Here is a 228,072-nt window from a genome sequence, read left to right as displayed (position 1 = left end):
CATCGCCCGCAGCGATCCGCAGCACGGGTTTGTCTTGCAGACGGGCGCGCCGCTGGAACAGATCGAGCAAGTATATTGGTGCGACAACGGCATGCTGATCCTGCGCCAGGGCGACGTCGTGGCGCAGGTCGATGACCGCGACATTTCGCAAGTGCTGGACGCGCTGCACGTCGATGGGCAGGTGGCCAGCGACGACGACTTGCTGGCCTGGCTGGAATTGCGCCAGGGTTGCTTGACTCTATTGCACGCGGACAAGCACATTGCCGTGCAGCCGCTGGCCTATGCCAGCGTACCGCTCACCTTCGGCTTCCAGCCGGTGCCGCAAGCCGATCAAGACTAGCCCTTCTGGTCCTTGATCTGTTCGCGGCGCTTTTCCTGCAGTTCGCGCTCGCGCGCATCGATCACGGCCTGGTCATAAAAGGTCGCGTCCGTCGACTTGCGGGCGATGGTCAGCTGGTCCAGCGCGGCCATGGTGGCGCCCTGCAGCACGTAAGATTCGGCCAGCGCCATGTGCTGCAAGGTCATCTTGCCCTGGTCCGCATAGGCTTTCGCCAATAAATCATACAGTTCCGGCTCCTCCTTGTAGAGCTGCACCTGGTCGCGCAGATACAAGGTGGCCTGCTCCAGCTTGCCGGCAGCCATCAGCGCTTCCGCATACTGATGCGCAATGCCGCGCGAGAGGGGAAACTGCTGGCGCGCCGCATCGGCCGCTGTCAACGCTTGCTGCGCCACTTCCTTCTTCTGCGACGGCATCAGCAGCACTTCCAGCCCCATCGCCGCCAGCAGCGAATTGGGGTCCTGCGTGCCGCCCGAGGTAAACACATTCGGTCCGGCCGGCCGGTGCAGCGCGGCATTGGCGGCATCAAGCTCCTTCTGGGCATCAGCCGGCTTGCCCTGCTTGACGGCGACAAAGGACAAGCCGTAATGAGCTGCCACCACCTGGAAGCGGCTTTGCTGTTCCAGCTGCGTCTTGAAGACGGCCTTGGCATTCAACAGGCCTTGCACGCTGTCATCCTGCAGCACGCGGGCACGCGCGCGGGCCAGGTGGAAACTCAGGCTGTCCGGACGCTGCTTGTAGGGTTGCTCGCGGATGCGCGCCTGGATGTCAGCGATGCGTTCCGTCGTCAGCGGGTGGGTCTGCAGATAGGCGGGCATCAGGTCGCTGTACGAGCGGCTGGCCGCCTGCATGCGGCCGAAGAAGGCCACCATGCCGGTGGTGTCGAAACCGGCCTCACCCATGATCTGGAAACCGATGCGGTCGGCCTCGCGTTCGGCGTCGCGGCCGAAATTGAGCTGGCGCTGGATGGCCAGGCCCTGGCCGGCGGCAAACACGCCCATGGCCACGTCGCCGCCCGCGCGCGACGCGAGCGCCGCCAGCAACATGGCCGCCAGCGGCATCAGGGCGTCCTGGCGCTGCTGGCCCAGCATGCGCGCGATGTGGCGCTGCGCCACGTGGCCGATCTCGTGCGACAGTACGGAGGCCAGTTCCGCCTCCGTTTGCGCCGCCAGCACCAGCGCCGAATGCACGCCGATGAAGCCGCCGGGCAAGGCAAACGCGTTCAACTGGGGATCGCGCACGGCAAAGAAGAAATAGTCGTAATTCGTTTCGCCGCGCACGCTGGGGCGCGCCGCCACGAGGGCGTTGCCGAAAGTGTTCAGGTATTCCAGCAGCGGGGCGTCATCGAGGTAGTCGCGGTCGCCGCGGATGCCGCGCATGATCTCCTCGCCGATCTTGCGCTCCATCGCCGGCGACAGGTCTTCGCGCGAGGTATCGCCCAGATTCGGCAGGTTCGGCGCCGGCGGCACGGCCAGCGGCGTCCAGCTGCCGGCCGGCTTGGCCACCGTGCTGGGGGCCGCCGCCACCGGCGCAGACGTATAGGTTTGCGCCAGCGCAAACGGCGCCGCCAGCCACCATGCAGCCAGCATGGATGCGCGCCGGGAGCGGCGCAACCATGCCGCAGCGGTGTTTTCACGGACGATCGGAAGGGGAGTTTTTGAATTCACGGGTGCTATCATACCTTGTTAGCGGCGACCATTCCCACGCGTGCCGCGCCCCACTCCTCACCTATTTTGACGCCATGACAACAGCAGACAAGCAAGCCCCCGCCGGAGAACTGACCCATTTCGACGCCACGGGCCAGGCCCATATGGTCGATGTGGGCAGCAAGGAAGACACGCGCCGCAGCGCCGTGGCCGCCGGCACCATCCGCATGCAGCCCGCCACCCTGGCATTGATCATTTCCGGCAATGCGAAAAAGGGCGACGTGCTGGGCATCGCCCGCATCGCCGCCATCATGGGCGCCAAGCGCACCAGCGACCTGATTCCCCTGTGCCACCCGCTGGCCCTCACGCGCGTCACCGTCGATTTTGAAGTGGAGGAAGCGGCCAACAGCGTGCACTGCCGCGCCCAGGTCGATACGACCGGCAAGACGGGCGTGGAAATGGAGGCGCTGACGTCCGTGCAGATCGGCCTGTTGACGATTTACGACATGTGCAAGGCCGTCGACCGCGGCATGGTCATGACGAATGTGCGCGTGCTGGAAAAGCATGGCGGCAAGTCGGGCGACTGGCACGCACAGCTGTAACTATGCTGCCTGGCGCGCCCGCTGGCTCAGGACGCGGCGCACGTCGCACAGCAGCCAGACGGCGCTGGCCAGGCACAGCACGATGATGGCGATCGACAAGGGCAGGTGGAATTGCTGCAGCCCGGCCAGCGCAAAACCGGCGTGGATCAGACACGTTCCCACGCCCAGCGCGGCGCACACACAAGCGTACAGGGCCGCCCGCGGGGTGGCCAGCAGCACGTGCCGGTAACCGACCAGGACCAGGGCAATCGCCGCCAGGTTAAACACCAGGAAACCCTGCACGCCGCCCGGCACATGAAACATCTCCCACTCTTTCCAGTAGGCAGCGTCGATTTGATGCAGGATCAGGAACAACATGGTCCAGAAGTAGCTGCGCGGCATAAGATTTACATTCGTCAATATTGAAGCAATTGTAAAGCCAGAGCCGTGTGCCGGCACGCGCACAGGGCATTTTTCGATGCGACTATGAATTTCATTGATATAGGTGCTTTTTCATCAAGAAATCATGCATACTGCGATTCGACAATATCGAGATGAGCATCGCATGACAAGCAACAAGCCCGCCGCGGAAAGCAAGCTCCAGGACTTCGAATTCGAGGCGATGAATCTGCAGGTGGGGGGACGCATCCAGTTCATCACGCATCGCACCATCAAACCGATCCAGCATTTCTCGACCCTGATCGGCTACGTGAAAGACGAGTACCTGATCGTCAAGATCCCCATGGAAAACGGTGCGTCCATCGTGCTCAACGAAGGCGACAAGCTGACCATCCGCGTGTTTTCCGGCGTCACCGTGTGTTCGTTTGCCTGCAGCGTGCTGCGCATCTTTGGCCGCCCCCTCAATTATGTGCACCTGAGCTTTCCCGACGCCATCCAGGGCACCAGCCTGCGCACGGCCATGCGCGTGAAAGTGGACATTCCGGCGCAGCTGAGCTACCGCGACGTGGCGGCCGTGCCCGTGTTCATCGTCAACCTCAGCGTCTCGGGGGCGCTGATCGAGGCGCCCGGCATGCTCACGCCGGACGACGAGGGCGTCGCGCTCAGCTTTACCCTGCTGGTGCAGCCGAACCAGCATCAGATGCGCGTCAATACGCGCGCACGCATCCAGAACGTCAGCGTGGGCAAGCCGTCGAATGGCAAGGCGGCCGAGGTCGCCGAAATCTATACGTATGGCGTGCAATTCATCGACCTGGAACCGACCCACTACACCTTGCTGCAAAACCTCACCTATGAAGCGCTGATCGCGGACCGGCAAAAAATCGTCTGACACGGGCGCGCCAGGCGCCGCTCACTGCGTCGCCACCACCTTGGGAATATTGCTGCGGGTAATCGCCTCCTTGGCCACAGGATTCGTCACGCTGGTGCTGTTGAACCAGCTCAGGCTGCTGGTGCCGAGCTGCAGCTCCATGTTCACCGTCTGGCCGCCCAAGCCGCTGCCCAGGTCGCCCGCCAGGGTCAGCTCGATATCGCCCTTATCGACCTTGGCACTGGCCACTTCGCGCGTGGCACTGAACACGGGGATGGCGCTGGGCACGGCCTCGGTGGGCGTGCTGCAGGCGGTAGCGGTGCCACCGTTTTCCTGCACGCACAGGGCCACGGCGGTCTTCAGCGGTGCGGCCGCCGCCAGCACGTTGCCGACCTTGGCCCGCATCGTATAGTCGCCGTACTGGGGAATGGCCACGGCCGCCAGGATGCCGGCGATGGCCACCACGATCATCAGTTCTATCAGGGTAAATCCGCTCTGCGCGCGCATCGTCTTCTCCCATGGTGCATTGCTCACGGCTGGTACGGTGCAAGCGCCATGCCAGCGGCGCGCCCGGGCAGCGGCGGCAACCGTGGAAAGAAAAGCGACACTTTTGGGCAGGTTCGGACCAGTTGCGTCGGCCCGGGCCGGGCAGCGGCCTGTCTTGCGGACAAAAAAAAGGAGCCGAAGCTCCTTTTTTGTGCTGCGTGAACCAGGCTGAAATTACAGCATGGCTTTCAGCAGACGCGCCATTTCCGACGGGTTCTTGGTCACGGTGATGCCGCAAGCTTCCATGATTTCCAGCTTGGCTTGTGCCGTATCGGCACCGCCCGAGATCAGCGCGCCGGCGTGGCCCATGCGCTTGCCTGGAGGAGCGGTCACGCCAGCGATGAAGCCGACGACCGGTTTTTTCATGTTGTCTTTGATCCAATACGCCGCGTTGGCTTCGTCCGGACCGCCGATTTCGCCGATCATGATGACCGCGTCGGTATCTGGATCGTCATTGAACATCTTCATGATGTCGATGTGCTTCAGACCGTTGATCGGGTCGCCGCCGATGCCGACTGCCGACGATTGGCCCAGGCCCAGTGCGGTCAGTTGACCGACTGCTTCATAGGTCAGGGTACCCGAACGCGATACCACGCCGATGCGGCCCTTTTTATGGATGTGACCTGGCATGATGCCGATCTTGATTTCGTCTGGCGTGATCAAGCCTGGGCAGTTAGGGCCCAGCAGCAGCGTTTTGCTGCCCGACTTGGCCATGCGGTCTTTCAAGGCCATCATGTCACGGACAGGAATGCCTTCGGTGATGCAAATGGCCAGATCCATTTCCGCTTCGACAGCTTCCCAGATCGCCGCTGCCGCGCCTGCTGGCGGCACGTAGATCACGGAAACGTTGGCGCCGGTTTCTTGTTTCGCTTCGGTGACGCTAGCGAAAATAGGAATGCCTTCGAAGTCTTCGCCGGCTTTCTTCGGGTTCACGCCTGCCACGAAGGCAGCTTTGCCGTTCGCGTAGTCGCGGCAACCGCGGGTGTGGAACTGGCCGGTCTTGCCGGTGATCCCTTGGGTAACGACTTTGGTATCTTTATTGATCAGAATGGACATGTTGATTCCTTAATTAAGCTTGACCGGCAGCAGCGGCAACGACGCTCTTGGCTGCATCTTCCATGGTGTCGGCTGCGATGATAGGCAGACCGGAATCGGCCAGCATCTTTTTGCCCAGATCTTCGTTGGTGCCCTTCATGCGCACCACCAGCGGTACGTTCAGCGAGACGGCTTTCACCGCGGCGATGACGCCTTCGGCGATCACGTCGCAACGCATGATGCCGCCGAAAATGTTCACCAGGATGGCTTTCAGGCCTGGGTTTTTCAGCATGATCTTGAACGCTTCGGTCACTTTTTCTGCCGTGGCGCCGCCGCCGACGTCGAGGAAGTTGGCTGGCTCGCCGCCGAACAGTTTGATCGTGTCCATGGTGGCCATGGCCAGGCCGGCGCCGTTCACCAGGCAGCCGATGTTGCCGTCGAGCGAAATGTAGGCCAGGTCGAATTTCGACGCTTCGATTTCAGCTGGATCTTCTTCGTCCAGATCGCGCAGGGCGATGATTTCCGGGTGACGGAACAGGGCGTTCGGGTCAAAGTTGAACTTGGCGTCCAGGGCGATGACTTTGCCGCTGCCGGTGACGATCAGCGGGTTGATCTCGGCCAGCGAGCAATCGGTTTCCCAGTACGCTTTGTACAGGCCTTGCAGGTTGACGCGGGCGTCAGCGATGGAACCGGCAGGCACGCCGATTTTAGCCGCGATGTCGTCTGCCTGGGCATCGGTCAGGCCGACGCTAGGCTCGATGGTGACGTGGTGGATCTTCTCAGGGTGGCTCTCGGCCACTTCTTCGATGTCCATGCCGCCTTCGGACGACGCCATCAGGACGATTTTCTGGGTCACGCGGTCGGTGACCAGCGAAACGTACAGTTCTTGTTTGATGTCGGCGCCTTCTTCCACCAGCAGGCGGTTGACCTTCTGGCCTTCGGCGCTGGTCTGGTGCGTGATCAGCTGCATGCCCATGATCTGGTCAGCGTATTCTTTGACCTGTTCGATCGATTTTGCCACTTTCACGCCGCCGCCCTTGCCGCGGCCACCTGCGTGGATCTGCGCCTTGACGACCCATACCGGGCCGCCCAGGGTTTCCGCGGCCTTGACTGCCTCGTCGACGGACATGCACGGAATGCCGCGTGGTACCGTCACTCCGAATTGCCGGAGGATTTCTTTGGCTTGATACTCATGGATTTTCATGCTGGCTTCCCTTCTGATACTGATTTGTAAAAATACGGTTAGTGGTGCAAAAAAACAGGAAATACAGCGCCGGGGTCACGCTTTGGCTACCCAGCGCGGGTAGTACTGTGCAACTGCCCCGCCATCGGTGCGCAAGGCGTGACACTTGTCGAGTTGAAACGGCTTTTCATGCGACAAATCAGCATTCTCACCGTCACGGGTCGACCAGACATCGCCGGCAAATGCCTGAACCGTCGCAGTCGGCAAGACTTGCGCCAGTTCGGTCAAATGGGTACAGCCAGCGATTCCCGCCAGGCGCTGTTTCAAGTCGCGGCGGAAATTCTTCAATAAATTCAAACCGATCAGCGCACGGTAAGCGGGGCCGATGGTATCGCAAAAACCGGGATAGGGCACGGCATCGGAGGCGGCTTCGGCCTCGACGATGGTCAGTTCGCGATCGACGGTAATGCGTAAATGGAGGTCATGCAGGGGAGTGCCGGCGGGACGGGGGCCAGAGGCCAGGGTCGCGTCATAGCTTTTGATGTCGGTGATACGGGCGTCAATATCCCACAGGCCGTCGTCGCGCACATACGCTTGGACGTCGATAACGCGGGAGTGCCGTAGGGCGCGCCGGGATACGGGAGTTGACAGGGGCATAAGACCGATGCCGCTTGCGCGGCCAAAATTTAGTAAGCAGCCATGTGCATAAAGCACGCCGTTCGCAGCTTCTACGAACAGCAACCGCACCTGCGGCGCCGCAAAAACCCTAAAAGTGTAGCACATTGCGCGCAGGTTGCGCCGCAACATAATTTTTCATTGCATCGTTAAAAACATTTCAAATTATAAATAGAAAACAGTGATTTTCATGAAGTCATTCACAAAACAAATGATTGATATCATAAAAATCACTACCATTGTCATGCCGCGAGGTACTTCGGCATCAGCATCAATCGGCCACGCCCAGCGCCTGCAGGATGGGCAGCACGGTGACGCGGAAGCTTTCCGCCTGCACGGCCAGTTCGGCCAGGTTGTCTTCGTCCGTCGTCAGCACTGTGCCATTGCGCACCATGGTTTGCTGCAGTGCGCGCAAAGCCTGCCAGGCAAATGCCGCCCAGGTGTCGACCTCCTGATGCCCTTCCAGCCTGGCCAGCAGAAACAACTGTTGCAGATGCAACACACCGACGCCACCGCCCGTCACCGGGCTGGCCAATGCGGCCAGGTCGGTGCGGCCCAGGGCCTTTTCCAGCAGATGCCGGTTCAGCCTGGCCGTGGCCGGCCGCGCCAGCGCGATCGCGGCGTCGTCCTGCACCGGCGATATGCAGGCTTTATGGGCCAGCACCAGCAGCATCTGCAGCAGGCTGCCCAGGTCAGCGAGGTAGGCGGGAAAACGCTGTTGCAGTTCGGCTATGGTATGGGGCTTGCCGTCACCGAGCAGCTCCAGCAGGGGGCCATACACGGCCGGGTCCAGATCGGCCTCGCCCAAGGCGCCCGTCACCGTCATGGTGATCTGCCCGACCGGCGCCACCAGCAGGATGCGTACGGCGTGCAGTGCGGCGGCCTGTTCGTGGGCGGTCAGCTTGCGTCTGCCCTTGACCCAGTAATCCTGGCGAAACTGCCGGTTCAGCAGAAAATCGGCGGTGTTCTCGCGGAAAGTGGCATCCGGAATCTGCGCCAGGAAAGCCAGGTGTTCGGGCGAGAAATTGAGAGGGGCAACATGATCGTGGTAGGCGGCCGAACCGGCAAACTCGAGCTTGGCCGCAGCCAGCACCGGCTTGATGGCCGAAAACGATACCGGTTGCCAGTAATGATTGAAGTATTCGTGGGACAGATAATTCGGATCCTGCTCACCAATCTGTTGCAGCCGCAGGGCGATGCTGGGATTGGCCAGCAGGTAGCGCGGCTTGGTCTCCATCATGCGGTTGACGAACGATAGCGCGCTGCCCACGCGCGTCAGGGAATCCTGCCCCGGCGCGCTCATCACGCGGCTGTGCTGCTCCATCAGGTCGCGGATCGGCGCCATCGCCGCCCAGCCCGCCTGCGTGTTGTAGCTGATATACAGCACCCCGCCCGGCTTGAGCTTGCGCGCCAGGAAGTCGCTGATATGCGCCTGGTTTTCCGGCGAGATCCAGCTCCAGATACCGTGCAGGGCGATGAAATCGAAGTCAGGCAGGTCGCTGCGGGCGCAAAAATCCTGGAACGATTGCTCCGACAGCACGGCGCCATTGCCGGAAACGTCGGCCAGTTCCTGCGCAAAGGCGGTCTGGGCCGGATTGAAATCGGTGCCATACCAGCGTGTGCCGGACGCCGCGGCATGGATATTGACGGTCACGCCCTGGCCAAAGCCGAGTTCGCATGCGGTGCTGACCTTTGGCGGCTGTATGCCCCAGCTCAGCAGCAACAACTGTATGCGCAAGGGGTTCAATTCCGTGTAATAGCCGTAGGTGTATGCGGTTTCGGCCGTGTAGCCGGCATGCCAAGCGCTCATCAGGTGTCCCGTATATCAAGTCAAAAAGCTGGGACGCAACATGCGCAGCAGCAATTGGGCAGAATAACTGATCCTTGCTGTCAAGTTAACCAATATTACTCGTCGTCGGGCTCCAGGCCTTTCAAGGCCACCTGCACGGCGCGCTGCGAAAAGCCGCGCTGCATCAGGAAGCGCACCTGCTTGTTGCGCTGTTCGGCATCCTGCGCCACTACACCGAATTTGCGGCGCCACACTTCGCAGGCGCGCGCGGTCTCGCCTTCAGCCAGGCCCGCCTTGAGTTCCTGCAGCGCTTCACCGCCTATGCCATGGCTTTGCAATTCCGCCATGATGCGGCTGTTGCCGAAACGGGCCGAGCGGCGGTGGATCAGCGATTCCGAAAAGCGCTCCTGCGACAGCCAGTTGGCCTGCTCCAGGCTGTCGAGCAAGGCTTCCACATCATCGCCTTCCTGCGCATGCCGCTGCAGCTTGCGCCGCAATTCCATGCGGCTATGCTCACGCATCGACAGAAAGCGGAGCGCCCTGCCCTTCAGGCTTAGTTGTACTGCAGCCATACACCCACCTTGTCTTTCATTCCACGATCACAGCACCCAAACACAATCGCCGCCCGGCGCAACAGCGCGGGACGGCGATCAGGGTCCTACCTTGCGGCAAGCCACGCGTAGGTCGGATTAGGCCCCTTGGGCCGTAATCCGACAACATTGTTGGCGTCTGATCCGACAACATTGTTGACGTCTGTGGCGTTGTCGGATTACGCGCGGCTTTGCCGCGCTAATCCGACCTACTCTGGCTTGGCTTCCGCCTTGGCAGCCTTGTCGGCGGCTTTATCCGCTTTTTCCGGCTTTTCAGCAGCCAGCGGCGGCAGTTCGCGCACGCCCAGCGAAGCGCGGACCTTGTTTTCGATTTCGCGGGCCAGCGCCGGACGCTCTTGCAGGAAGGCGCGGGCGTTGTCCTTGCCCTGGCCGATGCGTTCGCCGTTGTAGCTGTACCACGAACCGGATTTTTCCACGATCTTGGCATCCGAGCCCAGGTCCAGGATTTCGCCTTCGCGCGAGGTGCCGGCGCCGTACAGGATGTCGAAGTGCGCTTCCTTGAACGGTGGCGCGATCTTGTTCTTGACGACCTTGACCTTGGTTTCGTTGCCGATCACCTCATCGCCGGACTTGATCGAGCCGGTGCGGCGGATATCGAGGCGCACGGAGGCGTAGAATTTCAGCGCATTGCCGCCGGTGGTCGTTTCCGGACTACCGAACATCACGCCGATCTTCATGCGGATCTGGTTGATGAAGATGACCAGGGTATTGGTGCGGTTGATGGAACCGGTCAATTTACGCAGGGCTTGCGACATCAGGCGCGCTTGCAAGCCTGGCAGCGAGTCGCCCATGTCGCCTTCGATCTCGGCGCGTGGCGTCAGTGCGGCCACGGAGTCGATGACGACCAGGTCGACGCTGCCCGAACGCACGAGGGCGTCGCAGATTTCCAGTGCCTGCTCGCCCGTGTCCGGTTGCGAGATCAGCAATTCGTGCAGGTTCACGCCCAGCTTTTGCGCGTAACCGACGTCGAGCGCGTGCTCGGCATCGATAAAGGCGCACGTGCCGCCGAGTTTTTGCATTTCAGCAATGGTTTGCAGGGTCAGCGTGGTTTTACCCGACGATTCAGGACCGTAGATCTCCACCACGCGGCCGCGCGGCAAGCCGCCCACGCCCAGCGCGATATCGAGGCCGAGCGAACCGGTCGACACGACTTGCACTTCTTCGATCACCGCGCTGGCATCCATGCGCATGACCGAACCTTTGCCAAACTGCTTCTCGATCTGCGCCAGTGCGGCGGCGAGCGCCTTGGCTTTTTCCGATGCGGGTACTACAGCTTTTTTATCGTCCATATGTTCTTTCAGCCGTTCTACAGTTGCGAATCCAGTTGAATCCTGCAGCCTGCGATAGCGCCAGTGGGTTAAATTCTTTACACAGACAGTACTGTATAAAAAAACAGTGATCAATGCAAGCGGAACGTGGATTTGTTTTGAAACAGATCAATACAAGCCTGTTTTTCACAAAAATTCGCCACCTTGCGGAAAATGAAACACAATACAAGCTTCTACCGTCGCAAGCATAGGAAGTGCACCATGCGTATTTTACTTGCCGAAGATGACAGCGTGCTGGCCGATGGCCTGACCCGCTCGCTGCGCCAGTCCGGTTATGCCATCGACTACGTCAAGACCGGCCAGGAGGCCGATACGGCCCTGTCCACCCAGGAATTCGACCTGCTGATCCTCGACCTGGGCCTGCCGAAGATGTCCGGCCTGGAGGTGCTGCGCCGCCTGCGCGCGCGCGCCTCGCTGCTGCCGGTGCTGATCCTGACGGCCGCCGATTCCATCGAACAACGCGTGAATGGCCTCGACCTCGGTGCCGATGATTATATGGCCAAGCCGTTCGCCCTGTCGGAACTGGAGGCAAGAGTGCGCGCCCTGACGCGCCGCGGCGCCGGCGGCGGCGCCACCGTCATCAAGCACGGCCCCCTCAGCTACGACCAGGTGGGGCGCAGCGCCTACATCAACGACCAGATGCTCGACCTGTCGGCGCGCGAACTGGGCTTGCTGGAAATCCTGCTGGGCCGCACCGGCCGCCTCGTCTCGAAAGAGCAGTTGGTCGACCACCTGTGCGAATGGGGCGAAGAAGTGTCGAACAACGCCATCGAGGTGTATGTGCACCGCCTGCGCAAGAAGATCGAGGTGGGCGGCGTGCGCATCGCCACCGTGCGCGGCCTCGGCTATTGCCTGGAAAAATACTCGGAAGCGGCGCGCCTGAACGCCGAAGCGGGCGAGGCGGCAGGCCCGGCCAGCAAGTGAAGGCACGCGAAGCGCCAGCGGACGAGGTGGACGACGACGACTGGTTCGAGCCGCCCACCACGGAGCAGGATGACACCATCGAGCATTCGCTGTTTGGCGAAATCCTCGACTGGATGCTGGCGCCCTTGCTGCTGCTGTGGCCGATGAGCATCGCCATCACCTACCTGGTGGCCAAGGGCATCGCCAATCAACCGTTCGACCATGCGCTGGAGGACAGCGTGACGGTGCTGACGCAGCAGGTCAAGCAGGCCGACGGCGCGCTGCTGCGCCGCGTGCCGGACAAGAACCGCAGCGGCCGCGACTTCCTGCGCGGCGACGATGTCGACACCCTGTATTACCTGGTGGTGGGCGGGCGCGGCGAATACCTCGACGGCGACCGCGACTTGCCGCCGCCGCAAGACCCCGACAAATACCGCAGCGGCATGGTGCTGTTTCGCAATGACACCATCCACGGCACGCCCGTGCGCGTGGCGTTTACCTATCTCGACATGCCGTCCGGTAGCGACGACGAACCGCGCCGCACGCTGGTGCAAGTGGCCGAGACGCTGGAAAAACGCGCCCAGCTGGCCAATGAAATCATCAAGGGCGTGATCTTGCCGCAGTTCATCATCCTGCCCGTGATCCTGGCCCTGGTCTGGTTTGCCCTGGCGCGCGGCCTGTCGCCGCTGGCGCAATTGCAGGAGCGCATACGCGCCCGGCCACCCGACGATTTGAGCCCCATCGAATCGGGCCAGGTGCCCGAGGAAATCACGCCACTGGTCGGTTCGCTCAACGAGATGCTGGCGCGGCTATCGCTGTCGATCGACATGCAGAAACGCTTCATCGCCGATGCCGCCCACCAGATGAAAACACCGCTGGCCGGCATGCGCATGCAATCGGAGCTGGCCCTGCGCCAGACCGACCACGACGAGATTCACCGCTCGCTGCTGCAGCTGGCGAAAAGTTCGGAAGCGGCCACGCGCCTGGTCAACCAGCTGCTGGCCCTGGCGCGCGCGGAAAACCAGCCGCAGGCAGGCACGGCGTTCGAGCCGATCGAGCTGAGCGAACTGGCGCGCGGCGTGGTGCAGGACTGGGTGCAAGCGTCGTTTGCCCAGCATATCGACCTGGGCTTCGAGCAGCCCGCGTATTCGATCATGATTTCCGGCAATGCCATGATGCTGCGTGAACTGCTGAGTAATCTGATCGACAATGCCCTGCGCTACACGCCGGCCGGCGGCAGCGTCACGGTGCGCGTGCGCAGCACCCTGGAACTGGCCATCCTGGAAGTGGAGGATACGGGCCCCGGCATACCGCAGGCCGAGCGGGCGCACGTGTTCGAACGCTTTTACCGCATTCTCGGCAGCAATGTCGACGGCAGCGGCCTGGGCCTGGCCATCGTGCGCGAGATTGCCCAGCAGCATGGCGCCGAAGTCGATATTTTTAACAATCCGCGCGCGCAGTCGCCGAAGCTGCCGGGCACCCTGCTGCGCCTGAGCATTGCCCTGCTGTTGCCGGAGGCGCCAGAAGAGGATGACATCACGTATGGATAAGCCGAGCCCAAGCGCTCCCCCCGCGCGGCCGGCGCGCACGCCCAGCCCCGAGCTGCAGGCGCGCCGCGACGTGCACTGGCACAAGACACGGCGCCTGACGGCCATCCTGCTGCTGATCTGGCTGCTGACGGGCTTCCTGACCGTGTTTTATGCGCGTGAACTGTTGCACCTGAACCTGTTCGGCTGGCCGCTGCCCTTCTATATGGCGGCCCAGGGCGCCTCGCTGGTATATCTGGCCATCATCGCCTTCTATGCCTGGCGCATGCGACAGCTGGACCGGGATTTTCATGCCGAGGAGCAAACATGAGCGGCCAGCGCAGCTTCTTTGCGCGGCTGTGCCGCTACTACCTGCTGTTTACCGCCGGTTTCGCCGCCTTCCTGCTGGCCCTGTCGGTGCTGGAACAGGAAGGCATGCCGCGCGCCTGGATCGGCTACCTGTTCATGCTGGTCACCATCACCCTGTACGCCACCATCGGCGTCATCAGCCGCACCTCGAACGTCACCGAATACTATGTGGCGGGACGCCGGGTGCCGGCCATGTTCAACGGCATGGCCACGGCCGCCGACTGGATTTCGGCCGCCAGCTTCATCAGCCTGGCCGGCGGCCTGTACCTGAACGGCTTCGACGGTCTGGCCTTCATCATGGGCTGGACCGGCGGCTATTGCCTGGTGGCGCTATTGATCGCGCCCTATCTGCGCAAGTTCAGCCAGTACACGATTCCCGACTTCCTCGCCGCCCGCTACGGCAGCGGCACCGACAAACGCGGCGCCAGCGTGCGCGTGGTGGCCGTGGCCGCCACCATCATCGTCTCGTTTACGTATGTGGTGGCGCAGATCTACGCCGTCGGCCTGATCGCCTCGCGCTTCACGGGCGTGGATTTTTCCGTCGGTATCTTCCTGGGCCTGGCCAGCATCCTCGTTTGCTCCTTCCTGGGCGGCATGCGCGCCATCACCTGGACGCAGGTGGCGCAGTACATCATCATCCTGGTCGCCTTTCTGATTCCCGCCATGTGGCTGTCGGTCAAGCATGCGGACAATCCCGTGCCGCAGATCGCCTACGGCAAGGTGCTGCCGCAACTGAGCGCGCGCGAACACGTGCTGGAAACGGACCCGAAAGAAAACGAAGTGCGGGCCATCTTCCGCCAGCGCGCGCAAAGCTACCAGGAGCGCATCGCCGGCTTGCCCGGTTCCTGGGAGCAAGGCCGGCTGGCGGCACAGCGCCAGCTCGATCATTTACGCCAGCGCAATACCTCGCTGTTCGATATCCGCAACGCCGAGCGCACCCTGATCGCCTATCCGAAAAGCCCGGACGAGGCACGCGTGCTGTGGCAGGCGGCGCAGGCGCAAAACCAGAAACGTGCCGAACCCATCATTCCGCACGCGCAGCCGTTTCCCGCCGCCGATCGCGAGCAATCCGACATCAAGCGCAACAATTTCCTGGCCCTCGTGTTTTGCATGATGCTGGGCACGGCCGCCCTGCCGCATATCCTCATGCGATCCTACACCACGCCCTCCGTGCATGAAACGCGCGTCTCCGTCTTCTGGGCCCTGTTTTTCATCCTGTTGATCTATCTCACGATTCCTGCGCTGGCCGTGCTGGTCAAGTACGATATTTACTCGGCACTGGTGGGCACGCAATACACGAACCTGCCCACCTGGGTGTCGTATTGGGCCAATGTGGACAAGCTCAGTCCCCTGATCAGCATCGTCGACGTCAACCGCGACGGCATCGTGCAACTGGCGGAAATTTCCATCGATGCCGACGTGCTGGTGCTGGCCACGCCCGAAATCGCCGGCCTGCCCTACGTGATTTCCGGCCTGGTGGCGGCGGGCGGCCTGGCCGCCGCCCTGTCGACGGCGGACGGCTTGCTGCTGGCCATTTCCAACGCCCTGTCACACGATATCTATTACAAGGTGGTCGATCCCAGCGCCTCGACGCAAAAGCGCGTGACGATTTCCAAATTGCTGCTGCTGGCCGTGGCCTTCATCGCCGCCTATGCGGCCTCGCAAAAGCCGGCGGACATTTTGTCGCTGGTGGGCGTGGCGTTTTCCCTGGCCGCCTCGACCCTGTTCCCGCCGCTGGTGCTGGGCGTCTTCTGGCAACGCGCCAATTACCAGGGCGCGCTGGCCGGCATGCTGGCCGGCTTTGGCGTGTGCCTGTATTACATGCTGCATACCAGCACCATGCTGGGCGGCACCCCGGACGGCCAATGGCTGCATATCGCACCCATTTCCGCCGGCATCTTCGGCGTGCCGGCCGGCCTGGCCGCCGCCATCGTGGTCAGCTGGCTGACACCGGCGCCGGGACGCCGCAGCGTGGGGCTGGTCGAGCATATCCGTGCGCCGGAATAATGGCGTGAAAACACCGGACGGGCCTCGCTAAAAATCGCCGTAAATGATAGCCTAGTGGAAATAGTATTCAAAATGAATACTATATCTTGCAACTTGATGCGGAGTGTCCATGCGGTCCAGCCTTGCCTGCCTTACCCTTACAGCCTTGTTATCGAGCACCATCAGCATGCCGGCCCATGCCGCCGCATCGGCGACGCCGGCAGCGGCGATTCCGGCCGCCGATTTCTTTGCCAATGCCACGCTCAGCGGCGCCGTGCTGTCGCCGGACGGGCGCCACGTGGCCGTGCTGGTCAGCGCCAAGGGCGGTCGGGTCCAGCTCTACACGGTGGACTTGCCCAGCATGAAGGTCGCGGGCCTGACCTCGTTCGAAGACGCCGATATCAGCAGCATCGCCTGGGTCAACGAGCGGCGCATCGTGTATAGCGTGATGGATCGCAATATCGCCCAGGGCGACGTGCAATACGGACCTGGCCTGTATGCGATCAATATCGACGGCAGCGGCTACCGCCAGCTGGCCAGCAACACCTATTCGCGCACAGCGGCGCGCAAGACGCGCGAGATGCTGAGCTGGAATACGCGGCTGCTCAGCGCCAGCGGCGACCGCGGCACGGACGACGTATATGTCACGGAAGCCCAGTTCAGCACCACCGGCACCCTCTCGCAATCATTGCTGCGCCTCAATACCGTGACCGGCATCAGCAAGGTGGCCGCCAGCATGGCCGATGCCCAGGGATGGCTGCTGGACCAGCAGGGCGAAGTGCGCATCGCCCTGGCGGTGAAGGACAACAAACGCACCCTGTATTACCGCGAGAATGCCGCCGCCCCCTGGCGCAAGCTGCGCGAGAGCGACGTGTACCAGGCGGCGCCGGGCGACTTCTCGCCCGCCTTCTTCGATGCCAAGGGCAACTTCTATGTGCATGCCGCCTACAAGGGCGCAGCCGCCGTGTACCGCTACGACCTGACCGCCGGCGCCATCCAGGGCGCGCCGCTGGCGAACACGCCCGGCTACGATTTTGCCGGCATCCCCGTCCAGGGCAGCGAGGCCTTGCTGGGCATGCGCTTTGAAACGGATGCCGCCGGCACGGTCTGGTTCGACAAGACGCTCGACGCCGTCCAGGCCAAGATCGACGCGCTGCTGCCAGCCACGGTGAATGTCCTGTCCGTGGCCAAGCGGGCGGAGACGCCGTTCGTGCTGGTAATGGCCAGTTCTGACGTGCAACCGGCCAGCGTACTCATCTTCAATACCGAAACGGGCCAGCTCATGCCTGTCGGCAGCAGCCACCCGGCCATCGATCCCCTGCAAATGTCGCGCAAGACACTGGTGCGCTACCCGGCCCGCGATGGCCTCGACATCCCGGCCTACCTGACGCTGCCCAAGGGGCACGCCGGCAAGAACCTGCCCATGGTGGTCATGGTACATGGCGGCCCCTGGGTGCGCGGCGGCCACTGGGACTGGAACCGTGAAACCCAGTTCCTCGCCTCGCGCGGCTACGCCGTGCTGGAGCCGGACTACCGCGGCAGTACCGGCTATGGCGATGCACACTACAAGGCGGGCTGGAAGCAATGGGGCTTGAAGATGCAGGACGATATCGCCGATGGCGCCCGCTGGGCCATCGCCAAGGGCTATGCCGACCCGCAACGCATCTGCATCGCCGGTGCCAGCTACGGCGGCTATTCCACGCTGATGGGCTTGCTGAACGATCCCGAGCTGTTCAAGTGCGGCATCAACTGGGTGGGCGTGACCGACATCAACATGATGCGTGACGGGCACTGGACGGGCGATTCCGAACTGGCCGACTCCTACAAGAAGAGCGGCATGAAGGACATGGTCGGCGATGCCGTACTTGATGCAGCACAACTGCATGCGACGTCGCCGCTGCAGCAGGCGGCCCGCATCCGGCAGCCTTTGCTGCTCGGCTATGGCGGCGCGGACCAGCGCGTGCCGGCAAGCCAGGGCCGCCTGTTCTACCAGGCCGTCAGCAAGACCAATCCCAACGTCGAATGGGTGCTGTATAACGAGGAAGGCCATGGCTGGGCGCTGCAAAAAAACAATGTCGATTTCTGGAGCCGCGCCGAGAAGCTACTGGCGCGCAGTATCGGCCCGGCCAGCGCCGCCGGTGCCGCCGCTCCCGCCGCCACGCCCTGAACCGCATCGACTTCTGGGCCAGGGTGGAGAAATTTCTCGACAGGCATATTGCAAAAGACGGCGCGCCGGCCAAAAAGGAGTAGGCTGGAGGGCCGTTCACTTACAAGGAAATCCCATGCCGTCTGGAAAAATTCTTGTTGCCCAGGGAGGCGGCCCCACCGCCGTCATCAACCAGTCGCTGGTGGGCGTGGTGCTCGAATCGCGGCGCTTTCAACATGTCACGCGCGTGTATGGCGCGCTGCACGGCGTGCGCGGCATTATCAATGAGGAATTCGTCGATCTGACGCAGGAAACCAGCCACAACCTGGAACTGGTGGCCGCCACGCCCTCGTCGGCCCTCGGCTCCACGCGCGACAAGCCCGATATTGCCTACTGCCAGCAAATCTTTGAAGTGCTGCGCGCGCACGAAATCGAGCATTTCTTTTACATCGGCGGCAACGACTCGTCCGATACGGTGCGCATCGTCAGCGAGGAAGCGCACAAGGCCGGCTATCCGCTGCGCTGCATCCACATCCCGAAAACCATCGACAACGACCTGGTCGGCAGCGACCACACGCCCGGCTTTCCCTCGGCCGCGCGCTTCGTCGCGCAGGCGTTCGCTGGCGCCAACCTCGACAACGCGGCCTTGCCCGGCGTGTACGTGGGCGTGGTGATGGGCCGCCACGCGGGCTTCTTGACGGCCGCCTCGGCGCTGGGCAAGAAGTTCCCCGACGATGGCCCGCACCTGATCTACCTGCCCGAGCGCGTCTTCGTGCTGGAGCAATTTCTTGCCGACGTGAAAGCCACGTATGAAAAGTATGGCCGCTGCGTGATCGCCGTCTCGGAAGGCATCCACGATGCTTCGGGCGAACCGATCGCCAGCCTGCTGGCCAAACAGGTGGGCAATGAGGTGGAACGCGATGCGCACGGCAACGTGCAATTGTCCGGCACGGGCGCGCTGGCCGACCTGCTGTGCGACGAAATCAAGGCGAAACTGGGCATCAAGCGCGTGCGCGGCGATACCTTCGGCTATCTGCAACGCTCCTTCATCGGCTGCGTCTCCGACGTCGATCAACGCGAAGCGCGCGAAGTGGGAGAAAAGGCGGTGCAGTTCGCCATGTGGGGCGAGCGTGACGGCTCCGTCGCCATCAAGCGCACGGGCTTTTATTCCGTCGATTACGAGCTGCTGCCCCTCTCCGACGTGGCGGGCAGGACGCGCACCATGGAAGACGAGTTCATCAGCGCCAGCGGCACCGACGTGACCGATGCTTTCCGGCTGTATCTGCGCCCGCTGCTGGGCTCGGGCATGCCCGACGCGTTCCGCCTGCGCGCGGCAAAAGTGGCGAAGGTGCTGAAACCCTAGCTGGACTCGGCCAGCAGCAGCGGCCGCAGTTTCACGGCCGCTTCCTTGAGCTGTGGCACATGCTGCAGCAGCTGCTCCACGGATTTGCGCGCCACGGGCGCGTGGCAGGCGACGGCCGCCACGATGCGACCGTCGGCCGCGCAGATGGGTACGGCCACGGCCACCATGCCGTGCACGAATTCCTCGTCGTCGATGCCGATGCCCAGGCGGGCGATGCGCACGATCTCGCGCTCGAGCAGCACGGGGTCCGTGATGCTGTTCGGTGTGCGCGCCTGCAGGCTCAGCATGGCCAGCAATGCGCGCCGCTCCAGCAAGGTCATGTGTGCCAGGAATAGTTTTCCACTGGCCGTGCAATGCATGGGCGCGCGCGTACCGAGCACCAGGTGCAGGCGCAGCGGCTCCTGCGTTTCCACGCGGTCCACATACACGATCGCGTTACCCTCGGGAATGGCCAGGTTGCACGTTTCGCCCGTGGCCGCCACCAGGCTGCCCAGGATGCTGCGGCTCACGCGGATCAGGGCATTGTTGCGCAAGGTCGCCAGCGCCAGGTTGGTCGACGCGGCACCGGGTACATAGCCGCGTCCCACGGGCGTGCGCAACACATAGCCGTGCTGTTCCAGCGTATCGAGCAGGCGCATCATGCTGGCCTTGGGCACCTGCATGCGCGCGGCCAGCTGCGACAGGGTCAAGGGCTGGCTGGCGCTGGCCAGGTGCTCGATCAGGCGCAGCACGCGCAAGCCGCGCGCCTCGTCGCCATGGCTGGCCGCCACTTGACCACCCTCTTCGGCCTCACCCGGCCGTTTTTGAAACGCATCCTGCATGTTCTGTTTCACCTCTCGCGTATGCGGCTGTTTCCGCTTGTCCCGGCGCTGCACGTCTTTTATAAATGGAACCAGACGTTCCAAAACATCAAATAAAAGACCAGTGTATCGCAAAAATCGCCCGCAAAGGCAAGCGATACCGCAAACGCAGGAGACAAGCACCATGTCACAAACACACTACGATTACATCGTCGTCGGCGCCGGTTCGGCCGGCTGCGTGCTGGCCAACCGCCTGTCGCACGACAGCAACAATCAGGTATTGCTGCTGGAAGCGGGCGGCAAGGACAACAATCCCTGGATACACGTGCCGGTCGGCTATTTCAAGACCATGCACGACCCAAGGCTGGACTGGTGCTACCGCACGGAAGCGGACGCCGGCATCGCCGGGCGCCAGTTGCAATGGCCGCGCGGCAAGGTGCTGGGCGGCTCCAGCTCGCTCAACGGCTTGCTGTACGTACGCGGCCAGAAGGAAGACTACGACCGCTGGGCCGAACTGGGCAACGCAGGCTGGAGCTATGCCGAGGTGCTGCCCTACTTTAAAAAATCGGAAGACCAGGAACGCGGCGCCAGCGACTACCACGGCGTGGGCGGCCCGCTCAAGGTGTCGGATCTGCGCCTGCGCCGCCCCATCGCCGAGCATTTTATTGCCGGCGCCACGGAAAGCGGCATCCCCTTCAATGCCGATTACAACGGCGCCACGCAGGAAGGCGTCGGCTACTTCCAGCAGACGGCCAGCAAGGGCTTGCGCTGCAGCACGGCGAAAGCCTTTTTGCGGCCCGCCCGCAAGCGCAGCAACCTGCGCGTGGAAGTGCGCGCGCACATCATGCGCGTACTGTTCGAGGGCAAGCGCGCCGTCGGCATCGAATACCGGCAGGATGGCCAGCTGCGCCAGGCGCGCGCCAGCGGCGAAGTGATTTTATGCGCGGGCGCCATCGGCTCGCCGCACATCCTGCAATGCTCGGGCGTGGGGCCGCGTGCCCTGTTGGAAGAGGTGGGCGTGCCGCTGGTGCACGACTTGCCCGGCGTGGGACAGAACCTGCAAGACCATCTGCAAATCCGCCTGGTCTTCAAGACGCGCCTGAAAACCCTGAACGATGAAGTCAACAGCCTGTGGGGCAAGCTGTGGGTGGGCATGCAATATGTGTTTTCCCGCTCCGGCCCACTCACCCTGGCGGCCAGCCAGGTGACGGTGTTTACCAAATCCTCTCCCGAGGTGGAGCGGCCCGATATCCAGTTCCACATGCAGCCGCTGAGCGCAGACAAGCCGGGCGAAGGCGCGCATCCGTTTTCCGCGTTTACCTCGTCCGTGTGCCAGCTGCGCCCGCACAGCCGTGGCCACGTCTCGATCAAGTCCGCCGATCCCCTCGCCTACCCGGGCATTTATCCCAATTACCTGTCCGACCCGCGCGACCAGCAGACGGCGATTGCCGCCCTGCGCGTGGCCCGAAAAATCGCCGCCGCCCCGTCGCTGGCGCCGCACATCATTTCCGAGTTCGTGCCCGGCCCGCAATTCGAGACGGACGCGCAGCTGCTGGACGCGGCGCGGCGCTTCAGCCAGTCGATCTACCACCCCAGCGGCACCTGCAAGATGGGGCACGACGCCATGGCCGTCGTCGATGAGCGCCTGCGCGTGCACGGCATGCAAAACCTGCGCGTGGTCGACGCGTCGATCATGCCGGAAATCGTCTCGGGCAATACGAATGCGCCCACCATCATGATCGCCGAAAAAGCGGCCGACATGATCCTGGCGGACGCCGTGCGCCTGCCGCGGGCCGCCTGACCCACCCATTCCATTCCCGGCAAGGAGGATGCCAGCGGCGGGCAGACGGCCCCGCCTCCAATGACCCGGCGACAAGCCAGGCATCAAAAAAACACACATAATCGATATCGATTGGAGACTAGATATGGACAACAATCCCAGCAATCCGAAAAAAGCCCAAGAGCTGCGGAAAGTCGTGATGGCCAGCGTGATCGGCGCCACCATCGAGTGGTACGACTTCTTTTTATACGGCGTCGTCGCCGGCATCGTGTTCAGCAAGCTGTACTTCCCGGGCGGCGATCCGCTCGTCTCGACCATGCTGGCCTACGGCACCTTCGCCGTGGGCTTTTTGTCGCGCCCCATCGGCGGCGTGATCTTCGGCCATTTCGGCGACAAGATCGGCCGCAAGAGCATGCTGGTGATGACCCTGATGATCATGGGTGTCTCCACCTTCCTGATCGGCGTTCTGCCGACCTATGACCACATCGGCTACTGGGCACCGGGCCTGCTGCTGTTCCTGCGCGTGCTGCAGGGCATCGGCCTCGGTGGCGAATGGGGCGGCGCCGTGCTGATGGCGTATGAATATGCGCCGCCGAAAGAGCGCGGCTTCTATGCCAGCCTGCCGCAGATCGGCCTGGCCATCGGCCTGTGCCTCGCTTCCGGCGTGGTGGCGATCCTGTCGTACAGCCTGACGGACGCGCAATTTTTGTCATGGGGCTGGCGCGTGGCGTTCATCTTGTCGGCCGCCCTGGTCTTCATCGGCATGTGGATACGCCTGAACGTGATGGAAACACCGGAATTCCAGGCGGTGAAAGAGAAGAACGCGGAGACGCAGATTCCGTTTTTCGACCTGCTGAAGCGCTATCCGGGCAATGTATTGAAAGGCATGGGCGCGCGCTATATCGACGGCGTCTTCTTCAATATCTTCGGCGTGTTTTCCATCACCTATCTGACCAACACCATCAAGATCGACCGCACGGAAGCGCTGATGGGCGTGATGGCGTCGGCCGTCGTGATGTGCTTTTGCATCCCGTTCTTCGGCCGCCTGTCCGACCGCATCGGCCGCAGCAAGGTGTTCTTCTGGGGCGCATTGATCACGGGCGTGTCGTCGATTCCCGCCTTCTGGATCATGCTGCATCACGCCGACAATCCGCTGCTGCTGTGGTGTTCCGTGATCATCCCGCTGGGCGTGCTGTATTCGGCCGTGTACGGCCCGGAAGCGGCCCTGTTCTGCGACCTGTTCGACGCCAAGGTGCGCTACACGGGCATCTCCTTCGTCTATCAGTTCTCCGGCATCTTCGCCAGCGGCCTGACGCCCATCATCGCCACCTACCTGCTGAAAACGGGCAATGGCGAGCCGTGGCACATCGTCGGCTACATCCTGTTCGCCTCGCTCGTCTCGGCCGTCAGCGTGGCCATGATCGGCAGGGGCGGTTCGCAGGCGGATGGGCGCCTGAAGCCGGCGCACGCAAGGTAAGCGCCATCGGGACGTAAAAAAAGGCAGGCCTCTCGCGAGTGCCTGCCTTGTTTGTTCAAGCTACAGTTTAGATGACAACTGTCTGATGCTCGTCACCCACGCGGGCGCGGATGGTGCCGATGCGCGACACGGTTTCGCCGGCCGCTTGCAACTGGGCAATGGCGGCGTCCGCGTTTTCCTGCGAGACGATGACGGTCATGCCGATGCCGCAGTTGAAGACGCGGTGCATTTCGGCGTCAGCCACGCCGCCGTGCTGTTGCAGCCACGTGAACAGCGGCGGCATGGTCCATGCCTTCGAGTCCAGCTCGGCCACTAGGCCAGGCTGCAGCACGCGCGGGATGTTTTCCACCAGGCCGCCACCGGTGATGTGCACCATGCCTTTGACTTCCATGGCATCCATCAGCGCCAGCAGCGGCTTGACGTAGATGCGCGTCGGCTGCATCAGCACGTCGGCGAGTTTACGGCCGTGGAAGTCGCCTTCCAGGTCCGGTTTCGCCACTTCGATGATCTTGCGCACCAGCGAGTAACCGTTCGAGTGCACGCCCGACGAGGCCAGGCCCAGCACCACGTCGCCCGGCGCGATCTTGGTGCCGTCGATGATTTTCGATTTTTCCACGGCGCCGACGGCAAAACCTGCCAGGTCGTATTCGCCGGCCGGGTACATGCTCGGCATTTCCGCCGTTTCGCCGCCGATCAATGCGCAGCCAGCTTGTTCGCAACCTTGGGCGATGCCCTTGATGACGTCGGTGGCAATGGCCACGTCGAGCTTGCCGCAAGCGAAATAGTCGAGGAAGAACAGCGGTTCGGCGCCTTGCACCAGGATATCGTTGACGCTCATGGCGACCAGGTCGATGCCGACCGTGTCATGGCGGTTCAGTTCGAACGCCAGGCGCAATTTGGTGCCGACGCCGTCGGTGCCCGAGACCAGCACCGGTTCCTTGTACTTCTTGCTGATTTCAAACATGGCGCCAAAACCGCCCAGGCCGCCCATCACGCCTTCGCGCAGGGTGCGCTTGGCAAACGGCTTGATTGCTTCGACTAAAGCGTCGCCTGCGTCGATATCGACGCCAGCGTCACGGTAGGAAAGGGAAACATTAGAAGTCTGGTTCATGGTGTGGTGGCAGCGGAGGCGGTAAAATAGAAGGCGGATACCCGCCGGCACGCGCGCGCAAGCATGTTTTTCAACATCGTGCGGCAGGACGCCAGCGGGTGAATTCGGTCGATCAAGTCGCTATTTTATCAAACTGCCCCGCCATTTCGTAATTAACTGCCTTTTTTTAACGCAACAGCACAAACTCCATGCCATTCGCCATCACCGCCGAGCAGAAGCAAACAGCATTTTGGATCGCGGTCTGGCTGGCATTCCTGCTGCTGCTCGTCAGCCTGGGCCCCATCCTGACGCCCTTCCTGGCCGCCGCCATCCTCGCCTACGTGCTCAATCCCGGTGTCGACCGTTTGCAGCGCCTGCATTACAAGCGCTTTTACGTGCCCCGTCCGCTGGCCGTGCTGGTCGTCGTGGTGTTGTTTTTCCTCGCCATTACCGCGCTGGTGCTGATCGTCGTGCCCGTGTTGCAAAAGGAAATCCCCTTGCTGCAAGCGCAGATCCCGCAGTTCCTGAACAAGGCGAATGATTTCCTGGCGCCGAAACTGCGTGACCTGGGCATCCGTGTGCGCCTCGACGGCACGGGCATCAAACGCATGCTGGGCCAGCAGATGGCCACCAGTGGCGATGAAATCTGGAGTACGGTACTCGCCTCGGCGCGCATCGGCGGCACGGCCGTGCTGGGCTGGCTGGCCACCGTGGTGCTGATCCCCGTCGTGTTGTTCTACCTGTTGCTGGACTGGCATCCGATGCTGGCGCGCATCGCCGGCGCCGTGCCGCGCCGCTGGGTGGGCCGCACGGTGGGCATGGCGCAGGAAGTCGACACCCTGCTGGCGCAATACCTGCGCGGCCAGTTGCTCGTCATGCTGGTGCTGGCCACGTATTACTCGGTGGCGCTGGCCATCGCCGGTTTTGAAGTGGCATTGCCTGTGGGCATCATCACGGGCTTGCTGGTGTTCATCCCCTACCTGGGCTTCGGCCTGGGACTGATGCTGGCCCTGATCGCCGCCCTGCTGCAGTTTGCCGACTGGAGCGGCGTGATCGCCGTGGCCGTCATCTACGGCTGCGGCCAGGTGATCGAAGGCTTTTTCCTCACGCCGCGCCTGGTGGGCGAGCGCATCGGTCTGAACCCGCTGGCCGTGATCTTTGCCTTATTAGCCTTCGGACAATTATTCGGTTTCGTCGGCGTTTTGCTCGCTTTACCCGCTTCTGCCGTGTTGATGGTCGCTTTTAAGCATCTAAGACGCCACTACCTGTCCAGCAGCTTCTATAATGCATGACAAGGTGACTGACATAAGCTACTGCGCGTCGCGCTTTGCGGCCGGCGATGCTCACCGTGCTCCAGCACGGTTGCGCTTCTCGGCCACAAATCGCTGCCGCTCGCTACGCTTCTGTCAGGCACCCGATACGGCTACAATATGAAACTAACAACAGCGACGACGACGCTCAAGCAGTAATGAAAAACAGGACAAGGCGTACGCCATGAAACAACTGGTGCTCGATTTAGGCACAGACCAGGCGCACAGCCTCGATACCTTCGAGGTGGGACAGAATGCCGAAGTGGCGCAGCTGATGCGCCAGTTCGCCGCGCGCACGTCGCGCGAACATTTTGCCTACCTGTGGGGCGAACTGGCCGCCGGCAAGAGCCATCTGCTCAAGGCCCTGGCCAGCACCGAGCGCGCGCGCTATATTTCGCCGTTCTCGATCGAGTCCGAATTCGTGTATTCGCCCGACGTCGACCTGTACCTGCTCGACGACTGCGAAAAACTGTCGCCGCTGGCGCAGATCGATGCGTTTGCCCTGTTCAATGAAATCCGCGCCAACAAGGCCTATATGGTGTGCAGCGGCGCCGTGCCGCCAGCCGTGCTGCCCGTGCGCGAAGACTTGCGCACGCGCATGGGCTGGGGCCTGATCTATCAAATCCACGGCTTGACCGACGATGAAAAAATCGCCGCCCTGACCCAGGCGGCCACCACCCGCGGCTTGACCTTGTCGCCGGGCGTGTTACCCTATCTGCTGTCCCATTTCCGGCGCGACATGCGTTCGCTGTCGACGATGCTGGACTCTCTCGACCTCTACTCCCTTGAAACCCAACGCCCGATCACCTTGCCATTGTTGCGCGAGTTGCTGCAGGCGGAAGCGAAAGAATGATGAATCTGGCCCTGTTTGACCTCGACCACACCCTGCTGCCCATCGACTCGGATCACGAGTGGGGCGAATTCCTGGTACGCATCGGTGCCGTGGACGCCGCCGAATTCACCCGCCGCAACGACGAATTTTTCGCGCAGTACCAGGCCGGCACCCTGGACCCGGTGGAATACCTGGAATTCTCGCTGGGCACGCTGGCGCAGTTTCCGCGCGAACGCCTGGAAGCGCTGCACCGGCAATTCATGGCCGAAGTGGTCTTGCCGTCCATCCGCCCCGAAGTCGTGGCCCTGCTCAAGCAGCACCAGGACGCGGGCGATTTGCTGGCCATCGTCACGGCCACCAACCATTTCATCACCAAACCCATCGCCGATGCACTGGGCGTCGAGCACCTGCTGGCCGCCATGCCCGAATATGACGCGCAAGGCAACGTCACGGGCAAGCTGCTGGGCACGCCCACGCTGGGCGCGGGCAAGCTGACCCACACCCACGCCTGGCTGGAAAAGATGGGCAAGGAACTGGGGCAGTTCGAGCGCAGCTATTTTTACAGCGATTCCCACAACGACATTCCCTTGCTGTCGGTCGTGACCCACCCTGTCGCGACCAATCCCAACACCGCTTTGAGCGCACACGCATCCCTCCACGGCTGGCCATCACTCCACTTATTCAATGATTAAAAAATTCATCCGCAAGATCCTCGGCGTTAAAAAAGAGGCAGCGCGCGACACCACGACACCCATCGTGTTCGGTCCCGCGCAACACGGAATCGACCCGAAACTGGTGTCGTCGAATGCCATCCGCGTCACCAGCAGCCTGCAGGAAGCGGGCTTCGAGGCCTTTGTCGTCGGCGGCGCCGTGCGCGACCTGCTGCTGGGCGTCAAACCCAAAGACTTCGACATCGCCACCAACGCCACGCCGGAACAGGTCAAGCGCTTGTTCCGCCGCGCCTTCATCATCGGCAAGCGCTTCCAGATCGTGCACGTGATGTTCGGCCAGGATTTGCTGGAAGTGACGACCTTCCGCGGCGCCGGCGCCGACTCCGCGCCCAAGGATGAACATGGCCGCGTCCTGCGCGACAATACCTTCGGCTTGCAGCACGAAGACGCGCTGCGCCGCGACTTCACCATCAACGCCATGTACTACAACCCGGCCACGCAGGAAGTGCTCGATTACCACGGCGGCGTGGAAGACATCCGCGCCAAGACCTTGCGCATGATCGGCAAGCCCGAAGAGCGCTACCGCGAAGACCCCGTACGCATGCTGCGCGTGGTGCGCTTCGCCGCCAAGCTGAAATTCACCATCGAGCCGCATACGGCCGCGCCGATTCCCATCATGGCGCCGCTGATCAACAATGTGCCCGCGCCGCGCGTGTTCGACGAGATGCTGAAACTGCTGATGAGCGGCCATGCACTGGCCTGCCTGCAGCAGCTGCGCAAGGAAGGCTTGCATCATGGCTTGCTGCCGCTGCTCGACGTGGTGCTGGAGCAGCCGCTGGGCGCGAAATTCGTCACCCTGGCGCTCGACGCCACGGACCAACGCATCGCCGCCGGCAAGACCGTCTCGCCAGGCTTCCTGTTTGCCTCGCTGCTGTGGCACCAGGTGCTGGAAAAATGGACGGCCTACCGCGCCGCCGGCGAGTCGACCATCCCCGCGCTGCACCTGGCGGCCGACGACGTGCTCGATTCGCAAACGGAAAAACTGGCCCTGCAGCGCAAGATCGGCTCGGACATGCGCGACATCTGGTCGATGCAGCCGCGCTTCGAGCGCCGCGTCGGCAAGGCGCCGCATAAACTGCTGGAACACCTGCGCTTCCGCGCCGGCTACGACTTCCTGCTGCTGCGCTGTGCATCGGGCGAGATCGACATGGAGATCGGCGAGTGGTGGACCGCCTTTTATGAGGGCGATGAGGAAACGCGCGAAGCGCTGCTCGTCAGCGCGAATGCCGCGCCGGGCGCCGTCAAGAAGAAGCGCCCGCCACGCCGCAGCACGCGCAGCAAGACGGGTACAGGCGGCTCGACCACCGGCAGCAGCAGCGACGAATAATGGTCGTCACTGCTTACATCGGCATCGGCGCCAACCTGGGCGACGCGCGCGCGAATGTGCAGGATGCGATCGCGCGCCTGGCGCGCCTGCCCGGCGCATCCCTCGTGGACGCCTCGTCCAGCTACCGCACTGCGCCCATCGACTCGAGCGGTGACGACTACGTCAACGCCGTGGCGCGCATCACGACCACCCTGCCTGCCGAAGAGCTGCTGCTGGCGCTGCACGCCATCGAGGCGGCGCACGGGCGCGAGCGGCCCTACCGCAACGCCCCGCGCACCCTGGACCTGGACTTGCTGCTGTACGGCGATGAACGCATCGCCAGCGCCAGCCTGACGGTGCCGCATCCACGCATCACCGAGCGCGCCTTCGTGCTGGTGCCGCTGCTCGAACTGGCGCCCGCCGTCGTCGTGCCCGGCCTCGGGGCGGCGCAGGACTACCTGGCAAGCGTCGCTGACCAGGCCATCCGCCAACTCTGAGCCACGGCTCCAGACATACACTACAATGCCGCTCCTGCAGCACGCCGCATAAAGTACTACACTAGCGGCGTCGCAATCGCATCCCCCTTTTCACTCTAGAGAATACCTATGTCCGCTTATTTGCAAGGAACAGATCTGGCCGCAAAAGACAAGGCCGCCACACCGGCGCCGGCGCCATCCAAGCCTGTCGCCAACAAGGCCGTGACCATCCATACCCTGGCCACGCTGCGCGCCGCCCGCGAAAAGATCACCATGCTGACCTGCTATGACGCCAGCTTCGCGTCGCTGATGGACCGCTGCGGCGTGGAGATCCTGCTGATCGGCGATTCGCTCGGCATGGTCTGCAACGGCCACAACTCCACCCTGCCCGTCACGGTGGCCGAACTGGCTTACCACACGGCTGCCGTGGCGCGCGGCGCCAAGTCGGCCATGATCATGGCCGACCTGCCGTTCGGCGCGTATGGCACGCCCGAGACGGCGTATGCCAACGCCGTCATCCTGATGCAGGCTGGCGCGCACATGATCAAGATCGAAGGCGGCGCCTGGCTGGCCGAGACCGTCCGTTTCCTTACGCAGCGCGGCATCCCCATCTGCGCCCACATTGGCCTGACGCCGCAATCGGTGCACCAGCTGGGCGGCTACAAGGTGCAGGGCAAGAGCACGGAAAGCGCCACTGAGCTCAAGAACGACGCGCTGGCGCTGCAAAACGCGGGCGCCGCCATCGTGCTGATGGAAGCGATGCCGTCGCAGCTGGGCAAGGAAGTGACCGACATGCTGACCATCCCCACCATCGGCATCGGCGCCGGTCCCGACTGCTCGGGCCAGGTGCTCGTCATGCACGACATGCTGGGCGTGTTCCCAGGCCGCAAGGCGCGCTTCGTGCGCAACTTCATGGAAGGCGCGGCCAGCATCGACGACGCCGTCACCGGCTATGTCAAGGCCGTCAAGGATGGCAGCTTCCCGGCGCTGGAACACTGCTTCTGATCTAGCCTATTGAGGCGATATCGCCCCGCTACTTGCCGGGGCGATTTTTTTTTCGCGCAGCGTTTCTGTGCGTACAAAGGCCACCTCCAGTCCAAAGAACTGCCCGATACGGTTCAGCGTCTGGATGGTCGGATTGCCTTTACCGCTCTCGATCTCCTTGATGGTTTTCAGGCTGACCCCTCGGTGTTCCGCAAATTGGGCCTGCGTCAGGCGCGAGATGGCGCGCATTTCCCTGACGGCGTGCTGTAGCGTGACGGCGCCTGCTTCAATGGCTGCGTAAAGCACTGCCCTGCGCTGCCGCAACTCTTCCTTGTCAACGCTCTTTTTCATACGCGCCATGTCAGTGCTCTCCCAATGCCTTGAGCTGTTCGATCTGCCCGGCGATATGTGGCCGGAGGAAAGCAATGATGTCATCATCCACGCCTGCCTCCCGCATATGCTGTTCCAGCGCAACCAGGTGCCGGGAAAATCCGTATAGCGCGAGGCGGATCTGCTGGCGCTCCACGTCCGGCATGCCGATCGTAGCCAGTATCGTCGTCCAGTCATGCAGCTCGTTTTTGGTATCCGGGTGATACCAGCGCGCCGCGCGTGGTATGCCATCCGGGTCCAGGTACATCGGCGCAAAATCGAACAGTGGCGTGAGGCGCACCTCGGCACCAATTTGCTGCACCGCCGTATTGCGTGCGTGATTGTCGGTATTGCGCATGGCCAGGTTCAAGATATCGCGCTTGAGAAATTCGATGGTTTCCGCAGTCTTGTCGCTGACGACGGCGCGCAGCGCCTGCAATAGGTCGAACTGGCTAGGCGTGGCTTCAAAGCCAACGATACCTGCCAGCGAAGCGGCGCTTTCCTGATGCAGCCGCAGCACTTTTCCATCCCGGATGCGGCGGTCAAAACGGGGAATGAACAAGGTATCGTCCTGGTAGCGCAGCTGGCCTTCGGTGCGCAAGCCCACCGCGCGCGCCACAGTCATGTATGCGGCTTCATTCCTCAATACCTTGGCGTCGCTGGCGGTCTTTCCGCGCGGACGCTTGACGATGAAATGGGCAGCCGCGTCCTGGTCCGCCAGGGCGCCATCGGCATGCCAGAGATCGGCATGGTCAGTGGTCAGCAGATATTTCGGCGCCGCGCCTTGCACCCCCAGACTGCCGGCGGCCAGCATGGCATGCATCAGCATGCGCTCATTGAAGGCATCGCCGCGACCGATAATCTCATCCAGTGAAAAGCCGGCCAGCGGCTTGCCCTTGTCATGGCGATTCATATGTTGTGCGTAGTACTGCACGGCCTCGGCGATGCGCACGCGCCCGACGGGATTGAATGCGCCGGCACACGCCAGCGGAAAATCGGCAGCCGGACCATCGGCCAGTTGCAGCTGCCCAAGCAGATATTGCCGTCCGCTTCCCTGGGGAATCAGATCAAAGAGAAAGGCTGGCCATTGCGCCAGCTTCTGCATCTCTGCCGTGACGGGAAAACGCAGCGAGACAGGTCCACTCTCCAGCTTGAAGAAGGCATAATCGAGGTCATACTCGAACAGGGCGGCGGTGCGTGGATTGCCGCCTGCAGGCTCAAGCAAAGTCAGCGATGCGCAATCGTGCCACGCATCATCATGAAAAATTTGAAAATGGCATTGCATGGCGGCTCCACTGGATCTTATAGCAGCTAATTGTGTTCAGTTTATCTCTAAATTAGCACTTATACGATCCAAATCGTAACAAGGGTAGCGCCATAAAAAATTTAATGGCACCTAAAAGAACTATTTTAAGCGGGCAACACCCTTAATTAGCCCTTTTAAGTACCTTATAGAAATTATCCCACCTGTATCCACGTCGTCTTCAGCTCCGTGTATTTATCCAGCGCGTGCAATGACTTGTCGCGCCCGTTGCCCGACTGCTTGTAGCCGCCGAACGGCACGGTGATGTCGTCGCCGTCGTACTGGTTGACGTGCACGGTGCCGGCACGCAGGGCGCGCGCCGTCTGGATCGCCTTGCTGATGTCGGAGGTCCACACGGCCGCCTGCAAGCCGTACGGCGTGGCGTTGGCCTGTTGGATGGCGTCGGCGAGATCCGTAAAGCCCAGCACGGACAAGACAGGCCCGAAGATCTCTTCGCGCGCGATCGTCATGCCCGCGTCCACGCCGAAGATGGTCGGCTGCACGTAATAGCCGCCCGTCTCAAGGCGCACGGCCTCGCCGCCGCCCAGCAAGGTCGCGCCTTCGCTCTTGCCGGCCGCGATATAGCCCATCACCGTGTTCATCTGCGTGGCGTCGACAATCGCGCCCATGACGGTGGCGTCGTCGAGCGGATCGCCCGGCTGGAAACGGGGCAGCATGGCCAGCGCCCTGGTGATAAATGCATCCTTGATCGATTCTTCGACGAACAGGCGCGATGGCGCATTGCAGCTTTCGCCCTGGTTGAAGAAGATGGAACCGACGGCGGCCGCCACGGCCTTGTCCAGGTCCGGGCAATCGGCGCAGACGATGTTGGCGGACTTGCCGCCCAGTTCCGTCCAGGCCCGTTTCAAGTTCGACTGGCCCGCCATCTGCACGATCAACTTGCCCGTGCGCGTGGAACCCGTAAAGCCGATGCAATCGACATCCATGTGCAGCGCCAGCGCGGCGCCGGCCTCATGGCCGTAACCGGGCAACACGTTAAAGACGCCGGCCGGCACGCCCGCTTCGAGCGCGATGTCGGCCAGGCGCAGCGCCGTCAATGGCGATTTTTCGGACGGTTTCAAGATCACGCTGTTGCCGGCCGCAAGCGCCGGCGCGATCTTCCAGGCCGCCATGATCATCGGGTAATTCCACGGCACGATGGCGGCGACGACGCCTACCGGTTCGCGCGTGATCAGGGCCAGGCTGTTGGCGGGAGTGGGGGCGATTTCATCGTAGACCTTGTCGATCGCCTCGCCATACCAGCGCAGGCAGTTGGCCGTGGCGCCCACGTCCACGCTCTGGCTGTACTTGATCGGTTTGCCCATGTCCAGCGTTTCCAGCAGGGCCAGTTCGGGGCCGTTCTGCTGCACCAGGTCGGCGAACTTGATCAATATCCGCTTGCGCTGCGCCGGCGACTTGCCGGCCCAGCGGCGGTCGTCAAAAGCGGCGCGCGCGGCCAGCACGGCCGCATCCACGTCGGCGCCATCGCAGCGCGCCACCTGCCCCAGCAGGCGCCCGTCGATGGGCGACAGATTGTCGAAAGCCTGGCCGGACCTGGCCGCGACCCGCTCGCCATTGATGAAGGCGCGTCCATCGATCGTGAGCGCTGCGGCCCGTGCATGCCAGCTGGTGTTTTCCGTCATGGTCGTCTCCTGAAAGGTGAAAACGCCAGCTTACTCCTGATCCGGCAGATAGGCCGCAGACAGTTGCTTGCGGCGCTGCCGGTCGGCGCGCGCCAGCAGCACGGCATACACGATCACGGCGAGCGTCACCACCAGTATCGTCAGCGCGGCGATGGCATTGACGCGCGGATCGAGCCCCAGGCGCGCGCGCGAGAAGATCACCAGCGGCATGGTCGTCGAACCGGGGCCGGACAAAAAGGCCGACAGCACCACGTCATCGAGCGACAGGGTGAACGTCAGCAGCCAGGCCGAGGCCAGCGCCTGCGTGATGTTCGGCAGGGTCACGAGGAAGAACACCTGGTGCGCGCGGCAGCCCAAGTCCATGGCCGCTTCGGCCAGGGACTTGCTCATCTCCTGCAGGCGCGACTGCACCACCACGGCCGCATACGCCATGCCCAGCAGGGTGTGACCGAACCACATCGTCAGCACGCCCCGCTCGGGGAAACCGAAGACCTTTTGCATGGACACCAGCATCAGCAGCAAGGACAGGCCGATGATCACTTCCGGCATCACCAAAGGCGCGCTGACCATGGATGAAAACAGGGTGCGGCCGCGGAAGCGCTGGTAATTGCTCAGCGCGAAGGCGGCGAACGTGCCGAGGATGACGGAAGACGTCGCCGACATGAAGGCAATCTTCAGCGACAGAGCGAAACCCGAGATGATCTGCGTATCGCTCATCAACTCGCGGTACCAGCGCAGCGAAAAGCCGCTCCACACCATGTCCTGGCGCGAGCTGTTGAACGAAAAGACGATCAGCACGAAGATGGGCAGGTAGAGGAACAGATAGCCGAGCGAAAGCCAGCCGCGCCCGAACCAGCGCTGCAGGAAATTACGTCCGTTCATGTGCGCTCCTCCGCGTCCTGGTCCGTCTTGTATTTGTTAAAAATGGCCATCGGCACGAGGATCAGCAAGACCACCAGCACCGTCACCGACGACGCCATGGCCCAGTCGTTATTCGTGAAATACTCATCCCACAGCACGCGGCCGATCATCAAGGTTTCCGGGCCGCCCAGCAGCTCGGGAATCACGTATTCGCCCACGGACGGGATGAACACCAGCATGGCGCCGGCGATGATGCCCGATTTCGACAGCGGCACGGTGATGCGCCAGAACGCCTGCAAGGGCGTGGCGCCCAGGTCGGCCGCCGCTTCCAGGTAGCGCACGTCCATTTTCACCAGATTCGCATACAGGGGCAGGATCATGAACGGCAGGTAGGCATATACCATGCCGACCACCAGCGAGAATGAGGTATTCATCATGTGCAGCGGTTCGCTGACTACGCCCAGGGCGATCAGCAGGTCGTTGAGCAAGCCGTGGTTGGCCAGGATGCCCTTCCACGCATACACGCGCAGCAGGAACGAGGTCCAGAACGGCAGCATCACCAGCAGCATCAGCACGGGTCGGATCGACGGTTTGGCGCGCGCCATGAAGTAGGCGAACGGGTAGCCGATGCACAGACAGATGGCCGTGGTGATGGCCGCGTACTTGATGGAACTGAGGTAGGTGAGCAGGTACAGTTCATCGGCGGCGATGAACAGGTAGTTGGCGATTTTCACCTTCAGCACGACGATGCCGTCGACGTACGACAGCAAGCCGCCGAACGGGCTGCCCGCCGTATCCATGTCGGACAGGCTGATGCGCAGCACGATCAGGAAGGGCACCAGAAAGGCGGCAGCGAGGAACAGCGACGGCACGGCGATGACGGCGTTGCGCCCGGTGACCCAACGCAGCGTGACCAGGCTGCGCAGCGATTGCAGGAGGGAAGTCATCACGGGCCTCAGCTGGTCAGCACGACGATGTCGGCGCCATCCCACCACACCCACACGCGCTGTTCGCGCTCCAGGCGCGCGGCGTCGTGGCGGGCCGCGTTGGTGCGCGAGACTTTCACCACCGTGCCGCTGTCGAGGCGCACGTGGTAGCTGGTTTCATTGCCAAAATACGCCATGGCGACGATCACGCCCTGCGCGCAGTTATAGCCGTGTTCGGCCGGCGACGAGCGCTCTTCCAATGTCGGTGGCGCGATCTGGATGCCGATTTTTTCGGGGCGTACGGCCACCGAGACATCCATGCCCAGGTTACCCGTGATGCCGTGCGCAACATAGTGCTCGCCATCGGGCGTGGCGATCACCACGTGATCGGGCTCGTCTTCCGTGATGCGCCCGTCGAACAGGTTCACGCTGCCGATGAAGTCGGCCACAAAACGGCAATTCGGCGTCTCGTAGATTTCGCCTGGTGCGCCCACCTGCAGGATGCGCCCTTCACTCATGACGGCGATGCGCGTGGCCATGCTCATCGCTTCATCCTGGTCGTGCGTGACCATCACGCAGGTGACGCCCACCTGTTCGATGATGTTGACCAGTTCCATCTGCGTGCGTTCACGCAGTTTTTTATCGAGCGCACCGAGCGGCTCGTCGAGCAGCAGCAACTGCGGCCGCTTGGCCAGGCTGCGCGCCAGCGCCACGCGCTGCTGCTGCCCACCCGACAGCTGGTGCGGCTTGCGCTTCGCATACTGGCCCAGCTGCACCAGCGCCAGCATCTGCTCGACGCGCGCCGCCACTTCCGCTTTCGGCAAGCCGTCGCGGCGCAGGCCGAAGGCGATGTTGTCCCACACGGACAGGTGCGGGAACAGCGCGTACGACTGGAACATCATGTTGATGGGACGCTGGTGCGGCGGCACATCGACGATGCTGTTGCCCGCCAGCGCGATGCGCCCCGACGTCGGCGTCTCGAAGCCAGCCAGCATGCGCAGCAGGGTCGACTTGCCGCACCCTGAACTACCGAGCAGGGCGAAGATCTCGCCCTGGTTGATCGTCACGGAAATATCATTGACGGCGCGCACGCCATCGAATTCCTTGACCAGCTGATCAATCAGCAAGAAAGGCGCTGGGGCGTCGCTGGCCGACGCGGCAGGTGTTGCTATCGTCATGTGTGGGTAGCTTCTGGATAAAAGGGTGTCAAAATGAAAAACTGGCCGCTGTAGGAGCGGCCAAGATGGAAGTTTAGCGGAACTCACCCGCATGTGCTGCGAAAATTGTGAATTCTGTGGCACATTCAGCAGAAATCCGGGGTCAGTCGCTTCGCGATCGGAATACGTCCCACTGGGACGTATTCCCCCGGCGGGTCTGACCCCGGCGAACCTACACCCACCCCTTCGCTTTCACATCGTCATACGTCTTGTCCAGGCACAGCCGTATCAACGCCACCATTTCATCGATCTGCGCGCGCGTCATGACCAGCGGCGGGGCGACGATCATGCGCTCGCCCACGGCGCGCATGATGACGCCGTTGTCGAACATGTGGCCGCGGCAGAGCATGCCCACGCCCTGGTCCTCGTCGAACAGCTCGTTCTCGTGCACGGTGGCGCCCTTCTTGCGCACCAGGTTCAGGCCCGCGACCAGGCCGCAGCTGTCCGCGTAGCCCACCAGCGGATGCTCGCCCAGGCTGGCGAAGCACTGCTTCAGGTACGGTCCCGTATCCTCGGCCACCTTGGCCACCAGTTGCTCTTCCTCGATGATGCGGATGTTTTCCAGCGCCGCCGCGCAAGCGACGGGGTGACCGGAATACGTGAAACCGTGCGTGAATTCGCCGCCCTGCTCGATCAGCACCTTGGCCACCCTGTCGCCCACCAGCACGCCGCCCAGCGGCACATAGCCCGAGGTGACGCCCTTGGCAAACGTGATCAGGTCGGGCTTGATGCCGAACAGTTCCGAGCCGAACCAGCGCCCCAGGCGGCCGAAGCCGCAGATGACTTCATCGGCGATCAGCAAGATGCCGTACTTGTCGCAGATGCGCTGGATCTCGGGCCAGTAGGTCGATGGCGGGATGATGACGCCGCCGGCGCCCTGCACCGGCTCGCCGATGAAGGCGGCCACCTTGTCGGCGCCGATCTCGAGGATCTTGTCTTCCAGCCAGCCGGCCGCCTTCAGGCCGAAGGCTTCCGGCGTCAAGCCGTGGCCCGCTTCCAGGTAATTGGGCTGGCCGATATGCGCGATGCCCGGTATCGGCAAGCCGCCCTGCGCGTGCATGCCATCCATGCCGCCCAGCGACGCTCCCGCCACCGTGCTGCCGTGATACGCGTTGTGGCGGCTGATGATGGTGTGGCGTTCCTGGTAGCCGAGGATATCCCAGTAGCGGCGCACCATGCGCAGATTCGTGTCGTTGCCTTCCGAGCCCGAACTGGTGAAGAACACGTGCTGGAACTGCGGCGGCGAGATCTGCGCCAGCTTGGCCGCCAGCTGCGCGGCCGGCACATTGGTCGTGCCAAAGAAGCTGTTATAGAAGGGCAGCGTCTCCATTTGCCGGTACACAGCTTGCGAGATCGACGTGCGGCCGTAGCCCACATTGACGCACCACAGGCCCGACATGCCGTCGACGATTTTCTTGCCCTGGCTATCCCACAGGTAGACGCCGTCGCCGCGCACGATCACCCTGGCGCCTTTAGATGCCAGGTCCTGGAAATCGGTGAACGGATGCAGGTAGTGGGCCGTATCCATTTTCTGGATGGCGTTTGTATCGTACACCTGCGGCGCCGCGTTTTTCTGCGCCACGGAGGAGACAAAAGCGGCGCTCGGCGCCAGCGGATTGTTGGTTGTGCTCATTGCGATCCTTTCTTAAACGTGGAGCAGAAGATGTTCGCGCTCCCACGGACTGATGACCGTCATGAATTCCTGATGTTCCAGGTCCTTGATGGCCGCATACACGTCGATGAAGCGCTCGCCCAGCACCGTGCGCAGCTTGTCTTCCGCGCGCAGCAGTTGCAGGGCTTCGGGCAAGCCTTGCGGCAGCTCGAACTTCATGTCGTAGGCGCTGCCCACCATCATCGGCGTCGCTTCCAGCTGCTCCGTCATGCCGAGGTAGCCGCAGGCCAGCGTCACGGCCAGCGCCAGGTAGGGATTCGCGTCGGCGCCGATGATGCGGTTTTCCACGCGCCTGTCCTGCACGCCCGATTCGGGCACGCGGAAACCCACGGTGCGGTTGTCCAGTCCCCACTGGATGTTGATGGGTGCGGCCGTATGGCGCACGATGCGGCGGTAGGAATTCACGTAGGGCGCGACGATGGCCATGGCCGATGGCATGTAGCGCTGCAGCCCCGCGATGTAATGCTTGAAGATGGGCGCGGCCGAACCATCGTCGTTGCTGAAGATGTTCAAGCCCGTCTTCGCATCGACGACGCTCTGGTGCACGTGCATGGCGGACCCCGGCTCGCCGGCCATGGGCTTGGCCATGAAGGTCGCGTACATATCGTGTTTTAACGCCGCTTCGCGCAGGGTGCGCTTGAAGAAGAAGACCTTGTCGGCCAGGCCCAGCGGGTCGCCGTGCAGGAAGTTGATTTCCATCTGCCCGGCGCCAATCTCATGGATCAGCGTGTCGACGTCCAGGTTCATCAGTTCGCAGTAATCGTAGATATCCTCGAACAGCGGGTCGAATTCGTTGACGGCGTCGATGCTGTACACCTGGCGGCTGGTCTCGGCCCGGCCGCTGCGGCCGATGGGCGGCTTCAGCGGCAAGTCGGGGTCCGTGTTTTTCGCCGTCAGGTAGAACTCCAGCTCCGGCGCCACCACGGGCTTCCAGCCCTTGTCCGCATACAGTTTCAGCACACGCCGCAGCACGGATCTTGGCGCAAAATCAACCAGCGCGCCATCGGAAAAATAGCAGTCGTGGATGACTTGCGCGGTGGGGTCCGTGGCCCACGGCACCATGGTGATGGTGGTGGGATCGGCTTTTAAAATCATGTCGCGGTCGGTGCTGGAAATGGCGCGGTCATAGCCGCCATCGTCGACCGGGTAATTGCCCGTCACCGTCATGCCCAGCACCGCCTCCGGGATGCGCATGCCGCGCTCCTGGGTGAATTTCCCGCGCGGCAGGATCTTCCCGCGCGCCACACCCGTCAAGTCGGGCACCAGGCATTCAATTTCCGTGACGCGCTTTTCATTGAGCCACAAATCCATATCCGTATAGGTGAAATTTTCACGTATTGCCATGTTTCCCTCTCGCTGGTCTTGATCAAACACCGCGTACTGCGGGCGGTGCGCATGTCATTCCGTCCTGTCATTCTTTTTTTCTGTGCCGCTGTTCCTGGTAATCGCGGCAAGCCTGGCCAAAGGCGCCGAACAGGCGCATCGACTGCGGATTGTCTTCCACCTGCCATTCCGGGTGCCATTGCACGGCCAGCGTAAAACCGGCGGCGCTGGCCACCGTATAGGCTTCCACCAGGCCGTCGTCGGCCAGGGCATCCACCAGCAAGCCATCGGCCAGTCGGGCGATGCCCTGGCCATGCAGGGAATTGACCATCATTTCGCTCTCGCCGCCCAGCAGCCGTGACAGCAGGCCGTCCGGCATCAGCTTGATGCGGTGCGCGGGCGCGTACTGGCGCGCCAGGGGATCGAGCACATTCTCGCGGTGGTCCAGCATGCCCGGCACGGCGTGCACGGCCTGGTGCAGGCTGCCGCCCAGGGCCACGTTCACCTCATGGAAGCCGCGGCAGATGGCGAGCAAGGGCAGCTGGCGCGCCAGCGCGGCGCGGATCAGGGGCAAGGTGGTGGCGTCGCGCGCGGGATCTTGCGGCAGGTCGGGATGCAGGATGTCTTCGCCATACAGGCGAGCGTCGACGTTCGAGGCGGAACCGGTCAGCATGACGCCATCGGCGATCTGCAGCGCCGCTTCCAGGTCGGCGTCCAGGCCCAAGGCGGGCAACAGCAGCGGCATGCAGCCGGCGCCGCGCAGCACGGCGTGCAGGTATTTGTCCTGCGCCATGTGCCAGGCGTGACTGCCAAGCTGGCGCTGGCAGGCGGGGACGAGAACGATGGGACGGCGCATAGAGTGCTACCTCGCTGGCGTGACGATCCAATGACAGCACCAAGACAGCGCTGCCGCTCGCTACACTGTACAGCAGAGCCGGTGGAGGCGACCACACGGATGGGCGTGGCCAACGGCGGCACACATCGCCTACACTACGGCTTTGCAATATTGCTGCTATTAAAATCATCATATGCCCGTCCGGCGCCAAACACCAGCGCCACCGGCCAAGTCCCCCTTACTTTCCCATGCATCCACACCGTTTTCCAGCGTTTCCAAGCACCTTTTTCACCCTGCGGGGGCGGCCATGAAGCACATGCCATGGCGTGACTTCTTTGCCCTCGTGGTCAGCATCGGCGTGGTCGGCCTGGGCCTGGGCGCGACCATGCCGCTCACCGCCCTGACCCTGCACCAGCGCGGCGTGGGCACGGACATCATCGGCATGATCACGGCCGTCAGCGCGCTCGGCATCCTGGCCGCCTCGCCCTTCGTCTCGCGCTGGGTGGGACGCTTCGGCGCGCGCGCCACCATGCTGGGCGCCGTGTGGGTGGCGTCGCTGGCGACGATCGCCATGCAGTGTACCGACCACCTGCTGGCGTGGAGCGTGCTGCGCTTCCTGTTCGGCGGCGCCATGGGCGTGCTGTTTACCATCGGCGAGGCGTGGGTCAACCGCCTGGCGCCCGACAATTCGCGCGGACGCGTGGTGGCCATGTACACCACCAGTTTTACCTTCTTCCAGCTGATCGGCCCCGCTCTCGTGGCGCTGTTCAACGACAAGATCAGCTGGAGCTTCGCCGCCTGCGGCCTGCTGTTCTTGCTGGCCGTGCCGGGCCTGATGCTGATCTCGAACGGCGGCCCGGAACGCGCAGCGGAAGAACAGGGCGTGAAGTGGACGTTGATCTTGCCGCGCATGCCGATGATCGTACTCGGTGCCGCCTTCTTTGCCCTGTTCGACACCCTGGCATTGAGCCTCCTGCCCCTGTACGCGATGGAGCACGGCATCGGCACGGACCTGGCCCTGCTGTCGGCCACCGTGGTGCTGGTGGGCGACACGGGCCTGCAATTCGCGCTGGGATGGATGGCCGACCGCTTCGGCCGCGCCAAAGTCCACGCGGGCTGCGGCGTGGCCGTCTGCCTGCTGCTGCCGCTGCTGCCGTTCGCCGTCGGCACGCCGTGGCTGTGGTGGACCTTGCTGCTGTTGCTGGGCGCGGCGGCGGGCGGCATCTACATGCTGGCGCTGGTGGCCTGCGGCGAGCGCTTCACGGGACTGTCGCTGACCAGCGCCAGCGCCATCGTCAACGCCACCTGGGGTGTCACCAGCGGCGGCGGCCCCCTGCTGACGGGCGTGCTGATGCAGTCGGTGGGCGTGAACGCCCTGCCGGCCGTGATGTGGGTGTGCTGCGCCATTTTCGTCGGCAGCGCCGTGTGGGAACGCAGAAAGGGGATCGTCTAGCGTTTTTTACTTACTCTCCAGCCGCTGTCGCAGCTCCTCGGCCACCGGATAGTCGGGATAGGCCTGCCGGAACGCAGCCCATTCCTCCTGCGCCAGCGTACCCTCACCCGCCTTGAGCAGGGCGTTGATCTTCACCAGCCACACGCCAGCATCGAGCCTGGCCGGCGGCGGCAGCGGCGCCGACTTTGCCGCGGCGGGAGCGGGCATGGCCAGCGCGCGCTGCACCGGTGCCTGGCGCCGCAGGCTCGATTCGGCCTGCATGGCGGCTTGCTGCTCCATTGCCTGTTGCAGGTCCGTGGCTGGCGGCGGTGGTGGCGGCGGCGCTGGTTTGGCGGCGGCGCGCGGTGCTGGCGCTAGTGGCGCAAACTCAGTCGCAGGTGCAGCGGCCGGTGCAATGACCGGTGCGGCTGCCTGCATCACCTCCTGCGTGACCGGTTCCCCGACCACGGGAAATTGCGCCGGCTTCGAGCCGAACCAGTCGACGCCGATCAGATTGACCGTCAGCAGCACGGCCGCCGCCAGTCCCAGCGGAATGCGCCAGCGCTGCAGGTAGTCGGGCGCCTTCTTGACGGGCAAGGTGCGCAGCACGCCATCGGCGCTGTCGTTCGCGGCGACCGGTTGCGGCAAGGCTTTTTCCGCGTCGGCCAGAATGGCCGCATCGAGCGCGCTGGAAGGCGCGGGCTGCGGCAGACTGGCCAGCAGCGCGTTCAATTCCTCGTCATTCGGCTCGTCGTTATCTTGATCGTGCGTATTCATGCCTGTCCTTCCGCGTCCGCAGCGCTGTCCAAGCCCGCGCGCAATTTCTGCATGGCGTAGCGCAGCCGGCTCTTGACGGTTTCCGCTTCCGCCCCCGTCACCACGGCGATATCCTGGATGCTCATGCCGCTGAACTGCTGCAGCACCAGCGCCTCCTTTTGTTCCACGGGCAGCGCCGCGATGGCCGCATGCAGCAGCGCATGCCGCTGTTTCTGCTCCAGCGACTGCGGCGGCGATGCGCGCTCGTCGGCCAGTTCGTCCACATCGTCATGTTCCTGTCCTTCCCGCTGGCGCAGGAGGTCGATCAGGCGGTTGCGTGCGATCTGATACAGATAGGTGCGAAACGCCGCCTGCGGCTGGTAGCCGGCGCGCGCCGCATGCAGGCTGGCCCACGCATCCTGCACGATCTCGTCGACCCACGCGCGGCGCGGCGCACGCCAGGCCACGAAGCGGTACAGGCCCTGGCTATGGCGCCGGTACAATTCGCGAAACGACGGCAGGTCGCCGGCGCCGTAGCGCAGCATCAGGTCTTCATCCGTGGCGGTGAGTAAAGTGTCGGGCATGCGAAGCAGTGTAGCCGAACTGCGCGGCGGCGACAATTTCCCGGCTCCTTCAGCGTACAGTGGGCGCAATGGGCGCATAGCTGATGCGGCGCACTTCGCGGATCTGTCCGTCCCTGAGCACCCCTTCCACCACTTCATAGCCGAGCAGGGCGAAGACGCGGCCCTGCAGGAACAAGGGGCGCGCATTGCCATACCAGTCCACGCAGGATGCGCGGCAGCCATCGTCCGGTGCCGGCCCCGGCCGCGCGGCCAGCGCACCGAGTTCCGTCAATGTCAAACCACTGTTGCGCAGATACAGGACGGAGGCGGCCGGCCGGCTTGATCCTGGCCGCTCGTCCGCGCCCAGGATGGGCAGTCCAATCACGCCCTCGCTGGCCGTGTGCGGCTTGTAGAAAAAGCCGTGGCTGCGCGACTCGCCCTGCGCCGCATCAGCGCGGATGTAGCGCGCGGCAATCGCCGCCTGCGCCCCCAGGCCGATGCTGCTGAAGTGCAGATCCTTGCCCTGCGCACCGATCACCACGGCGTCATTGCCCAGCGCTTCGATGCGCTCCACGCCGTGCGGCAGGGACAAGGCTTGCACGCTGCCCGCATCGGCCCAGCGCACGGCATACAGGGGCTGGCGCGGCCAGGCCTGGTCCGCCTTGCGGCGTCCGGGATTGCCCGGATGGCCGTACAACAGATACGGCCCCACATAACGGTTCTGCAGGCCGTAGCCGCCGCCACCGGGCAGCGCCTGGTAGCTGCTGGCGGGCGCGCTGTCGCGGCCATCGGAAAACGACGTCAATGGCACGCGCAGCAGGGCCATGTCGCCGCGCCCTCTTGCACCATCCCACATCGCGTCGCCCTGGCCTTCGGCGCGCAGCAGCACGTTCAGGTGGCCGTCAGCGCTTTCCAGGAATGAGAACTGGTCGACGGGCGCGCCCGCCACTTTCAAGGCGCTGGGTGCGCTGCCATCGAGCGGAATGCGGAACACGCCCGAGTCACGGCCGCGGCGCGTGGTCCACACGAAAACGGATTCGCCCGACACATAAAACACGCGGCCCTGCGGTCCCATCACGGCGGTCGCTTCACAGCGCATGTCGCGCTGCGCCAGGTCGCACACGGTGACCGTGTGCAGGGTCAGACCAAAGCCCGCTTCCGGCTCTTCATCGGTACGGTAGATGCGCGTGGCCGGCGCGATGCGCTTGAAGTCGGACGGCACGGCATCGGGACGCCAGCGGCGCAGCGCGGGAAAGCCGCCGAACGGGTCGCCCCGGTGCAGGTTCAGCGACAAGGGCGAATAGAACACCAGTTTGCTGCCGATCAGGCGGCTGGCGTAATTGCGCGAGGAGTAATAATCGTTGGAGCGCAAATGATATGTGGCGCGGTAGGCCAGCTTGCCGTTCGCATCGATGTCGAACAGGCCGATTTCCGTGCCGCCCCGGCTGTAGCTGTAGCCGATCACCACCAGCGTATCGCCGTCGAGCAGCATCTCGTCATACCAGCTGCCGGAAGGATCACTGCCCGGCGCGTACGCATCGAGCGAGGACACCGGCTGCAAGGCATTGCCCCCTACCTGCACGGTGAACAGCTTGCCGCGCCGCAGCATCACCAGGTGCTTGCCATGCACTTTGACGATGCCGCCTTCGTCCACGCCCGCCGTCTGCACATTGGTGACCGATTCCGCAGCTTCTGCTGATGGCGCGGGGGCAGCCTTGGCCACCATCGGCGCGGCAGGGGCAGGCAGCGCCGACATGGACTGCGCCGTGGCGCGCTGCAGTTTCTGCTGCTCCTTCTGCAGTGCCGCCTGGCGCGCCTGCAACTGCTGCAGGTAGCTGCTCAAGGCTTGCTCGCTGGCGAACGGCGCCAGGGTTTTCCTTGGCGCCGTATCGGCGGCATGGCTGCCTGCCGACAGCAGCAGGGACAGCATCAATGTGATCTTGAGGGCGCTGGGCATCGCTTCTTCTCCGGTTGGCTGGGGTGTCCAACATGAAACGCGGCGGCGCAGAAAAAGGGGTTAAGCGCGTGTAAAAATAATCAGGAAGCTGCCGCCCTCCCTATTCAAATCCCCGTATGCGGTCGCCGTTGAAATTCGGCAGGCGCCACTCGAAGTGCAGCGCCAGGAAGCGGAACAAAAAGCCCGCGCCGATGGACGCCAGCTGCGCCACGGAGCTGTCGACCTTGAAGTGCAGCAGGCCGACATACAGGGCGCCCGTGAACAGGGCCACGGTGGCATACACTTCGCGCTGCAGCACCAGCGGAATCTGGTTGCACAGGATATCGCGCAGCAGGCCGCCAAAGACGCCCGTGATCATCCCCGCCAGCACCACGATGGCCGGATGCATCTTGGCCGACATGGCGATGTCGCAGCCGATCACGCAAAACGCCACCAGGCCCAGGCCGTCGACCAGCAAAAAGATGGCGCGCAGATGGTGCAGGTAGCGCGCGACAAAGGCCGTGACCACGGCCGCGCCGATGGTAAACAGCAAGTACTCGGGATGCGCGATCCAGCCCAGCGGATAGTGCCCCAGCAGCACGTCGCGCACGGTGCCGCCGCCGAGCGCCGTGACGGTGCCGATCATGCAGATGCCGAACAAATCCATGCCGCGCCGCATGCCCATGATGGCGCCGGACATCGCTTCGGCGACGATCGCCACCAGGTAAATCGTATATAACAGCATGGTCTTACTCTTCCGAAAATGATTTGAGAATTTGTTCGCGTTCGCGCGCTTCGCTCAGGGCGCGCGCCTCGTTCGTGCCCGTGCTGGAGCCGCCATCGCCAGCGTCACCGTGCGCCATGCGCGTGTCCGCACCACCGCTGCCGCAGCTGACACTGCTATGGATAAAGGCAAAGTTATCCTTCAGACAGTCGCCGGCCAGGTATTCGGCATACACATAATCGCCGTCGAGCAGCGCCAGGCCGGGCGGCTCGGCCAGCACCTGTTCGCGCCGGCCCTGTACGGCCACCTGCATGTAGTCGCGCCAGACGGGCAGCGCCAACGTCCCCCCTGTGGCGTTGCCCAGGCTTTTCGGCTGGTCGTAGCCGAGCCAGACGACGGAGACGAGGCCCGAGGAATAGCCGGCGAACCAGGCGTCGTACGCATTGTTCGACGTGCCCGTCTTGCCGGCCGCGTCGCCGCGCCCCAGCGCCAGCGCGCCGCGTCCCGTGCCGCTCTTGACGACGTCGCGCAGCATGCTGTCCATGACGTAGGCATTGCGCGTGGAGATGACTTGCGTGCCCGGTGCCGGTTCGCCCTTGGCGCGTGGCGCCGCATCGCTGAACAGCACTTCTCCGCTGCGGCTGCGCACTTCCTTGATCAGTTTCGGCGGCATCTGCATGCCGCCGTTGGCGAACACCGCATACGATTGCGCCAGTTGCAGCGGCGTGACGGCGCCCGCGCCCAGCGCCAGCGGCAGCGAGACGGGATTGCGCGCGCCCTCGAAGCCGAAGCGCGTGGCGTAGTGCTGCACGTAGCCGGCACCGGCCGCCTGCATCAGGCTCACGGCCACCAGGTTTTTCGAACGCACGAGGCCACGCCGCACGCTGATGAAACCTTCATAGTTGTTGCCGTAATTGCGCGGACGCCACTGCCGCGCGCCCGTTTCCTGCGGCAGCAGCAAACGCTGCGTATCGTCCACGGCCGTGCCGGGAAAATATCCCTTTTCCAGCGCCGCCGAATACACGAAGGGCTTGAAACTGGAGCCAGGCTGGCGGTAGGCCTGCATGGCGTGGTTGTAGTGGTTGCGGTAAAAATCGAAGCCGCCCGCCATGGCGACGATTTCGCCGCTGTGCGCCTCGACGGAAATGAGCGCGCCTTCCATCTCGGGCAGCTGGCTCACCAGCCAGCGCTTTTTCGCCGCGTCGTGCACCACGCGAATCACGCTGCCCGCGACGATGGCGCGCTTGCCATCCCACTGCAACTTGCCGCCCAGGCGCGCGTCCGAGGCGGTGAGCACGATGTCGTCGCCATTGCGCAGCTGCGCCGTCAACTGGCGCTTGCCGGCGTTATCTACCTTGCGCACCAGCGCGGCGCGCAGTTCTCCGCTGTCCGGATAGGCGGCCAGCTGGCGCGCCACGCTGTCTGCGGAGAGGGCCAGGCGCGCTTCCGGGCCACGGTAGCCGCGCCGCGCCTGCGCGTTTAACAGCCCATCGCGCAACGACTTGTCGGCCGCGATTTGCGGCGCCATGCGGATGGTGGTCGTCACGTCCAGGCCCATGCTGTAGGCGCCTTCGGGATAGCTTTGCAAGATCAATTGACGCGCTTCCTCGACCGCATACGCGGCCGCGTGCACGGAGCTGTTGCGGTCCTTGTTCAGGGCCAGCTTTTCCGCCACGGCGGCATCGTATTCGGCCGGCGTGATGTGGCCGAGTTCGCGCATGCGCTGCAGGATGTAATGCTGGCGCACGGTGGCGCGCTGCGGATTGGCGACGGGGTTGTAGGCCGACGGCGCTTTCGGCAGGCCGGCCAGCATGGCCGCTTCGGCGATGCTCACTTCCGCCAGCGGTTTGTCGAAATAGATGTTCGAGGCGGCGGAAAAACCGTAGGAGCGCTCGCCCAGGTAAATCTGGTTCATGTACAGTTCCAGCAGCTTGTCCTTGCCGTAGTGCTGTTCCAGCTTGTAGGCGAGCAGCATCTCCGTCAGCTTGCGCTGTATGGTCTTGTCGCGCGACAGGAAAAAGTCGCGCGCCACCTGCATGGTGATGGTGCTGGCGCCCTGTACGTGGTGGCCGGTGACGATGTTGGCCAGGGTGGCGCGCGTCAAGCCATAAAAGTCGACGGCGCCGTGTTCATAAAAGCGCGCATCCTCGATGGCCAGCAAGGCCTGGCGCATGCGCAGCGGGATCTCCTGCAGAGGCAGGAATTCGCGGCGCTCTTCGCCGTATTCGGCCAGCAGCTCGCCTTCGCTGGAGAAAATGCGCAGCGGCAGCGCGGGCTTGTACTGGGCCAGGTGTTCGACGGCCGGCAAATCCTGCCATGCCTGGCGCAGCCACCAGCCGCCCGCCAGCGCGGCGGCCAGGCCCAGGCCCAGGGTCAATCCCAGGCCGAATTTCAGGTTGCGCGCCAGCTTCGATGGCGGCTTGCGGGTGCTGCTGTCGTTCGCTTGTGCTTCCATGGTGGTATTCCCTTGCTGCCAGGAGGCCGCGCTGCATACGCGCGCGCGGCACTCCATCAAAGAGGCATTGTGCACTGCAACACAGCTATCCTTATCAAAAGTAAGTATTATTTAGTATTGATAAATTTTTCTTATGTTAGGCGCGCACCATGGATCTCAATCCCAAGCACACGGAAGCGTTCCGCGCCGTCGTCGAAACGGGCAGCTTCGAGCAGGCGGCGCTGCGGCTGCACCTGACGTCGCCGGCCATTTCGCAGCGCGTGCGGGCGCTGGAAAGCCAGCTGGGCAATGCCTTGATCGTGCGCAGCCGTCCCGCGCGCGCCACGCGCATGGGCCAGCGCCTGATGCAGTACCTGAAGCGCGCCAAGCTGCTGGAAGCGGACTTGCAGGCGGAGCTGGCGGTGCAGCAGGACGCCCCGCTGACCCTGGTGCTGGCGCTGAACGCGGACTCCATGGGCACCTGGTTCTTCCCCGCCCTGTCGGAAGTGCTGATACGCGAGCGCGTGCTGCTGGACCTGACCGTGGAAGACCAGGACCATACCTACACCTTGCTGGAAACGGGCATGGCGATCGGCTGCATCAGCACGGAAGCCAAGCCCATGCGCGGCTGCACGGCCGAGCCGCTGGGCGTGATGCGCTACTGGCTGGTGGCCACGCCCGCGTTCCGCCAGCAGTGGTTTGCGCACGGCCTGACGCGCAAGGCGGCGCGCACGGCGCCCGTCGTCGCCTACACGCGCAAGGACACCCTGCAATCGTCGTTCCTGCAAGAGGCGCTGGGCCTGCCCGAGGGCGCCTACCCCTGCCATTACGTGCCGGGCGCCACCTCGCACTTCAACGCCATCCGCTATGGCCTCGGCTACGGCATGGTGCCGGAATTGCTGCTCAAGGCGAACACGGATGGCGAACTGGTGGAAAGGCTCACGCCCAAGACCCCGGCCGACGTGGCCCTGTACTGGCACACGTGGAAGGTGCAGTCGCCGCGCATGGAGCAGCTGTCGCGGCAAATCATCGCGGCGGCGCGCAGCATGCTGAAGTAATTATCGTGACAACTAGCGCTGCATGCCCCAGCGCTTCAAGGTGACGCGTTCCAGGCTGCGAAAACCGATGTTTTCCACCAGCAGCCCGATGACGATGACGGCCGCCAAGCCGGCGAACACCTTGTCCGTGTACAGCTCATTGCGATTCTGAAAAATGTACCAGCCCAGGCCGCCCTGTCCCGAGGTGGTGCCGAAGACCAGTTCGGCGGCGATCAGCGTGCGCCAGGCAAACGCCCAGCCGATCTTCAGGCCCGAGACGATGGAGGGCAAGGCGCCCGGCACGAGGATGTGCAGCACCAGGCGCAAGCCATTCAAGCCATAGTTGCGACCCGCCATGCGCAGGGTGTCCGGCACACCCTGGAAGCCCGCATAGGTGTTCAGGGCCAGCGGCCACATCACGGAATGCACGATGACGAAGATCAAGCTGGCGCGCCCCAGGCCGAACCACAGCAGGGCCAGCGGCAGCAGGGCAATCGCCGGCAAGGGATTCAACATGGCCGTCAGGGTTTCCAGCAGATCGCGCCCGAGGCGGCTGGACACGGCCAGCAAGGTCAGCACGAAGGCGGCCAGCACGCCCACCGCATAGCCCTGCAGCAAGACGACCAGGGAGGCAGCCGTGCGCGTGAGCAATTCACCGCTGGCAATGCCGCCGATAAACGCCTGCGCCGTCTGCAGAAAACCGGGCAAGAGCAAATCGTTGTGCGTCCAGCGCGCCGCGCCTTCCCACAGCAGGGCCAGGCTGAGCAAAATCAAGGCCTTGCGCCACAGCGCGTGCTGGCTCCAGCGCTGCCAGCGCGACAGCGGTCGCTCGACGGCCACGCCCACTGGCGGCGGCGCCGCATACACGACCTCCTGGCGGATCGGTGGTTCCAGCAACACGTTCATACGGCCTCCCGCTGCGCGGTCTCTGCTGGCGGGGCAGCAATGGTTTCCTCGTCGAACAGCAGGCCATGGATGCGGCTGCTGGCGGCCTGGAATTCCGCGCTGCCCGCGCTGTGCAAGCCGAATTGATGGCTGTTGAGTTCGGCGCGCACCCTGCCCGGATGGGGCGACAGCAGCAGGATGCGGTTGCCCACGACCAAGGCTTCCTCGATCGAATGCGTGACGAAGACGAGCGTAAAACGCAGTTCTTCCCACAAGCGGCTCAGCTCTTCCTGCATCTTGCGCCGCGTCAAGGCATCGAGGGCGGCAAACGGCTCGTCCATCAGCAGCACTTCCGGCTGCATGGCCAAGGCGCGCGCGATGGCTACGCGCTGCTTCATGCCGCCCGACAAGGTATGCGGATGGGCATCCTCGAAGCCGGCCAGGCCCACCTTGGCGATCCAGTGATGGGCGCGCTCGCGGGCCGCCTGCTTGTCGAGCCGCTTGCTGGCCAGCAAGGGGAACATGACGTTGTCCAGCACCGTCTTCCACGGTGGCAACTGGTCGAATTCCTGGAACACGACGACACGGTCCGGCCCCGGCTGATGGATGGGCTGGCCATGCATGGCGATGCTGCCCGCGCGCGGCGCAATGAAGCCGGCCACGGCTTTCAAGAGCGAAGATTTGCCGCAGCCCGATGGTCCCAGCAGCACAAAACGGTCACCGCGGAACACGTCGAAACTGACGTCGTGCGTGGCGCGCACGGTGCGCTGCTCCGTGCGGTATTCCAGGCTGACGTGTTTCACGCTGAGCAAGGGCTGTAGCGCGACCGCAGGACGTACCAGGTGAAAGGCGGGTGCGTTCATCTCAGCCTCCTTGCGTGATGGCAGGGTCGTCAAAGAAATAATCGCGCCAGCTGTCGGGCAGGTTGCGGATGGCGTTGACGCGGTGCAGGAATTGCGCCAGGCCATGGGTGTTTTGCGGCGCGATCTTGAATTGCACTTGCGGGTTGGCAAAGATTTTCAACAGCAGATTGCGGTCCACCTTGCTTTTATTCACCTTGATATAGATGTCGGCCGCGCCTTGCGGGTTGCTGCTCGCATACTGCGCCGCTTCGGCCAAGGCGGCGATGAAGGCGCGGTAGGTCTTGGGATTGTCCTTGCGGTATTTTTCCGTCGCATACAGCAGGGTCGAAGAGCTGGGCCCGCCTTGCACATCGTAGGAATTGAGGATAATGTGGGCGTTCGGGTTCTGCGCCAGTTCCTGCTCCTGGAACGGCGAGTTGCCGAAGTGGCCGGTCAGCTCCGTGCCGCCGGCGATGATGGCCGCCGCCGCGTCCGGGTGCGGCAGGGTTTGCGTGATTTTATCGAGGCGGGCAAATTCCTTGTCGCCCCACTGTTTCGCCACGGCCATTTGCAAAATCCTCGCCTGGACGGAGACGGAAACGGCGGGCAAGGCGATGCGGTCCTTGTCCGTCAAGTCCGCCAGGGTTTTCACCTTCGGATTATTGCTGACCAGGTAGTAAGGGAAATTGCCCAGGGAAGCGACGCCGCGCACGTTCTGCCGTCCCTTGGTGCGGTCCCAGATCGTCAGCAGCGGCCCCAGGCCGGCGCCGGCAATGTCGATATTGCCGGACAACAAGGCATCGTTGATGGCGGGGCCGCCAGACAGGGTGATCCACTCGACTTTCACGTCGACGCCCTGCTGCTTGCCATGCTTTTCGATCAGCTTTTGTTCCTGCGCAATATTGAGCAGCAAGAAGGTGATGCCATGCTGGCCCGCGATGCGGATCTGTCCTTCGGCCCGGGCCATGGGCATGGCCATGCCTGTCAAACACAGCAGGGCGATGACGGCGAGCAGGCGGCGGGAAAAGGTCAAGATCGGCAACATGGACACTCCTTGGGTCAGGCTTACAGGAAAAAATCAGTACGGCGCATCGCCTTCAATGGTAGTGCGATAGAGTTTGCGGCGCTGCTCGGGCGGGCACCCCGTCGCCAAATGCATCAGCGAGCGGTTGTCCCAGAACACCAGGTCGTGCGGCCGCCAGCGGTGCACATACAGGTGCTCGGGGCGCACGCTGTGGGCAAACAGTTCGCCCAGCAGCGCGCGGCTTTCATCGTCGGGCAGGCCGACGATGCGCGTGGTGAAGTGTTCGCTGACAAACAGGGCGCGGCGCCCCGTTTCCGGATGCACGCGCACCACGGGGTGGGTGACAGGTTTGACTTCATCGATCTGCGCCTGCGTCAGCGCGGGGCGCCAGGGATTGCGGCGGCGTAATTCCTCATACTGGCTCAGATAGCTGTGCTCGGCACGGGCGCCGCGCACGGCGTGGCGCAGCGCGGCAGGCAAGCTTTCCCAGGCCAGGTGCATGTTCGCAAACACGGTATCGCCGCCCTCGTCCGGCAACTCTTGCGCGTGCAACATGGAACCGAGGCTGGGCACTTCCTTGTACGACAAATCGGAATGCCAGAAATGGCCCGCGTCGCCCAGGCCGATGGGCTGGCCATCCTCGACGATGTTCGAGATGATCAGCACTTCCGGCTGCGTGGGCAACTGGAACTGGCGCAGCACGTGAATTTGCAGCGGGCCGAAGCGGCGGCTGAAATCGACCTGCTGCTGCGGCGTGATGTGCTGGTCGCGGAACACCAGCACGTGATGGTCGAGGTGGGCGTGGTGCAGGCGCTGGAAGTCGCCCAGCGACAGCGGCTGCGCCAGGTCCAGTCCCAGCACTTGCGCGCCGAGCGGCGCATCGAACGTCTCGATACGGAAATGGCTGGTGGAGTACTTGGGTTTCAGGACGGCCGACATGGGAACTCGACTAGAGTCTGGGGAAGTCCACTGTATGCCCGCTCGCCCGTCCTGCAAACGAAGCATTTACTATATGGATATGCGCGGCGCGTTGCGCCAGGCTGCAACAGCGGCTGTCACGCAATGGCACAGCAGTATCGGCCGTGTCCGGGAGTGGCGCTAGCACGCAACTTGCTTCTCTACCAATCTTCAATCGTTGACCAGGAAAGCCATGCCCACCTACGCCCTGCTGCTCGCCTTGCTGTTCCCTGCTTCCGTACACGCCCAGGATAGCCAGGGTGAAAGTGATCTCAGCTACAAAGCCTATGTGCACAGCGACAAGCGCATCAAGTGCTTGTACGGCTATGCGGCCGACAAGACGGGCGACCATGCGGCGGCCGTCGCCATCTTTGAAGATTGCATCCGGCGCTGGAACGATGTGTATTCGATGATTTGGTTGGCCCAGCTGTATGAAACGGGCGTGGGCGTGCCGAAGGACCTGGAGCAGGCGACGGCGCTGATGCGGCGTGGTGCGCAGACGAACGATGACGCCGCCTATGCGCGGCTGGCGCGTTATCACTATGGCGTGGCGCTGGCCGAAGGCCGCGGCACGCCGCAGGATATTGCCCAGGCCAAGACCTGGCTGCGGCGGGCGGCGCAAGAAGGTGTGCCGGAGGCGGCCGATTATCTGGGCCGCCTGGAGGGCGCGGCACCTTAGCGCCGCGCCAGCATTGCTGGCTTACGCCGTTGCTTCGTAGCGGGCCAGGCGGGTCGCCATGCGCGGCGCCAGCTCGTGGCCGGCCGTCACCGTCACTTCCAGATCGTTCAGCAAGCCATCCTTCAAGCCGTAGACCCAGCCATGGACGCTGAGTTCCTGGCCCCGTTCCCACGCATCTTGCACGATGGTGGTCTGGCATACGTTCAAGACCTGTTCGACCACGTTCAGTTCGCACAGGCGGTCGCCGCGCTGGCGGCTCGTCAGCACGTCGCCCAGGTAGCGTTCGTGCTTCTGGCCCACGTCCTGCACGTGGCGCAACCAGTTGTCGACCAGGCCGATGCGCGTGCCCGTCATGGCCGCATGCACACCCTTGCAGCCGTAATGGCCGACGATGATCACATGTTTGACTTTCAGCACGTCCACGGCAAATTGCAGCACGGACAGGCAATTGAGGTCGGAATGCACGACCACGTTGGCAATGTTTCGGTGCACAAACACGTCGCCAGGCGCCATGCCCAGCAGTTCGTTGGCGGGCACGCGGCTGTCGGAGCAGCCGATCCACAGGTATTCGGGCGACGTTTGCGCTTCCAGGTTCTTGAAGAAGTTCGGGTCTTTCGCCACCATCGAGTCGGCCCAGCGGCGGTTACGCTGCAGCAGTTCCGCCAGGGCCATGCCATTTTTCGGTTCGGTCATATCGCTCCCATTGTGTAAGTACGACTGAAGGCTGCAGATCGCGCCCATAGGCAGGCGATGCGCGCACATTGCTCAGTCGTAGTGAAAAAAACGCCGGGATGTGTGAGCATCCCGGCGCATGGTATTACGTGTGCTTACTCAAAGAAGTCCTTGACCTTGTCTTTCCAGGTCTTGCTTTGCGGACTGTGCTTGGCACCGCCCTCGGTGGTCGACTTTTCAAAGTCGCGCAGCAGGTCTTTCTGTTTTTCCGTCAGTTTCACTGGTGTTTCGATGGCCACGTGGCAGAACAGGTCGCCCGCGTAACCGGAGCGCACGCCCTTGATGCCCTTGCCTTTCAGGCGGAAGGTCTTGCCCGACTGGGTGCCCTCAGGAATCGTGAACGACACTTTGCCGTTCAGGGTAGGCACTTCGATTTCGCCGCCCAGGGCCGCCTTGGTGAACGAGATCGGCATTTCGCAATGCAGGTCGTCGCCTTCGCGCTGGAACACGGCGTGCGGCTTGATGTGGATTTCCACATACAGGTCGCCCGACGGACCGCCATTCGTGCCCGGTTCGCCGTTGCCGGACGAACGGATACGCATGCCGTTGTCGATACCGACTGGTATTTTGACTTCCAGGGTCTTGTTGCGCTTGATGCGACCGGCGCCGCCGCATGGCGTGCAGGGGTCGGTGATGACCTTGCCGCTGCCATGGCATTTCGGGCAGGTTTGCTGGATGCTGAAGAAACCTTGCTGCATGCGCACCTGGCCGTGGCCACCGCACGTACCGCAGGTGGTGGGCGACGTGCCCGGCTTGGCGCCGCTGCCGTGGCAGGTGTCGCACTTGTCCCAGCTCGGCACGCGGATGGTCGTGTCGAAGCCGTGCGCAGCTTGCTCCAGTGTAATTTCCAGGTTGTAGCGCAAGTCGGCGCCACGGTACACCTGTGGCCCCGCATTGCGGCTGCGTCCACCGCCACCGCCAAAGATGTCGCCGAAGATATCGCCGAAGCTGTCGGCAAAGCCGCCAGCACCGCCACCGAAGCCGCCACCGCCGCCCATGTTCGGGTCCACGCCGGCGTGACCATAACGGTCATACGCTTCGCGCTTTTCCGGATTGGTCAGCATTTCGTAGGCTTCTTTGACTTCCTTAAACTTTTCTTCCGATTCCTTACTGTCCGGATTGCGGTCCGGATGGTATTTCATCGCCAGTTTACGGTAAGACTTTTTGATCTCTTCTTCCGAAGCATTTTTTGCGACACCGAGTGTCTCGTAAAAATCACGCTTTGCCATGTTGTCGGCACCTTGCAGTCTATCTACTGATGTAAAAATTACACGAAAAAGCCGAGTCGAGTGCTGCGCTAGGCGCAGCGACTCGGCTCGGCCGGTCTTCGCGGCTAATCCCGCGATGTAGCGTTCAGCCCGGCTACCCCCAGTTCATGGGAGCGCAAGACATTACTTGCTGTCTTTGACTTCCTTGAAGTCAGCGTCAACAACGTCGTCTTGCTTGGCGCCTGCGTCCGATGCGCCAGCAGCTTGCTGTGCACCTTCCGCGCCGCCGGCAGCTTGCTGCGCTTGCATGTCGGCATACATTTTTTCGCCCAGTTTCTGCGATGCGCTCGACAGTGCAGCCACCTTGGCGTCGATCTCAGCCTTGTCGCCGGCCTTGATGCTTGCTTCCAGGTCGGTGATTGCCGCTTCGATCTTCTCTTTCTCGCCCGCGTCGAGCTTGTCGCCGTATTCGGTCAAGGATTTCCGGGTCGAGTGTACCAGAGCATCGGCCTGGTTGCGCGACTCGGCCAATTCTTTGACCTTCTTGTCTTCTTCCGCGTTCAACTCGGCGTCTTTCACCATCTTCTGGATTTCAGCCTCGGTCAAGCCGGAATTGGCCTTGATCGTGATCTTGTTTTCCTTGCCGGTGGCCTTGTCTTTCGCGCCGACATGCAAGATGCCGTTGGCGTCGATGTCGAAGGTCACTTCGATCTGCGGCGTACCGCGCGCCGATGGTGGAATGCCTTCCAGATTGAATTCGCCCAGGCCTTTGTTGCCGGCGGCGATTTCGCGCTCACCCTGGAAGACCTTGATGGTCACCGCAGGCTGATTGTCGTCGGCCGTCGAGAATACCTGGCTGAACTTGGTCGGAATCGTCGTGTTTTTGTGGATCATCTTGGTCATCACGCCGCCCAGGGTTTCGATACCCAGGGACAGAGGGGTGACGTCCAGCAACAGCAAATCTTTGCGTTCGCCCGACAGGACCGAACCTTGAATCGCTGCGCCCACGGCCACGGCTTCGTCCGGATTCACGTCTTTGCGTGGATCTTTGCCGAAGAATTCCTTCACTTTTTCCTGTACCTTCGGCATACGCGTCATGCCGCCGACTAGGATGATGTCATCGATGTCCGACACTTTCACGCCAGCATCTTTGATGGCGATGCGGCATGGTTCCATCGTCGCGATGATCAGTTCTTCCACCAGCGACTCCAGCTTGGCGCGGGTCATCTTCAGGTTCAGGTGGACCGGTGCGCCATTGGCCATGGCGATGTACGGCTCGTTGATCTCGGTTTGCTGCGACGACGACAATTCGATCTTCGCGCGCTCGGCCGAAGCCTTGATGCGCTGCAGGGCGATCGGATCTTTTTTCAGATCGATGCCGTTGATCTTCTTGAACTCGTCGATGATGTAATCGATGATGCGCTGGTCGAAGTCTTCGCCGCCCAGGAAGGTGTCGCCGTTGGTCGACAGCACTTCAAATTGTTTCTCGCCATCAACATCCGCGATTTCGATGATCGACACGTCGAACGTACCGCCACCCAAGTCATACACGGCGATTTTACGGTCGCCTTTTTCGGTCTTGTCCAGGCCGAATGCCAGCGCTGCTGCGGTTGGCTCGTTGATGATGCGCTTGACGTCCAGGCCAGCGATACGGCCGGCATCCTTGGTGGCTTGACGCTGCGAGTCGTTGAAGTACGCAGGCACGGTGATGACGGCTTCGGTGACTTCTTCACCGAGGTAGTCTTCTGCCGTTTTTTTCATCTTGCGCAGCACTTCAGCGGAAATTTGTGGCGGCGCCAGTTTTTTGTCGCGTACACCGATCCATGCATCGCCGTTGTCGGCTTTCATGATTTGGTACGGCATCAGCGCGATGTCTTTTTGCACTTCTTTTTCGTCGAACTTGCGACCGATCAGACGCTTGACTGCGTACAGCGTGTTTTTCGGATTGGTCACGGCCTGGCGTTTCGCCGGCGCGCCGACGAGAATTTCGCCATCTTCTTGATAAGCAATAATCGACGGCGTCGTGCGTGCGCCTTCAGCGTTTTCGATTACCTTTGGTTGACCGTTTTCCATGATGGAAACGCAGGAATTCGTGGTTCCCAGATCGATACCGATAATTCTACCCATGATTTTTTTCCTTTTATTTGCTAGATTTCAGATGGTTCTTATATGTGGCAAAGCGGCATGGTTTCAAGGCTTGCTTGATGCCGCCCTCTGATTATTTTGCTTGCGCGGTCGTGACAATGGCTGGACGCAGCAGGCGGTCCGCAATCATATAGCCCTTTTGCAGGACGGATACGATGGTATTGGCTTCCTGCTCCGCTGGCACCACGGCAACAGCCTGGTGTTTCATCGGATCGAGCTTTTCACCCTGCACCGGCAACACTTCCACCAGGCGGTTGCGCTCGAACGCGGCGTTCAGTTGCTTCAGGGTCATCTCGACGCCTTCTTTCAGCGAGTCGATGGTCGGTGCTTCCACCGTCAGCGCCGTTTCCAGGCTGTCTTTCACCGGCACCATGGCTTCGGCAAAGCTTTCCACTGCGAATTTATGCGCTTTAGCAACATCTTCCTGCGCACGGCGGCGAATATTTTCGCCATCGGCCTTGGCGCGCATGAAGGCATCATGCATCTCTGCAAGACGCGCTTCGGTACTCGCCAACTGCTCTTCCAAAGTAGGCTCTGCGGGAGCCGCGGCGTCCGCTTGCGGATTAGGTACAGCTTGGTTTTCCTGATCTTGCATCTAGAAAGCTCCTACAATCAATGACTTAAATGAGTTAGTCTAATTATCTTTACAACACTAACGGGCAGATGGGGCTATATCCTATTGTTTCAAGGGGTATGCATGGCAAAACCAGATTTACATCGAGCCATGTTACAGCTTATTACAAAACGCTACCCATTTCGGCCAGCGATCCGTGCGCGCCCCCTTGATTTTCCAGGCTTCCCACGGTAAAGCGGGCATTCTACCAGTCGCGCCGCCGCCGTCGCCACTGGCAACGTTACTATCTGGATAGTACTTTTGTCGCGCCAGACATGACAAAGCCGCGCAAGCGCGGCCCTGAATTGTCACAAGAATTAATATTCCTTAATTCGCCGCGCCCAGCGCCAGCGCCGCCTCGCGCGCCTGCTCGCCCGCTTTCTTGTCCGCTTCGCGCTGCGGCGCCGTCTTCATCGTCGGCCAGCCTATCATATGCTGTTCGGCAATTTCCGCCATGCCCGCGATCCAGGCTGGCGTTTCGTTCAGGCAAGCAATGTAATGAAACTGCTGGCCGCCGGCCGTTTCGAAATCATGCTTCGCTTCCATGGCGATCTCTTCCAGCGTTTCCAGGCAATCGCTGGTAAAGCCCGGACACAGCAGGTCGACACGCTTGACGCCCTGTTGCGCCAGGGCCACCAGGGTAGGTGCCGTGTACGGCTGCAGCCATTCGGCCTTGCCGAAGCGCGACTGGAAGGTCACCAGGTATTGCTCTTTACTGAACTTTAACTTTTCCGCCAGCAAGCGCGCCGTTTTCAGGCATTGGCAGTGGTAGGGGTCGCCCAGCAGCAGGGTGCGCTTGGGCACACCATGAAAACTCATCACCAGTTTTTCCGGACGGCCATGCGCTTCCCAGTGGTTCAGTACGGAATCGCGCAGGGCGTCGATATACGTGTCGTGCTCGTGATACTGCTTGATAAAACGCAATTCCGGCACATTGCGCACCGTGGCGTAATGGGCAAACACGGCGTCATAGATGGAACCCGTCGTCGTGCCCGAGTATTGTGGATACGCAGGCAGGATGGCGATGCGCTCGCAGCCTTCGCTTTTCAGCCTGGCCAGCACCTCGGGCAGGGAAGGCGAACCGTAACGCATGGCCATGGCCACCGTCACGCCGTCATGGCCCCGCTCGGCCAGCGCGCCGGCCAGCAATTTCGCCTGCTTTTGCGTATGCACTTTCAGGGGCGAACCCTCGCGCGTCCAGATCGACGCGTATTTCTTGGCCGACTGGCCCGAGCGGAATGGCAAGATGATCAGGTTCAGGATGAACCACCAGACGGCGCGGGGAATCTCCACCACGCGCGGATCGGACAAAAATTGCTTCAGGTAGCGCCGCACGGCCGACGAGGTCGGCGCATCGGGCGTGCCCAGGTTGACCAGCACCACGGCGCTGCGGTCGATGCTGCCATGCGTGTACGGCGGTTCTGTTTGAAATGACATGAAGGCTCTTCGAAGGCGTTGGAGGGATTGGTCGTCCATTATAGTTACATTGCGTCAACACTGGTACTGGGGTCAAATCGCCAGCAATTCGCGTGCATGCTTGCGCGTGGTGGCCGTGATTTCCAGGCCGCCCAGCATGCGCGCCACTTCTTCCACACGGGCCTTGGCATCGAGCATGTCGATGCGCGACGCCGTCTTGCCATTGTCCAGCGTGCTTTTTGCCACCTGAAAATGCTGGTTCGCCTGGCTGGCCACTTGCGGCAAGTGGGTCACGCACAGCACTTGCCGTCCCTGCCCCAGGCGTTTCAGCAGCCGCCCCACGACTTCGGCGACGGCGCCGCCGATGCCGCTGTCGACCTCGTCGAAGATCAGGGTCGGCGTCGTGGTGGCGTGCGAGGTGATGACGGAAATGGCCAGCGCGATGCGCGCCAGTTCGCCGCCGGACGCCACCTTGGCCAGCGAGCGGGGCGCCGTGCCCGCATGGCCGGCGACGAGAAATTCCACTTGCTCGAGGCCGTGCGCGGCCGGTGCGCACGGGTGCAGGGCGATCTCGAAGCTGCCGCCCGTCATGCTCAGTTCCTGCATGGCGCGCGTGACGGCGTGCCCCAGCTCCAGAGCGGCGGCGCGGCGCGTGGCGGACAGGCGCTCGGCCACGCTGCGGTATTCGGCCTCGATCTTCGCTTCCTGGCGCAGCAAGCCTTCGATATCGGAAGCGTCGGCCAGGTGCTGCAGCTTTTCCGACAGCTTGGCGTGTTCCTCGGGTAGCTCTTCGGGCGTGACGCGGAATTTGCGGGCCGTGCTGTGCATGGCTTCCATGCGCGCGTCGAGCTGGTGCAGGCGCTCCGGGTCCAGTTCCACGCGGTCCAGGTAGTTGTTCAACGCGTACACGGATTCCTGCAGCTGGATGCGCGACGATTCGATCAGGTCGACGATCGGCTGCAATTCCGCATCGACGGACACCAGCTTGCCCAGCTTCTGGTTCAGGGCCGACAGTTGCGACACGATCGGGTGGTCTTCCGACTCGGAAATGAGGGACAGCGCTTCCTGCGCCCCTTCCAGCAGGCTGGCCGCGTGCGACAAGCGGCTGTGCTCGTTCGTGATCTCCGTCCACTCGCCGGGCTTGGCGGCCAGTTTTTCCAGTTCGCCCACTTGCCATTCCAGGCGTTCGCGCTCGTACAGCACGTTGGCGGCGTTGGTTTCGAATTCTTCGCGCTGGCGCACGAGGGCGCGCCAGCGCTTGTGCAGCGCCGCCACCTGCCGCGCATCGTGCTCCACGCCCGCTTCGCGCGCCGTCGCCTGGCCGTCGAGCAGGGCGCGCTGCGCCTCGCTTTTCAGCAAGGACTGGTGCGCGTGCTGGCCGTGGATATCGACCAGCATGTCGCCCAGTTCGCGCAACTGCGCGGCCGTGGCGGGGATGCCGTTGATGTACGCCTTCGAGCGGCCCGCATTGTCGATCACGCGGCGCAGCAGGGCGCCGCCCTCGTCGTTGGCAAATTCGTTGGCCACCAGCCAGGCCTGCGCCACCTCGCTGACGGAAAAATCGGCCGTGATGTCGGCCTTGGCCGCACCTTCGCGCACCACGCTGGCGTCGCCGCGCCCGCCCAGGGCCAGGGTCAGCGCATCGATGAGGATGGACTTGCCGGCGCCCGTCTCACCCGTCAGCACGCTGAAGCCGGCGGAAAATTCCAGTTCAATGGTATCGACAATGACAAAATCGCGAATGGACAGTGTATGGAGCATGGCTTCTGTGGTTAGGCGGCGCACCGCGGGTTAGCGTGGAGAAAATGTTAGCTGAGCTTGCCCTCGCCCGACGGGTACTCATTCCAGTGCAGTTTTTCACGCAGGGTGTTGTAGTAACTCCACCCTTCCGGATGCAGGAAGGTAATCGTGTGCGGCGAACGGCGGATGAGGATGCGGTCTTGCTGCACCAGGCTGGCAAAGGTCTGCATGTCGAAATTGACACTGATATCGCGCCCGCGCACGATTTCCACCACGATCTGGCTGGAGTCGGGCAGAACGATGGGCCGGTTCGACAGCGCATGCGGGGCAATCGGCACGAGCACGATGCCGCCCAGGGTCGGATGCAGCAAGGGGCCGCCGGCCGACAGCGAGTACGCAGTCGAGCCCGTGGGCGTGGAAATGATCAAGCCATCCGAACGCTGGTTGTACATGAAGTGGCCGTCGACTTCGACGCGCAATTCGGCCATGCCGGCACCGCCGCCGCGCGAGACGACGACATCGTTGACGGCCATGCCCACGTGAATCGACTCGCCGTCGCGCAGCACGCTGCCTTCGAGCAAGGTGCGGCGTTCGGCCTTGAAGCGGCCGCCGAGAATTTGCGCCAGCACGGGCAGCATGCGCTCGAGCGGGATATCGGTCATGAAGCCCAGGCGCCCCTGATTGATACCGATCAAGGGAACATCGAATGGCGCCAGCTGGCGCGCAATGCCCAGCATGGTGCCGTCGCCGCCCATGACGATGGCGCAATCGGCGGCGGCGCCGATCTCGGCCGGCGACATGGCGCGCACGCCGGGAAACGCCAGGTTCAGATGCACGGCCGTCTCCGCCTCGAAGACCACCGTGTGGCCCAGCACCTGCAGGAAATCGACGATGCTTTTGACGGGCTCGGCAATGCCATCCGTATTCTGGCGCACGACCAGGGCGATGGTCTTGGCGCCCAGGTTGAAGCGCTCGCCCGGGGCTGGCAAGGTCGCGGCTGGCTGTTCGGCGCGTTGTTCGGCGGGTGTATCGACGGGCATAAGAATCTCGGTAGTGAATTCGGTGGCAAACCGCCCCAGGCTGTCGCGTCGCACGCCGGCATCGCATGATACTGTATATATGCACAGTATAGTGCGGCTGTCGTGTGCCTGCAAGGGGCGTTCTTGGTGTTGCACGCAGTGTAGCGCAGAAAAAGAATCGTCCATGCGTGCGCCAGCGCTCCCAGCACGGACAAATCCGCTTGCCGTCAGCCTGGCGCGGCAGGACACTGGCTGTACTTTACTGTCAGGAGGCCAAATGCGAACCCCACCCAGCGAACGCAAGATCAATACCGATGAAAAGGTCAAGAATGACGGCGTCGACCGCCTGCCGCACGAGCGTGACGAATCGCCCGATGCGCAAGATATCCGCCCGCGCAAGATCATGCAGCAGGCGGCCAGCGACCTGGAACGCGGCCTGGTCGACACGGACCGCCACGCCCAGCCCGGCGTGGAAAAGGTCAAGCCGGCCGCGCCGCAGCAAGCCCGCCCCGACGCGCAACTGGAGCCAAAGAAGGCGCGCTGAATCGCATCCTCACGCAATGCTATTGTTCCGGAGTACGCCATGCACCGTTGCACCTGTTCCTTCCTACTGGCCGCTGTCTGCGGCACCTCGCTCGCCCACGCCCAGGCGCCCGCCATGCCAGTGGGCTTTGGCCCGCAACCCGCCCTGCCCGCGCCGGACAAGCAATTCATTCCCACCGTCAACGTGGCGCCCGTGCAGCGCTGGACGGCCGCGCAGCGCCCCGTGGTCGCGCCCGGCCTGGCCATCCAGGCTTATGCGCGCGACCTCGACCATCCGCGCTGGTTGTACGTCTTGCCGAATGGCGACGTGCTGGTGGCGGAAACGAACGCCCCGCCCAAGCCCGATGACAGCAAGGGCATCAAGGGTGCCATCATGCAGATGCAAATGAAAAAGGCGGGTGCCGCCACGCCCAGCGCCAACCGCATCACCCTGCTGCGCGGCCTTGACGCGAATGGCGTGGCGCAATCGCGCAGCGTGTTCCTGCAAGGACTGAACTCGCCATTCGGCATGGCCCTGGTGGGCAAGGAGCTGTACATCGCCAACTCGGATGCGCTGCTGCGCTTTCCCTACAAGGAAGGCCAGACGGCCATCACGGCGCCGGGCGTGAAGGTGATGGATTTGCCGGGCGGCTCCATCAATCACCACTGGACCAAGAACGTCGTCGCCAGTCCGGACGGCAAATTTCTCTATGTTTCCGTCGGCTCGAACAGCAATGTGGGCGAGAACGGCATGGCAGCCGAAGATGGCCGCGCCGCCATCTGGCAATTCACGCGCGCCACGGGCAAGGCACGCGTGTATGCCACGGGTTTACGCAATCCGAATGGCATGGCCTGGCAACCCAACACGGGCGCCCTGTGGACGGCCGTCAATGAGCGCGACGAGCTGGGCAACGACCTGGTGCCCGACTACATGACCTCGGTCAAGGACGGCGCCTTCTATGGCTGGCCCTACAGTTACTTCGGCCAGCACGTCGATGCGCGGATCAAGCCGCCGCGCCCCGACCTGGTGGCCACCGCCATCGCCCCCGACTATGCGCTGGGCGCGCACACGGCCTCGCTGGGCCTGGCATTCTATGACGGCGCCTTGCTGCCCGCCCGCTACAAGGGCGGCGCCTTCATCGGCCAGCACGGCTCGTGGAACCGCAAGCCTTTCAGCGGCTACAAAGTCATTCACGTGCCCTTCGCCAATGGCGTGCCCAGCGGCCAGCCACAGGATGTCGTCAGCGGCTTCCTCGACGAGAACGGCAAGGCGCAGGGGCGCCCCGTCGGCGTGGCCGTCGACAAGGCGGGCGCACTGCTGGTGGCGGACGACGTGGGCAATGTCATCTGGCGCGTGACGCCGGCCCGTTGAGCCTCCATCTGCCACAGTGTGACGCAACGAACGGAAGCGCAAAGGCAGGGCGCGCATGATGGACGTTCGAACCACGCAAGGAGTACATCATGAAAAAAGCAGGATCAGCCGTCTGGAGTGGCGGCCTTAAAGATGGCAAAGGGTTTATTTCCACCGAAAGTGGCGCGCTCGACAATGTGGCTTACGGCTTCAACACGCGCTTCGAAGACGGTCCCGGCAGCAATCCGGAAGAACTGATCGGCGCCGCCCATGCCGCCTGCTTCACCATGGCCCTGTCCGGCCAGCTGGGCGAGGCGGGCCTGCGCGCCACGGCCCTGAAAACCACGGCCGATGTCAGCCTGGAAAAAATCGATGGCAGCTATGCCATCACGGCCGTGCACCTGACCCTGGTGGCCACCATCCCCGGCGCCACCGATGAAGCGTTCCAGGACGCGGCCCTGCGCGCCAAGCTCGGCTGCCCCGTGTCCAAATTGCTGGCCACGGAAATCACCCTGGACGCCCGTCTGGAGTAAGTCCAGAGGCACTAACGCCACCGTCCGCTGCCGTCCCATCACCGGACGGTAGGGGCGGTCTCGGCAAGAAAGCCGTAAAGCGCATAAAATCCTGCCATTCCCCCATCATCATCAAGGATTCACGATGCGTATTTTGCACACCATGTTACGGGTCGGCGACCTGCAGCGCTCCATCGATTTTTACACCAAGGTCCTGGGCATGAAGTTGCTGCGCACCAGCGACAATCCCGAATACCAGTACACGCTGGCCTTCGTCGGCTACGGCTCGAACCCCGACCATGCGGAACTGGAACTGACGTATAACTATGGCACCACCAGCTACGAGCTGGGCACGGCGTATGGCCACATCGCCATCTCGGCCGACGACATCGTCGCCGCCTGCGATGCGGCACGCGCGAATGGCGGCAACGTCACGCGCGAACCGGGCCCCGTGAAAGGCGGCAACACCGTCATCGCCTTCATCACCGATCCGGACGGCTACAAGATCGAATTGATCGAGCGCAAGTTCGACGGCCAGGGCGGCGGCCTGTAATTGCTCAGCCTGGCCCGGCGGCCGTTGCAACGGCCGCGCGCAGCCAGGCGATGCCTGCATCACCGTCCGTGCGGCGGTGCCGTATCGCTTCAAACGCAAACGGCGCGATGGCAAACGGCGCCGCGTACAGCGCCAGCCCTTGCGCCGCGCTTGCCTGCAAGGCGCGCCGCGCCACTGTCAGGATCAAGTCAGTCCCCATCACGACCTCCGCTGCGACCGTCCAGTACGGCACACGCACGGCGATGCGGCGCGTCTGGCCCAGCTGGGCCAGGGCCGCATCGACTTCGGCCGCCATGCCGCCTTCGCTGGACGCCACCAGCACGTGCGGGCGCGCCAGATAGGTGTCCAGACTCAAGGTTTCGCCGTCTGCCAGGCTGGCAGGATCGAGCGCGCACACGAACGTTTCCTCAAATAAGGTTTCTCTATGTAACTGCTCGGGCAGTTGCGGGAACACGCCCAGCGCCAGATCGATCTCGCCATCCTGCACGCCGGCCACCACGGCTTGCCGGCTGGCATAGCTGACGGCCAGGTCGATGCCGGGCGCTTCCACGCGCAAGCGGCGCAGCAAAGCGGGCAAGAGCAACGCCGCGCCGTAATCCGACATGGCCAGACGAAACACGCGCTGCGCCGTGGCCGCCTCGAAGACGGCGCCACCGAGCACGGAGCGCACGCTTTGCAGGGCCTCGGCCAGCGGCCGCGCCAATGCCAGCGCGCGCGCCGTCGGCTGAAAGCCACCCTTGCCGCGCAGCAGCAGCGGATCGTCGAGCAGATGGCGCAGGCGCGCCAGCGCATGGCTGACGGCAGGCTGGCTCATGTGCAAGCGTTCGGCCGCGCGCGACAGGTGGCGCTCGCTGAGCAGCGCTTCCAGGATCACCAGCAAATTCAAATCGACGGACCGCAGATTATTCATTTGATGCATAGTTGTATGGCAAATTACGAATTGGATTTAATCATCACAGCATAATACGATGACGCCATCAACTCAACTGTGGGAGTCACACATGCATGGATGGATTACCGTATTTGCCCCGCTGGCCATGCTGGCCGGCGCCGTCGTCCCCTTCCAGGCGGGCGCGAATGCCGCGCTGGGCCGCAACCTGGGCCACCCGCTGTGGGCCACGCTCGCCTCGCTGGCCGTCAGCGCCGTACTCGCCTCGCTGGTGATGCTGGTCTGGCGCGTGCCGGCGCCCGATCTCCAGCTCGCCGTGCGCGGGCCGGGCTGGTCCTGGCTCGGTGGCGCGGCTGGCGTGTTTTACATTACGGCCGCGCTGATGCTGGCGCCGCGCATGGGGTCCGGCCCCTTCATGGCGGCCGTCATCGGCGGGCAAATGCTGGCCGCGCTGGCCATCGACCGCTACGGCTTGCTGGGCTTTGCCGTCAAGCATATTTCTCCGCTGCACTGGGCCGGCGCGGGCCTGGTGGTGGCCGGGGTCGTGCTCACTCAGATCGCCAACAGCCGCGCTGTATAAGCGGGCGCCAGGGCGAAAAAAAACCAGCGCCGTTGCCGGTGCTGGTTTTCATTCAGAGCAAGATCGCGCTTACTTGTCGAGCAAGGCGTTGACGGGCATCAAATCCGTTTCCTTCAGGGTGCCGGCCGCGGCCTTCAGGCGCAAGCCGTTCATGATGGTGTCGTAGCGCGCCTTCGACAGGTCTTTTTGCGTCGAGAACAATTGTTTCTGTGCATTCAACACGTCGATATTGATGCGCACGCCCACTTGATAACCGAGCTGGTTCGACTCGAGCGCCGATTTGCTCGACACTTCCGCCGCTTCCAGCGCCTTGACTTGCGCCAGGCCGCTGTTGACACCGAGGAAAGCCTGGCGCGCGCCCTGCGATGCCGTGCGGCGTGCCGTTTCCAGGTCGTTGCGCGCCTTGTTTTCCAGCGCGATCGACTCGCGCACCTTGCTGGTGACGGCAAAGCCGCTGAAGATCGGGATGCTCCACTGCACGCCGATGGCGTTATTGTTGTTGCCGTTGCCATTGCCGCCACCCGAGGAATAGCTATGGCCCGCGTTGGCGATCAGGTCCAGGGTCGGGTAGTGGCCGGCGCGGTTGCGGCCGATGTCGCGCTTGGCCGATTCCACATTGAACTGCGCCGTGACGACGCCGTAGTTCTGCTCTTCGGCGGACGCCACCCACGGCTCGACGGCAGCCGGTTCCGGCGCGCTGATGACCACGCCCGTGCGCATCGGCGCCAGCGACGTTGGCGCTTCGCCGATGATGGTTTGCAAGGCGCTGCGCTTGTTGGCCAGGTCATTGATGGCGGCAAATTCCTGCGCCACCACCAGGTCGTAGGCCGCTTGCGCTTCGTGCGTGTCGGTGATCGTTTGCGTGCCGACTTCGAAGTTGCGCTTGGCCGATGCCAGCTGTTCCGTCGTGGCGACTTTTTGCGCCTGCGTGGCGCCCAAGTTGTCTTGCGCGCTGAGCACGTCGAAATACGCCTGCGCCACGCGCGTGATCAGGTCTTGCTGGACTTGCGCAAATTGCGCTTCAGCAATCGCTTGCGCCAGCTTGCTTTGCTGGTAGGTTTCCCAGCGATCCCAGCGGAACAGCGGTTGCGCCAGGGTCAGGTTGTAGCTGTTCGTGCGCACGTTGACGGATGGCGAGGTGATCTTGTTGCCGCCATTGTTCTGGACGATTTGCTCCTGATTGCCGCGCGTATTGCTGCCCGAGGCGGAGATTTGCGGCAGCAAGCCTGCCATCCCCTGCGGAACCCGCTCCATCCCGGCCGACAGGGCCGCGCGCGCACTGGCGTACTGCGCGTCATTGGCCAGCGCCTGCTGGTACACCTGGATGAGATCGGCCGCCTGCGCTTGCAGCGAGCATGTCATCGAGACAAAGGCGCTGGTCATCAGCACGGCGATTAGGGGTTTCCGCATTGCATTTCTCCGTTGGAGTCGTCAAAAGTTGATGGAATCAAAAATCTGCTACCGCTTGCCTTGCGCCCGCCGGATGAGCGGGGTACAGGCCTCCGCAGGCATGCAGGAAAACATGCCTGGGTGCATCTACTGCAACATAATTTAGTATTTAGGCATCGCGCTGTCGACTTGCAGCGCCCAGGCATGCACGCCGCCCGTCAAATTACTGATCTTGCCAAAACCATTGCGCTCCAGGAAGGCCGCCACCTGCATGCTGCGCATGCCGTGATGGCAGATGCAGACGATCTCGGCATCTTCATCGAGGTCATCGATGCGCGCAGGAATCGAGTTCATCTGCATCAGGATGGCACCGTCGAGGTGGCACAGGTCAAACTCCCACTGTTCCCGCACATCGAGCAAGAACGGACGCGGACGGGAAGGGTCAGCCAGCCAGGCGGCCAGCTGCGGTGCACTCAAATGCTCCATCGAATCAGAACTGAAAATGCGACGGCGCCACGGCTTGCAGCGGCGTGACATTGGTTTCAAACAGCTTGCGCGTGTCGTAAGCCTTCTCCGAGCTGCGCGTGATCAGGTGCGCCGACATGATCGGCGCTTCGCCGATGATGGCCAGGATGCGGCCGCCGACTTTGACTTGTTGCAACAGTGCTTCCGGCAACACGGCCAGGGAGCCGGACACGACGATCACGTCGTACGGTGCGCCCTTGCTCCAGCCCTGGGCGCCGTCGCCCAGTTCCACGGTGACGTTCGTCACGCCGTTGGCGGCCAGGTTCTGCTCGGCCAGGGTTTTCAATTGGGGAACGATTTCCACGGTCGTCACATGACGCGCCTTGTGCGCCAGCAAAGCGGCCATGTAGCCGCTGCCGGTGCCGATCTCCAGCACATTTTCATGCTTCTTGACGGCGACGTCTTGCAAAATGCGCGCTTCCAGCTTTGGCGTCAACATGCATTCGCCGCCGCCCAGTGGAATTTCCGTATCGACGAAGGCCAGGTTTTTATAGGCGGCCGGCACGAAATCTTCACGCTTGACCACGTTCAACAGCTCCAGCACGTCGAGATCCAGTACGTCCCATGGACGGATCTGCTGTTCGATCATATTGAAGCGGGCTTGTTCGATATTCATCTTTGGACTCGGTAAGTGAAGTAATAATCCGCCATTTTATCGTTGAACTGGCTGAAAGCACATGTTAACCATAAAGGCGGGGAATGGAGGAAATTTGCGACGATCTGCAGATTTGGGGGGGCGAACCTTGGAAAAGGGGCAACTGAACGGTTGTAGCCAGGCCCGGCGCATCAGCTTTTTCCGGGCGACTCCACCTGCAGGCTGCGCACGCTCATGTCGATAAACGCATCCATGTAGGCGAGCGGATCGATATTCTTGACCTCGCATGGCAGGTAGGAGTGCGTCCACATCATCAGCATGGTGACGGGTGCGCTGAGGATGGTGCTGACCAGCACGGCATCGACCTGGCGGAATTCGCCGCGCTGCATGCCCCGCTCCAGCAGGCTGACGATCAGCGCATTGCCGCGCGTGACGACTTCTTCGTTGTAAAACTGCGCCAGTTCCGGGAAATTGTTCGCCTCGGCCAGCATCAGCTTGGTCAAGCCGGCCAGTTTCGTGGCGCCGAACTCTTCCCACCACTGCATCATCACCTTGCGCAACAACTCGGCGCTGCTGCTGTCCGAGGCGGCCATGCTGTCTTCCGCCTCGCCGATCGACTGCACGATATTGTCGCGCACCACGGCCTTGAACAGCTCTTGCTTGTTCTCGAAGTACAGGTACAGGGTGCCTTTCGACACGCCGGCCCGCTTGGCCACATCCTCCAGGCGCGTCGATGCGAAGCCCCGTTCGACAAACAGGTCGAGGGCGGCGGCGAGCAATTCCTGCGGGCGGGCATCCTTGCGCCGCTCCCAGCGGGGCTTGGTATCAATCGGGGCTTGCATGTATCTTTCCAAGTAACTTACTTTTGAGTCATTAATAGTAGACCTGTCTACCGCCAAGGTCAAGCACAGGCCATGCGCGCAGCGCGGGGCACCGCGCGGCACGCCGAACACGGGTATTGTACGCTGCGTGCCGGCGTTGGCGACACCTCCCCTGGCGCCGGACCTCAGGCGCCGGTTGAACCAGAATGCGTTTCAGCCCCCGTTTTGCGCAGTTCATCGCATTTGCGTTCAGTAAAGATAGGCGCTTTGCTATCTTGTCATCGACAGCACGGCAGCCGCGGCGCGGCAGCCGGCTTTTTTCTTGTCCTAAACTATCATAAAGGAAACACCATGCGTACCTTGCTGGCCCTGTGCTGTGCCGCTGCCCTTGGCGGTTGCGCCATCGTCATCAACCCCAACGATGGCGAAGTGCGCTATGCCGACGCGGGTGCCATCCAGGGCAACGAGCAAGTGAGCCGCGACGTGCGCCAGGTCAGCACCATCAACACGCTCGACATCGACAGCATGAAGCGCATCGATATGAAAATCGATGTGCGCGTCGGCCCGGCGACCTCGCTGGTGATCGAAGCGGACAGCAATCTGCAGCCGCGCATTCATAGCGAAGTGAGCGGCAATACCCTGCGCATCTGGAGCGATACGAACATTCGCAGCAGCAATGGCATTCACGTCATCTACACGACGCCGCAATTGAGGAAGATCAACATCTCCGGCTCGGGCCGCCTGGTGGCCAGCGGTTTCAATGGCGAAGATTTCAGCCTGGAGCAGCGCGGTTCGATGAAGAGCGAATTGTCGGGCGCGGTAGGCCGCTTCGACGTGGCCAACAATGGCTCGGGCAGCATCAACGCGGCGGCCCTTGCCAGCGGCAACACGGATGCGGTGCAGAACGGTTCGGGCAACATCCAGCTGGGCAACCTGCGCGGCGAACGCATCAACGTGGCCGTCAATGGCTCGGGCAGCATCAGCGCCAGCGGCACCGTGCAGCGCCTCGACGCCAACGTGAATGGCTCGGGCGACATCAACCTGGCCGCCCTGCGCAGCGACGTTGCCTATCTGGTGAGCAACGGTTCCGGCGACATCGATGTCACCGTCCAGAATGAGGTCAATGCCCGCGCCAGCGGTTCCGGCCGCATCACCGTGCATGGCGATCCGGCCCGCCGCACCCTGTCGGGCAAGCGCGTCAGCATCGTGCGCTAATCGCGCTCTGGCGAAACACGCGGGCCGGCTTGCTATACTGTCGGCCCCTGTCCCTTTTCACTCATCGCCATGCCATCCCCCGCCGTTTCCCTGGCATGCCGCCCATCCTGCGGCGCCTGCTGCACCGCACCGTCCATCACCAGCCCGATTCCCGGCATGCCGCATGGAAAACCTGCGGGCGTGCGCTGCGTGCAGCTGGCCGACGACAACCGCTGCAAGATCTTTGGCCAGCCGCAGCGGCCCGCGTTTTGCGGCGGCTTGCAGCCATCGGCAGAGATGTGCGGCAGCAGCCGCGAACATGCCATCCGCTGGCTGGGCGAGCTGGAACAGGCAACGACACCGCACAACTGATACGCGCACAGGTCACCGTCCGCTATGTTTTCATGCCACGCTGACCTGCATACGCGGCAAAAATGAATGGCTTTGCCGCATCAAGTTCCGCGATCGTGCTGATACTGATCTCCAGATTACCCGTGCCCCAATGCCCGATGGCGGTCACGTCGCGCGCTTTTGGCAGGACGTGCAATACGGGGGCCGGGTCGACGTGCAAATACAGCACGAGGCAATTCTTCTTGTGTATTACCACCGTCGCAAAGTTCTTCAACCGTTTGAAAGCCAGGTACAAACGCAGCTCTTTACGTTCAACGTCATCCCCCAGCGACATCGTGTAATCCTCTAGCGAGGCCAGCAACTGACGCATAGGCTCCGACAGACCTGCCAGTATGTCCACAAATGCCTTGTCCGGTCCCGTTGACTTGTTCGTGCCCACCTCTGCCAGTCCGGCTGCCATCGTTTCCAACCTGGCGGGCGCCGATGTCTGCCGCTTGGAAGGGCTTTTCTTTGTTGCTGGATCCATGCCAGCGCTTGCGGACTCAAGAAGAAGCAGATCCTCTGCAAATCGGCGATAGCGGATAAGTTCGATCGTCCGGCCTATCTGCTGGACGGCATGGCTATCGAACTTGGTAAAGTCAGCCGCAATGCAAATCACCCGCGGCGCGCTCCAGTCGATTGCCTCCGATGCCAGCTTGCCTAGCTTATCGAGGACCAGCAGTTGAAAGTCGGCCTGATGGTCCATCAACCAGTCCAGGTAGTACAAGCCTTGATTGATGACATTTTCACCAACCGACCGTTTGTACTCAAGAATGACCGGGCAATTGTTCTCATCCAATCCAAGGGAATCGATGCGGCCAGCGTGCGTCTTGCCGGTCGAATACTCGCTCGCCAGAAAACGGATACTCAGCAAAGTATCGAGGTTTGCCTCAATCAAGGTCTGCAATGGCTTTTCCAGGTCCGATGCGCTACCTTGCAGTTCCTGGGCTTGGCCATGGGCCAACTTGAAAAGTTTAATGTCGCTCATCCGTCTGTTTCCCTTATTCCTCGGCAAGCAAACACCAAGGTGCATCAAGATATCGGCGATGAGCATAAACGTAAATTTATCTTTTTTGCAAATTCATTTGCAACAGGGATACGGCGGGCAGTCCCTGCCCGCTCCGATCCCGGGCACGATGTCCGCATCAGGTAAACGTTGACGGGCTTTGCACGTTTGCGTATATTTATGCGCATTCATGCACGTTTTAGGAATAGACCCATGTCCGCCACCCTGCTCCTCAAACAACGCCATGCGCTGATCCAGCAACAATTGCACGCCGACGGCCGCGTGCTGGCGCTGGACCTGGCGCGCCAGCTCGACGTGTCCGAAGATACGATACGGCGCGACCTGCGCGAGATGGCGGCGGCCGGCCTGTGCCAGCGCGTGTATGGCGGCGCCCTGCCGCTGGCGCCCGACGGCGGCACCTTGACCCAGCGCAAACAGGAAGCGCCGGAACGCAAGGCGCGCCTGGCGCAGGCCGCCGTGTCCCTCGTGCGCGCCGGCCAGGTGCTGTTTCTCGATGCGGGCTCGACCAATCTGGCCATCGCCGGCGCCTTGCCAGAGTTGGCGCTCACTGTCATCACCAACGCGCCCGCGATTGCCATGGCGCTGATGGAACGCCCGGAAATCGAGCTGATCATGGCTGGCGGCAGGGTTGACCGCCGCGCGGGCGCCAGCCTGGGACCGCAGGCGTTGCGCACGGTCGAGCGCATGCATCCCGACCTGTGTTTCCTCGGTGCCTGCGGCGCCGACGCGGACGCGGGCGTGACGGCGTTCAACTATGACGAGGCCGAATTCAAGCGCAGCATCGCCGGCGCCAGCAAGGCCGTCGTCGTCGCCGTCACCAGCGACAAGCTGGGCACGGCCGCCCCCTTCGGCGTGCTGGCCACGGGCTTGCTGCAGCACCTGGTGCTCGAAGCCGATGCCGACGCGGCCCATGTGGCCGCCTTTCAACGGCTGGGCGTGCAAGTGTTGCGCGCCCGCGCCTGATGTTATCCAACCGACTCTTGAAAAGCTCTCCCATGCATCTCACCGGTACCCTGCAACAACGCGCCACGCGCCTGGTCTTCTTCGCCGCCGGCCTCGGCATGGCCGCCTGGGCGCCCTTGGTTCCCTACGCCAAGTCGCGCCTGGGCCTCGACGAGGCCACCCTCGGCATCTTGCTGCTGTGCCTGGGCGCCGGCTCGCTGTGCGCCATGCCGTTTACGGGCATGCTGTCAAGCCGCTTCGGCTGCCGCAAGGTCATCGTCGGCGCCGGCCTGTTGTTGATCGCCATCCTGCCCGGCCTGGCGCTGGCCGCCACGCCGCTGCAACTGGGCCTGGTGCTGCTGGTGTTCGGCGCGGCCATGGGCACGTTCGACGTGGCCATCAACATCCAGGCCGTGATCATTGAAAAGGCCAATGGCGGCGCCATGATGTCGGGCTTTCATGCGCTGTTCAGCGTGGGCGGCTTCGCCGGTGCGGCCTGCATGGCCCTGCTGCTGTGGCTGGGCCTGACACCGGCCTGGTCCTGCGTGGTCGTGATGCTGCTGCTGTGCGGCGTGCTGGGTGCGGCGCAAGGCCATCTGCTGCCGACGGCGTCCGCCTCGGGCGAAAAGACGCCGCTGTTCGTCATGCCGCATGGCGCCGTCATTTTCATCGGCTTGCTGTGCTTTATCGTCTTCCTGGCCGAAGGCGCGATTCTCGACTGGAGCGCCCTGTTCCTCACCACCACGCGCGGCGTGGAGGAAGCCAAGGGCGGCCTCGGCTACGCCGCCTTCGCCATCGCCATGACGCTGGGCCGCTTCACCGGTGACAAGGTGGTCAGCCGCTTTGGCGGCAAGCGGGTGCTTACTGTTGGCGGCTTGTGCGCGGCGGCAGGCTTCTTCCTGGCAGTGCTGGCGCCGCACGCCAGCCTGGCCATGGCCGGCTTCGTGCTGATCGGCCTGGGCGCGGCGAACATCGTGCCCATCCTGTTCACGGCCGCCGGCAACCAGCGCGCCATGCCGGCCAGCCTGGCGGTGGCGGCCATCACCACCATCGGCTATGCCGGCATCCTGGCCGGTCCGGCCGTCATCGGTTTTGTCGCGCACGCCACCAGCCTGAATATCGCCTTCGCCATGCTGGGCGCGGCCCTGCTGCTGGTGGCGGCCAGCGCGCGCCTGGTGGCGCCGGCAAAACAGGTTTCCTGATCCTGCCTCTTGCCTGGCGGACGGCACTAAAAAGCACCGTCCGTCAGCGCCCAAATCAGGTCGGCAAGCCGCTGTCGTGGTAAGCTTCGACCCCGCGCGCATTGCTGGCGCCACGCGCTCACCCCATCCTGCCACTTATACCCGTACTTATACTCTTTTATACATCTATGGATCTCATTCTTGCGTTAAAAGCCATCATCATGGGGCTGGTCGAAGGTTTTACCGAATTCCTGCCGATTTCCTCCACCGGACACTTGATCCTGGCCGGCAGCCTGCTCGACTTTACCAAGGATGTCTCGAAAGAAGTCATGGATGTCTTCGAGATCGCCATCCAGGCCGGCGCCATCCTGGCAGTGTGCTGGGAATACCGCCAGCGCATCGGCAGCGTGCTGTCCACCTTCAGCACCGAGGTCAAATCGCGCAAGTTCGTGCTGAACGTGGCCATCGCCTTCCTGCCGCTGGCCGTCATCGGACTGGCGATTGGCAAGATGATCAAACATGCGCTGTTCAAGCCCGTGCCGGTGGCCATGGCCTTCATCATCGGCGGCATCATCATCCTGCTGGTGGAGCGCCGCGCGCGCACCAACCCCGTCACCGTGCGCGTCAACTCGGTCGATGAAATGACCGCGCTCGACGCCTTGAAAGTGGGTTGCGCGCAGGCGTTCGCGCTGATTCCCGGCACCAGCCGTTCCGGCTCGACCATCATCGGCGGCATGCTGCTGGGCCTGTCGCGCAAGACGGCTACCGAATTCTCGTTCTTCCTGGCCATCCCGACCTTGCTGGCCGCCACCGCCTATTCTCTGTACAAAGCGCGCGACATCCTGTCGGCCACCGACGTGCCCCTGTTCGGCCTGGGCACCGTGGCCGCCTTCATCTCCGCCTTCCTGTGCGTGCGCTGGCTGCTGCGTTACATCAGCTCGCACGACTTCACGTTTTTTGCCTGGTACCGCATTGTGTTTGGCTTGCTGGTCCTGGCCAGCGCCCACTACGGCTGGGTTGTTTGGGCAGAATAAGGCACTATGAATCAAGATCTTAACCAGCGCGCGCTGCACCTGCTGCAAACCGTTTTCGGCTATCCGGCCTTCCGCGGCCAGCAAGCCGACATCGTCGACCACGTCAGCCATGGCGGCGACGCGCTGGTGCTGATGCCCACGGGCGGCGGCAAGTCGCTGTGCTACCAGATTCCCGCGCTGCTGCGCGATGGCGTGGGCGTTGTCGTCTCGCCGCTGATCGCGCTGATGCAGGACCAGGTGGACGCGCTGGAGGAAGTCGGCGTGCGCGCCGCCTTCCTCAATTCCACGCAAACCTACGAAGAAGCGAGCCGCATCGAGCGCCTGGTGCGCACGGGCGGCATCGACGTCGTCTACGTGGCGCCCGAGCGCCTGATGACGCAGCGTTGCTTGGACCTGTTCCAGGCGTCGAAGATCTCCCTGTTCGCCATCGACGAGGCGCATTGCGTGGCCCAGTGGGGCCATGACTTCCGTCCCGAATACATCAAGCTGTCGGTGCTGCACGAGCAGTTCCCGGACGTGCCGCGCATCGCGCTCACGGCCACGGCCGACCCGCAGACGCGCGCCGAAATCGCCCTGCGTTTGCAGCTGGAAGACGCGCGCCAGTTCGTCTCGTCCTTCGACCGTCCCAACATCCGCTACCAGATCGTGGAAAAGGCGAATGGCCGCAAGCAGCTGCTCGACTTCATCAACACGGAACACACGGGCGACTGCGGCATCGTCTACTGCCTGTCGCGCAAGAAGGTCGAAGAGACGGCGGAATTTTTGAACCAGAGCGGCATCCGCGCCCTGCCGTACCACGCCGGCATGGAGTACGCCAAGCGCAGCGCCAACCAGGCGCGCTTCCTGCGCGAAGAAAACATCGTCATGGTCGCCACCATCGCCTTCGGCATGGGCATCGACAAGCCCGACGTGCGCTTCGTGGCGCATCTGGATCTGCCGAAAAGCATCGAGGGCTATTACCAGGAAACGGGTCGCGCTGGCCGCGACGGCATGGCCGCCAACGCCTGGATGGCGTACGGCTTGCAGGACGTGGTGCTGCAGCGGCGCATGATCGACGAATCGGAAGCGGACGACACCTTCAAGCGCGTGCTGGGCGTGAAACTCGACGCCATGCTGGGCCTGTGCGAAACGCTCAGCTGCCGCCGCATGCGCTTGCTCGAATACTTCGGCGAACCGGCTTCGCCGTGCGGCAATTGCGACACCTGCCTGGTACCGCCCGTGTCCTTCGACGGCACCGTGCCCGTGCAAAAACTGCTGTCGGCCATCTACCGCGTCGACCAGCGCTTCGCTGGCGGCCACGTGATCGACGTGCTGCGCGGCGTGGAATCGGAACGCATCAAGACCTGGCACCACGATTCCTTGTCCGTCTTCGGCATCGGCTCGGACCTGGGCGAAGCGGAATGGAAAGCCATCCTGCGCCAGGCCATCGCACTGGGCCTCGTCTCGGTCGACCATGAACAATACAGCTCGCTGAAACTGACGGACGCCTCGCGCCCCGTGCTCAAGGGCGGCCAGAAAGTGCAGCTGCGCCAGTACCAGAAACCGGTCAAAACCAGCAAGCGCAGCACCAGCGTGGCGAAAGGCTATGTCGAGACGGACCTGTCGACCAGCGAGCAGGCGATCTTCGACAAGCTGCGCTGGTGGCGCGTGGAGACGGCGCGCACGCACAATGTGCCCGCCTACGTCATCTTCGTCGACGCCACCCTGCGCGAAATCGCCAAGGCCAAACCCACCTCGCTCGAGCAGATGCGCGGCGTGAGCGGCGTGGGCGAGAAAAAACTGGCCTCGTACGGCGACGAAATCGTCGCCATGATCCTGGAGATGATGTGATGGAAGCACTCTCGCCCGACCTGATCTATCAGGCCGTGACAATCCTCGGCGCCCGGCCCGATGCCGACGACGCGCTGGAAGCGCAAGTCCGTGCCCTGGTCGGCGACGACCTTACCGTGCGCCGCCTGGCCGACGTGGTGCCGGAAGCCTTCGGCCTGGTGCTGGCGTCGCACCTTCCCGGCGCCGAAAACATGACCTTGCCCGACACCTTCCGCGCCCAGGACGAGGACGGCGAGTGGGTGGAATTCCCCCTGCGCCGCGAGCCGATCTTTGTCGTCGCCCTGGACATCGCCCAGCACACCTTCCACAACGGCCCGCGCGCGCTGCTGCAGAACCTGGCCGAACGCAGCTCCCTGCTGTCGGCCATCAACAAGGGCCTGAACGCGGGCGGCTCGCTCGATGGCACGACGCTTGGCCCGCCGTCCTTCTTCGGCCTGCCCGCCGCGCTGTACCAGGCGGCGGCATCGCCCGATACGCCCTGACCACTTTACTTTGCCCCTGCCCTTGATAACGGAACGCTGCCGCGATGGAAACCAAATGGCTGGAAGACTTCATCTCGCTCGCTGAAACGCATAATTTCAGCCGTTCCGCGGCCCTGCGCCACGTCACCCAGCCAGCCTTTTCGCGGCGCATCCAGTCGCTGGAAAACTGGCTCGGCATCGACCTGGTCGACCGCACCTCGTATCCCACGCGCCTGACGCCGGCCGGCGCCGTGTTTTACGAGCAGGCACTGGAAATGCTGGGGCAGATCAACGGCGTGCGCGCCCTGTTGCGCGGCAAGCGGGCGGCCACGCAAACGAGCGTCGATTTCGCCGTGCCGCACACCCTGTCGCTGACCTTCATGCCGAAGTGGCTGACGGCGCTGGAAGAGGGTTTTGCACCGATCAACAGCCGTTTGATGGCACTGAACGTGCACGACGCGGTGCTGCAACTGGTCGACGGCGGCTGCGACCTGCTGCTGTGCTATCACCATCCGCGCCAGCCGGTGCAGCTCGACCCAGGCCGCTACGACATGCTGGTGATGGGCCGCGAAACCGTGCGCGCGTATGCGCGCTGCGGCCAGGACAAGGTGCCGGACTTCGTCCTGCCCGGCAGCGCCAAGGCACCGCTGCCCTTCCTCTCCTACACCAGCAATGCCTACCTGGGACGCATGGTGGAATTGCTGGTGGCCGATGCCAAGGCCCCCCTGTTCCTGGAAACCTGCTACGAAACGGACATGGCCGAAGGCCTCAAAATGATGGCGCTGGAAGGGCGCGGCATCGCCTTCCTGCCCGAATCGGCCGTCATGCGCGACGTCAAATACAAGCACCTGGCGCGCGCCGACGGCGGCGCGCCAGGCTGGGAAATCGAGCTGGAAATCCGGCTGTACCGCGAACGCCCGTCAAGCCTGCGTCCCGGCAAGCAGATCGTCGAAAGCCTGTGGCAGTACCTGGTGCAGGCACAGGAAAATGCCGCGCGCGGCGGAAAAAAACGCCGGCGCGCGGCTGTCACCGCAACGCCATCCTGATCTCCTAACTATGCAATAAATGCATAACCGGATGCGCACAAAGCATTGGCCGGGGCATGAGGCTATCGCCTACGATGCGGTTCCGCTGCGCGCAGCTGCATCCCGGTTGCGCCTCTAACGTATTCGTATTGTCAGGAGCTTTCAAGCATGACCAGCAAGCACGCACTTCCTTCCTACCTCAATCCTGAAGACCTGGGCCCATGGGGCGTCTACCTCGAGCAGATCGACCGCGTTACGCCGTACCTGGGCAACCTGTCGCGCTGGGTGGAAACGCTGAAGCGTCCAAAGCGCATCCTGACGGTCGACGTGCCTATCGAGCGCGACGACGGCAGCATTGCCCACTACGAAGGCTACCGCGTGCAGCACAATCTGTCGCGCGGCCCAGGTAAAGGCGGCGTGCGCTTCCACCAGGACGTGACCTTGTCGGAAGTGATGGCCCTGTCGGCCTGGATGACGGTCAAGAATGCAGCGGTCAACGTGCCATACGGCGGCGCCAAGGGCGGTATCCGTGTCGATCCGAAGACCCTGTCGCGCAACGAGCTGCAACGCCTGACGCGCCGCTACACGAGCGAGATCAGCATGATCATCGGACCGAACAAGGATATTCCGGCGCCGGACGTCAACACGAATGAACAAGTCATGGCGTGGATGATGGACAGCTACGCCATGATCGGCGGCAATATGTCGACCGGCGTGGTGACGGGCAAACCGATCTCGCTGGGCGGCAGCCTGGGTCGCCGCGATGCGACGGGCCGCGGCGTGTTCGTCGTCGGTTGCGATGCGGCCGCCAAGGTCGGCATGTCGCTCGAAGGCGCGAAAGTCATCGTGCAAGGTTTCGGCAACGTGGGCGGCGTCGCCGCACGCATGTTCGCGGAAGCCGGTTCGAAAATCGTCGCGGTACAAGACCACAAGACCACCGTGGTGCATGCGGGCGGTTTGAACATCCCGCAATTGCTGGCACACGTGGCCGAAGTGGGCAGCGTCGAAGGCTTCCCGGGCGCCGAGGCATTCGTGCCACGCGAAGATTTCTGGGGCATCGATTGCGACATCCTGATCCCGGCCGCGCTGGAACAGCAGATCACGGCTGAACGCGCGCAAGTCATCCGCGCCAAGATCATCCTGGAAGGCGCCAATGGCCCGACCCTGCCGGCAGCGGACGACATCCTGACCGACCGCGGCGTATTGATCGTGCCGGACGTGCTGGCCAACGCCGGCGGCGTGACCGTCAGCTACTTCGAGTGGGCACAGAACTTCTCGAGCTTCTTCTGGACCGAAGAAGAAATCAACAGCCGCCTGACGCGCATCATGCGCGAAGCGTTTGACGCGGTATGGCAAGTGTCGCAAGAAAAGAAAGTGTCGATGCGTACCGCCACCTTCATCCTGGCGTGCACCCGCGTGCTGCAGGCGCGCGAAGTGCGCGGCCTGTACCCTTGATGGCTGCCTGAGAAAAAGCCCAGGGCGTTGTTGCCGTGCCTAGCCCTGGGCATTTTTCAGGCGCTATCGGCTTGCTGGCACCTCATTAAAAAATCCCGCCACACTGACGTGTGAGCGGGATGTTTTCATGGGCGGCGCGTGTCAACTCTTACCAGACAAGGCACTGAAAAACTGACGGGATCTTTCACTCAATCCAGCACCTTCAGGCATACTATTAATATAAACACAAATAGGAATAGCCATGAGCCGAATTTTAATATCCGGAAAAACTGGCCAGGTTGGCTATGAACTGGAACGCAGCCTGCAAGGCCTGGGAGAAATTATCGCGCTTGATCGCCGTCAAATGGACTTGAGCGATCTGCAGCAGGTGCGGGACGTCATTCGCAGTGTGAAGCCGACGCTGATCGTCAACCCGGCCGCCTATACTGCGGTCGACCAGGCCGAGCGTGAACCAGAACTGGCACTGCGCATCAATGGCGAAGCCCCGGGCGTCATGGCGGAGGAAGCCAGGAAACTCGGCGCCACGCTGATACATTACAGCACCGACTACGTATTCGACGGTACCAAGGACGGTGCCTACCTGGAAACTGATCCCCCTTGCCCGGTGAATATTTACGGCAGCAGCAAACTGGCGGGCGAACAGGCCATTCAAGCCACCGGCGTGCGCCACCTTATCCTACGCACCAGTTGGGTGTACAGCACGCATGGTAAAAACTTCCTGCTCACCATGCGCCGCCTGGCCCAGGAACGCGAGGCGCTGAACATCGTTTCGGATCAATTCGGCGCCCCGACCTGGAGCCGCACCATCGCCGACACCACCGCACACATCGTCGCGCAAAGCCTGTGCGCCGCCGACCAGCAGGCGTGGTGGGACCGGCACACCGGCCTCTACCACCTGGCGGCGCAAGGAAAAACCACGTGGTTTGGTTTTGCCGAAGCGATCATGGCACATGCATCGGTGACGAAAAAGCCGCAGTTGTCGCCGATACTGGCGTCGCAGTATCCGCTGCCGGCGCAGCGTCCTGCCAATTCGCTACTGTCGTCGCAAAAGCTGATGGACACCTTTTGCAGCTTGCCGAACTGGCATGATGCATTGCTGCTATGCCAGAACTAAATACATCGGCCATTCTTCAGGCAAGGTAGCCCTGGGGATTCTGATGCTGCCAGCGCCAGTGCTCAGCGCACATGTCGTCGATGTTTTTCTGCGCTTGCCAGCCCAGCAGTTCACGCGCCTTGTCGGCCGAGGCGTAGCGGCTGGCGATGTCGCCAGGGCGACGCGGCACGATGTCGTACGGCACGGCGCGGCCGCTGGCGGCCTCGAAGGCCCGTACTGTGTCGAGCACGCTGTAGCCATGGCCCGTGCCCAGGTTGACGGTAAAGCCCCCCCTCGGTGGCAAACAGGCGGTGCAGCGCCGCCACATGGCCCAGCGCCAGGTCGACCACGTGGATATAGTCGCGCACGCCCGTGCCGTCCGGCGTGGCATAGTCGTTGCCGAACACGGCCAGGCGCTCGCGGCGGCCCACGGCCACCTGGGCGATGAAGGGCATCAGGTTGTTCGGAATGCCGGCAGGATCTTCGCCGATCAAGCCACTGGCGTGCGCGCCCACCGGGTTGAAGCAGCGCAAGACCCCTGCCTGCCACTGAGGATCGGCCGCGACCAGGTCACCCAGGATCTGCTCGACCATCAGCTTGGAACGGCCATACGGGTTGGTCACGGACAGGCGCGACGTTTCCAGGATGGGCAAGGCTTCCGGATCGCCATATACGGTGGCCGACGAACTGAACACAAAACGCTTCACGTTCGCCGCCGCCAGCACTTCCAGCAGCGCCACCGTGCCCGTCACGTTGTTGTCCATCTACCTCAACGGTCGCGCCACGGATTCCCCCACCGCCTTCAATCCGGCGAAATGGATCACCGCATCGATGGCGTGTTCGCGCAGGATGGCGGCCATGGCGGCACGGTCGCGCACGTCAGCCTCGTAAAACGGCACGCTCTTGCCGGCAATGCGCTCGATGCGGCTCATCGCTTCACGCGCGCTATTACACAGATTATCCACGGCGACCACCTCGAAGCCGGCGGCAAGCAATTCAACGCAAGTGTGCGAACCGATGAACCCGGATGCGCCGGTGACAAGTATTTTCTTGGTCATAATGCCAATCAATGCAAAAAATACAAGACCAACGGAATTTCCCTGGCTTGGCTCGTCCGCGCAAGGCAGGCTGAACAATAAAAAAGCCTGCGACGTCACCGCGGCAGGCTTGTTTTATGCATACGGATACGGTCAGGCATGCTGTCAACGCCTGTTTATTTCTTGATGAATACCAGATCCCACACGCCATGGCCCAGCTTCAAGCCGCGGTTTTCAAACTTGGTCAGAGGGCGGTACGCGGGCTGTGGCGCGTAACCATCGGCGCTATTGCGCAATTGCGGCTCGGTGCCCAGCACATCCAGCATCTGCACCGCATAATCTTCCCAGTCCGTGGCGCAATGCAGATAGCCACCTGGCGCCAGGCGATCGGTCAGCTGCTTGACGAATGGCGACTGGATCAGGCGGCGCTTGTTGTGGCGCGCCTTGTGCCATGGATCGGGGAAAAACACGTGGATGCCGGCCAGCGAATTGGCCGGAATCATGTGCGTCAGTACTTCCACTGCGTCGTGCTGCAGCAGGCGCAGGTTCGTCAGCGATTCCTCGCCGATCAGTTTCAACAGGCTGCCGACGCCGGGGGTATGCACTTCGACGCCGATGAAATCTTTCTCCGGCATGGCCTTGGCGATATGCGCCGTGGTGGCGCCCATGCCAAAGCCGATTTCCAAGATGACGGGCGCCTTGCGGCCGAAAACCTGCTCGAAATCCACAGACTCCTTGGTGAAAGGCAACAGGAACTGCGGACCCAGCGTCTCAAGCGCGCGCGCCTGCGCCACGGAGAGCCGTCCCGCGCGGGTCACGAAACTGCGGATGCGGTGTTCGGTCGGATCGTACATCATTGGCCGCGCTGGGCCGTTTGCTGGGGTATCTGAAGACATGGGAATGAAGAAAATAGTGGCCGCGCCGCACGAAGCCAGGCGCCAGCAGAAAATGGAGCGGGTGAAGGGAATCGAACCCTCGTCGTAAGCTTGGGAAGCTTCTGCTCTACCATTGAGCTACACCCGCGAAGCCTGCATTTTACGCGGGATGGGAAGGACTTGGCAAACTCCCGGCGATGTTCACCTCGCTGAAGCCGGCATCAGTACGAGTCACAAAACATTTGCTGAACCACCGATAGCGAGCTGATTTTGTTGACATGGAACAACGTCAATCACAGTCTTCAAAGGGAGTTGCCTGACTATTAGATTAAAATACAATGAATTATTGCATCCATCAATGGTGCAATGCAGACTAGCAGGGGAAATGTTGCTACAATCATGTGATAGTTTAGTATTTCCCCTGTTCAACCTAAAAGGATATCCCCATGAAGAAAATTCTGATCGCTTCGGCAATCCTGTTCGCTTCGACGCAAGCATTTGCTCAAACCACCGCTCCAGTTGGCGGCGCTCCTGTGCCACCAGCAGCTGCTCCTGCAGCTGGCGCTACCGGTGCAGCTGCCGGCGGCACCGTTGCCGGCCTGAGCACCAGCGCCCTGATCGCAATCGGCGCAGCCGTTGCCGTTGTAGCCGGTGCAGCCAGCTCGGACTCGACCACGACTCACCACGGTACCACCACCCATCATTAATTCTTAGCTGCCCAGGCAGCGACAGATAGACTCGAACACCAGTTTGTTCCCAGACTGGGCGCCGAAGTCTGATGCAATGAAAGTCACATCCTCCGTGATGTGCATCTTTCACAATAAAAGCCCTTTTTCATTTGATTGAAAAATGGGCTTTTATTTTTTCAAACGAGTTCTCAGCATACGGGCGCAATTCTGCCTTTAAAGCAGTTAAATATCGCATTCCAGATCATATTTCCGCTATGTATACTCATCGTCAATAAGAATTCTCGTGTTATGCCCATCCAACGCTTCATACAACTGCTTCAGCCTCAATGAAAAACCAGCCTTTCCTCAAACGCATGGGATTTGCCCTGCAAGGCATTGCTGCAGCTTTCCGCCTGGAATCGAGCTTTCGCCTGCAGTGCATTGCCGCCCTCATAGTGATAGGCGTACTGGCCTGGTATAGGCCCGCCATGATGTGGTGGGCGCTGCTCTTACTCAATTGTGGTTTGATATTGGCCGCTGAACTGTTCAACACGGCCCTTGAGCAAATGATCGATCATTTGCATCCCAGCCTGCATCCCAGTATCAAGATCGCCAAAGATTGCGCCGCTGGCTCAGTACTCATCCTTAGTACCAGCGCCGTATGTGTATTTATTGCTTTTTTGATCGACGTAGCGGCGGTCTAAAACGCGTTGAAAAACCAATGCTAGCAATGTACCAGGCAGGCCACGTTCCGCCCAGGCGCGCCAGGCAATGATTTCGCGGTCACAGCAATCCTTCTTGAACACACCGGTCACCACTTCGCCGTTGTCGCAGGCGATCTCGAAGCCGTCCGAGCACCAGCGCTGATTGGGTTCGTCCACCGCCACCACGCCATTGTGCACGCGGCTGCTTACTGGGCGTTTGGGCGCCTTGGGTAGCAGCAAACTGTTTGCTTTCATCACGCGATAAAACCGTTTGTGATTGATTGCTGGCAGGCCCATCAAGGCGCGCGTGCGGTTGACCAGAGCGCCAGCACGGCGGTAGCCATAGGTCAGCGCGCACGGCGTCGACCAGGATGGCGTCGGCAGGCTGGTGGAACGTCTGCATGGTGCGCCCGTCGATCCAGTCCGCGGGGCGAACCAGCAACTGGGCGACGTGTGAGCGCGCTACGCCAAGGGCAGAGCAGACCGGCTTCACTGGTCGTCCTTGCCCGACAAGGGCGAGCGCGCAATCCACTTTTTTCGCGAGCGAACTCGACGGCCTCCTTCAGGATTTCCGCCTCTGCGCGCCTTCCCGTTCGAGCTTGCGCCAGTTGAATAGCTGGCTTGCACCGACGCCGTGCTTGCGCGCCACCAGCGATACGTTCATGCCTGGCTCGTAAGTCTCGCGCACCAGCGCCGCTTTTTCCTCCGCAGACCAGCGCCTGCGGCGCTCCTGGTTCACCATCACCACCTCGATTGTTTTCTGGTTCCTAGTCATATGCACAGTCCTATTCCTATCCGTAAAAATAACGCATAGGCTGTGTCTGGTGAATCAAGGGGCTATTTCAAGCCCCATTGATAACTGCCCCCGAACGCATTCTTGAAGTACGAGGCCATTTGCATCTGGGGACGTGCGTGATATACTTAAATCGGATAAGCCCTGCTACTGCAGTCGATAATGCAGGACGACATCACGCGCATCCCATGAAAGCTGCCCTAGGTGGTCATCGTGGCGAACCGGCAGTACCCAGGCTACGACCGAAAACACTGGATTTGTCTAAGCTCAAGCCTTCACCGACAAGCGCCTGCCCTCACGCATAGATAGCATCAAATGCATGAATAGCAAAACCTGCTTCCTGCTGTGCGATGGGGAGTAATGGCGCGTGTATCTGGCTCTACTGCTAAAAGTCATCGCTTTATAGCGTAGCGCTTACGCGCCGGCCAACTAACGGACGATGAAAAAGTCAATGACGGCACTCAAATCTCACTTAGAATTTGATGACTCCCAACCATTGGGCGTCGCCCCCCCCAAAGATGCGACTGCCGGTAGCTCATATCCAGGATACCCGCAAAGCGTGAGAAAACTGCCGGATGAGCCAAGCGACGACGATCCACCCAGTCATCTTTTTTGAAGCGTTGCCTGGAGTGCATGTATTCATCAAGGAAAAAAACCTGTATCTGGGTTCGATTACCCGGCGAGCGGAGCGACTATTATTTACAGCAAGGCCCGGCGTGACAGGCTTACGGCAAGGTCATGGCAAGAACGTTGTCAACTGCGGTACCCGGATCTACCCTGATACAGGCAGTGGCAAGGCTTGTGCGTTTCAATGACATTATCAACCTGCCTAAACCATGCAGGTCATTTTCACGAGGTTGTGTTCACCGATGAAGAATTATCACCAGGTATAATTTTCCAAAGTGAAAAAAGGATAACAGCATGATTTTAGTTACTGGCGGCGCCGGATTTATCGGCTCTAATTTTGTACGTGATTGGCTGGCGCTCAATGATGAGCCCGTCATTACCCTCGACAAACTGACCTATGCAGGCAATCTCAGCAATCTAGCCAGCCTGAAACAAGATCCGCGACACATCTTCGTACGCGGCGATATTTGCGATACTGCCCATGTCTCGCGCTTGCTGGCAGAACACAGGCCACGCGCCATCGTGCATTTTGCGGCGGAAAGCCACGTCGATCGTTCGATCCACAACCCAGGCGAATTCATTTCAACTAACGTCAACGGTACCTTCAGTCTGCTCGAGGCAGCACGCGCCTACTGGTCGGAACTAAACGCCGCTGACAAGGATGGCTTCCGTTTCCTGCACGTCTCGACCGATGAAGTGTATGGCACGCTGGGGCCGCAAGATCCACCATTTACCGAAACCACGCCATACGCACCGAACAGTCCCTATTCAGCATCCAAAGCCGCCTCCGATCACCTGGTGCGCGCGTATTTCCATACCTATGGCATGCCCGTACTGACGACGAATTGCTCAAACAATTACGGCCCTTTCCATTTCCCGGAAAAATTAATTCCCCTGATTATCAGCAATGCCCGCGCTGGCAAAGCCTTGCCAATCTATGGCGATGGCATGCAGGTACGCGACTGGCTGTATGTAGGAGACCATTGTTCGGCTATTCGGCGTGTGCTGGAAGCAGGCCGCTTGGGCGAGGTCTACAACGTAGGCGGCTGGAACGAAATGGCCAATCTGGAAGTGGTGCATACCCTGTGCGATATACTTGACCGGCTTGACCCGAAAGCCACGGGCAGCTATCGCGAGCAAATTACCTATGTGCAGGATCGCCCCGGCCATGACCGGCGCTACGCCATCGATGCACGCAAGATCCAGCGTGAACTGGGCTGGAAGCCGGCGGAAACATTTGAAACCGGTATCCACAAGACAGTCCAATGGTATCTCGAGAACCAGGCATGGGTACGCGACGTGCAATCGGGTGACTACTTGCGATGGGTGGAAAAAAATTACACGTCACGCGATACGGTACAGGAGGAAAATTGATGAGCAAAGCAATCGAACGCAAGGGCATCATCCTGGCCGGCGGGTCCGGCACGCGTCTGTATCCAGTCACCATGGCAGTATCGAAGCAATTGCTGCCCGTGTATGACAAGCCGATGATTTACTATCCGCTGACCACGCTCATGCTGGCCGGCATACGCGATATCCTGATCATCTCGACACCTCAGGATACGCCGCGTTTCCAGGAGTTGCTGGGCGACGGCAGTCAGTGGGGTATCAGCCTGACTTACGCCGTACAGCCGTCTCCCGATGGCCTGGCGCAGGCGTTCATCATCGGCAAGGAGTTCCTCGGTGACGCGCCATCGGCCCTGATCCTGGGCGATAATATTTATTACGGTCACGACTTTGAGGCGAAATTGCGCGAAGCATCGGCGCGGGCCAGCGGCTCTACCGTATTCGCTTATCATGTACACGACCCGGAACGCTATGGCGTGGTCGACTTCGATGAACAACGGCGCGCCGTCAGCATCGAAGAAAAACCGCTCAAGCCAAAATCGAACTACGCCGTTACCGGCCTGTACTTCTATGACAAGCAGGTATGCACCATCGCCGCAGGCATCGCGCCTTCGCCGCGTGGCGAGCTGGAAATTACCGACGTCAACCGTGTCTACTTGGAACGCGGCGAGCTGAATGTTGAACTGATGGGCAGAGGCATAGCATGGCTTGATACCGGCACCCACCAATCGTTGCTGGAAGCAGGTCAGTTCATCGCCACAATCGAGAATCGCCAGGGCCTGAAAGTGGCTTGTCCTGAAGAAATCGCCTATCGAAAAGGCTACATCGACGCAGCCAAACTGGAGCAACTGGCCCAGCCGTTGAAGAAAAACACGTATGGGCAATACCTGCTGCGTTTGCTCGACGACAAAATATTCTGAGGCGCTCCGCACCTTTTATACCCTATTCATTGATCATGCAAATTCAGACCACAGACATACCTGGCGTATTGATACTCGAACCAACCGTATTTGGCGACGACCGCGGCTTTTTTTATGAGAGCTTCAACAAGAAACGCTTCGCCGAACTAACCGGCGTGACGCGCGAATTTATACAGGATAACCACTCCAAGTCTGCGAAGGGAGTATTGCGCGGCCTGCATTATCAGATCCAGCACCCACAAGGCAAACTGGTGCGCGTCACTGCCGGCGAAGTATTCGATGTCGTCGTTGACGTGCGCAAAAGTTCGGCAACGTTCGGCAAATGGGTCGGCGTCGTGCTGTCGGCCGCTAACAAACGTCAATTGTGGGTGCCGGAAGGTTTTGCCCACGGCTTCATGGTAACCAGTGACAGCGCCGAGTTCCTCTACAAGACCACCGATTATTGGGCGCCGGAATTCGAGCGCTGCATCTTGTGGAACGATCCGGCGATTGGCATCAACTGGCCCTTGGATGGTGAGCCGCTGCTGTCAGACAAAGACAAGGCTGGAACACTGCTGGCCAACGCCGACGTCTTCGCTTGAGCCACACCTGCGGCACAGCATGAATAAGTGTCTTCGATCGCGGGCGGGGGGGGGGGGGTAATCCCCCCACCAAATGATCGCGTTTAAAAGTAGAATTTTCCAAATTCAGATTGTTGAAGGTTCTGCAAGAAGACGTCCCGTTTTACCGATAGCCAGATCATCGCCATCCTCAAGCAAGCCGAGGGCGGCTCACCCGTCCCAGAGCTGTGCGGCGAGCACGGCATCAGCAATGCCACGTTCTATAAATGGCGCTCCAAGTTCGGCGGCATGGACGCCTCGCTGATGGCCCGCATGAAGGAGTTGGAGGACGAAAACCGGCGCCTGAAGAAGATGTATGCCGAAGCGCGCTTGAAGGCCGAGATCGTCGCGGAAGCCCTGACAAAAAAATGGTAGCGCCATCTCAGCGGCGGGAGATGGCGCAATGGGCCGTGGCCCAGCGTTCAGCCACAATCGGACTGGCCTGTCAGGCATTTGGCATTAGCCATCCGCTTGTTCAATGTGATCGACGACTACAAGTCGTGAGGGGTTCGGTATCGAGGTTGATTTCTCATTGCCATCTGAACGGGGCATCCGGTCCCTCGACAGGATCATCGAATGGCGTGGCAAACCCCGGCTTATTCGCTGCGATACCGGCCCGGAGTACATCAGCGCCGTGACGCTGGCCTGGGCCGCCAAACGCCGCATTCGCATCGACTTCATCCAGCTTGGCCAGCCGCAGCAGAATGCTTATGTCGAGCGCTATAACCGCACGGTGCGCTACGATTGGTTGGCCCATCACCTGTTTGAAACGCTCGATGAGATCCAGGATTTTGCAACCCGCTGGCTGTGGACCTACAATCACGACCAGCCCAACATGGCACTTGGCGGCATCACACCAAAACAAAAGCTTGCCTTGGCCGCTTAACCTCTACTTTTAGCGCAATCTAAAAAAGGGGGGGGGGATTACCCGGCAAAGCACGAATAAGCGTCTTCGACCGCAAGCGCGGGCACGGAACAAGGCCTATTGCGTAATCCATCGCGCCGCTACGGCTTTATTGTTGGGCCGACCGAACACGCAAGAATCATGCGTGAACGCAAAGCCGTTGCCTGTTCTGGCTCCGGATCCACGACGCGGGATGCATCTGCTCACCCAGGGCTGACTGAAAGCAACACTGGGCGAATTCCTGTACCTGTCGGCAACATAAGCCTTTGTAATGATTAGTGCACGATCCCGTCGCGCCGAACTACTTTAAGGGCCGTCAGCATGATGATTTTCAGGTCTAAGCCGAAAGACTGGCGCTGCACGTAATCCGAATCCAGTTTTACTTTTTCCGGCAACGGCAGTTCGTCGCGGCCATTAATTTGTGCCCAACCGGTAAGACCAGGCCGAATCAAATGTACACCTTGCTCAGTCCGCATGTCGATCAGATTCTGTTGGTTGAACAGCGCCGGCCGTGGGCCAACGATGCTCATGTCTCCGCGCATGATGCACCAAAGCTGCGGTATTTCATCAAGGCTGGATTTGCGCAGAAAACCGCCGACAGGCGTCAAAAATGTTTTTGGATCCGTCAACAAGTGAGTGGCAACCACCGGCGTATCGATCCGCATGGTACGCAGCTTAGGCATGGAAAAAATACGGTTGCCACGACCGACACGATCCGACCAGTACAATACTGGCCCCTGAGAGGTGGCCTTGACCACCACGGCAAGCAGGCAAAGCGGAATAAAAAAGATCACCGACGCAATCACACTCAGAAGCAAATCAAATAATCTCTTCATTTTTTCGTTCTGTCATTCACCAAAAAAAACTGCTCGACTGTCTTGTCGATTGCCGCCTGCGACGTAACCACTGGTTGCCATGCTAACGTCGCTTGAGTATGTGCAATATCTACTTGCAGTGATCCGAGTAAGCGATCTACAACACCTTGCTTGCCCAGCAATTTTGCGGCAGCGATCATCAACCCCACTGGCACTGGCACCAACCAGAGCCGTTTGTTCATCGCATTGGCAATTTTCGTTACCAATTCCTTGATGCCCATATCGGCCCCATCGGACACCATGAAAATGTTACCAGGCGCATCAGGATGCTTGCTGCAGACAATTAGTAAGTCAACCAGATTATCCAATGCAACCATGCTGCGGAAGTTGCTGATGCTGCCAAATGGCAACGGGATACCTTTTTGCACCAGTTTGATCAGATTCAGGAAATTCGCCTTCACGCCTGGACCATACACCAGCGGCGGTCGTACGATCACCACCTCTAATCCGGTCTCACGGCCCAACTGCTGCAACGCCTGCTCAGCTTCCATCTTCGACTGGCCATAAGGATCGCAGGGCATCGGCACATCGGACGACCTGAACGGCTGCGTCGTGGTCGACTCGCCGTTCACCTTCACGCTGCTGACAAAGACGAAACGGCGTACGCCAGCCTGGATCGCCTGTCTGGCCAGGTTAAGAGTGCCATCCACATTCACCTCACGGTAGGCGCGCAGCGGATCTTCATCCCTGTCGGACATGACATGGACGCGCGCGGCCAAGTGAAAAACCACATCACATCCCTGCAACGCAACGCGCCAGTCGGTCTTGCCATTCAAGTCACCGACATTGATTTCGCCGGCACCGGCAGCCTTCCTGACAGCGGCCCGCACCGTGCTTCCACCTACGCGCAAAGTGCTGCAAAGCGACTTGCCCACAAAACCATTACTTCCTGTAACAAGCATTATCATTTTTTAATCTCTGTTGGGTTGCACTTGGATGAGACTGGATCTCGGCCAGCCATTGCTCCAATTGAGAAATCAACCCCTCACGACTGAATTGTGCGGCACTCGCTCCCAAGCCGTTTTTTCCCATGGCAGAACGTTCCGAAGGCGTCATCGATGCCATTGCCAATACGGCATTGGCAAGGCCTTCATGGTCCCCCGCCCCGCAAGTCAAACCGGCCCTAGCCTGTCTCACCACATCCGCGCCTTCGCCATTCAACATGGCCAGCAAAGGAATGCCGGCGGCCAGGTAGGACTGTAATTTTCCCGGGATCGTCATCGAGAAAATCGGTTCATCCTTGAGGGAAACAAGTAATGCATCCGCGTGCTTGAAAAAGCTGGACATACGCTCGACCGGATAGCGTCCGAGCAAAATAAAACACTCGGACAAGCCGCGCGCTACAACCTGCTCGGCGAGCCAGCCACTCAGCCGGCCATCACCCACGATTACCCAGCGAATTGCCCGATTCCCCTTCAGCATTTCCGCTGCGGCGAGAATAGCCGGAAAATCCTGCGCATCGCCTACATTACCAGCAAACATGACGATAAACGTCGACGTATCACTCTGCATTTCGACCGCAGGTGCCACTCCCGCCATGTCGAATACCGATTCCGCCCAACTGGGAAAATATTCGACCCGCGCCGACGAACCTGCATATTTCACTATATTCGGAACGAACGCACGCGACTGAGCAAGGATCAGGTCGCAGCGCTTATAAATAAACGATACCAGTTTTCCAACAGCACTAAGTATCGCCGGTGACTTCACCACGCCGATCGCATGCAACGTCTCCGGCCACAAATCGAGCACCCAAAATGCCAATGGGGCCTTCTTTACCGCCCGCAATGCCGCAGCGGGAAGGCCGACCGTAATCGGCGACGGTTCATAGCAAAAAACAGCATCGAAGTCGCGTCCCCGCAATTTCCACAACCCACCGCATGTCGCGCTCAGGGCGAATGTCAGGTAATTGAGCATCAGCCGCACGCCCCCCTTGCCACGCGCAGTATGGCGCACACGCACCACGTCCGCACCAGCATACTGGTTGAAATTTTCTGGCGCTTCCAAAAACTCGCTAAAAAACTCACCCGCCGGGTAGTTCGGATGGCCGGTCAGAACCGTGACATGGTGGCCGCGCCCAACCAGTTCGGCAACCAGGTCATTGATCCGAAAGTTCTCCGGCCAAAAGTACTGCGTAACAACAAGTAGGCGCACTTCGATACCTCTACTGCTTCTTCCAAACTACGCGATTGACGTAGTCGGTATAGCTATGGATGATTCTGACAACCTTGTCCGACACATTTGGCATACTGTAGTCCGCTACCAAGCGAAGGCTGCGCTGCTCACCGCGCGGCTGATCTGCCAGAATTGCCAATCCTTGTAAAATGCGATCAACTTCCAGGCCAGTCATCATGACGGCAGCCTCTTCCATACCTTCCGGGCGCTCATGCGCTTCGCGCAAGTTCAAGGCCGGGAAATTCAAAATCGACGACTCTTCGTTGATCGTCCCACTGTCAGACAGCACTGCGCGGGCGCTCGCCTGCAATTTCACATAATCCCGGAAACCGAGCGGCTTGAGCAAACGCACCAAGGGATGGAAAGTGGCACCCAGCGCGTCGACCTTCTTCTGGGTACGCGGATGCGTTGAAACGATCACCGGGAAGTTGTACGTCTCTGCAACCTTGTTCAAGGCTTCGACCAGTTTTGCAAAATTTGCTGGTGAATCGATGTTTTCTTCGCGATGCGCACTGACAACAAAATACTCGCCTTCCGTCAGCGCCAAGCGCTCGACAGCATCCGACTCCTCAATTCGCGCCTTGTAGTGATGCAAGACTTCGTACATGGGACTACCCGTCTTGATAATCCGGTCCGGTAACAATCCTTCACGCAACAGGTATTCCCTGGCGATGTCGCTATACGTCAGATTAATATCGGCCGTATGATCGACAATCTTGCGATTCGTTTCCTCTGGGACACGCTGGTCGAAACAACGATTGCCCGCCTCCATGTGGAAGATGGGAATCTTGCGCCGCTTCGCAGGAATAGCTGACAGGCAGCTATTCGTGTCGCCAAGGATAAGTATTGCATCCGGCTGCACCTGTTCCAGGACTGCATCGACAGCGATCATGATCTTGCCGATCGTCTCGGCGGCAGTGCCGCCAGCAGCATTCAGAAAATGGTCCGGCTTGCGTACCTGTAGATCCTGGAAGAAAATTTCATTGAGCTCGTAGTCGTAATTTTGCCCAGTGTGCACAATGATTTGCTCGCAGTATTCGTCGAGCTTGGCCATCACACGCGACAAGCGGATGATTTCAGGCCGCGTGCCAACCACGGTCATCACTTTTAACTTTTTCATGCTGTTACCTTGTATGCAACGGTATCTGGATGTTGACGGTCAAAAATTTCATTCGCCCACAACATCACAATCATTTCCTCATCACCAATGTTGGTGATATCGTGCGACCAACCGGGGATCGTTTCCACCACTTCCGGGGCATCGGCACTGGTGTACAGCTCATGCGTGCGACCACTCTCGATATGCAGAAAACAGAATCGCGCCTTGCCTTTGATAACCAGGAACTTCTCGGTCTTCGTATGGTGATAATGTCCACCACGCGTAATACCGGGATGAGCAGTAAAGAAGGAAAACTGACCGGAATCGCGTGTCTTTAACATCTCGACAAACACACCGCGCGGGTCTGCATGCTTTACGAGCGGATAGGAAAAATTCTCCGGTTCAAAATACGTAATGTAGGTCGAATAAAGGGCACGTGTAAATCCAGTACCGACACGTTCGGTGACGTGGGTCGAGCGACTATCCTTGAATGCCTGCAACAAATTCGCCATCTCACCGACGGTGGTTGTGTAGATTGGCTGCACTTCCACTGCTGTTCCAGCGACTGGCGCAGCGTCCATGACGTTCAAGAAGTCGGCAACCACATCATCAACATAGACCAGTCGCAACTCAGACGCCGGATTATTTATTTGAATCGGCAGGCCATGGGCGATATTGTGGCAGAAGGTCGCCACCGCCGAATTGTAGTTCGGCCTGCACCACTTGCCAAAAACGTTCGGCAAGCGATAGATATACACCGGCAAGTCCATCTCGGATGCCAGGATGCGCAATGCGTCCTCTGCGGCGCGCTTGCTGGCGCCGTAGGCGTTAGGCATCTCGGCTTGAATGGAAGAGGCATAAATGATCGGCACCTGGCGGCCACTGCGTTTTACTGCATCGCACAGCGCTTGCGTAAGATTTGCGTTACCTTCCTCGAATTCCGTCTCAGTTTTCGGACGATTCACGCCCGCCAAATGAAAAATGAACTCCGCTTGCGCGACTTTTGCATCCAACTCATCAAGCGAATCACCACGCACGAAGGTGAGGCAATCGATGACGCCACGCTCCCGAAGGTGGATCAACAGATTCTTTCCGATAAAGCCGTTCGCTCCAGTGACAAGTACCTTCATCGCTCAACCTTCCTCAACCGGGGATTCACCACGCGCGATCGCCTGGACGAACTCCAGTTTCATCAACAATTTTTTCATACCGGCAGTGTCAAGGCGATCCGTATTGTGCGAGTTATAGTCATCGTAGGTCGAGATTTTTTGCTCGCCCTCTTCGACAAACTTACCGTAGTTCAAATCCCGCAGGTCTGGCGGAATACGGTAGTAACCGCCCAGATCTTCAGCCGCAGCCATTTCTTCGCGGCTTAGCAAGGTTTCGTACAATTTTTCGCCGTGACGTGTTCCGATCACGTCGACCTTGTGATTCGGCTTTTCCATGATCGACAGCAGCGCTGCAACCAGTGTTTCTACCGTGGCGGCCGGGGCTTTTTGAACGAACATATCGCCATTGGTTCCATGCTCGAACGCATACAGAACCAGATCCACGGCGTCCTCAAGCGTCATCATGAAGCGCGTCATGGCTGGGTCGGTGGTAGTGATAGGCTTGCCTGCCAATACCTGGTCCACGAACAGAGGAATGACCGAACCGCGCGATGCCATCACGTTGCCGTAGCGCGTGCCGCAAATGACGGTTTTCGCATCATCAAGGCCACGCGACTTCGCGACCATGACTTTTTCCATCATTGCCTTGGAAATACCCATGGCATTGATCGGATAGGCGGCCTTGTCGGTACTCAGGCACACCACGCGGCGCACGCTGTTCTGAATGGCAGCCTCAAGCAGATTGTCGGTGCCAATAATGTTAGTCTTGACCGCTTCCATCGGGTGGAATTCGCACGATGGAACTTGCTTCAAAGCAGCGGCATGAAAAATGAAGTCCACGCCGCGGGTTGCATTCAAGACGCTCGAAAAATCACGTACATCACCGATATAAAACTTCAATTTCGGATTATTGTATTTCTTCCGCATGTCATCTTGCTTTTTTTCATCGCGGCTGAAAATGCGGATTTCTTTGATCTCGGTATCCAGAAAACGACGTAGAACGGCGTTTCCAAACGAACCCGTGCCCCCGGTAATGAGCAGTACTTTGCCTTCAAACATACAATTCCTTATTTTTCGTTAACTGTTGCCAAGTTTAAACCTAGCGCACGCGCCACCAGTTCGTCACGCTGGCCTACATTCGGATAATTGATCAGAACGGCTTTATAAACACCCTTGAAGACAAACAGGCTACCAGCCGAGGCGCCGACCACGCCACAAGTGCCAATCAGCTTCTCGACGTCGTGCAAAGAACCGGCGCCGCCCAGGATCGTGATAGGGATACGCACTGCTTCGCGCAATCTCTGCGCCAGGGTCAAATCGTAACCCTTCATCTGACCATCCTGGTCGATCGAATTGAGTACAATTTCGCCCGCCCCCAGCAATTCCATTTGCTTGGCCAGTTCGATCGGGTTACGCTTGGCGTTCTTACGCCCGTTATGGATGTAAACGTCGTACTCTTTGCTCAGCATGCGCTTCTTGACATCGATAACCACCACAACGCTCTGGCGGCCTACTTCGTGAGCGATCTGTGCGACAAGTTCAGGATTCTCCACCGCAGCAGAACTAATCGCAATTTTTTCCACACCCAGGCTAATGATATGTTTCGCCTGCGCCACAGTGCGAATCCCACCGCCATAGCACAGGGGCATACGGCACTCGCTTGCCAAGTCAGAAATGAGCTTGTAATCGGGTTCCTCACCATTCACCGAAGCATCAATGTCAAGCACGATCAACTCGTCTGATTCCTTTTCGTTGAAAATCTTGACCGCGTTGATCGGGTCACCCACATATTTTGGAGCCTTGAACGAGACCGTCTTGACCAGTCCTTTTTCATGTACCAACAGGCAAGGGATAATCCTTGGTCTGAGCATCTTATAACTCCGCGAAATTTTTCAGCAGCAAGGCACCATAATGGTGGCTTTTCTCTGGATGGAACTGGACTCCATGGACATTGCCCGAGCTAACCGCACAGCCGAAATTGAGACCATACGTCGCACGTGCCGCCACGTGAGCAGGATCGCTACTGTCAAAAAAGAATGAATGGAGGAAGTAGAAGCGCGCGTCTGACTCCAGGCCGGCGAACAGCGCCGAACCGGTCTGTGGCATCACATCGTTCCAGCCCATGTGCGGAAGCGGCAAACTGGCCGATTCCTCCACCGAACCGAAAGAGCGGACCCGTCCTGGAACCCAGCCCAGACCAGCGGCCTTACCTTCGTCACTGGTGCTCGCCAATATCTGCATGCCGACGCAAATACCCAGTACTGGCACTTTCTTTTCCACAACTAATTCCTCAAGCACAGGCCGCATACCCGATGCGTCCAGCAATTCCATAGCCTTGTCGAACGCACCTACGCCAGGCAAGATAATCTTGGTAGCGCCGGTCAGTTCTGCGGCTGTTTTCGCCCGCGTGGCCTCGAAGCCTAGGCGTTTGTACATATTGGCGAACGCTTGCACGTTGCCCAGGCCGTAGTCAACGATATGTATCATCGGAAAAACCTTTTCTCCAAACCAAACAGGCGCAGTGCATTAGTGCCCGCGCCGATCAGCCAGCGCTTGTTGCGATAATTGCGGTAAGTCTTGTTCTCGCCATCAAAAATGGCTTGAAGCTCATCCACGGAAAGGCCAAGCTTACTCGCCACATATTCAAACTCCTGCTTGAGGAAATGCTCGTCCATTTCTGGGCGAGAGATCCGCTCCAACGCCGCATCGCGCGTCATTTGGCCGGTCATGATCAAGCTAGAAAAATGCGCTCGACGCTTTTGGAAGCCGAACTTGCGCGGCAGCCAGTAGTCCTCGTAAAATCGCGTGAAACGCGACTCATGGTGCTTGTGCTGGAAACGCTTCCAGCCAAAACGGCGTTCCAGTTCATCTTCGGCATCTTTTTTCACGAACGGCACCATGTTCAACGGTTTGGCTACCTCCATGCCCAGAACGTGCTGGTAATATCCCTTGTAGACGAGAATGTCGAGCAGCGGGAAGGTCTTCAGCGGTCGCTTGCCAAATTTGCGATGAATGTCGCCGAACAACGTCTTGTCGATACCCAGGTAGCCGCCCCAAGCCTCAGGCTCACGGCAGCATTCGGTCGAATAATTCGATCCGGTGATTACATATTTAATCTTGTGCTTGCGCGCGAATTTATACAGCGATGAGAAGAACGATGCATCCTGCGGCAAATCCTGATCCGGAATCTGCGACTTCAGGAAGGCAACCTGCAGGTCTTTCATTTCTTCCCAATTCACCACCTCTGTGAACAAGTCAAGACCCAGGCCATCCACCAATTTTTCGATGTTCCCAACCGCCTGGTCCGTATTCCAGCCAGCATCGACATGGTACAACAGTGGGCGCAGCCCCATCTTTTCTTTCGCCACATAGACGGCGTAAGAACTGTCCAGTCCACCGCTAAGCCCGATGATGCAATCGAAATCCTTGCCTTTTCCATCCGCACGGATTTTATCTGCCAGAACGGCGAGTTCGTTCGCCCCCTTCGCATCAGTATGCCAGTTGGGGACGATGTTCGCGTCAAAATTATTACAATAATTGCACTTTCCACCGCTGTCGAATTGTATGCCTGCGTCGGACGTATCCATGATACAACGGCAGCACATCTGGTAATTGGAGTCCAGGTTCATGTTTAGTTTGTCTTAGAGGTTAATTTTTCAGCTTGGAGGGCATAATCCAGAATGCTTGCGGCAATCTTCGCAGATTGCGCGGACATTGATTCAAGCTCGGATTGCTGGATGCGCGCGGCAGACTGCAGCGCATCGTATAGGCTTTGATTGGAGCTGACAAGCCAACCATTGGAAGAAATAAGCGCGCGATGGCTAATAACATCAGCGACGATGACAGGTTTTCTGCAGCATACTGCCATTTGCATGGTAGCCGACTGCGAACCAGGCTGCAGGTAAACATCCGCACCGATCAGGAGACTGGTTAATCCCTGGGTATCGAGCCATCCCAGTTTGACAATGCGGCTATCCTTGCGCACCAGTTCTTCTGCCGCCTCTTTCACATCGTCCATAAAAACACCGGCCAGCACCAGGCGCAGATTTTGATCTGGCAATGCGCTAAACGCGGCCAGGGAGTCAAGCAAGCGCTTCGCGTTGTCAAATTTCCCGCTCTGCACAAATATACGTTGCTCATCGCTCCACTGATACTTGGCTCTCGCTGCCTTGCGTAGCTGGTGGTACTGCGCATCGGAAAACACCGTACCGCCCAACGGCAGGAACTGGGCCTTGGCGGGAGGGCAGCCGTAAAAATCGAGGACAAACGATTCCGTTTCCTTTGAAATGCAGGAAACGCTATGAATCGCCGGCAGCGACATCTGGAAGATCGTCCGGTAGAACAGAAAATGCAGTATCCACTTCGATACCCAGGTACGCGCACTATTGTTGAAATCCTCGTGAGAGTCCGCATGCAACACCGTTTGCGGATTTTTCTTGACGTATCTGGCCACCTCCAGCAGCGAGTAGCTGCAAAGTCCATGGAATACGATCACATCCGGGGCAATTTCTGCAAGGCGCTTGGACAGATCTGGATAGGCACGGATTTTTTTCGCCAGTGCGAAAACCGATGCAAATCTGTATGGCAAGCGTTCCACCATGGCGCCATCTGATCCTGCGTACGAACCTGGGGGTAAGTAAACTAGCTGGCCTGCAGGACCAAAACTTTCGGTGGACGCGAGTACGCTCACGTCGTGGCCAGCACGAACATGCTCGGCGACGAGCATATTTTCTTGGTAAGCGTATCCATCAATATAAAAACATGAAAGACACAAATGTAAAATCTTCATAACTTATTCTTGGCTTTAATAAAGGAAACTGGATCGGTTATAAGCGGTGCAAGCATCGCAAGTGCTTCCTCATCAAGTGTCCACCACTTCGAAGCAGATAATGCGGCGCAGGTCTCCTCATCAAATCTGTACTTCACAATGCGAGCTGGATTACCGGCAACGATAGCGTAGTCAGGAACATCCTTGGTCACTACCGCTCCCATTCCGATTACCGCGCCATTCCCCACCCGGACACCAGCCTTTACGAAGGCGCCATCACCTATCCAGACATCCGATCCAATTACTGTCCTGGTATCCGGAAGATAGTCAAACTTGGAAAATTTTGTTTTAACACTATCTTTATGCGACAGAAATACCGGTGACATCGAGACAAAATGCATCGGATGTGCAACGCCACCGATCGTTACTCGACTTGCGATCGAAACAAATGAACCAATATCAGCATTTAAAATCGTGCAGTCGTAACCGCAGAAGGAATGCTTATCCATACTCGAATTGATAAGTGCCGAACCGGCCTCGACCTTGGAATTAGGATTCACATAGGAACGACGTACGGAACGGCCTCGGCCAATTTTTATAAATTTGCACCATACATGCAATATCAGCGAAAACATACTACTAACCCTTTTTTGGTAATGCAGGCCATATGGCAAAGGCCGCCATTGTGCTCAACATGAGCCAGAAATAAGTATAGCCAGTCAAGTGGCTTTGAATTACACCAAGCAATGGCAATATCAAAATGGCAACATAATTCAAGCGGCGATTGATATCATTATTATTTTTTTTGTTTGCACTCCACATGCGAGATATAAACCACAGCAGCAAACAAAAACCAATCAAGCCAAAATTCAACGCCCATTCCAGGAGTAAATTATGCGGATTTGGAATCAATATGGCTTTATCGGTTGCCAAATAACTGCTGCTTGCACCGGCACCAACACCCAAACCAAAGCTATCGAAAAATCCTTTCAGCCCAGAAATAAGAATGGCCAAGCGCCCCTCACTTGCTTCAAAGTCGTTCGAAAAATCCGTGAATTTCAATTGAAGAAACTTCAAAAGCAATGAATCGTTATCCCATAAACTGATGGAAAATCCGGCGAAAATTGCCACCAGAATAAATATTGAAATAAAATGACCTTTTCGAAGAGGCAAAATAAAACGCGCGAACAATATCGCAGCCAAACACAAAATGGCTGCTCGACTTGAATTAATAACCACCACCATTGAAATCAATGCAATGATGGAGTATTTAAAATACTGCGCACGCTTGTTTATGTCGCTTTTATTATTTTTCGCAAAACACGTTCCAAAGATACATAACACCAAAAAAAGTGAGAAGTCATTATAATTTCCATGCACCCCCGACGCAAAAGGCAGCAAGTTGACCATCGTCCCTCCGCCACGCTCTTCAAAACCGAGTGCAAAGTGATTACCCGTGGTCAATTCATAAATTGCCAGCGGAAGTACGGCGACCCCGGCCAGCAGCCATGCGCGCGGCAATAGTTGCCGTAAATTTTCAGCTTCACCGGGCGTTAACAACGCTATCATGAGCAAAGGAATCAAATTGATCATCATCACGACCAAATACTGCATCGTCGATGCTTTGTCGATGGACCAGACGATAGAGGTGAGACTGATGATCATCAACAGAAATATGAAAACCAATGTTTCAGTCTGAAACTTCACCTTCGATGTAAAGCTTAATAGGCGCGCCAATGCGACTGGCAATATTAAAATACATACAATACGGCTAATTTGCAGACTGCCGCCTACGCCGCCAAAAGCCAACGCGACCACAGCGGCTGAGATGAGCCAGGGAACGTATGACTGTGAATTACTTTCAACCGGCTCGATCATAGTTTTCATTATCTAGTCTGGACATTTCAAGGTAAAAATTGCGCATTGAAAAAGACCCTGGCGCCTATTTTTCAAATTTTTTGTAAATTGCAGATACCTGAATAACGCCAGACCGAAACTTAGGCAAATAGAAAATAATCGAAAGCGATAAAATACCTGCAGCCAGCCATTCGTGCCCGAGACTAAAAATAACACCCGAGGCCACCATGGCGCTGACCATCAAGTAATGCTGTGTACCCACTACCCGCTCCCATCCTTTGGCCGACAGTTCGCAATTCAATACCAAGGTGACGACGAATGCCGCCAATACGGAGAACAACACGCCAAGGCTGCCGAAATACTTGCCTGCAAAAATAGACATACCGATACTAAGCGAGGCGCCAAGCAGCGAAATCGTCATCGAAGTGAAACTCATGCGCTTGATGCCGATGCCGAAACTGCCGACAATTGACACCAGATAAAGAAGATTCCAGACAATAACAAGAACAAGAAGCTTCGGTATTCCGCTATATTTTTCTGGAAACAGGATAGGTATATACGGCGCCAGGAACAGACTGGCCAGCAAAAAGACCGCACACCCCATTGTCACAAGTGTCGCAATATGTGAATATAACGCCGGTGCGCCTCCGCGCGCATGCCAACGATAGGCGAATGGGGTCCACAGCGTCGCAAATACCGACTGCAAAACAGCCAGTCCGCTCCCAACGGAAATCGCCAGTGAAGTCGTAACAACTTCGCGGGAATTTCCATGCGCGCCGACTATATAAATAGCCGAGGCGGAAATGGCATAAAAAGCAAGTGCACCCGGCACCAAGGGAGCACTAAACTTCAGCAAAGCGGAATGACGAGGTGGCTCCTTGGTGCCTCGGGCCTCTGTACTCGATTCATACGCGATACCAATTCGACGCGCCATCCAGATTTCGTAGGCGAGTGCGACTGCCGCACTGAATACGAAAATCCCCACAACAACGTCGTAAGTGATGACAAATATCGCCTGGCTGCCAATCAGGGCCAGCACAGATAATTGAAACACTTTCGGCGTGACGATATCGATTGCGTATGCCACGCCATTTCCCGACATCCGAATAAACGAGGAAAAGATCCGGTTCAACAGCATCAGCACGCAAGCAGCAACCATTCCTGCCGTAATCGAGGCGCTGGCCAGGCCCTGGCCGTAGAACTTGATGATTCCCAATGCCAAAACACCTGCTGGAATTGCAATGAATACAAGTTGCAATACTTTTTTCAACAGTCCGGCCGGGCTGCGCGTTTCGTGAAACTCCCGTGCAAGCGCCTGGTCGAGACCCAGCCCCACGATCAATGCAAAAAAGTTTACATTCGTCTGAAACATGGCAAACTTGGCCATGTCATCTTCCCCTAACCACCATGACAGGATTGGTATGAATACAAACCCAATTGCACTGACAATTATCGGGGATAAAGAAAATGCAATTGCTGACTTCCTGTTCATTTATATATCATTCATGCTCAAATATACATCCATACCTGCCTGCGAATAGTCACAAAGTAGCTACTCCTAATTTCTAGCTTACCGTTCTGGTTCTCATTCTTCTGACCGTCTTCAGCGCCGTGACATGGCAAAAATCCACACCTACTGCCAACGCTGCCAATAATGCGACACCAATCCTGCGCGGTTGCAAGGACACCAGCTTTTTTAATTCTGACGACAAATATGCATGGGATGCCGGGCATCCCATCCTGTACATCCTCAATGCCAAGTAGAGAAGGCCCAGTGCCTTCTCGCCATTCCCGAGTGACGCTATTTCAGCATCACTGAGCTGCTTAAGGCAATGCAACCGAAATTCGTCATTTTCAATTAATACACGCTCGTGCAAACGAACACCAACCTGGCTGGCATGTACCCTGCCAGTGGTGGAGGCGTCATCCAGGTACCTGAATGGAAATGTTTTGGCGATTCTGAACCAGAGATCATAGTCCTGGGCAACCCTCAATTTTGTGTCAAATAATCCCGCCACCTCAAATGCCTTGCGGGGGATGAGAAGTGCACAGCCATGTATCTGGTTATTGGCAACAAGTTTTTTCGCGCGAAACTCCAAATCTGTGCATGGCTGGTGGCGTGCCAAATACGATGTCTTGCTCGATTCGATGAGATTGTAATGATTTGTATACACCACAACGTCTGGAAAACCCAATGCCGACAGAAAATCGATCTGCGCCCTGATCTTATTCGGCTGATAAAGGTCGTCGTGACTCAACCAGGAAAAATACTGCCCGCGCATCTCCTCGATCCCAAGATTGAGAGCAGTTGCGACCCCGCCGTTTTCCTTCTTGATGTACTTCACGCGATCCGCATACTGGGCCACAACCTGTTCGGTTGCACCGTCATCACACGAGCCGTCGTTGATGACCAGAATTTCAATGTTCTGGTAGCTTTGCTTGAGTGCGGACTCGATCGCCTCAGCCACAAAGTTGGCGCCATTGTAGACGGGGATAACAATACTAACGAGTGGTGTACTATTCATGTCAATGCCTTTGCTGCGCTTCAGCACCAACAGTCCGGTGATGTTGAACGGCGTCTTTGTAAATTTTTACCAATTCGTAGCACACGGAATGTTGACTGAACTTTTCGATGCAACTGTTGCGTATGTTGTTTCGGTCGTAAAACCCCGTTGCTATGCGTTCGCACATTACTGTCAATGCTTCAGCGACCGCATCAGCATCTCCTGCTGGCGTCATGATGCCGTTTTCGGGTACGACAATATCGTCGGTGCCCCCGCACTGCGTTGAGATGACGGGAAGGCCTTTTGCAAGCGCTTCCGTGACAACCACGCCAAACGTTTCATGGTCACTGGTCAGGACAAAACAATCCGCCTCAGCGAGCAACTCTGCGACCCTATTTTTGTTCTGCATGCCAACAAGACGGATGGACGCAGTCATGCCATACTTGGCGATTCTTTCTGCAAGTGCCAGGCGTAAAGGCCCATCGCCGACAATGGACAGCGTATGTTGCGTATTCTTGCCAAAAGCACGAAAAAACGAATCGATCAAAATATCATGGCGCTTACCCGGATTGAGCAAGGCGACATTAATAAACGTCAGCTTGCCCGTATTCGGGCGTTCGTTTATCTGGCCATTCAAAAAGAGCACATCCACTGCATTTGGTAATACCTGTGTCCGGCTGAGCTCCACATCCTGCTTTAAGTGAGTCAGCAAGGCATTGGATACACTGATCACCGTATATGCATGCCTTGCTGCCAAACGCGCGGGCCGCAATTCGTAGGCCGATACCATGTGCTTATGCCAGGAACTGGAGTGCTCCGTAACCACATAAGGTATGTCGTGTTCTTTCGATATCCTCGCCGCGAGCACACCAGCTCTCAACAAACAATGTGCATGGATGACATCCGGTTTGCCAAACCTGGCGCAGTATTCATCGAACAGGCGAACCCCTACAGCTATCCACTTCGGAAGGATCAGGCGCTCTATTCGAGGGGTCCAGTTGATATACGTTTTTCGCAGTATATTGACACCGTCATGACTGGACCATGCGACCTTACTACGCAAATACTTTTTCACATGGCGTACTGACCTCAGGTCGGGATAAATAATGCCAACCTGTTCGCCAAGTTCCTGCACTCCGGATGCTTGCGTTGCAAAAAACGACCCGCTCGGATCACCCTGATATTGAGCAAACCAGGCGGGTATAACCAGAACGTGCATTGCTTATCCTGCCAATTTGGCAAGATTCTGAACCACTTCCTGTTGGTCAGATAGCTGGATGTCCGCACTCATTGGCAAGCTCATCACTCGTTTCCCCATTGCTTCCGCAACGGGGAAGCTCGGCTGCGCTGGGTCCGCATAGGCGGGCTGCAAATGCATGGGAATCGGGTAATGGATCGCGGTCGGGATGCCCGCTTCCTGCAGACCCGCCTGTATCTGTTCACGCGCATCCACCTTCACCGTGTACTGTGCCCACACACAATCGCGATCACTCTTCAGTTCCAGCAATTCCACCCCGGAACAGCCGCTTTCAGCGATAAGCGCCGCATAGTTTTTCCCCAACTCCTTGCGCTGTTCGATCTCCCATTCAAAGCGTTCAAGCTTGGCCAAGACAATCGCGCACTGGAGCGTGTCCATGCGGCCACCGACACCAACCCGTGTATGCACATAACGTTTGCTTTGACCGTGCACGCGTATCTCACGGCAAGCTTGAGCAAGAGCATCGTCGCTGGTGAAAATCGCACCACCGTCGCCATAGCAGCCGAGTGGCTTGCTGGGGAAGAAGCTGGTACAGCCGAACGTGCTCAGGTTGCCGCTCTTTCGCCCTTTGTAGGTAGCGCCAAAGCTCTGCGCGCCGTCTTCGATCACGGCCAGACCGCCATGACGGGCTGCTATCGCGTTGATTTCATCCATATCCGCGACCTGCCCGTATAGCCCCACGGGCATGATCGCACGGGTGCGCGGAGTGATTGCAGCCTCGATGAGAGACGCGTCAATGTTGCAGGTACCGGCTTCGATATCAACATAGATGGGACGCGCACCCAGGAGCGTGATGACTTCAACTGTGGCTGCAAACGTGAACGGCGTCGTAATGACCTCGTCGCCAGGCTGGATCCCCAGCGCCATCAGGCTAATCAATAATGCCTCGGTGCCGCTCGCCACCGAAATGCAGTGCTTAGCGCCGGTAAATTCTTCAAGGCGCGCTTCCATTTCACGCACTTCCGGGCCCATGATGTATTGGCCATGGTCAAGCACGCGATTGATGCGCTCCTGAATTTGTGGCTTGAGGGCCTGATATTGTTGTTTCAGATCGATAAAGGGAATCATGCTTGTTCTTCCTTGGTGACTTCACCATCCTTAAGGCGATAACTTGCCGCAGTGTCGGGGCAGATGCAGGTAGCGTTACCTGTCAATGGCAGCTGCAGGCGATTGCCTTGCTCGCTCATCCAGCCGATCTGGCGTGCCGGTACACCAGCCATCAGGGCATACTGCTTAACGTCGCGATTGACAACCGCACCGGCGGCCACGAAGGCGTAAGCGCCGACCGTGACGCCGCACACGATTGTGCAATTGGCGCCCAGCGTAGCGCCCTTGCGCACCACTGTCCTGCGGTATTCGTTCTTGCGCGTCACGGCCGAACGGGGGTTATACACGTTGGTAAACACCATGCTCGGTCCGCAAAACACGTCGTCTTCCAATGTCACAGCATCGTAGACGCTGACGTTGTTCTGCACCTTGACGTTGTCGCCGATCTGGACGTCATTACCGACATACACATTCTGTCCAAAAGAACAGGCCTTGCCGATGCGTGCACCACCACTGATATGCACCCAATGCCATACGCGCGTGCCCTCGCCGATCTGCGCGCCATCATCAACGATGGCGGTCGAATGAATATTGGAGCTCATCGATTCACCGTGCATCAATATTCGAGCGGCAGAGCAACGCGCTTGCCGTCGCGCGACGACAGGTACATTGCGATGAGCAATTCCAGGGACTTGAGGCCTTCACGGCCATCGGTCTCTGCATTGGCAGTACCGCGCAGGGTCTGGATCACATTCTGGTAGTACAGCGGATGCCCAAAGCCGTAGACCGATGTCGTCTCGTAGCTGACATCTTTGACGCGCTCGTCGTCTTCGTGCGGTTCGGAGAATTCCCATTTCTGGATTTCGTTCACGGCCACGCCGCCGATGCGTACGGTGCCTTTCTCGCCCAGAATCGTGATCGAACCTTCCAGGTTCTTCGGATAGGTGAGCATCGTCACGTTCAACGTTCCCATGGCGCCGCTACGCCAGCGCAACGCAGCCACGCCACTGTCTTCGACTTCGATGTCGCGATCGAGCGTAGCTGTGTAGGCCATGACGCTTTCCACCGGACCAATGACCCAATCAAACAGATCAATGTAATGACTCGCCTGGTTCATGAAGGCGCCACCATCGAACTCCCAGGTGCCGCGCCATTTGGCGCTATCGTAGTATTCCTGCGGACGGGTCCAGAAGACATTCACCGCCACGCTGTAGATTCGACCGAAACGGCCTTGTTCGGCAGCACGCTTGAGCAGCTGAAGCGTGGCGTTGCGACGGTTTTGCTTCACGACGAACAGCCGCACGTTAGCTTCATCGCAGGCCCGCACCATGCGCAGGCCATCCTGCCAGCGAGTGGCCATTGGCTTTTCTGTCACAACATGACGCCCGGTTTTCGCCACTTCGATTGCCTGGTTGGCATGCAATCCACTCGGGGTGGTCAACACGACAACATCAGCGGTCGTTTTCGCCAACATGTCGGAAAGGTGGATGTGTCCACTAGCGCCGGTGCGCGCGACGGCGCGCTCCAACGCTTGCGTATCGATGTCGCACACATCGACTATTTCGAAATCAGCGGCGTGCTTTTCCATCGCGTCCAAATGGTTATTCGCAATGCGGCCGCAGCCAACCAAGGCAACGCGGATTTTCCGGTCTGTGATGGTTTGATAGTTCTGCATAAGTGTCCTGGGTTTAGAGTCGGAAAACGGTAAATCCGGCGGCAGCCAGTGCATCGCGGTTGAAGAGCGACTTGAGGTCAGCCAGTACCGGCGTGGCGCCACGGCACATGCTCTTCAATGCGGCAGCATCGAGCGCACGGAATTGGTCATGACCAACCGCGACTACCAGCGCATCAACCTGGTTGTCGCTATCGATCTGCCCCAACCGGATGCCATACTCGTGCTCGACTTCCTTGGCATTCGCCCAAGGATCGCTGATCACGGTCTCGACGCCCCATGTCTGCAGCTCTTTCACCAGATCCGCGATCTTGCTGTTGCGGATGTCCGGGCAGTTCTCCTTGAACGTCACGCCCATGATACCAATCTTGCTGCGCGCAACGTCGACGCCTTTCTGAAGCATCAGTCTGATGACGTTGCGGGCCGCGTAGCGCGCCATGTTGTCGTTGATACGACGGCCGGCGAGTATCACCTGAGGATGGTAGCCAACCGCTTCGGCCTTATGGGTCAGGTAGTACGGGTCGACCCCGATGCAGTGACCACCCACCATGCCTGGCCGGAATGGCAGGAAATTCCATTTGCTGCCCGCAGCATCAAGCACATCCTGGGTGTCGATGTTGAGGCGAGCGAAAATCACCGACAACTCATTCACAAGGGCGATGTTCAGATCGCGCTGCGTGTTTTCGATTACCTTGGCCGCTTCGGCGACTTTAATACTAGCGGCGGGAAAAGTTCCGGCCGTGATAATGCTGGCATACAGGTCATCCACCAGTGTGGCGATTTCCCGCGTCGAGCCACTGGTGATTTTCTTGATCTTGGTGAGTGTATTTACTTTATCGCCAGGGTTGATGCGTTCAGGGCTATAGCCGCAGAAAAAATCTGCGTTGAACTTAAGCCCCGAGAACTTCTCCAATACAGGAACGCAATCCTCTTCGGTCGCACCAGGATAAACCGTTGACTCGTAGATGACGATATCGCCCTTTTTCAGAACTTTGCCGACGGTCTCGCTCGCCTTGAGCAAAGGAGTGAGGTCCGGGCGCTTGTATATGTCGACAGGAGTTGGCACTGTGACAATAAAACAGTTGCACGAACGCAAATCATCTATGTCGGTGGTAAAACTCAGGTGCTCAGCTGCCCGCAATTCGTCGGCAGTCGTCTCGAGCGTGAAGTCCTGCCCAATTTTCAGTTCTGCGATACGCTTGTCGTTGATATCAAACCCGACGACCGTGCGCTGGCGACCAAATTCCACAGCCAGCGGAAGTCCGACATAGCCCAGCCCAATAATTGCTACTTTAATTTCGTTCAAGTTCATATTTTTCTCTACGTTACATACTCAACTAGGCTCGGTTTACATGCTATACAGCAACGAATGATATGCATCTTGCTTCGGACGCTGGTAACACCTTAAGAAATTACGGACGCCGGAAATGCGCAAGGCACTCCGGATCGCCCCCATGAAGATGGCTCGCGAAGCAAATTTACTTGAAACGAAGGTACGATTTCAGCTCATTCCAACGGGCTGCTTCCGCTGGCACGGCCATAACGCGTTGCTTCGCCGCCAAAAAGAATGCCCACAGTATCGCCGCGAAACCGGCCATCATCGTGGCAGACAACACGATCAGCGCACGTTTTGGCTTGAATTTGCGCTCCGGCTCCACTGCCGGGTCAAGTACCTGGATCAGTGCAGGCTCCTTGGCCTCATCAAGACGTGCAACCTCGTATTGCTTTGCCAGCAGCTCGTACAGCATCTGGTAATACTTAAGATCGCGCATCAACTGGATATTCTCCAGGCCTGCCAGGTTGATGTCGCTAGGCGGCGTGGCGCCAGCGCGGCCGCCTTCCAGCTTCGCCAGCTCATTCCGCAAGCTGCCTAACTCTTCGTTGACGCGCCGAAATTCCGGATTCTGCGCAGTAACAAAAGCTCGCATCGAGCCAAGTTGGATTTCCTTGGCTGAAACCTGCGCCTTGAGACGTGCCGCCGTTTCGAGGATGGCCCGGCTCTCGCTATCGACGCTGATCACTCCGCGGCTATCCATTGCGCCCTTGAGCGACATTTCAACTTTTGCAAGATTGTCTTTGGCAGTCTCAAGCTGACGCTCGTAGAACATGCGCCGTTGCGACGCTTCGGTGATGGCAAGCGTTCTGGTCAGCTGCTGCAATTCATCAACATAAGCGTTCGCCAATCCAGCTACAAATTTCTGACCATCATCCTCGACGTCGATGGTGATCATGCCATCCTTGCCCGCGACAATCACGGTACTCCCCTGCAAGCGGCGGCGTGCAGCCTCCTGGGATTCAGTATCGTATCTTTTTTTCAAGTCAAACCGGCTGATCAGTTTATCTGCGACGGTTCGGCTTCTCAGGATGCCGACGTACAAATCAGCTGGCGTTTTTATGCCCGCGGCACCAGCCGCAAGCCCGGCTGCACCGCCAAGCTGTGACAGCAGTGCAGACGCGCCGGACTGTGACTGCTGAGGCGGAAGCACCTTGGTCGTCGCTTGATACGAGTTAGGCAATGCCAGGCTGATCGCTACTGCAATCAGCGCCACGACCAATGGCAAGCCGATGATTAACTTTTTGTGCTTGGCCAAAACGATCAGCAGATCGAGAATATTAAAATCCGGATTAGCGTCGCCCTTGCCTGACTCTGTTGATATCTTCTGCGTGTCGTTCATGCTTTGGAGCCACTCATATGATCATGCCATTATTCTATGCTACGGATACGCTTGCGCGCACCTTCACTCATCGTTACCGGACTTATTGTTTCAGCACCTGGATGGCGGCAGCACCCAAACCAAAGTTCGCAAAGATCGCTGCCCATTCGCGCGTACCTTTGGTGAACTTCGTCCACGCAGTTTCCCTGTCAATTTTTCCCGGAACGACGATGGAGTCGCCTGGCATGACAATGACGCCACCGATACCGCCGAAACCCCAACCACCGGTGTTTCGTCCGACAACACTGCCATCGGTACGCATGATAAAGATATTTTCGGCATCTGCATCGACAGTAAGCCCTGCCTTCTTAATGTAATCATCCACACGGCTATTGGGCTGCCAAAGCGGCGATGACTCTGTATTGACCGAGCCGAAGATATGGACAAATTCCGGCTTGGCAGGGATCACCAGGCGATCTCCATTTTCCAGTTTCAGGTGCGGCAGACGTCCGAATGAGCGCTCCGACGGATCCAGGCCAAACGCAATCCTGCCGGTCGGTTTCATTTGCCTGAAAATAGAAATATTTTCCTGCGCCAGCTTAATTTCCGCCTGGCGCTGGATTTCCGCGGCTTGGGCATCGGCTTGCGAAATAGTACGGGAATTGGCTAAATTCTTGGACTGCTCAACCCGCAACTGATTTTCAAGTTTGATAGCAGCTTTTTCCAGATTCGCCTGTTGTTCAAGACGTACCTGCTCGCGGTAAAACGCCGTACCAAAAAAATACGCATTCTGGGTAGTGCCACCTGCACGCGCAAGCAATGCCTGTAGCGTTTCGCCGGCGTTCATCTGGTACACACCCGGCACCAGTACTTCGCCTTCAACACGCACGAATACCCGGCGCTTGTCCATGGGCACGGCGACATCTTGCTGGGAAAAAATAGTCACTGTGTCGCCTGGCTGCAACTGCACGTTATCCGGGCTGGATGGACTGGAAAACACTTTGCCCAGGTTAAACGGTATCAAGCTGACGGTCAGGTCGGAGCGGTTGATACGCTCCACGACTGCGTAGTCCCAGTTGATTTCATCCATCATCCCGCCAATACGCGATGCGATATTGCCGGCAACTTCGGTGCTGGCAATATCGGGTTCGCCATTGCCAAGCGAGCTATTCTGACGCTTGATGGAGTTACGGGTAATCAAATACTCTCGGTTCGGTATCAGATCGCTGACACGCATTCCCGGCAGGAACGGGGCACGGATCGCTTGGTCCACATTCCCGCGCAGAACCACAGCATTCGAAAAATCAGGGGTAATCGAGGTGATATTGAGCACGTCGCCGTTTTTCAGCGAGCGCTTCAGTCCCTGACCATTCAACGCAAACTGCTCCACGCTACGTGGTTGATTTTTGTTCGCATCAATACGCTCTAGGAAAGCGCGACGCGGGTCAGCGACCACCGGCAGTCCGCCAGCGATGTCCAACATGGATTCAATCGTATCGTTGGCAGTGCGCAACTCATAAATGGCGGGCGTATTGACCTTGCCGACCAAGGCTATATGGCCGGTCGCTGCCGGGATGTAAATCGAGTCGCCATCCTGCAGCTTGATATCGGCGGACTTGTCGCCCTTGGCGATGAACGCATACAGATCCAGGTCGGCCACGACTTTGCCGGCACGCTTGACTTGCAGATGACGCATGCTACCGTTGGCGTTTGGCCCGCCGCTGGCAAACAACGTGGTCACCAGCGTCGACAGGCTCGATACCGTGTACGTGCCTGGCCGGCTTGCCTGCCCCACTACATAGACAGTAATTGCTCGCAACTTACCAAAATTTACATTGACCGTGACGCCCTTGTACAGCGTCGCAACCGCATTGCGGATCACCGACTCTGCATCGCCAGCCTTGACGCCAGCCAAAGCGACAGAGCCGATTGTCGGAATCGAGATCAGGCCATTACGGTCGATGGTTGCCCGATAATCGATATCGATGCTGCCCGTGCCGCGTATCATCAGTTCGTCACCGACACCCAAAGGGTAGTCGGCAGGCACGGGGGCGCCAGAGATCGGGGTAAACGTGCTTGGGGTATTCGCAAAAAACTCGGCGCCAAATACTGGCAAGATACTGCCCGTGCTATCGGCAATGAATTTTTGAAACTCGCTGGTGCCGGCTTCCGGGCTGCGACGGCCTGACGATGCCGGCTGCTTTGCGCCCATGCCCGCGCGCGACTGGGGCGCTGGATTTGCCTCTGCTTTGCCATCCATGGCGCTGACGTTATTAATGCTGACCCGCCGTGGCGACTCGGATGCAGCAAAGCCTGAGCCTGTGGGCGCCATGGATTGACCAAACATGTCTGCTTTGCTGGCAGCATCCGTATCTGCCTTGCTGACAGCATCCTGTGCGAAAGCAGCGATAGAAGTAATGGCCAGAACTACGGCCACGAGACGGCGGGTGATTTTGATCATTGATGAATTCAGTTGTGGGGTGGGAGGCAGCTCGATAGCCACAATAAGCAGTCTGATATTTTAGCTTAAATCATGATGACTGGAAAGTTATTTTAAAATGATTAACATGTTGACGTCAATTTACGCCACTTCAATAAACTGCGAGGAACATCATCGGCCTGCCAACTACATCGCGGCGGCCATACGCCGTTCGATGATGCAACAAATATCGGCGATATGATGCATAACCGCATCTAATCTTGGCGTAAAATATACTCAAAATACCCACTTAAATAGTGACACAATATCAATTCTGGCGCGGTACTCGCCAGTGCATTATGCACTCACGGCCGAGTCGCGCTCGATAATGCGGGACATTCCTGAGTTTTCCACTACGCAAAAGCGGCGCAGTGTATCTACGGCCCGCAACACCTGCGCCACTGACGATGAACGCCTTGCATTACATCATTTTTTGTTTCTTAAAAGCCATAGCAACTTTCAATCACCATTTGACAGCAGTTCAGCCGTATCCTGGCGCAGGCGCTCGAAGCATAGGCATTTATTTGCAGGCAGATTTACATAGACCTGGCTGCGTCTGACGATGACAACAAAATAATTTTAATACCAACAAAATGAATATACATTTTAAAAATTATTTTATCGAGCAATCCATTTCTTAATAAATTATTACCTCTAAAACTCTATTCTCTCCAGCGCGTCGGCGTTCACCATTTTTTAATTATCAAACCATGAAAAACGCTTCCACTTAAATGGAGTCATTTTCAATATACAACACTAACATATCGCGTGGTTTGGCGTTGTCCGTCAATTCAAACATCGCCGCTGGACTGGCATTAGCGACCTGCATCAGGGAGAATCGATGGATATTCCATATGAACGCTAATTATGGAATATCCGCGCACCATGATCTTGGGGCAAACAATCCCCGCATGCATGCGCGCAATCCATCACTTAATACTTGCCTTGCCAAGTCACGCTGATTTCCTTCGGTCCCGGGTTGATCGACAGTCCAGACTTGCTCTGATCGCGCTGCGCCTGCCACAGCCACCCACCCACGGCATAACCAAGAATGCCGCCAGCGACGGTATCGGACACCCAATGTTTGCGTCCGGCAACGCGGCCGGCTGAAGCGAGTGCCGCCACGCTATACAACCACGGCGCATCGTACTCCTTGGCAAACGGCGTCACCGCAGCGAAGGCGATGGCCGAATGACCGGAGGGGAAGGACGCGTCCGAGCGGGATTTCCCGGTTCCGACACCGCTCCACGGACCACGATCTTCATCAGGACGGGCACGGCCAACCGCATATTTGCCGACCAGCGCCAGCCCTGTTGCTGCCCCCACCGACTGCATGGAAATGAGGCCGATATTTTGCATGCGTTCGTCACCCAGCGCGAAAGCGGCACCGGCAGCTCCCACCAGCGCGAAAGGCATGACCTTCCCAAACTTGTCCCAGTTACGCAGCGCCGACGAGTTTTGATGCTTCTTCACGAATCGATCGACCGGCTTGTCGCTGAGTGCGGAAGCGGCCACTACGCCACCGATCAGGGCCGTTGCCTTGACCCAGTCGGCCGGCTCCGGCATAGCCGACGAAGACTGCTCCAGTCGCGCGCGCATGGCTGGCCACGGGCTGACAAAGGGGCGAATCGGAGGATTGACGGCGGGCAAGTTTTGTTCATCTGGACGCTCGGCAAAGTTGCCCAAACCATCGTAGGTATGCATGTCGGCCCGGGGGCGTTCGATCAGGTCATACAGATCGCCGGGCGACCCCACCATCTGTCCCACATCACGTGTCCATGGGGAAATGGCAAAGCCGGCCGTCGACTGCGTATCCATCGGCAGCATGCTGTTCAGCGGGATTGACAGGAAAACACCACGATCCTGATATGGCTTGGAAGGCGTGCCCGGCGTTGTGATATCGTTGCCGTTGGTATGCGTATACCAAGCCCCGATTTCAATGCCGGACTGGAAGCGGCGCTTGAATTCCATGCGGACACCCGAGTCTTTCGCCAGGAAACGACCGGCACGCGCTGTCACGGTGATGTCGTGCGGCAAGCGGTAATGCAGGGAGCCAATTGCCGTGACCGTCTTGTAGTCGAGACTGTCAAACAGTCCTTTATAACCGCGCTGCTGCAATGCATCTACGGACAGGTCGGCCGCCCAGCGGCTATCTTTCGGCAGGTACAGCACCTGCCCGCCGACGCCACGGAACATGTCTTCGTACAAGCCAGCAGACAAGCGTGTGTAGACGCGTTCGGCAGGGTTATCGTATTTGTTCAGCAGAATGCGGCTCAGCGAGAAACGCCCGCCTCGCAGGTATTCCGCCACATCGCTGCGCACGTGCGGCAAGTTACTGTTCGAGGCCTGCTTGACGCCAGAGACGGTTTCCAGCAACTGCAGGCTGGCGGCGCCATTCAGATACAGGCCATCGCCCAGCCGCCGGTCATAATTGGCTACTGCGGAAACCGAGTAACGGAAAGCGCCACTTGGATCATTGAAGAAGAAGCCGACCTTGGGCGCAATCTTGAAGCGGTTCGCTTCCCGGTCCAGCGACTTGATCTGCACTACGTCGCCATCGACACCGACGCCGACCGCCAACTTGCCATCATTCTTGACAGCATTAGCCGCCTTGACGACCGCCGGCACCGGCATATCCGCAACTGGCTCGCTGCTCCCCGCCATCATGACTGGCGCGGCAACGGCAGCCATCACTGGCGCAACAGCCGGCGCGGCAACTACGGCAGGCTTGGCCGGCGTTGGCTGGTCCAGAAATTCTTGCAGCCAGCCTTGCTGTTCGTCACGAATGACATCGCTTTTTTCCGGATAACGCAGCAAGACGACATTCAGGAAAGCCTGACGATCAATCCGGCCGGCCAAATAGTCATTCAGTTTCGCCAAGTCGAAAAATTCGTACGTGGCGATCGGCTGGTCCAGCTTGGTGTAGGTGACGCGCAGGGTCGTTACGCCCTTAGGGGTGAAGGCCAGCGCAGTCCGCGCAGCGCGGCCAACGGCCCGCCCCATGTTGGAAATGCGGCTATTGGTCAAGCTGAGGCTGAGGGTGCTGCCCTCTTGCTCGACGCGGATATTCTTGTAATCCTGCTTGACCAAGGCGTTCACCAGATCCGCGCCATGGCCGGCATCGCGGTGCCATTCTTCCCGGCTGGGCAGGGGCGGTGGATTCTTGTCATCGACAAAATAGGCGGGCTCAAAGACCTTGGGTACGAACTCACGTTCACCAAACGGAATGCTGACAAAGGCATTGATACTGAACTGATCACGGCTGCGCGCAGCCTGCAGGGCAAGCCAGCCCCAGCGATACTCCAGCCCCACCGAGGGGCCTTTGCTACGCTTGCCGGACTGCGTCAGACTGGCACTGAAGTCACTCTTGTAGTTGATTGCATCATATTCGGCCACCATCGACCAGCGCGGCATGCTGGTGGGTGTCCAGCGCGCACCAGCGAACGCCCCATCGGGACGTCCATGTGCATAGCCGAGGCTAGCCTCGATATTCTTGCTTGCACCGAAAGTCTTGGTGGCGACGACGTAGCGTCCCTTGAACAGTTCAGTACCGAAGATATCGGTCATGCCTACGGCAACCGACGGCAGCCATTGGCCCTCTTGCCATAAGCGCAACTTTCCATCGATAACCTTATCCTTGTAGCGACCATACTCTTTGCCATATTCGCCGGGAATATTGGTAAATCCGGGAATACCGCTGATCGAGACATAGCGGCCGGTAACCTGCAAAAACGGCAACACATTAGCCGTCACCCATAATTGACCGTAGGGATCGTCATAACTATAGCCGACACTGAAGGTGCCATCCGGCTCAACGACAGCACTGGGCATATTGATATAGCCGGATTGCCCGCCATGGTTGGGGGTCGCGGCCATGGCACATGGGGCACCTATCAGCAAGTAACCGCACCAGGAATAATTAATGGAATTTCGGAGTACGCGTAACAAATCCAACCACCTCAAAAGCCTGCGCTTGTACTTCCCGCAGGGGCGGAAAGATCAATACGGAGGACGGCCAAAACTACAAAGCGAGCAAAAAAGCCGGCGCGGATGAATATCCCTGACGCGGCGTTTGAATTCGGACTCATCTCATTATTCAACTGAAAAAGCATCACAGTTTGAATATTGCAACCTAGAATTTTAACATTATTTATCACTATGAAAGCCGAGCATTGCTTTAAAAATACGACCAGAACACGCCTGTTCAGGCTTGCAAACCACCTTGTTTCCTGGGTGCCGGTCGCGTACGAATAGCTGAAAAACAGGACGAGAGAACATGCAATTAATGTAATTCATGGCGAAGCAACATCGCCATTTCTTGGCGGCCTGGCGTCGGTTCAATTTTCAATCATTACTTCAAACTCCCGAAAACCTTACCGATAATCTTGCTGCCATAACCCAGCGGATTGCAGCGGATGGCTTTTTCCTCTTCCGCGATCATCAAGTACAGGCCAGCGGCGCTGACGTTTTTTGGCGGAAAAAGTCCGTCACCGAGGTCTCGCCTCCGGACAGGATATTCTTGGCGTCGGTGACGCTCATCGACTTCACCGCATCGAGCAGCATGGGCTTGGCCAGGGGCACGGCCGACTCGGCGGCGCGGTTCATCGACACCACCAGGTCGTCCAGCTGCTGCCCGCGTCCCGTCATCTTCAGCAAAGGGCGCGCCTGCTCCAGGATGCCGGGCAGCTTGATCTTGACCTTGTCATTGTTCAGGAAGCCGTTTTCGACGCCCAGCTTGGCCACGGCCGCGGCGGAACCGGCGTCGAGCGCCGCTTTCAGGCCACTGCTGGCCTCCTGGTTGCTGAGGGCGGCGAGCGGGTTCGCAGCGCCGGCCATGGACGAGCACAGCGCCAGAGCGCACATCAGGGCGACTGGGCGGGCAGGGAAAAAGTTCATATCCATGTTCATCTTTTGTTTGAGGCCGGCGAGGCATCGGGCAACTCTTGACCCGACAGCATATCAAACCACGGCGCCTTGGGTGCTTTTTATTGCTCAAAAAAATACACGTTAGCACCGGCGCAGGAGCGCAGCTTACAACAAATCCTGTTGTATTCGCGCACGTTTGGCCGCGATCACCATGCAGGCGGCACGCAGGCAGCGCTATGGAGCAGGCCTGGCGACAAAGGAAACGCATATCCATATCCACATATATTCGTTCGTCAAAATTAACACTTTAGCTACGCTCTGAGACTGACTTCACTTCTATCAAGGAACGGCTCATGAGCAGTAGCAAGCGACAAATGCGTTTGGGCGCATTTTTGCAGGGTGTCGGGCATCACATTGCCGCCTGGCGCCATCCCGATGTCGATCCGGCCGAAGCAACGCAGCTGGAACCGTTGAAGCACCTGGCCCGCGTGGCCGAGCGGGGCAAGTTCGACGCCATCTTCTTTGCCGACACGGTGGGCTTTCCCGAAGGCCCGCCCGCGCTGCTGGCACGCGCTGCCCTGCCGTATTATTTTGAGCCGCTGACCCTGCTGGCCGCCCTCTCCGGCGCCACCGAACATATCGGCCTGGTGGCCACTACCTCCGTCACCTATCTGCACCCGTTCCACCTGGCGCGCAAGTTCGCCTCGCTCGACCACATCAGCGGCGGGCGCGCCGGCTGGAACCTGGTCACCTCGGGCACGGACTGGGAAGCGAAAAGCTTCGGCCTGTCGGCGCAAGTGCCGCACACGGAGCGCTACCAGCGCGCGCGCGAATACGTCGATGTCGTCAAGGGCCTGTGGGACAGCCTGGGCGATGATCCGTATCTGTTCGACCAGGCCAGCGGCAATTTCTTCGATCCGGCCAAGCTGAACGTCCTTGAACACGAAGGCAAGTACTTCAAGCTGCGCGGCGCCCTGCAGTCGCAGCGCCCCGTGCAGGGCTACCCCGTGCTGATACAGGCCGGCTCCAGCGAGGATGGCCAGGAACTGGCTGCCGCCACGGCCGAACTGGTATTCACGGCGCAGCAGACCTTGGCCGGCGCGCAAGCATTCTACAGCGGCTTGAAGGCCCGCCTGGCGCAGCATGGCCGTGGCACCGACGAATTGCTGATCCTGCCGGGCGTGATGCCCATCATCGGCGCCACCGAGGCAGAGGCCAAGGCCCGCTATGACCAGCTGCAGGACTTGATCGACCCCGTCATCGGCCTGGGCCTGCTGTCGGGGCTGACGGGCGTGGACCTGAGCAAATATGCGCTCGACGAGCCCTTCCCCGAGCTGCCCCTGGGCGAAGGCTGGCAAAGCCGCGTGCAGCTGTTCATCGACATGGCAAAAAAGGATAACCTGACCCTGCGCCAGGTCTACCAGCGCGCCGCCGGCGCACGCGGCCACCGCGTCATCTGGGGCACGCCGTCAAGCATCGCCGACCAGCTGCAGGAGTGGTTCGAGAACGGTGCCGCTGACGGCTTCAACATCCTCGCGCCCACCTTCCCGCATGGACTGGAAGCGTTCGTCGACCTGGTGATCCCGGAACTGCAGCGGCGCGGCCTGTTCCGCACCGAGTACAGCGGCCACACCCTGCGCGAGCATCTGGGCCTGGCCCGTCCGCTGGGACTGGCGGCATGAGCGCCGCCGCCCTGCCCGCGACGCCGCCAGCGCCAGCATCGCCCGCTGCCGCCACGCCAGCGAACGACTACCTGTTCGGCCGGCGCCGCACGGTGCAGACCTTCAGCCTGCTATGCCTGCTGATGGTGTTCGACTTCGCCGACCGCATGATCCTCGCCGCGCTGATCCCGTCCATCAAGGCCGAATGGCAGATCACGGACGCCACGGCCGGCATGCTCAGCTCCATCCTGACCCTGGGCATGGTGCTGTGCGCGTTTCCCGCCTCGATCGCCATCGAGCGCTGGAGCCGCGTCAAGACGGCCAGCATCATGGGCGTCGTCTGGAGCCTGGCGTCGGCCGCCGGAGGCCTGGCGGGCAGCGTCACGCAGCTGGCCGCCAGCCGCGCCCTGGTGGGGGCGGGCGAGGCGGGCTACGCGCCCGTCTCCTACACCTGGATCAGCGCCGCCTTTCCCAAGCGCCGGCGCCAGCTGGCCCTGGGCCTGTTCTCGTCCGCGCAGCCGATCGGCATGGCCCTTGGCGTGGCGCTGGGCGGCTATGTCGCCACGCACTACGGCTGGCGCCACGCGCTGGGCATCATGGCCTTGCCCGGCCTGCTGATCGCCGTGTGGCTGTACCGCGGCCAGGACTACCAGACCGTCAGCGTGCGCGACACCGCCGCCAGGTCTCCCGACGAACCGGCCCTGCGCGGCCGCCTGGCCGTCATCGCCGGCACGCCCTCGCTGGTATTTGCCTACCTGAGCGCGGCCATGGGCACCTTGCAATGGGTGCCGGCCGTCTTTTTCCTGCCCACCTACCTGAACCGCTTCCACGACATCCCGGTGCAGCAAGCGTCCTTCATGACCAGCGGCGTGATGCTGCTGTCGATCATCGGCGTGCCGCTGGGCGGCTGGGTCATGGACCATTACAATCGCCGCAACGAACTGGCCAAGCTGCTGTTCCCCATCGCCGCCTCGCTAGCCGCCACCATCATGCTGGGTAGCGCCTTTGGCATCGTGCACAGCCTGGCGTGGCAGTACGGCCTGGTGATCGCCGGCGCCTTCGTCGTCTCGGCCGCCGGCACCGGGCCGCTGGCGATGACGCAGGAACTCGTGCACCCGGCCTTCCGCCCGTTTTCCGCCACCTGCGCCGTCGTCACCCTGCATTTGCTCGGCTCCGTGCCCGGCCCCTTGCTGGCGGGACTGCTGTCGAACCGTTTTGGCCTCAACGACGCCTTGCTGTACCTGGCGCTGGCCGGCGGCGCGCTGCAGCTGACCACCTTGCTGCTGGCACTGCGCTACTACCGGCGCGACCTGGGCAAGGTGGGGCAGCACCAGTTGCAACCCTTGTAAATCCCGAATTTCACCCTACAGGCATAACGATGTCCAAGAAAAAATCCAGCTTTCCCCTGACTTCCGGCGCGATGCTGATCGCCGCCGTCTTCGGCACCCTTGGCGCCGCGCGCGCCGAGACCTTGCCCGCCGCGCCGGACGCCGACGCCGGCGCCGCCGTGCGTGACGGCGGCGAGGTGCAAAGCATCACCGTCACGGCGCGCCGGCGCCAGGAAAAGGCGCAGGACGTGCCGGCGCCGATTTCCGTCGTCAGCGGCGCCCAGCTCGAAGCCCAGGGACTCTACCAGGTACAGGACTTGCAGCAGGCGCTGCCCAACGTCACCTCGCAATTTTTGCATGCGCGCCAGTCCAGCGTGGCCGTGCGCGGCATCGGCAACAACACGGCCAACGAGGGCCTGGAGGGCAGCGTCGGCATTTACCTGGACAACGTCTTTCTGGGCCGTCCCGGCCAGGCCGTGTTCGACCTGCTGGACCTGGAGCAGGTCGACCTGCTGCGCGGCCCGCAAGGCACGCTGTTCGGCAAGAACACCACGGCCGGCGTGCTCAATATCCGCACGCGCCTGCCCACCTTCGAACGCGAAGGCCACCTGGAAGTATCGCTGGGCCAGCGCGGCTACCGTCAGTTCAAGGGAGGGTACTCCGGGCCCGTCAGCGACACGGTGGCCGTGCGCATCGCCGCCTACGACACGCATGACGATGGCTGGCTGAAGAACCTGCAGGATGATCGCCGCTTCAATGAAATCAACCGCAAGGGCGTGCGCGCGCAGGCGCTGATCAAGCCGAGCCAGGATTTCAGCCTGCGCCTGATAGCCGAGCACAATGAAGAAGATTCCAGCACCGGCACCCTGGTGCCATATGCCTACGGCCCCCTGAACCGCGGCGCGGCCGGCGGCAGCCTGCCGACCAACGCCACCAACTACGGCCTGTGGCTGCAAGCCAAGGGCGCGACCAAGGTCATCTTCAATCCCTACGACTATAACGTCAGCATCGACGAGGAACAGCAGGCCAAGGTGCGGCAGAACGCCGTCTCGGCGGAAGCGAACTGGAAGATCGGCAGCGGCGCCGACGCTTATGCGCTGACCTCGATCACCGCCTGGCGCGACTGGAGTTTCGAACCGAAGAACGACCTCGATTCCAGCGATTTGAAAGCATTGACCGGTGGCTTCAGCACCAGCGAGCACCAGTTCTCGCAAGAGCTGCGCCTGGCTTCGCCGACGGGCAAGTCCTACGATTATGTGCTGGGCGCCTACTTCTACCATCAGAAGACGGCCAGCTACAACCACTACGACACGGGACCCCTGGCATCGGCCGTCTCGGGCGGCGGCTACCCGAACAACAACCTGATGTCGGGCCATGGCGAAGCGCAGACGGACAGCTACGCCGTGTTCGGCCAGGAAACCTGGCATGTCGCCCCCAAACTGGACCTGAGTGCGGGGCTGCGCCTGAACTCCGAGCGCAAGCAGGGCCGCGTGGTGCAGGACGCGCTGGGCCAGCCTTCGCCGTACACGGCCTATCCGATCTTCGCCTTCTGGGATTCCGGCAAATTGAGCCGCACCGACAAGAACGTGGCCAGCCTGCTCAATGCCAGCTACCGGCTTGAGCGCGACGTGCTGACCTACGCCACTTTGTCACAGGGCGAAAAATCGGGCGGCTACAACGTCAACGGCGTCGCTTCCGTCGGTTCGGCCTTCGGCGTGCAGTCCATCATCATCGAGCCGGAAAAGGCCCGCAACCTGGACCTGGGCATCAAGACGGCCTGGCTGGATGGCCGCGTCACCGTCAACGCGAATCTCTTCATCACCAAGGTCAAGGATTACCAGGGCGTCACCAACATACCCTATGCGCCGCTGGCCAGCTACATCGGCGTGCTGACGAATATCGGCGACCTGACCAGCAAGGGCCTCGAATTCGACGCGCGCGCGCGCCTGTCGCGCCAGCTGGAACTGGCCTTCAACGGCGCCTACACCAGCGCCACCTTCGACAATGGCACGGGGCCGACGCCGTTCGAAACCTTCAATGACCTGGGTAATCCGCTCAATCCCCTGCAAGGCTACGGCAAGGGCAGCCGCAGCATCGCCGGCAACCGCGTCAACGGCGCGCCAAAGTGGATACTCAATACCAGCGTGCAATGGCGCCAGAAACTCGGCGCCCAGGTGGAGCAGTACGCCAACGCCAACCTGGCGCTGCGTTCGGACAGCTATGGCGATATCAACAACTCGCGCTACTCGCGCCTGCCCGGCTATGGCCTGGCCAACGCCAGCGTGGGTTGGCGCGTGGGCCAGGGCGACGCGCGCTGGGATTTCTCGCTGTGGGCGCGCAACCTGTTCGACAAGCGCTATTTCCTCGGTCTGACGGGCGTGGGGACGAATGCCTATGCGGCGTCGGCAGGCCAGCCGCGCACGGTCGGCGCCAGCGCGCGCTACGACTTTTAACGGGGGCTAATCAGCCAGCGCTTCCAGGCGCTGGCGCACCTGGATCAAATCTGTTTCACGCATGCGCGCCGCCGTCTGGCGCAGGGATTTTTCCGCACCGGCCACGCCGGCCGCCACGGCCATCGACAGCCAGATATACGCCTGCTGCAAATCGAGCGGGCCACCCTGGCCGCTGGCCGCCATCAAGCCCAGATTCATTTGCGCCCGCGCATGGCCCTGGCGCGCGGCCAGCGCGTACCAGTCCCAGGCGGCAGCATAATCCTGCGGCACATCCTGGCCATTGTCGTGCCGCAGGCCCAGCGCAAACTGCGCCAGGCTGTGGCCCTGCGCGGCGGCGCGGCAATAGCAGGCGCAGGCCTGCTGGCTGTCGGGCGCCGGGCCATCGTCGCGGTCGTGCAAGACACCCTGCATGTATTGCGCCGGCGCGTACTCCTGCTCGGCGGCGCGGCGGTACCACTCCAGCGCCAGCGACAGATCCTGCGGCACGCCCTGGCCATGTTCATAGCGCAGGCCCAGGTCGAACTGCGCCCGCACATGTCCCTGGTCGGCCGCCTTGCGGTACCAGAAGATGGCTTCCTGCGCATCGGCAGGCATGCCCTGCCCGTGTTCATGCAGGAGTCCCAGCTGATACTGCGCGGCGGGAAAGCCCTGCTCCGCCGCCTGGCGGTAGAACACCTGCGCGCGGGGATAGTCCTGCGCGCCATGTTCATGGTGCAGGCCCAGGTTGTGCTGGGCCGCCGCATGCCCCTGGCTGGCCGCCTTCACGTACCACGCCAGCGCCGCCTGTTTATCGCAGGGCACGCCCTGGCCATTGTCGTAGATCAGGCCCAGATTGAACTGCGAACTGGCGTGGCCCTGCTCCGCCGCGCGCCGGTACCAGCTGATCGCCTGCCTGCTGTCCTGCGGCAGCACGTCGCCGTTTTCATAGCGCAGCGCCAGGTTGAACTGGGCCGGCGCATAGCCCTGCTCGGCCGCCTTGCGCATCCAGGCCGTTGCCTGCTGGCGGTCCTGCCGCACGCCCTGGCCATTGTCGTAGCGCAGGCCCAGGTTGAACTGGGCGCGCGCATAGCCCTGTTCGGCCGCCTTGCGATACCAATTGATGGCTTGCACGAAATCCTGCGGCACGCCCTTGCCATTGTCATACATCATGCCCAGATTGTTTTGCGCGCCCGCGTCGCCCTGCTCGGCCGCGCGGCTGAACCACAGCATGGCTTGCCCGCTATCTTGCGCCAGTCCCTGGCCCTTGGCATACAGCCAGCCCAGGTTGTACTGCGCCGCCGCGTAACCCTGCTCGGCCGCCTGCTGGTACCAGTGCGCGGCCTGCACAAAATCCTGCGCCACGCCCTGGCCCTTCTGGCACATCACGCCAAGGTTGTATTGCGCGTGTTCGAGTCCCTGCGCGGCGGCCAGGCCATACCAGTGCAGTGCCAGCGCATAGCTTTGCTCGATACCCTGGCCGTTGCAATACATGAAGCCCAGGCCGTGCTGGGCATGCGCATTGCCCTTCTCGGCCAGCCCTTTCAGGCGCAGGTAATCAGCTGTGTAATGCGCAGCCGTGGAATGCGCGGCCGTGGAGCGGGGAGCGGCAGGGGGCATGGCTCAGGCCTCGATGGCCAGCGAGTGCGACAGCGCGGGGGCGGCGTCGACGATCAGGCGGTTCTGCTCCTGCAGCACGCCGATGAAGCTGCCCAGCGAAATGGGCCGGTGGTACAGATAGCCCTGCATCGTCGTGCAACCCTTGTCCTGCAGATAGCGCGCCTGGCCTTCTGTTTCCACGCCTTCGGCGATCAGGTGCAGGCCCAGCCCGCGCGCAATCGAGATGATGGCCAGGATCACGGGATAGTGTCCGTGCTCGTCGTGGATTTCCTTCACAAACGACTGGTCGATCTTGATGGTGTGGATGGGGAAGCGGTGCAGGTACGACAGCGAGGAATAGCCGGTGCCGAAATCGTCGATGGCGACCGACACGCCCAGCTGGCACAGCTTGTTCAACTGCTCGATCGCATATTGCGGATTGCGGATGCAGATGTTTTCCGTGATTTCCACTTCGATCTTTTCCGGCGCGATGCCGTAGCGCGTCAGCGCACCGCGCATCTTTTCGAAAAAATCGCCCCGGTCCAGGTATTGCGGCGACAAATTGAGCGACAGGCGCACGGCTTCGCCGCCGGCCGCGTTCCACTGCACCAGGTCGCGGCACAGGGCGCCCAGCATCCAGTCCGAGATCGGCAGCATCAAGCCGTTTTCCTCGGCGAACGGCAGGAATTCGCCGGCCGTCAGCAAGCCGCGCTGCGGATGGTTCCAGCGCATCAGCCCTTCGGCGCCGACGATGCGGCCCGTCATCACGTCCACCTGCGGCTGGTAATACATCTCCAGCTGGTTCAGCTCCAGCGCCTTGCGCAGGCTCTGCTCGAGCGCGATCTTCTGGTGCGACACGTCGAGCATGGACTCGTGATAAAAACTGTGGCCGTTCTTGCCCAGCGCCTTGACCTGGTACATGGCGATGTCGGCATGGCGCAGCAGCTCGTCGATGGTCTCGCCGTCACCCGGATAGATGGCGATGCCGATGGAGGCAGAAATATGCACCTGGTTGCCATCGAGGTCGAAGGGCTGGTGCAGGCATTCGAGGAATTTGTCGGCGATCAGGCGCGCATCCTGGCGGTCGCGCAGTTCCGGCAGCACGATGGTGAATTCATCGCCGCCCTGGCGCGCCAGCGTATCGCCGCGGCGCAAACAATCCTTCAGGCGCAGCGCCACCTGCTGCAGCAACTCGTCGCCCTTCACGTGGCCCAGGGTATCGTTGACCAGTTTAAAACGATCGAGGTCGATGAACATCACGGCCAGCTCCGTCAGCTTGCGCCGCGCCTGGATCACGGCCAGGCCCAGGCGGTCCTTGAACAGCATGCGGTTCGGCAAGTCCGTCAGGATGTCGTGGTACGCCTGGTAGGAGATGACTTCCTCGGCCCGTTTTCGGTCGGTGATGTCGCGCGCCACGCCATACGTGCCGAAATATTCCTGCTTCCTGGCGTCGTGATCGAGGCCGTGCATGCCGATTGAATTGAGCGGAATCGTCATCAGCGTGTTGTTGAACGTACGGTCGCTGCCACTGCCGCTATGGCACTTCAGGCGCAGTTCCACATTGCGCGAGGCGCGCTCGTCGAGGCGGCGCTCATTGAAGGCATAGCGCGCCCGCTCCTGGTCTTCGTCGTGCACGAGGATCGAATAATGGCTGCCGATCAGCTCTTCGCGGCCAAAGCCCAGCAACTGGTGCACCCTGTCGTTGATGAAGGTGATGCGGCCTTCGTGGTTCAGGGTATAGATGATATCGGGCGAGCTGTCGACCAGGTAGCGGTACATCTTTTCCGAGTTTTCCAGCTGCAGCGCGATGCGCTCGTTTTCCAGCGCCAGCTTGCGCTTTTGCAGCGCGTTCTCCACCGTCTTGAGCAGCTCCTCGCGGCTGTAAGGCTTGCGCAGATAATCGTAGGCGCCGCGCTTCAGGGCGCCGATGGCAGCCTCGATGCCGACGTCGCCGCTCATGACGATCACGTCGCCCTCGATGCCGCGCCGGTTGATGTGGTCCATGATTTCATGGCCGCTCATGTCGGGCAGGCGCAAGTCGAGCAGGATCAGGTCGAAGCGCAGTTTCGACAACTGCGCCAGCGCCTCGCTGCCGCAGGTGGCCGTGCACAGCTGGTAGCCGCGGTCCTTCAGCAATTCGTGCAGGGAAGCGAGCAGGCGGGGCTCGTCATCGACCAGCAGGATGCGCGGGCTGTTTTCCAGGTCAAATGGAATGGCGAAGGAGTTCATGGACGTTACGAAGACAGGGCGGTATTGCCGGGCGCGGGCAGCGCGGCTGCAGCGCTCGCCGGCAAGGGAATGGGCAGCAGAATTTCAAACGAGGTGCCGGACTTGCTGCTGCGGCAGCCGATCACGCCATGCAGGCGCGTGACCAGGTCATGTACGATGGACAAGCCCAGGCCGTGATGCGCCCCTTCCTTGCTGCTGCGCACAGGGGAAAACAGATTCGCCAGCACTTCCGGCGCCAGGCCGGCGCCATTGTCGCTGACGCACAGTTCCAGATACAGGCGACGGTCGCGGTTGACGTGGCCACGGTTCGCCACTTCGATGCGCCCGCCATCGGGCAAGGCTTCGACGGCGTTTTTCAGCAGGTTGAGCAGGATTTGCTTGAGCATGTCGGCATCGGCCTCCACCTCGCATGGCGCGTCCTGCATGCGCGTGACCACCTCGATCTTCGGCGGCAGGAAGTCGGTGGCGCGGAACAATCGCAGCACATCGTCGACCACGCGCGCGCAATCGGTCACGCCACTGGCCGCCACCGGCTGCAAATCGGCCAGGCCGCCGATCAACTGCCCGACCCTGTCGATCTCTTCGTTCAGGATAGCCATCTCGCTGCTGACCGGCTGCTGTTTCTCCAGCTTGTGATCGAGCACGCTCAGATAGTTCTTGATGATGGACAGCGGGTTATTCACTTCATGCACGACGCGGCGCGAGGCGGCGCGGTATTCCTCGGCCACGTGATCGAGCTGGCGCCGTGCCAGGCCGCGCGCACTGACGGCCGTTTCCAGCGCCATGGCGGCCTGGTTGGCATACGCGCGCAGGAAACCCTCGCGCTTCTGGCAAGCGGCAATCTGCCACGCCGCCACGCCGCCGATCAGCACCCCAAGGCTGCGCTGACCCGCCACCAAAGGCACGCAGACCAAGCTATCGGTACCAAGAATGCGGAACATCTGTTCCTCGACGATGCCCAGCGCCGGCATGTCGCGTTTCAGGAACGCCTGCTTGCCTTCCAGCGCCGCGGCGGCCAGGAGCCCGCCCTTGGCCAGCGGGATCGAGAAGCCGGCCAGGCGCTGCTGGTGTTCGCCCGCCGCCACGCCCACCAGCGCATGGCCGGTGGGGTTTTGCAGCAGGATGATGGCGGTGTCGAAATCGAACAGGATGCGCGCCGAGCGCGTGATGGCCTCCAACAGGCTGCTCTCGCCCTGCTGCCGCGCAAAGGTCTGGCCCACTTCGGATACCAGCACCATGTTGCGCACTTCGTCGGACAGGCGCTGCTGCACCGGATCGACGGCTGGCGGCGCATACGCGGGCGGGGTGGCGATATCGTCCGCGCCGGCCAGGTCGATACCCAAGTGCTGCGCGGCCTGCTGCACCTGGCGCGCGACGCCGCCGGCCAAGTTTTCCAGTACCTCCAGCTCCAGCGCGCAAAATTGCGCCGCCTGCGCAATCGATTCCGCATCGTCGGCATGGCAGCACAGCAGGTGCGCCAGGCGCACGATGCGGATCAAGGGATGACTGGCCTCCAGGCGCGCCAGCGGTTCATGGTGATACAGCACGCTGTCGGCCAGGAAGGAATCGAGCTGCCAGCGCTCGATCAGCCAGGCGCCCGCTTCGGCATGCGTGATCTGCAAGGTGCGCTGCTCCACCGCGCACAGGGCGGCATCGTCGCGCGCCGTGAAATTGAACGCGTATTCCTTCGGCGCCGTGGCCAGCAAGGCCAGGCGGCCCACGTTGTGCAGCAAGCCTGCCAGATACGCTTCCTCGACGTGCGGATAGGCCATGGCCTTGGCCAGCGCGCGCGCCATGATGGCGACCGACAGCGCGCTTTTCCAGAAGGCGCGCAAATCCGTGCTGCCGGAATGGGGAAAGCTGTTGAAGGTCTGGAAGACGGATTCGCTGATGACCAGGGTCTTGAGCATGTCCGTGCCCAGCGACACGAGCGACTGTTCCAGGCTGACGACCTTGCCCTGGCGATGGTAGGCCGAGCTGTTGGCCACGCCGAGGATCTTGCTGCTCATGCCCGCATCCTTGGCGATCAGGGCAGCCAGCTCCGGCATGCCGGCATCGTCGGCCTGCAGGTGGGCGATCAGTTTGATGAGGATCTGCGGCATGGCCGGCAGGCGGGCAATCAGCAGGCGATTGCGAATATCTTGATCAGATTGTTGCATCGTATCAGGCATTGCCGGTTCGAAAAGGATGAGCGCTCAGCAGCGAAGCGCGGCCACGTCCAGAGGAATCCTCCACTCCTGTAACCCAAAAACAAACTGCCTGAGAGGATGCCGGGGAAAAAGTCATCTTATCATAGCATCCTGCATTAATTGCAATATAGAAAATTAAGTTGAAAGAAACCCAGCGTTCTGCCGTGGAAACTTATGCCTTGAAGGAACCCAGAAAACGCTGGCGGAAGCGCCGCGAGATCAGCCACAGCGCCAGCGCCAGGGCTGTAAATGCCAGCTGGCCCGAGGCCAGCCACAGCACGGAACCGGACAGCAGCGGCGAGATCACGCCGGCCACCACGGCACCGAGCAAGGTGCTGGCGAACGACTGGCACGAGGCGACAGTGCCGCGGATATGCGGGAACAGGTCCAGCGCCAGCAGGGTCGCGCCCGGCCCCACCAGCGACATGCCGAAGGTGTAGAAGAACAGGGGCAGCACCGACCAGGGCAGCGATGGCGGCAGGAACAGGTGGTACACGACATTGACGCTGGCAGCGCATAGCAGGAAGGCAAAGCCGATGCCGATCTGGCGCGCGAACGTGACCTTGCCGGCGATGCGGTTGGCCGCCAGGGCGCCCATGAAAATCCCGCTCACGCAGGGAATGAACAGCCAGGCGAATTGCGATGGCCCCAGACCCAGCTGCTTGGGCAGCATTTCCGGCGCGGCCGTGATGAACAGGAACAGGCCCGCGAAATTGAGGGCGACGATGCCGGCCTTGATGAGGAACAGGGGCGAGCGCAGGATCTGGCCATAACTCGACGCCAGGAAACGGGGATTGAAGGGCTGGCGCTTTTCCATCGGCAGGGTTTCGGGCAGGCGCCAGTAGCAGAACGCCAGCAGCACCACCGTGTACAAGGCGAGGAACAGGAAAATCGAGCGCCAGTCGAACCAGATGACGATCCAGCCACCGAGGATGGGCGCGACGGCCGGGGCGATGGAAAAGATCATCGTCACCAGCGACAGCAACCGCGCCGCCGCCGCATCGGCATACAGGTCGCGGATGATGGCGCGGCTGATCACCACGCCGGCGCCGGCCGAGACACCCTGCAGGATGCGGAAGAACCATAAATAATGCACCGTGTGCGCCGAAGCGCAGCCGAGCGAGCCGATGGCAAACATCAGCAGCGATACCAGCACCACGTTGCGCCGGCCAAAGGTGTCCGAAATCGCCCCATGCCACAGCACCATGCCGGCAAAGGCCAGCATGTAGAACGTCAGCGACTGCTGCACTTCCAGCGGCGACGCCTGCAGCGAACCCTGGATCGCGCCAAAGGCGGGCAGATAGGTGTCGATCGACAAAGGCCCCAGCATCGACAGGCCGGCCAGCAGCATGGCCAGCGCACCGCGGCTCAGCGGCGCCATGTGGCTCGGGGTGGGAGGCGGAACGGGCGTGACCGGGTCGGGCGGCACACTCGCCGGAGGGATGGGAAACATGGCGGATCCAAAGTAGCGCGCGGACCGGTAACGGTCCGCGCGCGGGGGTGACTGCGGGGTCTTGCGACGAACGCTTACTGCTGTGGCTTGGGCTTGGCTTCTTCTCTACGGTTGTAACCGGCGACCATATCAAAGCGGAACAGACGGCATTCCAGCGCGCCGTTGAAGAAAGGCGTCTTGCGCGCTTCCTTCAAGCGCAGCAGCTTGGGCAAGCCCAGGTCGGCCGTGAAGAGGAACACGGTCCAGCCGGCGAAACGCTGCTTCAGGGTCGTGCCCATGGCCGAATAGAAGGAGGTCGACAATTCATCTTCCGGGATGGTGCTGTCGCCGCGCACGCCGATACGCTCGCCGTACGGCGGATTGGTCAGCATGATGCCCGGCACGTCGCTTGGCGGCTTGACTTCCTGCGCCTCGATCTGTTTCAAGGGCACCTCGAAACGCACGCCGGCGCAACGCAGGTTATGGCGCGTCATGGCCACCATATCGCCCGAGATGTCGCTGCCGAAAATGGTCGGTTCGGCTGGCAGCGGATTGACCTTGATGGCGTTTTTCATGGCATTCCACGGCGCCGGATCGAAGTCGTGGAAGTTTTCAAAGGCGAACTGGCGCGTGGCACCCGGTGGAATACCTTGCAGCATCTGCGCCGCTTCGGCCAGGATGGTGCCGGAACCGCACATCGGGTCAAACAGCACCATGCCCGGCTTCCAGCCCGACACGCGCAGCAGGCCGGCGGCCAGGTTTTCGCGCAGCGGCGCGTCGCCCGTTTCTTCGCGCCAGCCGCGCTTGAACAGGGCTTCGCCCGAGGTGTCGAGATACACGGTAAACGTGTGCGCGTCGAGGAAGCCGACGATGCGCATGTCCGGCGTCTTGGTGTTGACCGATGGGCGCTCGTTGAACTGGTCGCGGAAGCGGTCGCAGATCGCATCCTTGATTTTCAATGTCGTAAATTCCAGGCTGCGCAGCGGCGATTTGACGGCCGTGACGTCGACGCGAATCGTGTGGTGCACGCCGAACCAGTCTTCCCAGGCTTGCGCCAGAGTCAGGTCATAGATATCGTTTTCCGTCTTGTAGCCGGAATGGGCCATGCGCATCAGCACGCGCGAAGCAATGCGCGAATGCAGGTTGATGCGGTAGGCATCGAGCAGGTCGCCCGAGCAATGTACGCCGCCCGGCACCTGGTTGTGGACCTTCATGGTCGAACTATCCTGGGCGATCTCGCCCAGTTCCTCGGCCAGCGCCGCTTCCATGCCGCGCGGGCATGGGCAAAAATATGAAGCCATGGTGTACCTTTTATCCGTTGAAAAACAATTAACTAAAAATTTCAAAACTTGTCGGATTACGCGCGCAGCGCTAATCCGACCTACAACCTCTCCAGCGCGCGCTCGACAAAATCGAGGCGGTCCTGGCCCCAGTACCCTTCGCCATCGACGATGTACCACGGCGAGCCGAAGACGCTGGCGGCAGTCGCCGCTTCCGTGTTGGCATCGTATTCGGCTTGCACGCTGGCCGTCTCGGAGGTTTTCAGCAACTGGCGACCTTCGAAGCCCGCATCGACGGCGATCTGCACCAGTGTCTCCTCGTCGCCGATATTGCGCTCTTCGGCCCACAGGCCGCGCATGATGGCGTGCGCCAGGTTCAGCGAGGCTTCCACGCCGTGCGCCAGGCGCGTGGCGATGATCAGCTTGGCCGACGCTTCCGGCGACACGGGGAAGAACTTTGGCTGCAAGGTCAATGGCACTTGCAAAAAGGCCGACCAGCGCGCCAGTTCGGCCAGGCGATACGCCTGGCGCTGCGGTGCGCGCTTGGCCAGCGGCAGGCCGCCCGACACGCTGAAAACCTTGCCCAGGTCGAAGGGACGCACGTCGATCTGCGCGCCCGTCCTGGCGGCGATGGCCATCAGGCGCGCGTGACCCAGGTAGGTCCATGGCGAGTGAGGCGCGAAGAAATACTGCACGACTTTGTTCTGGCTTGCACTCATCTCGATTCCCTTAGAAAGGCTTGACCACGACCAGCACCACGACGACCAGCAGCATCAGCACCGGCACTTCATTAAACCAGCGGAACCAGGTGTGGCTGCGCTTGTTGAGACCTTTTTCAAACTTGCGCAGGATGGCACCGCAGGCGTGGTGGTAGCCGAGCAGCAGCACCACGAACGTCAGCTTGGCGTGCATCCAGCCCGGTATCTTCACGCGGCCTTCGCCCCCACCGTACAGCATCCACATCAAGGCCAGTCCCAGCGCCATCGCCGGCAGCGCCAGCAGGGACATGAAGCGGTACAGCTTGCGCGCCATCAGCAGCAAGCGCTCGGTGGCCACCGTTTCCGTCTCCATCGCCAGGTTCACGAAAATGCGCGGCAAATAAAACAGGCCGGCAAACCAGGACATGACGAAGATGATGTGGAAGGCTTTGGTCCAGAGAAAGAGCATGGGGTTCCCAGTGTCAGAGGTGGAGAAAAATGCGAGCGCGGGCCGCCTTGTGGGCAACCCGCGAAAGAGACTATTTTCGGACTTCGCCGTGGCCAAAGACCACGTACTTGAGCGATGTCAGGCCTTCCAGTCCCACCGGGCCACGCGCGTGCAGCTTGTCGTTCGAGATACCGATCTCGGCGCCCAGGCCATACTCGAAGCCATCGGCAAAACGCGTCGACGCGTTCACCATCACCGAGGCCGAATCGACTTCGCGCAGGAAGCGCAGCGCATCGCTGTAGTCTTCCGTGATGATGGACTCCGTGTGCTTGGACGAATACCGGTTGATGTGGTCCATCGCTTCATCGATGCCGTCGACCACTTTCACCGACAGGATCGCGGCCAGATATTCGGTGGACCAGTCTTCCTCGGTGGCGGGCACCAGGTGCGGATAAGCGGCGGCGGCCAGGATCGCATGGCTTTCCGGATCGGCACGCAGTTCGACCTGCTTGGTCAAATACAGTTCGGCCAGCTGCGGCAGCACGGTAGCGGCAATGGCGCGCGACACCAGCAGGGTTTCCATGGTGTTGCAGGTGCCGTAGCGGTGGCACTTCGCGTTGAAGCCGATATCGATCGCCTTTTTGATATCGGCCTTGGCGTCGATGTATACGTGGCAGATGCCATCGAGGTGCTTGATCATCGGCACGGTGGCCTCGGCCATCAGGCGCGCGATCAGGCCCTTGCCGCCGCGCGGCACGATGACGTCGACGAATTGCGGCATGGTGATGAGGGCGCCGACGGCGGCGCGGTCGGTGGTGTCGATCACTTGCACGGCATCGGCCGGCAGACCCGCTCCCAGCAAGCCCTCGGCCACCAGCTTGGCCAGCGCGCGGTTGCAATGAATCGCTTCCGAGCCGCCGCGCAGAATCGTCGCGTTGCCGCTCTTGATGCACAGGCCGGCCGCGTCCACCGTCACGTTCGGACGCGCTTCATAGATGATGCCGATGACGCCCAGCGGCACGCGCATCTGGCCCACCTGGATGCCCGTCGGGCGGAACTTCATGTTCGAGATCTCGCCGATCGGATCGGCCAGCGCGACGATTTGCGTCAAGCCTTCGACCATGGTGGCGATGGCGGCGTCGGACAGGGTCAGACGGTCCAGCATGGCCGGGGCCAGGCCGGCGGCGGCCGCCGCATCGAGGTCGCGCTGGTTGGCCGCGCGCAGCAGGTCGGCGTCGCGCACGATGGCGGCGGCGATCAGGCTCAGGGCGCGGTTGCGCGTGGCGCTGTCGGCACGCGCCATGGCGCGCGAAGCGGCGCGCGCGCGCGTGCCCACGTCCTGCATATATTCTGTGATGTCCATGCTCGTATCCATATCGTTAAAAACTAGCCTCGGGCGATCTTCAGGCCCAGCTGCAGCATGGCATCCCAGGCATCGCCCGCGTAGCCCTTGGCGCGCAAGCCCTTGATCATCTTGTCCACCTGCGCCGCCTGCTGCAGCGCCGCTTCCAGCACGGGCAGCGAGATGCGCCGCAGGGCCGGTTCCATCATCCGCTCGCGCGGTCCCCAGATGCGGTATTCCTTCAGCAGCGCGCCCAATGGGCGCCCTTGTGCCATGCCGGCCTTCAATTTTAACAGCGTGCGGATTTCCTCGGAGACGGCCCATAACACCAGCGGCAGCGCCTCGCCCTCGCCTTTCAAGCCTTCGAGCATGCGCACCAGGCGCGCCGGATCGCCGGCCAGCATGGCTTCGGACAGCTTGAAGACATCGTAGCGGGCCACATTCAGCACCGCATCCTGCACCTGCTCATACGTCAGCTTGCCCGCGGCATGCAGCAAACCGAGTTTCTGGATCTCCTGGTGCGCCGCCAGCAAATTGCCCTCCACCCGTTCGGCGATGAAGTCGATGCTGGCGCGCTCCGCGCTCTGGCCCTGCGCGGCCAGGCGCTGGGATATCCAGGCCGGCAACTGCGCCCGTTCCACATTCGGAATCTCGATATACACGGCCGCCTGCTGCAGGCTGGCGACCCAGGCCGCCTTCTGCGTGGCCCAGTCCAGCTTGGGCAAGGTGATCAAGGTCAGGTTGTCGGGGCTGAGGTTTTTCGCATAGCTTTGCAGCGCAGCGCCGCCATCCTTGCCCGGCTTGCCGGTGGGGATGCGCAGCTCGATCAGTTTTTTATCGCCGAACAGCGACAGCTCCTGGTTCGCCGCCAGCAGTTCGCCCCACTTGAAGCTGCGCTCCACCGTCAGTACGTCGCGTTCGGAAAACCCTTGCGCGCGCGCCGCGCGGCGGATCTTGTCGGCCGCTTCCAGCGCCAGCAAGTGTTCGTCGCTGGTGATCACATACAGCTGCGCCAGCGGCTTGGCCACATGCCCGTCGAGCGCGTCTATCCGCAATTGCATGGCGTCCCCGTTACTGCTGCGGGGCTGCCGGCGCGACCGGTGTCACGGGCGCCACCGACATGGCCGGCAGCACCGGCTTGATGGCGGCCAGGCGGCGCATGATCTGCTGCACCAGGTCGTTGCGCATGTCGCGGTACAGCGCCGCCTCCTCGGTTTCCTTGGCCAGGACCTGCGATTCGTCGAAGGTAATCGGACGCACCAGGCTGATGGTCGTCGGTGCCAGCAACTGATTGCCGGCCTTGTCCAGGACGCGGAAATTGATCGAATAGCCGAGTTGGTATTCCTGCACGCGGCCATTTTTGTTCAGCGACAAAATGGTCTTGGTTTGAGTCCTCTCCGGGTCATTGAGCACTTCAAGGACGGCGTCGGCGCCATCCTTGGTGCCCACCACCTCCGTGCTGCCGATGGCACGGATATAGCGCTTCAGGCCGATCGCCAGCGGCGATGTCTCGGGCAAGCCGATGTACATCGTCGCGAACGGCAGCATGAAACTGCCATTCGAACCGCGCAAATGAAAGCCGCAGGCCGACAGCAAAACCGTCAGACCCAAGGCCAGCACGGCGCGGCGGCCCAACAGCGATACTTGAGAGGAAGTCGTCATGATTACACCACGATGCTGATTAACTTGCCTGGCACGACGATGATCTTCTTCGGCGTGGTTTCGACGTACTTTTGCACACTTTCGCACGCCAGCGCGGCCGCTTCGACGCTGGCCTTGTCCGCATCCTTGGACACCGTGATCGAGCCGCGCAGCTTGCCGTTCACCTGGATCATCATCTCGATCTCGGACTGCTCCAGCGCTTGCGGGTCGACCTGCGGCCAGGCGACGTTCAGCAGGTCGCCGTGCACGCCGGCGTAGCCCAGTTCCTGCCACAGCACGTGGGTGATGTGCGGCGCGACAGGATTGAGCAGGCGCAGGAAGATGGAGAAGCCTTCGGCGATCAGCGCCTTCGACTGCGCGCTGTCATCGAGCTTGGCCGACTCCAGGGTGTTGAGCATCTTCATGCAGGCCGACACCACGGTGTTGTACTGGATGCGCTTCAAGTCGTAATCGGCTTGCTGCAGCAGCTTGTGCAATTCGCGGCGCAGGTTTTTCTGCGCGTCGCCAGTGGCCGGTGCGGCGCCGCCAGCCAGTGCGGCCTGGATCGTGGCCGACTGGGCGTAGCCGAAGTTCCATACGCGGCGCAGGAAGCGGTTCGCGCCTTCGACACCGCTGCCCGACCATTCCAGCGTCTGTTCCGGCGGCGAGGCGAACATGGTGAACAGACGGGCCGTGTCGGCGCCGTACTGCTCGATCTGCGCTTGCGGGTCGATGCCGTTGTTCTTCGACTTCGACATTTTTTCCGTGCCGCCGATTTCCACCGGCTGGCCATCGGCCACCAGGATGGCGCTTTGCGGACGGCCCTTGTCGTCGAGCGACAGGCGCACGTCGTCCGGGTTGAACCAGGTGGTCTTGCCCGCCGCGTCCTTGCGATAATAGGTTTCGTTGAGCACCATGCCTTGCGTCAGCAGATTGACGAACGGCTCGTCGAACTTGACCAGGCCGAAGTCGCGCATGATCTTGGTCCAGAAGCGCGCGTACAGCAAGTGCATGACGGCGTGTTCGATGCCGCCGATGTACTGGTCCATCGGCATCCAGTAATCGTTGCGCGCGTCGACCATGGCGTCGTTCGAGCCTGGCGAGGTATAGCGCATGTAATACCACGACGAATCGACGAAGGTATCCATGGTGTCCGTCTCGCGGCGCGCCGGCTTGCCGCACTGCGGGCAGTCGCACTGCAGGAAGGCTTCATATTTGTTCAACGGATTGCCCGTGCCGTCCGGCACGCAGTCTTCCGGCAGCACCACCGGCAGATCTTTTTCCGGCACCGGCACCACGCCGCAATCGGCGCAATGGATCATCGGGATCGGCGTGCCCCAGTAGCGCTGGCGCGAAATGCCCCAGTCGCGCAGGCGGAAGGTGGTTTTCTTTTCGCCCAGGCCCAGTTCCGCCAGGTCGGCGGCCACCGCATCGACGGCGGAAGCGAAATGCAGGCCGTCGTATTTGCCGGACGCGACACAGACGCCGTCCTTGCTGCCATACGATTCCTGCCACGCATCGGTCGAAAATTCCTGGCCCTTGACTTCGATCACTTGCTTGATCGGCAGATTGTATTTCTTGGCAAAGCCGAAATCGCGTTCGTCATGCGCCGGCACGCCCATCACGGCGCCATCGCCGTAGGTCATCAGCACGTAATTGCCGACCCATACTTCCACTTGCGCGCCCGTCAACGGATGGGTGACGAACAGGCCGGTCGGCATGCCCTTCTTCTCCATCGTCGCCATATCCGCTTCGATCACGGAACCGAGTTTGCATTCGGCGTTGAAGGCGGCCAGCGCGGGATTGCTTTGCGCTGCGTGGAGGGCCAGCGGGTGCTCGGCGGCCACGGCGCAGAAGGTCACGCCCATGACGGTGTCGGGGCGGGTGGTAAACACATACAGCTTGCCGTCGCCGATCAGGGCGCCTTCGGCATCCTTGATCTGGTGCGGGAAGGCGAAGCGCACGCCCGTCGACTTGCCGATCCAGTTGGTCTGCATGGTGCGCACGCGCTCGGGCCAGCCCGGCAGCTTGTCATCCACATACGCCAGCAATTCTTCCGCGTAGTCGGTAATGCGCGCGTAGTACATGGGGATTTCGCGCTTTTCGATCAGCGCGCCCGAACGCCAGCCCTTGCCGTCGACGACTTGCTCGTTGGCCAGCACGGTCTGGTCGATCGGGTCCCAGTTCACGGTGCCGGTCTTTTTGTAGATGATGCCTTTTTCCAGCATCTTCAGGAACATCCACTGGTTCCATTTGTAGTATTCGGGCTTGCAGGCGGTCATTTCGCGCGACCAGTCGATGGCCAGGCCCATCGATTCCATCTGCTGCTTCATGTGGGCGATGTTCGAATACGTCCATTGCGCGGGCGGCACGTTGTTGGCCATGGCCGCGTTTTCCGCCGGCATGCCGAACGCATCCCAGCCCATCGGCATGAGCACGTTGTAGCCGTTCATGCGCAGGTAGCGGTACATCACGTCATTGATCGTATAGTTGCGCACGTGACCCATGTGCAGCTTGCCCGAAGGGTAAGGCAGCATCGAGCAGGCAAAATACTTGCCTTTTGGGAAACGCGGGTCGTGTTCGACGGCTTTGTAGGCGTCGATCGCCTTCCAGTGCGACTGGGCGGCTTGTTCGACGTCGGCGGGACTATATTTATCTTGCATGATTGGATGTGCGACCAGCGTGGCCCGGCCAAAAGTGGATATGAACCGAGCATTATACTGGTTGTCGCCGCCTGATAGCGCGGCGCGCTGGCGGCCCGGTGTCGCATATTTTGGCCGGCGCACAATTATGCTGTGTAATATATGTGCAATCTTGTTCTTTACCTCAAGTCCGGCCATGATCGTCTACCAGGAATATCCGCCCATTCCCGCCCTGCGGCCCTGGCTCGACTGCGTCTGGACGTGTCGCGTGCAGACGGGCGCCACGCCCGTCACGCACCAGGTCTTGCCCGACAATTGCATCGATATCCTGTGCCAGGACCAGCAAGATGCCAGCTTTGCCGTCGGCATGATGACGGCGCCGATTGCCGTCGCCAGCCTGGGGCTGGTGCAGACGGTGGCGGCCCGCTTCAAGCCGGGCGCGGCGGCGCGCTTCTTCCAGCTGCCCTTGTGCGAACTGAGCGATGGCCGCACGGGATTGCAGCAGCTGTGGGGCCGCGCGCTGGCGGCACGCCTCGGTGACGCGCTGTGGAGCGAGCCCTTGTCGAATGCGCAAAGAGTTTCTGTTTTGCAAGATTATCTGCTGCTGCGCCTGCGCACCGCGCCGCCACGGCGCCAGACCGGGGCGGCCGACCACGCCATCGCGGCCATCGAACGCGCATCCGGCCAGGTGCGCGTGGAGGGACTGGCGCGGCAACTGGGCGTGTCGCGCCAGCACCTGGCGCTGCAATTTCGCCAGCACGTCGGCATCAGCCCGAAGCTGTTTGCCCGCATCTGCCGTTTCCGGGCCGCCAGCCAGGGACTGAAACGCCTGGCGGAGCAGCCGGACTGGGCACAGGTGGCCTTGCAATTCGGTTATTTCGACCAGTCGCACCTGATCCACGACTTCCAGGATTTCGCCCACAGTTCGCCCGAGGCGTGGCTGACGGGCCGGCGCGCCTGAGCACCTTCCATTTTTCCAATCGCCACGCGCGCGCCAGTGGCATGATGGCGATATTCTTCATTCACCAGGAGCAGAACATGATCAAGGGCTTGCGCACCGTCACCTATCCCGTCCCCGACCTGGACCAGGCCAAAGCCTGGTACAGCCAGGTATTCAATACGACGCCGTATTTCGACCAGCCGTTTTATGTCGGTTTTGCCATCGGCGGCTTCGAGCTGGGGCTGCTGCCCGGTGGCGAACCGGGCACGCAAGGCAGCGTGACGTACTGGGGCGTGGACGGCATCGAGCAGGAAGTCGAGCGCATCGTCGCGCTGGGCGGCACCCTGCACCATCCGCTCACGGACGTGGGCGACGGCATCCGCACGGTGGAATTGCTCGACCCGTTCGGCAACCAGATCGGCCTGATCGACAATCCCCATTTCGATACGGCCAAGGTCGTCTAGGCAGCCTCGTCTTGCAGCCATAAGCGGAACTGCTGCAAGGCCGTTTTTTCATGCGCCGTTTCTGGCGTGATCAGGTAATACGCGCGCTGGCCGCGCAGTGGGCGCTCGCAGACGATCTGCAATTCGCCACGCGCCAGTTCCGCTTCGACCAACATGCGTGGCAGCAAGACCACGCCCTGCCCTTGCACGGCCGCCATGGCCAGCATGGAAAACAGTTCGTAGCGGGCGCCGTAGCGCGCCCCGTCGCGCCCCTCTCCCTCGACCTGCATGGCATCAAACCACTGGCGCCAGGCGCCCGGGCGCGTACTTTGTTGCAGCAAGGTCAGTTCCAATACATCGTGCGGCTGCCAAGTGCTGCGCGCCGCCAGCAGGCGCGGGCTGGCGACGGGCACGATTTCTTCGTGCATGAGCAAAGTGGCGCGCGTGCCGGGCCAGCGCGCCAGCTGCTCGGGCGTACCCGCATACAGCGCGCCGTCGTATTCCGTATCGGCAAACATGAACGGTTTTGTATACGCGTCGATATGCACGACGATGTCGGGGTGCCGCCCTGCCAGCGAGCCCAGGCGCGGCATCAGCCAGCGCGTGGCAAACGTGGGCACGGAAGCGAGCTGCAAGGCGCCGCCGCCGCCCTGGCGCGCCATCGTGTCGAGCGTGTCGCGCTCCAGGCCATCGAGGCGCGCCGCGATCTGGCGCGCATACGCGGCGCCGGCGCTGGTGAGCAGCACGCCATGGCGCGTGCGCTGGAATAGTTGCACGCCAAGAAAGCTTTCCAGGGACGAAATCTGCCGCGACACGGCGCTTTGCGTCAGCGACAGTTCGCGCGCCGCGTGCGTGTAGCTCTGGTGGCGTGCGGCCGCCTCGAAACAATTGAGCGCCTGCAACATCGGGATTTTGCGTGACATGGGGTATCGGGCCGGTAAAAGAACCCTAGTATGCCCCAAGATATGCGTATCACGCATGTCTGGGTGCGAAAAAATCGTTTGCGCAAGGCTAGGCAAAAACCTACCATGAGCCATATTCAATCTTGCGCCGATCACCGGCGCTCACCTGCGAGGCCTGTGATGAGCAAAACCGTATTCGACTGGAATTCCCCCCTGCTGCTGGAAGAACAACTGACGGGCGACGAACGCGCCGTGCTGGAAGCGGCCCGCGACTATTGCCAGGGCAGCCTGGTGCCGCGCGTGCTCGAATCGTTCCGCCATGGCCGCACGGACGCGGCCATCTTCCGCGAAATGGGAGAATTGGGCTTGCTGGGCACGACGATACCCGAAGAATACGGCGGCGCCGGCCTGAACTACGTCTGCTACGGCCTGGCCGCGCGCGAAGTCGAGCGCGTCGATTCCGGCTACCGCTCGATGATGAGCGTGCAATCGTCCTTGGTGATGGTGCCGATCAACGCCTTCGGCAACGAGGAAACGAAACAGAAATACCTGCCGAAACTGGCGACGGGCGAATTCATCGGCTGCTTCGGCCTGACGGAACCGAACCACGGCTCCGATCCGGGCAGCATGGTCACCCGTGCGCGCAAGGTGCCGGGCGGCTACAGCCTGTCCGGCGCCAAGATGTGGATCACCAACAGCCCGATTGCCGACGTATTCGTCGTCTGGGCCAAGGACGATGAAGGCGCGATCCGCGGCTTCGTGCTGGAAAAAGGCTGGAAAGGCTTGTCGGCGCCGGAAATCCACGGCAAGGTCGGCTTGCGCACCAGCATCACCGGTGAAATCGTCATGGATGAAGTGTTTTGCCCGGAAGAAAACGCTTTCCCCGACGTGCGCGGCCTGAAGGGTCCATTTACATGCCTGAACAGCGCCCGCTACGGCATCGCCTGGGGCGCGCTGGGCGCGGCCGAAGATTGCTATCTGAAGGCGCGCCAGTACACGATGGACCGCCAGCAATTCGGCCGTCCGCTGGCCGCGAACCAGCTGGTGCAAAAGAAACTGGCCGATATGTTGACGGAAATCACCATGGGCTTGCAAGGCTGCTTGCGCCTGGGCCGCATGAAGGATGAGGGTTCGCCCGCCGTGGAAATCACCTCGATCATGAAACGCAACAGCTGCGGCAAGGCGCTCGATATCGCCCGCGTGGCGCGCGACATGATGGGCGGCAACGGTATTTCCGACGAGTTCGGCGTGATCCGCCACCTGGTCAACCTGGAAGTGGTCAACACCTATGAAGGCACGCACGATGTGCACGCGCTGATCATCGGCCGCGCCATCACCGGCATCGCCGCCTTCAGCAACTGATGGACGCCTTGGCTTCCACCTTGCGGCCCGCGCCGCTGACCGGTTTGCGCGTGCTGGACCTGTCGCGCGTGCTGGCCGGCCCGTGGGCAGGACAAATGCTGGCCGACCTCGGCGCCGACGTGGTCAAGGTTGAACAGCCGGGCCGCGGCGACGACACGCGCGCCTGGGGGCCGCCCTACCTGAAAGACGAGGATGGCCGCGACACCGCCGAAGCCGCCTACTTCCAGTGCGCCAACCGCAACAAGCGCTCCTTGTGCATCGACCTGGCCGCCCCTGAAGGCCAGGCGCTGGTGCGCCAGCTGGCCGCTGAAGCGGACGTCTTGCTGGAAAATTTCAAGGTGAACGGCTTGCGGCAATATGGCCTCGATGCGGCCAGCTTGCTGGCGCTCAATCCGCGCCTCGTGTATTGCTCGATTACCGGCTTCGGCCAGAATGGGCCGTATGCGGCGCGCGCCGGCTATGACTTTTTGATTCAGGGCATGGGCGGCTTGATGAGCATCACGGGCGTGCCCGATGGCCAGCCCGGCGCCGGGCCGCAAAAAGTGGGCGTGGCGCAAACGGACATCCTGACGGGCCTGTACGCCACCATCGCCGTGCAGGCGGCGCTGGCCGAACGCGAGCGCTCGGGCCTGGGCCAGCATATCGACCTGGCCCTGCTCGACGTGCAAGTGGCGGCGCTGGGCAACCAGGCGGCCAATTACTTGTGTGGGGGAAAAGTGCCGCAGCGCATGGGCAATGCGCATCCGAACATCGTGCCGTATCAAGACTTCCCGACGGCCGATGGCGACATGATTCTGGCGATCGGCAACGATGGGCAATTCTCGCGCTTTTGCGCCGTCGCCGGCCACCCGGAATGGGCGCAGGACAAGCGTTTCGCCACCAATCCGCAACGCGTGGCACACCGGGCGATTCTGATTCCCTTGATGCGCCAGACCACGGTCATGCGCACGACGGCCGAGTGGATCAGCGCCTTCGAGGCGCAAGCCGTGCCGTGCGGTCCCGTCAACCGCATCGACCAGGTGTTTGCCGACCCGCAAGTGGTGGCGCGTGGCTTGAAAGTGGAGATGCCGCATCCGACGGCGGGGACTGTTGCGCTGGTGGCCAATCCCGTGCGCCTGTCCGCCTCGCCGGTGCAATACCGCTTGCCGCCGCCGCTGCTGGGGCAGCATACGGACGAGGTGTTGCAGCAGTGGCTGGGCCTCGATGGCGGCCAGATCGACGGTTTGCGCGAACGCAAGGTCGTCTAAAGAAAAACGCCGGGCAGTGGCAACACTGTCCGGCGTTTTTTATTGATTCAGCCTTACTTCAGCACCAGTTTCAGCGCCGGCTTTTCACCATAATCTTCATAGCGCTCGTTGATGCCGGCGATACAGAACGTGATTTCTTCCAGCAAATCCGGCACTTGCGCCTTCATCGCTTCCGCATCCTGCACCACGATGTCGAGCACTTCGTTCGGCTTCAAACGAAACTGCGTCATGTTTTCGTCGTCGCGCAGATAGCTGAGGCAATCGACCCAGGCATCCATGCTGTTGCCGTAGAATTCAGGGAAACCGAAGGCTGGCACGCATTGCGCGTGGAAGCTCGCTGCGTCGGTGATGTCTTTTCCATTCAGGATGGCAGTGGCCATGATCTTCCTCAGTTCTTTAGCGACAGCACATCCTGCATGTCGAACAGGCCGGTCGGCTTGTCTGCCAGGAAACGCGCGGCGCGCAGCGCGCCGTGGGCGTAAGTGACGCGGCTGCTCGACTTGTGGCTGATCTCGATGCGCTCGCCGATGCCGGCAAACAGCACCGTATGGTCGCCAACGATATCGCCGCCGCGGATGGTGGCAAAGCCGATGGTCGACGGGTCGCGTTCGCCCGTCACGCCTTCGCGGCCGTACACGGCGCATTCCTTCAAGTCGCGGCCCAGGGCGCCGGCCACCACTTCACCCATTTGCAGGGCCGTGCCCGACGGCGCATCGACCTTGAAGCGGTGATGCGCTTCGATGATTTCGATGTCGTAGCCTTCGGACAGGCTTTTCGCGGCCAGTTCCAGCAATTTCATGGTGACGTTCACGCCCACGCTCATGTTCGGCGCGAACATGATGGCCGTCTTTTCGGCGGCAGCGGCAATGGCGGCCTTGCCCGCGTCATCGAAACCGGTGGTGCCGATGATCATCTTGATGCCGTGCTCGGCGCAATACGCCAGGTGCTGCAAGGTGCCTTCGGGACGCGTGAAGTCGATCAGGTAATCGGCGTTCGCCAGGCCCTTCGCCAGGTCGGACTGCGTCAGCACGCCGGCAGGCTTGCCCAGGAAAGCGGCGGCATCCTGGCCGATGGACGGCGAACCGGCGCGGTCGAGCGCGCCGGCCAGCACGGCGTCGGGCGCATTGCTGACCGCTTCGATCAGGATATGGCCCATGCGGCCGCTGGCGCCAGCGATGGCGATTTTCAGTTCAGTCATTTTATTCTCTTACGGCAACTTATTTGGTGGGTTCGGCAGTGGGTGCAGGCTCGGCGGCAGGCACCGTCGCAGGTGCAGGTGCAACGTCAGGCTTGCTCACGGGAATGGCCGGCGCGGCATCGGTCGGCACGGGCACGGCGCTCGGCGCCACAGGCGACGGCACGGCGGCGGCAGGCACGTCGGCCTTGGCGACCTTGGCGAACGGCGACGGACCGGCGATGCGGTCGATGTATTCTTTCTCTGTCGGCAAGTTGCCGCCTTCGAAACGTTCCACCTTGCCATCCTTGCCGAAGTACACAACCACGCGGCTGCTGGTGGTTTCGCCACTGCCTCGGGCCAGGCGGAATGGATAATCCCAACGGTCGGCATGGAAAATGTCGGTCAGCAACGAGGTGCCGAGGACGAAACGCACCTGGTCGCGCGTCATGCCCACTTTCAACTGGGCCAGCATCTCTTCGGAGACAAAGTTGCCTTGTTGAATGTCAGGACGATACGGCGAGAAAAACCACATGAATTTTTGCAACGGCGTAATGGTGGTCGTTTGTGCGCCCTGTTCAGGAACCACTTCCTTGCCTTCTTTTTGGGCAGCTGCCGGCTTTTCGCCAAGGATGCCACGGCTGGCGCAGCCGGACATGGTCAGCGCGACACAGACCATGCCTGCCATGACTGGTGCTCGAAATGAAATACGGTGCCAGAGAGATGGCAATACAGCCGGTGTTACGCGCATAAATGACCTCAATTGGATGAACAAAACGCCAGGAGTGACCGGCCTGCCCAAAAATGCATATTTTGGCACTCCCCGACAAAACGCTATATGATAAAGCACCTGACCCACATACGAGCAACAAACATGAGTAACAATCCTAGTGATCTCAAGGCAAGCGGCCTGAAAGCCACCTTGCCACGCCTGAAGATACTCGATATCTTCCAGAGTAGCCCGGTACGCCACCTGACAGCAGAAGACGTCTATAAAATTCTGCTGGCCGACAATATGGATGTCGGCTTGGCAACTGTCTACCGTGTCCTGACGCAGTTTGAACAGGCAGGCTTGCTCAACCGCAACCATTTTGAAACCGGCAAGGCAATTTTCGAACTCAACGAAGGTTCCCACCACGACCATCTGGTGTGCCTCGACTGTGGCCGGGTCGAAGAATTCTTCGACGAAGAGATCGAAATCCGCCAGCAAAAAGTGGCGGAAGAGCGCGGCTTCAAGATCGCTGAACACGCCTTGGCCATCTACGGCAACTGCATCAAGACGGCTTGCCCGCATAAAACCGCCTGACCAACGCTTGCCGCTCCCACGGGGCGGCTGGCGCGGCTGGCAGTACGCTTAATGATGGCTGAGTGCGCTCGACAGTAATTTCGCCGTGATATCGACGATCGGAATGACGCGCTCGTAGGCCATGCGCGTCGGTCCGATCACCCCCAACGTTCCCACGATCTTGCCGTTGACTTCATACGGCGCCGTCACCACGCTCATCTCATCCATCGGCACCAGGTTCGATTCGCCGCCGATGAAAATCTGCACGCCCGTCGCCTTGCTCGACACGTCGAGCAACTGCATCAAGCCCGTTTTTTGCTCGAACATGTCGAACATCTGGCGCAGCGAGTGCATATTCGATGACAGATCGCTCACGCTGAGCAAGTTGCGTTCGCCGGAAATCACCATGTCGTCGCTATGGTCGGCCATCGCTTCGCTGCCCGCTTCCACGGCCGCCTGCATCAGGCTGCCCATGTCGTCGCGCAGCTGGCGCAGTTCGCCCTGCAGGCGCACGCGCACGGCATCGAACGACAGGCCGCCATAATTCTGATTGATATAGTTGGCCGATTGCACAAGTTGCGCCGGCGTATAGTCGGCCTCCGTCAGCAATAAACGGTTCTGCACGTCGCCGCCAGGGGCCACGATGACGAGCAGGATGCGCTTTTCGGACAGGCGCAGAAATTCGATTTGCTGGAACACGGATTCGCGGCGCGGACTGAGCACGACGCCGGCAAACTGCGACAGCGACGACAGCATCTGCGCGGCGTTGGCGATGGTTTTTTGCGGCTGCGGCGTCTGCAGGCGCATGCGCGACTCCACCAGGTGCTCGTCCAGATGGCGGACGGTCAGCAAGGTGTCGACAAAAATACGGTAGCCGCGCGGCGTGGGGATGCGTCCGGCCGAGGTGTGCGGACTGGACACATAACCGAGCTCTTCCAGATCGGCCATGATGTTGCGAATCGTGGCCGGCGACAGGTCCAGGCCGGAAATTTTCGACAAGGCGCGCGAACCGACCGGCAGGCCGTCGGCGATATATCGCTCGACCAGGGCTTTCAGCAGTGTTTGGGCACGTGTATCGAGTTGCATGGTGTTTTATTTAGGCAAGTATTTTGTTAAGCAAGCGGCAACGAAAGCGGCCGAACGTGCGTCAACAGCGCCTATTATGCACGTTCGCCCGGCCTGCGGCGATCAATCTTCCAGTTGCCCTTGCAGCCACAGCAGCAATTCATCAAAGTTGGCGCAGATGGCGTCGGGCTGCACGCCGGCGGCCAGGTGGGCATCGCTGCCCTTGCGGTTCATCCAGACGGCACGCATGCCCGCGCCTTGCGCTCCCGTCACGTCGAAATACAGGTCGTCGCCCACATACACGGCTTCATGCGGCGCCACGTCCAGCGCCGCGCAGGCTGCCAGGAAGATGCTGGCGTCGGGCTTGGCCACGCCAAACTCGCTGGCGGCGATCGATACCTTGAAATGCTGTGCCAAACCGATAATTTCAAGGTCTGCGTTGCCATTCGAGATGGAGCCGAGCAGCATGCGCTGGCGCATCCAGGCCAGGCCAGGCAAGACATCGTCATACGGCTGGACGCGGTTGCGCGCGGCCAGGAAGTGCACGATGGCCCCATCGACCAAGGTGGGATCCTCGCCGGCGGCTTCGAAGGCCGACAGCAGGCCGGCGCGGCGCAACTCGATCAAATTGCCATGGAAATGCGGCTGTTCGTTGAGCATGGCCAGGCGGTGCTGGCGCAGCACCTCGATGGAAAACTGCTGCGCCACCCTGGGCGCATGCGTGGCCAGCCAGTCATGCAGCAGGGTTTCGGCGGCGGCAATCACGGGCGCGATGGGCCACAAGGTATCGTCGAGATCGAACAGGATGGCCTTGGGCGGCACGGCGGGTTTGACAGGGGAAAGGGACATGGGACTCACGGTGGATGCCGCGCCACAATGCGCAGGCTGCATGTATTGTCGCACCGATCGCCGCAGCCGGCATGGCTGCGCCTCCGTGAAATGGGGCCGGGCCAGCGCTTCCCGGCGAAAAATTGTTACAGGGTGATACAAGGCAAGATCATTCGGCTTGCCAGATAGACTAAAATAGGCGCCATTCCAATGCGGCGCCAGCGTCCGCGTTGCGCTACCCAACCTGATTCGTTTTGGAGAATGTATGAAAAATTTGTACCTGCGCTCGATGCTGGCGGCGGCTTGCGCCGTCACACTGGCAGCTTGCGGCGGCAGCGGCGGCAACCTGTATCTGAGCGGCCAAGTGTCCAATCTGGCAAAAGATGGCCTGATTCTGCTGAATGATGGCGAACGTTTGTCCGTTCCTGCAGGCCAGTCCCAGTTTGTTTTCACCAAGCTGGTCAAGACCGATGACCGCTACGATATCAGCATCGCGCAGCAGCCAAAAGGCGCCGTGTGCACGATTACCAACGGTGTCGGCAAGGCAACGAGCTATTCCGCGAGCACGGCCGTGGTGAGCTGCGTGACCAATACCTACCCGCTGAGCGGCACGATCACGGGCCTGACCGCTGGCGGCTTGCGCCTGGTGATGGGCCCCAACGGCACCAGCCCACTGGCTGGCACCAACTCCTACACATTCGAAAAAGTAGCTGACGGCGCCCCATACGGTATTACCGTACTGACTCAGCCGACGGGCCTGAAGTGCCGTTTCCAGGGCTCCACCAGTGCCGACGGCAGCGATACGGCCGGCACGATGGGCTCTGCCGCCACGACCGCGGCCACACTCGACTGCACGCCGCAGTAATCCTTGCGATCCGTCACCTAATTTTTGGAGAAATACATGAAGTTATCCTGCCTGCGCCCACTCGCCGCGCTGCTGCTGACCCTGGGACTGGCCGCGTGCGGTGGCAAGGCCTCGTATGATGTCAGCGGCACCGTCAGCAACTTGAACAACAATGGCCTGATCCTGGCCAACGGCGGGGAGGACCTGCCGATTGCCGCCGGCCAGACCGCGTTTACCTTTAAAAAGCGCATCGACTACGGCACCGACTACAACATCACCTTCAAGCAACAACCGGCCCATATGACTTGCAACATCAGTAATGGCTCCGGTTCGGCTGGCCATTACATCAACATCAGCGCCGCTGTTTCTTGTTCACAAAACGTCTATAGCGTGGGCGGCACGATTTCCGGCCTGACGGTAGAAGGCTTGCAGCTGATTAACGGTAATGTACCCACCACGGTGGCCAAGGATGCCAAGACCTTTACCATGGTCGGCAATGTCGCCGACGGTTCCACCTATGGCGTCAGCGTCAGCGTCCAGCCTAAGGGGCTGAAGTGCGAGGTAGAGCCGGGCACGGGCAGCGGCACCATGGGCGAAGCGAATGTGACGACGGTGAAGATCGCCTGTAATCCGGTCTGAGCTGTGGGAACGGTAGCCGCCATGCGGCTACCGGGAAGAGATATCACTAGAACACATAATTGATATTACAAAGATAAATTGGAGTTATATGTGGCGATGCAGCATAATGCATCTGTCTCCTCCAACTCTTCCAAGAATTGGATTTAGCCCGCTTTTACCAGCGGGCTTTTTTTTGTCCAAAATTCCTCAGGCAGGCTTGTTCAAGCCCGGCTGCAGCATGTGCACGATGCTGGAAAAATCCTGCTGCGCATAACCGGCTTGCGCATGCATCTGATACAGCTGGCGCACCAGGCCACCCAGTGGCGTGGGCGCGTTGGCCGACAAGGCCGACTGCTGCGCCAGGCCCAGGTCTTTCAGCATCAGCGCCGTGCCGAAGCCGCCCGTGTAATCGCGCGACGCGGGCGTACCGTCCATGACGCCGGGCCACGGGTTGTACACTTCCAGGGTCCAGTTGCGGCCCGAACTCTTGGCCATGATGTCGGACAGCACTTTCGGATCGAGGCCATGCGCCACGCCCAGGTTCAGCGCCTCGGCCGTACCGGCCATCAAGATCCCCAGCAGCATGTTGTTGCAAATCTTTGCCACCTGGCCCGCGCCCGCCTCGCCCGCGTGGAAGATGTTCTTGCCCATCTTTTCCAGCAAGGGCCGCGCCTGCTGCAAGGCCGCCACGCTGCCACCGACGATGAAGGTCAGGGTGCCGGCCGCCGCGCCCGCCGTGCCGCCCGAGACGGGCGCATCGAGCATGGCAAAGCCGCGCTCGCTGGCCGCCTGCGCCACCTGGCGCGCCACGTCGGCCGCGATGGTGCTGCAATCGATGAACAGGGCGCCCGGCTTGGCCGAGTCGAGCACGCCGCCGGCGCCCAGGTACAGTTCCTGCACGTGCTTGTTGGCTGGCAGCATGGTGATGACGGCGTCAGCCGTCTGCACGGCCGCGCTGGCGGAGGCGGCCGCCGTGGCGCCGGCTTCGACCAGCGAGGCCACTGCCGCTGGCGCCAGGTCGAACACGGACACGTGGAAGCCGGCGGCCACCAGGTTGCGGGCCATCGGCGCGCCCATGTTGCCCAGGCCGATGAAAGCGATATGTTGCATGTGTATGTCTCCTGTTGTTCTTTTAAGATAAGTCAGCCAAGGGATGCTGTGTCCATGGCGCCGTAAAATACTCGTCCAGATATGCATCGCTGATGTCGCCCAGGCTGGCCGGCTGCCACCGCGGCGCGTTGTCCTTGTCGATCAGCAAGGCGCGCACGCCTTCGCAGAAGTCCGCGTGGGCGCAGCATTGCACGGCAACAATGAGTTCCAGCTGGAACACTTGCGCCAGACTCATGTGAAGAGTGCGTACACGCATGGCCCACACCAGAGCGGCCGAGCTGGGCGCACCCTTGCCCAGTGTATGGGCCGCCTTTTGCAGCCAGGCCGAGTCGCCGTCATAGCCGGCAATGGCGGCCACCACTTCGGGCAAGGTGGGCGCTTGCGTCAGCGCGGCGATGGCGTCGAAGTTGGCGCGCACTTCGGAGACGGGTAGCATGGGCGCGGGCGCCGAGAAGCCGCGCAGCAAACGGCTCAGTTGCTGGTGGTTCGCCAGCGGGCTGGCTTGCCATTGCGCCAGCGCCAGAGCGTCGAGCACCATGGCGCGCTCTTCCTGGCGCAGGAAATAATCACCGAGGCCCGCAAACAGGGCATCGGCCGCGTTCATCGGTGCGCCCGTCAAGCCCAGGAACAGGCCGCTGCGTCCCGGCATGCGGCCCAGGAACCAGCTGCCGCCCACGTCGGGGAACAGGCCGATCGTGATTTCCGGCATGGCGATGCGCGTGCTTTCCGTCACCACGCGGTGGCTGGCGCCCGCCATCAGGCCCAGGCCGCCGCCCATGACGATGCCGCCGCCCCACACCAGCAGCGGCTTTGCATAGGTATGGATGCGGTGGTCGAGCCGGTATTCCTCGGCAAAGAAGGCCAGCGCCTGCGGATTCGGCACGACGCCGGGCTGCTCGACCACGGCCGAGCGCAGGCTGCGCACATCGCCGCCCGCGCAAAAAGCCTTGTCGGTCGACGACTGCAGCACCACGCAGGCGATGGCGTCGTCAGTGGCCCAGCGCACCAGGGCGCCATCGATGGCGCGGATCATCTCCAGGGTCAATGCGTGCAAGGACTTCGGCGCGTCGAGGGTGATGACGCCCAGCTTCATGCCGCCAGGACAGTCACGCTCCTCGATTTTCACCGTTTCAATCAGGGTACTTTCAGCCAAGGTTTCAGCCATTGCGCCACTCCGCCGGACGTTTTTCCAGGAACGCCTGCACGCCCTCTTTCTGGTCTTGCGTATCGAACAAGCCCAGGAACAGGGTGCGTTCATCGGGCAGGGAAGCGACGAGCGGATGGCTGCGCGCGCCCTGGATCAGGGTCTTGCACGCCGTCACACTGCTGGGGCTCTGGCGCGCCACCTTGGCGGCCAGCGCCAGCGCCGTGGCGGCAGCCTTGCCGGTTGGCACGACTTCCTCGACGAGGCCGATGGCCAGGGCCTTGGCCGCGTCGACGCGCTCGCCGCACAAGATCATGCGCTTGGCCCAGCCTTCGCCCACCAGCCACGGCAAGTGCTGCGTGCCACCCGCGCACGGCAGCAGGCCGACGGATGCTTCCGGCAAGGCCATCTGCGCATGTTCTTCAGCGATGCGGATGTCGCAAGCGAGCGCGCATTCGAGCCCGCCGCCCATGGCATAGCCATTGATGGCGGCGATGCTGACGCCGCGAAACGCGGACAGCGCCTCGAACGCTTCGCCAAACGCGGCGGCCATGGCGAACGCCGTGTCCTTGTTGCCATCGGCAAACACTTTCAGGTCCGCACCGGCCGAGAAAAACTTGGCGCCGCCGCCCGTGATCACCAGCGCATACACGTCCGGGTTGGCATTCAGGTCGGCCACCAGTTGCGTCAGCGCGTTCAGGCTGGCCTGGGTCCACGTGTGGGCGGGCGGGTTGTCGAGGGTCACCAGGGCCGTGTGGCCACGGCGTTCCAGCAACAGATTGGTATACACTTTAGTCATCGTAAGGTCTCCGTGGCGCCGTCTTTCAGAATCGCTCGCGCGACGATCAGGCGCATGATTTCATTCGTCCCTTCCAGGATCTGGTGCACGCGCGTGTCGCGCACGTGGCGCTCAAGCGGGTACTCGCGGATGTAGCCGTAGCCGCCGTGCAATTGCAGCGCATCGTTGGCGACATTAAAACCCACATCCGTGGCGAAACGTTTTGCCATGGCGCAATACGCGGTGGCGTCCGGGCTTTCCTGGTCGAGCTTCCAGGCCGCCAGGCGCACCATCTGGCGCGCCGCCACCAGTTCCGTCAGCATGTCGGCCAGCTTGAATTGCAAGGCCTGGAACTGCGCCAGTTCGCGGCCGAACTGCGTGCGCTCCTTCATGTACGCCTGTGCGCGCGTCAGGGCCGCCTGCGCCGTGCCCACCGAGCACACGGCGATGTTGATGCGCCCGCCGTCAATGCCCTTCATGGCAATGGCAAAGCCTTCGCCTTCCGCGCCCAGCAAGTTGCCAACAGGCACTTTCACCTGGTCGAAGCTGATGATGCGCGTGGGCTGGCTGTTCCAGCCCATCTTTTCTTCCTTCTTGCCATACACGATGCCGGGCAAATTTGCCGGCACGGCAAACGCGGAAATGCCGGCCGCGCCCTCGCCGCCGGTTCTCGCCATGACGATCAGCATGTCCGTCTGGCCCGCGCCGGAGATAAACGCCTTCGTGCCGTCCAGCACATAAAAGTCGCCATCCCTGACGGCCTTGGTGCGCAAGGAAGCCGCGTCCGATCCGGATTGCGGTTCGGTCAGGCAATAGCTGGCCAGCTTCTGGCCGGCGGCCAGGGCCGGCACCCACTCGTCGCACAGGGCTTCCTGGCCCCAGCGCGACAGCATCCAGGTGGCCATGTTGTGGATCGTGATGTAGGCCGTGGTCGAGGTGCAACCGCCGGCCAGCTCCTCGAAGACGATGGCAGCATCCTGACGCGACAGGCCCAGGCCGCCCCAGCGCTGCGGCGTGTACAGGCCGCAAAACCCCATCTCGCCCGCCTTGGCGATCGTTTCCACGGGGAAGATCGATTCCGCATCCCAATGGGCCGCGTGCGGCGCCAGCTCGCCTTCGGCAAACGCACGCGCCGCCTGCTGGAACTCGCGCTGCTCGTCGCTCAGTTCAAAGTCCATGCCGGCTCCTTACTTGAGGCTGATGGTGGTGTTGACCTTGCCCACCGAGGCCGCGTCCGTGAACCAGCGCTGGGTAATCGTCTGCGTCTGCGTGTAGAACAGCACGACCTGCTTGCCGAACGGGCCCAGGTCGCCCAGCTTGGAGCCGCGCGACCCCGTAAAGCTGAACAGCGGAACGGGCACGGGGATGGGCACGTTGATGCCGACCTGGCCCACGTCGATTTCTTCCTGGAAATAGCGCGCGGCCGCGCCGCTTTGCGTGAACAGCGCCGTGCCGTTGCCGTTCGGATTCGCGTTCACCAGGGCGATCGCTTCATCGAGGGTATCGACTTCGACGACGATCAATACCGGGCCAAAGATTTCCTGGTCATACACGACCATGCCGGGTTTCACGCCCGAAAGAATCGTCGGTCCGACGAAGTTGCCGTTCGGATAGCCATCGACCTTCACGTCGCGGCCGTCGAGGGTCAAGACGGCGCCCTGTTCGATGCCCCTGGCGACCAGGCTGTGCACGCGTTCCTTTGCCGCGCAGGAGATGACGGGGCCCAGGTCCGGATTGTCCTTGCCCGCGCCGACCGTCAGGGTTTGCGCCTTGGCGGACAGTTCCGGCAGCCACTCGCGCGCTGCGCCCACCAGCACGGCGACGGAGGCGGCCATGCAGCGCTGGCCGGCCGCGCCGAAACCTGCGCCCAGCAGCTGGTTCAGGGTCTGTTCTTTATTGGCGTCAGGCAAGACGACGGCGTGGTTCTTGGCGCCCATCATGCATTGCGCGCGCTTGCCGTTCAGGCTGGCGCGCTGGTACACGTGCGTGCCCACCTTGCTCGATCCCACGAACGAAATCGCCTTGATGTCCGGGTGGTCGCACAGGGCGTTGACCACGTCTTCGCCGCCGTGAATCACGTTCAGCACGCCAGCCGGGATGCCCGCCTGCAAGGCCAGGCGCACGAGTTTTTCCGTCACCAGCGGATCTTGCTCCGATGGCTTCAGCACGAAGGTATTGCCGCAGGCAATCGCCATCGGGAACATCCACAGCGGGATCATGGCGGGGAAGTTGAACGGGGTAATGCCGGCGCACACGCCCAGCGGCTGCATCACGCTGTAGGTATCGACGCCACCGGCCACGTTTTGCGCGTATTCGCCCATCTGCAGGGTGCCGATATTGGCGGCATGCTCGACCACTTCCAGACCACGGAACACGTCGCCTTCCGCGTCGAGCAGGGTCTTGCCCTGTTCCATCGTCAAGGTGGCGGCCAGGTCGGCCATGTTTTCGCGGATCAGCTGCTGCAGTTTCAAAAAGATGCGCGCGCGCGCGCCGATCGGCGTCTTGCGCCAGGTTTTGAAGGCGCGCTGGGCCGAGGCGATGGCGGCATTGACTTCGTCGGGCGTGGCGAACGGCACACGCGCCAGCACTTCCTGCGTGGCCGGATTGACGACGTCGCGCCAGACGGTAGTCTGGGATTCAACCCACTCGCCGTTGATCAGCAGTGGAACGGTAGGGATGGCAGTTTGCGTGGTCACTCGGTGTCTCCTGGTGTGGGTATTGGTCTGTTTGCATTATTCGCACAATCGCCGCCGCAAACAAGGCGTGAAAATGCGAGATAATGCAAAGCTGAATCTGTTAATCTGCAAATATTGTAAATTTGCAGATTCCACAAACCGGGAAAGAGGAAGCGCGATGGCGAAGGTTTTCATGGGCGTGCGCCTGCAGCGGCTGCGCGAAGAACGGCGCATGACGCAGGTGGCGCTGGCCAAGTCCCTGGGCATCTCGCCCAGCTACCTGAACCAGATGGAACGCAACCAGCGCCCGCTGACGGTGCCGATCCTGTTGCGCATCGGCACGGTACTGGGGGTCGATCCGCAAATCTTTTCCGAGCACGACAGTGCCAGCCTGGTGGCCGACGTGCGCGACGTGTTCGGCGAATTGCCCGACGCGCCGCCCACCTCGATGGCCGAGCTCAAGATGCTGGTGGAAAACATGCCGGAACTGGCGCGCTCGATTTTGCTGCTGCAGCGGCGCTACCGCGTGATGGCGGAGCGGGCTGACACCCTGGCAGCGCGCCTCGATGACGGCAGCCGCGGCGCCAGCTCGGCGGCCCCTTCCACGGACGAGGAAGTGCGCGAATACCTGAACCGGCGGCAAAACTATATCGATGAACTGGACCGGGCGGCGGAGCTGGTGGCGGGCGAACTCGATCCCGCCCTGCGTGCGCTCGACGCGCTGCAAAGCCGGCTGCTGGAGCGCCACGGCATCGAGGTGCGCCTGTCCGATGGCGACGCGGGCATGGTGCGCAAACACCGCTACGATGCCCAGCAACAGATATTGTGGCTGCCCGATACCCTGACGGGCGGCCAGCGCGCCTTCCAGATGGCGGCGCAAATCAGCCTGCTCGAACACAGCGAGCTGATCGATGCGCTGGTGCTGGCGGCGGGACTGTCCGGTGCGGCGGCGCAAACGGGCGCGCGCCTGGCATTCTCGAATTACTTTGCCGGTGCCCTCTTGATGCCGTACCAGCGCTTTTTGCAGGCGGCGGAGACGCGCGCCTACGATATCGAGCGCCTGGCGCACCAGTTCGGCGTCGGATTTGAGGCAGTGTGCCACCGCCTGAGCACCATGCAGCGCCCCGAGGCGGCGGGATTGCCCTTCTTCTTCGTGCGCGTGGACCGGGCCGGCAATGTGTCAAAGCGCCAGTCGGCCACGGACTTCCATTTTTCCAGGGTGGGCGGCACCTGCCCGCTGTGGATCGTCTACGACGCCTTCAGCCATCCGGGCCAGGTGCTGACGCAAGTGGCCAGCATGCCCGACGGCTGCACCTATCTATGGATCGCGCGCCAGGTGAGCACGGCGTCGCCGGGATTCCGCGCGCCGGGCAAGACCTTTGCCGTGGCGCTGGGCTGCGACATCTCGCAGGCGCACCGGCTGATTTACTCGAAGGGACTCGATTTGCACGACCCTTCCAGCGCCACGCCCATCGGCACGGGTTGCAAGGTGTGCGAGCGCCAAAGCTGCCCGCAGCGCGCGTTTCCGTCGCTGCTGGCGCCGCCGCCCGTCTCCGCTTAAGAAGCGTCGACGACCCTTGCGCGCAAGGCGTCGAATTCGCGCGTAAATTCCGCGCGCCAGTCGCGCCGCGTGGATGCATCGATCCAGGCCGCGTCGAGGCCATTCAACATGAAGCCGCGCATGTCATCGAGGCCGAAACCGAATTCGCGCATCATCATCCAGGCGCCCGTCGGCGTCACGTGGTGCAGGGTCGGGTCGTCCGTGTTCGGATGCAGTTTCAAACCCAGCTTGGCCATGGCGCGGATCGGGTGGTCGAGCGCCCAGCGTTCGGGCGCCAGGGTGCGCAGATAATACGAATTGGTCGGCACGACCGTAAACACCAGGCCACGCTGCACGCAGCGCCGCGCCAATTCCGGGTTGTCGACGATGGTGTAGCCATGGTCGACCCGGTCCACCTGCAATTCGTCAATCGCCGTCGCCACGTTCATCCACGGCATGCCGAATTCACCGGCGTGCGCCGTGCATTTGAAGCCGGCTTCGCGCGCGGCGCGGTAGGCTTCGATGAAGAGCTCCGGCGGGCGGTCGTTTTCGCGATAGTCGATGCCGATGCCGATGACTTCCGGCGCGCGGTGCGCCTTCATCCATTCCACCATCTGCACCGCTTCCGCGGGAGCGGCTTCGCGGTCGATGCTGGGAATCAGGCGGCCGATCACGCCAAAATCACGCTGCGCGTCGCGGATGGCGGCCACGATGGCGTCTTGCGCCGCGTCATAGCGGATGCCCGAGACGCGCACCGTGCCGGTCGGGTTCCAGAAGAACTCCGCATAGCGCACGCCGTGGCCGTGCACGTCTTCCAGGTATTCGTAGGCGAGGCAATACAGGTCCGTCGGCGAAACGATCAGGTGCGCGTCGAGCGCGCGCAGCACGCGCAGCACGCCGACCGGCTTGTCGCCGCGCGTATAAAACGCGTCGATTTCCTCGGGCGTGACGACATTGCCCGTCTTGGCGGCCAGCGCGCGAAAAGTCGATTGGCGCACCGTGCCAAACAGGTGGCAATGCAGCTCCACCTTCGGCATGGCGCGTAAAAACTGTTCGATGCTCAGGGGGGAATTAGACATGAAGCTCGTTTCGTAGTGAGGTGGGTCAGACGAGAATGGCGGCCAGGCGGCGCATCAGGCGCTCGATGGCGGCCGGGCCATCGGCCAGCATCGCCACTTGCGTGTTGACGGGCGCGCGGCGCGGCACGCGGAATTCGCACACCGTCATGCCGCGCGTCAGTTCGCCCGTCAATTCGATGGCCACGTGGGCGCTCTGGAACTGGAACAGCTGCGGCGCTTCCAGGTACAGGGCCACCACCGGGTCGTACATGGGCATGGGCACGGAACCGTCGGCACTGCGGATGCGCACATACGCTTCCAGGTAGCCGGCCAGACGCTGCGCGCGCGGCGTGCCGATGGCGCGCAGGCGTGCCACTTCCGCATTCGTCACCAGCAACTGGCGGCACAGGTTCAAGCCGAACATGCGCAACGGGATGCCTGCCTGAAAGACCTGGGCGGCCGCTTCCGGGTCGGCGTAGATATTGAATTCGGCCGCCGCCGTGTGGTTGCCCTGGTCGGTCGAACCGCCCATCAAAATGATTTCCACGATTTTTTCGGCGATATCGGGCGCGCGGGCCAGCGCGGTTGCGATATTGGTCATCGGCGCGATCGCCATGATGGTGATCTGGCCAGGATACTTGCGCACGGCGGCGATCAGCGCGTCGACGGCGTGGCCGGCAGCATCGACGGCGGCGCCCGGTGGCAGGATTTCACCGGTCGTCGGCATGCCGCTGTCGCCGAGGATGCGCTGCGCCGTTTCGATGACGCCGGCCAGCGGTTCTTCGCAGCCGCGATAAATCGGTACCGTCAAACCGTCATGCGCCTTGATGCGCAAGGCATTGTCGTAGGTGATGTCGACGGGCGCATTGCCCGCCACCACGCTCACGCCCAGCCACGCGATATCGGGATTGCTGCCCAACAGCAGCATCGTCAGCCAGTCATCGAAACCGGGGTCGGTGTCGAGCCAGATCTTTTTCAAGGCGTGGGTCATGATGCGTTCCATTCAAAAATCACGCGCCCAGCCACAGGGCGCTGTCGGACGGCAGCACGAAGGACACGGCCGTGCCTTCGCGCCAGGCGGCGCCGCCGGCCGCGCAAATGCCCTTGACCTGGCCCAGCGGGGTTTGCAGCAGGTATTCGACGGTGTCACCGAGGAAGCCGCGTGCCAGCACGGTGCCCGGGTATTGACCAGCCGCGTCGTCGGCGGCGCAGACGCGCACCTTGTCCGGACGCCAGCCCAGCACCGTGGTGCCGGCAGCGACGGGCGACGTGTAAGGCAGGCTGGCGCCCGCGTGGTGCAGCGCGCCGTCGCGGTAGTCGAACAGGTTTTCAAAACCCATGAAGTTGGCGACGAAACGCGTCGACGGCGTATTGAAGACGGCTTCCGGCGCGGCCAACTGCTCGATGCGCCCGCCGTTCATGACGACGATGCGGTCGGACAGGGCCAGCGCTTCTTCCTGGTCGTGCGTCACGTACAGCATGGTGATGCCCAGTTCGCGCTGTATGCGGCGCAGCTCGGCGCGCATCTGCACGCGCAGCTTGGCGTCCAGGTTCGACAGCGGTTCATCGAGCAGCAGCAGGGCCGGTTCGACGACGATGGCGCGCGCCAGCGCCACGCGCTGCTGCTGGCCGCCGGACATCTGCGCCGGCAAGCGCGTTTCAAAACCGGTCAGTCCCACGGCGGCGATCACCGCTTCCACCTTGGTTTTCAGCAGGGCCGGCGCGACCTTGCGCAGGCGCAAACCAAAAGCGATGTTGTCATACACATTCAGGTGCGGGAACAGCGCGTACGACTGGAAGACCATGCCGATATTGCGCTTGTTCGGCGCCAGCTTGCCGATCTCGCGGCCATCGAGCACGATGCGGCCCGACTGCAGCGGCATCAGGCCGGCGATGGCGCGCATGGTGGTGGTCTTGCCGCAGCCGCTGGGGCCCAGCAGGGAAATCAGTTCGCCCTGCTCGACGTGCAAGTCCAGGTCTTTCACGGACGTCGTGTTCTTGGCGTAGCCGAGGTTCAGCTTGTGCAGTTCCAGATAACTCATCGTGTGTTGCCTCTTACATGTATTTAGAAATGCCCAGCACCTTCTCGGTCACCATCACGAAGGCCATGGTGAACAAGACCAGCAAGGTCGACAGGGCAGCGATCGACGGGTCGAAGCTGTTTTCCATATGCCCCAGCATCTCGATGGGCAAGGTGCTGATGCCCGGTCCCGTGAGGAACAGCGAGACGGGCACCTGGTTGAACGAGGTGACGAAGGCGAGGAAGAAGGCGGCGATCACGGCGTTGCGGATATTCGGCAGCACGATCATGAAGAAGGCGCGCAGGCGCGAGGCGCCCAGGGTGATGGCGGCATCCTCGATATCCACGCGCAGATTGACCAGGCTGGCGTATACGACGCGCACCGAGTACGGAATCAACAGCGCGATATGGCCGATCAACAGGCCCACATACACGGGCGCGTTAATCGTCAGCACCAGGTGGTGCAGCAAGCCCAGGCCGACGAGGATGGCGGGGATGATCAGCGGCGACGTCAGGATCTGGCGGATGGCGCCGATGCCCGGTGGCGGCATGCGCGAAAACGCATACGCGACGGGAATGCCCAGCAACAGCGCGATGACGGTGGCGATCAGGCCGATTTCCAGGCTGGTCTGGAAGGCGCGGCGAAACTCGGGCGCCGACCACACTTCGATAATCCAGCGCAGCGAGTACGACTCGGGCGGGAAGGCCAGCGTTTCACCGCCGGAAAAACCGGCCAGCACCACGATGGCGAAAGGCCCCAGCAGGAACAAAAACACCAGCCACAGGACGGCGCGCGAAAACAGGCTTTCTTTCATACGGAGCTCCGGCTCGAGGAAATACGTTTAAGGCCGGCATTTACCAGCAGGGTCATGCAGACGAGGATGACGGCGATCACATTGGCGGCGCCGAAATCGCTCTCCACGCTGACCTTCTGGTACAGCAGCGTTTCCAGCATCAGCACCTTGGTGCCACCCAGGAGGGCCGGCGTCACGTAAGCCGTCACGCAGCCCGTAAACACCAGCGTGCCGCCGACCACCAAGCCTTCCTGCGTCAGCGGCAGGGTAACCTTGCAAAAGACTTGCCAGGGATTCGCGCCCAAAGTCGCCGCAGCCGGTTCCACGTCGCGCGGCAGGTTTTCCAGCGCACCGGCCAGCGACATCAGCATCAGCGGCAGCAGCAGTTGCAGCAGGCCGACAAACACGGCGAACTCACTGAACAGCAAACGCAGCGGCTCGTCCGTGAAACCCATGTTGACCAGCGCCGCGTTGAGGGCGCCATTGCGCCCCAGCAAGACGATCCAGGCGTAGGTACGCGCAATCGGCGAGACCATCAGCGGCAAGATCATCATGCCGACCACCAGCCCGCGCCACTTCGGCGACACGCGCGCCACGGCTTGCGCAGCCGGATAGCCGAGGATGATGGAAGCCAGGGTCACCAGCGCGGCGATGCGCAGGGTGCGCCAGAAGATGGTGCGGTTGAATTCCTGCGAGAAGAATTCAATGAAGCGGTCCACGCCCCACTGCATGCCGTCGCCGACGCGGAAGGCGTCGACCAGCAAGGCCAGCACGGGCAGCAGGAAGCAGACGACGATGAAGATCAGCGCCGGCAGGACCAGCAGCAGTCCCAGACGCTTTTTTGGATCAGCAAACATGGTGTTTTCTCCTCGTCACCACTATTTGCTCATGGCCTTGTTCCACTGCGTCATCCAGTTGCTGCGCTGCTTGAGGATGGTTTCCGGTTTGACGAATTTCAGCGAGCTGATTTGATCGGCGCCATAGGTATTGAATTGCGCGGCCGCCACCGACAGGCGCACGTCCTTGTTGACGGGCGAGTCGACCAGGTTGGTCGCCAGCTGCGTCTGCACTTCCTTGGACAGCCAGAAATCCATCAGCTGGTAGGCCAGGTCCGCATTCTTCGAGCCGGCGACGATGCCCATCACGTTCATGCCGGCCGCCTGGCCTTCGGCCGGGATACTCCACTTCAGGGGCAGGCCCGTCTTGAGCATCTGCGACCAGGTAAAGCGCGCCACGGGCGCGGCCCAGATTTCATCTTGCGCGAACAGGGCGGCGAGCTGCGCGCTGTTTTTCGAGAACGTGACGACGTTGCCCTTCATGCCGACGATCTTGGCAAAGCCGGTGGCGTAGTCGTCCGTCTTGCCGCCCCAGGCCGCATCGGCCATGCGCAGCATCAGCGGGCCCTGCGTGGTACTCACGTCGGGGAAGGCCACGCGGCCCTTCAGTTCGGGGCGCCACAGGTCTTTCCAGGACGTCAGCGGGGCGATCTTGTCGCTGCGGTACACCAGGCCGACCGAATACAGCGTGTAGCCGACGGCGTAGTTGCCGCCGATGGGGTTTTTCGCCACGTCGTACAGGGCTTTGTAATTGCTCAGCTTGGCGTAATCCATGGGCTGGATCACGCCCTTTTGCGCCGCTTCCAGCATGCCGGAATCGGACAGCAGCACCAGGTCGATCACCGGATTCTTGGCGTGCACCACCAGCTTGGCGATGCGGTCCGCGTTATTCCCCGTTTCCACCTTGATATCGCAACCGCATTTGGCCTTGAACGGCTCGTACACATACTTCATGAACAAGGGCTGGGCAATCGGATAGGCCGAAATGACCAGCTCGCGTTTTTCCGCGTGGGCGGCGTTGGCCAGCAAGCCTAGGCTCAACGCCAACATGAGGTGCTTTTTCAAGATGCTTCCTTTCAGGGGACGGCGCTGCGGGACAGCGCCTGTAAAGATGAATCAGACTCAGAAATAATGTCGCATGCCGACGATCAGGACACTTTGCGTCTTGCCGGCCGAGGCGCCAAAGCCGAAGACGCGGGCGAACGTCGCATCGCCGGCCGCTTTCTGGTAGCTCCAGGTGACGGCGACATCGGTGCGCTTGGACAGGAAGTAATCGGCCTGGAAGTTGACCTGATGCCATTTCGGCGTCTTGTTGATCACGTCGTACTTACCGGTGGTAAAGAAATACGACGCGCCCAGGTTCAACGCTTCCGTCAGCTTGTGGTTCACGTTCAGATCCACGTTTTGCAAGGTCAGATTGCTTTGATCCAGGTAGTGATAGCGCACGTTGGTGTACAGCGCGCCAAACTTGGTCCTGCCCACATTATAAAAGCCTCCCGTGCCGGCGATGGCCTGGCTGTCCACGCCGGCGCCCTTGACGGCACTCTTGTTGAAGATCAACAGCGAGCTGCCATAGTCGTTGCCGATGGCGCCATTCGGCGCATCGGGGCTGTTCGGATGGTCCATCTTCGTGTAGGCGACGGCCCAGCTGAAGGCATCGACCTTGTAGCCGGCGCCCATGCTGTAGACGCGGTTGCGCTTGGAGTCTGCCGGGTTCTCGCTGAAACCGTACAAGCCCGTGAACGACAGGTTGCTGATGTTCGGGCTGACGTACTTGACGGCATTTTGCACGCGCAAGTTGTTGTAGCCATTGTCGTTGTCGCCGATGTGCACGCCGTTACTGGCGATGACCACCGGGCCCAGCAGATCCTTGACGGCTTCATACTGGCGGCCCAGGGTCAGCGTTCCCTTGTCATTGCTCGACAAACCCACGTACGACTGGCGGCCGAACAAACGGCCGCTCTGCGACGCCGTGCCCGTCATCACGTTAAAACCGTTTTCCAGCACGAAGACGGCCTTGGTGCCGTCGCCCAGGTCTTCCTGGCCGCGGAAGCCGATGCGGGGATTCTGATTCGTGCCGCTCAGCGCATGCGTGCGGCTGCCGTTACCCTCATCCGACACATAGCCGATACCGGCCGACAGCAAACCATACACTTGCACGCTGCTTTGCGCCTGCGCCACGCCCTGCGCCGCCAGCAAGCCACCCACCACCATCGTTCCCGTCATCCATTTGTTCATCGCCGCCACCCTAAAAAGAATACACCCTGAGTTTTTTTGGAATTATTTGATTGATGCGTCCCTTGCCTGGCGCGCCGCCGCGAGTACCGGCGCCGCCTGGCAAGCGCTTCTCCGAAGATTGTTGCCTTCAAGACAAGTAAAGACCAGTCCAGAATATGGTAAATTGCGGGATAAGAAAATTTGTTTATTTTTATAAATCCATTACTTTTTCTAATAAGCAAAGCCCATGCATGAACTGAGCAAGAAGATTTCCTTACGACATTTACAAGCGTTTGCCACCCTAGCCCGGGTAAACAGCTTCAGCAAGGCTGCACAGGAATTGTGCGTGACCCAGCCGGCCCTCAGCGCCTCGATCAAGCTGCTGGAAAATCAGCTGGGAAAAAAGTTGTTTAACCGCACAACCCACCAGCTGGAACTGACGCGCGAAGGCAAGCTGGCGCTCGATTACGCCACGCATTTATTGAATACGGCGAGCAACACGTTTGCCGATATCCAGCGCGCCATCGGCAGCGGCCGCCACCGCATCCGCATCGGCGCGATCCCGTCGGCCATGGCGATGACGGCCGTGGTGGTGGCGCGCTACAGCGAGCGGCATGGCGATGAAGTGGAAATCGTCCTGTCGGACATGCCCAACGATGGCTTGCTGCACGCGCTGCATTCGGGCCAGCTGGACTTTTGCGTGGGCATCGAGGTGCCCGGCTCCGTCTCGCTGGAAAGCGTGGGCCTGTTCGAAGACGAGCTGGTGCTGGTGACGGCGGGACGCCATGCGCTGGCGCCGCTCAAGGAAGTGCGCTGGGAGCAATTGGCGGGGCAGGAAATCGTCGTGTTTACCAAGGGCAGCATCTGGGAGTTCGCATCGAGCGCGCTGCGCCAGCATGGCTTGAGCCCGTCGAGCCTGTACCAGATGATCCACAGCGAGTCGCTGTATGGCGTGGTGCGCGCCGGCATCGCCGTCGGTATCATGCCCAGCCTGTACACGACGTTCCTCAACGACGAGGATCTGCACGTGGCCCCGCTGCGCCAGCCCACCTGCAAGCGCAAGATCGCCTTGATGCGGCGCAATGAAATCAGCCGCAACCACCATGTCGACGACTGTTTTTCAGCGCTGCGGCAGGATCTGCAGCAGGTCGACCAGTGGTTTTAAGTTAAACCAGGGGCTTAGGCGGGTGCCTTCAGCAAATTCGCCAAAGCAACATACTGCTCCAGGCCCACGGTTTCCGGGCGCTTGGTCGGATCGATGCCGGCCGCCTTGATCTGCTCTTCCGTAAACATCCCGGCCAGGCAGTTGCGGATCACCTTGCGGCGCTGCGAGAAGGCCTTCATGACGACCGCTTCCAGCGTCGCCTGATCGCACGCCAGGCGCTCGGCCACGGGGATCATGCGCACGATGGCCGATTCCACCTTCGGCGGCGGATCGAAGGCCGTCGGCGGCACGATGAACATCAAGGTCATGTCGTAGCGCCATTGCAGCATCACGGACAGGCGGCCAAACGCCTTGCTGCCAGGCTCGGCCACCATGCGTTCGACGACTTCCTTTTGCAGCATGAAATGCTGGTCTTTCACCAGCGGTGCGAAGTCCGCCAGGTGGAACAGCAGTGGGCTGGAAATGTTGTACGGCAAGTTGCCCACGATGCGCAACTTCTGGCCGGCCGGCACGGGAATTTGCGCAAAATCGAATTTCAGCGCGTCGCCCGAATGGATCGTCAGCTTGGCCGGATTGAAGGTCTTCTCCAGGCGCACGATCAGATCGCGGTCCAGTTCCACCACATGCATGTGCTTCAGGTGGCGCAGCAACTGCTCCGTCATGGCGCCCAGGCCGGGGCCGATCTCGACCATGGCATCGTCCTCCTGCGGCGCGATGGCGGCCGTGATGTCGTTGAGGACGAAGCGGTCGTGCAGGAAGTTCTGGCCAAAGCGTTTGCGGGCAACGTGTTTCATATTCTGTTTTTCTATTCTAGAGGCGGTGTAGCGGGGTAAAACCGGTGGGTATCAGGCGCGGGTGCTGGCGCGCAGCATGTCGAGCGCCGTTTGCAGCGCTTGCTCCATGCTGTGGCAATCGGCCAGCCCCAGCCCTTGCGCGGCCAGGTCCAGCGCCGTGCCATGGTCGACCGAGGTGCGGATCAGCGGCAAGCCCAGCGTGATATTGATGCCGCGCCCGAAAGTCGCGTATTTCAGTACGGGCAAGCCCTGGTCGTGGTACATGGCCAGCACGCAATCGGCATCCATCAGGTACTTGTGCTGGAACAGGGTGTCGGCGGGGTACGGTCCGCGCGCATCGATGCCGCGCGCTTGCGCCGCGGCGATCGCCGGGGCGATCACATCGATTTCCTCGCGTCCCAGGTAACCGCCCTCGCCCGCATGCGGGTTCAGGCCGGTCACCAGGATGCGCGGCGCGGCGATGCCGAATTTCTGTTGCAAGTCCGCCTGAATGATATCGAGGGTGACAGCCAGGCTGTCCAGGGTGATAGCAGCGGACACGTCCTTCAAGGGCAAATGCGTGGTGGCCAGCGCCACGCGCAGGGTCGGTTCGCCATGCCCCGGTTCGCCGGCCAGCATCATCACCACTTGCGCTGTGTTGGTTTTTTCTGCCAGGTATTCCGTATGGCCGGAAAAGGCCACGCCGGCGTCGTTGATCGTACTCTTTTGCAAGGGCGCCGTGACCATGGCGCCAAACCAGCCGGCTTCGATACCTTCCACGGCCGCGTCCAGGGTCGCCAGCACGGAGCGTCCGTTTTCCTTGTCGAGTACGCCAGGAATGACATTATTGACAGTCGGAATATCGATCACGGCCAGGCGGCCGGGTCCGAAATGCGGCAGGCCGTTGTTGCGCACGGCTTGCAGCGACAGCGCCGCCAGGCGGATCTCCGGATCGATCAGGCTGGCCGTCAGCGCCAGGAAGGCGGCGTCGCCCAGCAGGATGCAGTTGACTTCATTGCGCATGGCCCAGGCCGCGCGTATGGAGATTTCCGGGCCGACACCGGCCGGTTCGCCACAGGTAATGGCGATGGCCGGGCGGCGTGATGCAGGCAAGTTACTCATGCGCAAATAGTCGGCAGCATTACTGGTCGTCCGCGCGGAATTCGACGTAGGCACGGTCGCGTACTTCGCGCGCCCAGTTTTCCGTCGCTTCTTCCAGTTTGCGCTCGCGCAAGGCGTTGCGTGCGGCGCTGCGCTGCTTCTCTTTCGAGACGTCGTCGCTCTTGCGTTCCAGCACTTCGATCAGGTGGAAGCCAAAGCTCGATTCGATCGGCTCGCTCACTTGGCCCGGTTTCAGCGCATTCATCGCCGTTTCAAATTCCGGCACGGTGTCGCCTGGATACAGCCAGCCCAGGTCGCCTCCCTTGGCGGCCGAACCGTCATTCGAGAACAAGCGGGCCAGGTCTTCGAACTTGGCCGCCTTGTTGTCCAGGCGCTCTTTCAATTCGGCCAGTTTGCGCTTGGCTTCGGCAGCCGACAAGGTCGGTGTGATTTTCAGCAAGATGTGGCGTGCATGCGTCTGCTGCACGGCGGCGACAGCTTGCGCTTCAGCCGCGCTGCGGCGATCCACCAGTTTCAAAATATGGAAACCGGTGTTGCTCTTGATGATGGGTGTGATCTGGCCCGGCTTCAACTTCATCAACTGTTCCGTGAACAAAGGCGGCAAACGGTCGCTATTGCGCCAGCCGATATCGCCGCCGCTCAGCGCATCGCTGGCGTCGGAATAGGTGGCGGCCATCTTGGCAAAATCGGCGCCCGTGCGCAACTGGCGGCTGACTTCTTCGGCGCGCGCGCGGCGCGCGGCGATCTGTTCAGGGCTGGAGTTTTCCGGAATGCGCACGAGAATCTGCGCCAGGTTCAGCTCGACCTGTTCGCTGGCCGCCGCTTTTTCCGCTGCCAGGAAGTTATCCACTTCGGAATCGGAAATCTGGATCTTGGCGTCGACTTCATGCTCACGCAAGCGCTGCATGATGATTTCATCGCGGATGTCTTCGCGGAAGGTCGCAAACGGCGTGCCTTCTTTTTCCATCTGATTGCGCAGCTCTTGCACCGTCATCTTTTGCTGTTCAGCAATACGGCCAATCGCGCGGTCCAGGGTCAGGTCATCCACGCGCACGCCCATTTCCTTGGCCAGCTGCATTTGTGCGCGCTCAACAATCATGCGTTCCAGCAATTGGCGGCGCAGGTCGGCGGGATCGGGCAAGGGCACGTTTTGCGCCTTCATGCGCTGCTCGACGCTCTTGATGCGGGCCGCCACTTCATTGCGCGTGATCACATCGTCATTGACGACGACGGCGATGGAGTCGATGCTCTGGCCACTGCTCGATGCCGGTGGCGTGAATCCCTTGACCGGTGCTGGGGCAGCAGCAGCGGGCTTGCTCGCAGGCGCTGGCGCAGCCTGTTGCGCCCAGACACTACTGGTCGTGGCGCCGGAAATGGCGCACAACAAAACCGTTGCAATTTTGAGTTGGTGCATACTGGCATTACGCATAATGTGTAGAGCGCTCATGAGTTCAGGTGAATAAAAAAACCGGTTTGTGCCAGCGCCGGGAACACCGGCGGCGGCAACAGGGCCTATCTTAACGGAGTGGCTGGCTCAGTGTCTGGTAACCGGGGATGGTTTTTGTAAAAGTTTCCAATCCATTTGCGCCCAGACCCAGGCCATTCGACAAGCCCGTCAATTCCAGCTGGAAGAAGATCGGCGTCGAGACAGTCTTGGCCGTCGTCACGAAACGTTGCGCGCCCATGCGGAACACCCAGCAGTCGCCCTTGTACTCCAGGCCGACCAGGCTTTCCAGCATGATGCGATCCTTCACGGAGTAACTGATGCGGCCCACGCCATACAGGCGGTCCGTCAACGGCCATTGGGTCGACACTTCAACATTGCGCCAACCAGTATCTCCACGCTGGAAACGACTGCCAAAATTCAATACTTTCTTGGCACCGGGCTGATATTGCAAGGTGTAGTTGTAGCTGACCAGTTGGCGGTCGCTGGGATTGTACTGCACCAGGCTGTCTGCGGTCCAAGTCTCGGACACGCGGCCCGTTGCCGCCAGCAGGATATCCGAACGCGACTGGTTGACAGGCGTGGTCGAATTGAGCTGCACGCGTTGGTCGGCAAAGTAGAAACGCTGGCCGAACGTCAGGCGCATGCGTTCCGTGCCATCGGACTGCAGGAAACGCGATACCAGGGCGGCCGTGACCTGGTTGGCATCGCCGATGCGGTCGCTGCCAACAAAACGGTTTTCCGTGAAGATCTGCGTCAGGTTGAAGGTGCCGGCGGCCGTATCGAAATTCGGAAACTTCGACTGGTCGCGGTACGGCGTGTAGACGTAGAACAGGCGCGGCTCCAGGGTTTGCGTGCCGCCCTTGGCGCCAAACAGATTCGTGTCGCGTTCAAACACCAGGCCGCTGTCGACCGAGAAGGTGGGCACGGCGCGCGTAAACGACGTATCCGCAAACTTCGCCTTGGTCCTGGCATCGTTATCGAGCTGATACGCGCTGGCATTGAGCATCAGCTTGGGCGTGACGAAGTAGCCAGGGCGCACGATAGGGAAACTCACCTGCGGCACGGCCACGAGGCGCGACCCTTGCACCTCGGTCGGGTGGGCGAAGCGCGTCGCTTCCGCGTCGAAGGTCCAGTCGAAGCCGCCCCAGACGTCGTATTTACCAGCGTGGAAGTTCACCGCTGGCAAGCGGTCATACGGGCGTGGCACGACCACTTTGGGATCGGGATCCTGCAGCACCTGGTAATTCTGCACGCGCGCCGTCAGGCTCCAGTCCTCGGTGCGGTAATCGGTGCGCAATTCGCGCAGCAACTGGCGCTCGGTGGCGGTGGCGACGGTTTTCGAAAAATCGTTCGGGTAATTATTGTCCGATGCGTCGCGCAGATCCCAGCTGTAACTCCAGCCCTTGGCCAGCGCCTGCTCGTGCTTGGACTTGATCATGTAGCGGTTGGTCTTGGTCTGCTTGTCGTTAGGCAAGAACTCAAACGACGTTTCGCCCTGGTACAGGCCGGCATCCGTCTCGCCCATGTAGCGGCCCGTCGCACCGAGCTGAATGCCGCGCCGCTGTATGTAGCGAGGGAACAGCGTCAGGTCGCGGTTCGGCGCGATGTTGACGTAATACGGCATCAGCAGCTCGAAACCGTTCTTCGAGGCAAAGCCCGGCGTGGGCGCCAGCCAGCCCGAGCGGCGCGCCCCCGACAGCGAAAACGAGATGCCCGGCGTGCCCAGAATCGGCACGTCCTTGAAATAGATGATGGTCTTGCTGCCGGTGCCCACGTCGCGGCCCGTATCGAGGTTCAAGGTGCTCGATTTCAGGTACCAGTCCGGATTCGGCCCTTCGCAGGTACTGTACGTACCTTCGATGACTGTGGCTTCGTCGGGGTTGATGAAGTCGACGCGCTCGGCCTTGCCCTGGCCGCCGCCCACTTCGAAGCGGTACGTCGGGTTGAGCAGGAAACCCTTGCCGGTCTCCATGTTCAGCTTCAGGACGTCACCCGTGTAGTAATCGCCGAAACGCCACATCTTGATATGGCCCTCGGCATCGAACTGATCTTCAACTTGTTTGTAACAAGCTGTATCGGCCGTCATTTTTGTGGTTTTTCCGCGCTCAATCACGACATTTTTATCGAGATTGATCTCCCTTTCGGGTCGTCCGTTCATGCTGTTCGCCGTCATGACGGTGGGCGCGTCGGGATCTTCCACATGAACCGGACGCGGTGCTTTCTGGGCGTGAACAGGCACCGTCGTGGCGGCGACGAGCGCGCTGATGGCGAAAGCCCAGCGCTGCGAAGGGGGGGAGGCCGAAAACCAGCTCATGAATTGGAAGGGGCAAGCACCATTGAGAGGCGATTTTTTGATTTGAATCCCTTATTATATGGGAATCTGCATCATCAACCCGATTCCACAGGCCGCTTAATGTCATTCTCTTCCAATTCCTCCACCGCGCCGGCCCAGGCCGACGCTCGCCTGACCCTGTTGAAAGCCTGGTTGACCTCGCTTAACCTCGTCGCGCCCGATTCCGCCCGCCCCGCTTCCAGCGATGCCAGCTTCCGCCGCTACTACCGTCTCGATATGCTGCCAGGCAATACAACATTGCCAGGAAATACACTGATTGCCATGGATGCGCCGCCCGAGCGCGAAAACGTGCCCGCCTTTGTCAAGGTGGCCGGCTTGCTGAAAGGTGCCGGCGTGTCCGTGCCCGAGATCATCGCGCAAGACCTGGACAACGGCTTCCTGCTGCTCTCCGACCTGGGCACGACCACCTACCTCGACGCATTGAACCACGACAATGCCAGCGTGCTGTATGCCGAAGCACTGGAATCGTTGATGAAAATCCAGCTGGCCAGCCAACCGGACGTCTTGCCCGAGTTCGACCGTGCCTTCATCCTGCGCGAAATGCATCTGTTCCCGGAATGGTTCATCGGCAAGCATCTGGGCGCCACCTTGACGGATGTGCAACAAGCCCAGCTGGACAAGGTCTTCGAAGCCATCGCCGCAAATATTTTGTCGCAACAACAAGTATTCATGCACCGCGACTACCATTCGCGCAATTTGATGCACATCAACGATGGTTCGATCCCGAATCCCGGCATCCTCGATTTCCAGGACGCCGTTTTCGGTCCCGTCACCTATGACATCGCCTCGCTGCTGCGCGACGCCTACATCCAGTGGGATGAAGAACTGGTGCTCGACTGGGTGATCCGCTACTGGCAGCGCGCCAAGCAACTGGGCTTGCCAGTCAATCCCGACATCGACGCCTTCTACCGCGATTTCGAATTCACGGCCCTGCAGCGCCACCTGAAAATCCTCGGCCTGTTCGCGCGCCTGAATTACCGCGATGGCAAGGATCTGTACATGGGCGACCTGCCAACCGTGCTCGACTACGTGCGCAAGACCGCCAACCGCTACACGGAACTCAAGCCGCTGGTGCGTTTGCTCGATGCATTGGAAAACAAGGTCCCGCAAGTCGGCTACACGTTTTAATCAGCGCACCTGATCCGTCCGCTGTGGGGCCCCGGCACCACCTTTCACTTATTGCACAGAAAACGAGTTCCACCATGAAAGCCATGATCTTTGCCGCAGGCCGCGGTGAACGGATGCGTCCGCTTACCGATACCTGTCCCAAACCGCTGCTGAAAGTGCGCGGCCGCCCGCTGATCGTCTGGCATGTGCTGAACCTGGTGCGCGCCGGCATCACGGACATCGTCATCAACCATTCCCACCTGGGCCACCTGATCGAGGAAACCCTGGGCGACGGCAGCGCGTATGGCGCGCGCATCGCGTATTCGCCCGAGACCACGCCGCTGGAAACGGCGGGCGGCATCGCGCAGGCGCGCCACTTGCTGGGCGAGGAACCGTTTCTCGCCATTTCCGGCGACATCTATTGCCCCTACTTTGACTTCAAGCAAGTACTCGACGTGCTGGCCGACAAGGATGTGCTGGGCACGCCGTACCCGGCCGACCAGCGCGACATCGCCTGGACGTACCTGGTGCCCAATCCCGACTTCCATCCGAATGGCGACTTCGGCCTGACCTTGTTCGCGATCAACAATACGGACGACACCAAGTGGACCTTCGCCAATATCGGCGTGTACCGTCCCGAGATGTTCGACGGCATCACGCCGGGCAGCCACGCCAGACTGGGCGACCTGCTGCGCAGCTACGCGGACCAGGGCCGCGTGGGCGGCGAAGTCTATCCGGGTGAATGGACGAATGTGGGCACGCCGGCTCAGCTCGACGCCCTCAACGGCGTCACGGCCAAGGCCAGCGCAACATGATGGCCAATTACGCGGCGCGGCGCGCGGCGCTGCTGGCGCAGATGCTGCCGGGTAGCGTGGCCATCCTCGCCACGGCGCCGGAAGTGCCGCGCAACAGCGATTGCGATTATCCGTATCGCCACGACAGCTATTTTTACTACCTCAGCGGTTTCACGGAACCCGACAGCGCCGTGGCGCTGGTGGCCGCCAGCGCCACGGCGCCGGCGCGCGCCATCCTGTTTTGCCGCGCCAAGAACACCGAGCGCGAAATCTGGGACGGCTTCCGGCATGGCCCCGAGGCGGCGCGCGCCAGCTTCGGTTTTGACAGCGCCTTCCCCATCGAGGAACTCGACGTGGAGATGACGCGCCTGCTGGCCGACGCTCCTGCCATTTACTATGCGCTGGGCGGCAGCCTCGATGCGCAGGTCAAGCTCTGGCGGCACAACGTACGGCAAAAGGCCCGCAGCGGCGTCACGGCGCCCGCCATCGCGCATGACATCAATGACATGCTCGACGCCATGCGCCTGCTGAAAGACACGGAAGAACAAAACCTGATGCGCCGCGCGGCCGCCATTTCCAGCGCGGCCCATGTGCGCGCCATGCGCGCCACGCGGCCCGGCATGCATGAATACGCGCTGGAAGCGGAGCTGCTGTACGAATTTCGCCGCAGCGGCGCGCAGTTTCCCGCGTATTCCTCCATCGTCGCCAGCGGCGGCAACGCCTGCATCCTGCATTACAGCGCCAACAACGCGGTATTACAGGACGGCGAACTGGTGCTGATTGACGCCGGCTGCGAACTCGATGGCTACGCCTCCGACATCACGCGCACGTATCCTGTCAACGGCCGCTTCAGCGGCCCGCAGCGGGTGCTGTATGAACTGGTGCTGGCCGCGCAGCAGGCAGCGCTGGACATGCTGCGCCCCGGCTTGCCGCACAGCGCCATCCACGAAGCGGCCGTGCAGGTGCTGGCGCAAGGCATGCTGGACCTGGGTTTGCTGGATCGGCAGAAAAGCGGCAGCGTGCAGGACGTCGTCGCCGACAAGGCCTATATGCCCTTCTACATGCACGGCACCAGCCACTGGCTGGGCATGGACGTGCACGACGTGGGCGCCTACCGCGACACGGGCGCGCCCGGCAAGCCGTGGCGCGCTTTGGCACCGGGCATGGTGCTGACGGTGGAACCGGGCATCTATGTGCGCCCCGGCGCGGGCGTGCCGGAGCAGTTCTGGCATACCGGCATCCGCATCGAAGACGATGTGCTGGTCACGCCGCAAGGCCATGAAGTCTTCAGCACGGCGCCCAAGAGCGTCGCTGAAATCGAACAACTGATGTCACAGGATTAACGCCGCCGCATGCATACACCGTCCACTTTCGATCTCGCCATCTGCGGCGCCGGCCCCGTCGGCATGGCGCTGGCCGCCCTGCTGGTGCAGCGGGGCAGCCGCGCCGCCGGCATCGCCCTGCTCGACGCCAAGTCGCTCGAACAAGCCAGGCGCGACCCGCGCACCATCGCCCTGTCGCACGGCAGCCGCCAGATTCTCGAGGAAGCGGGCGCCTGGCCCGTGGCAGCGACCCCGATTCATCAGATTCACGTTTCGCGCCGCGGCCAGTTCGGGCGCAGCCTGATGGACCGCAGCGAGCATGGCGTCGAGGCGCTCGGTTATGTGGCCCGTTACGGCGCCGTCGTCAGCGCGCTGGCCGACGTGTGCGAGCGCCTGGGCGTGGCCAGCCTGCGCCCGGCGCTGGTGACGGGCAGCGGCGAGGACGGCGATGGCGTGTCCGTGCAAATCGACCAGGCGGGCGCCGCATCGAGCTTGCGCGCCAGCCTGCTGGTGCAGGCCGAGGGCGGCCTGTTCGGCCAGCAGCCGGAGCGCGCCGTCAGCCGCGATTATGGCCAAAGCGCCATCATCGCTCATGTGCGTAGCAGCGCTCCCATCGCCCACCGCGCCTATGAACGTTTCACCGACGAAGGCCCGCTGGCCCTGCTGCCGCAGGACGACGGCTACGCGCTGGTATGGTGCGTGCCGCCGACGCGCGCCGAACAATTGCTGGCTCTGGACGACGCGGCCTTCCTGGCGCGCCTGGGCGCCGCCTTCGGCAGCCGCCTGGGACGCTTTACCCAGACGACGGCGCGCCTGGCCTATCCGCTGGGCCTGAACGCGCAGGCGGGCGGCACGGCGCGCACGGTCGCCATCGGCAATGCCGCGCAAACCCTGCACCCGGTGGCAGGGCAAGGCCTGAACCTGGGCTTGCGCGATGCCGCCGTGCTGGCCCGCGTACTGGCGCAGGACAGCAGCCCGGCCGGGCTGGAACGCTACGCCAGCCTGCGCCAGGCTGACCGGGGGCTGACCGTGCGCGTCACCGACACCATGGCGCGCATCTTCACGGGCAGCGCGCCCACGCAAGGCTTGCTGGGACTGTCGCTGGGCTTGCTGGACGCCTTCCCGCCGGCGCGCAAAAGTCTGGCCCAGCTGATGATGTACGGCCGCCGCTGAACCGCTACCATCCTGCAACGGGCGAAAAAGAAACAGCGAGCATCTCCGGCATGGAGTAAACCGCCTGCGGATGCGACAATGACTGTCACCTGGCTTTCGGCGACCGTTCCATGACAGATGCTTTGCCCGCAGCACCGCCTGCCGCTCTTCCCGAAGTACTTTTTTTCCGTCTGCTGGAAGATGCCCTCGACGCCGTCATCATCATCGACGAGCAATGCCGCATCCGCTATATCAATGGCGCCATGCAGGCGCTGTCGGGCTATGCCAGCGGAGAATTGCTGGGCCAGACCCTGAACGGCCTGCTGCCCGACGCCGTCGGCGCGCAGCACGACAACCTCGTGCTCAACTACATCCGCAGCTCACGCAGCTCCAGCGTGCTGGGCAAGATACGCGAATTTGCCATTCGCCACCGCGACGCGCAAATGATCCCCATCGAAATGAAGGCGCTGGACCTGGGCGTGGTCGACGGCGTGCGCTATTTCGGCGCCTTCTTGCTCGATGTGCGCGAACGGCGCGAACTGGCGGAAAAAAACGCCAGCCTGCTGGCGCAACTGGAACAGCAGGCGCTGTACGATGCGCTGACGTCGCTGCCCAACCGGCGCGCCTATGAAGCGCAGGCCGAGCAGGCGATGGCGCGCGCGGCGCGCAGCGGCGCCGCCCTGAGCGTGGGCGTGGCCGACCTCGACCACTTTAAAAAGATCAACGACCGCTACGGCCATGCCGTGGGCGACGCCGTGCTGCGCACGGTGGCGCAGGCGCTGCGCGACACGGGACGCATCACCGACGTGGCGGCGCGCCTCGGTGGCGAGGAATTCGGCCTGCTCTTCCCCGACGCCAGCGTGCAGCAGGCCTACCAGGTGGCGGAACGCATCCGCGCAGCCGTGGCGGCGGCGGTCACCGTGCTGCCCGACGGCAGCCCCTTGCACGTCACCATCAGCATCGGCGTGGCGTCGCTGGTGCAAGGCGCCAGCCTGGACGCGGCCATATCGGATGCCGACAAGGCCCTGTACGCGGCCAAGCATCAGGGTCGCAATAAAGTCGTCGCGGCAGCGGCCGGCCAATAAAAACGGCCCGCGCAAGGCGGGCCGTCCGGTCGCCGCAAGCGGCATTTATTCGATCGCTTTCAGCATATCCTCGATCACCTTCTTGGCGTCGCCAAACACCATCATCGTGTTCGGCTGGTAGAACAATTCATTGTCCAGGCCCGCATAGCCGGAAGCCATCGAGCGCTTGTTGACGATGATGCTCTTGGCCTTGTAGGCTTCCAGGATCGGCATGCCGGCGATCGGCGATGTCGGATCTTTCGCCGCCGGGTTGACCACGTCGTTCGCGCCCAGCACCAGCACCACGTCCGTCTGGCCGAATTCGCCGTTGATGTCTTCCATCTCGAAGACCTGGTCATATGGTACTTCCGCCTCGGCCAGCAGCACGTTCATGTGGCCCGGCATGCGCCCTGCCACCGGGTGGATCGCATACTTGACGGTGATGCCCTTGTGCGTGAGCTTTTCCACCAGTTCCTTGAGCGAGTGCTGCGCGCGCGCCACGGCCAGGCCGTAACCGGGCACGATGATGACGGTTTCCGCATTGCTCATGATGAAGGCGGCGTCGTCGGCCGAACCCGATTTCACGGGACGCTGTTCCTGCGCGCCGGCCACGCCTGCCGCCGGCGCAGCGCCGCCGAAGCCACCGAGGATGACGTTGAAAAACGAGCGGTTCATGGCCTTGCACATGATGTACGACAGGATCGCGCCGGAAGAACCGACCAAGGACCCCGCGATGATCAGCATCGAGTTATTCAGCGAAAAACCGATGCCGGCCGCGGCCCAGCCGGAGTAACTGTTGAGCATGGAAACCACCACCGGCATATCGGCGCCGCCGATGGGAATGATGATCAGCACGCCCAGCGCAAAGGCGATGAGGGTCATGATGACGAATGGCGTCCAGGCTGGCTCCACCGCGTCGGCGAAACAGAACGCCAGGCCCAGGCCGACCATCACCAGCGCCAGCACCAGGTTGAGCATGTGCTGGCCCTTGAAGCTGACGGGTGCGCCCTGGAACAGGCGGAACTTGTATTTGCCCGACAGCTTGCCGAAGGCGATCACCGAACCGGAGAACGTGATGGCGCCGACAAAGGTACCGATGAACAGCTCGAAACGGTTACCGATAGGCAGCGCCTGGCCTTGCTGGGCGATGTTGAAGGCCCACGGCTCGGACACGGCCGCCACGGCGATGCAGACGGCCGCCAGGCCGATCAGCGAGTGCATGGCCGCCACCAGTTCCGGCATCTTCGTCATTTCCACGGTTTTTGCCAGGTAGGCGCCGATGGCGCCGCCCGTGACGATGCCGATGATGACGAGGGTCAGGCCCATGCCGCCCGTTTGCTGCTCCTTCAGTTTCAGGATCAGCGCCACGGTCGTGACGGCCGCAATGGCCATGCCGCTCATGCCGAAGGCATTGCCGCGGCGCGCCGTCGAGGGCGACGACAGCCCTTTCAAGGCCTGGATGAAGCACACCGAGGCGATCAGGTACATCATCGTCACCAGATTCATGGTGACGAAGCTCATGGCGTGACTCATTCTTTTGCTCCTTGCTTGGCCTTCGGTTCTTTTTTACGGAACATCTCGAGCATGCGCTGCGTGACGAGGAAGCCGCCAAACACGTTGACGGCGGCCAGCGCCACGGCCAGGGTGCCGGCCGCCTGCGCCAGCGGGCCTTGCGTCAGGCCGGCCGCCAGCATGGCGCCGACGATGATGATGGCGGAAATGGCATTGGTGACGGCCATCAGCGGCGTATGCAGCGCTGGCGTGACGGTCCAGACGACGTGGTAGCCGACATAGATGGCCAGCACGAAGATGATCAGGTTGGTGATGGTGTGACTGATTTCCATGATGTAGTTCTCTCCCTGTGCCGCATTATTTTCGTAACTTATTTACGCAAGATCGCGCTGTCCGCACAAACCAGGCTGGCCTTGATGATTTCATCCTCGCGGTCGATCAGCAATTGATCGTCCTTGTCGATGATGAGTTTTAAGAAGTCCAGCACGTTGCGCGCATACAGGGCCGAGGCATCGGCCGCCACCAGGGTCGCCAGGTTCGGCTCGCCCACGATGTAGACACCGTGCTTGATGACCGTCTTGCCCAGTTCTGACAGGGGGCAGTTGCCGCCCTGCTCGACGGCCAGGTCGACGATGACGGAGCCGGGCTTCATGGCCTTCACCGTTTCTTCGGAGATCAGCACGGGCGCGGCGCGGCCGGGGATCAATGCCGTGGTGATGATGATGTCGGCCAGTTTCGCCCGTTCATGCACCAGTTCGGCCTGGCGGCGCATCCAGTCGGCCGGCATGGCGCGCGCATAGCCGCCCGAGCCCTTGGCGATTTCCTTTTCTTCGTCCGTGAGGAAAGGCACGTCGAGGAATTTCGCGCCCAGCGACTCCACTTGTTCCTTGACGGGCGGGCGCACGTCGGACGCCTCGATGACGGCGCCCAGGCGCTTGGCCGTGGCGATCGCCTGCAAGCCGGCCACGCCCACGCCCATGATCAGCACGCGGGCCGCCTTGACGGTGCCGGCCGCCGTCATCAGCATGGGCATGAAGCGCTGGTAGGTATTGGCCGCCACCAGCACCGCCTTGTAGCCGGCGATATTCGCCTGCGACGACAGCACGTCCATCGACTGCGCGCGCGTGATGCGCGGCACGGCTTCCAGCGCGAAGGCGGACAGGCCGGCCGTGGCCATGGCGGCGATATTGTCGGCGTCAAACGGGTTCAACATGCCGATCAGCACCGTGCCGCTGGCCATCAGGGCCCGTTCCCCGGCGTCCGGTGCGCGCACCTTGAGCACGATGGCGCAGCCATAGGCCTCCTGGGCGGTGCCGATCTGCGCGCCGACGGCGGCATACGCCTCGTCGGGAATCGACGCTTGCAAGCCCGCTCCCGCCTGCACGATGATCTGATGCTTGGCTGCCAGCTTCTTGACTGTCTCGGGCGTGGCTGCCACCCGCGTTTCACCAGGCCGTGTTTCGGCCGGTATGCCTATCCTCATGATGCCTCCGCTAATTGATAAACTGACTAGAATCTAACACGGAAAGCAGCGCGTTAAACGTTTGTGAACCAGCAACTTCTAGTTGTACGACACTAATTTCATCAGCATCCCCCGATTCGTTTCACCATGCGGCGCGGCGACCATATTGTGGAAATGTGTGTCAATCTCACCACAGTCGAGCTTGCGTGCGCGCTTGTTTTGACCACAGGGAAAGCCTATATTAGCGGGCGTTTCCTGCCATCTTGCCGACTAAGCCCCCATGCTAGTGCGCGCCCCGGGAAAGACGTAAGTACCTCCCACCGCTATTTGCTAAAACGTTGTCATTTATCAATATGTCCGCGCAACAGAAGGCCGGGTTCAAACCGCGCGCGCAGAACAAGATAAAATGTCGGCTCTTTCAAGGATGGAATCATGCCGAGAATCTGGAAACCCTCTGTCACCGTTGCCGCCATCGTCGAGCGCGACGGCCTGTTTTTACTGATTGAAGAAGAAACCAGCGAAGGCATCAAGCTCAACCAGCCGGCCGGTCATCTCGACCCGTTCGAGTCGCTGGAACAGGCGGTGATCCGCGAAACGCTGGAAGAAGCGGCCTACGATTTCATCCCCACGGCACTGGTCGGCATGTACATGTCGCGCTATCAGTCATTGCGCACGGGCGAGGACGTGACCTATTTGCGCTTCACCTTTTGCGGCACGGCCGGCGCCGAGCATGACCGCCCGCTGGACGAAGGCATCATCCGCACCTTGTGGATGACGCGCGACGAGCTGGCGGCATGCCAGGAGCGCCACCGCAGCCCTCTGGTGCTGCAGTGCGTGGACGAATACCTGGCTGGCCGGCGCGCGCCGCTGGCCCTGCTGCACACGCATGCGTCCGTTTTTAATAGCGCATAGCAATCATTTAAAAGTAACTGGAAAGCAAGATGAGCAAGAAGAAAGTCGTTATCGGCATGTCCGGCGGGGTCGATTCCTCGGTCGCGGCATGGATGCTGAAGGAACAAGGCTATGAAGTCATCGGCCTGTTCATGAAAAACTGGGAAGATGACGACGATTCGGAATACTGCTCCACGCGCCAGGACTGGATCGACGCGGCCAGCGTGGCCGACGTCATCGGCGTCGATATCGAAGCCGTCAATTTCGCCTCCGAATACAAGGACCGCGTGTTCGCCGATTTTTTACGCGAATACCAGGCCGGCCGCACGCCGAACCCGGACGTGCTGTGCAACGCCGAAATCAAGTTCAAGGCCTTCCTCGACCACGCCATGACCCTGGGTGCCGACCTGATCGCCACCGGCCACTACGCGCGCGTGCGCCAGGCGCCGACGGATGCTGGACGCTATGAACTGCTGAAAGCCGTCGACGCCAGCAAGGACCAAAGCTACTTCCTGCACCGGCTGAACCAGGCGCAGTTGTCAAAAACCCTGTTTCCGCTCGGAGAAATCCCGAAGACGCAAGTGCGCCAGATCGCCGAACAGCTGGCGCTGCCAAACGCGCAGAAGAAGGATTCGACGGGCATCTGTTTTATCGGCGAGCGCCCGTTCCGCGAATTTTTGAACCGCTACCTGTCCTACAAACCGGGCCCGATGAAAACGGCCGACGGCAAGACGGTGGGCGAACACGTGGGCCTGAGTTTTTATACGCTGGGCCAGCGCAAGGGCATCGGCATCGGCGGCGTGAAGTCGTACCAGAATGCCGACGGCAGCAGCGACGCCTGGTATGTGGCGCGCAAGGATATCGCCAACAACACCCTGTGGGTGGTGCAGGGCCATGACCATCCGTGGCTGCTGTCGCCCGCCTTGACGGCGGACCAGGCCAGCTGGGTCGCGGGCGTGGCGCCTCAGGCAGGCGCCCTGTCCGCCAAGACGCGCTACCGCCAGGCCGACGTGGCTTGCCAGCTGCTGCCGGAGGGAAATGAACACTTCAGCCTGGCGTTTGACCAGGCACAATGGGCAGTCACGCCGGGCCAGTCGGCCGTGCTGTACGACGGCGACGTGTGCCTGGGGGGCGGGATTATCGCCAGTTCAACCGGGGTGCTGTAATAATTGTATGCGTAAAGTTCAGTATCAACGCCTGAGAAAATCGTAGCGAGCGGCAGTGAGGCTCGGCGCCCCCGTTGGCCCGAGAAGCGCAGCTGTACTTTAGTACGGGGGCGCCGAGCCAGTGAGCATCGCCGGCCGCAAATCGCGACGCGCAGTAGATTTAATCAGGCGTCCTTCTGAGCAGCGGCCAGCGCCTGCTGCTGCTTGCGTACCATGGCAATGACCGTGTTGCGCACGGTTTTCAGGACCGTGTCGGCCATGAAGGGCTTGACGATGAAGCCCGACACGCCCATGGCATGCGCCGCCTGCAGCGAGGCGGCGTCGATGCCGCCCGAGACCATGAAAATGAGCGTCTTCGGGTACTCGGCGCGAATGGTTTGCACCACATTCGTCCCGTCTTCCACCTGCTCGCGCGCGATGCAGACGAAATGCGGGTGGTGCTTGACCAGCAGCGCCAGTCCCAGCGCGCTGGTATGCGTCTGCCCGCAGACATCGTAGCCGCCATCGGTCAGGACCGTGTTCAGCAGGCCGCGCGCCACGGCGCTGCTATCGATCAGGACTGTTTTTAACATCATGATTACTTCCCTTGCTTGATTGTTCTTGCCTGGCTCTATTTTTCCCACACGAGCTTGTTCCAGGTCACGCCCAACGTGACATCCGTTTTGAGCGCAACTAACTTTCTTGAAAGATACAGTATTTCCCGCTCTTTTCGCAGGCTTTCGCCCAGCGCACCGGGCAAAATCCCCGCGCCGGCCATCACGGCGTCGATATTGCCGTAACCGCGCAACAGTTTCGCGCCCGTTTTCAGGCCGATCTTCGACACACCGGGGATGCTGTCGGTGACGTCACCCATCAGCGCCAGCAAGTCGGGCAGCAGTTCCGGCGGCACGCCGAACTTTTTCTCGACCCAGGCGCGGTCGTGCCAGATGCCCTTGAAATGGTCCCACACCAGCGCGCCGTGGGCGATCAGGCCATGTAAATCCTTGTCGGTGGTGGCGATAACGGCCGCGCCGCGCCCCTCGTGCAGCCAGCGCATGACGGCCGTGCCGATCACGTCGTCGGCCTCGACCTCGGGAATGCTCACCACGTGCATGCCGAAGCTGGCCAGGGTGGCGTAAAAGCCGGGCAAGGCGTCGCGCAGCACCTGCGGCATGGGCTGGCGCCCCTCGCGGTAACCGGCATACAGGGCGTGGCGCCAGGTCGGGCCGCCAAAGTCGAAGGCCGGCAGGATGTGCGTCGGCTCGTGGTCGTTGATGAGCGTGCGGAACGACGACAGCGCGTGGCGCAGCGCGATCTCCGCCTTCAGGTCGGAATCGGGTTCAGGACTGGCTTCGTAGACGCGGCGTACGATATTCAAGCCGTCGATAGCGAGGAGTCTGGCCATGCGGTAAGTGGATACTGGTTGAATCGGCCATTTTACCGTATGGTTCCCCGCACATAGCCCTTGAATGCCCCTTATTTGGCGAAATCGTAGGGCCCGCCTTTTTCCAGCGCGCGCTGGTAGGCCGGCCGCGCGTGGATGCGCTGCAGGAACGCCGTCAGCTTCGGCAGGCGCTCGTCGAGTCCGCCGCGCATGGCGGCCGCTTCCAGCGGAAAGCTCATCTGGATGTCGGCCGCCGTGAATTCATTGCCGGCAAACCATTTGGTGTTCTCCAGTTCCGCTTCCATATAGGCCAGCTGGCTGTGGATATTCGGCAGGATGAAGCTGTTCTTGACCTTGCCGGCGATGCCGCGCGCGATCGGTTTGACGAAAAACGGCATGGGCGACGATTCGACCTTGTCGAACACCAGCTTCAGCAGCAGCGGCGGCATGGCCGAGCCTTCCGCGAAGTGCAGCCAGTAGGTCCAGCGCAGCTTCTCCGGCGTGCCTGCCGCCGGGATCAAACGGCCATTGCCGTAGCGCTCGACCAGGTAGTCGATGATGGCGCCCGATTCGGCGATGGTGTTGGCGCCATCCGTGATCACCGGCGACTTGCCCAGCGGATGGACGGCTTTCAGCGAAGCGGGTGCCAGCATGGTTTTCGGGTCGCGCTGGTAGCGCTTGATCTCATATTCCAGGCCCAGCTCCTCGAGCAGCCAGAGCACGCGCTGCGAGCGCGAATTGTTCAGATGGTGGACGACGATCATGGTGTTTCCCGTTAGGCGATGGTTGGGTTCCAGTATAGCCGGGACGGGAAAATCGCGGCGGCAGGGGCGGCACACCAAAAGAAATTGCCAAAAACAGCATTTTCAATTGATAACTTTTCAATCTTGCCTTATCTTGTTTTGTTTCCAATAAGTAAGGAAACCCCTGTGGATTTCGACACAAACAACACACCTCCCAGGCAAGAAGCCCTCACCTTCAGCGCCACCGGCAGCGAATACTTCCGTATCTGGATCGTCAACCTGCTGCTGAGCATCGTCACTCTGGGCATTTATTCCGCCTGGGCCAAGGTGCGCCGCAACCGCTATTTCTATTCCAGCACCCACCTGGCCGGCAGCAGCTTCGAATACCATGGCAATGCCGTGGCCATCCTGAAAGGCCGCATCGCGGCCGTGGTATTGATCGGCGGCTACAACATCGCCTTCCAGATCTCGCCCGTCGTCGGCCTGATCATGCTCGTTCTGATGATGGCCGTGCTGCCATGGCTGGTCTGGAAAAGCCTGCAATTCAAGCTGTACAACACCAGCTACCGCGGCATCCGCTTCGGCTTTGACGGCAGCGCCAGGGAAGCCTACAAATACTTCCTGTGGCTGCCCATCCTGAACACCTTCACGGCTGGCCTGATGACGCCGTTCCTGCACCAGCGCCTGAAGCGCTTCCAGCACACGCAGAGCCGCTTCGGCAGCAGTCATTTCAGCTTCGACGCCACGGTTGGCAGCTTCTACAAAACCTATTTGCTGTTCTTCGCCCTGCTGCTGGCCGGTTTCCTGGTGCTGATCTTTGTCGTCTTCGCCAGCGTCTTCGCCGCCTTCGCCACCAGTGCCAATGACGCCACCAAGGCCGGCAGCATCTTTGGCGCCGTGGCCGCCCTGTATGCGTGGGCGTTTATCGTGCTGCCGCTGTTCCTGACCATGATCCAGAACCTGATCTGGAACCACACGCGCTTGCAGCAGCACCAGTTCCAGTCGCAGCTGACCTGGGGCCGCACCACCTTCATCATGCTGACCAACCTGCTCGGTATCGTCGTCACCCTGGGCCTGTTTTCGCCATTCGCCCACGTGCGCTGGCTGAAGTACCGCCTGGAAGCGACGTCGATGCTGGTGCACGGCAGCCTGGACGCCTTTGTCGCCGCCACCGGAGAGCAGGTATCGGCCACGGGCGAAGGCATGGTCGACCTGCTGGACTTCGACCTGTCGATGTAAGCATGGATGCCAACACGCAAGAAAGCCACGCTCCCCTGGCTGGTCGCTATTTCGACGGCCAGACCTCGCGCCTGTACCACGTGACGCTGTCCGTGCGCGATGGCGTGGCCGTGCTGGCCGGCGATATCGAGCGCAGCTGCCCGCTGGGCGAGCTGCACGTATCCGAACGCAGCAGCCACGCCGTGCGCAAGGTCAGCTTTCCCGACGGCGCCTACCTGGAGATCGCCGACCAGGCGGCCTTCAACACCATGCTGCATGACACGGGCCACCGCGACGGCTGGGTGGTGCGGCTGCAGCAAAGCTGGCGCGGCGCCCTGCTGGCCACGGTCGCCACCGTGCTGGCCCTATGGCTCAGCTATCAATACCTGCTGCCCGTGGTGGCGAAGGGGGTCGCGTATGCGATTCCCCAGTCCGTCGAGCGGCAGCTGGGCCAGGGCGTGCTCGATTTCCTCGACAGCCACGTGTTTGAAGCGAGCAAACTCGACGGTGCGCGCCAGCAAGCCTTGCGCAGCCAGTTCGCGCGTCTGGCCACGCCTGGCGACAGCACGCCCGAGCACCGCATCGTGTTCCGCAAAAGCAAGATCGGTCCGAACGCGTTTGCCCTGCCTTCCGGCGACATCGTGCTGACCGATGAAATGGTGGCACTGATGCCGGACGACGCCGCCATCATGGGTGTGCTGGCGCATGAACTGGGCCATCTGCAGCAGCGCCACCTGACGCGGCGCCTGATCCAGACGTCGGCCGTGGGCGCCGGCGCGGCGCTGCTGTTTGGCGACGTGTCGACCGTGGTGGCGACCTTGCCGCCGCTGCTGCTGGACTTGAAGTATTCGCGCGATGTCGAGCGCGAGGCGGACGACTACGCGATCGCCATGCTGCGCCAGAACGGCATCGCGCTGGAACACCTGGCGCAAGTGTTTGTCGCCCTGGGCAAGCTGGACCAGGGCACGCCGTACTTGTCGAGCCATCCGGCCAGCACTGAACGCATCGCACGCATTCGAGCAGCACAGCGCTAAGCACCTCAAGCGGCGCCTCCGGGCGCCGCGTTCTTTCCCACCAGCACGTTGCGCAAATCGAAGGTAGACTCGGCAATATCAGTCTGACTTCACAGGAGTGCCCATGCATCTAGTACCATTTCGCTACCTGACCTTCATTGTGACGGCCGCCATCTTTGTCCTGTCCCTGTTTTACTACGATCATTACTGGCTGCCCGTGCTGGCCGGTGCCTTGACCCTGGTCGGCATCAGCGACCTGCTGCAGACCAGGCGCGCCCTGCGCCGCAACTACCCCATCCTCGCGCATTTCCGCTTCTTTTTTGAGAGCATCCGCCCCGAAATCCGCCAGTATTTCCTGGAAAGCGACAGCGAGGCGACGCCGTTTTCGCGCAGCCAGCGCAGCATCGTCTACCAGCGCGCCAAGGAGCAGACGGACAAGCGCCCGTTCGGCACCCAGCTCGACGTGTATGAGGCGGGCTATGAATGGATCAACCATTCCATCGCCCCCGCCAAGGTGACGGGCCACGACTTCCGCATCGAGATCGGCAACCACCCGGACTGCCCGCGCGCCAAGCCGTATTCGGCCAGCGTCTTCAATATCTCGGCGATGAGCTTTGGCGCCCTGTCGGCCAACGCCATCCTGGCCCTGAACGGCGGCGCGCGCAGCGGCGGCTTCATGCACGACACGGGCGAAGGCAGCATCAGCCCCTATCACCGCGAAAACGGCGGCGACCTGGTGTGGGAAATCGGCTCCGGCTATTTCGGCTGCCGCAACCAGGACGGCACGTTTTCGGAAGAGCGCTTCATCGCCAACGCCAGCTCGGAGCAGGTCAAAATGATCGAGCTGAAAATGTCGCAGGGCGCGAAACCCGGCCACGGCGGCGTGCTGCCCGGCCCGAAAGTCACCATCGAAATCGCCACCACGCGCGGCGTGATGGTGGGCGAGGATTGCGTCTCGCCGGCGGCGCACAGCGCCTTTTCCACGCCGCTGGAAATGCTGCACTTCATCGACCGCCTGCGCACCCTGTCGGGCGGCAAGCCGACGGGCTTCAAGCTGGCCATCGGCCATCCGTGGGAGTTTTTCGCCATCGTGAAAGCCATGCTGGAAACGGGCATCACGCCCGACTTCATCGTCGTCGACGGCAGCGAAGGCGGCACGGGCGCGGCACCGCTGGAATTTACGGACCATGTGGGCACGCCGCTGCAGGAAGCGCTGGTGCTGGTGCATAACACTCTGGTGGGCGCCAACCTGCGCGCGAAGATCAAGATCGGCTGCTCGGGCAAGATCATCACGGCCTTCGACATCGCCCGCCTGCTGGCGCTGGGCGCCGACTGGTGCAATTCGGCGCGCGGCTTCATGTTCGCGCTGGGCTGCATCCAGTCGCAAAGCTGCCACACGGACCGCTGCCCCACGGGCGTGGCCACGCAAGACCCGCAGCGCCAGCGCGCGCTGGTGGTGTCCGACAAGATCGCCCGCGTGGCGCACTTCCACCAGAACACCATGAAGGCGCTGGCAGAACTGATCGCCGCCGCCGGCCTGGCGCATCCGCAGGAACTGCGCCCGCACCACCTGGTGCGGCGTATCTCGCCGAACCAGGTGAAACTGGCCTCGGCCCTGCTGCCCTTCCTGGAAGCGGGCCAGTTGCTCGACCCGAGCCAGCTGCCGCAGTTGCCACCCGTGTTCGGCCTGTACTGGCCCAAGGCGCAATCGGCGTCGTTCCAGCGCCTCGATTGAGACGGCGTTTGCGCAAGTGGAGCAATACCACTTAATAACCACTTGCGCAAATATCCAAATCCAATACAATACCAAAACAAGTACAAAACGCAGGCAGCTTTTCCGGTGACCGCCACGATGCGCCACCACGGTGCCAGAATACGTATGTCGTCGTCACAATCAATACCGGAGGAGTTGCAGCATGGAGCAGGGTTTGCGCGAAAAAGTAGGACAGTTGTTCATGGTGGGCTTCGACGCCCTGCAGGCGGACGAGCATATCAAGACCTTGATACGCGAAAAGAAGGTGGGCGGCGTGATCCTGTTCCGCCGCAATGTGCACACGCCTGCGCAAGTGTCGGCGCTGTGCCGCGAACTGCAGGAAATCAATGCGGAAGTATCCGACATTCCACTGCTGATCTCCATCGATCAGGAAGGCGGCATGGTCATGCGCATCGAGCAGGGCGTGACGCCGATTCCCGCGGCGATGGCCTTCCAGGCGGCCGGCTCGGTGGAAGATTGCGAGCGCATGAACCAGATCAGCGGCGATGAAATGCGCCAGGTGGGCATCAACCTGCTGCTCGCGCCCGTGCTGGACGTGAACAACAACCGCAACAACCCCGTCATCGGCGTGCGCGCGTATGGCGAGGATGCCGCCACCGTCATCGATTACGGCATGGCCGCCATGCGCGGCCAGCGCGCCAGCGGCATGGCCGTCACGGCCAAGCACTTCCCCGGCCACGGCGACACGGCCATCGACACGCATTACGCTATGGCCCTGGTGCCGCACGACAAGGAACGCCTGCGCGCCGTGGAACTGGCGCCGTTCCGCGCGGCCATTGCCGGCGGCGTCGACGCCATCATGACGGCGCACGTGGTCTTCCCCGCCTTCGAAGCCGACACCAGCGTGCCGGCCACCCTGTCGAAAGGCGTGCTGACGGACCTGCTGCGCGGTGAAATGCAATACCAGGGCGTGGTCATTACCGACTGCCTGGAAATGGCGGCCATCGCCGACGGCATCGGCATCTCCCAGGGCGCCATCACCACCTTGCAGGCGGGCGCCGACATCGTCCTCATCTCGCACCGCGAAGCGCAGCAGACGGCGGCCATCGAGGCCGTCATCGCCGCCGTGGAGCGCGGCGATATTGCGCTCTCGCGCATCGACGCCGCTTGTGCGCGCGTGGCTGAACTCAAACGCAACCGCGCCGTGCGCGACTGGCGCAACCGCCCCGTCGCCCCGCCAGCGCTGATGCAGCCGGCTGCCATGGCCCTGTCGCAGCTGCTGCAAAAGGCCGCCTTGCGCGTGCAGGGCGAGTACCGCGCGCTCGACGCGAGCCTGCCCGTGACCCTGCTGACGGTGGAAGTGCGTTCGCGCAGCGAAATCGACGAAGTGGCGCTCGGGCGCAACAAGGAAGCGCGCAGCTCGATGCTGCCGGCGCTGCTCGAAGCGGGCCTGGACGTGCGCGAGTACGCCTTGTCGGCCGAAGCGCTGGACGACGAAGTCGACGAGGCCATCGCCTTTGCGCAAGGCGCGCAGCAGATCGTGCTGCAAACGTATAACGCCATGTTCGTCGACGGCCAGCGCCGCCTGGTCGAGGCCCTGCCGCAGGATAAACTGTGGCTGGTGGCGGGCCGTTTGCCGTATGACCTGGACCTGGCGCCCCACGCGCAAGGCCGCCTGGCCGCCTTCGGCTGCCGCCCGGCCGCGCTGGTGCCGGTGGTCGACAAGCTGGCCGGCAAGGCGTAGGCGTAGTACCGGCGTAAAAAAACCCGCTTCCGCGGGTTTTTTCGTTCAGGGCCGCGAAATCGGCGACACGGGCGGCAGGGCCGCCACCGCCAGCAAGGCGAACGGCCCGAGAAACAGGCCGATGCCGAACCAGATGCCGCCATTGCGCCCACGCCGGCTGGCCAGCAGCCAGGTGGCGATCGCAAACAAAAACATGAAGATCAACAGTATCGCCATTGCCACTCCTTGCCATGTGGAAAGCCCAGTGTAGCCCACGGGCGCGCCCGCGCCTAGACGTACATCAGATCTTGCGCTGTACCTGCATCAGGATCACGCGCTTGCTGCTGCCGTCGGCCGGCGGCGTGGCGGACGGCGGCGGCGGGCTGTCGCAGGAGCCGCAGGAACCGCAGCCGCTGCCGCAACCGGGCGCCACCTTGAAGAAGGTCGACAGCTTGGCCTCGTCGAGGCCGCAGCGCACCAGGCCACGCACGATGGCGCGGCGCACGCCCGCCGGCAGGTACTTGGTCGAGAAATGCAGCAGCGCGGCTGCGACAATCAGGGCGACGATGAGGGTTTGCCACATGGTTTTCTCCTAAGCGCCCAGCATCAGGGCGACGCGATACGTGATGAACGAGGCGGCATACGCCAGCGCGAACATGTAGCCGGCCATCAGCAGCGGATAGCGCCAGCCGCCCGTCTCGCGCTTCACCACGGAGAGGGTCGACAGGCACTGCGGCGCGAACACATACCAGGCCAGCAAGGACAGCGCGGTGGCCATCGACCATGAATGGGCGATCAGCGGCTCGAGCGTGGTGGCCAGCGCGTCGCCCGTTTGCGACAGCGCATACACGGTGCCCAGGGCGCCGACGGCCACTTCACGCGCCGCCATGCCGGGCACCAGCGCGATGCAGATCTGCCAGTTGAAACCGATGGGCGCGAAGATCACTTCCAGGCCGCGGCCCAGGATGCCGGCCAGGCTGTAATAGATCGGCGGATGGATCGCGTTGTCCGGCGGGCCGGGGAAGGTGCTGAGGAACCACAGGATGATCATCAGGCTCAGGATGATGGTACCGACGCGCGTGAGGAAGATCTTCGCGCGCTCCCACAGGCTGACGGCCAGGTTGCGCAGGTGCGGCCAGTGGTAGGCCGGCAGTTCCAGCATCAGCGGCTGGTTGCCGCGCACGCCCATGCCGCGCTTCATGACCCAGGCTACGGCCATGGCCGAGATAATGCCGGCGAAGTACAGCACGAACAGCACCAGGCCTTGCAGGCTCAGATAGCCCCACACTTCGCGTTGCGGGATGAAGGCGGCGATGATCAGCGCATACACGGGCAAACGCGCCGAACACGTCATCAGCGGCGCGATCATGATGGTGACCAGGCGGTCGCGCGGGTTCTGGATGGTGCGCGCCGCCATCACGCCGGGGATGGCGCAGGCAAAGCTCGACAGCAGCGGGATGAAGGCGCGGCCCGACAGGCCCACGCCGCCCATCAGGCGGTCCAGCAAAAAGGCCGCGCGCGGCAGATAGCCGCAGTCTTCCAGGCTCAGGATAAAGAAGAACAGGATCAGGATTTGCGGCAGGAAGACCAGCACGCTGCCGACGCCGCCGATGATGCCTTCCACCAGCAAGCTCTTCAGGTGGCCATCGGGCATGTTCGCCGTCAGCACGGCACCCAGGTGGCCCACGCCATCGGTGATCATTTCCATCGGCGTGGCGGCCCAGGCAAACACGGCCTGGAAGATCAGGAACATCAGCACGGCCAGGATGAGGGGGCCGAACACGGGGTGCAGCACCACGTCGTCGATTTTTTCCGTCAGGTTGCCCGTATCGCTGCTGTCATTGCTGACGGCGGCCAGGATGCGGCGCACTTCGCGCTGGGTTTCTTCGACCGTGACGGCATCGATGGCCGCCAGCGGTTTCGCTTCCACGACCGGCAGGGGCAGCATGGCATCAATGGCGTTCAACAGGGCTTTTTCGCCGTCGTGCTGCACCGCGACCGTTTCCACCACGGGCATGCCCAGTTCCTGCGACAGCCTGGCCGTGTCGATCAGCATGCCGCGCTTGCGCGCCACGTCCGTCATGTTCAGCGCCAGCAGCATGGGCAAGCCCAGGCGTTTGACTTCCAGCACCAGGCGCAGGTTCAGGCGTAAATTGGTGGCGTCAACGACGCAGATGATGGCGTCCGGGCGCGGCTCGCCGCGGCGCATGCCGCCCACCACGTCGCGCGTGATGGCTTCATCGGGCGTGGTGGCCGACAGGCTGTAGGCGCCCGGCAGATCGAGCAGGCGCACGGGCGTGCCGGCGGGCGACGTGAAATGGCCTTCCTTGCGCTCGATGGTCACGCCGGCGTAGTTCGCCACTTTCTGGCGCGCGCCCGTCAAACGGTTGAACAGGGCGGTCTTGCCGCAGTTCGGATTGCCCAGCAAGGCAATTTGTGGCTGATGCGGCGGCTTGTGCACGCCCGCATCGGTGATCGTTTCGACAGCACCCATGGTTATTCCGGTTGAAGCAGCGGTTGAATCGTGATCAGCGCCGCTTCGAAGCGGCGCAACGCGAACGTGGCATTGCCGACCTTGATGGCCAGCGGATCGCCGCCGGGTATGCCGCGCTTGAGCATGCGGATGCGTTCGCCGGGAACGAATCCCAGCTCCATCAAGCGGCGGGCGAGGTCGACGCCATCTTCCGTCTGTCCTGCCGCGTGGGGCGTGATATGCAACACCGTGCCGCTCTGGCCGACTGCCAGCGCGTCGAGCGTCATCAAGGGTGGAACTAGAGTCATGAGCAAATTCCGTTCAAATTAAGAACACCGGGACAAACTGCTGCGCGTGGCGCATCGCGTTTGACTTGGGTGTTGTGAGGTAAAACGCAACTGTTGCGCATTACCGACAAGCGGCCTTTCAAACTGTCCGGACGGCGACCGTCCGAGACAATACCAGCATTATAAACATGAATGCGAATTGTTTTTATTTAGCCCGGAGAGCCGCCCCCTGCCAAGGGCTACGTCATGCGGGCGAACGGCATATCCAGCCGCGGCACCCAGCCGCCAGGCGCCGCACACTTGATCAAAATCGCTTGCATTGTCCCCCGCTTTGCGCGACAATGAAACGTAATGATAATGATTCTCATTAAAACACTAGCAACAATGCTTCCAAGCACTAGTGTCTGTTCATCCTCCAGCCAGAAGGTGTATCAATGATTGTATGTGTCTGCAACAACATATCTGATCGTGAAATCCGTCAAGCCGTCGATCTTGGCCTGTCCAGCATGGCCGAACTGCGCCGCGACCTGGGCGTGGCCACCTGCTGCGGCAAATGCCATACCTGTGCGCGGGAAGTGCTGAACGATCACCTGAGCGCCACGGTCGTGCTGCAAGAAACCGTATTGATGCGAGCCGTACTGACCAACTAAGAAAGCGATACACGCCATGACGATGATGCCCCCGCCCGTAACGGTGCAGGCCGTGCCGCAATTTGCCGACTTCGACAAGAAGCAGCGCAGCAAATTCGCGCCATTGATGGCCATCGTCGTCCTGCATCTCGCCGGCTTTTACGCCATCCAGAGCGGCCTGTTGAGCCGCGTCGTCACGGCGGCCATGCCGACCATCACCACCATCAGCATCATCGCCCCGCCGGCGCCACCCAAGCCGCCAGCACCGTCGGTGCCGAAAACCGTGGAACTGAGCGCACCCGTGCCGCGCGCCGTGATCCCGCCGCTGCCGCTGATCGCCGTGGCGCCGAGCGAACCGACGATCACGCCGCCGCAGCCGACGCGCGCCGAAGCGGCCCCCGTGGCCACCGCCGCGCCGACTGCGCCAGCCGCACCATCGCCGACACCACCGGCGCCGTCCACGCCGCGTACCGTCAGCAGCGTCGAATACATCAAGGCGCCGCAACTGATCTACCCGAATCTGTCGCGCCGCCTGGGCGAAAGCGGCACCGTGGTATTGCGCATCCTGATCAATGAAAAGGGTTTGCCCGAGCAAATCCTGATCCAGAAATCGACCGGCTACAGCAACCTCGATGAAGCGGGCCGCCAGGCTGCGCAGCGCGCGCTGTTCAAGCCGATGATCGAAAACGGCAAGCCTGTTCCCGTGTACGTGCTCGTGCCCCTGACCTTCCAGCTGAGCTAGCCTCCCGGCGGCCTGCGCGCCGCTGCCAGCCCGCAAGCATCGCACCCTGTGCCCTGCTTGCTTTCTTGCGCCCTGTTTTCTGTACCAGTCAAGCAACTGCTTGTTTCAGTCTGCCAGCCTACATCCCCGGGCCAGGCAGACTTTTTTTTTGCCGGTGCTTCACGCAGTATCGTAGGTCGGATTAGCGCGGCCAAAGGCCACGCGTAATCCGACACCGCCACGATCACATCTCCGCCCACATCCGCAGCAGGTTGTGATAATGCCCCGTCAGTCCCACCGTCGCCGGCGAATCGCCGTGTTCCGCGCGCACGCTCTGGATGTTCTGATCGAGCTCGAACAGCATGCTGCGCTTCCAGTCTTCGCGCACCATGCTTTGCGTCCACAGGAAGGAGCAGATACGCTCGCCGCTGGTGACGGGCAGCACCTGATGCACGCTGCTCGACGGATACACGATCACGTCGCCCGCCGGCAGTTTTACCTCATGCGTGCCGTAGGCATCGACCACCACCAGCTCGCCGCCTTCGTACTCGTCCGGCTCGCTCAGGAACACGGTCGAGGAAACGTCGGCGCGCATCGACTGCATGCCGTTTTTCGGCGTGCGGATGGCGCCGTCGATATGCAGGCCATAGTGCTCGCCGCCCGCATAGCTGTTGAAGAACGGCGGCAGGATGCGCAGCGGCAGCACGGCGGCAAAGAACAGCGGATTGGCCATCAGCGCGCGGCTGACGATCTCGCCCAGCTCCAGCGCCAGCGGCGAACCTTCGGCCAGCTGGCGGTTGCGCTTGACCTGCGCCCCTTGCGCCCCGACGCTGGCGCGCCCGTCGACCCAGTCCGTTTGCGCCAGGCGCTGGCGAAACTGCGTCACCTGTTCCGGCGTCAGCACGCCGGGTATATGCAGCATCATCTTGCTATCCTTTTTCAGTAAAATCGCTGCCTGATTATCGCATCGCCGGCAGCGGCCAAGAAGGCACAAAAGCAAGAACGGAGCAACATTTCCCGCCTTTTCAGCGCAGCCAAATAGCAGCATGAACACGAATGAGAATGGCCTGCATTTTCCTTAATAAATAAAAAACGGGAAAATGTGGCAATCCATTTGAGAATGGGTTTTATTCGCACGATATTTACGTTAAAAAGACGGAAAGACACCGTTTCGCAGCAAAAAACGCCCATCTTTTGCGCTATCATGCGGGCATAGCGAAACCGGCAACCTGCGCGCCACCAGGCAGCCCTGCGCCACCCGGCAGTGAACGCCAGCAGCCTGCGGTTTCATCATCGAACGCGACACAGAACAAAGGAATTCCCATGAAGGGCGATAAAGAAGTCATCCGCATGCTCAACGCACAGCTCACCAACGAACTGTCGGCCATCAACCAGTACTTCCTGCATGCGCGCATGTACAAGCACTGGGGCCTGGAAAAGCTGGGCAAGAAGGAATACGAAGAATCGATCGGCGAAATGAAACACGCCGACAAGCTGATCGACCGCATCCTGATGCTCGACGGCCTGCCTAACCTGCAAGCGCTGCACAAGCTGCTGATCGGCGAGAACACGCCGGAAATGCTGGAATGCGACTTGAAGCTGGAGCGCGCCGCGCACGCCACCGTCAAGGAAGGCATCGCCATCAGCGAAAAAGCGGGCGACTACGTTTCGCGCGACCTGTTCCTGATGATCCTCGAAGACACGGAAGAGCATATCGACTGGCTCGAAACGCAGATCGACCTGATCGCCAAAGTCGGCATTCAGAACTACCTGCAAAGTCAGATGGCCGTCGAAGAGTAATCTTTTTCGCAGCATAGAAAAAAACCGGCAACTGCCGGTTTTTTTTCGTCCGTCCTCAAGTCTTTGTGGGCTGCGGCGTGCGCAGCTTGACGAACAGCACCGCCACCGCCGCGCACAGCAACAAGGCGCCTGCCAGCCGGATGACGTTCTCCGGATTGCCGCCCAGCCAGCTGCGATAGTACAGCGGCAGAGTAAATATCTGGATGATCATCGGGATGACGATGAACATATTGAAGATGCCCATGTAGACGCCCGTGCGCGCGGGTGGAATGCAGCCGGCCAGCATGATGTAGGGGTTGCCCATGATGCTGGCCCAGGCCAGGCCCACGCCCAGCATGGGCAGCAACAGCAGCGCCGGGCTGTGGATCAGCGGGATGCTCAGCATGCCCACGCCGGCCGCGCACAGGCACAGGCTGTGCATGCGCTTGGGGCCGAAGCGGCGCGTGAACGGCACCAGCGCAAAGGCGGCGATAAAGGCGATGAAATTGTAGAAGGCGCCCACCTGACCGTTCAGCAGGCCCGCGTCGCGAAAGCCTTGCGACGCCGGGTCCGTGGTGTGGAACAGGGTCGCCGCCAGCGACAGCGCAATGTACTGCCAGTAGCAGAACATGGCGTACCACTGGAACAGGTTGACGAGGGCCAGCTGCTTCATCGTCGGCGGCATCTCGCGCAGGGCCGCGCCGATATCGGCCAGCGTATGGCGCCAGCCCGGCGGGCGGCTGCGGATGGCCGCCAGCTCGGCCGCCGTGAGCGGGTTTTCCGGCGTCGTCTTCAGGGTCCACAGCACCGAGGCCAGCGAGAACACGGCGCCGATCAGGAAGGCGGCGATGACGATGTGCGGAATATGGCTGCCATTGACGGCATCCTTGTTCATGCCCAGCATGACCAGCAACGATGGCGTCAGGTAGGCCAGCGTTTGCCCCAGCCCCGTAAACGCGCTTTGCGTGAGAAAGCCCAGCGAATGCTGCTTCTTGTCGAGCTTGTCGCTGACGAAGGCGCGGTACGGCTCCATCGTCACGTTGTTGGCCGCATCGAGTATCCACAGCAGGCTGGCGGCCATCCACAGGGTGGGACTGAAGGGCATGGCCAGCAGGCCCAGGCTGCACAGGATGGCGCCGATCAGGAAGTACGGCGTGCGGCGGCCCCAGCGCGTCACCGTGCGGTCGCTCATGGCGCCGATCAGCGGTTGCACGAGCAGCCCCGTCATGGGACCGGCCAGCCACAAATATGGCAGGCTCGCCTCGTCGGCGCCCAGGTATTTGTAGATGGGGCTCATGCTGCTTTGCTGCAGCCCAAAGCTGAACTGGATGCCGAAAAAACCGACATTCATGTTGACGATCTGCCAGAACGACAGATGCGGGCGGTGCGTGCTGGCGTCGCTCATGACTGTTCCCTTTCCAGCCACAGCATATGCCATGGCTGCAAGCCCACCGTGCCGGCCAGCACGCTGCCATCGAGGCTGTTGCGCCATTCGCCTGCGGGCAAAGTGAAACGCTGGCTGGCGCCGCTGAAATTGCTCAGGTTGAGGAAGGCGTCGCCGCGCAGCAGCGCCAGCACGGCCGGCGTGTCGGCCGGCAGCACGCTGCGCGGCGCGGCGGCGGCCAGGGCCGGCAAGCGCCTGCGCGCGTCGATCAGCTGACGCAGCGCCAGGTACAGCCGGCCGCTGGCGCTCACGCCATCGTGGCGCCATGCCAGCAGGCTGTCGTCGAATGCGGGGCGCTGCAGCCAGCGGCTGTCCATCGCCCGGTCGGGGCGCTGCGTATAGCTGTCATCGTTGGTCATGCCCAGTTCATCGCCCATGTACAGCACCGGCAAGGCGCCAAAGCTCAAGGCCAGGCCATGCAGCAGCAGCAGGCGGCGCAACGCGTATTCCTGCTCCTGCACCGTGGTGGCGCTTTCCAGGCCGGCCAGCGAGGCGGCCATGCCGTTGCTGCCATGCGCCTTGTCGGCGCTGCTGCTCTGGAAGGCCGCACCGCGCGCATAGCTGCCGGGGGCACCGGCAAAGAAGCGGGCGATGCGCGCCAGGCGCGCCGGCCCGTCCGCGCCCGCTTCATTGAGCAGCACATTCCAGCCGATATCGTCGTGGCAGCGCACATAACTGAGCCAGCTTGCGGCCGGCGGCAGCGGCGGCGTGGCGGCGATCACCTGCTGCAGCAAGTCCGTGCTTTCCTCGGCCAGCGCGCCCCAGCCGGCGGCCATCAGGCTGCTGTGATAGGCGATATGGCATTCGGGCGCGGCATCGCTGCCAAAATAGGCGGGCAGCTTGGGCGTGGGCACGATGGCTTCGGCCTTGAGCAATACGCCCGGCGCGACGATGGCGGCAATCGCGCGCAAGGCTTGCAGCAGGCTGTGGGCTTCGGGCTGGTTCATGCAGTCCGTGCCTTCGCGCTTCCACAGGAAGGCCGTCGAATCGAGGCGGAACACCTCGATGCCCTTGTTGGCCAGGCCCAGCATGGCGCCAGCCATGGCCGCGAAGACGGCCGGATTGGCATAGTTCAAATCCCACTGGTAGGGATAAAACGTGGTCCAGACCCAGCGCTGAAGCTCTGGCACGAAGGTGAAATTGCCGGGTGCCGCCTGCGGGAAAACCTGGCCCACGGTCTGCTCATAGCGGTCCGGCTGCGCGCGGTCGGGATAGGTGTGGAAAAAATCGCGCAGCAGCGGATCGCCCGCCTTCGCGCCCAGCGCCCATGCATGGTCGTCGGCCACGTGGTTGAGGATCAGGTCCGAACACAGGCTGATGCCGGCCGCGCGCAGCTGCGCCGTCAGCGCCAGCAAGTCGGCATTGCTGCCCAGCGCGGGGTCGACTTCCTCGAAGCTGGCGACGGCAAAGCCGCCATCGCTTTCACCGGCGCGCGCACGCAAAAACGGCAGCAAATGCAGATACGTCACGCCCAGTTCGCGCAAGTGGGCTATGCGCGCGGCCACTCCCTGCAGATTGCCGCCGAAGCGCTGCACATACGCGCTGTAGCCCAGCATGGACTGGCTGGCAAACCAGTCCGGCTGCGCTTCGCGCTGCGCATCCTGCCGCAGCAGCGCCGGCGCGCGCGCCGCGTACAGCCGTCCCACGCTTTCCATCAGGTCGCCCAGCCAGGGCAGGAAGTCCGGCCGCTGGCCATACAGGCTGCCCAGGCGATCGAGCAAGACCGCCTCCTGGCGCGCATAACGGCGCGCCGCATCGTCGCGCAAGTGCGTGGGGAGCGGCGCCAGCAGGCGCGCCAGGGGGCTGCGTATCGACATCATGAATCCTATCCTTGCTTAAAATGCGTATTTCAGGCTGACCTTGACGGCGCGCCCCGTGATCGAGCGGGCCGCATGGCCATCGCCCTCGACTTCCGTATAGCCGATCTTGTTGAGCAGATTGTTCGCCGTCAGCGCCACCTGCATTTGCGGCGTGAGCTGGTAATTGACGAAGGCATTGAGCACCTGGTAGGCGGGCAAGGTGATCGTGTGCGCATCGTCGCCCCACGACTTGCCCGTGCCGACCAGGCTCGCGCCGAAGGTGGCCTTCCCCCATTCATAGGTGGGCGCGAGCTGGTACACGACGCGCGCCTGGCGCCGCGGCGTGTTGCCGATCAGCGCCACGTCGGCCGCCGCCGTGCCCGTGATCTCGGCATCCGTGAATGTCAATCCGCCATTGATGCGGAAGTCGCCGGCGCTGTAGGCCGCTTCCAGCTCCACGCCCTTGGCTTCATAGCTGTTGGCCGTGCGCAGCTGGGTCGTCGCCTCGTAATTGCTTTCCTTGGTCTTGGCCTGGAACACGGTGACAAAAGTGCTCAGGGGACCGCGCCGCCATTTCACGCCGCCTTCAAGCTGGCGCACGGTATTCATCGCCACCGGCACGCTGCCATCCAGAGGCGTGCCGAACAGGATGCGGTCGGCATTGAAGGCCACGCCTTCGCTGACGCGGGCAAACACGGCCAGGTTGGCTTGCAGCTTGTAGTTCGCGCCCAGCGAGTACGAAGTGTGGCCCAGGGTGTAATCGACCTGCTGCACCGTCGATGGCAGATAGGCCTGCGCGCCGGTGGCGATATTGGCCGTGCCGCTGGCGTGCTGGCGGTCGCGCCGCAGGCCGCCGTCGAGGTTCAGCGCGCCGCTTTCCCAGGCCAGGTTCAGGTACGGCGACGTCGTGCGGTATTCCATGTCGACGGCGCGCGAGCAGCAGGCGCCGAAGGCCGGGCCGATGTAGCCTGGCGTGCCGCTGGCCGTCTGCAGCAACGCCGGCTGGTCGCCGGTGGCCTGCATCAGGTATTCATTGAAGTTCCAGGTCAGGCCCAGCTTTTGCTGCGACAGGTACAGGCCGGCCGTGGTGGTCAGCTTGCCGCTGTCAAGCACGAAGGTCTTGGCCAGCTTGGTGTCGCTCAGGGTATTGCTGGCGTCGTCGATCGAGGTATTGAACACCACGGCGGAAAACGCGCGGCCCGTGTAGGGCTTGCCCTGATTCGGGCCGCTGGCAAACACATAGCTGCCGTCGCTGCCGTTATTCGATGGGAACACGCCCGTGAAACGGCCCGCATTGTCGGCGTAGCGGAAGTTTTCGCTCACGCTCCAGCCCTGCCCCAGCTTGAACGACGCTTCCAGGCCCACGGTGTCGCTCTTGACGTGCAAGCCGTCGTTGACGCGGGTCGCCACGCGCTGGTTATCCTTGTTCAGCACCATGTCGGGCACCCAGTACGGCGAATAGAAACTGGCCTTGCGTGGGTCGATGCCGGCGATTTCCGTGATGCGGCCATTGCGCACGCTGACCGGCACCGGCAAGGCCGTGGGCGACTGGTCGTCGAGGTGCTTGAACGACAGGCGCACGAAGCCGCTGTCGAATTCATGCGTGACATTGCCGCGGATCTGGCCGCCCTTTTCGCTGTTGACGCCACTGTGGCGGATGCCTTCGCCCGTGCGCCAGGAGCCGCCGATGAAGAAGCGCGTGCGCTCGGAAATCGGCGCGCCGTAATCGAAGTCCACGCGCGTCTGGTCGTAGCCCAGGCCGCGGCTGATGGCCACGCTGCCGCCCTGCTCCTTGCCATTCTTGCTGATGAAATTGATGATGCCGCCCGGCGAATTGGTGGCCAGGGTGGAGGCCGAACCGCCGCGCACCACTTCCAGGTGGTCCAGCGTGGAATCGATCTTGACGAAGCTGTCGGGCGTGGTGAAGTTGAAGTCGCCGAACTGCAGCACCGGCAAGCCATCTTCCTGGATCTGCACATAGCGCGCGCCGCCGGCGGAAATGGGCAGGCCGCGCACGGTGATGTTGGCATTGCCTTCGCCGCCCGAGGATTCGGCCCGCAAGCCCGGCACCGAGCGCAGGACTTCGGCGGCGCTGGTGGGCGCGTTGTGCAGGATGGTGTCGAGTTCCATGCTGCTGACGGAATTGCTCGACTTCATTTTGGACGTGCCGCCGGTGGTGCCCGTGACGACGATGCGTTCCAGATTCAGGCCATCGGCGGGGGTGGCGCTGGCGGTGTCGCCGGTCGATTGTGCCTGGGCGGCACCCCATTGCAGCAGGACCAGGGTGACGGCTGCGGCCATGCAGCCGCGTTGAGCAGTACGTGTCTTCATCTTGTCTCCAGTGTTGTATGCCGATACATCGAGGTATCCGCTTGTTATGAGTCCTGGCCGCTGCATGCCGTGGCGCGCTGGCTGAGCCGGTACGTCATTATTCAACGAATAAGAATTTATTGCAATCGATTGCAATCGAGCACTGCAACATGGAAATGTTGTTGTTTTTAGGCGAACGCTACGAGTAGAAAATAGCGAAACAGGCGGGGTTTGATGCGAAAACAGGGTTTTCCATGCTGCCATGCAGCATGGAGAATAGCGGGAAATTTTTAAATTATTGCAATCGGTTGCAGCCGCGCTTTACCGGCCCGAGGCGCGCACGATCAGCTCGGTTGGCAATTGCTGCGATGGCGCAGGCGCGCCATCGACCAGCGCCAGCAGCGAGGCCACCAGCGCGCGCCCGGCGGCGCGGATCGGCTGGCGCACGGTGGTCAGCGGCGGGTGGAAATACGCGGCCAGTTCGATATCGTCGTAACCGACCACGGCCACCTGCTCCGGCACGGCCACGCCGCGCGCGCGCAGGGCGCTGATGGCGCTCATGGCCAGCAAGTCGCTGCAGGCAAAGATGGCGTCGAACGGGATCTGGCGATCCAGCAGTTCCTGCACGTCCGTCGCCCCGCCCTGCGGCAGGAAGGAACCGGCCACGTACAGTTGCGGGTCGGGCGCCAGACCCTGCGCGGCCAGCGCCTGCGCATAACCCTGGTGGCGCTGCGCCACTTCGGGCAGCTTGGCGTCGCCAAAGAAGGCGATGCGCGTACGCCCCGCCGCCAGCAAATGTTCGGTGGCCAGCCTGCCGCCGGCGACGTTATCGCCGCCGACGGTGCAATACAGCTGTTGCGGCAATTGCGCGCCCCACACGACGATGGGCACCTGGCGCGCGGCCAGCTGGTTCAGTTGTTCATGGTGGCGCCACTGGCCGATCAGGATGATGCCGATCACGCGGCCGCTATCGAAGGACTGGGCGGCCGCATCGAGCGTTTCGGCATCCACGCGCGAAATGAGCATGTCGAAGCCCTGCTCCGTCAGCGCATCAGCCAGGCTGCCCAGCATGCCGAGAAAAAACGGGTCGGACAGGTGCTGGCGCGTGGCCGCGTCATACGGCACCACCACGCCCACCGTGCGGTTCTGTTTCAGGCGCAGGTTTTGCGCGCCGATATTGATGGAATACTTGAGCGAACGGGCCAGCGCGATGACGCGCGCGCGCGTCTCGTCGTTGACCAGCGAACTGCCGCTCAGCGCGCGCGACACGGTGGACGTCGACACGCCGGCCAGGCGCGCAATATCGGCCATCTGCAGGCGTTGCTGCGCCTTCGAATCGGTACCGGTCATCGTGCGCTCACTGCGGCACGGTATCCTTGAACGATGGCCGCTCGGACAGTTTGTCGAACAGACGCGCCAGCGCGGGATGCTCGGCGCGCCAGTCGATTTCCGGGAAACGGAAGCTGAGCCAGCCCAGCGCGCAGCCCACGGCCACGTCGGCCAGCGTGTAGTTCTTGCCGGCGCAGTACGCGCTCTCGCCCAGGCGCGCCTCGAGCGCGGCCAGGCCCAGCGTGATTTTGTCGAGCTGGCGCGCGATCCAGGCCGCGCTTTGCTGCTCGGGCGGGCGCTGCGTGCGCTCCAGGCGCACCAGCACGCCCGCGTCGAGGATGCCGTCGGCCAGCGCTTCCCAGTTCTTGATATCGGCCCGCTCGCGGCCATTGCCGCCGGCCGGCAGCAGCTTGCACACGGGCGTGAGCGTGTCGAGGTATTCGACGATGACTTTCGAATCGATCAAGGTGCTGCCATCCTCCATCACCAGGCAGGGCACCTTGCCCAGCGGATTGGCCTGGGCGATGCGGGTTTCCGGCACCCACACGTTTTCCAGCTCAAAGACATAGTCGAGCTTTTTTTCCGCCAGCACGATACGGGCTTTGCGGACATACGGGCTGGCAAGGGAGCCGATCAGTTTCATAGGTACTTTTAGGTAAAGGAGCAACAAGCAGTATAGCATCGGCGGCAGCGGTGTTTGGCGGCACGCGCCCGGCGCTCGCCGCAGTGTGGCAGGCATGCCGCATCAGGGCCGGATTTGGCCAGATTGCGCTGCGCCGGAGCCCGACGGACGGCTGGCCAGCGGCCAGCGGTGGTAAAATCGCCCTTTACTGTGGCGCCGTCAGTGTTGCTTTATTGCAATAACCCTGCCCTCCCCGCGCGCCATACGCCAACCGTTTCTTTAACTTGCGTCCGCTCTCATGACTTCTACACCTCCGTATTCCACGCTGTCGGCCCTGTCTCCGCTCGATGGCCGCTACGCCAGCAAGACCGATCTGCTGCGCCCGATCCTGTCCGAAGCCGGTTTCATGCACCACCGCGTGAAAGTGGAAATCTCCTGGCTGCAAGCGCTGTCGCAAGCCGGTTTCGCTGAAATCAAGCCGTTCTCGGCGGAGGCGAGCGCTCTGCTCGACAAGATGGCGAGCGACTTCTCGGAAGCCGATGCGGCCCGCATCAAGGCCATCGAAGCGGTCACCAACCATGACGTCAAGGCGGTCGAGTACTGGCTGAAGGAACAAGTGGCGGACGTGCCGGAACTGGTGGCGGCGTCAGAATTCATCCATTTCGCCTGCACCTCGGAAGATATCAACAACACCTCGCACGGCATGATGCTGAAAGCGGCGCGCGATGGCGTGATGCTGCCGGCCCTGCAAGGCTTGGTAGCCAAGCTGACGCAGATCGCGCACGACAATGCCGACGTGCCGATGCTGTCGCGCACGCACGGCCAGACGGCCAGCCCGACCACCCTGGGCAAGGAATTCGCCAACGTCGTGGCCCGCTTGCAGCGCGCCGTGAAACGCATCGAGCAAGTGGAAATCCTCGGCAAGATGAATGGCGCCGTCGGCAACTACAACGCCCATTTGTCCGCCTACCCCGGCTTCGACTGGCCGGCATTCTCGCAGGCCGTCATCGAACAGCGCCTGGGCCTGGTCTTCAACCCGTACACCATCCAGATCGAACCGCACGACTACATGGCCGAACTGTTCGACGCCTTTGCGCGCGCCAACACGATCTTGCTGGACCTGAACCGCGACATCTGGACGTATGTCTCGCTGGGCTACTTCAAGCAAAAACTGAAAGCGGGCGAAATCGGTTCGTCGACCATGCCGCACAAGGTCAACCCGATCGACTTCGAAAACTCGGAAGGCAACCTGGGCCTGGCCAACGCCATCCTGAAACACCTGTCGGAAAAACTGCCCGTCTCGCGCATGCAGCGCGACCTGACCGATTCGACCGTGCTGCGCAATATCGGCGTGGGCCTGGGCTACACCCTGCTGGCCTATGACAGCTGCCTGCGCGGCCTGAACAAGCTGGAAGTGAACCACGCGCGCCTGGCGCAAGACCTGGACGCCACCTGGGAAGTGCTGGCCGAGCCCGTACAAACCGTGATGCGCCGCTATGGCATCGAAAACCCGTACGAGCAGCTGAAAGAGCTGACGCGCGGCAAGGGCATCTCGAAAGAAGCGCTGCAAACCTTCGTCAATGGCCTGGCCATTCCGCAAGATGCCAAGGACGTGCTCTTGACCATGACGCCAGGTAACTACATCGGCATCGCGGCGCAATTGGCCAAGGCAATCTAAGCGGCCATCGCACCCCGGATCAGGCAGATCCACTCCCGCGGGGCGGCCAGCATACAAATGCTGCCCGCCCCGCGGTTTTTCCGGCAATCTTTCTTGTAGAATCGGCAGCACACAGCGCAATTTGCTTTTCTTTGGTATATTAGGCCGAATTAGTCCTAATACGTACTACATTCAAGAAAGCCGCCGATGCAACGCTACACCACCACCGCCATCATCCTGCACTGGCTGACCGCCCTGCTGATCATCAGCGCCTTCGTCATGGGCCTGGTCATGACGGACATTCCCGGCCTGACGCCCACCAAACTCAAATATTTCTCCTGGCACAAGTGGCTCGGTGTGACCGTGCTGGCCATCGCCGCCATCCGCCTGCTGTGGCGCAAGGCCAATGTGCCGCCGCCGCACCCGGCCAGCATGGTTGCCTGGCAAAAGAAGGCGGCCGACGCCATGCACGTGCTGCTGTACATCCTGATTTTCGCCGTGCCCATTTCCGGCTACCTGTACACCCTGGCCGCCGGCGTGCCGGTGGTCTATCTGGGCCTGTTCCAGCTGCCCGTCATCATGGCGCCGAACCCGGAACTTAAGCCGCTCTTAAAAGAAATTCATTATGTTCTGAACATGACAATGGCTGCCGCCGTGGCCGCCCATGTGCTGGCGGCGCTGAAACACCAGTTCATCGACCGCGATGGCGTCCTCAAGCGCATGTTGCCGTAACACCGACTTCCCTTGCTAACTGAAACTCCAGGAAAAATAAGATGAAAACCACCCAACGCCTCGTCCTCGCTTCCCTGCTGGGCCTGTCCGTGGCCGCCACCGCCGCCACCCTGCTGAAAGTCGATCCCGCCAAGACCAGCGTGTCGGCCGTGTTCAAGCAAATGAACGTGCCCGTGGAAGCGAAGTTCAAGAAATTCACTATCGCCATCGATTACAACCCGGCCACGCCGGACGCGTCGAAAGCATCGGTGGACATCGAGACGGCCAGCATCGATATCGGCGACCCCGAGTACAACAAGGAAGTGGCCAAGAAAGAATGGTTCAACTCTGCCCAGTTCCCGAAAGCCACCTTTGTCTCGAGCAGCATCAAGGCCGCCGGCGCGGGCAAGCTGACGGTAAGCGGCAAGCTGAGCATCAAAGGCAAGACCACCGACGTGACCTTCCCCCTGACAGTGAAAGCCGACGGCGGCAAATATGCGTTCGACGGCGCCCTGCCGATCAAGCGCCTGACCTACAACATCGGCGAAGGCGAGTGGAAAGACACGAGCATGGTAGCCGACGAGGTCACAATTAAATTCCACGTCGCCGCCCAATAATCGTTTTATTTCTCGTTGTTTAACTCTAGGAACTCAATGAAATTCAAGCACTTGATGATCGCCGTGCTGGCAGCCGCCGGCGCGGGTTCGGCCATGGCCGCTACCGATACCTACAACCTCGATCCGACGCACACTTTCCCCAGCTTTGAAGCCGATCACATGGGCATGTCTGTCTGGCGCGGCAAGTTCAACAAGACCAAGGGAACCGTGACCCTGGACCGTGCCGCCAAGACGGGCAGCCTGGACTTGGTCATCGATGCCGATTCGATCGATTTCGGCCTCGACGCCATGAACACGCACGCGAAAAAAGCGGACATGTTCAATGTGGAAAAATTCCCGGCAATCACCTACAAGAGCAAGTCGTTCAAGTTTAACGGCGATCAGCTGGTGGAAGTCGATGGCGAACTGACCCTGCTGGGCGTGACCAAGCCCGTCAAATTGAACGTAAGCAAATTCAAGTGCATCATGCACCCGCGCTACAAGCGCGAAGTGTGCGGCGCCGATGCCAGCGCGGAATTCAAGCGCAGCGACTTTGGCCTGAACTACGGCATGCCGGCGTTCTCGCCGGAAGTCAAGCTGGCCATCCAGGTCGAAGCGATCAAGGCCGACTAAACACGACCTTGCCGCATGACAAGCCCGCCTCGCTGCCCGCAGCCAGGCGGGCTTTTGCATGCGCGACGCAAATCCGCTGGACTTTTCTATCGTGCGGCATCAGTATCACCTGGCATGATGTTTTTCTAACATGAAAACCACTCACCCATCGCGCGGAGGACTGCATGAATTTCATTATCTGGATCGTTATTGGCGGCGTCATCGGCTGGCTGGCCAGCATGGTCATGAAAACCGATGCGCAACAAGGCATCTTCCTCAATATCGTCGTCGGCATCGTGGGCGCCTTTCTCGGCGGCTGGCTGCTGGCGCCGCTATTCGGCACGGGCACCATCAATAGCGACAATTTCAGCCTGTCTTCGCTGCTGGTCTCGTTCCTGGGCGCCGTGATCCTGCTGGGCATCGTGAACCTTTTGCGCCGCGGCAAAATCCGCTAGACCGGCGACACGCCGTGCCTCACGAGGTGGCCGGGCCGCGCAAGCGCCCGGCCATTTTTTATTGCCGCTAGGACACGTATGGACAATACTACAGCCGCCGTACGGAAAAATGCGCCCTGGCAGCCGATTTTCTGCCCCCTTCCAGCACAAATAATGCAATTTGAATAATTCGACGTCAGCATGCCACCCGGAAAATGTGATTGACTAGTGCGAGTTCGATACGGATACTCTAGGTCGCCCGCTGAGAAAAACACTGGGTACACGTTGGTTCCGACTTCCCACCATGTAAAAAGACTAGAACTCGAATGAAAAAATCTTTAATCGCGCTCGCCATCCTGAGCAATTTTGCACACGCCGACGAAGGCATGTGGATGCCCCAGCAGCTGCCACAAGTAGCCAAGGAACTGAAAGCGGCCGGACTGAAACTCGATCCGACCACCCTGACCAAACTGACCGAGTTCCCGATGGGCGCCATCGTCAGCCTGGGCGGTTGCTCGGCCTCGTTCGTCTCGCCGCAAGGCCTGGTTGCCACCAACCACCATTGCGTCTACAACAGCGTGGCGGTCAATTCGACCAAGGAACGCGATTTGCTGGCCAACGGCTTCCTGGCCAAGACCTTCGCTGAAGAATTGCCGGCCGCTCCGGGCAGCCGCATCTTCGTCACCTCGGCCGTGACCAATGTCAGCGACAAGATCATCACCGCCGACGTGGCCAAGCTGCAAGGCAAGGCACGCATCGATGCGATCGAGAAAAACCAGAAGAAACTGGTCGCCGAATGCGAAAAAGAAGCGGGCTTCCGCTGCACCGTGTCGAGCTACTACGGCGGCCTGGAGTTCTACCTGATCAAGCAACTGGAAATCCGTGACGTGCGCCTGGTGCACGCGCCTCCAGCGGGCGTGGGTAAATTCGGCGGCGACACCGACAACTGGATGTGGCCACGCCACACGGGCGACTACGGTTTCTACCGCGCCTATGTGAGCAAGGATGGCAAGGCTGCCGACTTCAGCAAGGACAACGTGCCGTACCAGCCAAAACACGTGCTGAAACTGGCCAAGGATGGCTTGAAAGAAGGCGATTTCGTGATGGCACTGGGCTACCCTGGCCGCACCAACCGTCACCGCCTGCCATCGGAAGTGGCGTTCACGTTTGACTGGAACTACCCGGCCTTCGTGAAAGCCTCGGGCGAAACCCTGGCCATCATCGCGCGCGAAACCAAGGACAACAAGGATGTCGCGCTGAAATACGCGGGCCAGGTCGCTGGCGTGAACAATTACTACAAGAACCGCCAAGGCATGCTGGACTCGTACGCCGGCAGCGACTTCCTGGCGCGCAAGACGACGGAACACGAAGCCCTGAAAGCGTGGGTCAACGCGAATGCTGCCCGCAAGGCCGAATTTGCCGGCGATATCGAGCAAGTGGAAAAGCTGATCGCCGAGCGCGATGCCGACACCAAGCGCGATTTCTTCCTCAGCTACGCACAGCCACGCCTGCTGAACACGGCACGCAGCCTGTACCGCCTGTCGAACGAAGGCACCAAGGCCGATACGGAACGCAAGTCCGGCTACCAGACGCGCGATTTGCCGCGCCTGGAAGCGGGCATCACCTCGGTCGAACGCACCTACGATGAAAAAGTCGACAAGGCGCTGGTACTGAACAGCCTGACCAAGTACGCCGCGCAACCGGCAGCCCAACGCCGTGCCAGCTTCGACGCCGCCATCGGCATCAAGGACGGCATGTCGCCAGCCGAGCTGTCCGCCGCCCTGGACAAACTGTATGCCGGCAGCAAGCTGGCCGACAAGGAAGAACGCGCAGCATGGCTGAAACGCACGCCAGCCGAATTCCAGGCCAGCAAGGACAGCTTCATCCAGGCGGCCGTCGCCATGTATCCGGATTCGCTGAAAAACGAAGCGGAAGACGAAGAACTGGCAGGCAAGATCCAGCAAGCCTACGCCAACTACATGAAGGCAAAAATTGCCTTCATGAAGAGCAAGGGGCAAGCCGTCTACCCTGACGCCAACAGCACCTTGCGCGTCACGTTCGGCAAAGTGGCCGGCCGTGACCATGGCGCCGACGGCACCACCTGGACCGCGTTCACCACCGTCAATGGCGTCGCCGCCAAAGCCACGGGCGAAGGCGAGTTCAATGCACCAGCGAAACAACTGGCCGCGATCAAAGCCAAGGACTTCGGTAAATTCGTCGATCCCAAGCTGAAAACCGTGCCGGTCGACTACCTGGCCACTCTGGACATCACCGGCGGCAACTCCGGTTCGGCTGCCCTGAACGCCAAAGGCGAATTCATCGGCCTGGCCTTCGACGGCACGCTGGACTCGATCATTTCCGATTGGGACTACAACAAGGCCAACACCCGTTCGATCCAGGTCGACCTGCGCTACATGCTGTGGAACATGAAACACATCGACCACGCCGACAACCTGCTGAAAGAAATGGGCGCCGAGTAATTCGCGGATAACAACAACGAATAAGCCCGGCAACGGGCGGTTGTCGCCTGAGCCACTCCTGCGGGAGTGGCTTTTTTTCGTCTAACGTTTTACTTTGGCAAAACGGTAAGGCACGGCTTGCTCCGCGCCAAACACTGGCCCGCGGCCACTTCCCAGCGGCAGCATGACCCGCCGCCCATCCTGCGGCAGCAAGGCCAGGTCGGCGCCGGGAAAACGCTGCGCCAGCAGCGGATAGGCTTGCCGCTCGATGGGGGCGGCGGGAATCACGATGCGGTAGTCGCTTTCGCCAAAGTCCAGCAGCAGCGCGGGCATGTCTTCCGACCCCGGCAGCGCCGTGATGCGCAGGCGCGTGCTGCCCTTGACGAGTTCGACGGCTGACCACAGTGGCAAGCTGCGCTGCGTGGCGCCGATCCGCAGCTGCGCCGCGTGGCCCGCGTCCGCCGACATCAGCAAGACATCGGGCCGCTCCTCCGATACGGCCCCATCGACGGCCAGCAGCCAGTCCCGGTAGCGTATCAGCGCGCCCTGTGCGGCGGCCGTGACGGACCCGCCCTGCGCCACCGGCCCCTTGCCCGCTGGCAAGCGCAGCGGCGCCGCCTGCGCCGCCAGGCAAGCCCACCACGCCAGCACCGCCAGCGCTGCCATCACCGCCTTGCCCATGCCGCCTCCCCTTGCCCGTGAAACGTATGCATAGCACAAGTACTCCAGTCAGCCCCTGCGGCGCATCAAGGCAGGAGCGCCGGTGCTACAATTGGCCCCTAGCGGGCGCACTTACCCAGCGCGCCTTCCCCCTCCCAGACTCAGACCGCTATGCCACCAGACTTGCGCACGACCTACGAACTCGGTAACCACAACCAGACCACGACCTGGCTGGAATGCATCACCTTCTACAAGGATCTCGCCGCACGCTATCCACACGTGCTGCATTTCGAACAGATCGGCCTGTCCGATTCGGGCGTGCCCATCCACGCTGGCGTCGTCAGCGCCGACGGCGTGTTCGACCGCGAGCAAATCAAGCGCGCAGGGCGCACCGTGTTCTTCAACAACAACGGCATCCATCCGGGCGAACCGGAAGGCATCGACGCCTGCATGGCCATCGTGCGCGACCTCTGCACGCAGCCCGAGCGCCTGGCGGCGCTGGGCAGCACCGTGCTGCTGTTCATTCCGATCTACAACGTCGATGGCAGCCTGAACCGCGCCAATACCTCGCGCGTGAACCAGGATGGCCCGGAGCAATTCGGTTTCCGCGGCAACAGCCGCCACCTGGACTTGAACCGCGACTTCATCAAGTGCGACAGCCTGAACGCGCAAGTGTTCAACCGCCTGCTGGCCAGCTGGGACCCGGACGTGATGGTCGACACGCACACGTCGAACGGCGCCGACTACCCGTACACGATGACCTTGATCCACACGCAGACGGATAAGCTGGGCAATGGCCTGGGCCCCTTCCTGCAAGACACCATGCTGCCGCACATCTTTGCGGCCATGGAAAGCGCCGGCTGGCCCACCTGCCCGTATGTGAATCCCGTCAAGGATAGCCCTGACCACGGCATCGCCGAATTCCTCGAAGTGCCGCGTTTCTCGACCGGTTTTGCGGCCCTGCATCACGTCATCGGTTTCATGCCGGAAACGCACATGTTGAAACCGTTTGCCGACCGCTATGCTTCCATGCGTGCCCTGCTCGACATCACGATGGCGTTTACCATCGAACATGGCGAGACAATCCGCCAATTGCGCGCGCAAGCCAAGGCGGCCGGACGCACGCAAGCTGCATGGCCGATCCACTGGGCCATGAACGAAGAGCAAGCGTCGACCTTCCCCTTCAAGGGCTACGCGGCGCAATACACGCCTAGTCTCCTGGGCGACTACCAGCGCCTGTCCTACGACCGTTCGCAGCCGTGGGAACGCGATATCGCGTACTACAACCGCTTCGACGCGGACGTCACCGTGGCCGCGCCGAAAGCCTACGTCGTGCCGCAAGCATGGCGCGAAGTGATCGAACGGCTGCGCTGGAACGGCGTTGAAATGCACCGCATCACCGCCGAAAAAACAGTAACGGCGCGCTACTACCATATCGCATCCGTTGGCACGCGCGCCACCGCCTACGAAGGCCACATGTTCCACGACACGGTGGAACTGGAAGCGCGCACGGGCGAATTCACCGTGCAGGCGGGCGACTATGTAGTGTCCCTGGAGCAGGACAACGCGCGCTACGCCGTGGAAACCCTGGAACCGCAGGCGCACGACAGCTTCTTCCGCTGGGGCTTCTTCAACAGCGTGCTGGAAAAGAAAGAAGCGTTTTCCGATTACGTGTTCGAAGATATGGCCTCCGAGTTGCTGCGCGACGAGCCGGCGCTGGCGGCCAAATTCGCCGACTGGAAAGCGGCCAATCCTGCCTTGCTGAGCAATCAGGAAGCCGTGCTCGACTTCATCTTTGCACACTGCCAGCGCTTTGCCGAGCCGGAATGGCGTAGATATCCCGTGATTGCCCTGATGTAAATCCGGGCTGCAGCAACTGCAACATCCTGGCGCCGCATCGGAGATCCCGGTGCGGCGCCTCTTTCTGTGCCCTGCCCACAAGGTAATCCCATGCACTACGCACTGAACCTGCGCACCTTTATTTACAGCCATTATTTCTACCTGGGCTTGCGCGTGGCCGTCGGCCTGGTGGGCCTGGCCTTGCTGGTCCAGGAAATCAGCGACAGCGCCACCGCCATGACGGTATGCATCGGCGCCCTGTGCACGACCCTGATGGACATGCCCAGCCCGCTGCGCCACAAGTTCAACGAAATGCTGGCCTCGGTGCTGCTGTGCAGCGCCGTCACCTTGCTGATCAGCCTGTGCGGCCCGGTGCAGTGGCTGTTGATGACGGTGCTCGTCCTCGTGAGTTTTCTCGCCAGCATGATGGTGGTGTATGGCAAGAAATCCATGCCCTTGCAACTGGCCGCCCTGTTCATCATGACCATGTCGATGGAGCATCAGATGACGTGGCAGCAATCGTTTCACCACGCGGGCCTGTTCATGCTCGGCGGCTTGATTTATCTGGCCTATGCCATGGCCATCGCCTGGGTCTTGCGCCACCGCATCAAGCAGCAAGTGCTGGCCGAAGCCCTGTTCGAGCTGGCCGCCTACATCGACATCAAGGCCGATTTCTACGACACGCGTTTTAACCTGACGGAACAGTTCAACAAGCTGGTGCGCCACCAAAGCATTTTGGCCGACCGCCAGCAGGCGTCGCGCGACCTGATTCTGCGCAGCCACAAGAACAGCAAGGACGCCATCGTGGTGCAGGTGCACGTGTGCATGCTCGATTTATACGAGCTGATTCTTTCCACGCACACCGATTACGCGCTGCTGCGCCAGCACCTGGCCGACTCCGACGTCCTCAAATCCTTGCACGACCTCGCTTACAAGGCGGCGCGCGATATCGAAGCCGTGGCATATGCCGTCACGCGCAAGCGCGCCTCGTATGCGCAGATCAGCTATGACAAGGAATGGGCCGATATCGAAGCGGAAATTGCCCGCCTGCATGCACAAGGGGACGCTGCGCAGGAAGCGCTGGCGACCCTGCGCGCGCAGCGCAACAAGATCCGCGCGATCTTAAGGATGATCGCGGAACTGCACCTGGCGACGCAACAAGTCTATGCCGACGTGCCGTTCTGGAGCGGCGCCGACATGGCGCCGTTCTTGTCGCAGCAAAAGTACGAACTGAAAACCCTGCTGTCGAATCTGCGCCTGGACTCGCCCGTGTTCCGCTTCGCCCTGCGCGTGTCGATGGCCATCTCGGTGGGATTGCTGATCGGCCACTGGCTGCCGTACGCGGCCCACAGCTACTGGATCGTGCTCACCATCGTCATCATCCTGCGCCCCACCTTCAGCATGACGCGCCAGCGCCGCGCCGACCGCATCATCGGCACCCTCATCGGCTGCGTGGTCACGGCCATCGTGATCCGCTTTGTGCACAGCAATATCGTGCTGATGGCCATTTTATTTCTCTCCATCGTGGCCACGCCCACCTTCATCTATTTGCGCTACCGCTACACGGCCATTGCCGTCAGCCTGATGATCTTGCTGCAAATGCACCTGGTGGCGCCCAGCAATCCGAACCTCGTCAGCGAACGCCTGATCGACACGCTGATCGGCGCGGCGGTGGCCAGCGTATTCAGCTTTGTGCTGGCCAACTGGGAATACCAGAGCCTGCCGCGCCTCGTGCGTCAGGTGCTCAACGTGAACCTCAGCTATATGCAGGCCAGCTTCGCGCTGCTGCAGGGGAAATGCTTCGATGATTTCGCCTACCGCATCGAGCGCAAGCGATTGATGGACAGCCTGGCCGCCCTCAGCTCGGCACTCGTGCGCATGCTCGACGAACCGGCCAGCAAGCAGCGGGCCGTGGAAGACATCAACCTGTTCATCGTGCAAAATTATCTATTGGTCGCCCATGTGGCGGCGCTGCGCTCGATCCTGGGCCGGCATGCCAGCCAGCTGCCCGTCGCGCCCGTCAACGCCCTGCTTGGCCACAGCCATACGCAAGTGTGTTTGACCCTGTCGCGCGCGCTGGAGCAACTGGACGACAAGGCCACCATCAGCGCGCCTCTGGCCGCCCCTGCAGCCCCGCCCGTCAGCGACGTGGCCTGGTCGGGGTGGCCGCTGGTCAAGCGACGCATCCGATTGTTGCAGGCAGATGCCGACAAGATCGTGATACATAGCGCGGCGATCGTGCACATTGTGACACCGCGCTAAATCCCCGGGATCTATTTCAGATAGCGCTCAAACCAGCCGATGGTTCGCTGCTGCAAGTCGCGCTGGTGCTCGGGTTTGCGGAAGGAATGGCCTTCGCCGTCGTAGATGAACAGGCTGGACGGCACGCCCATGGCGCGCAAGCCGTGCCAGAATTCCAGCGACTGGGCGGCCGGCGTTTCCACGTCGCGCTCGCCCACATAGATCAGGGTCGGCGTCTTGGCCGCCTTGATCGATTCGATGGGCGAAGCCCGGCGGTAAACCTCGGGTTTGTCATACGCGGAGGCGCCGAAGAACGGGATCATCCACTGGTTGATGCCGTTCTGGCCGTAATAACTGATCCAGTTCGACACGCCCGCGCCCGCCACGGCCGCCTTGAAGCGGTCGCTGTGCGTGACGCCCCACATGGTCATGAAGCCGCCATACGAATGGCCGATCAGGCCCAGGCGCTGGCCGTCGACGGGCGCCACTTTTTCCACCGCATCAATACCGGCCAGGATGTCGCGCCAGTCGCCGCCGCCAAAGTCGGCCATGTTGGCGCGCGTAAACGCCTGGCCCTGGCCAAAGCTGCCGCGCGGATTGGGCAGGAAGACGAAATAGCCTTTTTGCGTCAATTCCTCGATCACGGTGCTCGCTGCCACATAACGGGGCGAGGCGGCAGCGCCCGGGCCGCCATGCACGTTGACGATCATCGGGTAGCGCTTGCCGGCCTCCACCGACAACGGTCCCAGCAGCCAGCCCTGCACCTTGTATTGCTCGTTAGTCCAGCCCACGTTCCGCACCGTCAGCTGCGGCGCAAAGCCGTCATTGTCGCGCGTGATCTTTTTCAGCTGGCCCACCGGTCCCGCCACCAGATAGCTGGCGTGCGTAAAATCTTCCTGTGCGGCAGCCGCTTGCAAGCCATCGGCGCTGAACGACAGACGGCCATCGCTGCCGCTGCTGCTGATTTCACCGAGCAGCAGCGGCTGGGCCGGACCGCTTTGCGCATCGACGGGCACCAGCGCCAGCTGCGAATCGATCAGCGCAGTCGCCAGCAAACCGGCGCCGCGCCAGACGACGCCATTGAAGGTGCCGCGATAGTCTTGCGTGAGATTGCGCGGCGTGCCGCCCGCCAGCGGTACGGTATAAATATCGCCGCCGATGGAGCCGAAATCGCTCATCAGGCCGCCGATGAAGGCCACCGTCTTGCCGTCCGGCGAGACGGAAGGCAGGTTCAGCTGCATGGCCGGTGACGCGATCACGCGCAGGGCGCCCGTGGCCGCATCAATATGGCTGAGCTTGGCGACCCACCAGTTGCTGTCGCCATTGCCTTGCGCGCTGGTGGCGACAAAGCCGCGGCCATCGGGCGTCCAGCTGTATTCATACACATAGGTGTCGGCGGGTGACAGCAAACGCGGTTCACCGCCGCTGGCAGGCACGACGGCGATGCGCTGGGCATCGTCTTCGCTGCCCACTTCGCCCACCTGGCGCACGCCCGCCTCCACGGCGCCGGCCAGCTTGCGCGCGCCCACCGTGGCGAGCAGGGCCAGCTGCTTGCCGTCCGGCGACCAGCGCGCCGTACCGGCCACGCCCTGGATACTGGTCAACACGCGCACCGGCGCCTGCGACAGGATGGCCAGGTACAGCTGCGCCGTGCCCGCCTTGGCGTCGTAGCCGACGAAGGCCAGCTGCCTGCCGTCCGGCGACCAGCTGGGCTTGTCGTACGAACACACGCTGCATGGATCGAATTGCTGCACGATGGCGCCGTTGGCGGCGTCGCGCACGACGATGACTGCATGCGGGCGCTGCGGCTGCGGCTGTTTCTCCACCTTGCCCGATTCGATGGCGGCGATATGCAGGCCATTGGCCGACAGGGCCACGGCGCGGTAATCGCGCAAGGCCGGCTCGCTTGCAGGGGCGGCCTGCGTCACGCCCACCAGAAGGCTGCTAGCCAGCAAGCCGCAGGCGGCCAGATCAGTTATTTTCATCATGTAAATTCCGGTTAGAAATGAAAAAAACCGCCGGCAAGCGCGGCGGTTTTGGATGGAACAGGCTGCATTAGCGGGCCTTCTTGCCCAGGTGCGAATGCCGCATGCTGTACAGGAAGTAAATGGCCACCGTGACCGCCATCCACACGCTGAACACGACAAACGTCGTATGCGGCAAATCGCGCATGATGTACAGGCAAGCCAGGATGCTCAGACCGGGAATCACATACGGGCCGAACGGCACGCTGAAGCCTTCGATGCGGTTGGCGCCCTGCTTGTGGCGCAGCACGGGCACGGCAACCGAGACGACCATGAAGGCGGTCAGGGTGCCGATGCTGACCATGTCCCACAGATAAGTGGCATCGATGGAGCCGGCCACCACGGCCACCACCAGACAGACGATGATGGTATTGCTGACCGGTACCAGGGTGCGTGGGTGGATCTTCTGGAACGACTTCGGGATCAGGCCGTCGCGGCTGACGGCAAACAGGATGCGCGTCTGGCCATAGATCGTCACCAGGGTCACGCTGAAGACGGAAATGACGGCGCCGGCCGACAGCACCAGCGCGGGCCAGGTCTTGCCCGTGACGTTTTGCAGGATCACCGCCAGGCCTGCTTCCTGGCCTTCGAACAATTTCGCCTGTTGCGCACCGAGGGCGGCCACGGCCACCAGCAGGTAAAACACGGTGACGATGAGCAAGGCGCCAAGGATGCCGCGCGGCACATTGCGCGTGGGATTTTTCACCTCGTCGCCTGCGGTGGCCACCGTATCGAGGCCGATGAAGGAGAAGAAGACGGTGCCGGCCGCAGCGGTGACGCCCGTCATGCCGGCAAAGCCCTTGCTATTGTCAGTATTAAAGAAGGGGAAGAAGTTGTCGGCATTGAATCCGGAAAACGCGATGACGACAAAAAACACCAGGATCGCCAGCTTGATGATGACCATGATGGCGTTCATCAGGGCCGATTCCTTGGCGCCGCGCAGCAACAAGAAGCCACACATGCAGATCAAAAAGATCGGCGGCAGGTTGATGTGGCCGGCATGAAACTCCATGCCATGCGGGCCGGAAACGATCATCGGCGTGCGCAGCATCTCGGGAATGTGCCAGCCGAAGGCATTTTCCAGGAAGTTGTTCAGGTAGGACGACCAGCCGATGGCCACGGCACTGCCCGCCAAGCCGTATTCGAGCAGCAGGCAGGCGGCCATGATGAACGCAAGAAACTCACCCACGGTGGCGTAGGCAAACGAATACGAGGAGCCGGAGGCGGGAATGCGGAACGACAGCTCCGCGTAGCACAAGGCCGTCAAGCCAGCCGTGATGGCGGCGATCAGGAAAGACAGGACGACCGACGGGCCCGCCTTGGGCACGGCTTCGACCATGGTAAAGAAAATGCCCGTGCCGATGGTGGCGCCGACGCCGATCATGGTGAGGGAAAACAGGCCGATGGACCGGCTCAAGCCGCTGCTGCTGAGGCCTTCACCATATTCGACCGTGGTATCGATCGGCTTGGTGCGGCAAAGTTTCTGGACCAGGGTTTGGCTCACTAGCATTCCTTTATGAGGCACACATATTCGTATGACGGGTAAAAACAAATAGCGCTCCGGCCCTACCTGGCAAAAAACCGGAAAGATCGCGTCCATTTTCAAAACTAAGCGATTATAGGGCTTTCATCGGCTCAGCTAAACAGAACTTTGATGCAAGGAAACAACGCCAGGCGTGCGCCGGCAAAGCCGCAGGAGTGCTGGAGAAGAAGAAATTGTTTATATGAAAGAAAAAGCGCGCCGCTGCAGGAGCAGGGGCGCGCTTTTGACTCAGCTCAACGACGCTGGTTTACTTCTTGACGCTTGGCGCATCTGCCTGCGGCCAGCCCGCTTCGTAGCCTTGCGGCACGTCGTCGCGGCGCTCTTTCGGCGCCAGACCCAGCACGTAGTACAGCACCGTCAGCAGGATCAGCCAGGCTGGTCCGACCATCAGGGCGATGCGCGTATCGGGGAAATACGCCATCAGGCCGATCACCAGCGCCAGGAAGGCCAGCGAAATCCAGGAACCGTAGGGCGCGAACGGCATGCGGAAGGCCAGGTTCTTGATTTCCAGCGGCGTCAGGGTCTTGCGGAACTGGATCTGCGTGACCAGGATCACGCCCCAGGTCCAGACGGCGCCGAAGGTGGAAATCGAGGTGACCCAGATAAACACTTTTTCCGGCACCAGGTAGTTCAGCAGCACGCCCAGCAACAGCGCGAAGACGGACACCAGGATGGCGCGGCGCGGCACGCCGCTGGCCGTGGTTTCCGCAAACGCCTTCGGCGCCTGGCCTTGCAGCGCCAGGTTGTACAGCATGCGGCCGGTGCTGAAGATGCCGCCATTGCACGACGACAAGGCCGCCGTCAGCACGACGAAGTTGATGATGCCGGCGGCCGTCTTGATGCCCAGGCGTTCGAACGTCATCACGAAGGGGCTGCCGGTGGTGCCGATTTCATTCCATGGGTAGATCGACAGGATGACGAACAGCGCGCCGACATAGAAAATCAGGATGCGCCAGAACACCGAATTGATAGCGTCCGGAATCGATTTCTTCGGGTTCGCCGCTTCGCCAGCCGTCAGGCCGATCATTTCCACGCCCAGGTAAGCAAACATCACCATCTGCAGCGACATCAGCACGCCTTGCGCGCCATTCGGGAAGAAACCGCCATGCGTCCACAGGTTCGAGATGCCGATGGCCACGCCATCGTTGCCCAGACCGAAGACGATCATGCCCGTGCCGCCGATGATCATCAGGATGATGGTGACGACCTTGATCAGGGCGAACCAGAACTCGAACTCGCCGTAGGCTTTCACGGCCAGCAGGTTGATCGCGCCCATGGAGCCCAAGGCCGCCAGGGCCCAGATCCAGCGCGGCACGTCGGGGAACCAGATGCCCATGTAGATGGCGACGGCGGTAATTTCCGCCACGCACGTGACGAGCCACAGGAACCAGTAGTTCCAGCCCGTCAGATAGCCTTGCAGGGGGCCCAGGTAATCCTGGGCATAGCGGCTGAAAGAACCGGCCACGGGATTGTGCACGGCCATTTCGCCCAGCGCGCGCATGATCATGAAGATGACCGCGCCACCGATGATATACGACAGCATGATGCCGGGACCGGCCATCTTGATCGCGTTGCCGGAACCCAGAAACAGGCCCACGCCAATCGCGGCGCCCAGCGCCATCAGGCGGATTTGCCGCTCGCCCAGGCCGCGGTGCAAGCCTTGTTCATTCGTTTTCATTACGTGTCTCCGTTTTTTTCTTGAATACACCGATCCCTGCCTCCAATGGCGGTTCCGCTCTTGCTGGAAAGGAGGAAACGGTGCGCCGGCGACAAGCGCCGGCATGCTCAGATGATCAGGCCAGTTCGGCGATCAGTTCGATCTCGACGCAAGCACCCAGCGGGATTTGCGCCACGCCAAAGGCGGAGCGGGCATGCTTGCCGCTGTCGCCGAAGACTTCGACGAACAGTTCCGAGGCGCCATTGGTCACCAGGTGCTGTTCCGTGAATGTGGAGGTGGAATTGACCAGGCTCATGACCTTGACGATGCGTTTGACCTTGTTCAAGTCGCCGCCACACGCGTCTTGCAGGGTAGCGATCAGTTCGATGGCGATGCCGCGCGCAGCGATCTTGCCTTCTTCCGTGCTGACGTCCTTGCCCAGTTGACCGACCCAGACCTTGCCATCCTTCTTGGCCAGGTGGCCGGACAGGAAGACCGTATTGCCCGTGCGGGCATGCATCACGTAGGCGGCAGCTGGTGCGGCAACGACTGGCAGTTCAATGTTGAGGGCTTTGAGTTTTTCGTAAAACGACATGCTATTTCTCCAAGAAAACAATATAAGCGAAACCAAAATTCATGCACGGCAGGGCACGGAGGAGGACGCCCTGGCAGCGCGGTAGTGACCGACAACAGTGCCAGATTAAACGTCATCATATTGGTGAACGAGCAGTTTTAGTTCACAAATAGGCCCGGTTATTCAGTGGATTATACCGACAATCAAACAAAATTCAGCATCGGTTCATGAAGCATGCTCTACAGGCATCGAGCGTGACTTTTTTCATTAAATTGTCACTTGTGCAATGTCAAGCCCTCCGGGTCAAGGTTTATCGCCTGCAAAAATGCCTGGTCGTGCGAAACCACAAGTAACGCCCCCTGATATTGCAGCAGCATCTGCTCGAGCGCCTGCAGGCTGGCCAGGTCCAGATGATTGTCGGGTTCGTCGAGGAGCAGCAGTTGCGGCGGCGCCTGCGCATACAGTTCGGCCGCCAGCGCCACCTTCATGCGCTCGCCGCCGCTGAGCAAACGGCTGGGCATGGTGGCGCGCGCACCGGCAATGCCCAGCAGCGCCAGCCGCGTGCGCAGCTCGCCTTCCGGCACAATGCTGTTGCGTGCTTGCAAGCGCTGCACGGCGCTCCGCTCGCCTTCCCGCAGGCCCGCATGCTGGTCCAGCCAGGCCACCTGCGCGTGGCAGCGCAGACCTCCGCTGGCCGGTGTCAGCTGGCCGGCGATCACGCGCAACAGGGTCGACTTGCCGCTGCCATTGTCGCCCGTCACGGCCAGGCGGCGCGGCCCGCTGAGCAGCAAGTTGATCGCGTGCGCCTGGCCATGCGGCAAGACCATGTCGCGCAATTCCAGCAGCAATTTGCCATTCGGCACCAGGCTCTCGGGCGCCAGCAGCAGCCGTTCGACCTCGGGCGCGCAGCGGGCGCTGGCGTCCATCACCCTTTGCTGGCGCGCCTGCTGCGCCTCTTGCGCGCGCAGGCGCAGCTTGCCCTGGCTATCCTGGCTTTTCTCCTTTTTCGCGTCGAGCAGCAGCTTGCTTTGATTGCCTTCGCGGCCCTCGCGCTCACCGCGCGTCACCCGTTTATGTTGCCGTTCTGCCTGCTGCTGCGCCTCGCGCTGTTCGCGCCGGGCGCCGGCCTTTTCCGCCTGCAGGGCGGCAACGTAGCCGGCCTGCTCCAGTTCCCGCTGCTGCGCATACATCGCGTAATTGCCGCCGTAGCTGCGCAAGCCCTGCGGCGACAGCTCGACGATGGCATCGACATGCTGCAGCAAGCCGCGGTCATGGCTGACCAGCAGCAGGCCGCCAGTCCAGCGCGCCAACTGCGCCACCAGGCGGGCGCGCTGTCGTGCATCGAGATGGTTGCTCGGCTCATCGAGCACCAGCCAGTCCGCCTGCGACAGCCAGGCGCCCTGCAGGGCGATGCGCTGGCGTTCGCCACCGCTGAGGCGACTCGTCGGCGTGTCGGCATCGACGTGGCGCAAATCGAGCGCATCGAGCGCCTGGCGCAAGCGGGCGTGGGCATCCCAGCGCTCGCCCACCAGGGCGTAGTCGGCCTCGTCGATGCTGCCGGCGCCGATGCGCGCCAGCGCGGCCAGCACCTCCTGCATGCCGGCGAGCGCCGCCACGCTGGGATAGCGCTGCGGATCGAGCTCCTGCGCCACGTAATGCACGCTGCCGTCGCAGCGCACGGCGCCAGAAGACGGCAGCTCCTGGCCCGCCAGCAGGCGCGCCAGCACGCTCTTGCCCACGCCGTTATCGCCGACGAGGCCGATACGTTGCGGGGCAAAGGCAAATTGCAAATCGGAAAACAGGGTGCGGCCATCGGGCAGCACGAAGGAAAGACGGTCGAGTTGTAGTAAGGCGGGCATGGATACTCCTTGAGCAAGGCTGGCGAACCCGCGCGGCGCAATGCTGCGCTGGCGGGAAGGGCGAGGCCGTGCACAGCACGGCAGTATCAATGGCGCATGTCGAAGCGTCCGGAAAGAATGATGGAAGAAACCGGAGTTTAGCAGAAGATGGATGTTATTGCCCGGCGGGAACCACGCGGGATCTTTTTTTCATATCGATCTGCATTTGTCGGACAGATTCAATCTTTTTCTCAACGGCTATTGTATTTTTCGTCTTGCCATGAAGCAAGAATTCCATCCAACCTTGCCCATCACAGCGGTGGAACGCGATGCTGGAGCGGCATTCGATGGCAAGACGATCCTGTGCGCGAGTCATGCAATGGCCTCGCAGCAGAACTGTTCTTACCAGCATGTCTCTCCGAAGCAGTTTCCGATAACGACGCCTTTTCTGAATACTCGCAAGGACGCAAGTGGAAAAGAGGGGGCGATTATTTATGATTAGCAAATGAAAAGGTGTCGGTATGTTCAACTCTCCACGTAGCGGGCCAGCACGGCTCACCAGCCACCTGGCGACGGTGCCCGCGCGCAGTGCCATGCGCCCCACTGTCCTGGCATTCCTGTTGTGCATTTTCTCCCCTGTCGCCCTGGCCGGCCTGGGCGACATGATCTCGCCAACCCTGGGCCCCGTCACTGATGCCAGGGCCATGCACGCACGCTCCTTTTCAACCGTCCTGGATGCATCGGCCTCGACGAGCCTGCTGTATTCAAGCCACCGGATTGCCCTGCCCGATGGCGGTGTCGCCACGGAGTATGCCAATGCCGACGGTTTCGTATTCGCCGTGTCATGGGCTGCCCCAACCATGCCCGACCTGACAGCCTTGCTGGGCGCCTACAAACCCGCCCTCGATCGCGCCCAGGTCGCCCAACGCGCGTCGCGGAGTCGCTCGCCGCGCCTGCTCAACGCCACCGCTGGCGACTGGACCATCGTTTCAAGCGGACACCTGCGCGCCTATTCGGGCTACTCCTACCTGAGTTCGCGGCTGCCCGCAGGCTTTGACCTGGCGAAGCTGCGCTAAGCGCCCGCCTTCCCCGGCTATTCCAACTCAACACCATCAAGGATTCCATGAAAACGACCTCCTTCGCGCATCGTTGCCGCGCGACAATGATGTCCGCCGCCATTGCCCTCTCCGCCGCCATTGCCTTGTGCGCTTGCGGCGGCGGCTCCGGCTCATCAGTTCCACCCCCTGCGAGCGGAAACCAGCCCGGGAATCAGCCCGTGATACCGCCAGTGGTGGCGCCTCCTGTCGTTGCCCCACCGGTAGTGGTGACTCCGCCTGTGGTCACCAATCCCCCCGTCACCCCCAGCGATCCACCGATCATCATCAAACCTCCTGAGAACAAGCCCGGCGGATCGCCGTTGAATCCGGTCGCCGCCGTCATCGGCGACGACAATGTCGCGCCTGTCTATGTCGATGCCGGCCCCGCGAACGGTAACGGCAGCACGCCGAACACGATCTTTGTCGATGTCAAAATTTGCGCTCCGGGCAATGCCAACAACTGCGCCGTCATCGACCATGTCCTGGTTGACACCGGCTCGGTCGGCCTGCGCGTGTTCGCTGCCGACATGCCCTCTCCACTGCTGGGGAGCTTGGCCAGCGCCACCTCAGGCGGTGAACCTTTGGGCCAGTGTCTTTCTTTCATCTCCGGCACCACCTGGGGCAGCGTTCGCAGGGCCGACATCCGCATGGGCGGCACCAATCAAGGCGGCAAACTGGCCACCAACATGGCCATCCAGATCATCGCCGATCCGGGCGCCACATTTGCCAGCATCCCTGCAACTTGCCAAACCCAGGGCAGCATGCTGAAAACGGCTGCGGACATAGGCGCCAAGGGCATCATTGGCGTGGGCTTGTTCGCGCAAGACTGCGGCTCCGCGTGCACTGTCTTCGCCGCTCCGGTCTACTACGCGTGCTCCTCGGCACCCTGCCACCAAATTCCAGTGCCGCTGGCTGACCAGGTTGGCAATCCCCTCACCGGCTTTGGCGCCGATAACAACGGCAACATCATCATCTTGCCCACCTTGTCGAACCACGTTGCCGACCGTGCCGAGGGCATGCTGATCTTTGGTCTGGGAACCCGCTCGAATAATGCCCTGCCAGCGGGCAGCTCGGTACTGGCCGCCACCAATCTCGGCTACTTTTCGTCGGACTTCAATGGCCGCACCTTGAGCAACAGCTTCATCGACAGCGGCTCGACCATCAACTACTTCCCCGCTGGCGGCAACTTCATCTCCTGCGGTGGTGCAATCTCCGCCTTCTTCTGTCCCGGCGGCGCCCTGTCGCTCACGGCCTCGAACACTGGCCGCGCCGGCACAGTGTCGACCGTCTCCATCCTCACCGTTGACGCATCGGCTGCGTTCAGCGCAAACCCGACTGCCCATGCGTTTGAGGGTTTGGCTGGCGCCGTTGGAGCGCCTTACCAGACCTTGAACATGGGGGCGAGCTTCTTCTTTGGCCGCTCGGTTGGCATGCTGATCGATGGCCGCTCCGCAGTGGGGGTGAGCGCCACGGGCCCCGCCTTTACGCATACGCCTTAGCCCGCCAGCCCCGCCGGCTGCCAGCAAAAGACGCTCCCGAGCGGGATTATCAACGCTGGCCCAGGGTCGTGTCGCCGAACAGGTTCTTGTACTCGCGCGGCTGCGAGCGCCAGTACTGCGGTGGCGCCGACACCTGCGCACCCAGCTGGGCCGCCGCATGCCAGGGCCAGCGCGGGTCGAACAGGATGGCGCGCGCCAGCGCCACCATGTCGGACTGGCCGTTGGCGATGATGTCTTGCGCCTGCTGCGCCTCCGTGATCAAGCCCACGCTGATGGTGGGCAAGCCACTGTCGCGCTTGATGCGTTCGGCAAACGCCACCTGGTAGCCCGGTCCCACGGGAATCTGCTGCTGTGGCGAAATGCCGCCACTGGAGACGTGGATGAAATCGGCGCCCAGCTGCTTGAGTTCCTGCGCGAAGCGCACGCTTTGCTCGATTTCCCAGCCGCCTTCGACCCAGTCGGTGGCAGAGATGCGCACGCCCACGGCCACCGTGGCCGGCACGGCGGCGCGCACGGCTTCAAGCACTTCCAGCGGAAAGCGCATGCGATTGTCCAGGCTGCCGCCATACGCATCGGTGCGCTGATTCGACAGGGGCGAGAGGAACTGGTGCAGCAGATAGCCGTGCGCCGCGTGCAGTTCGATGCCCTCGATACCGAGCGCATGCACGCGCTGGGCGGCCGCGACAAAGGCGCCCTTGATTTGCAGCAAGCCCATCTCGTCGAGGGCGATCGGCACCGTTTCGCCGGGCGCGTGGGCGATGGCCGATGGCGCCACCGTTTGCCAGCCGCCCTCGGCCAGGTGCACGCAGGCGCCGCCTTCCCATGGCGCGCGGCTCGATGCCTTGCGTCCCGCGTGGCCCAGCTGCACCACCAATGGAATCGGCGCGTGGCGGCGGATCGCCTGCACCACCTTGGCCAGCGCAGTTTGATTCGCGTCCGACCACAGGCCCAGGTCTTCGGCCGAGATGCGTCCCTCGGGCGAGACGGCCGTCGCCTCCGTCATCAGCAAGCCCGCGCCGGACAGGGCCAGGTGGCCCAGGTGGATCATGTGCCAGTCGGTGGCGTTGCCGTTGTCGGCCGAGTACTGGCACATGGGCGCGATGGCGATGCGATTGGCCACGTGCAGCGGCCCCAGTGCATACGGCGTGAATAGCTGGCTCATGGCGGACTTTCGGAAAGGGGGAAGCACCGATTCTACTGCGCTTTGGACAGCAGGGCTTACACCTGCTTACGTTTGATACAGCGCAAGGGCTAGCCTTGGACAGGCGCGGCCGCTAATCTGGACACATCAATAACACCCGCACTACCACCCCAGGAGAACACATGAACACGACGACCACCGCCAGCCGTATCCACCCCTTGATGGCCGGCGCCGCCATTTCCGTGACCGTCCTGTGCCTGGTGGGCGCGGCGTCCATCGCCGGCATCCTGCCCAATTCGCGGGCGAATGTGCCGGCCGTGCCAGCGGATGTGGCCACCATGACGCCGGCGAACGCCGCAGCCCTGGCGGCACCGGTCGCAGTGCCTGTCGTCGCGCAGGCTGCCCCGGCACCAGCCCCGGCGCCCGTCGTGCACAAGCGCGTCGTGCATCACACGCCAGTGGCGCAAGCGCGCCCCGCCTACAACGATAACAACGATGGCTACCGCGACACCGCCTACCGCGAACCTGTACGCCAGCCGCAGCCAGTGCCTGCACCGGCACCGGCCCAGCCCAATTACGTGGGCATCGGCACGGGCGCCGTCATCGGCGGCTTGATCGGCAATCAGGTCGGTGGCGGCCGCGGCAAGGCGCTGGCGACGGTGGCCGGCGTCATCGGCGGCGGCATGCTGGGCAATGCGGTGCAGAACCAGGTACAACAGCCGCAGCGATAATCAATCTCAGTCGTACGGTCCCAGATAGTCGAGCTTGCCCACGGCCACGCCATTGTTTCTAAGGATGGCGTGGACCATGGAGACGTGAAAATAGAAGTTTGGCAAGGCAAAGCTGAGCAGGTAATTGTCGCCCGAGAATTTCTTGCCCTCGTCAGTCCAGTTCAGCACCACTTCCTTCTGCGCGCTGCCGGCCATCTGGCCCGCGTTGACGCTGTCGATGTAGGCGATGGTGCTGGCGATGCGTTCCTGTAACTGCTCGAACGACACTTCGTTATCCTCGAACTTCGGCGCCGGCACGCCGCTCAGGCGCTCGACCGACATCTTCGACGTGTCGCTGACGCGCTGCACCTGCGCCGTCAAGTCCAGCATGTCGGGCGCCAGCTGCGCGCCCAATAAAATCTCGGGCACGATGCCATCTTCCTCGACATGCGCTTGCGCTTTTTCCAGCAGGGCCGAGACGACCCGCAAGCCGCGGATGAAGACGGGAACGGTTGCCTGATACATGGACACGGACATGGCGAACTCCTGATAGTGAACGATGAGCCAGTGTACCCGAGGCGCCGCCTGCGGGTGCGCACCGAACGCCAGGCAAAAAAATGGCGCCAAACGGGTTTCCCCGGCTGGCGCCTGACGCTATGTGACGGCTGGACGATCAGGAGGTCCGCACCACCATCAAGCCCGCGCGCAAGCCCACGCGCACGTCCGGGTTGGGGAACACCACCAGCTCTTCCGCGTGCCGCACCGTGTAGACGTGGTCGCCATCGCTGGCGATCACGGCGTGCTGCGGCAAGGAGGTGAAATTCTGCGTGCTGCGATCAAACGCCATGCGGAATTCATCGCTGTGCTTGATGATTTCCTGCGCCACCTTGAACACGTGCGGTTGCACCTTGACGGGCTGCGCGGGCAAGCCGCGCAGCAGGCCGTCCAGCGCCCGCGACACGTCGTCGAACAGCGACAAATCGTTCTGCCCCAGGGTGCCCACGCGGCCCAGTTCCACCGTGCTGGCGGCCGCGCCGCAATGTTCGGCCGAATAATAGCTGTACGTGCCGGCCGACTGCGGGTTCATGATGATGGCGCCGATGGCCGCCTGGCCCAGCCAATCGATCAGCTGCGCCTTGGCGTCGTCGGCCACCAGGTCGGGCACGATGGCAAACGTGGGGTACACGGAAGGCCGGATGGCCGTGTGCAAATCCAGGTGCCAGCGCACGGGACCGGCCGCGGCAAAGAACGCTGTGGTCGCGGCGATCATTTCATCGGCGCGCGCGCTTTCCGCCGCTTGCGCCAGACTCCCCCGCACGGGACGGAACATGCGATTCAGGTCGGCGTCGATGAAACGCTTGCCGGCCCGGATCGCATCGACATTGCCCACGCAAACGAGCAAGTCGACGGCCAGCGCCGACGCATCGCGCGACAGCGCGTCGAGCAGATGCGCCAACACTTCGATCGGCCCCGTCTCGTCGCCATGCACGCCCACCGAGACGGCCACGCTGGCGCGCCCCGCATCGGCCTGCGGCTTGACCACTTGCAGCATGCCCGGCGCCGGCAAGGCCACCGTGAAACCGGCGTTGGCAAACAACTGCGCCACGCCGCTGAAATCGGCCTGCGCCAGCGCCTGCACGGCTGGCGGCAAGCCGCCAGCACCCGGTCCAACTTGTCGTACTTCTTGCGTCATTACACCGCCGCTTCCGCTGTGGATTCCGCCGTGATTTTATTCACGGCTTCCGACAAGGTCCACACGTCCAGCATGGCTTGCTCCAGTTCCGTCGCCGCCACATACGCCGACAGGCCCAGCGCGCCCGTCACCGCATCGACGGCCTGGCCCGCATTGCCTTGCCCGGCACGCGCCAGCACCTGCGTCAGCAGACGCTGTTGCGTGCGGCGCAGCGCCTG

General features: G+C 61.5%; 205 protein-coding genes, 1 tRNA gene and 3 pseudogenes (2 of these 209 running past the window's edge). 80 read left to right on the top strand and 129 right to left on the bottom strand.

What is annotated here, in order from left to right:
- Window positions 1-340, top strand: partial view of a DUF2946 family protein gene (locus ACP7DW_RS01285; protein WP_426053723.1) — the 3' portion only. The gene continues 257 nt to the left of window position 1, outside the view; 340 of the gene's 597 nt are visible here — the last part of the coding sequence; its start codon lies beyond the left edge, outside the window; its stop codon occupies window positions 338-340.
- On the opposite strand, the gene ACP7DW_RS01280 is transcribed toward ACP7DW_RS01285, so the two are convergent.
- Window positions 337-1,926: a M48 family metalloprotease gene (locus ACP7DW_RS01280; RefSeq protein WP_426053724.1), complete on the bottom strand. Its 1,590-nt coding sequence runs from the start codon at window positions 1,924-1,926 to the stop codon at window positions 337-339. The genes ACP7DW_RS01285 and ACP7DW_RS01280 overlap by 4 nt on opposite strands.
- A gap of 152 nt (window positions 1,927-2,078) precedes the next feature.
- On the opposite strand from ACP7DW_RS01280, the gene moaC reads away from it, so the two are divergent.
- Window positions 2,079-2,585 carry a cyclic pyranopterin monophosphate synthase MoaC gene (gene moaC, locus ACP7DW_RS01275; RefSeq protein WP_298402556.1) on the top strand — a complete coding sequence of 169 codons (507 nt, stop codon included), beginning with the start codon at window positions 2,079-2,081 and terminating at the stop codon, window positions 2,583-2,585.
- Here moaC and ACP7DW_RS01270 read toward each other — a convergent pair whose 3' ends face one another.
- Complete coding sequence (locus ACP7DW_RS01270) at window positions 2,586-2,966, bottom strand: DUF6713 family protein (RefSeq protein WP_426053725.1); 381 nt, start codon at window positions 2,964-2,966, stop codon at window positions 2,586-2,588.
- A gap of 163 nt (window positions 2,967-3,129) precedes the next feature.
- On the opposite strand from ACP7DW_RS01270, the gene ACP7DW_RS01265 reads away from it, so the two are divergent.
- On the top strand, window positions 3,130-3,852 hold the full coding sequence (locus ACP7DW_RS01265; protein WP_426053726.1) for a flagellar brake protein: 723 nt from the start codon (window positions 3,130-3,132) through the stop codon (window positions 3,850-3,852).
- Window positions 3,853-3,873: 21 nt separating this feature from the next.
- Here ACP7DW_RS01265 and ACP7DW_RS01260 read toward each other — a convergent pair whose 3' ends face one another.
- From ACP7DW_RS01260 to recA, 7 genes are all read right to left on the bottom strand, one after another.
- Window positions 3,874-4,338 (bottom strand): pilin, encoded by a 465-nt coding sequence (locus ACP7DW_RS01260; protein WP_426053727.1) that lies wholly within the window; start codon window positions 4,336-4,338, stop codon window positions 3,874-3,876.
- 213 nt (window positions 4,339-4,551) lie between these two features.
- Window positions 4,552-5,433: a succinate--CoA ligase subunit alpha gene (gene sucD / locus ACP7DW_RS01255; protein WP_071075329.1), complete on the bottom strand. Its 882-nt coding sequence runs from the start codon at window positions 5,431-5,433 to the stop codon at window positions 4,552-4,554.
- Window positions 5,434-5,446: 13 nt separating this feature from the next.
- A complete protein-coding gene (gene sucC, locus ACP7DW_RS01250; RefSeq protein WP_099761992.1) occupies window positions 5,447-6,616 on the bottom strand; it encodes an ADP-forming succinate--CoA ligase subunit beta in 1,170 nt (389 codons plus the stop codon).
- A 75-nt stretch (window positions 6,617-6,691) separates the two neighbouring features.
- Window positions 6,692-7,402, bottom strand: a complete 711-nt coding sequence (locus tag ACP7DW_RS01245; protein WP_426053728.1) for a DUF2889 domain-containing protein — start codon at window positions 7,400-7,402, stop codon at window positions 6,692-6,694.
- 139 nt (window positions 7,403-7,541) lie between these two features.
- Window positions 7,542-9,080: a class I SAM-dependent methyltransferase gene (locus ACP7DW_RS01240; RefSeq protein WP_426053729.1), complete on the bottom strand. Its 1,539-nt coding sequence runs from the start codon at window positions 9,078-9,080 to the stop codon at window positions 7,542-7,544.
- Between the two features lie 95 nt (window positions 9,081-9,175).
- Window positions 9,176-9,631 carry a recombination regulator RecX gene (gene recX / locus ACP7DW_RS01235; protein ID WP_071075325.1) on the bottom strand — a complete coding sequence of 152 codons (456 nt, stop codon included), beginning with the start codon at window positions 9,629-9,631 and terminating at the stop codon, window positions 9,176-9,178.
- Between the two features lie 227 nt (window positions 9,632-9,858).
- Window positions 9,859-10,959 (bottom strand): recombinase RecA, encoded by a 1,101-nt coding sequence (gene recA, locus ACP7DW_RS01230; protein WP_071075324.1) that lies wholly within the window; start codon window positions 10,957-10,959, stop codon window positions 9,859-9,861.
- A gap of 240 nt (window positions 10,960-11,199) precedes the next feature.
- Here recA and ACP7DW_RS01225 point away from each other — a divergent pair, with 240 nt between their 5' ends.
- The 6 genes from ACP7DW_RS01225 to ACP7DW_RS01200 all read left to right on the top strand — a co-directional run bounded on the left by ACP7DW_RS01225 (window position 11,200) and on the right by ACP7DW_RS01200 (window position 19,291).
- Window positions 11,200-11,922, top strand: coding sequence for a response regulator (locus tag ACP7DW_RS01225; protein WP_426053730.1), 723 nt, complete (start codon window positions 11,200-11,202; stop codon window positions 11,920-11,922).
- Window positions 11,919-13,451, top strand: coding sequence for a sensor histidine kinase N-terminal domain-containing protein (locus ACP7DW_RS01220; RefSeq protein WP_426053731.1), 1,533 nt, complete (start codon window positions 11,919-11,921; stop codon window positions 13,449-13,451). The genes ACP7DW_RS01225 and ACP7DW_RS01220 overlap by 4 nt, the downstream gene beginning before the upstream one ends.
- Entirely contained in the window at window positions 13,444-13,758 is a 315-nt protein-coding gene (locus ACP7DW_RS01215) for a DUF4212 domain-containing protein (protein ID WP_426053732.1), read from the top strand. The genes ACP7DW_RS01220 and ACP7DW_RS01215 overlap by 8 nt, the downstream gene beginning before the upstream one ends.
- Window positions 13,755-15,803: a sodium:solute symporter family protein gene (locus ACP7DW_RS01210; protein WP_426053733.1), complete on the top strand. Its 2,049-nt coding sequence runs from the start codon at window positions 13,755-13,757 to the stop codon at window positions 15,801-15,803. The genes ACP7DW_RS01215 and ACP7DW_RS01210 overlap by 4 nt, the downstream gene beginning before the upstream one ends.
- Before the next feature lie 109 nt (window positions 15,804-15,912).
- Window positions 15,913-17,949, top strand: coding sequence for a prolyl oligopeptidase family serine peptidase (locus ACP7DW_RS01205; protein WP_426053734.1), 2,037 nt, complete (start codon window positions 15,913-15,915; stop codon window positions 17,947-17,949).
- A gap of 115 nt (window positions 17,950-18,064) precedes the next feature.
- Complete coding sequence (locus ACP7DW_RS01200; protein ID WP_426053735.1) at window positions 18,065-19,291, top strand: 6-phosphofructokinase; 1,227 nt, start codon at window positions 18,065-18,067, stop codon at window positions 19,289-19,291.
- On the opposite strand, the gene ACP7DW_RS01195 is transcribed toward ACP7DW_RS01200, so the two are convergent.
- Window positions 19,288-20,124, bottom strand: a complete 837-nt coding sequence (locus tag ACP7DW_RS01195) for an IclR family transcriptional regulator (RefSeq protein ID WP_426053736.1) — start codon at window positions 20,122-20,124, stop codon at window positions 19,288-19,290. The two genes, ACP7DW_RS01200 and ACP7DW_RS01195, sit on opposite strands and share 4 nt — an antisense overlap.
- Before the next feature lie 151 nt (window positions 20,125-20,275).
- Here ACP7DW_RS01195 and ACP7DW_RS01190 point away from each other — a divergent pair, with 151 nt between their 5' ends.
- Window positions 20,276-21,892 carry a GMC family oxidoreductase gene (locus ACP7DW_RS01190; protein WP_426053737.1) on the top strand — a complete coding sequence of 539 codons (1,617 nt, stop codon included), beginning with the start codon at window positions 20,276-20,278 and terminating at the stop codon, window positions 21,890-21,892.
- A gap of 124 nt (window positions 21,893-22,016) precedes the next feature.
- Window positions 22,017-23,348: an MFS transporter gene (locus tag ACP7DW_RS01185; protein WP_426053738.1), complete on the top strand. Its 1,332-nt coding sequence runs from the start codon at window positions 22,017-22,019 to the stop codon at window positions 23,346-23,348.
- Between the two features lie 67 nt (window positions 23,349-23,415).
- Here ACP7DW_RS01185 and purM read toward each other — a convergent pair whose 3' ends face one another.
- Window positions 23,416-24,459, bottom strand: coding sequence for a phosphoribosylformylglycinamidine cyclo-ligase (purM, locus tag ACP7DW_RS01180; RefSeq protein WP_092796783.1), 1,044 nt, complete (start codon window positions 24,457-24,459; stop codon window positions 23,416-23,418).
- 188 nt (window positions 24,460-24,647) lie between these two features.
- Between purM and ACP7DW_RS01175 the strand changes: the two genes are divergently transcribed.
- From ACP7DW_RS01175 to panB, 6 genes are all read left to right on the top strand, one after another.
- Window positions 24,648-25,730, top strand: coding sequence for an AI-2E family transporter (locus ACP7DW_RS01175; protein WP_116745689.1), 1,083 nt, complete (start codon window positions 24,648-24,650; stop codon window positions 25,728-25,730).
- Window positions 25,731-25,932: 202 nt separating this feature from the next.
- Window positions 25,933-26,601, top strand: a complete 669-nt coding sequence (gene hda, locus ACP7DW_RS01170; RefSeq protein ID WP_034788687.1) for a DnaA regulatory inactivator Hda — start codon at window positions 25,933-25,935, stop codon at window positions 26,599-26,601.
- Entirely contained in the window at window positions 26,601-27,272 is a 672-nt protein-coding gene (locus ACP7DW_RS01165; RefSeq protein ID WP_141172837.1) for an HAD family hydrolase, read from the top strand. Before hda ends, ACP7DW_RS01165 begins: the two co-directional genes overlap by 1 nt.
- The gene (gene pcnB, locus ACP7DW_RS01160) at window positions 27,265-28,638 is read left to right on the top strand and encodes a polynucleotide adenylyltransferase PcnB (protein ID WP_426053739.1); all 1,374 of its coding nucleotides are present in this window, start codon (window positions 27,265-27,267) and stop codon (window positions 28,636-28,638) included. Before ACP7DW_RS01165 ends, pcnB begins: the two co-directional genes overlap by 8 nt.
- Window positions 28,638-29,114: a 2-amino-4-hydroxy-6-hydroxymethyldihydropteridine diphosphokinase gene (folK, locus tag ACP7DW_RS01155; RefSeq protein WP_426053740.1), complete on the top strand. Its 477-nt coding sequence runs from the start codon at window positions 28,638-28,640 to the stop codon at window positions 29,112-29,114. The genes pcnB and folK overlap by 1 nt, the downstream gene beginning before the upstream one ends.
- A gap of 108 nt (window positions 29,115-29,222) precedes the next feature.
- Window positions 29,223-30,098: a 3-methyl-2-oxobutanoate hydroxymethyltransferase gene (panB, locus tag ACP7DW_RS01150; protein ID WP_242428255.1), complete on the top strand. Its 876-nt coding sequence runs from the start codon at window positions 29,223-29,225 to the stop codon at window positions 30,096-30,098.
- Window positions 30,099-30,104: 6 nt separating this feature from the next.
- Here the strand turns inward: panB and ACP7DW_RS01145 are convergent, their stop codons facing one another.
- The 9 genes from ACP7DW_RS01145 to ACP7DW_RS01105 form a co-directional block, all read right to left on the bottom strand.
- On the bottom strand, window positions 30,105-30,437 hold the full coding sequence (locus tag ACP7DW_RS01145; protein WP_426053741.1) for a helix-turn-helix transcriptional regulator: 333 nt from the start codon (window positions 30,435-30,437) through the stop codon (window positions 30,105-30,107).
- Between the two features lies 1 nt (window position 30,438).
- A complete protein-coding gene (locus tag ACP7DW_RS01140; RefSeq protein ID WP_426053742.1) occupies window positions 30,439-31,551 on the bottom strand; it encodes a type II toxin-antitoxin system HipA family toxin in 1,113 nt (370 codons plus the stop codon).
- Between the two features lie 353 nt (window positions 31,552-31,904).
- On the bottom strand, window positions 31,905-33,392 hold the full coding sequence (locus ACP7DW_RS01135; protein ID WP_426053743.1) for an aldehyde dehydrogenase: 1,488 nt from the start codon (window positions 33,390-33,392) through the stop codon (window positions 31,905-31,907).
- Window positions 33,393-33,422: 30 nt separating this feature from the next.
- A complete protein-coding gene (locus ACP7DW_RS01130) occupies window positions 33,423-34,274 on the bottom strand; it encodes an ABC transporter permease (protein ID WP_426053744.1) in 852 nt (283 codons plus the stop codon).
- Entirely contained in the window at window positions 34,271-35,200 is a 930-nt protein-coding gene (locus ACP7DW_RS01125; RefSeq protein WP_426053924.1) for an ABC transporter permease subunit, read from the bottom strand. The genes ACP7DW_RS01130 and ACP7DW_RS01125 overlap by 4 nt, the downstream gene beginning before the upstream one ends.
- Window positions 35,201-35,208: 8 nt before the next feature.
- Window positions 35,209-36,357, bottom strand: coding sequence for an ABC transporter ATP-binding protein (locus ACP7DW_RS01120; protein ID WP_426053745.1), 1,149 nt, complete (start codon window positions 36,355-36,357; stop codon window positions 35,209-35,211).
- A gap of 211 nt (window positions 36,358-36,568) precedes the next feature.
- Entirely contained in the window at window positions 36,569-38,029 is a 1,461-nt protein-coding gene (locus ACP7DW_RS01115) for an aspartate aminotransferase family protein (RefSeq protein WP_426053746.1), read from the bottom strand.
- Between the two features lie 12 nt (window positions 38,030-38,041).
- A complete protein-coding gene (locus ACP7DW_RS01110; protein ID WP_071075305.1) occupies window positions 38,042-39,412 on the bottom strand; it encodes a glutamine synthetase family protein in 1,371 nt (456 codons plus the stop codon).
- A gap of 67 nt (window positions 39,413-39,479) precedes the next feature.
- Window positions 39,480-40,247 carry a gamma-glutamyl-gamma-aminobutyrate hydrolase family protein gene (locus ACP7DW_RS01105; RefSeq protein WP_426053747.1) on the bottom strand — a complete coding sequence of 256 codons (768 nt, stop codon included), beginning with the start codon at window positions 40,245-40,247 and terminating at the stop codon, window positions 39,480-39,482.
- A 286-nt stretch (window positions 40,248-40,533) separates the two neighbouring features.
- Between ACP7DW_RS01105 and ACP7DW_RS01100 the strand changes: the two genes are divergently transcribed.
- Window positions 40,534-41,679 (top strand): MFS transporter, encoded by a 1,146-nt coding sequence (locus ACP7DW_RS01100; protein WP_426053748.1) that lies wholly within the window; start codon window positions 40,534-40,536, stop codon window positions 41,677-41,679.
- A 6-nt stretch (window positions 41,680-41,685) separates the two neighbouring features.
- Here ACP7DW_RS01100 and ACP7DW_RS01095 read toward each other — a convergent pair whose 3' ends face one another.
- The 5 genes from ACP7DW_RS01095 to ACP7DW_RS01075 all read right to left on the bottom strand — a co-directional run bounded on the left by ACP7DW_RS01095 (window position 41,686) and on the right by ACP7DW_RS01075 (window position 48,092).
- The gene (locus ACP7DW_RS01095; RefSeq protein ID WP_426053749.1) at window positions 41,686-42,435 is read right to left on the bottom strand and encodes a hypothetical protein; all 750 of its coding nucleotides are present in this window, start codon (window positions 42,433-42,435) and stop codon (window positions 41,686-41,688) included.
- Window positions 42,432-42,998, bottom strand: coding sequence for a sigma-70 family RNA polymerase sigma factor (locus ACP7DW_RS01090; protein ID WP_426053750.1), 567 nt, complete (start codon window positions 42,996-42,998; stop codon window positions 42,432-42,434). Before ACP7DW_RS01090 ends, ACP7DW_RS01095 begins: the two co-directional genes overlap by 4 nt.
- Before the next feature lie 49 nt (window positions 42,999-43,047).
- On the bottom strand, window positions 43,048-44,934 hold the full coding sequence (locus ACP7DW_RS01085; protein WP_426053751.1) for a beta-propeller domain-containing protein: 1,887 nt from the start codon (window positions 44,932-44,934) through the stop codon (window positions 43,048-43,050).
- A 100-nt stretch (window positions 44,935-45,034) separates the two neighbouring features.
- A complete protein-coding gene (locus ACP7DW_RS01080) occupies window positions 45,035-45,658 on the bottom strand; it encodes a trimeric intracellular cation channel family protein (protein ID WP_071075300.1) in 624 nt (207 codons plus the stop codon).
- A 4-nt stretch (window positions 45,659-45,662) separates the two neighbouring features.
- Entirely contained in the window at window positions 45,663-48,092 is a 2,430-nt protein-coding gene (locus ACP7DW_RS01075) for a penicillin-binding protein 1A (RefSeq protein ID WP_426053752.1), read from the bottom strand.
- Between the two features lie 149 nt (window positions 48,093-48,241).
- Between ACP7DW_RS01075 and ACP7DW_RS01070 the strand changes: the two genes are divergently transcribed.
- A complete protein-coding gene (locus ACP7DW_RS01070; protein ID WP_298402626.1) occupies window positions 48,242-49,129 on the top strand; it encodes an HTH-type transcriptional regulator ArgP in 888 nt (295 codons plus the stop codon).
- 12 nt (window positions 49,130-49,141) lie between these two features.
- Here the strand turns inward: ACP7DW_RS01070 and ACP7DW_RS01065 are convergent, their stop codons facing one another.
- Genes ACP7DW_RS01065 through ACP7DW_RS01050 form a run of 4 tightly spaced genes read right to left on the bottom strand, consistent with a single transcriptional unit; the run spans window position 49,142 to window position 52,798 of the window.
- Window positions 49,142-50,014 (bottom strand): ABC transporter permease, encoded by an 873-nt coding sequence (locus ACP7DW_RS01065; protein WP_426053753.1) that lies wholly within the window; start codon window positions 50,012-50,014, stop codon window positions 49,142-49,144.
- Window positions 50,011-50,856, bottom strand: coding sequence for an ABC transporter ATP-binding protein (locus ACP7DW_RS01060; protein ID WP_426053754.1), 846 nt, complete (start codon window positions 50,854-50,856; stop codon window positions 50,011-50,013). The genes ACP7DW_RS01065 and ACP7DW_RS01060 overlap by 4 nt, the downstream gene beginning before the upstream one ends.
- A 1-nt stretch (window position 50,857) precedes the next feature.
- On the bottom strand, window positions 50,858-51,880 hold the full coding sequence (locus ACP7DW_RS01055) for an ABC transporter substrate-binding protein (protein WP_426053755.1): 1,023 nt from the start codon (window positions 51,878-51,880) through the stop codon (window positions 50,858-50,860).
- Window positions 51,881-51,913: 33 nt separating this feature from the next.
- Complete coding sequence (locus ACP7DW_RS01050) at window positions 51,914-52,798, bottom strand: TauD/TfdA dioxygenase family protein (RefSeq protein WP_426053756.1); 885 nt, start codon at window positions 52,796-52,798, stop codon at window positions 51,914-51,916.
- 211 nt (window positions 52,799-53,009) lie between these two features.
- Between ACP7DW_RS01050 and ACP7DW_RS01045 the strand changes: the two genes are divergently transcribed.
- Complete coding sequence (locus ACP7DW_RS01045; protein ID WP_426053757.1) at window positions 53,010-53,495, top strand: tetratricopeptide repeat protein; 486 nt, start codon at window positions 53,010-53,012, stop codon at window positions 53,493-53,495.
- A gap of 21 nt (window positions 53,496-53,516) precedes the next feature.
- On the opposite strand, the gene can is transcribed toward ACP7DW_RS01045, so the two are convergent.
- From can to ACP7DW_RS01010, 7 genes are all read right to left on the bottom strand, one after another.
- A complete protein-coding gene (gene can / locus ACP7DW_RS01040; protein ID WP_071075293.1) occupies window positions 53,517-54,188 on the bottom strand; it encodes a carbonate dehydratase in 672 nt (223 codons plus the stop codon).
- A 134-nt stretch (window positions 54,189-54,322) separates the two neighbouring features.
- The gene (dnaJ, locus tag ACP7DW_RS01035) at window positions 54,323-55,456 is read right to left on the bottom strand and encodes a molecular chaperone DnaJ (RefSeq protein WP_071075292.1); all 1,134 of its coding nucleotides are present in this window, start codon (window positions 55,454-55,456) and stop codon (window positions 54,323-54,325) included.
- A 162-nt stretch (window positions 55,457-55,618) separates the two neighbouring features.
- Window positions 55,619-57,562 (bottom strand): molecular chaperone DnaK, encoded by a 1,944-nt coding sequence (gene dnaK / locus ACP7DW_RS01030; RefSeq protein WP_141170885.1) that lies wholly within the window; start codon window positions 57,560-57,562, stop codon window positions 55,619-55,621.
- A gap of 91 nt (window positions 57,563-57,653) precedes the next feature.
- Window positions 57,654-58,175 (bottom strand): nucleotide exchange factor GrpE, encoded by a 522-nt coding sequence (gene grpE / locus ACP7DW_RS01025; RefSeq protein WP_426053758.1) that lies wholly within the window; start codon window positions 58,173-58,175, stop codon window positions 57,654-57,656.
- A 345-nt stretch (window positions 58,176-58,520) separates the two neighbouring features.
- Entirely contained in the window at window positions 58,521-59,630 is a 1,110-nt protein-coding gene (hemH, locus tag ACP7DW_RS01020) for a ferrochelatase (protein ID WP_426053759.1), read from the bottom strand.
- A 72-nt stretch (window positions 59,631-59,702) separates the two neighbouring features.
- The gene (gene recN, locus ACP7DW_RS01015; protein ID WP_426053760.1) at window positions 59,703-61,370 is read right to left on the bottom strand and encodes a DNA repair protein RecN; all 1,668 of its coding nucleotides are present in this window, start codon (window positions 61,368-61,370) and stop codon (window positions 59,703-59,705) included.
- A 47-nt stretch (window positions 61,371-61,417) separates the two neighbouring features.
- Window positions 61,418-62,389, bottom strand: a complete 972-nt coding sequence (locus tag ACP7DW_RS01010) for an NAD kinase (RefSeq protein ID WP_426053761.1) — start codon at window positions 62,387-62,389, stop codon at window positions 61,418-61,420.
- 256 nt (window positions 62,390-62,645) lie between these two features.
- On the opposite strand from ACP7DW_RS01010, the gene ACP7DW_RS01005 reads away from it, so the two are divergent.
- From ACP7DW_RS01005 to gloA, 4 genes are all read left to right on the top strand, one after another.
- The gene (locus tag ACP7DW_RS01005) at window positions 62,646-62,912 is read left to right on the top strand and encodes a hypothetical protein (RefSeq protein ID WP_426053762.1); all 267 of its coding nucleotides are present in this window, start codon (window positions 62,646-62,648) and stop codon (window positions 62,910-62,912) included.
- 39 nt (window positions 62,913-62,951) lie between these two features.
- Window positions 62,952-64,262 (top strand): PQQ-dependent sugar dehydrogenase, encoded by a 1,311-nt coding sequence (locus ACP7DW_RS01000; RefSeq protein WP_426053763.1) that lies wholly within the window; start codon window positions 62,952-62,954, stop codon window positions 64,260-64,262.
- 89 nt (window positions 64,263-64,351) lie between these two features.
- A complete protein-coding gene (locus tag ACP7DW_RS00995; RefSeq protein ID WP_426053764.1) occupies window positions 64,352-64,774 on the top strand; it encodes an OsmC family protein in 423 nt (140 codons plus the stop codon).
- A gap of 124 nt (window positions 64,775-64,898) precedes the next feature.
- Window positions 64,899-65,306, top strand: coding sequence for a lactoylglutathione lyase (gene gloA / locus ACP7DW_RS00990; RefSeq protein WP_010401713.1), 408 nt, complete (start codon window positions 64,899-64,901; stop codon window positions 65,304-65,306).
- A gap of 4 nt (window positions 65,307-65,310) precedes the next feature.
- On the opposite strand, the gene ACP7DW_RS00985 is transcribed toward gloA, so the two are convergent.
- The gene (locus ACP7DW_RS00985) at window positions 65,311-66,216 is read right to left on the bottom strand and encodes a LysR substrate-binding domain-containing protein (protein WP_426053765.1); all 906 of its coding nucleotides are present in this window, start codon (window positions 66,214-66,216) and stop codon (window positions 65,311-65,313) included.
- A gap of 91 nt (window positions 66,217-66,307) precedes the next feature.
- Between ACP7DW_RS00985 and ACP7DW_RS00980 the strand changes: the two genes are divergently transcribed.
- Window positions 66,308-66,775 (top strand): DMT family transporter, encoded by a 468-nt coding sequence (locus ACP7DW_RS00980; RefSeq protein WP_426053766.1) that lies wholly within the window; start codon window positions 66,308-66,310, stop codon window positions 66,773-66,775.
- Window positions 66,776-66,844: 69 nt separating this feature from the next.
- On the opposite strand, the gene ACP7DW_RS00975 is transcribed toward ACP7DW_RS00980, so the two are convergent.
- From ACP7DW_RS00975 to ACP7DW_RS00960, 4 genes are all read right to left on the bottom strand, one after another.
- Entirely contained in the window at window positions 66,845-68,185 is a 1,341-nt protein-coding gene (locus tag ACP7DW_RS00975) for a TolC family outer membrane protein (RefSeq protein WP_116745705.1), read from the bottom strand.
- 141 nt (window positions 68,186-68,326) lie between these two features.
- The gene (locus tag ACP7DW_RS00970) at window positions 68,327-68,650 is read right to left on the bottom strand and encodes a rhodanese-like domain-containing protein (RefSeq protein WP_426053767.1); all 324 of its coding nucleotides are present in this window, start codon (window positions 68,648-68,650) and stop codon (window positions 68,327-68,329) included.
- 4 nt (window positions 68,651-68,654) lie between these two features.
- On the bottom strand, window positions 68,655-69,305 hold the full coding sequence (locus ACP7DW_RS00965) for a protein-L-isoaspartate O-methyltransferase family protein (protein WP_426053768.1): 651 nt from the start codon (window positions 69,303-69,305) through the stop codon (window positions 68,655-68,657).
- 170 nt (window positions 69,306-69,475) lie between these two features.
- The gene (locus tag ACP7DW_RS00960) at window positions 69,476-70,126 is read right to left on the bottom strand and encodes a TetR/AcrR family transcriptional regulator (protein WP_426053769.1); all 651 of its coding nucleotides are present in this window, start codon (window positions 70,124-70,126) and stop codon (window positions 69,476-69,478) included.
- Window positions 70,127-70,456: 330 nt separating this feature from the next.
- On the opposite strand from ACP7DW_RS00960, the gene ACP7DW_RS00955 reads away from it, so the two are divergent.
- Entirely contained in the window at window positions 70,457-71,320 is an 864-nt protein-coding gene (locus ACP7DW_RS00955) for a head GIN domain-containing protein (protein WP_426053770.1), read from the top strand.
- Between the two features lie 69 nt (window positions 71,321-71,389).
- On the top strand, window positions 71,390-71,671 hold the full coding sequence (locus tag ACP7DW_RS00950; protein WP_426053771.1) for a YkgJ family cysteine cluster protein: 282 nt from the start codon (window positions 71,390-71,392) through the stop codon (window positions 71,669-71,671).
- A gap of 22 nt (window positions 71,672-71,693) precedes the next feature.
- On the opposite strand, the gene ACP7DW_RS00945 is transcribed toward ACP7DW_RS00950, so the two are convergent.
- Window positions 71,694-72,677 (bottom strand): DUF5655 domain-containing protein, encoded by a 984-nt coding sequence (locus ACP7DW_RS00945; RefSeq protein WP_426053772.1) that lies wholly within the window; start codon window positions 72,675-72,677, stop codon window positions 71,694-71,696.
- 231 nt (window positions 72,678-72,908) lie between these two features.
- Between ACP7DW_RS00945 and ACP7DW_RS00940 the strand changes: the two genes are divergently transcribed.
- The 8 genes from ACP7DW_RS00940 to rfbD all read left to right on the top strand — a co-directional run bounded on the left by ACP7DW_RS00940 (window position 72,909) and on the right by rfbD (window position 81,758).
- The gene (locus ACP7DW_RS00940; protein WP_426053773.1) at window positions 72,909-73,679 is read left to right on the top strand and encodes a DeoR/GlpR family DNA-binding transcription regulator; all 771 of its coding nucleotides are present in this window, start codon (window positions 72,909-72,911) and stop codon (window positions 73,677-73,679) included.
- A 32-nt stretch (window positions 73,680-73,711) separates the two neighbouring features.
- Complete coding sequence (locus tag ACP7DW_RS00935; protein WP_426053774.1) at window positions 73,712-74,860, top strand: MFS transporter; 1,149 nt, start codon at window positions 73,712-73,714, stop codon at window positions 74,858-74,860.
- A gap of 167 nt (window positions 74,861-75,027) precedes the next feature.
- On the top strand, window positions 75,028-75,873 hold the full coding sequence (locus tag ACP7DW_RS00930; RefSeq protein ID WP_071075274.1) for an undecaprenyl-diphosphate phosphatase: 846 nt from the start codon (window positions 75,028-75,030) through the stop codon (window positions 75,871-75,873).
- A 6-nt stretch (window positions 75,874-75,879) separates the two neighbouring features.
- Window positions 75,880-77,703 carry a DNA helicase RecQ gene (gene recQ / locus ACP7DW_RS00925; RefSeq protein ID WP_426053775.1) on the top strand — a complete coding sequence of 608 codons (1,824 nt, stop codon included), beginning with the start codon at window positions 75,880-75,882 and terminating at the stop codon, window positions 77,701-77,703.
- On the top strand, window positions 77,703-78,185 hold the full coding sequence (locus ACP7DW_RS00920; protein ID WP_426085142.1) for a hypothetical protein: 483 nt from the start codon (window positions 77,703-77,705) through the stop codon (window positions 78,183-78,185). The genes recQ and ACP7DW_RS00920 overlap by 1 nt, the downstream gene beginning before the upstream one ends.
- A 44-nt stretch (window positions 78,186-78,229) precedes the next feature.
- Window positions 78,230-79,210 (top strand): LysR family transcriptional regulator, encoded by a 981-nt coding sequence (locus ACP7DW_RS00915; RefSeq protein ID WP_426053777.1) that lies wholly within the window; start codon window positions 78,230-78,232, stop codon window positions 79,208-79,210.
- A 147-nt stretch (window positions 79,211-79,357) separates the two neighbouring features.
- Complete coding sequence (locus ACP7DW_RS00910; RefSeq protein WP_071075270.1) at window positions 79,358-80,644, top strand: Glu/Leu/Phe/Val family dehydrogenase; 1,287 nt, start codon at window positions 79,358-79,360, stop codon at window positions 80,642-80,644.
- Window positions 80,645-80,885: 241 nt separating this feature from the next.
- Window positions 80,886-81,758, top strand: a complete 873-nt coding sequence (gene rfbD, locus ACP7DW_RS00905) for a dTDP-4-dehydrorhamnose reductase (protein ID WP_426053778.1) — start codon at window positions 80,886-80,888, stop codon at window positions 81,756-81,758.
- A 16-nt stretch (window positions 81,759-81,774) separates the two neighbouring features.
- Here the strand turns inward: rfbD and galE are convergent.
- The 3 genes and pseudogenes from galE to ACP7DW_RS00890 form a co-directional block, all read right to left on the bottom strand.
- Window positions 81,775-82,795: pseudogene (gene galE / locus ACP7DW_RS00900) on the bottom strand (UDP-glucose 4-epimerase GalE).
- 155 nt (window positions 82,796-82,950) lie between these two features.
- The gene (trmB, locus tag ACP7DW_RS00895; RefSeq protein ID WP_426053779.1) at window positions 82,951-83,631 is read right to left on the bottom strand and encodes a tRNA (guanosine(46)-N7)-methyltransferase TrmB; all 681 of its coding nucleotides are present in this window, start codon (window positions 83,629-83,631) and stop codon (window positions 82,951-82,953) included.
- A 92-nt stretch (window positions 83,632-83,723) separates the two neighbouring features.
- Window positions 83,724-83,797, bottom strand: a tRNA-Gly gene (locus ACP7DW_RS00890).
- Window positions 83,798-84,095: 298 nt separating this feature from the next.
- Here ACP7DW_RS00890 and ACP7DW_RS00885 point away from each other — a divergent pair.
- Window positions 84,096-84,356 (top strand): hypothetical protein, encoded by a 261-nt coding sequence (locus ACP7DW_RS00885; RefSeq protein WP_426053780.1) that lies wholly within the window; start codon window positions 84,096-84,098, stop codon window positions 84,354-84,356.
- 308 nt (window positions 84,357-84,664) lie between these two features.
- Entirely contained in the window at window positions 84,665-85,021 is a 357-nt protein-coding gene (locus ACP7DW_RS00880) for a diacylglycerol kinase (RefSeq protein WP_426053781.1), read from the top strand.
- On the opposite strand, the gene ACP7DW_RS00875 is transcribed toward ACP7DW_RS00880, so the two are convergent.
- Both ACP7DW_RS00875 and ACP7DW_RS00870 read right to left on the bottom strand, forming a co-directional pair.
- Window positions 84,950-85,318: a hypothetical protein gene (locus tag ACP7DW_RS00875; protein WP_426053782.1), complete on the bottom strand. Its 369-nt coding sequence runs from the start codon at window positions 85,316-85,318 to the stop codon at window positions 84,950-84,952. The two genes, ACP7DW_RS00880 and ACP7DW_RS00875, sit on opposite strands and share 72 nt — an antisense overlap.
- A gap of 265 nt (window positions 85,319-85,583) precedes the next feature.
- A complete protein-coding gene (locus ACP7DW_RS00870; RefSeq protein WP_426053783.1) occupies window positions 85,584-85,796 on the bottom strand; it encodes a transposase in 213 nt (70 codons plus the stop codon).
- Window positions 85,797-86,389: 593 nt separating this feature from the next.
- Here ACP7DW_RS00870 and ACP7DW_RS00865 point away from each other — a divergent pair.
- The 5 genes and pseudogenes from ACP7DW_RS00865 (at window position 86,390) to ACP7DW_RS00845 (ending at window position 90,193) form a co-directional block, all read left to right on the top strand.
- Window positions 86,390-86,629 carry a hypothetical protein gene (locus ACP7DW_RS00865; protein WP_426085185.1) on the top strand — a complete coding sequence of 80 codons (240 nt, stop codon included), beginning with the start codon at window positions 86,390-86,392 and terminating at the stop codon, window positions 86,627-86,629.
- 106 nt (window positions 86,630-86,735) lie between these two features.
- The gene (gene rfbB / locus ACP7DW_RS00860) at window positions 86,736-87,815 is read left to right on the top strand and encodes a dTDP-glucose 4,6-dehydratase (protein ID WP_426053784.1); all 1,080 of its coding nucleotides are present in this window, start codon (window positions 86,736-86,738) and stop codon (window positions 87,813-87,815) included.
- Complete coding sequence (gene rfbA, locus ACP7DW_RS00855; protein ID WP_426053785.1) at window positions 87,815-88,708, top strand: glucose-1-phosphate thymidylyltransferase RfbA; 894 nt, start codon at window positions 87,815-87,817, stop codon at window positions 88,706-88,708. Before rfbB ends, rfbA begins: the two co-directional genes overlap by 1 nt.
- Before the next feature lie 35 nt (window positions 88,709-88,743).
- Window positions 88,744-89,289 carry a dTDP-4-dehydrorhamnose 3,5-epimerase gene (gene rfbC, locus ACP7DW_RS00850; RefSeq protein ID WP_426053786.1) on the top strand — a complete coding sequence of 182 codons (546 nt, stop codon included), beginning with the start codon at window positions 88,744-88,746 and terminating at the stop codon, window positions 89,287-89,289.
- 156 nt (window positions 89,290-89,445) lie between these two features.
- Window positions 89,446-90,193, top strand: a pseudogene (locus tag ACP7DW_RS00845) (integrase core domain-containing protein).
- A 293-nt stretch (window positions 90,194-90,486) separates the two neighbouring features.
- Here ACP7DW_RS00845 and ACP7DW_RS00840 read toward each other — a convergent pair.
- The 23 genes and pseudogenes from ACP7DW_RS00840 to ACP7DW_RS00730 all read right to left on the bottom strand — a co-directional run bounded on the left by ACP7DW_RS00840 (window position 90,487) and on the right by ACP7DW_RS00730 (window position 118,610).
- Window positions 90,487-91,047: a sugar transferase gene (locus ACP7DW_RS00840; protein WP_426053787.1), complete on the bottom strand. Its 561-nt coding sequence runs from the start codon at window positions 91,045-91,047 to the stop codon at window positions 90,487-90,489.
- Window positions 91,044-91,988: a UDP-glucose 4-epimerase family protein gene (locus ACP7DW_RS00835; RefSeq protein ID WP_426053788.1), complete on the bottom strand. Its 945-nt coding sequence runs from the start codon at window positions 91,986-91,988 to the stop codon at window positions 91,044-91,046. The genes ACP7DW_RS00840 and ACP7DW_RS00835 overlap by 4 nt, the downstream gene beginning before the upstream one ends.
- Window positions 91,969-93,240 (bottom strand): glycosyltransferase family 4 protein, encoded by a 1,272-nt coding sequence (locus ACP7DW_RS00830; RefSeq protein WP_426053789.1) that lies wholly within the window; start codon window positions 93,238-93,240, stop codon window positions 91,969-91,971. Before ACP7DW_RS00830 ends, ACP7DW_RS00835 begins: the two co-directional genes overlap by 20 nt.
- 10 nt (window positions 93,241-93,250) lie before the next feature.
- Complete coding sequence (gene wecB / locus ACP7DW_RS00825; protein WP_426053790.1) at window positions 93,251-94,381, bottom strand: non-hydrolyzing UDP-N-acetylglucosamine 2-epimerase; 1,131 nt, start codon at window positions 94,379-94,381, stop codon at window positions 93,251-93,253.
- On the bottom strand, window positions 94,378-95,490 hold the full coding sequence (gene wbjC / locus ACP7DW_RS00820; protein WP_426053791.1) for a UDP-2-acetamido-2,6-beta-L-arabino-hexul-4-ose reductase: 1,113 nt from the start codon (window positions 95,488-95,490) through the stop codon (window positions 94,378-94,380). Before wbjC ends, wecB begins: the two co-directional genes overlap by 4 nt.
- A 3-nt stretch (window positions 95,491-95,493) precedes the next feature.
- On the bottom strand, window positions 95,494-96,528 hold the full coding sequence (locus ACP7DW_RS00815) for a polysaccharide biosynthesis protein (protein WP_426053792.1): 1,035 nt from the start codon (window positions 96,526-96,528) through the stop codon (window positions 95,494-95,496).
- 8 nt (window positions 96,529-96,536) lie between these two features.
- On the bottom strand, window positions 96,537-97,340 hold the full coding sequence (locus tag ACP7DW_RS00810; protein WP_426053793.1) for an AglZ/HisF2 family acetamidino modification protein: 804 nt from the start codon (window positions 97,338-97,340) through the stop codon (window positions 96,537-96,539).
- A gap of 1 nt (window position 97,341) precedes the next feature.
- The gene (hisH, locus tag ACP7DW_RS00805; RefSeq protein WP_426053794.1) at window positions 97,342-97,956 is read right to left on the bottom strand and encodes an imidazole glycerol phosphate synthase subunit HisH; all 615 of its coding nucleotides are present in this window, start codon (window positions 97,954-97,956) and stop codon (window positions 97,342-97,344) included.
- Window positions 97,953-99,074: an N-acetyl sugar amidotransferase gene (locus ACP7DW_RS00800; protein WP_426085145.1), complete on the bottom strand. Its 1,122-nt coding sequence runs from the start codon at window positions 99,072-99,074 to the stop codon at window positions 97,953-97,955. The genes hisH and ACP7DW_RS00800 overlap by 4 nt, the downstream gene beginning before the upstream one ends.
- Before the next feature lie 26 nt (window positions 99,075-99,100).
- Window positions 99,101-100,258, bottom strand: a complete 1,158-nt coding sequence (locus ACP7DW_RS00795) for a glycosyltransferase family 4 protein (RefSeq protein ID WP_426053796.1) — start codon at window positions 100,256-100,258, stop codon at window positions 99,101-99,103.
- Window positions 100,255-100,872 carry a CatB-related O-acetyltransferase gene (locus ACP7DW_RS00790; RefSeq protein WP_426053797.1) on the bottom strand — a complete coding sequence of 206 codons (618 nt, stop codon included), beginning with the start codon at window positions 100,870-100,872 and terminating at the stop codon, window positions 100,255-100,257. Before ACP7DW_RS00790 ends, ACP7DW_RS00795 begins: the two co-directional genes overlap by 4 nt.
- A gap of 4 nt (window positions 100,873-100,876) precedes the next feature.
- Window positions 100,877-102,124, bottom strand: coding sequence for an O-antigen ligase family protein (locus ACP7DW_RS00785; protein WP_426053798.1), 1,248 nt, complete (start codon window positions 102,122-102,124; stop codon window positions 100,877-100,879).
- Between the two features lie 55 nt (window positions 102,125-102,179).
- Window positions 102,180-103,586 (bottom strand): lipopolysaccharide biosynthesis protein, encoded by a 1,407-nt coding sequence (locus ACP7DW_RS00780; protein WP_426053799.1) that lies wholly within the window; start codon window positions 103,584-103,586, stop codon window positions 102,180-102,182.
- A 73-nt stretch (window positions 103,587-103,659) separates the two neighbouring features.
- Complete coding sequence (locus ACP7DW_RS00775; protein WP_426053800.1) at window positions 103,660-104,619, bottom strand: glycosyltransferase; 960 nt, start codon at window positions 104,617-104,619, stop codon at window positions 103,660-103,662.
- Window position 104,620: 1 nt separating this feature from the next.
- Complete coding sequence (locus ACP7DW_RS00770) at window positions 104,621-105,817, bottom strand: glycosyltransferase (RefSeq protein ID WP_426053801.1); 1,197 nt, start codon at window positions 105,815-105,817, stop codon at window positions 104,621-104,623.
- Between the two features lie 3 nt (window positions 105,818-105,820).
- Complete coding sequence (locus tag ACP7DW_RS00765) at window positions 105,821-106,921, bottom strand: DegT/DnrJ/EryC1/StrS family aminotransferase (RefSeq protein ID WP_426053925.1); 1,101 nt, start codon at window positions 106,919-106,921, stop codon at window positions 105,821-105,823.
- Window positions 106,921-107,505, bottom strand: a complete 585-nt coding sequence (locus tag ACP7DW_RS00760; protein WP_426053802.1) for a DapH/DapD/GlmU-related protein — start codon at window positions 107,503-107,505, stop codon at window positions 106,921-106,923. Before ACP7DW_RS00760 ends, ACP7DW_RS00765 begins: the two co-directional genes overlap by 1 nt.
- Window positions 107,506-107,519: 14 nt before the next feature.
- The gene (locus tag ACP7DW_RS00755) at window positions 107,520-108,578 is read right to left on the bottom strand and encodes a Gfo/Idh/MocA family protein (protein ID WP_426053803.1); all 1,059 of its coding nucleotides are present in this window, start codon (window positions 108,576-108,578) and stop codon (window positions 107,520-107,522) included.
- Window positions 108,579-108,591: 13 nt separating this feature from the next.
- Entirely contained in the window at window positions 108,592-109,887 is a 1,296-nt protein-coding gene (gene tviB, locus ACP7DW_RS00750) for a Vi polysaccharide biosynthesis UDP-N-acetylglucosamine C-6 dehydrogenase TviB (RefSeq protein ID WP_426053804.1), read from the bottom strand.
- 166 nt (window positions 109,888-110,053) lie between these two features.
- Complete coding sequence (locus ACP7DW_RS00745) at window positions 110,054-111,250, bottom strand: GumC family protein (protein WP_426053805.1); 1,197 nt, start codon at window positions 111,248-111,250, stop codon at window positions 110,054-110,056.
- 82 nt (window positions 111,251-111,332) lie between these two features.
- The gene (locus ACP7DW_RS00740) at window positions 111,333-113,690 is read right to left on the bottom strand and encodes an SLBB domain-containing protein (protein ID WP_426053806.1); all 2,358 of its coding nucleotides are present in this window, start codon (window positions 113,688-113,690) and stop codon (window positions 111,333-111,335) included.
- 951 nt (window positions 113,691-114,641) lie between these two features.
- Window positions 114,642-117,584, bottom strand: a complete 2,943-nt coding sequence (locus tag ACP7DW_RS00735) for a YjbH domain-containing protein (protein ID WP_426053807.1) — start codon at window positions 117,582-117,584, stop codon at window positions 114,642-114,644.
- Between the two features lie 475 nt (window positions 117,585-118,059).
- A pseudogene (locus tag ACP7DW_RS00730) lies at window positions 118,060-118,610 on the bottom strand (DUF4197 domain-containing protein).
- A 317-nt stretch (window positions 118,611-118,927) separates the two neighbouring features.
- Between ACP7DW_RS00730 and ACP7DW_RS00725 the strand changes: the two are divergent.
- From ACP7DW_RS00725 to ACP7DW_RS00715, 3 genes are read left to right on the top strand one after another with little or no spacing between them, the layout of a single operon-like run.
- Entirely contained in the window at window positions 118,928-120,256 is a 1,329-nt protein-coding gene (locus ACP7DW_RS00725) for an LLM class flavin-dependent oxidoreductase (protein ID WP_426053808.1), read from the top strand.
- Entirely contained in the window at window positions 120,253-121,584 is a 1,332-nt protein-coding gene (locus ACP7DW_RS00720; protein WP_426053809.1) for an MFS transporter, read from the top strand. Before ACP7DW_RS00725 ends, ACP7DW_RS00720 begins: the two co-directional genes overlap by 4 nt.
- A gap of 29 nt (window positions 121,585-121,613) precedes the next feature.
- Window positions 121,614-124,016, top strand: a complete 2,403-nt coding sequence (locus ACP7DW_RS00715) for a TonB-dependent receptor (protein WP_426053810.1) — start codon at window positions 121,614-121,616, stop codon at window positions 124,014-124,016.
- Window positions 124,017-124,022: 6 nt separating this feature from the next.
- On the opposite strand, the gene ACP7DW_RS00710 is transcribed toward ACP7DW_RS00715, so the two are convergent.
- The 11 genes from ACP7DW_RS00710 to leuS all read right to left on the bottom strand — a co-directional run bounded on the left by ACP7DW_RS00710 (window position 124,023) and on the right by leuS (window position 139,513).
- Window positions 124,023-125,612 (bottom strand): SEL1-like repeat protein, encoded by a 1,590-nt coding sequence (locus tag ACP7DW_RS00710; protein ID WP_426053811.1) that lies wholly within the window; start codon window positions 125,610-125,612, stop codon window positions 124,023-124,025.
- Between the two features lie 3 nt (window positions 125,613-125,615).
- Window positions 125,616-127,820 carry an EAL domain-containing response regulator gene (locus ACP7DW_RS00705; protein ID WP_426053812.1) on the bottom strand — a complete coding sequence of 735 codons (2,205 nt, stop codon included), beginning with the start codon at window positions 127,818-127,820 and terminating at the stop codon, window positions 125,616-125,618.
- 5 nt (window positions 127,821-127,825) lie between these two features.
- Complete coding sequence (locus tag ACP7DW_RS00700) at window positions 127,826-129,979, bottom strand: HDOD domain-containing protein (RefSeq protein ID WP_426053813.1); 2,154 nt, start codon at window positions 129,977-129,979, stop codon at window positions 127,826-127,828.
- A 202-nt stretch (window positions 129,980-130,181) separates the two neighbouring features.
- Window positions 130,182-131,462 carry a multidrug effflux MFS transporter gene (locus tag ACP7DW_RS00695; RefSeq protein ID WP_426053814.1) on the bottom strand — a complete coding sequence of 427 codons (1,281 nt, stop codon included), beginning with the start codon at window positions 131,460-131,462 and terminating at the stop codon, window positions 130,182-130,184.
- Between the two features lie 74 nt (window positions 131,463-131,536).
- Window positions 131,537-132,742, bottom strand: a complete 1,206-nt coding sequence (locus ACP7DW_RS00690; RefSeq protein ID WP_426053815.1) for a THUMP domain-containing class I SAM-dependent RNA methyltransferase — start codon at window positions 132,740-132,742, stop codon at window positions 131,537-131,539.
- 80 nt (window positions 132,743-132,822) lie between these two features.
- Window positions 132,823-133,440: a 2-hydroxychromene-2-carboxylate isomerase gene (locus tag ACP7DW_RS00685; protein ID WP_426053816.1), complete on the bottom strand. Its 618-nt coding sequence runs from the start codon at window positions 133,438-133,440 to the stop codon at window positions 132,823-132,825.
- Window positions 133,441-133,450: 10 nt separating this feature from the next.
- Window positions 133,451-133,888: a CopD family protein gene (locus ACP7DW_RS00680; protein ID WP_426053817.1), complete on the bottom strand. Its 438-nt coding sequence runs from the start codon at window positions 133,886-133,888 to the stop codon at window positions 133,451-133,453.
- 70 nt (window positions 133,889-133,958) lie between these two features.
- A complete protein-coding gene (locus ACP7DW_RS00675) occupies window positions 133,959-135,230 on the bottom strand; it encodes a glutamate-5-semialdehyde dehydrogenase (protein WP_426053818.1) in 1,272 nt (423 codons plus the stop codon).
- A gap of 23 nt (window positions 135,231-135,253) precedes the next feature.
- Complete coding sequence (gene holA, locus ACP7DW_RS00670; protein WP_071075254.1) at window positions 135,254-136,270, bottom strand: DNA polymerase III subunit delta; 1,017 nt, start codon at window positions 136,268-136,270, stop codon at window positions 135,254-135,256.
- Between the two features lie 10 nt (window positions 136,271-136,280).
- Window positions 136,281-136,871: an LPS assembly lipoprotein LptE gene (gene lptE, locus ACP7DW_RS00665; protein ID WP_426053819.1), complete on the bottom strand. Its 591-nt coding sequence runs from the start codon at window positions 136,869-136,871 to the stop codon at window positions 136,281-136,283.
- Window positions 136,872-136,873: 2 nt separating this feature from the next.
- The gene (leuS, locus tag ACP7DW_RS00660) at window positions 136,874-139,513 is read right to left on the bottom strand and encodes a leucine--tRNA ligase (protein WP_426053820.1); all 2,640 of its coding nucleotides are present in this window, start codon (window positions 139,511-139,513) and stop codon (window positions 136,874-136,876) included.
- 151 nt (window positions 139,514-139,664) lie between these two features.
- Between leuS and ACP7DW_RS00655 the strand changes: the two genes are divergently transcribed.
- Window positions 139,665-140,453, top strand: a complete 789-nt coding sequence (locus tag ACP7DW_RS00655) for an AraC family transcriptional regulator (RefSeq protein ID WP_426053821.1) — start codon at window positions 139,665-139,667, stop codon at window positions 140,451-140,453.
- 41 nt (window positions 140,454-140,494) lie between these two features.
- Window positions 140,495-140,896 carry a VOC family protein gene (locus tag ACP7DW_RS00650; protein ID WP_426053822.1) on the top strand — a complete coding sequence of 134 codons (402 nt, stop codon included), beginning with the start codon at window positions 140,495-140,497 and terminating at the stop codon, window positions 140,894-140,896.
- Here ACP7DW_RS00650 and ACP7DW_RS00645 read toward each other — a convergent pair.
- Window positions 140,893-141,798 carry a LysR substrate-binding domain-containing protein gene (locus tag ACP7DW_RS00645; protein ID WP_426053823.1) on the bottom strand — a complete coding sequence of 302 codons (906 nt, stop codon included), beginning with the start codon at window positions 141,796-141,798 and terminating at the stop codon, window positions 140,893-140,895. The genes ACP7DW_RS00650 and ACP7DW_RS00645 overlap by 4 nt on opposite strands.
- A 159-nt stretch (window positions 141,799-141,957) precedes the next feature.
- Between ACP7DW_RS00645 and ACP7DW_RS00640 the strand changes: the two genes are divergently transcribed.
- Complete coding sequence (locus ACP7DW_RS00640; RefSeq protein WP_071075250.1) at window positions 141,958-143,139, top strand: acyl-CoA dehydrogenase; 1,182 nt, start codon at window positions 141,958-141,960, stop codon at window positions 143,137-143,139.
- On the top strand, window positions 143,139-144,386 hold the full coding sequence (locus ACP7DW_RS00635; protein WP_426053824.1) for a CaiB/BaiF CoA transferase family protein: 1,248 nt from the start codon (window positions 143,139-143,141) through the stop codon (window positions 144,384-144,386). Before ACP7DW_RS00640 ends, ACP7DW_RS00635 begins: the two co-directional genes overlap by 1 nt.
- A gap of 53 nt (window positions 144,387-144,439) precedes the next feature.
- Here the strand turns inward: ACP7DW_RS00635 and ACP7DW_RS00630 are convergent, their stop codons facing one another.
- The 3 genes from ACP7DW_RS00630 to ACP7DW_RS00620 are packed head-to-tail and all read right to left on the bottom strand — an operon-like array spanning window position 144,440 to window position 146,248.
- Entirely contained in the window at window positions 144,440-144,766 is a 327-nt protein-coding gene (locus ACP7DW_RS00630; protein WP_426053825.1) for a barstar family protein, read from the bottom strand.
- 8 nt (window positions 144,767-144,774) lie between these two features.
- Window positions 144,775-145,584: a 4-hydroxy-tetrahydrodipicolinate reductase gene (gene dapB, locus ACP7DW_RS00625; protein ID WP_426053826.1), complete on the bottom strand. Its 810-nt coding sequence runs from the start codon at window positions 145,582-145,584 to the stop codon at window positions 144,775-144,777.
- Between the two features lie 19 nt (window positions 145,585-145,603).
- Window positions 145,604-146,248 (bottom strand): outer membrane protein assembly factor BamE, encoded by a 645-nt coding sequence (locus tag ACP7DW_RS00620; RefSeq protein ID WP_426053827.1) that lies wholly within the window; start codon window positions 146,246-146,248, stop codon window positions 145,604-145,606.
- Between the two features lie 186 nt (window positions 146,249-146,434).
- Between ACP7DW_RS00620 and fur the strand changes: the two genes are divergently transcribed.
- Window positions 146,435-146,866: a ferric iron uptake transcriptional regulator gene (gene fur / locus ACP7DW_RS00615; RefSeq protein WP_099761922.1), complete on the top strand. Its 432-nt coding sequence runs from the start codon at window positions 146,435-146,437 to the stop codon at window positions 146,864-146,866.
- Between the two features lie 48 nt (window positions 146,867-146,914).
- Here the strand turns inward: fur and hrcA are convergent, their stop codons facing one another.
- On the bottom strand, window positions 146,915-147,931 hold the full coding sequence (gene hrcA / locus ACP7DW_RS00610) for a heat-inducible transcriptional repressor HrcA (protein ID WP_034745713.1): 1,017 nt from the start codon (window positions 147,929-147,931) through the stop codon (window positions 146,915-146,917).
- 102 nt (window positions 147,932-148,033) lie between these two features.
- Window positions 148,034-148,759 carry an HAD family hydrolase gene (locus tag ACP7DW_RS00605; protein WP_426053828.1) on the bottom strand — a complete coding sequence of 242 codons (726 nt, stop codon included), beginning with the start codon at window positions 148,757-148,759 and terminating at the stop codon, window positions 148,034-148,036.
- 244 nt (window positions 148,760-149,003) lie between these two features.
- Between ACP7DW_RS00605 and ACP7DW_RS00600 the strand changes: the two genes are divergently transcribed.
- Both ACP7DW_RS00600 and ACP7DW_RS00595 read left to right on the top strand, forming a co-directional pair.
- Window positions 149,004-149,603 carry a hypothetical protein gene (locus tag ACP7DW_RS00600; RefSeq protein WP_426053829.1) on the top strand — a complete coding sequence of 200 codons (600 nt, stop codon included), beginning with the start codon at window positions 149,004-149,006 and terminating at the stop codon, window positions 149,601-149,603.
- A 36-nt stretch (window positions 149,604-149,639) separates the two neighbouring features.
- A complete protein-coding gene (locus ACP7DW_RS00595; protein ID WP_426053830.1) occupies window positions 149,640-150,221 on the top strand; it encodes a hypothetical protein in 582 nt (193 codons plus the stop codon).
- 186 nt (window positions 150,222-150,407) lie between these two features.
- Here the strand turns inward: ACP7DW_RS00595 and mmsB are convergent, their stop codons facing one another.
- From mmsB to ACP7DW_RS00570, 5 genes are read right to left on the bottom strand one after another with little or no spacing between them, the layout of a single operon-like run.
- A complete protein-coding gene (gene mmsB, locus ACP7DW_RS00590) occupies window positions 150,408-151,397 on the bottom strand; it encodes a 3-hydroxyisobutyrate dehydrogenase (protein ID WP_426053831.1) in 990 nt (329 codons plus the stop codon).
- Window positions 151,333-152,475 carry an enoyl-CoA hydratase/isomerase family protein gene (locus tag ACP7DW_RS00585; RefSeq protein ID WP_426053832.1) on the bottom strand — a complete coding sequence of 381 codons (1,143 nt, stop codon included), beginning with the start codon at window positions 152,473-152,475 and terminating at the stop codon, window positions 151,333-151,335. The genes mmsB and ACP7DW_RS00585 overlap by 65 nt, the downstream gene beginning before the upstream one ends.
- On the bottom strand, window positions 152,468-153,253 hold the full coding sequence (locus ACP7DW_RS00580; protein ID WP_426053833.1) for an enoyl-CoA hydratase: 786 nt from the start codon (window positions 153,251-153,253) through the stop codon (window positions 152,468-152,470). The genes ACP7DW_RS00585 and ACP7DW_RS00580 overlap by 8 nt, the downstream gene beginning before the upstream one ends.
- The gene (locus ACP7DW_RS00575; RefSeq protein WP_071075240.1) at window positions 153,250-154,410 is read right to left on the bottom strand and encodes an acyl-CoA dehydrogenase family protein; all 1,161 of its coding nucleotides are present in this window, start codon (window positions 154,408-154,410) and stop codon (window positions 153,250-153,252) included. Before ACP7DW_RS00575 ends, ACP7DW_RS00580 begins: the two co-directional genes overlap by 4 nt.
- Before the next feature lie 9 nt (window positions 154,411-154,419).
- Window positions 154,420-155,928 carry a CoA-acylating methylmalonate-semialdehyde dehydrogenase gene (locus tag ACP7DW_RS00570; protein ID WP_298402892.1) on the bottom strand — a complete coding sequence of 503 codons (1,509 nt, stop codon included), beginning with the start codon at window positions 155,926-155,928 and terminating at the stop codon, window positions 154,420-154,422.
- Window positions 155,929-156,085: 157 nt separating this feature from the next.
- Between ACP7DW_RS00570 and ACP7DW_RS00565 the strand changes: the two genes are divergently transcribed.
- Window positions 156,086-157,468, top strand: a complete 1,383-nt coding sequence (locus tag ACP7DW_RS00565; RefSeq protein WP_426053834.1) for a short-chain fatty acyl-CoA regulator family protein — start codon at window positions 156,086-156,088, stop codon at window positions 157,466-157,468.
- Here ACP7DW_RS00565 and ACP7DW_RS00560 read toward each other — a convergent pair.
- The 7 genes from ACP7DW_RS00560 to ACP7DW_RS00530 are packed head-to-tail and all read right to left on the bottom strand — an operon-like array spanning window position 157,465 to window position 164,393.
- Entirely contained in the window at window positions 157,465-158,526 is a 1,062-nt protein-coding gene (locus ACP7DW_RS00560) for an adenosine deaminase family protein (RefSeq protein WP_426053835.1), read from the bottom strand. The two genes, ACP7DW_RS00565 and ACP7DW_RS00560, sit on opposite strands and share 4 nt — an antisense overlap.
- 25 nt (window positions 158,527-158,551) lie before the next feature.
- Window positions 158,552-159,496 (bottom strand): nucleoside hydrolase, encoded by a 945-nt coding sequence (locus ACP7DW_RS00555; RefSeq protein WP_426053836.1) that lies wholly within the window; start codon window positions 159,494-159,496, stop codon window positions 158,552-158,554.
- 19 nt (window positions 159,497-159,515) lie between these two features.
- Complete coding sequence (locus ACP7DW_RS00550; protein ID WP_034778812.1) at window positions 159,516-160,547, bottom strand: ABC transporter ATP-binding protein; 1,032 nt, start codon at window positions 160,545-160,547, stop codon at window positions 159,516-159,518.
- A 13-nt stretch (window positions 160,548-160,560) separates the two neighbouring features.
- The gene (locus ACP7DW_RS00545) at window positions 160,561-161,340 is read right to left on the bottom strand and encodes an ABC transporter permease (RefSeq protein ID WP_034778814.1); all 780 of its coding nucleotides are present in this window, start codon (window positions 161,338-161,340) and stop codon (window positions 160,561-160,563) included.
- Window positions 161,337-162,176 (bottom strand): ABC transporter permease, encoded by an 840-nt coding sequence (locus tag ACP7DW_RS00540; protein WP_426053837.1) that lies wholly within the window; start codon window positions 162,174-162,176, stop codon window positions 161,337-161,339. The genes ACP7DW_RS00545 and ACP7DW_RS00540 overlap by 4 nt, the downstream gene beginning before the upstream one ends.
- A gap of 21 nt (window positions 162,177-162,197) precedes the next feature.
- Window positions 162,198-163,220 carry an ABC transporter substrate-binding protein gene (locus ACP7DW_RS00535; protein ID WP_243136084.1) on the bottom strand — a complete coding sequence of 341 codons (1,023 nt, stop codon included), beginning with the start codon at window positions 163,218-163,220 and terminating at the stop codon, window positions 162,198-162,200.
- Window positions 163,221-163,277: 57 nt separating this feature from the next.
- A complete protein-coding gene (locus ACP7DW_RS00530; protein WP_426053838.1) occupies window positions 163,278-164,393 on the bottom strand; it encodes a porin in 1,116 nt (371 codons plus the stop codon).
- A gap of 226 nt (window positions 164,394-164,619) precedes the next feature.
- Here ACP7DW_RS00530 and ACP7DW_RS00525 point away from each other — a divergent pair, with 226 nt between their 5' ends.
- On the top strand, window positions 164,620-165,537 hold the full coding sequence (locus ACP7DW_RS00525) for a LysR family transcriptional regulator (RefSeq protein ID WP_100874724.1): 918 nt from the start codon (window positions 164,620-164,622) through the stop codon (window positions 165,535-165,537).
- A 14-nt stretch (window positions 165,538-165,551) separates the two neighbouring features.
- Here ACP7DW_RS00525 and rsmA read toward each other — a convergent pair whose 3' ends face one another.
- The 4 genes from rsmA to ACP7DW_RS00505 form a co-directional block, all read right to left on the bottom strand.
- Window positions 165,552-166,331, bottom strand: coding sequence for a 16S rRNA (adenine(1518)-N(6)/adenine(1519)-N(6))-dimethyltransferase RsmA (rsmA, locus tag ACP7DW_RS00520; protein WP_096238100.1), 780 nt, complete (start codon window positions 166,329-166,331; stop codon window positions 165,552-165,554).
- Window positions 166,332-166,382: 51 nt separating this feature from the next.
- Window positions 166,383-167,432, bottom strand: a complete 1,050-nt coding sequence (gene pdxA, locus ACP7DW_RS00515; protein ID WP_426053839.1) for a 4-hydroxythreonine-4-phosphate dehydrogenase PdxA — start codon at window positions 167,430-167,432, stop codon at window positions 166,383-166,385.
- Between the two features lie 19 nt (window positions 167,433-167,451).
- Window positions 167,452-168,846, bottom strand: coding sequence for a peptidylprolyl isomerase (locus tag ACP7DW_RS00510; RefSeq protein ID WP_426053840.1), 1,395 nt, complete (start codon window positions 168,844-168,846; stop codon window positions 167,452-167,454).
- Window positions 168,847-168,949: 103 nt separating this feature from the next.
- Window positions 168,950-171,193, bottom strand: coding sequence for an LPS-assembly protein LptD (locus ACP7DW_RS00505; RefSeq protein WP_426053841.1), 2,244 nt, complete (start codon window positions 171,191-171,193; stop codon window positions 168,950-168,952).
- A 99-nt stretch (window positions 171,194-171,292) separates the two neighbouring features.
- Between ACP7DW_RS00505 and ACP7DW_RS00500 the strand changes: the two genes are divergently transcribed.
- The 5 genes from ACP7DW_RS00500 to ACP7DW_RS00480 all read left to right on the top strand — a co-directional run bounded on the left by ACP7DW_RS00500 (window position 171,293) and on the right by ACP7DW_RS00480 (window position 176,692).
- A complete protein-coding gene (locus ACP7DW_RS00500) occupies window positions 171,293-172,360 on the top strand; it encodes an aminoglycoside phosphotransferase family protein (protein ID WP_426053842.1) in 1,068 nt (355 codons plus the stop codon).
- 74 nt (window positions 172,361-172,434) lie between these two features.
- Window positions 172,435-173,154: an N-acetylmuramate alpha-1-phosphate uridylyltransferase MurU gene (gene murU, locus ACP7DW_RS00495; protein WP_426053843.1), complete on the top strand. Its 720-nt coding sequence runs from the start codon at window positions 172,435-172,437 to the stop codon at window positions 173,152-173,154.
- The gene (gene pepP / locus ACP7DW_RS00490) at window positions 173,154-174,476 is read left to right on the top strand and encodes a Xaa-Pro aminopeptidase (RefSeq protein ID WP_426053926.1); all 1,323 of its coding nucleotides are present in this window, start codon (window positions 173,154-173,156) and stop codon (window positions 174,474-174,476) included. The genes murU and pepP overlap by 1 nt, the downstream gene beginning before the upstream one ends.
- Window positions 174,477-174,485: 9 nt before the next feature.
- Window positions 174,486-175,628 (top strand): UbiH/UbiF/VisC/COQ6 family ubiquinone biosynthesis hydroxylase, encoded by a 1,143-nt coding sequence (locus tag ACP7DW_RS00485; RefSeq protein ID WP_426053844.1) that lies wholly within the window; start codon window positions 174,486-174,488, stop codon window positions 175,626-175,628.
- Window positions 175,629-175,738: 110 nt separating this feature from the next.
- Complete coding sequence (locus ACP7DW_RS00480; RefSeq protein WP_426053845.1) at window positions 175,739-176,692, top strand: GGDEF domain-containing protein; 954 nt, start codon at window positions 175,739-175,741, stop codon at window positions 176,690-176,692.
- Between the two features lie 45 nt (window positions 176,693-176,737).
- Here ACP7DW_RS00480 and ACP7DW_RS00475 read toward each other — a convergent pair whose 3' ends face one another.
- The 3 genes from ACP7DW_RS00475 to ACP7DW_RS00465 are packed head-to-tail and all read right to left on the bottom strand — an operon-like array spanning window position 176,738 to window position 179,666.
- Complete coding sequence (locus ACP7DW_RS00475; RefSeq protein WP_099761898.1) at window positions 176,738-178,192, bottom strand: NAD(P)(+) transhydrogenase (Re/Si-specific) subunit beta; 1,455 nt, start codon at window positions 178,190-178,192, stop codon at window positions 176,738-176,740.
- A gap of 8 nt (window positions 178,193-178,200) precedes the next feature.
- Complete coding sequence (locus tag ACP7DW_RS00470; protein ID WP_035822749.1) at window positions 178,201-178,515, bottom strand: NAD(P) transhydrogenase subunit alpha; 315 nt, start codon at window positions 178,513-178,515, stop codon at window positions 178,201-178,203.
- 38 nt (window positions 178,516-178,553) lie between these two features.
- Complete coding sequence (locus ACP7DW_RS00465; RefSeq protein WP_426053846.1) at window positions 178,554-179,666, bottom strand: Re/Si-specific NAD(P)(+) transhydrogenase subunit alpha; 1,113 nt, start codon at window positions 179,664-179,666, stop codon at window positions 178,554-178,556.
- A gap of 411 nt (window positions 179,667-180,077) precedes the next feature.
- Between ACP7DW_RS00465 and ACP7DW_RS00460 the strand changes: the two genes are divergently transcribed.
- Together ACP7DW_RS00460 and mnmA are read left to right on the top strand one after the other, a co-directional pair.
- Complete coding sequence (locus ACP7DW_RS00460; protein ID WP_010401817.1) at window positions 180,078-180,557, top strand: NUDIX hydrolase; 480 nt, start codon at window positions 180,078-180,080, stop codon at window positions 180,555-180,557.
- 29 nt (window positions 180,558-180,586) lie between these two features.
- Window positions 180,587-181,702, top strand: coding sequence for a tRNA 2-thiouridine(34) synthase MnmA (mnmA, locus tag ACP7DW_RS00455; protein ID WP_426053847.1), 1,116 nt, complete (start codon window positions 180,587-180,589; stop codon window positions 181,700-181,702).
- Window positions 181,703-181,866: 164 nt separating this feature from the next.
- Here the strand turns inward: mnmA and ACP7DW_RS00450 are convergent, their stop codons facing one another.
- The 3 genes from ACP7DW_RS00450 to ACP7DW_RS00440 all read right to left on the bottom strand — a co-directional run bounded on the left by ACP7DW_RS00450 (window position 181,867) and on the right by ACP7DW_RS00440 (window position 183,829).
- Entirely contained in the window at window positions 181,867-182,274 is a 408-nt protein-coding gene (locus ACP7DW_RS00450) for a response regulator (RefSeq protein ID WP_426053927.1), read from the bottom strand.
- A 38-nt stretch (window positions 182,275-182,312) separates the two neighbouring features.
- Window positions 182,313-183,086, bottom strand: coding sequence for a 5'-3' exonuclease (locus tag ACP7DW_RS00445; protein ID WP_071075219.1), 774 nt, complete (start codon window positions 183,084-183,086; stop codon window positions 182,313-182,315).
- Between the two features lie 71 nt (window positions 183,087-183,157).
- On the bottom strand, window positions 183,158-183,829 hold the full coding sequence (locus ACP7DW_RS00440; RefSeq protein ID WP_426053848.1) for a glutathione S-transferase: 672 nt from the start codon (window positions 183,827-183,829) through the stop codon (window positions 183,158-183,160).
- Window positions 183,830-183,994: 165 nt separating this feature from the next.
- Between ACP7DW_RS00440 and ACP7DW_RS00435 the strand changes: the two genes are divergently transcribed.
- From ACP7DW_RS00435 to nagZ, 4 genes are all read left to right on the top strand, one after another.
- On the top strand, window positions 183,995-185,047 hold the full coding sequence (locus tag ACP7DW_RS00435) for a YjgN family protein (protein WP_426053849.1): 1,053 nt from the start codon (window positions 183,995-183,997) through the stop codon (window positions 185,045-185,047).
- Window positions 185,048-185,049: 2 nt separating this feature from the next.
- Window positions 185,050-186,060, top strand: a complete 1,011-nt coding sequence (locus ACP7DW_RS00430) for a M48 family metallopeptidase (RefSeq protein WP_426053850.1) — start codon at window positions 185,050-185,052, stop codon at window positions 186,058-186,060.
- Window positions 186,061-186,163: 103 nt separating this feature from the next.
- Complete coding sequence (locus ACP7DW_RS00425; RefSeq protein ID WP_426053851.1) at window positions 186,164-187,774, top strand: FMN-binding glutamate synthase family protein; 1,611 nt, start codon at window positions 186,164-186,166, stop codon at window positions 187,772-187,774.
- Window positions 187,775-187,955: 181 nt separating this feature from the next.
- A complete protein-coding gene (nagZ, locus tag ACP7DW_RS00420) occupies window positions 187,956-189,497 on the top strand; it encodes a beta-N-acetylhexosaminidase (protein WP_426053852.1) in 1,542 nt (513 codons plus the stop codon).
- Between the two features lie 45 nt (window positions 189,498-189,542).
- Here nagZ and ACP7DW_RS00415 read toward each other — a convergent pair whose 3' ends face one another.
- The 4 genes from ACP7DW_RS00415 to ACP7DW_RS00400 all read right to left on the bottom strand — a co-directional run bounded on the left by ACP7DW_RS00415 (window position 189,543) and on the right by ACP7DW_RS00400 (window position 192,257).
- Window positions 189,543-189,713 (bottom strand): hypothetical protein, encoded by a 171-nt coding sequence (locus ACP7DW_RS00415; protein ID WP_426053853.1) that lies wholly within the window; start codon window positions 189,711-189,713, stop codon window positions 189,543-189,545.
- A 64-nt stretch (window positions 189,714-189,777) separates the two neighbouring features.
- Entirely contained in the window at window positions 189,778-190,059 is a 282-nt protein-coding gene (locus ACP7DW_RS00410; protein ID WP_426053854.1) for a DUF6587 family protein, read from the bottom strand.
- 9 nt (window positions 190,060-190,068) lie between these two features.
- A complete protein-coding gene (feoB, locus tag ACP7DW_RS00405; protein WP_426053855.1) occupies window positions 190,069-191,970 on the bottom strand; it encodes a ferrous iron transporter B in 1,902 nt (633 codons plus the stop codon).
- Window positions 191,971-191,972: 2 nt separating this feature from the next.
- On the bottom strand, window positions 191,973-192,257 hold the full coding sequence (locus ACP7DW_RS00400; RefSeq protein WP_131688439.1) for a FeoA family protein: 285 nt from the start codon (window positions 192,255-192,257) through the stop codon (window positions 191,973-191,975).
- A 413-nt stretch (window positions 192,258-192,670) separates the two neighbouring features.
- On the opposite strand from ACP7DW_RS00400, the gene ACP7DW_RS00395 reads away from it, so the two are divergent.
- Complete coding sequence (locus tag ACP7DW_RS00395; RefSeq protein WP_071075208.1) at window positions 192,671-192,886, top strand: (2Fe-2S)-binding protein; 216 nt, start codon at window positions 192,671-192,673, stop codon at window positions 192,884-192,886.
- Window positions 192,887-192,902: 16 nt separating this feature from the next.
- Window positions 192,903-193,607: an energy transducer TonB gene (locus tag ACP7DW_RS00390; protein WP_426053856.1), complete on the top strand. Its 705-nt coding sequence runs from the start codon at window positions 192,903-192,905 to the stop codon at window positions 193,605-193,607.
- Window positions 193,608-193,830: 223 nt separating this feature from the next.
- On the opposite strand, the gene ACP7DW_RS00385 is transcribed toward ACP7DW_RS00390, so the two are convergent.
- Window positions 193,831-194,511, bottom strand: a complete 681-nt coding sequence (locus ACP7DW_RS00385) for a Fe2+-dependent dioxygenase (protein ID WP_035822772.1) — start codon at window positions 194,509-194,511, stop codon at window positions 193,831-193,833.
- 398 nt (window positions 194,512-194,909) lie between these two features.
- Between ACP7DW_RS00385 and bfr the strand changes: the two genes are divergently transcribed.
- Entirely contained in the window at window positions 194,910-195,386 is a 477-nt protein-coding gene (bfr, locus tag ACP7DW_RS00380) for a bacterioferritin (protein WP_010401839.1), read from the top strand.
- A 55-nt stretch (window positions 195,387-195,441) separates the two neighbouring features.
- Here bfr and ACP7DW_RS00375 read toward each other — a convergent pair whose 3' ends face one another.
- From ACP7DW_RS00375 to ACP7DW_RS00355, 5 genes are all read right to left on the bottom strand, one after another.
- A complete protein-coding gene (locus ACP7DW_RS00375; protein ID WP_426053857.1) occupies window positions 195,442-196,770 on the bottom strand; it encodes an MFS transporter in 1,329 nt (442 codons plus the stop codon).
- Entirely contained in the window at window positions 196,767-198,629 is a 1,863-nt protein-coding gene (locus tag ACP7DW_RS00370) for an alpha-amylase family glycosyl hydrolase (protein ID WP_426053858.1), read from the bottom strand. The genes ACP7DW_RS00375 and ACP7DW_RS00370 overlap by 4 nt, the downstream gene beginning before the upstream one ends.
- Window positions 198,630-198,644: 15 nt before the next feature.
- Complete coding sequence (locus tag ACP7DW_RS00365) at window positions 198,645-200,939, bottom strand: TonB-dependent receptor (protein ID WP_426053859.1); 2,295 nt, start codon at window positions 200,937-200,939, stop codon at window positions 198,645-198,647.
- A 300-nt stretch (window positions 200,940-201,239) separates the two neighbouring features.
- Complete coding sequence (locus ACP7DW_RS00360) at window positions 201,240-202,268, bottom strand: LacI family DNA-binding transcriptional regulator (RefSeq protein ID WP_426053860.1); 1,029 nt, start codon at window positions 202,266-202,268, stop codon at window positions 201,240-201,242.
- Between the two features lie 7 nt (window positions 202,269-202,275).
- The gene (locus tag ACP7DW_RS00355; RefSeq protein WP_096238127.1) at window positions 202,276-202,890 is read right to left on the bottom strand and encodes a glutathione S-transferase N-terminal domain-containing protein; all 615 of its coding nucleotides are present in this window, start codon (window positions 202,888-202,890) and stop codon (window positions 202,276-202,278) included.
- Window positions 202,891-203,167: 277 nt separating this feature from the next.
- Here ACP7DW_RS00355 and purB point away from each other — a divergent pair, with 277 nt between their 5' ends.
- From purB to ACP7DW_RS00325, 6 genes are all read left to right on the top strand, one after another.
- The gene (purB, locus tag ACP7DW_RS00350; protein ID WP_426053861.1) at window positions 203,168-204,547 is read left to right on the top strand and encodes an adenylosuccinate lyase; all 1,380 of its coding nucleotides are present in this window, start codon (window positions 203,168-203,170) and stop codon (window positions 204,545-204,547) included.
- Between the two features lie 186 nt (window positions 204,548-204,733).
- Window positions 204,734-205,258 (top strand): cytochrome b, encoded by a 525-nt coding sequence (locus tag ACP7DW_RS00345; RefSeq protein WP_070311507.1) that lies wholly within the window; start codon window positions 204,734-204,736, stop codon window positions 205,256-205,258.
- 41 nt (window positions 205,259-205,299) lie between these two features.
- Complete coding sequence (locus ACP7DW_RS00340) at window positions 205,300-205,854, top strand: YceI family protein (RefSeq protein WP_426053862.1); 555 nt, start codon at window positions 205,300-205,302, stop codon at window positions 205,852-205,854.
- Window positions 205,855-205,890: 36 nt separating this feature from the next.
- Complete coding sequence (locus ACP7DW_RS00335; RefSeq protein ID WP_426053863.1) at window positions 205,891-206,466, top strand: YceI family protein; 576 nt, start codon at window positions 205,891-205,893, stop codon at window positions 206,464-206,466.
- Window positions 206,467-206,630: 164 nt separating this feature from the next.
- Window positions 206,631-206,900 carry a GlsB/YeaQ/YmgE family stress response membrane protein gene (locus ACP7DW_RS00330; protein WP_071075198.1) on the top strand — a complete coding sequence of 90 codons (270 nt, stop codon included), beginning with the start codon at window positions 206,631-206,633 and terminating at the stop codon, window positions 206,898-206,900.
- A gap of 305 nt (window positions 206,901-207,205) precedes the next feature.
- Entirely contained in the window at window positions 207,206-209,359 is a 2,154-nt protein-coding gene (locus ACP7DW_RS00325) for a S46 family peptidase (protein WP_426053864.1), read from the top strand.
- Window positions 209,360-209,440: 81 nt separating this feature from the next.
- Here the strand turns inward: ACP7DW_RS00325 and ACP7DW_RS00320 are convergent, their stop codons facing one another.
- Window positions 209,441-210,019, bottom strand: a complete 579-nt coding sequence (locus ACP7DW_RS00320) for a hypothetical protein (protein WP_426053865.1) — start codon at window positions 210,017-210,019, stop codon at window positions 209,441-209,443.
- Window positions 210,020-210,169: 150 nt separating this feature from the next.
- Here ACP7DW_RS00320 and ACP7DW_RS00315 point away from each other — a divergent pair, with 150 nt between their 5' ends.
- Window positions 210,170-211,858 (top strand): M14 family zinc carboxypeptidase, encoded by a 1,689-nt coding sequence (locus ACP7DW_RS00315; protein ID WP_426053866.1) that lies wholly within the window; start codon window positions 210,170-210,172, stop codon window positions 211,856-211,858.
- A 90-nt stretch (window positions 211,859-211,948) separates the two neighbouring features.
- Window positions 211,949-214,099 (top strand): FUSC family membrane protein, encoded by a 2,151-nt coding sequence (locus ACP7DW_RS00310; protein WP_426053867.1) that lies wholly within the window; start codon window positions 211,949-211,951, stop codon window positions 214,097-214,099.
- 11 nt (window positions 214,100-214,110) lie between these two features.
- On the opposite strand, the gene ACP7DW_RS00305 is transcribed toward ACP7DW_RS00310, so the two are convergent.
- The 5 genes from ACP7DW_RS00305 to ACP7DW_RS00285 all read right to left on the bottom strand — a co-directional run bounded on the left by ACP7DW_RS00305 (window position 214,111) and on the right by ACP7DW_RS00285 (window position 221,735).
- The gene (locus ACP7DW_RS00305) at window positions 214,111-216,066 is read right to left on the bottom strand and encodes an alpha/beta fold hydrolase (RefSeq protein ID WP_426053868.1); all 1,956 of its coding nucleotides are present in this window, start codon (window positions 216,064-216,066) and stop codon (window positions 214,111-214,113) included.
- Between the two features lie 67 nt (window positions 216,067-216,133).
- Entirely contained in the window at window positions 216,134-217,606 is a 1,473-nt protein-coding gene (locus ACP7DW_RS00300; RefSeq protein WP_081344397.1) for an amino acid permease, read from the bottom strand.
- A 286-nt stretch (window positions 217,607-217,892) separates the two neighbouring features.
- Window positions 217,893-219,323: an amino acid permease gene (locus tag ACP7DW_RS00295; protein WP_426053869.1), complete on the bottom strand. Its 1,431-nt coding sequence runs from the start codon at window positions 219,321-219,323 to the stop codon at window positions 217,893-217,895.
- Between the two features lie 115 nt (window positions 219,324-219,438).
- Window positions 219,439-219,897 (bottom strand): RidA family protein, encoded by a 459-nt coding sequence (locus ACP7DW_RS00290; protein WP_282409538.1) that lies wholly within the window; start codon window positions 219,895-219,897, stop codon window positions 219,439-219,441.
- Window positions 219,898-220,151: 254 nt separating this feature from the next.
- A complete protein-coding gene (locus ACP7DW_RS00285; protein WP_426053870.1) occupies window positions 220,152-221,735 on the bottom strand; it encodes an ABC-F family ATP-binding cassette domain-containing protein in 1,584 nt (527 codons plus the stop codon).
- 151 nt (window positions 221,736-221,886) lie between these two features.
- On the opposite strand from ACP7DW_RS00285, the gene ACP7DW_RS00280 reads away from it, so the two are divergent.
- From ACP7DW_RS00280 to ACP7DW_RS00270, 3 genes are read left to right on the top strand one after another with little or no spacing between them, the layout of a single operon-like run.
- Window positions 221,887-222,216, top strand: a complete 330-nt coding sequence (locus tag ACP7DW_RS00280; protein ID WP_426053871.1) for a hypothetical protein — start codon at window positions 221,887-221,889, stop codon at window positions 222,214-222,216.
- A gap of 19 nt (window positions 222,217-222,235) precedes the next feature.
- Window positions 222,236-222,790, top strand: a complete 555-nt coding sequence (locus ACP7DW_RS00275; RefSeq protein ID WP_426053872.1) for a DUF2844 domain-containing protein — start codon at window positions 222,236-222,238, stop codon at window positions 222,788-222,790.
- 47 nt (window positions 222,791-222,837) lie between these two features.
- Window positions 222,838-224,310: a DUF3443 family protein gene (locus ACP7DW_RS00270; RefSeq protein ID WP_426053873.1), complete on the top strand. Its 1,473-nt coding sequence runs from the start codon at window positions 222,838-222,840 to the stop codon at window positions 224,308-224,310.
- 49 nt (window positions 224,311-224,359) lie between these two features.
- Here the strand turns inward: ACP7DW_RS00270 and ACP7DW_RS00265 are convergent, their stop codons facing one another.
- Complete coding sequence (locus tag ACP7DW_RS00265) at window positions 224,360-225,472, bottom strand: NADH:flavin oxidoreductase/NADH oxidase (RefSeq protein ID WP_426053874.1); 1,113 nt, start codon at window positions 225,470-225,472, stop codon at window positions 224,360-224,362.
- Between the two features lie 161 nt (window positions 225,473-225,633).
- On the opposite strand from ACP7DW_RS00265, the gene ACP7DW_RS00260 reads away from it, so the two are divergent.
- The gene (locus ACP7DW_RS00260) at window positions 225,634-226,182 is read left to right on the top strand and encodes a glycine zipper 2TM domain-containing protein (RefSeq protein ID WP_426053875.1); all 549 of its coding nucleotides are present in this window, start codon (window positions 225,634-225,636) and stop codon (window positions 226,180-226,182) included.
- Window positions 226,183-226,188: 6 nt separating this feature from the next.
- Here the strand turns inward: ACP7DW_RS00260 and ACP7DW_RS00255 are convergent, their stop codons facing one another.
- The 3 genes from ACP7DW_RS00255 to ACP7DW_RS00245 all read right to left on the bottom strand — a co-directional run.
- The gene (locus tag ACP7DW_RS00255) at window positions 226,189-226,698 is read right to left on the bottom strand and encodes a DUF1993 domain-containing protein (protein WP_426053876.1); all 510 of its coding nucleotides are present in this window, start codon (window positions 226,696-226,698) and stop codon (window positions 226,189-226,191) included.
- 136 nt (window positions 226,699-226,834) lie between these two features.
- Window positions 226,835-227,854, bottom strand: a complete 1,020-nt coding sequence (locus ACP7DW_RS00250) for a succinylglutamate desuccinylase (RefSeq protein ID WP_426053877.1) — start codon at window positions 227,852-227,854, stop codon at window positions 226,835-226,837.
- On the bottom strand, window positions 227,854-228,072 hold the end of the coding sequence (locus ACP7DW_RS00245; RefSeq protein ID WP_426053878.1) for an NAD-glutamate dehydrogenase domain-containing protein. It continues 4,509 nt past the right edge of the window; only the last 219 of its 4,728 coding nucleotides appear in the window; the start codon falls outside the window, past its right edge — the gene reads right to left on this strand; the stop codon is at window positions 227,854-227,856. Before ACP7DW_RS00245 ends, ACP7DW_RS00250 begins: the two co-directional genes overlap by 1 nt.

Origin of the sequence: Janthinobacterium sp. PSRC1-1 (assembly GCF_049897525.1) — a bacterium.
Taxonomy (GTDB): domain Bacteria; phylum Pseudomonadota; class Gammaproteobacteria; order Burkholderiales; family Burkholderiaceae_D; genus Janthinobacterium; species Janthinobacterium tructae.
This window is presented reverse-complemented; position numbering and strand designations above follow the sequence as displayed.

Coding starts and splice junctions, on each gene's coding strand:
- ACP7DW_RS01280 (WP_426053724.1), bottom strand. CDS start 1,926: ATGCTGGCTGCATGGTGGCTGGCGGCGCCGTTTGCGCTGGCGCAAACC.
- moaC (WP_298402556.1), top strand. CDS start 2,079: ATGACAACAGCAGACAAGCAAGCCCCCGCCGGAGAACTGACCCATTTC.
- ACP7DW_RS01270 (WP_426053725.1), bottom strand. CDS start 2,966: ATGCCGCGCAGCTACTTCTGGACCATGTTGTTCCTGATCCTGCATCAA.
- ACP7DW_RS01265 (WP_426053726.1), top strand. CDS start 3,130: ATGACAAGCAACAAGCCCGCCGCGGAAAGCAAGCTCCAGGACTTCGAA.
- ACP7DW_RS01260 (WP_426053727.1), bottom strand. CDS start 4,338: ATGCGCGCGCAGAGCGGATTTACCCTGATAGAACTGATGATCGTGGTG.
- sucD (WP_071075329.1), bottom strand. CDS start 5,433: ATGTCCATTCTGATCAATAAAGATACCAAAGTCGTTACCCAAGGGATC.
- sucC (WP_099761992.1), bottom strand. CDS start 6,616: ATGAAAATCCATGAGTATCAAGCCAAAGAAATCCTCCGGCAATTCGGA.
- ACP7DW_RS01245 (WP_426053728.1), bottom strand. CDS start 7,402: ATGTTGCGGCGCAACCTGCGCGCAATGTGCTACACTTTTAGGGTTTTT.
- ACP7DW_RS01240 (WP_426053729.1), bottom strand. CDS start 9,080: ATGAGCGCTTGGCATGCCGGCTACACGGCCGAAACCGCATACACCTAC.
- recX (WP_071075325.1), bottom strand. CDS start 9,631: ATGGCTGCAGTACAACTAAGCCTGAAGGGCAGGGCGCTCCGCTTTCTG.
- recA (WP_071075324.1), bottom strand. CDS start 10,959: ATGGACGATAAAAAAGCTGTAGTACCCGCATCGGAAAAAGCCAAGGCG.
- ACP7DW_RS01225 (WP_426053730.1), top strand. CDS start 11,200: ATGCGTATTTTACTTGCCGAAGATGACAGCGTGCTGGCCGATGGCCTG.
- ACP7DW_RS01215 (WP_426053732.1), top strand. CDS start 13,444: ATGGATAAGCCGAGCCCAAGCGCTCCCCCCGCGCGGCCGGCGCGCACG.
- ACP7DW_RS01210 (WP_426053733.1), top strand. CDS start 13,755: ATGAGCGGCCAGCGCAGCTTCTTTGCGCGGCTGTGCCGCTACTACCTG.
- ACP7DW_RS01205 (WP_426053734.1), top strand. CDS start 15,913: ATGCGGTCCAGCCTTGCCTGCCTTACCCTTACAGCCTTGTTATCGAGC.
- ACP7DW_RS01200 (WP_426053735.1), top strand. CDS start 18,065: ATGCCGTCTGGAAAAATTCTTGTTGCCCAGGGAGGCGGCCCCACCGCC.
- ACP7DW_RS01190 (WP_426053737.1), top strand. CDS start 20,276: ATGTCACAAACACACTACGATTACATCGTCGTCGGCGCCGGTTCGGCC.
- ACP7DW_RS01185 (WP_426053738.1), top strand. CDS start 22,017: ATGGACAACAATCCCAGCAATCCGAAAAAAGCCCAAGAGCTGCGGAAA.
- purM (WP_092796783.1), bottom strand. CDS start 24,459: ATGAACCAGACTTCTAATGTTTCCCTTTCCTACCGTGACGCTGGCGTC.
- ACP7DW_RS01175 (WP_116745689.1), top strand. CDS start 24,648: ATGCCATTCGCCATCACCGCCGAGCAGAAGCAAACAGCATTTTGGATC.
- hda (WP_034788687.1), top strand. CDS start 25,933: ATGAAACAACTGGTGCTCGATTTAGGCACAGACCAGGCGCACAGCCTC.
- ACP7DW_RS01165 (WP_141172837.1), top strand. CDS start 26,601: ATGAATCTGGCCCTGTTTGACCTCGACCACACCCTGCTGCCCATCGAC.
- pcnB (WP_426053739.1), top strand. CDS start 27,265: ATGATTAAAAAATTCATCCGCAAGATCCTCGGCGTTAAAAAAGAGGCA.
- folK (WP_426053740.1), top strand. CDS start 28,638: ATGGTCGTCACTGCTTACATCGGCATCGGCGCCAACCTGGGCGACGCG.
- panB (WP_242428255.1), top strand. CDS start 29,223: ATGTCCGCTTATTTGCAAGGAACAGATCTGGCCGCAAAAGACAAGGCC.
- ACP7DW_RS01145 (WP_426053741.1), bottom strand. CDS start 30,437: ATGGCGCGTATGAAAAAGAGCGTTGACAAGGAAGAGTTGCGGCAGCGC.
- ACP7DW_RS01140 (WP_426053742.1), bottom strand. CDS start 31,551: ATGCAGAAGCTGGCGCAATGGCCAGCCTTTCTCTTTGATCTGATTCCC.
- ACP7DW_RS01135 (WP_426053743.1), bottom strand. CDS start 33,392: ATGACGGAAAACACCAGCTGGCATGCACGGGCCGCAGCGCTCACGATC.
- ACP7DW_RS01130 (WP_426053744.1), bottom strand. CDS start 34,274: ATGAACGGACGTAATTTCCTGCAGCGCTGGTTCGGGCGCGGCTGGCTT.
- ACP7DW_RS01125 (WP_426053924.1), bottom strand. CDS start 35,200: ATGACTTCCCTCCTGCAATCGCTGCGCAGCCTGGTCACGCTGCGTTGG.
- ACP7DW_RS01120 (WP_426053745.1), bottom strand. CDS start 36,357: ATGACGATAGCAACACCTGCCGCGTCGGCCAGCGACGCCCCAGCGCCT.
- ACP7DW_RS01115 (WP_426053746.1), bottom strand. CDS start 38,029: ATGAGCACAACCAACAATCCGCTGGCGCCGAGCGCCGCTTTTGTCTCC.
- ACP7DW_RS01110 (WP_071075305.1), bottom strand. CDS start 39,412: ATGGCAATACGTGAAAATTTCACCTATACGGATATGGATTTGTGGCTC.
- ACP7DW_RS01105 (WP_426053747.1), bottom strand. CDS start 40,247: ATGCGCCGTCCCATCGTTCTCGTCCCCGCCTGCCAGCGCCAGCTTGGC.
- ACP7DW_RS01100 (WP_426053748.1), top strand. CDS start 40,534: ATGAAGCACATGCCATGGCGTGACTTCTTTGCCCTCGTGGTCAGCATC.
- ACP7DW_RS01095 (WP_426053749.1), bottom strand. CDS start 42,435: ATGAATACGCACGATCAAGATAACGACGAGCCGAATGACGAGGAATTG.
- ACP7DW_RS01090 (WP_426053750.1), bottom strand. CDS start 42,998: ATGCCCGACACTTTACTCACCGCCACGGATGAAGACCTGATGCTGCGC.
- ACP7DW_RS01085 (WP_426053751.1), bottom strand. CDS start 44,934: ATGCCCAGCGCCCTCAAGATCACATTGATGCTGTCCCTGCTGCTGTCG.
- ACP7DW_RS01080 (WP_071075300.1), bottom strand. CDS start 45,658: ATGCTGTTATATACGATTTACCTGGTGGCGATCGTCGCCGAAGCGATG.
- ACP7DW_RS01075 (WP_426053752.1), bottom strand. CDS start 48,092: ATGGAAGCACAAGCGAACGACAGCAGCACCCGCAAGCCGCCATCGAAG.
- ACP7DW_RS01070 (WP_298402626.1), top strand. CDS start 48,242: ATGGATCTCAATCCCAAGCACACGGAAGCGTTCCGCGCCGTCGTCGAA.
- ACP7DW_RS01065 (WP_426053753.1), bottom strand. CDS start 50,014: ATGAACGTGTTGCTGGAACCACCGATCCGCCAGGAGGTCGTGTATGCG.
- ACP7DW_RS01060 (WP_426053754.1), bottom strand. CDS start 50,856: ATGAACGCACCCGCCTTTCACCTGGTACGTCCTGCGGTCGCGCTACAG.
- ACP7DW_RS01055 (WP_426053755.1), bottom strand. CDS start 51,880: ATGTTGCCGATCTTGACCTTTTCCCGCCGCCTGCTCGCCGTCATCGCC.
- ACP7DW_RS01050 (WP_426053756.1), bottom strand. CDS start 52,798: ATGTCGGCCGTCCTGAAACCCAAGTACTCCACCAGCCATTTCCGTATC.
- ACP7DW_RS01045 (WP_426053757.1), top strand. CDS start 53,010: ATGCCCACCTACGCCCTGCTGCTCGCCTTGCTGTTCCCTGCTTCCGTA.
- can (WP_071075293.1), bottom strand. CDS start 54,188: ATGACCGAACCGAAAAATGGCATGGCCCTGGCGGAACTGCTGCAGCGT.
- dnaJ (WP_071075292.1), bottom strand. CDS start 55,456: ATGGCAAAGCGTGATTTTTACGAGACACTCGGTGTCGCAAAAAATGCT.
- dnaK (WP_141170885.1), bottom strand. CDS start 57,562: ATGGGTAGAATTATCGGTATCGATCTGGGAACCACGAATTCCTGCGTT.
- grpE (WP_426053758.1), bottom strand. CDS start 58,175: ATGCAAGATCAGGAAAACCAAGCTGTACCTAATCCGCAAGCGGACGCC.
- hemH (WP_426053759.1), bottom strand. CDS start 59,630: ATGTCATTTCAAACAGAACCGCCGTACACGCATGGCAGCATCGACCGC.
- recN (WP_426053760.1), bottom strand. CDS start 61,370: ATGCTCCATACACTGTCCATTCGCGATTTTGTCATTGTCGATACCATT.
- ACP7DW_RS01010 (WP_426053761.1), bottom strand. CDS start 62,389: ATGCCCGTCGATACACCCGCCGAACAACGCGCCGAACAGCCAGCCGCG.
- ACP7DW_RS01005 (WP_426053762.1), top strand. CDS start 62,646: ATGCGAACCCCACCCAGCGAACGCAAGATCAATACCGATGAAAAGGTC.
- ACP7DW_RS01000 (WP_426053763.1), top strand. CDS start 62,952: ATGCACCGTTGCACCTGTTCCTTCCTACTGGCCGCTGTCTGCGGCACC.
- ACP7DW_RS00995 (WP_426053764.1), top strand. CDS start 64,352: ATGAAAAAAGCAGGATCAGCCGTCTGGAGTGGCGGCCTTAAAGATGGC.
- gloA (WP_010401713.1), top strand. CDS start 64,899: ATGCGTATTTTGCACACCATGTTACGGGTCGGCGACCTGCAGCGCTCC.
- ACP7DW_RS00985 (WP_426053765.1), bottom strand. CDS start 66,216: ATGAATAATCTGCGGTCCGTCGATTTGAATTTGCTGGTGATCCTGGAA.
- ACP7DW_RS00980 (WP_426053766.1), top strand. CDS start 66,308: ATGCATGGATGGATTACCGTATTTGCCCCGCTGGCCATGCTGGCCGGC.
- ACP7DW_RS00975 (WP_116745705.1), bottom strand. CDS start 68,185: ATGCGGAAACCCCTAATCGCCGTGCTGATGACCAGCGCCTTTGTCTCG.
- ACP7DW_RS00970 (WP_426053767.1), bottom strand. CDS start 68,650: ATGGAGCATTTGAGTGCACCGCAGCTGGCCGCCTGGCTGGCTGACCCT.
- ACP7DW_RS00965 (WP_426053768.1), bottom strand. CDS start 69,305: ATGAATATCGAACAAGCCCGCTTCAATATGATCGAACAGCAGATCCGT.
- ACP7DW_RS00960 (WP_426053769.1), bottom strand. CDS start 70,126: ATGCAAGCCCCGATTGATACCAAGCCCCGCTGGGAGCGGCGCAAGGAT.
- ACP7DW_RS00955 (WP_426053770.1), top strand. CDS start 70,457: ATGCGTACCTTGCTGGCCCTGTGCTGTGCCGCTGCCCTTGGCGGTTGC.
- ACP7DW_RS00950 (WP_426053771.1), top strand. CDS start 71,390: ATGCCATCCCCCGCCGTTTCCCTGGCATGCCGCCCATCCTGCGGCGCC.
- ACP7DW_RS00945 (WP_426053772.1), bottom strand. CDS start 72,677: ATGAGCGACATTAAACTTTTCAAGTTGGCCCATGGCCAAGCCCAGGAA.
- ACP7DW_RS00940 (WP_426053773.1), top strand. CDS start 72,909: ATGTCCGCCACCCTGCTCCTCAAACAACGCCATGCGCTGATCCAGCAA.
- ACP7DW_RS00935 (WP_426053774.1), top strand. CDS start 73,712: ATGCATCTCACCGGTACCCTGCAACAACGCGCCACGCGCCTGGTCTTC.
- ACP7DW_RS00930 (WP_071075274.1), top strand. CDS start 75,028: ATGGATCTCATTCTTGCGTTAAAAGCCATCATCATGGGGCTGGTCGAA.
- recQ (WP_426053775.1), top strand. CDS start 75,880: ATGAATCAAGATCTTAACCAGCGCGCGCTGCACCTGCTGCAAACCGTT.
- ACP7DW_RS00920 (WP_426085142.1), top strand. CDS start 77,703: ATGGAAGCACTCTCGCCCGACCTGATCTATCAGGCCGTGACAATCCTC.
- ACP7DW_RS00915 (WP_426053777.1), top strand. CDS start 78,230: ATGGAAACCAAATGGCTGGAAGACTTCATCTCGCTCGCTGAAACGCAT.
- ACP7DW_RS00910 (WP_071075270.1), top strand. CDS start 79,358: ATGACCAGCAAGCACGCACTTCCTTCCTACCTCAATCCTGAAGACCTG.
- rfbD (WP_426053778.1), top strand. CDS start 80,886: ATGAGCCGAATTTTAATATCCGGAAAAACTGGCCAGGTTGGCTATGAA.
- trmB (WP_426053779.1), bottom strand. CDS start 83,631: ATGATGTACGATCCGACCGAACACCGCATCCGCAGTTTCGTGACCCGC.
- ACP7DW_RS00885 (WP_426053780.1), top strand. CDS start 84,096: ATGAAGAAAATTCTGATCGCTTCGGCAATCCTGTTCGCTTCGACGCAA.
- ACP7DW_RS00880 (WP_426053781.1), top strand. CDS start 84,665: ATGAAAAACCAGCCTTTCCTCAAACGCATGGGATTTGCCCTGCAAGGC.
- ACP7DW_RS00875 (WP_426053782.1), bottom strand. CDS start 85,318: ATGGGCCTGCCAGCAATCAATCACAAACGGTTTTATCGCGTGATGAAA.
- ACP7DW_RS00870 (WP_426053783.1), bottom strand. CDS start 85,796: ATGACTAGGAACCAGAAAACAATCGAGGTGGTGATGGTGAACCAGGAG.
- ACP7DW_RS00865 (WP_426085185.1), top strand. CDS start 86,390: ATGAGCCAAGCGACGACGATCCACCCAGTCATCTTTTTTGAAGCGTTG.
- rfbB (WP_426053784.1), top strand. CDS start 86,736: ATGATTTTAGTTACTGGCGGCGCCGGATTTATCGGCTCTAATTTTGTA.
- rfbA (WP_426053785.1), top strand. CDS start 87,815: ATGAGCAAAGCAATCGAACGCAAGGGCATCATCCTGGCCGGCGGGTCC.
- rfbC (WP_426053786.1), top strand. CDS start 88,744: ATGCAAATTCAGACCACAGACATACCTGGCGTATTGATACTCGAACCA.
- ACP7DW_RS00840 (WP_426053787.1), bottom strand. CDS start 91,047: ATGAAGAGATTATTTGATTTGCTTCTGAGTGTGATTGCGTCGGTGATC.
- ACP7DW_RS00835 (WP_426053788.1), bottom strand. CDS start 91,988: ATGCTTGTTACAGGAAGTAATGGTTTTGTGGGCAAGTCGCTTTGCAGC.
- wecB (WP_426053790.1), bottom strand. CDS start 94,381: ATGAAAAAGTTAAAAGTGATGACCGTGGTTGGCACGCGGCCTGAAATC.
- wbjC (WP_426053791.1), bottom strand. CDS start 95,490: ATGAAGGTACTTGTCACTGGAGCGAACGGCTTTATCGGAAAGAATCTG.
- ACP7DW_RS00815 (WP_426053792.1), bottom strand. CDS start 96,528: ATGTTTGAAGGCAAAGTACTGCTCATTACCGGGGGCACGGGTTCGTTT.
- ACP7DW_RS00810 (WP_426053793.1), bottom strand. CDS start 97,340: ATGCTCAGACCAAGGATTATCCCTTGCCTGTTGGTACATGAAAAAGGA.
- hisH (WP_426053794.1), bottom strand. CDS start 97,956: ATGATACATATCGTTGACTACGGCCTGGGCAACGTGCAAGCGTTCGCC.
- ACP7DW_RS00800 (WP_426085145.1), bottom strand. CDS start 99,074: ATGTGCTGCCGTTGTATCATGGATACGTCCGACGCAGGCATACAATTC.
- ACP7DW_RS00795 (WP_426053796.1), bottom strand. CDS start 100,258: ATGAAGATTTTACATTTGTGTCTTTCATGTTTTTATATTGATGGATAC.
- ACP7DW_RS00790 (WP_426053797.1), bottom strand. CDS start 100,872: ATGTTTTCGCTGATATTGCATGTATGGTGCAAATTTATAAAAATTGGC.
- ACP7DW_RS00785 (WP_426053798.1), bottom strand. CDS start 102,124: ATGAAAACTATGATCGAGCCGGTTGAAAGTAATTCACAGTCATACGTT.
- ACP7DW_RS00780 (WP_426053799.1), bottom strand. CDS start 103,586: ATGAACAGGAAGTCAGCAATTGCATTTTCTTTATCCCCGATAATTGTC.
- ACP7DW_RS00775 (WP_426053800.1), bottom strand. CDS start 104,619: ATGAATAGTACACCACTCGTTAGTATTGTTATCCCCGTCTACAATGGC.
- ACP7DW_RS00770 (WP_426053801.1), bottom strand. CDS start 105,817: ATGCACGTTCTGGTTATACCCGCCTGGTTTGCTCAATATCAGGGTGAT.
- ACP7DW_RS00760 (WP_426053802.1), bottom strand. CDS start 107,505: ATGAGCTCCAATATTCATTCGACCGCCATCGTTGATGATGGCGCGCAG.
- ACP7DW_RS00755 (WP_426053803.1), bottom strand. CDS start 108,578: ATGCAGAACTATCAAACCATCACAGACCGGAAAATCCGCGTTGCCTTG.
- tviB (WP_426053804.1), bottom strand. CDS start 109,887: ATGAACTTGAACGAAATTAAAGTAGCAATTATTGGGCTGGGCTATGTC.
- ACP7DW_RS00745 (WP_426053805.1), bottom strand. CDS start 111,250: ATGAACGACACGCAGAAGATATCAACAGAGTCAGGCAAGGGCGACGCT.
- ACP7DW_RS00740 (WP_426053806.1), bottom strand. CDS start 113,690: ATGATCAAAATCACCCGCCGTCTCGTGGCCGTAGTTCTGGCCATTACT.
- ACP7DW_RS00735 (WP_426053807.1), bottom strand. CDS start 117,584: ATGGCCGCGACCCCCAACCATGGCGGGCAATCCGGCTATATCAATATG.
- ACP7DW_RS00725 (WP_426053808.1), top strand. CDS start 118,928: ATGAGCAGTAGCAAGCGACAAATGCGTTTGGGCGCATTTTTGCAGGGT.
- ACP7DW_RS00720 (WP_426053809.1), top strand. CDS start 120,253: ATGAGCGCCGCCGCCCTGCCCGCGACGCCGCCAGCGCCAGCATCGCCC.
- ACP7DW_RS00715 (WP_426053810.1), top strand. CDS start 121,614: ATGTCCAAGAAAAAATCCAGCTTTCCCCTGACTTCCGGCGCGATGCTG.
- ACP7DW_RS00710 (WP_426053811.1), bottom strand. CDS start 125,612: ATGCCCCCTGCCGCTCCCCGCTCCACGGCCGCGCATTCCACGGCTGCG.
- ACP7DW_RS00705 (WP_426053812.1), bottom strand. CDS start 127,820: ATGAACTCCTTCGCCATTCCATTTGACCTGGAAAACAGCCCGCGCATC.
- ACP7DW_RS00700 (WP_426053813.1), bottom strand. CDS start 129,979: ATGCAACAATCTGATCAAGATATTCGCAATCGCCTGCTGATTGCCCGC.
- ACP7DW_RS00695 (WP_426053814.1), bottom strand. CDS start 131,462: ATGTTTCCCATCCCTCCGGCGAGTGTGCCGCCCGACCCGGTCACGCCC.
- ACP7DW_RS00690 (WP_426053815.1), bottom strand. CDS start 132,742: ATGGCTTCATATTTTTGCCCATGCCCGCGCGGCATGGAAGCGGCGCTG.
- ACP7DW_RS00685 (WP_426053816.1), bottom strand. CDS start 133,440: ATGAGTGCAAGCCAGAACAAAGTCGTGCAGTATTTCTTCGCGCCTCAC.
- ACP7DW_RS00680 (WP_426053817.1), bottom strand. CDS start 133,888: ATGCTCTTTCTCTGGACCAAAGCCTTCCACATCATCTTCGTCATGTCC.
- ACP7DW_RS00675 (WP_426053818.1), bottom strand. CDS start 135,230: ATGGACATCACAGAATATATGCAGGACGTGGGCACGCGCGCGCGCGCC.
- holA (WP_071075254.1), bottom strand. CDS start 136,270: ATGCAATTGCGGATAGACGCGCTCGACGGGCATGTGGCCAAGCCGCTG.
- lptE (WP_426053819.1), bottom strand. CDS start 136,871: ATGACGACTTCCTCTCAAGTATCGCTGTTGGGCCGCCGCGCCGTGCTG.
- leuS (WP_426053820.1), bottom strand. CDS start 139,513: ATGCAAGATAAATATAGTCCCGCCGACGTCGAACAAGCCGCCCAGTCG.
- ACP7DW_RS00650 (WP_426053822.1), top strand. CDS start 140,495: ATGATGGCGATATTCTTCATTCACCAGGAGCAGAACATGATCAAGGGC.
- ACP7DW_RS00645 (WP_426053823.1), bottom strand. CDS start 141,798: ATGTCACGCAAAATCCCGATGTTGCAGGCGCTCAATTGTTTCGAGGCG.
- ACP7DW_RS00640 (WP_071075250.1), top strand. CDS start 141,958: ATGAGCAAAACCGTATTCGACTGGAATTCCCCCCTGCTGCTGGAAGAA.
- ACP7DW_RS00635 (WP_426053824.1), top strand. CDS start 143,139: ATGGACGCCTTGGCTTCCACCTTGCGGCCCGCGCCGCTGACCGGTTTG.
- ACP7DW_RS00630 (WP_426053825.1), bottom strand. CDS start 144,766: ATGGCCACTGCCATCCTGAATGGAAAAGACATCACCGACGCAGCGAGC.
- dapB (WP_426053826.1), bottom strand. CDS start 145,584: ATGACTGAACTGAAAATCGCCATCGCTGGCGCCAGCGGCCGCATGGGC.
- ACP7DW_RS00620 (WP_426053827.1), bottom strand. CDS start 146,248: ATGGCAGGCATGGTCTGTGTCGCGCTGACCATGTCCGGCTGCGCCAGC.
- fur (WP_099761922.1), top strand. CDS start 146,435: ATGAGTAACAATCCTAGTGATCTCAAGGCAAGCGGCCTGAAAGCCACC.
- hrcA (WP_034745713.1), bottom strand. CDS start 147,931: ATGCAACTCGATACACGTGCCCAAACACTGCTGAAAGCCCTGGTCGAG.
- ACP7DW_RS00605 (WP_426053828.1), bottom strand. CDS start 148,759: ATGTCCCTTTCCCCTGTCAAACCCGCCGTGCCGCCCAAGGCCATCCTG.
- ACP7DW_RS00600 (WP_426053829.1), top strand. CDS start 149,004: ATGAAAAATTTGTACCTGCGCTCGATGCTGGCGGCGGCTTGCGCCGTC.
- ACP7DW_RS00595 (WP_426053830.1), top strand. CDS start 149,640: ATGAAGTTATCCTGCCTGCGCCCACTCGCCGCGCTGCTGCTGACCCTG.
- mmsB (WP_426053831.1), bottom strand. CDS start 151,397: ATGCATATCTGGACGAGTATTTTACGGCGCCATGGACACAGCATCCCT.
- ACP7DW_RS00585 (WP_426053832.1), bottom strand. CDS start 152,475: ATGGCTGAAACCTTGGCTGAAAGTACCCTGATTGAAACGGTGAAAATC.
- ACP7DW_RS00580 (WP_426053833.1), bottom strand. CDS start 153,253: ATGACTAAAGTGTATACCAATCTGTTGCTGGAACGCCGTGGCCACACG.
- ACP7DW_RS00575 (WP_071075240.1), bottom strand. CDS start 154,410: ATGGACTTTGAACTGAGCGACGAGCAGCGCGAGTTCCAGCAGGCGGCG.
- ACP7DW_RS00565 (WP_426053834.1), top strand. CDS start 156,086: ATGGCGAAGGTTTTCATGGGCGTGCGCCTGCAGCGGCTGCGCGAAGAA.
- ACP7DW_RS00560 (WP_426053835.1), bottom strand. CDS start 158,526: ATGTCTAATTCCCCCCTGAGCATCGAACAGTTTTTACGCGCCATGCCG.
- ACP7DW_RS00555 (WP_426053836.1), bottom strand. CDS start 159,496: ATGACCCACGCCTTGAAAAAGATCTGGCTCGACACCGACCCCGGTTTC.
- ACP7DW_RS00550 (WP_034778812.1), bottom strand. CDS start 160,547: ATGAGTTATCTGGAACTGCACAAGCTGAACCTCGGCTACGCCAAGAAC.
- ACP7DW_RS00545 (WP_034778814.1), bottom strand. CDS start 161,340: ATGAAAGAAAGCCTGTTTTCGCGCGCCGTCCTGTGGCTGGTGTTTTTG.
- ACP7DW_RS00540 (WP_426053837.1), bottom strand. CDS start 162,176: ATGTTTGCTGATCCAAAAAAGCGTCTGGGACTGCTGCTGGTCCTGCCG.
- ACP7DW_RS00530 (WP_426053838.1), bottom strand. CDS start 164,393: ATGAACAAATGGATGACGGGAACGATGGTGGTGGGTGGCTTGCTGGCG.
- ACP7DW_RS00525 (WP_100874724.1), top strand. CDS start 164,620: ATGCATGAACTGAGCAAGAAGATTTCCTTACGACATTTACAAGCGTTT.
- rsmA (WP_096238100.1), bottom strand. CDS start 166,331: ATGAAACACGTTGCCCGCAAACGCTTTGGCCAGAACTTCCTGCACGAC.
- pdxA (WP_426053839.1), bottom strand. CDS start 167,432: ATGAGTAACTTGCCTGCATCACGCCGCCCGGCCATCGCCATTACCTGT.
- ACP7DW_RS00510 (WP_426053840.1), bottom strand. CDS start 168,846: ATGCACCAACTCAAAATTGCAACGGTTTTGTTGTGCGCCATTTCCGGC.
- ACP7DW_RS00505 (WP_426053841.1), bottom strand. CDS start 171,193: ATGAGCTGGTTTTCGGCCTCCCCCCCTTCGCAGCGCTGGGCTTTCGCC.
- ACP7DW_RS00500 (WP_426053842.1), top strand. CDS start 171,293: ATGTCATTCTCTTCCAATTCCTCCACCGCGCCGGCCCAGGCCGACGCT.
- murU (WP_426053843.1), top strand. CDS start 172,435: ATGAAAGCCATGATCTTTGCCGCAGGCCGCGGTGAACGGATGCGTCCG.
- pepP (WP_426053926.1), top strand. CDS start 173,154: ATGGCCAATTACGCGGCGCGGCGCGCGGCGCTGCTGGCGCAGATGCTG.
- ACP7DW_RS00485 (WP_426053844.1), top strand. CDS start 174,486: ATGCATACACCGTCCACTTTCGATCTCGCCATCTGCGGCGCCGGCCCC.
- ACP7DW_RS00480 (WP_426053845.1), top strand. CDS start 175,739: ATGACAGATGCTTTGCCCGCAGCACCGCCTGCCGCTCTTCCCGAAGTA.
- ACP7DW_RS00475 (WP_099761898.1), bottom strand. CDS start 178,192: ATGAGCTTCGTCACCATGAATCTGGTGACGATGATGTACCTGATCGCC.
- ACP7DW_RS00470 (WP_035822749.1), bottom strand. CDS start 178,515: ATGGAAATCAGTCACACCATCACCAACCTGATCATCTTCGTGCTGGCC.
- ACP7DW_RS00465 (WP_426053846.1), bottom strand. CDS start 179,666: ATGAGGATAGGCATACCGGCCGAAACACGGCCTGGTGAAACGCGGGTG.
- ACP7DW_RS00460 (WP_010401817.1), top strand. CDS start 180,078: ATGCCGAGAATCTGGAAACCCTCTGTCACCGTTGCCGCCATCGTCGAG.
- mnmA (WP_426053847.1), top strand. CDS start 180,587: ATGAGCAAGAAGAAAGTCGTTATCGGCATGTCCGGCGGGGTCGATTCC.
- ACP7DW_RS00450 (WP_426053927.1), bottom strand. CDS start 182,274: ATGTTAAAAACAGTCCTGATCGATAGCAGCGCCGTGGCGCGCGGCCTG.
- ACP7DW_RS00445 (WP_071075219.1), bottom strand. CDS start 183,086: ATGGCCAGACTCCTCGCTATCGACGGCTTGAATATCGTACGCCGCGTC.
- ACP7DW_RS00440 (WP_426053848.1), bottom strand. CDS start 183,829: ATGATCGTCGTCCACCATCTGAACAATTCGCGCTCGCAGCGCGTGCTC.
- ACP7DW_RS00430 (WP_426053850.1), top strand. CDS start 185,050: ATGGATGCCAACACGCAAGAAAGCCACGCTCCCCTGGCTGGTCGCTAT.
- ACP7DW_RS00425 (WP_426053851.1), top strand. CDS start 186,164: ATGCATCTAGTACCATTTCGCTACCTGACCTTCATTGTGACGGCCGCC.
- nagZ (WP_426053852.1), top strand. CDS start 187,956: ATGGAGCAGGGTTTGCGCGAAAAAGTAGGACAGTTGTTCATGGTGGGC.
- ACP7DW_RS00415 (WP_426053853.1), bottom strand. CDS start 189,713: ATGGCGATACTGTTGATCTTCATGTTTTTGTTTGCGATCGCCACCTGG.
- ACP7DW_RS00410 (WP_426053854.1), bottom strand. CDS start 190,059: ATGTGGCAAACCCTCATCGTCGCCCTGATTGTCGCAGCCGCGCTGCTG.
- feoB (WP_426053855.1), bottom strand. CDS start 191,970: ATGGGTGCTGTCGAAACGATCACCGATGCGGGCGTGCACAAGCCGCCG.
- ACP7DW_RS00400 (WP_131688439.1), bottom strand. CDS start 192,257: ATGACTCTAGTTCCACCCTTGATGACGCTCGACGCGCTGGCAGTCGGC.
- ACP7DW_RS00395 (WP_071075208.1), top strand. CDS start 192,671: ATGATTGTATGTGTCTGCAACAACATATCTGATCGTGAAATCCGTCAA.
- ACP7DW_RS00390 (WP_426053856.1), top strand. CDS start 192,903: ATGACGATGATGCCCCCGCCCGTAACGGTGCAGGCCGTGCCGCAATTT.
- ACP7DW_RS00385 (WP_035822772.1), bottom strand. CDS start 194,511: ATGATGCTGCATATACCCGGCGTGCTGACGCCGGAACAGGTGACGCAG.
- bfr (WP_010401839.1), top strand. CDS start 194,910: ATGAAGGGCGATAAAGAAGTCATCCGCATGCTCAACGCACAGCTCACC.
- ACP7DW_RS00375 (WP_426053857.1), bottom strand. CDS start 196,770: ATGAGCGACGCCAGCACGCACCGCCCGCATCTGTCGTTCTGGCAGATC.
- ACP7DW_RS00370 (WP_426053858.1), bottom strand. CDS start 198,629: ATGATGTCGATACGCAGCCCCCTGGCGCGCCTGCTGGCGCCGCTCCCC.
- ACP7DW_RS00365 (WP_426053859.1), bottom strand. CDS start 200,939: ATGAAGACACGTACTGCTCAACGCGGCTGCATGGCCGCAGCCGTCACC.
- ACP7DW_RS00360 (WP_426053860.1), bottom strand. CDS start 202,268: ATGACCGGTACCGATTCGAAGGCGCAGCAACGCCTGCAGATGGCCGAT.
- ACP7DW_RS00355 (WP_096238127.1), bottom strand. CDS start 202,890: ATGAAACTGATCGGCTCCCTTGCCAGCCCGTATGTCCGCAAAGCCCGT.
- purB (WP_426053861.1), top strand. CDS start 203,168: ATGACTTCTACACCTCCGTATTCCACGCTGTCGGCCCTGTCTCCGCTC.
- ACP7DW_RS00345 (WP_070311507.1), top strand. CDS start 204,734: ATGCAACGCTACACCACCACCGCCATCATCCTGCACTGGCTGACCGCC.
- ACP7DW_RS00340 (WP_426053862.1), top strand. CDS start 205,300: ATGAAAACCACCCAACGCCTCGTCCTCGCTTCCCTGCTGGGCCTGTCC.
- ACP7DW_RS00335 (WP_426053863.1), top strand. CDS start 205,891: ATGAAATTCAAGCACTTGATGATCGCCGTGCTGGCAGCCGCCGGCGCG.
- ACP7DW_RS00330 (WP_071075198.1), top strand. CDS start 206,631: ATGAATTTCATTATCTGGATCGTTATTGGCGGCGTCATCGGCTGGCTG.
- ACP7DW_RS00325 (WP_426053864.1), top strand. CDS start 207,206: ATGAAAAAATCTTTAATCGCGCTCGCCATCCTGAGCAATTTTGCACAC.
- ACP7DW_RS00320 (WP_426053865.1), bottom strand. CDS start 210,019: ATGGGCAAGGCGGTGATGGCAGCGCTGGCGGTGCTGGCGTGGTGGGCT.
- ACP7DW_RS00315 (WP_426053866.1), top strand. CDS start 210,170: ATGCCACCAGACTTGCGCACGACCTACGAACTCGGTAACCACAACCAG.
- ACP7DW_RS00310 (WP_426053867.1), top strand. CDS start 211,949: ATGCACTACGCACTGAACCTGCGCACCTTTATTTACAGCCATTATTTC.
- ACP7DW_RS00305 (WP_426053868.1), bottom strand. CDS start 216,066: ATGATGAAAATAACTGATCTGGCCGCCTGCGGCTTGCTGGCTAGCAGC.
- ACP7DW_RS00295 (WP_426053869.1), bottom strand. CDS start 219,323: ATGAAAACGAATGAACAAGGCTTGCACCGCGGCCTGGGCGAGCGGCAA.
- ACP7DW_RS00290 (WP_282409538.1), bottom strand. CDS start 219,897: ATGTCGTTTTACGAAAAACTCAAAGCCCTCAACATTGAACTGCCAGTC.
- ACP7DW_RS00285 (WP_426053870.1), bottom strand. CDS start 221,735: ATGCCCGCCTTACTACAACTCGACCGTCTTTCCTTCGTGCTGCCCGAT.
- ACP7DW_RS00280 (WP_426053871.1), top strand. CDS start 221,887: ATGTTATTGCCCGGCGGGAACCACGCGGGATCTTTTTTTCATATCGAT.
- ACP7DW_RS00275 (WP_426053872.1), top strand. CDS start 222,236: ATGTTCAACTCTCCACGTAGCGGGCCAGCACGGCTCACCAGCCACCTG.
- ACP7DW_RS00270 (WP_426053873.1), top strand. CDS start 222,838: ATGAAAACGACCTCCTTCGCGCATCGTTGCCGCGCGACAATGATGTCC.
- ACP7DW_RS00265 (WP_426053874.1), bottom strand. CDS start 225,472: ATGAGCCAGCTATTCACGCCGTATGCACTGGGGCCGCTGCACGTGGCC.
- ACP7DW_RS00260 (WP_426053875.1), top strand. CDS start 225,634: ATGAACACGACGACCACCGCCAGCCGTATCCACCCCTTGATGGCCGGC.
- ACP7DW_RS00255 (WP_426053876.1), bottom strand. CDS start 226,698: ATGTCCGTGTCCATGTATCAGGCAACCGTTCCCGTCTTCATCCGCGGC.
- ACP7DW_RS00250 (WP_426053877.1), bottom strand. CDS start 227,854: ATGACGCAAGAAGTACGACAAGTTGGACCGGGTGCTGGCGGCTTGCCG.